The organism is Priestia sp. FSL R5-0597 (assembly GCF_038006305.1).
Lineage (GTDB): Bacteria > Bacillota > Bacilli > Bacillales > Bacillaceae_H > Priestia > Priestia zanthoxyli.
Genome location: NZ_JBBOUZ010000001.1, coordinates 1,688,255 through 1,918,940, shown reverse-complemented (window position 1 = coordinate 1,918,940; position 230,686 = coordinate 1,688,255). Strand labels below are relative to the sequence as shown.

At 35.6% G+C, this 230,686-nt stretch carries 241 protein-coding genes and 3 pseudogenes (2 of these 244 cut by a window edge); 67 read left to right on the top strand and 177 right to left on the bottom strand.

Annotated features, from left to right (window positions below; all coding sequences use genetic code 11):
• Both MKX72_RS09740 and MKX72_RS09735 read left to right on the top strand, forming a co-directional pair.
• On the top strand, positions 1–171 hold the 3' portion of the coding sequence (locus MKX72_RS09740; protein WP_228123048.1) for a hypothetical protein. Its footprint begins 516 nt before the window's first position; the window shows 171 of its 687 coding nt (coding positions 517–687); its start codon lies off the left edge, out of view; its stop codon occupies positions 169–171.
• 72 nt (positions 172–243) lie between these two features.
• The gene (locus MKX72_RS09735; protein ID WP_033578742.1) at positions 244–945 is read left to right on the top strand and encodes a hypothetical protein; all 702 of its coding nucleotides are present in this window, start codon (positions 244–246) and stop codon (positions 943–945) included.
• 168 nt (positions 946–1,113) lie between these two features.
• Here MKX72_RS09735 and MKX72_RS09730 read toward each other — a convergent pair whose 3' ends face one another.
• Positions 1,114–1,896, bottom strand: a complete 783-nt coding sequence (locus tag MKX72_RS09730) for a YibE/F family protein (RefSeq protein ID WP_028413678.1) — start codon at positions 1,894–1,896, stop codon at positions 1,114–1,116.
• Positions 1,893–2,885, bottom strand: a complete 993-nt coding sequence (locus tag MKX72_RS09725) for a YibE/F family protein (protein WP_033579521.1) — start codon at positions 2,883–2,885, stop codon at positions 1,893–1,895. The genes MKX72_RS09730 and MKX72_RS09725 overlap by 4 nt, the downstream gene beginning before the upstream one ends.
• Before the next feature lie 551 nt (positions 2,886–3,436).
• Here MKX72_RS09725 and MKX72_RS09720 point away from each other — a divergent pair.
• Positions 3,437–4,003 carry a peptidoglycan-binding domain-containing protein gene (locus MKX72_RS09720; protein WP_033578741.1) on the top strand — a complete coding sequence of 189 codons (567 nt, stop codon included), beginning with the start codon at positions 3,437–3,439 and terminating at the stop codon, positions 4,001–4,003.
• Positions 4,004–4,227: 224 nt separating this feature from the next.
• Here MKX72_RS09720 and MKX72_RS09715 read toward each other — a convergent pair whose 3' ends face one another.
• The 3 genes from MKX72_RS09715 to MKX72_RS09705 form a co-directional block, all read right to left on the bottom strand.
• On the bottom strand, positions 4,228–4,548 hold the full coding sequence (locus tag MKX72_RS09715) for a 2Fe-2S iron-sulfur cluster-binding protein (RefSeq protein ID WP_048021341.1): 321 nt from the start codon (positions 4,546–4,548) through the stop codon (positions 4,228–4,230).
• Positions 4,549–5,155: 607 nt separating this feature from the next.
• The gene (locus MKX72_RS09710) at positions 5,156–6,451 is read right to left on the bottom strand and encodes an MFS transporter (protein WP_033578738.1); all 1,296 of its coding nucleotides are present in this window, start codon (positions 6,449–6,451) and stop codon (positions 5,156–5,158) included.
• Between the two features lie 212 nt (positions 6,452–6,663).
• Positions 6,664–7,221: a YdhK family protein gene (locus MKX72_RS09705; protein WP_034264504.1), complete on the bottom strand. Its 558-nt coding sequence runs from the start codon at positions 7,219–7,221 to the stop codon at positions 6,664–6,666.
• Between the two features lie 228 nt (positions 7,222–7,449).
• Here MKX72_RS09705 and MKX72_RS09700 point away from each other — a divergent pair, with 228 nt between their 5' ends.
• Positions 7,450–7,878, top strand: a complete 429-nt coding sequence (locus MKX72_RS09700; RefSeq protein WP_028413685.1) for a hypothetical protein — start codon at positions 7,450–7,452, stop codon at positions 7,876–7,878.
• A gap of 138 nt (positions 7,879–8,016) precedes the next feature.
• Here the strand turns inward: MKX72_RS09700 and MKX72_RS09695 are convergent, their stop codons facing one another.
• From MKX72_RS09695 to uxaC, 17 genes are all read right to left on the bottom strand, one after another.
• Positions 8,017–10,434 carry a heavy metal translocating P-type ATPase gene (locus MKX72_RS09695; RefSeq protein ID WP_155008186.1) on the bottom strand — a complete coding sequence of 806 codons (2,418 nt, stop codon included), beginning with the start codon at positions 10,432–10,434 and terminating at the stop codon, positions 8,017–8,019.
• An 85-nt stretch (positions 10,435–10,519) separates the two neighbouring features.
• The gene (gene copZ / locus MKX72_RS09690; protein ID WP_033578734.1) at positions 10,520–10,726 is read right to left on the bottom strand and encodes a copper chaperone CopZ; all 207 of its coding nucleotides are present in this window, start codon (positions 10,724–10,726) and stop codon (positions 10,520–10,522) included.
• A gap of 14 nt (positions 10,727–10,740) precedes the next feature.
• Entirely contained in the window at positions 10,741–11,073 is a 333-nt protein-coding gene (locus MKX72_RS09685) for a metal-sensitive transcriptional regulator (RefSeq protein WP_014460516.1), read from the bottom strand.
• 113 nt (positions 11,074–11,186) lie between these two features.
• Positions 11,187–11,867 carry a response regulator transcription factor gene (locus tag MKX72_RS09680; RefSeq protein WP_155008187.1) on the bottom strand — a complete coding sequence of 227 codons (681 nt, stop codon included), beginning with the start codon at positions 11,865–11,867 and terminating at the stop codon, positions 11,187–11,189.
• 1 nt (position 11,868) lies between these two features.
• Positions 11,869–13,245 carry a sensor histidine kinase gene (locus MKX72_RS09675; RefSeq protein WP_047751142.1) on the bottom strand — a complete coding sequence of 459 codons (1,377 nt, stop codon included), beginning with the start codon at positions 13,243–13,245 and terminating at the stop codon, positions 11,869–11,871.
• Positions 13,246–13,792: 547 nt separating this feature from the next.
• The gene (locus MKX72_RS09670) at positions 13,793–14,212 is read right to left on the bottom strand and encodes a universal stress protein (protein WP_028413689.1); all 420 of its coding nucleotides are present in this window, start codon (positions 14,210–14,212) and stop codon (positions 13,793–13,795) included.
• A gap of 226 nt (positions 14,213–14,438) precedes the next feature.
• A complete protein-coding gene (locus MKX72_RS09665) occupies positions 14,439–14,636 on the bottom strand; it encodes an IDEAL domain-containing protein (protein WP_033578732.1) in 198 nt (65 codons plus the stop codon).
• 344 nt (positions 14,637–14,980) lie between these two features.
• A complete protein-coding gene (locus MKX72_RS09660) occupies positions 14,981–16,477 on the bottom strand; it encodes a CoA transferase (RefSeq protein WP_080754411.1) in 1,497 nt (498 codons plus the stop codon).
• Positions 16,478–16,719: 242 nt separating this feature from the next.
• Complete coding sequence (locus MKX72_RS09655) at positions 16,720–16,965, bottom strand: DUF2164 domain-containing protein (RefSeq protein WP_013082790.1); 246 nt, start codon at positions 16,963–16,965, stop codon at positions 16,720–16,722.
• Positions 16,966–17,082: 117 nt separating this feature from the next.
• Entirely contained in the window at positions 17,083–18,447 is a 1,365-nt protein-coding gene (locus MKX72_RS09650; RefSeq protein ID WP_033578731.1) for a glycoside-pentoside-hexuronide (GPH):cation symporter, read from the bottom strand.
• Between the two features lie 95 nt (positions 18,448–18,542).
• On the bottom strand, positions 18,543–20,492 hold the full coding sequence (locus tag MKX72_RS09645) for a beta-galactosidase (protein WP_048021348.1): 1,950 nt from the start codon (positions 20,490–20,492) through the stop codon (positions 18,543–18,545).
• Between the two features lie 610 nt (positions 20,493–21,102).
• On the bottom strand, positions 21,103–22,500 hold the full coding sequence (locus tag MKX72_RS09640; protein ID WP_223546531.1) for a glycoside hydrolase family 28 protein: 1,398 nt from the start codon (positions 22,498–22,500) through the stop codon (positions 21,103–21,105).
• Positions 22,501–22,542: 42 nt separating this feature from the next.
• Complete coding sequence (locus MKX72_RS09635) at positions 22,543–24,033, bottom strand: UxaA family hydrolase (protein WP_034264545.1); 1,491 nt, start codon at positions 24,031–24,033, stop codon at positions 22,543–22,545.
• Positions 24,034–24,045: 12 nt separating this feature from the next.
• A complete protein-coding gene (locus MKX72_RS09630) occupies positions 24,046–25,509 on the bottom strand; it encodes a tagaturonate reductase (RefSeq protein WP_155008188.1) in 1,464 nt (487 codons plus the stop codon).
• 117 nt (positions 25,510–25,626) lie between these two features.
• Positions 25,627–26,640 (bottom strand): LacI family DNA-binding transcriptional regulator, encoded by a 1,014-nt coding sequence (locus MKX72_RS09625; protein WP_099330862.1) that lies wholly within the window; start codon positions 26,638–26,640, stop codon positions 25,627–25,629.
• A 102-nt stretch (positions 26,641–26,742) separates the two neighbouring features.
• A complete protein-coding gene (locus MKX72_RS09620; RefSeq protein WP_099330861.1) occupies positions 26,743–28,125 on the bottom strand; it encodes a glycoside-pentoside-hexuronide (GPH):cation symporter in 1,383 nt (460 codons plus the stop codon).
• Between the two features lie 47 nt (positions 28,126–28,172).
• Entirely contained in the window at positions 28,173–29,594 is a 1,422-nt protein-coding gene (gene uxaC, locus MKX72_RS09615; protein WP_099330860.1) for a glucuronate isomerase, read from the bottom strand.
• A 519-nt stretch (positions 29,595–30,113) separates the two neighbouring features.
• Here uxaC and MKX72_RS09610 point away from each other — a divergent pair.
• Together MKX72_RS09610 and MKX72_RS09605 are read left to right on the top strand one after the other, a co-directional pair.
• Entirely contained in the window at positions 30,114–30,308 is a 195-nt protein-coding gene (locus MKX72_RS09610) for a twin-arginine translocase TatA/TatE family subunit (protein ID WP_047751147.1), read from the top strand.
• 110 nt (positions 30,309–30,418) lie between these two features.
• Entirely contained in the window at positions 30,419–31,510 is a 1,092-nt protein-coding gene (locus MKX72_RS09605; RefSeq protein ID WP_025751972.1) for an AI-2E family transporter, read from the top strand.
• A gap of 61 nt (positions 31,511–31,571) precedes the next feature.
• Here MKX72_RS09605 and MKX72_RS09600 read toward each other — a convergent pair whose 3' ends face one another.
• Entirely contained in the window at positions 31,572–31,922 is a 351-nt protein-coding gene (locus tag MKX72_RS09600; protein WP_028413699.1) for a VOC family protein, read from the bottom strand.
• A gap of 376 nt (positions 31,923–32,298) precedes the next feature.
• Between MKX72_RS09600 and MKX72_RS09595 the strand changes: the two genes are divergently transcribed.
• Both MKX72_RS09595 and MKX72_RS09590 read left to right on the top strand, forming a co-directional pair.
• On the top strand, positions 32,299–33,729 hold the full coding sequence (locus tag MKX72_RS09595; protein ID WP_028413700.1) for a hypothetical protein: 1,431 nt from the start codon (positions 32,299–32,301) through the stop codon (positions 33,727–33,729).
• Between the two features lie 900 nt (positions 33,730–34,629).
• The gene (locus tag MKX72_RS09590) at positions 34,630–35,769 is read left to right on the top strand and encodes a hypothetical protein (protein WP_098626751.1); all 1,140 of its coding nucleotides are present in this window, start codon (positions 34,630–34,632) and stop codon (positions 35,767–35,769) included.
• 631 nt (positions 35,770–36,400) lie between these two features.
• On the opposite strand, the gene MKX72_RS09585 is transcribed toward MKX72_RS09590, so the two are convergent.
• The 12 genes from MKX72_RS09585 to MKX72_RS09530 all read right to left on the bottom strand — a co-directional run bounded on the left by MKX72_RS09585 (position 36,401) and on the right by MKX72_RS09530 (position 49,897).
• Complete coding sequence (locus MKX72_RS09585; RefSeq protein ID WP_323874009.1) at positions 36,401–36,529, bottom strand: DUF3231 family protein; 129 nt, start codon at positions 36,527–36,529, stop codon at positions 36,401–36,403.
• Positions 36,530–36,616: 87 nt separating this feature from the next.
• Positions 36,617–37,777, bottom strand: a complete 1,161-nt coding sequence (locus MKX72_RS09580; RefSeq protein WP_228123047.1) for a Ger(x)C family spore germination protein — start codon at positions 37,775–37,777, stop codon at positions 36,617–36,619.
• The gene (locus MKX72_RS09575) at positions 37,777–39,300 is read right to left on the bottom strand and encodes a spore germination protein (protein ID WP_099330859.1); all 1,524 of its coding nucleotides are present in this window, start codon (positions 39,298–39,300) and stop codon (positions 37,777–37,779) included. The genes MKX72_RS09580 and MKX72_RS09575 overlap by 1 nt, the downstream gene beginning before the upstream one ends.
• Positions 39,287–40,384: an endospore germination permease gene (locus MKX72_RS09570; RefSeq protein WP_235918755.1), complete on the bottom strand. Its 1,098-nt coding sequence runs from the start codon at positions 40,382–40,384 to the stop codon at positions 39,287–39,289. Before MKX72_RS09570 ends, MKX72_RS09575 begins: the two co-directional genes overlap by 14 nt.
• A gap of 194 nt (positions 40,385–40,578) precedes the next feature.
• Complete coding sequence (locus tag MKX72_RS09565) at positions 40,579–41,151, bottom strand: HTH-type transcriptional regulator Hpr (protein ID WP_099330857.1); 573 nt, start codon at positions 41,149–41,151, stop codon at positions 40,579–40,581.
• A gap of 232 nt (positions 41,152–41,383) precedes the next feature.
• Positions 41,384–42,598, bottom strand: coding sequence for a cystathionine gamma-synthase family protein (locus tag MKX72_RS09560; RefSeq protein ID WP_048021365.1), 1,215 nt, complete (start codon positions 42,596–42,598; stop codon positions 41,384–41,386).
• Between the two features lie 196 nt (positions 42,599–42,794).
• The gene (locus MKX72_RS09555) at positions 42,795–42,926 is read right to left on the bottom strand and encodes a hypothetical protein (protein ID WP_255900469.1); all 132 of its coding nucleotides are present in this window, start codon (positions 42,924–42,926) and stop codon (positions 42,795–42,797) included.
• A gap of 135 nt (positions 42,927–43,061) precedes the next feature.
• Positions 43,062–44,939, bottom strand: a complete 1,878-nt coding sequence (locus MKX72_RS09550) for a sigma-54-dependent Fis family transcriptional regulator (RefSeq protein WP_098626750.1) — start codon at positions 44,937–44,939, stop codon at positions 43,062–43,064.
• A 264-nt stretch (positions 44,940–45,203) separates the two neighbouring features.
• Entirely contained in the window at positions 45,204–46,583 is a 1,380-nt protein-coding gene (gene lpdA / locus MKX72_RS09545) for a dihydrolipoyl dehydrogenase (protein ID WP_099330855.1), read from the bottom strand.
• Positions 46,584–46,599: 16 nt separating this feature from the next.
• The gene (locus MKX72_RS09540; protein ID WP_099330854.1) at positions 46,600–47,826 is read right to left on the bottom strand and encodes a dihydrolipoamide acetyltransferase family protein; all 1,227 of its coding nucleotides are present in this window, start codon (positions 47,824–47,826) and stop codon (positions 46,600–46,602) included.
• Positions 47,827–47,851: 25 nt separating this feature from the next.
• Positions 47,852–48,886: an alpha-ketoacid dehydrogenase subunit beta gene (locus tag MKX72_RS09535; RefSeq protein ID WP_034264586.1), complete on the bottom strand. Its 1,035-nt coding sequence runs from the start codon at positions 48,884–48,886 to the stop codon at positions 47,852–47,854.
• 18 nt (positions 48,887–48,904) lie between these two features.
• Positions 48,905–49,897 (bottom strand): thiamine pyrophosphate-dependent dehydrogenase E1 component subunit alpha, encoded by a 993-nt coding sequence (locus MKX72_RS09530; protein WP_154991446.1) that lies wholly within the window; start codon positions 49,895–49,897, stop codon positions 48,905–48,907.
• 473 nt (positions 49,898–50,370) lie between these two features.
• Between MKX72_RS09530 and MKX72_RS09525 the strand changes: the two genes are divergently transcribed.
• Complete coding sequence (locus tag MKX72_RS09525; protein WP_154991770.1) at positions 50,371–51,705, top strand: ArsB/NhaD family transporter; 1,335 nt, start codon at positions 50,371–50,373, stop codon at positions 51,703–51,705.
• A 79-nt stretch (positions 51,706–51,784) separates the two neighbouring features.
• On the opposite strand, the gene MKX72_RS09520 is transcribed toward MKX72_RS09525, so the two are convergent.
• The 3 genes from MKX72_RS09520 to MKX72_RS09510 form a co-directional block, all read right to left on the bottom strand.
• Positions 51,785–53,161: an NCS2 family permease gene (locus MKX72_RS09520; RefSeq protein ID WP_049164121.1), complete on the bottom strand. Its 1,377-nt coding sequence runs from the start codon at positions 53,159–53,161 to the stop codon at positions 51,785–51,787.
• A gap of 255 nt (positions 53,162–53,416) precedes the next feature.
• A complete protein-coding gene (locus MKX72_RS09515) occupies positions 53,417–53,743 on the bottom strand; it encodes a Na-translocating system protein MpsC family protein (RefSeq protein ID WP_014460548.1) in 327 nt (108 codons plus the stop codon).
• Between the two features lie 37 nt (positions 53,744–53,780).
• Positions 53,781–55,217, bottom strand: coding sequence for an NAD(P)-binding domain-containing protein (locus MKX72_RS09510; protein WP_154991447.1), 1,437 nt, complete (start codon positions 55,215–55,217; stop codon positions 53,781–53,783).
• A 391-nt stretch (positions 55,218–55,608) separates the two neighbouring features.
• Here MKX72_RS09510 and MKX72_RS09505 point away from each other — a divergent pair, with 391 nt between their 5' ends.
• Positions 55,609–56,511: a COX15/CtaA family protein gene (locus MKX72_RS09505; protein ID WP_014460550.1), complete on the top strand. Its 903-nt coding sequence runs from the start codon at positions 55,609–55,611 to the stop codon at positions 56,509–56,511.
• 43 nt (positions 56,512–56,554) lie between these two features.
• Here MKX72_RS09505 and MKX72_RS09500 read toward each other — a convergent pair whose 3' ends face one another.
• The 9 genes from MKX72_RS09500 to MKX72_RS09460 all read right to left on the bottom strand — a co-directional run bounded on the left by MKX72_RS09500 (position 56,555) and on the right by MKX72_RS09460 (position 66,976).
• Entirely contained in the window at positions 56,555–57,439 is an 885-nt protein-coding gene (locus MKX72_RS09500; protein ID WP_048021377.1) for an SDR family oxidoreductase, read from the bottom strand.
• A 352-nt stretch (positions 57,440–57,791) separates the two neighbouring features.
• Complete coding sequence (locus tag MKX72_RS09495) at positions 57,792–58,286, bottom strand: universal stress protein (RefSeq protein ID WP_026106550.1); 495 nt, start codon at positions 58,284–58,286, stop codon at positions 57,792–57,794.
• A 150-nt stretch (positions 58,287–58,436) separates the two neighbouring features.
• Positions 58,437–58,733, bottom strand: a complete 297-nt coding sequence (cyoD, locus tag MKX72_RS09490) for a cytochrome o ubiquinol oxidase subunit IV (RefSeq protein WP_033578712.1) — start codon at positions 58,731–58,733, stop codon at positions 58,437–58,439.
• Complete coding sequence (cyoC, locus tag MKX72_RS09485) at positions 58,734–59,333, bottom strand: cytochrome o ubiquinol oxidase subunit III (protein ID WP_155008189.1); 600 nt, start codon at positions 59,331–59,333, stop codon at positions 58,734–58,736.
• Position 59,334: 1 nt separating this feature from the next.
• Positions 59,335–61,302: a cytochrome aa3 quinol oxidase subunit I gene (gene qoxB, locus MKX72_RS09480; RefSeq protein ID WP_155008190.1), complete on the bottom strand. Its 1,968-nt coding sequence runs from the start codon at positions 61,300–61,302 to the stop codon at positions 59,335–59,337.
• Between the two features lies 1 nt (position 61,303).
• Positions 61,304–62,242 carry a cytochrome c oxidase subunit II gene (locus MKX72_RS09475; protein WP_155008254.1) on the bottom strand — a complete coding sequence of 313 codons (939 nt, stop codon included), beginning with the start codon at positions 62,240–62,242 and terminating at the stop codon, positions 61,304–61,306.
• 619 nt (positions 62,243–62,861) lie between these two features.
• Positions 62,862–64,355: a tagaturonate reductase gene (locus MKX72_RS09470; protein ID WP_155008191.1), complete on the bottom strand. Its 1,494-nt coding sequence runs from the start codon at positions 64,353–64,355 to the stop codon at positions 62,862–62,864.
• 51 nt (positions 64,356–64,406) lie between these two features.
• Positions 64,407–65,420, bottom strand: coding sequence for a zinc-binding alcohol dehydrogenase family protein (locus tag MKX72_RS09465; RefSeq protein ID WP_155008192.1), 1,014 nt, complete (start codon positions 65,418–65,420; stop codon positions 64,407–64,409).
• A gap of 50 nt (positions 65,421–65,470) precedes the next feature.
• Entirely contained in the window at positions 65,471–66,976 is a 1,506-nt protein-coding gene (locus MKX72_RS09460; RefSeq protein WP_155008193.1) for a UxaA family hydrolase, read from the bottom strand.
• 169 nt (positions 66,977–67,145) lie between these two features.
• Between MKX72_RS09460 and MKX72_RS09455 the strand changes: the two genes are divergently transcribed.
• Positions 67,146–68,012 (top strand): AraC family transcriptional regulator, encoded by an 867-nt coding sequence (locus MKX72_RS09455; protein ID WP_114894998.1) that lies wholly within the window; start codon positions 67,146–67,148, stop codon positions 68,010–68,012.
• Between the two features lie 66 nt (positions 68,013–68,078).
• Here the strand turns inward: MKX72_RS09455 and MKX72_RS09450 are convergent, their stop codons facing one another.
• The 9 genes from MKX72_RS09450 to MKX72_RS09410 form a co-directional block, all read right to left on the bottom strand.
• The gene (locus tag MKX72_RS09450; protein ID WP_155008194.1) at positions 68,079–69,362 is read right to left on the bottom strand and encodes an MFS transporter; all 1,284 of its coding nucleotides are present in this window, start codon (positions 69,360–69,362) and stop codon (positions 68,079–68,081) included.
• 161 nt (positions 69,363–69,523) lie between these two features.
• Positions 69,524–70,525 carry a substrate-binding domain-containing protein gene (locus tag MKX72_RS09445; RefSeq protein ID WP_155008195.1) on the bottom strand — a complete coding sequence of 334 codons (1,002 nt, stop codon included), beginning with the start codon at positions 70,523–70,525 and terminating at the stop codon, positions 69,524–69,526.
• 141 nt (positions 70,526–70,666) lie between these two features.
• Positions 70,667–71,503, bottom strand: coding sequence for an SDR family oxidoreductase (locus MKX72_RS09440; protein WP_155008196.1), 837 nt, complete (start codon positions 71,501–71,503; stop codon positions 70,667–70,669).
• Positions 71,479–72,576: a mannonate dehydratase gene (gene uxuA, locus MKX72_RS09435; protein WP_155008197.1), complete on the bottom strand. Its 1,098-nt coding sequence runs from the start codon at positions 72,574–72,576 to the stop codon at positions 71,479–71,481. Before uxuA ends, MKX72_RS09440 begins: the two co-directional genes overlap by 25 nt.
• Positions 72,573–73,211 (bottom strand): bifunctional 2-keto-4-hydroxyglutarate aldolase/2-keto-3-deoxy-6-phosphogluconate aldolase, encoded by a 639-nt coding sequence (locus MKX72_RS09430; protein WP_095379512.1) that lies wholly within the window; start codon positions 73,209–73,211, stop codon positions 72,573–72,575. The genes uxuA and MKX72_RS09430 overlap by 4 nt, the downstream gene beginning before the upstream one ends.
• Before the next feature lie 10 nt (positions 73,212–73,221).
• The gene (locus MKX72_RS09425; RefSeq protein ID WP_155008198.1) at positions 73,222–74,241 is read right to left on the bottom strand and encodes a zinc-binding alcohol dehydrogenase family protein; all 1,020 of its coding nucleotides are present in this window, start codon (positions 74,239–74,241) and stop codon (positions 73,222–73,224) included.
• 8 nt (positions 74,242–74,249) lie between these two features.
• Entirely contained in the window at positions 74,250–75,260 is a 1,011-nt protein-coding gene (gene allD / locus MKX72_RS09420; protein WP_155008199.1) for an ureidoglycolate dehydrogenase, read from the bottom strand.
• A gap of 98 nt (positions 75,261–75,358) precedes the next feature.
• Positions 75,359–76,315 (bottom strand): sugar kinase, encoded by a 957-nt coding sequence (locus MKX72_RS09415; RefSeq protein WP_155008200.1) that lies wholly within the window; start codon positions 76,313–76,315, stop codon positions 75,359–75,361.
• Positions 76,316–76,782: 467 nt separating this feature from the next.
• Positions 76,783–77,247: a hypothetical protein gene (locus MKX72_RS09410; RefSeq protein WP_155008201.1), complete on the bottom strand. Its 465-nt coding sequence runs from the start codon at positions 77,245–77,247 to the stop codon at positions 76,783–76,785.
• A 216-nt stretch (positions 77,248–77,463) separates the two neighbouring features.
• On the opposite strand from MKX72_RS09410, the gene MKX72_RS09405 reads away from it, so the two are divergent.
• The gene (locus MKX72_RS09405; RefSeq protein ID WP_013056563.1) at positions 77,464–77,886 is read left to right on the top strand and encodes a CBS domain-containing protein; all 423 of its coding nucleotides are present in this window, start codon (positions 77,464–77,466) and stop codon (positions 77,884–77,886) included.
• Between the two features lie 65 nt (positions 77,887–77,951).
• Positions 77,952–78,077, top strand: a complete 126-nt coding sequence (locus MKX72_RS09400) for a hypothetical protein (RefSeq protein WP_013056562.1) — start codon at positions 77,952–77,954, stop codon at positions 78,075–78,077.
• A 62-nt stretch (positions 78,078–78,139) separates the two neighbouring features.
• Here MKX72_RS09400 and MKX72_RS09395 read toward each other — a convergent pair whose 3' ends face one another.
• Complete coding sequence (locus MKX72_RS09395; RefSeq protein ID WP_155008202.1) at positions 78,140–79,195, bottom strand: aldose epimerase family protein; 1,056 nt, start codon at positions 79,193–79,195, stop codon at positions 78,140–78,142.
• 189 nt (positions 79,196–79,384) lie between these two features.
• On the bottom strand, positions 79,385–79,909 hold the full coding sequence (locus MKX72_RS09390; RefSeq protein ID WP_155008203.1) for a DinB family protein: 525 nt from the start codon (positions 79,907–79,909) through the stop codon (positions 79,385–79,387).
• 301 nt (positions 79,910–80,210) lie between these two features.
• Here MKX72_RS09390 and MKX72_RS09385 point away from each other — a divergent pair, with 301 nt between their 5' ends.
• Complete coding sequence (locus tag MKX72_RS09385; RefSeq protein ID WP_155008204.1) at positions 80,211–81,104, top strand: sigma-70 family RNA polymerase sigma factor; 894 nt, start codon at positions 80,211–80,213, stop codon at positions 81,102–81,104.
• Between the two features lie 63 nt (positions 81,105–81,167).
• Here MKX72_RS09385 and fsa read toward each other — a convergent pair whose 3' ends face one another.
• Together fsa and MKX72_RS09375 are read right to left on the bottom strand one after the other, a co-directional pair.
• Positions 81,168–81,836, bottom strand: a complete 669-nt coding sequence (gene fsa, locus MKX72_RS09380; RefSeq protein WP_013082751.1) for a fructose-6-phosphate aldolase — start codon at positions 81,834–81,836, stop codon at positions 81,168–81,170.
• A gap of 60 nt (positions 81,837–81,896) precedes the next feature.
• Positions 81,897–82,406, bottom strand: a complete 510-nt coding sequence (locus MKX72_RS09375) for a hypothetical protein (protein WP_034264650.1) — start codon at positions 82,404–82,406, stop codon at positions 81,897–81,899.
• Between the two features lie 490 nt (positions 82,407–82,896).
• On the opposite strand from MKX72_RS09375, the gene MKX72_RS09370 reads away from it, so the two are divergent.
• Positions 82,897–83,193, top strand: a complete 297-nt coding sequence (locus MKX72_RS09370; protein ID WP_028413740.1) for a hypothetical protein — start codon at positions 82,897–82,899, stop codon at positions 83,191–83,193.
• A gap of 106 nt (positions 83,194–83,299) precedes the next feature.
• Here the strand turns inward: MKX72_RS09370 and MKX72_RS09365 are convergent, their stop codons facing one another.
• Positions 83,300–84,751 (bottom strand): NADP-dependent glyceraldehyde-3-phosphate dehydrogenase, encoded by a 1,452-nt coding sequence (locus MKX72_RS09365; protein WP_049164067.1) that lies wholly within the window; start codon positions 84,749–84,751, stop codon positions 83,300–83,302.
• Positions 84,752–85,275: 524 nt separating this feature from the next.
• Here MKX72_RS09365 and MKX72_RS09360 point away from each other — a divergent pair.
• Together MKX72_RS09360 and MKX72_RS09355 are read left to right on the top strand one after the other, a co-directional pair.
• Positions 85,276–85,416: a hypothetical protein gene (locus MKX72_RS09360; RefSeq protein ID WP_165573386.1), complete on the top strand. Its 141-nt coding sequence runs from the start codon at positions 85,276–85,278 to the stop codon at positions 85,414–85,416.
• 491 nt (positions 85,417–85,907) lie between these two features.
• Positions 85,908–86,063 (top strand): aspartyl-phosphate phosphatase Spo0E family protein, encoded by a 156-nt coding sequence (locus MKX72_RS09355; RefSeq protein WP_016763750.1) that lies wholly within the window; start codon positions 85,908–85,910, stop codon positions 86,061–86,063.
• Positions 86,064–86,198: 135 nt separating this feature from the next.
• On the opposite strand, the gene MKX72_RS09350 is transcribed toward MKX72_RS09355, so the two are convergent.
• Complete coding sequence (locus MKX72_RS09350; protein WP_049164062.1) at positions 86,199–87,167, bottom strand: extracellular catalytic domain type 1 short-chain-length polyhydroxyalkanoate depolymerase; 969 nt, start codon at positions 87,165–87,167, stop codon at positions 86,199–86,201.
• A 298-nt stretch (positions 87,168–87,465) separates the two neighbouring features.
• Here MKX72_RS09350 and MKX72_RS09345 point away from each other — a divergent pair, with 298 nt between their 5' ends.
• A complete protein-coding gene (locus tag MKX72_RS09345) occupies positions 87,466–88,227 on the top strand; it encodes an SDR family NAD(P)-dependent oxidoreductase (protein WP_155008205.1) in 762 nt (253 codons plus the stop codon).
• A gap of 84 nt (positions 88,228–88,311) precedes the next feature.
• Here the strand turns inward: MKX72_RS09345 and MKX72_RS09340 are convergent, their stop codons facing one another.
• The 13 genes from MKX72_RS09340 to MKX72_RS09280 form a co-directional block, all read right to left on the bottom strand.
• Positions 88,312–89,658, bottom strand: a complete 1,347-nt coding sequence (locus MKX72_RS09340; protein WP_155008206.1) for an MFS transporter — start codon at positions 89,656–89,658, stop codon at positions 88,312–88,314.
• Between the two features lie 64 nt (positions 89,659–89,722).
• Positions 89,723–90,742 carry a TAXI family TRAP transporter solute-binding subunit gene (locus tag MKX72_RS09335; protein WP_155008207.1) on the bottom strand — a complete coding sequence of 340 codons (1,020 nt, stop codon included), beginning with the start codon at positions 90,740–90,742 and terminating at the stop codon, positions 89,723–89,725.
• A 138-nt stretch (positions 90,743–90,880) separates the two neighbouring features.
• Positions 90,881–92,293: a sigma-54-dependent transcriptional regulator gene (locus tag MKX72_RS09330; RefSeq protein ID WP_155008208.1), complete on the bottom strand. Its 1,413-nt coding sequence runs from the start codon at positions 92,291–92,293 to the stop codon at positions 90,881–90,883.
• Positions 92,265–94,328, bottom strand: coding sequence for a transporter substrate-binding domain-containing protein (locus MKX72_RS09325; protein WP_155008209.1), 2,064 nt, complete (start codon positions 94,326–94,328; stop codon positions 92,265–92,267). The genes MKX72_RS09330 and MKX72_RS09325 overlap by 29 nt, the downstream gene beginning before the upstream one ends.
• Before the next feature lie 374 nt (positions 94,329–94,702).
• A complete protein-coding gene (locus MKX72_RS09320) occupies positions 94,703–95,113 on the bottom strand; it encodes a GNAT family N-acetyltransferase (protein ID WP_155008210.1) in 411 nt (136 codons plus the stop codon).
• Positions 95,114–95,200: 87 nt separating this feature from the next.
• On the bottom strand, positions 95,201–95,485 hold the full coding sequence (locus tag MKX72_RS09315) for a DUF5316 family protein (RefSeq protein ID WP_155008211.1): 285 nt from the start codon (positions 95,483–95,485) through the stop codon (positions 95,201–95,203).
• Between the two features lie 164 nt (positions 95,486–95,649).
• Complete coding sequence (gene ybaK / locus MKX72_RS09310; RefSeq protein WP_034264724.1) at positions 95,650–96,132, bottom strand: Cys-tRNA(Pro) deacylase; 483 nt, start codon at positions 96,130–96,132, stop codon at positions 95,650–95,652.
• Between the two features lie 294 nt (positions 96,133–96,426).
• The gene (locus tag MKX72_RS09305) at positions 96,427–97,452 is read right to left on the bottom strand and encodes a hypothetical protein (RefSeq protein ID WP_155008212.1); all 1,026 of its coding nucleotides are present in this window, start codon (positions 97,450–97,452) and stop codon (positions 96,427–96,429) included.
• Positions 97,453–97,682: 230 nt separating this feature from the next.
• Positions 97,683–98,672: an ABC transporter ATP-binding protein gene (locus MKX72_RS09300; RefSeq protein ID WP_155008213.1), complete on the bottom strand. Its 990-nt coding sequence runs from the start codon at positions 98,670–98,672 to the stop codon at positions 97,683–97,685.
• Positions 98,665–99,663 (bottom strand): ABC transporter ATP-binding protein, encoded by a 999-nt coding sequence (locus tag MKX72_RS09295; protein WP_028413752.1) that lies wholly within the window; start codon positions 99,661–99,663, stop codon positions 98,665–98,667. Before MKX72_RS09295 ends, MKX72_RS09300 begins: the two co-directional genes overlap by 8 nt.
• A complete protein-coding gene (locus MKX72_RS09290) occupies positions 99,660–100,568 on the bottom strand; it encodes an ABC transporter permease (protein ID WP_034264721.1) in 909 nt (302 codons plus the stop codon). The genes MKX72_RS09295 and MKX72_RS09290 overlap by 4 nt, the downstream gene beginning before the upstream one ends.
• A 9-nt stretch (positions 100,569–100,577) precedes the next feature.
• A complete protein-coding gene (locus tag MKX72_RS09285) occupies positions 100,578–101,531 on the bottom strand; it encodes an ABC transporter permease (RefSeq protein WP_028413754.1) in 954 nt (317 codons plus the stop codon).
• Between the two features lie 59 nt (positions 101,532–101,590).
• Positions 101,591–103,129: an ABC transporter substrate-binding protein gene (locus tag MKX72_RS09280; protein ID WP_033578690.1), complete on the bottom strand. Its 1,539-nt coding sequence runs from the start codon at positions 103,127–103,129 to the stop codon at positions 101,591–101,593.
• A gap of 291 nt (positions 103,130–103,420) precedes the next feature.
• Between MKX72_RS09280 and MKX72_RS09275 the strand changes: the two genes are divergently transcribed.
• The gene (locus MKX72_RS09275; RefSeq protein ID WP_028413756.1) at positions 103,421–104,167 is read left to right on the top strand and encodes a gamma-glutamyl-gamma-aminobutyrate hydrolase family protein; all 747 of its coding nucleotides are present in this window, start codon (positions 103,421–103,423) and stop codon (positions 104,165–104,167) included.
• Between the two features lie 140 nt (positions 104,168–104,307).
• On the opposite strand, the gene ppsA is transcribed toward MKX72_RS09275, so the two are convergent.
• The 9 genes from ppsA to MKX72_RS09230 all read right to left on the bottom strand — a co-directional run bounded on the left by ppsA (position 104,308) and on the right by MKX72_RS09230 (position 112,263).
• On the bottom strand, positions 104,308–106,914 hold the full coding sequence (gene ppsA / locus MKX72_RS09270; RefSeq protein WP_155008214.1) for a phosphoenolpyruvate synthase: 2,607 nt from the start codon (positions 106,912–106,914) through the stop codon (positions 104,308–104,310).
• A gap of 369 nt (positions 106,915–107,283) precedes the next feature.
• On the bottom strand, positions 107,284–107,667 hold the full coding sequence (locus MKX72_RS09265) for a hypothetical protein (protein WP_155008215.1): 384 nt from the start codon (positions 107,665–107,667) through the stop codon (positions 107,284–107,286).
• A 349-nt stretch (positions 107,668–108,016) separates the two neighbouring features.
• Positions 108,017–108,460 carry a hypothetical protein gene (locus tag MKX72_RS09260; protein WP_155008216.1) on the bottom strand — a complete coding sequence of 148 codons (444 nt, stop codon included), beginning with the start codon at positions 108,458–108,460 and terminating at the stop codon, positions 108,017–108,019.
• Between the two features lie 120 nt (positions 108,461–108,580).
• Positions 108,581–109,081 (bottom strand): hypothetical protein, encoded by a 501-nt coding sequence (locus MKX72_RS09255; RefSeq protein ID WP_098112793.1) that lies wholly within the window; start codon positions 109,079–109,081, stop codon positions 108,581–108,583.
• 77 nt (positions 109,082–109,158) lie between these two features.
• On the bottom strand, positions 109,159–109,491 hold the full coding sequence (locus MKX72_RS09250) for a hypothetical protein (RefSeq protein ID WP_098112794.1): 333 nt from the start codon (positions 109,489–109,491) through the stop codon (positions 109,159–109,161).
• 132 nt (positions 109,492–109,623) lie between these two features.
• Entirely contained in the window at positions 109,624–110,001 is a 378-nt protein-coding gene (locus MKX72_RS09245) for an SMI1/KNR4 family protein (RefSeq protein ID WP_155008217.1), read from the bottom strand.
• Positions 110,002–110,014: 13 nt separating this feature from the next.
• Positions 110,015–110,530, bottom strand: coding sequence for an SMI1/KNR4 family protein (locus MKX72_RS09240; protein ID WP_155008218.1), 516 nt, complete (start codon positions 110,528–110,530; stop codon positions 110,015–110,017).
• Positions 110,531–110,650: 120 nt separating this feature from the next.
• Positions 110,651–110,983, bottom strand: coding sequence for a YolD-like family protein (locus MKX72_RS09235; protein WP_155008219.1), 333 nt, complete (start codon positions 110,981–110,983; stop codon positions 110,651–110,653).
• Positions 110,984–110,997: 14 nt separating this feature from the next.
• A complete protein-coding gene (locus MKX72_RS09230; protein WP_155008220.1) occupies positions 110,998–112,263 on the bottom strand; it encodes a Y-family DNA polymerase in 1,266 nt (421 codons plus the stop codon).
• 259 nt (positions 112,264–112,522) lie between these two features.
• On the opposite strand from MKX72_RS09230, the gene MKX72_RS09225 reads away from it, so the two are divergent.
• The 3 genes from MKX72_RS09225 (at position 112,523) to MKX72_RS09215 (ending at position 114,197) form a co-directional block, all read left to right on the top strand.
• Complete coding sequence (locus tag MKX72_RS09225; RefSeq protein ID WP_154991458.1) at positions 112,523–113,212, top strand: hypothetical protein; 690 nt, start codon at positions 112,523–112,525, stop codon at positions 113,210–113,212.
• Between the two features lie 29 nt (positions 113,213–113,241).
• Entirely contained in the window at positions 113,242–113,487 is a 246-nt protein-coding gene (locus tag MKX72_RS09220) for a hypothetical protein (RefSeq protein ID WP_228123044.1), read from the top strand.
• 353 nt (positions 113,488–113,840) lie between these two features.
• A complete protein-coding gene (locus MKX72_RS09215) occupies positions 113,841–114,197 on the top strand; it encodes a DUF4181 domain-containing protein (RefSeq protein ID WP_048021439.1) in 357 nt (118 codons plus the stop codon).
• Positions 114,198–115,092: 895 nt separating this feature from the next.
• Here MKX72_RS09215 and MKX72_RS09210 read toward each other — a convergent pair.
• From MKX72_RS09210 to MKX72_RS09170, 9 genes and pseudogenes are all read right to left on the bottom strand, one after another.
• Complete coding sequence (locus tag MKX72_RS09210) at positions 115,093–115,518, bottom strand: hypothetical protein (protein WP_033578676.1); 426 nt, start codon at positions 115,516–115,518, stop codon at positions 115,093–115,095.
• Positions 115,519–115,828: 310 nt separating this feature from the next.
• Positions 115,829–116,245 (bottom strand): WapI family immunity protein, encoded by a 417-nt coding sequence (locus MKX72_RS09205; protein ID WP_420812519.1) that lies wholly within the window; start codon positions 116,243–116,245, stop codon positions 115,829–115,831.
• Between the two features lie 51 nt (positions 116,246–116,296).
• Positions 116,297–116,575 (bottom strand): hypothetical protein, encoded by a 279-nt coding sequence (locus tag MKX72_RS09200; protein WP_033578673.1) that lies wholly within the window; start codon positions 116,573–116,575, stop codon positions 116,297–116,299.
• Positions 116,576–116,644: 69 nt separating this feature from the next.
• Complete coding sequence (locus tag MKX72_RS09195) at positions 116,645–117,169, bottom strand: DUF2695 domain-containing protein (protein ID WP_049164023.1); 525 nt, start codon at positions 117,167–117,169, stop codon at positions 116,645–116,647.
• 16 nt (positions 117,170–117,185) lie between these two features.
• Positions 117,186–117,470 carry a hypothetical protein gene (locus MKX72_RS09190; protein WP_049166355.1) on the bottom strand — a complete coding sequence of 95 codons (285 nt, stop codon included), beginning with the start codon at positions 117,468–117,470 and terminating at the stop codon, positions 117,186–117,188.
• Positions 117,471–117,596: 126 nt separating this feature from the next.
• A pseudogene (locus tag MKX72_RS09185) lies at positions 117,597–117,953 on the bottom strand (barstar family protein); the annotation flags it as partial.
• A gap of 80 nt (positions 117,954–118,033) precedes the next feature.
• Positions 118,034–118,372, bottom strand: coding sequence for an Imm8 family immunity protein (locus MKX72_RS09180; protein WP_033578671.1), 339 nt, complete (start codon positions 118,370–118,372; stop codon positions 118,034–118,036).
• Between the two features lie 39 nt (positions 118,373–118,411).
• Positions 118,412–118,894, bottom strand: coding sequence for a hypothetical protein (locus tag MKX72_RS09175; protein WP_155008222.1), 483 nt, complete (start codon positions 118,892–118,894; stop codon positions 118,412–118,414).
• 98 nt (positions 118,895–118,992) lie between these two features.
• A complete protein-coding gene (locus tag MKX72_RS09170) occupies positions 118,993–119,907 on the bottom strand; it encodes a DUF4240 domain-containing protein (RefSeq protein ID WP_049164020.1) in 915 nt (304 codons plus the stop codon).
• 155 nt (positions 119,908–120,062) lie between these two features.
• Here MKX72_RS09170 and MKX72_RS09165 point away from each other — a divergent pair, with 155 nt between their 5' ends.
• The 3 genes from MKX72_RS09165 to MKX72_RS09155 all read left to right on the top strand — a co-directional run bounded on the left by MKX72_RS09165 (position 120,063) and on the right by MKX72_RS09155 (position 121,290).
• Positions 120,063–120,398 carry a hypothetical protein gene (locus MKX72_RS09165; protein ID WP_033578669.1) on the top strand — a complete coding sequence of 112 codons (336 nt, stop codon included), beginning with the start codon at positions 120,063–120,065 and terminating at the stop codon, positions 120,396–120,398.
• Between the two features lie 113 nt (positions 120,399–120,511).
• Positions 120,512–120,988 carry an immunity 26/phosphotriesterase HocA family protein gene (locus MKX72_RS09160; protein WP_228123043.1) on the top strand — a complete coding sequence of 159 codons (477 nt, stop codon included), beginning with the start codon at positions 120,512–120,514 and terminating at the stop codon, positions 120,986–120,988.
• A 65-nt stretch (positions 120,989–121,053) separates the two neighbouring features.
• Positions 121,054–121,290, top strand: coding sequence for a hypothetical protein (locus MKX72_RS09155; protein WP_033578667.1), 237 nt, complete (start codon positions 121,054–121,056; stop codon positions 121,288–121,290).
• A gap of 86 nt (positions 121,291–121,376) precedes the next feature.
• On the opposite strand, the gene MKX72_RS09150 is transcribed toward MKX72_RS09155, so the two are convergent.
• From MKX72_RS09150 to MKX72_RS09120, 7 genes are all read right to left on the bottom strand, one after another.
• Positions 121,377–121,754 (bottom strand): hypothetical protein, encoded by a 378-nt coding sequence (locus MKX72_RS09150; protein WP_033578666.1) that lies wholly within the window; start codon positions 121,752–121,754, stop codon positions 121,377–121,379.
• Positions 121,751–122,359 (bottom strand): hypothetical protein, encoded by a 609-nt coding sequence (locus tag MKX72_RS09145; protein ID WP_033578665.1) that lies wholly within the window; start codon positions 122,357–122,359, stop codon positions 121,751–121,753. Before MKX72_RS09145 ends, MKX72_RS09150 begins: the two co-directional genes overlap by 4 nt.
• A gap of 127 nt (positions 122,360–122,486) precedes the next feature.
• On the bottom strand, positions 122,487–122,813 hold the full coding sequence (locus MKX72_RS09140; RefSeq protein WP_033578664.1) for a DUF6678 family protein: 327 nt from the start codon (positions 122,811–122,813) through the stop codon (positions 122,487–122,489).
• A gap of 71 nt (positions 122,814–122,884) precedes the next feature.
• Positions 122,885–123,289 carry a hypothetical protein gene (locus tag MKX72_RS09135; RefSeq protein ID WP_033578663.1) on the bottom strand — a complete coding sequence of 135 codons (405 nt, stop codon included), beginning with the start codon at positions 123,287–123,289 and terminating at the stop codon, positions 122,885–122,887.
• A gap of 86 nt (positions 123,290–123,375) precedes the next feature.
• Complete coding sequence (locus tag MKX72_RS09130; protein ID WP_033578662.1) at positions 123,376–123,909, bottom strand: hypothetical protein; 534 nt, start codon at positions 123,907–123,909, stop codon at positions 123,376–123,378.
• Between the two features lie 60 nt (positions 123,910–123,969).
• On the bottom strand, positions 123,970–124,551 hold the full coding sequence (locus MKX72_RS09125) for a hypothetical protein (RefSeq protein WP_033578661.1): 582 nt from the start codon (positions 124,549–124,551) through the stop codon (positions 123,970–123,972).
• A gap of 75 nt (positions 124,552–124,626) precedes the next feature.
• Positions 124,627–125,103 carry a hypothetical protein gene (locus MKX72_RS09120; RefSeq protein WP_033578660.1) on the bottom strand — a complete coding sequence of 159 codons (477 nt, stop codon included), beginning with the start codon at positions 125,101–125,103 and terminating at the stop codon, positions 124,627–124,629.
• Between the two features lie 211 nt (positions 125,104–125,314).
• Here MKX72_RS09120 and MKX72_RS09115 point away from each other — a divergent pair, with 211 nt between their 5' ends.
• On the top strand, positions 125,315–125,986 hold the full coding sequence (locus MKX72_RS09115) for a hypothetical protein (RefSeq protein WP_155008223.1): 672 nt from the start codon (positions 125,315–125,317) through the stop codon (positions 125,984–125,986).
• 648 nt (positions 125,987–126,634) lie between these two features.
• Here the strand turns inward: MKX72_RS09115 and MKX72_RS09110 are convergent.
• The 4 genes and pseudogenes from MKX72_RS09110 to MKX72_RS09095 form a co-directional block, all read right to left on the bottom strand.
• A pseudogene (locus MKX72_RS09110) lies at positions 126,635–127,057 on the bottom strand (DUF7832 domain-containing protein); the annotation flags it as partial.
• A gap of 278 nt (positions 127,058–127,335) precedes the next feature.
• Positions 127,336–127,899 (bottom strand): SMI1/KNR4 family protein, encoded by a 564-nt coding sequence (locus tag MKX72_RS09105; RefSeq protein ID WP_033578658.1) that lies wholly within the window; start codon positions 127,897–127,899, stop codon positions 127,336–127,338.
• A 382-nt stretch (positions 127,900–128,281) separates the two neighbouring features.
• Entirely contained in the window at positions 128,282–128,545 is a 264-nt protein-coding gene (locus tag MKX72_RS09100; RefSeq protein ID WP_033578656.1) for a hypothetical protein, read from the bottom strand.
• Between the two features lie 71 nt (positions 128,546–128,616).
• The gene (locus MKX72_RS09095; RefSeq protein ID WP_155008224.1) at positions 128,617–129,057 is read right to left on the bottom strand and encodes a hypothetical protein; all 441 of its coding nucleotides are present in this window, start codon (positions 129,055–129,057) and stop codon (positions 128,617–128,619) included.
• A gap of 151 nt (positions 129,058–129,208) precedes the next feature.
• On the opposite strand from MKX72_RS09095, the gene MKX72_RS09090 reads away from it, so the two are divergent.
• From MKX72_RS09090 to MKX72_RS09080, 3 genes are all read left to right on the top strand, one after another.
• Positions 129,209–129,772 (top strand): hypothetical protein, encoded by a 564-nt coding sequence (locus MKX72_RS09090; RefSeq protein ID WP_328141428.1) that lies wholly within the window; start codon positions 129,209–129,211, stop codon positions 129,770–129,772.
• A gap of 424 nt (positions 129,773–130,196) precedes the next feature.
• Complete coding sequence (locus tag MKX72_RS09085) at positions 130,197–130,376, top strand: hypothetical protein (RefSeq protein WP_155008227.1); 180 nt, start codon at positions 130,197–130,199, stop codon at positions 130,374–130,376.
• Between the two features lie 69 nt (positions 130,377–130,445).
• Positions 130,446–130,700: a hypothetical protein gene (locus MKX72_RS09080; RefSeq protein WP_340759222.1), complete on the top strand. Its 255-nt coding sequence runs from the start codon at positions 130,446–130,448 to the stop codon at positions 130,698–130,700.
• A gap of 39 nt (positions 130,701–130,739) precedes the next feature.
• Here MKX72_RS09080 and istB read toward each other — a convergent pair whose 3' ends face one another.
• From istB to MKX72_RS09030, 10 genes are all read right to left on the bottom strand, one after another.
• The gene (gene istB, locus MKX72_RS09075) at positions 130,740–131,498 is read right to left on the bottom strand and encodes an IS21-like element helper ATPase IstB (RefSeq protein ID WP_063247688.1); all 759 of its coding nucleotides are present in this window, start codon (positions 131,496–131,498) and stop codon (positions 130,740–130,742) included.
• Positions 131,495–133,042: an IS21 family transposase gene (istA, locus tag MKX72_RS09070; protein ID WP_154991771.1), complete on the bottom strand. Its 1,548-nt coding sequence runs from the start codon at positions 133,040–133,042 to the stop codon at positions 131,495–131,497. The genes istB and istA overlap by 4 nt, the downstream gene beginning before the upstream one ends.
• Positions 133,043–133,506: 464 nt before the next feature.
• The gene (locus MKX72_RS09065; RefSeq protein WP_155008228.1) at positions 133,507–133,959 is read right to left on the bottom strand and encodes a DUF4288 domain-containing protein; all 453 of its coding nucleotides are present in this window, start codon (positions 133,957–133,959) and stop codon (positions 133,507–133,509) included.
• A gap of 117 nt (positions 133,960–134,076) precedes the next feature.
• Positions 134,077–134,598 (bottom strand): ankyrin repeat domain-containing protein, encoded by a 522-nt coding sequence (locus tag MKX72_RS09060; RefSeq protein ID WP_155008229.1) that lies wholly within the window; start codon positions 134,596–134,598, stop codon positions 134,077–134,079.
• 491 nt (positions 134,599–135,089) lie between these two features.
• Positions 135,090–135,758 carry a hypothetical protein gene (locus MKX72_RS09055; protein WP_182028600.1) on the bottom strand — a complete coding sequence of 223 codons (669 nt, stop codon included), beginning with the start codon at positions 135,756–135,758 and terminating at the stop codon, positions 135,090–135,092.
• Positions 135,759–135,832: 74 nt separating this feature from the next.
• On the bottom strand, positions 135,833–136,939 hold the full coding sequence (locus MKX72_RS09050; RefSeq protein WP_340759217.1) for a tetratricopeptide repeat protein: 1,107 nt from the start codon (positions 136,937–136,939) through the stop codon (positions 135,833–135,835).
• Between the two features lie 394 nt (positions 136,940–137,333).
• Positions 137,334–137,765 (bottom strand): hypothetical protein, encoded by a 432-nt coding sequence (locus MKX72_RS09045; protein WP_025908230.1) that lies wholly within the window; start codon positions 137,763–137,765, stop codon positions 137,334–137,336.
• A gap of 192 nt (positions 137,766–137,957) precedes the next feature.
• Positions 137,958–138,230 carry a hypothetical protein gene (locus MKX72_RS09040; RefSeq protein WP_155008659.1) on the bottom strand — a complete coding sequence of 91 codons (273 nt, stop codon included), beginning with the start codon at positions 138,228–138,230 and terminating at the stop codon, positions 137,958–137,960.
• 591 nt (positions 138,231–138,821) lie between these two features.
• Complete coding sequence (locus tag MKX72_RS09035; RefSeq protein WP_155008661.1) at positions 138,822–139,733, bottom strand: sigma factor regulator N-terminal domain-containing protein; 912 nt, start codon at positions 139,731–139,733, stop codon at positions 138,822–138,824.
• Positions 139,733–140,224 (bottom strand): RNA polymerase sigma factor, encoded by a 492-nt coding sequence (locus tag MKX72_RS09030; protein ID WP_155008662.1) that lies wholly within the window; start codon positions 140,222–140,224, stop codon positions 139,733–139,735. Before MKX72_RS09030 ends, MKX72_RS09035 begins: the two co-directional genes overlap by 1 nt.
• Positions 140,225–140,446: 222 nt before the next feature.
• Between MKX72_RS09030 and MKX72_RS09025 the strand changes: the two genes are divergently transcribed.
• Positions 140,447–140,680 carry a hypothetical protein gene (locus tag MKX72_RS09025; protein WP_098113337.1) on the top strand — a complete coding sequence of 78 codons (234 nt, stop codon included), beginning with the start codon at positions 140,447–140,449 and terminating at the stop codon, positions 140,678–140,680.
• A gap of 77 nt (positions 140,681–140,757) precedes the next feature.
• Here the strand turns inward: MKX72_RS09025 and MKX72_RS09020 are convergent, their stop codons facing one another.
• Complete coding sequence (locus MKX72_RS09020) at positions 140,758–141,315, bottom strand: hypothetical protein (RefSeq protein WP_155008663.1); 558 nt, start codon at positions 141,313–141,315, stop codon at positions 140,758–140,760.
• Positions 141,316–141,426: 111 nt separating this feature from the next.
• Positions 141,427–141,819, bottom strand: a complete 393-nt coding sequence (locus MKX72_RS09015; RefSeq protein WP_155008664.1) for a UPF0715 family protein — start codon at positions 141,817–141,819, stop codon at positions 141,427–141,429.
• Between the two features lie 648 nt (positions 141,820–142,467).
• Between MKX72_RS09015 and MKX72_RS09010 the strand changes: the two genes are divergently transcribed.
• The 4 genes from MKX72_RS09010 (at position 142,468) to MKX72_RS08995 (ending at position 144,831) form a co-directional block, all read left to right on the top strand.
• Positions 142,468–142,995 (top strand): RNA polymerase sigma factor, encoded by a 528-nt coding sequence (locus MKX72_RS09010; protein ID WP_155008665.1) that lies wholly within the window; start codon positions 142,468–142,470, stop codon positions 142,993–142,995.
• Positions 142,979–144,058, top strand: coding sequence for a DUF4179 domain-containing protein (locus MKX72_RS09005; protein ID WP_155008666.1), 1,080 nt, complete (start codon positions 142,979–142,981; stop codon positions 144,056–144,058). Before MKX72_RS09010 ends, MKX72_RS09005 begins: the two co-directional genes overlap by 17 nt.
• 139 nt (positions 144,059–144,197) lie before the next feature.
• Positions 144,198–144,467, top strand: coding sequence for a hypothetical protein (locus MKX72_RS09000; RefSeq protein WP_155008667.1), 270 nt, complete (start codon positions 144,198–144,200; stop codon positions 144,465–144,467).
• 64 nt (positions 144,468–144,531) lie between these two features.
• Positions 144,532–144,831: a hypothetical protein gene (locus MKX72_RS08995; protein WP_155008668.1), complete on the top strand. Its 300-nt coding sequence runs from the start codon at positions 144,532–144,534 to the stop codon at positions 144,829–144,831.
• A 366-nt stretch (positions 144,832–145,197) separates the two neighbouring features.
• Here the strand turns inward: MKX72_RS08995 and MKX72_RS08990 are convergent, their stop codons facing one another.
• The 9 genes from MKX72_RS08990 to MKX72_RS08950 all read right to left on the bottom strand — a co-directional run bounded on the left by MKX72_RS08990 (position 145,198) and on the right by MKX72_RS08950 (position 156,957).
• A complete protein-coding gene (locus tag MKX72_RS08990; protein ID WP_155008680.1) occupies positions 145,198–145,455 on the bottom strand; it encodes an HPr family phosphocarrier protein in 258 nt (85 codons plus the stop codon).
• A gap of 62 nt (positions 145,456–145,517) precedes the next feature.
• A complete protein-coding gene (locus MKX72_RS08985) occupies positions 145,518–146,603 on the bottom strand; it encodes a citrate synthase/methylcitrate synthase (protein ID WP_155008669.1) in 1,086 nt (361 codons plus the stop codon).
• 48 nt (positions 146,604–146,651) lie between these two features.
• Positions 146,652–150,101 carry a pyruvate carboxylase gene (gene pyc / locus MKX72_RS08980; RefSeq protein ID WP_155008670.1) on the bottom strand — a complete coding sequence of 1,150 codons (3,450 nt, stop codon included), beginning with the start codon at positions 150,099–150,101 and terminating at the stop codon, positions 146,652–146,654.
• Between the two features lie 189 nt (positions 150,102–150,290).
• Entirely contained in the window at positions 150,291–151,571 is a 1,281-nt protein-coding gene (locus tag MKX72_RS08975) for a Glu/Leu/Phe/Val family dehydrogenase (protein ID WP_155008671.1), read from the bottom strand.
• Between the two features lie 211 nt (positions 151,572–151,782).
• Positions 151,783–153,036, bottom strand: a complete 1,254-nt coding sequence (locus MKX72_RS08970; protein ID WP_202188194.1) for a dicarboxylate/amino acid:cation symporter — start codon at positions 153,034–153,036, stop codon at positions 151,783–151,785.
• Between the two features lie 33 nt (positions 153,037–153,069).
• The gene (locus MKX72_RS08965; protein WP_155008672.1) at positions 153,070–154,239 is read right to left on the bottom strand and encodes a pyridoxal phosphate-dependent aminotransferase; all 1,170 of its coding nucleotides are present in this window, start codon (positions 154,237–154,239) and stop codon (positions 153,070–153,072) included.
• 48 nt (positions 154,240–154,287) lie between these two features.
• Entirely contained in the window at positions 154,288–154,956 is a 669-nt protein-coding gene (locus MKX72_RS08960; RefSeq protein ID WP_155008673.1) for an RraA family protein, read from the bottom strand.
• Between the two features lie 352 nt (positions 154,957–155,308).
• Positions 155,309–156,037, bottom strand: a complete 729-nt coding sequence (locus MKX72_RS08955; RefSeq protein ID WP_182030488.1) for a GntR family transcriptional regulator — start codon at positions 156,035–156,037, stop codon at positions 155,309–155,311.
• A 476-nt stretch (positions 156,038–156,513) separates the two neighbouring features.
• Positions 156,514–156,957, bottom strand: a complete 444-nt coding sequence (locus MKX72_RS08950) for a hypothetical protein (RefSeq protein WP_033578648.1) — start codon at positions 156,955–156,957, stop codon at positions 156,514–156,516.
• A 406-nt stretch (positions 156,958–157,363) separates the two neighbouring features.
• On the opposite strand from MKX72_RS08950, the gene MKX72_RS08945 reads away from it, so the two are divergent.
• Entirely contained in the window at positions 157,364–157,858 is a 495-nt protein-coding gene (locus MKX72_RS08945) for a ZIP family metal transporter (protein WP_230624617.1), read from the top strand.
• Between the two features lie 466 nt (positions 157,859–158,324).
• On the top strand, positions 158,325–159,260 hold the full coding sequence (locus MKX72_RS08940; RefSeq protein WP_049163999.1) for a cation diffusion facilitator family transporter: 936 nt from the start codon (positions 158,325–158,327) through the stop codon (positions 159,258–159,260).
• A 333-nt stretch (positions 159,261–159,593) separates the two neighbouring features.
• Here MKX72_RS08940 and MKX72_RS08935 read toward each other — a convergent pair whose 3' ends face one another.
• Complete coding sequence (locus MKX72_RS08935) at positions 159,594–159,743, bottom strand: hypothetical protein (RefSeq protein ID WP_155017187.1); 150 nt, start codon at positions 159,741–159,743, stop codon at positions 159,594–159,596.
• 316 nt (positions 159,744–160,059) lie between these two features.
• On the opposite strand from MKX72_RS08935, the gene MKX72_RS28310 reads away from it, so the two are divergent.
• Complete coding sequence (locus MKX72_RS28310; protein ID WP_080754406.1) at positions 160,060–160,269, top strand: VanZ family protein; 210 nt, start codon at positions 160,060–160,062, stop codon at positions 160,267–160,269.
• Between the two features lie 150 nt (positions 160,270–160,419).
• Here the strand turns inward: MKX72_RS28310 and MKX72_RS08930 are convergent, their stop codons facing one another.
• The 3 genes from MKX72_RS08930 to MKX72_RS08920 form a co-directional block, all read right to left on the bottom strand.
• Positions 160,420–160,869 (bottom strand): DUF6843 domain-containing protein, encoded by a 450-nt coding sequence (locus MKX72_RS08930; RefSeq protein ID WP_049163997.1) that lies wholly within the window; start codon positions 160,867–160,869, stop codon positions 160,420–160,422.
• Between the two features lie 219 nt (positions 160,870–161,088).
• The gene (locus MKX72_RS08925) at positions 161,089–161,751 is read right to left on the bottom strand and encodes a DUF2711 family protein (RefSeq protein WP_080754405.1); all 663 of its coding nucleotides are present in this window, start codon (positions 161,749–161,751) and stop codon (positions 161,089–161,091) included.
• 565 nt (positions 161,752–162,316) lie between these two features.
• A complete protein-coding gene (locus MKX72_RS08920) occupies positions 162,317–162,586 on the bottom strand; it encodes a hypothetical protein (protein ID WP_033578645.1) in 270 nt (89 codons plus the stop codon).
• Positions 162,587–162,692: 106 nt separating this feature from the next.
• On the opposite strand from MKX72_RS08920, the gene MKX72_RS08915 reads away from it, so the two are divergent.
• On the top strand, positions 162,693–163,103 hold the full coding sequence (locus tag MKX72_RS08915) for a hypothetical protein (protein WP_033578644.1): 411 nt from the start codon (positions 162,693–162,695) through the stop codon (positions 163,101–163,103).
• Positions 163,104–163,231: 128 nt separating this feature from the next.
• Here the strand turns inward: MKX72_RS08915 and recA are convergent, their stop codons facing one another.
• Positions 163,232–164,263 (bottom strand): recombinase RecA, encoded by a 1,032-nt coding sequence (recA, locus tag MKX72_RS08910; protein WP_033578643.1) that lies wholly within the window; start codon positions 164,261–164,263, stop codon positions 163,232–163,234.
• Between the two features lie 512 nt (positions 164,264–164,775).
• On the opposite strand from recA, the gene MKX72_RS08905 reads away from it, so the two are divergent.
• Positions 164,776–165,126, top strand: coding sequence for an ASCH domain-containing protein (locus MKX72_RS08905; protein WP_033579502.1), 351 nt, complete (start codon positions 164,776–164,778; stop codon positions 165,124–165,126).
• Positions 165,127–165,144: 18 nt separating this feature from the next.
• Complete coding sequence (locus MKX72_RS08900; protein WP_028413797.1) at positions 165,145–165,579, top strand: DUF2269 family protein; 435 nt, start codon at positions 165,145–165,147, stop codon at positions 165,577–165,579.
• A 267-nt stretch (positions 165,580–165,846) separates the two neighbouring features.
• Here MKX72_RS08900 and MKX72_RS08895 read toward each other — a convergent pair whose 3' ends face one another.
• From MKX72_RS08895 to MKX72_RS08885, 3 genes are all read right to left on the bottom strand, one after another.
• The gene (locus MKX72_RS08895; protein WP_372452327.1) at positions 165,847–167,082 is read right to left on the bottom strand and encodes an MFS transporter; all 1,236 of its coding nucleotides are present in this window, start codon (positions 167,080–167,082) and stop codon (positions 165,847–165,849) included.
• A gap of 20 nt (positions 167,083–167,102) precedes the next feature.
• Complete coding sequence (locus MKX72_RS08890; RefSeq protein ID WP_033578641.1) at positions 167,103–168,209, bottom strand: HesA/MoeB/ThiF family protein; 1,107 nt, start codon at positions 168,207–168,209, stop codon at positions 167,103–167,105.
• A 332-nt stretch (positions 168,210–168,541) separates the two neighbouring features.
• Positions 168,542–169,453 (bottom strand): DNA-3-methyladenine glycosylase family protein, encoded by a 912-nt coding sequence (locus MKX72_RS08885; protein ID WP_033578640.1) that lies wholly within the window; start codon positions 169,451–169,453, stop codon positions 168,542–168,544.
• A gap of 160 nt (positions 169,454–169,613) precedes the next feature.
• Here MKX72_RS08885 and MKX72_RS08880 point away from each other — a divergent pair, with 160 nt between their 5' ends.
• From MKX72_RS08880 to MKX72_RS08865, 4 genes are all read left to right on the top strand, one after another.
• Positions 169,614–170,090, top strand: coding sequence for a DinB family protein (locus MKX72_RS08880; protein WP_033578639.1), 477 nt, complete (start codon positions 169,614–169,616; stop codon positions 170,088–170,090).
• A 96-nt stretch (positions 170,091–170,186) separates the two neighbouring features.
• Positions 170,187–171,032: an isocitrate lyase/PEP mutase family protein gene (locus tag MKX72_RS08875; protein ID WP_033578638.1), complete on the top strand. Its 846-nt coding sequence runs from the start codon at positions 170,187–170,189 to the stop codon at positions 171,030–171,032.
• A 428-nt stretch (positions 171,033–171,460) separates the two neighbouring features.
• Positions 171,461–172,315 (top strand): hypothetical protein, encoded by an 855-nt coding sequence (locus tag MKX72_RS08870; protein ID WP_028413803.1) that lies wholly within the window; start codon positions 171,461–171,463, stop codon positions 172,313–172,315.
• A gap of 737 nt (positions 172,316–173,052) precedes the next feature.
• Positions 173,053–173,286 (top strand): hypothetical protein, encoded by a 234-nt coding sequence (locus tag MKX72_RS08865; RefSeq protein ID WP_028413804.1) that lies wholly within the window; start codon positions 173,053–173,055, stop codon positions 173,284–173,286.
• A 346-nt stretch (positions 173,287–173,632) separates the two neighbouring features.
• Here MKX72_RS08865 and dhaK read toward each other — a convergent pair whose 3' ends face one another.
• Together dhaK and MKX72_RS08855 are read right to left on the bottom strand one after the other, a co-directional pair.
• A complete protein-coding gene (gene dhaK, locus MKX72_RS08860) occupies positions 173,633–175,396 on the bottom strand; it encodes a dihydroxyacetone kinase subunit DhaK (RefSeq protein ID WP_033578637.1) in 1,764 nt (587 codons plus the stop codon).
• A gap of 1 nt (position 175,397) precedes the next feature.
• Positions 175,398–176,531: a glycerol dehydrogenase gene (locus tag MKX72_RS08855; protein ID WP_340759186.1), complete on the bottom strand. Its 1,134-nt coding sequence runs from the start codon at positions 176,529–176,531 to the stop codon at positions 175,398–175,400.
• A gap of 311 nt (positions 176,532–176,842) precedes the next feature.
• Between MKX72_RS08855 and MKX72_RS08850 the strand changes: the two genes are divergently transcribed.
• Positions 176,843–177,886 carry a PocR ligand-binding domain-containing protein gene (locus tag MKX72_RS08850; RefSeq protein WP_098627273.1) on the top strand — a complete coding sequence of 348 codons (1,044 nt, stop codon included), beginning with the start codon at positions 176,843–176,845 and terminating at the stop codon, positions 177,884–177,886.
• Positions 177,887–178,024: 138 nt separating this feature from the next.
• Here MKX72_RS08850 and MKX72_RS08845 read toward each other — a convergent pair whose 3' ends face one another.
• Together MKX72_RS08845 and MKX72_RS08840 are read right to left on the bottom strand one after the other, a co-directional pair.
• Positions 178,025–178,831: a carbon-nitrogen family hydrolase gene (locus MKX72_RS08845; RefSeq protein ID WP_155008675.1), complete on the bottom strand. Its 807-nt coding sequence runs from the start codon at positions 178,829–178,831 to the stop codon at positions 178,025–178,027.
• Positions 178,832–178,842: 11 nt separating this feature from the next.
• The gene (locus MKX72_RS08840; protein ID WP_098627275.1) at positions 178,843–179,502 is read right to left on the bottom strand and encodes an MBL fold metallo-hydrolase; all 660 of its coding nucleotides are present in this window, start codon (positions 179,500–179,502) and stop codon (positions 178,843–178,845) included.
• Between the two features lie 102 nt (positions 179,503–179,604).
• Between MKX72_RS08840 and MKX72_RS08835 the strand changes: the two genes are divergently transcribed.
• Entirely contained in the window at positions 179,605–179,982 is a 378-nt protein-coding gene (locus tag MKX72_RS08835) for a winged helix-turn-helix transcriptional regulator (RefSeq protein ID WP_047751227.1), read from the top strand.
• A gap of 252 nt (positions 179,983–180,234) precedes the next feature.
• On the opposite strand, the gene MKX72_RS08830 is transcribed toward MKX72_RS08835, so the two are convergent.
• Complete coding sequence (locus MKX72_RS08830) at positions 180,235–180,669, bottom strand: ArsI/CadI family heavy metal resistance metalloenzyme (RefSeq protein WP_033578632.1); 435 nt, start codon at positions 180,667–180,669, stop codon at positions 180,235–180,237.
• A 50-nt stretch (positions 180,670–180,719) separates the two neighbouring features.
• On the bottom strand, positions 180,720–181,049 hold the full coding sequence (locus tag MKX72_RS08825) for an ArsR/SmtB family transcription factor (RefSeq protein ID WP_033578631.1): 330 nt from the start codon (positions 181,047–181,049) through the stop codon (positions 180,720–180,722).
• A gap of 404 nt (positions 181,050–181,453) precedes the next feature.
• Between MKX72_RS08825 and MKX72_RS08820 the strand changes: the two genes are divergently transcribed.
• From MKX72_RS08820 to arsC, 3 genes are read left to right on the top strand one after another with little or no spacing between them, the layout of a single operon-like run.
• The gene (locus tag MKX72_RS08820; RefSeq protein ID WP_014460639.1) at positions 181,454–181,801 is read left to right on the top strand and encodes an ArsR/SmtB family transcription factor; all 348 of its coding nucleotides are present in this window, start codon (positions 181,454–181,456) and stop codon (positions 181,799–181,801) included.
• 18 nt (positions 181,802–181,819) lie between these two features.
• A complete protein-coding gene (locus MKX72_RS08815) occupies positions 181,820–183,118 on the top strand; it encodes an arsenical efflux pump membrane protein ArsB (protein ID WP_034264885.1) in 1,299 nt (432 codons plus the stop codon).
• A 24-nt stretch (positions 183,119–183,142) separates the two neighbouring features.
• Positions 183,143–183,565: an arsenate reductase (thioredoxin) gene (gene arsC, locus MKX72_RS08810; protein ID WP_049163975.1), complete on the top strand. Its 423-nt coding sequence runs from the start codon at positions 183,143–183,145 to the stop codon at positions 183,563–183,565.
• Here the strand turns inward: arsC and MKX72_RS08805 are convergent.
• Positions 183,538–183,924, bottom strand: a complete 387-nt coding sequence (locus MKX72_RS08805; RefSeq protein ID WP_235918788.1) for a DUF1565 domain-containing protein — start codon at positions 183,922–183,924, stop codon at positions 183,538–183,540. The two genes, arsC and MKX72_RS08805, sit on opposite strands and share 28 nt — an antisense overlap.
• A 175-nt stretch (positions 183,925–184,099) precedes the next feature.
• Between MKX72_RS08805 and speG the strand changes: the two genes are divergently transcribed.
• Positions 184,100–184,624, top strand: coding sequence for a spermidine N1-acetyltransferase (gene speG, locus MKX72_RS08800; RefSeq protein WP_028413819.1), 525 nt, complete (start codon positions 184,100–184,102; stop codon positions 184,622–184,624).
• A gap of 260 nt (positions 184,625–184,884) precedes the next feature.
• On the opposite strand, the gene MKX72_RS08795 is transcribed toward speG, so the two are convergent.
• The 5 genes from MKX72_RS08795 to MKX72_RS08770 all read right to left on the bottom strand — a co-directional run bounded on the left by MKX72_RS08795 (position 184,885) and on the right by MKX72_RS08770 (position 189,304).
• Entirely contained in the window at positions 184,885–185,358 is a 474-nt protein-coding gene (locus MKX72_RS08795) for a hypothetical protein (RefSeq protein WP_063247007.1), read from the bottom strand.
• A gap of 277 nt (positions 185,359–185,635) precedes the next feature.
• Positions 185,636–186,397, bottom strand: a complete 762-nt coding sequence (locus tag MKX72_RS08785) for a class I SAM-dependent methyltransferase (protein WP_155008676.1) — start codon at positions 186,395–186,397, stop codon at positions 185,636–185,638.
• 227 nt (positions 186,398–186,624) lie between these two features.
• Positions 186,625–187,452: a mechanosensitive ion channel family protein gene (locus tag MKX72_RS08780; protein WP_223546501.1), complete on the bottom strand. Its 828-nt coding sequence runs from the start codon at positions 187,450–187,452 to the stop codon at positions 186,625–186,627.
• Positions 187,453–187,619: 167 nt separating this feature from the next.
• Entirely contained in the window at positions 187,620–188,648 is a 1,029-nt protein-coding gene (locus MKX72_RS08775; RefSeq protein ID WP_098627276.1) for a serine hydrolase domain-containing protein, read from the bottom strand.
• An 86-nt stretch (positions 188,649–188,734) separates the two neighbouring features.
• A complete protein-coding gene (locus tag MKX72_RS08770; protein ID WP_033578624.1) occupies positions 188,735–189,304 on the bottom strand; it encodes a MarR family winged helix-turn-helix transcriptional regulator in 570 nt (189 codons plus the stop codon).
• Between the two features lie 243 nt (positions 189,305–189,547).
• Between MKX72_RS08770 and lgt the strand changes: the two genes are divergently transcribed.
• The 3 genes from lgt to MKX72_RS08755 all read left to right on the top strand — a co-directional run bounded on the left by lgt (position 189,548) and on the right by MKX72_RS08755 (position 193,085).
• Positions 189,548–190,363 (top strand): prolipoprotein diacylglyceryl transferase, encoded by an 816-nt coding sequence (gene lgt / locus MKX72_RS08765; protein WP_098627278.1) that lies wholly within the window; start codon positions 189,548–189,550, stop codon positions 190,361–190,363.
• A 245-nt stretch (positions 190,364–190,608) separates the two neighbouring features.
• Positions 190,609–191,655: a YeiH family protein gene (locus tag MKX72_RS08760; RefSeq protein WP_033578622.1), complete on the top strand. Its 1,047-nt coding sequence runs from the start codon at positions 190,609–190,611 to the stop codon at positions 191,653–191,655.
• Between the two features lie 470 nt (positions 191,656–192,125).
• Entirely contained in the window at positions 192,126–193,085 is a 960-nt protein-coding gene (locus MKX72_RS08755; protein WP_034264917.1) for an aldolase catalytic domain-containing protein, read from the top strand.
• 145 nt (positions 193,086–193,230) lie between these two features.
• On the opposite strand, the gene MKX72_RS08750 is transcribed toward MKX72_RS08755, so the two are convergent.
• From MKX72_RS08750 to MKX72_RS08720, 7 genes are all read right to left on the bottom strand, one after another.
• Complete coding sequence (locus MKX72_RS08750; RefSeq protein ID WP_033578620.1) at positions 193,231–193,566, bottom strand: L,D-transpeptidase; 336 nt, start codon at positions 193,564–193,566, stop codon at positions 193,231–193,233.
• A 74-nt stretch (positions 193,567–193,640) separates the two neighbouring features.
• The gene (locus MKX72_RS08745; RefSeq protein ID WP_033578619.1) at positions 193,641–194,903 is read right to left on the bottom strand and encodes a glycoside hydrolase family 18 protein; all 1,263 of its coding nucleotides are present in this window, start codon (positions 194,901–194,903) and stop codon (positions 193,641–193,643) included.
• A gap of 592 nt (positions 194,904–195,495) precedes the next feature.
• Positions 195,496–195,927: an ATP-binding protein gene (locus tag MKX72_RS08740; protein ID WP_033578618.1), complete on the bottom strand. Its 432-nt coding sequence runs from the start codon at positions 195,925–195,927 to the stop codon at positions 195,496–195,498.
• Positions 195,928–196,044: 117 nt separating this feature from the next.
• On the bottom strand, positions 196,045–196,734 hold the full coding sequence (locus tag MKX72_RS08735) for a Na-translocating system protein MpsC family protein (protein WP_033578617.1): 690 nt from the start codon (positions 196,732–196,734) through the stop codon (positions 196,045–196,047).
• A gap of 139 nt (positions 196,735–196,873) precedes the next feature.
• Positions 196,874–197,089, bottom strand: coding sequence for a hypothetical protein (locus tag MKX72_RS08730; RefSeq protein ID WP_033578616.1), 216 nt, complete (start codon positions 197,087–197,089; stop codon positions 196,874–196,876).
• 177 nt (positions 197,090–197,266) lie between these two features.
• Positions 197,267–197,962, bottom strand: a complete 696-nt coding sequence (locus MKX72_RS08725) for a Na-translocating system protein MpsC family protein (protein WP_014460656.1) — start codon at positions 197,960–197,962, stop codon at positions 197,267–197,269.
• A 444-nt stretch (positions 197,963–198,406) separates the two neighbouring features.
• Positions 198,407–198,724 carry a DUF3243 domain-containing protein gene (locus tag MKX72_RS08720; protein WP_014460657.1) on the bottom strand — a complete coding sequence of 106 codons (318 nt, stop codon included), beginning with the start codon at positions 198,722–198,724 and terminating at the stop codon, positions 198,407–198,409.
• A 240-nt stretch (positions 198,725–198,964) separates the two neighbouring features.
• Here MKX72_RS08720 and MKX72_RS08715 point away from each other — a divergent pair, with 240 nt between their 5' ends.
• Positions 198,965–199,369: a hypothetical protein gene (locus MKX72_RS08715; protein WP_155008677.1), complete on the top strand. Its 405-nt coding sequence runs from the start codon at positions 198,965–198,967 to the stop codon at positions 199,367–199,369.
• A gap of 334 nt (positions 199,370–199,703) precedes the next feature.
• Here the strand turns inward: MKX72_RS08715 and MKX72_RS08710 are convergent, their stop codons facing one another.
• Together MKX72_RS08710 and MKX72_RS08705 are read right to left on the bottom strand one after the other, a co-directional pair.
• Positions 199,704–199,865 (bottom strand): hypothetical protein, encoded by a 162-nt coding sequence (locus MKX72_RS08710; protein ID WP_165635770.1) that lies wholly within the window; start codon positions 199,863–199,865, stop codon positions 199,704–199,706.
• Between the two features lie 624 nt (positions 199,866–200,489).
• The gene (locus MKX72_RS08705; protein ID WP_033578614.1) at positions 200,490–202,085 is read right to left on the bottom strand and encodes an acetolactate synthase large subunit; all 1,596 of its coding nucleotides are present in this window, start codon (positions 202,083–202,085) and stop codon (positions 200,490–200,492) included.
• A 354-nt stretch (positions 202,086–202,439) separates the two neighbouring features.
• On the opposite strand from MKX72_RS08705, the gene MKX72_RS08700 reads away from it, so the two are divergent.
• From MKX72_RS08700 to MKX72_RS08690, 3 genes are all read left to right on the top strand, one after another.
• Positions 202,440–203,084 carry a glycosyltransferase gene (locus tag MKX72_RS08700; RefSeq protein WP_155008678.1) on the top strand — a complete coding sequence of 215 codons (645 nt, stop codon included), beginning with the start codon at positions 202,440–202,442 and terminating at the stop codon, positions 203,082–203,084.
• Between the two features lie 750 nt (positions 203,085–203,834).
• Complete coding sequence (locus MKX72_RS08695) at positions 203,835–204,035, top strand: cold-shock protein (RefSeq protein ID WP_013056409.1); 201 nt, start codon at positions 203,835–203,837, stop codon at positions 204,033–204,035.
• A gap of 961 nt (positions 204,036–204,996) precedes the next feature.
• Positions 204,997–205,143 carry a BH0509 family protein gene (locus MKX72_RS08690; RefSeq protein WP_014460666.1) on the top strand — a complete coding sequence of 49 codons (147 nt, stop codon included), beginning with the start codon at positions 204,997–204,999 and terminating at the stop codon, positions 205,141–205,143.
• An 81-nt stretch (positions 205,144–205,224) separates the two neighbouring features.
• Here the strand turns inward: MKX72_RS08690 and MKX72_RS08685 are convergent, their stop codons facing one another.
• From MKX72_RS08685 to MKX72_RS08655, 7 genes are all read right to left on the bottom strand, one after another.
• A complete protein-coding gene (locus MKX72_RS08685; RefSeq protein ID WP_033578610.1) occupies positions 205,225–205,743 on the bottom strand; it encodes a hypothetical protein in 519 nt (172 codons plus the stop codon).
• Between the two features lie 62 nt (positions 205,744–205,805).
• Positions 205,806–206,438 (bottom strand): hypothetical protein, encoded by a 633-nt coding sequence (locus MKX72_RS08680; protein WP_049163954.1) that lies wholly within the window; start codon positions 206,436–206,438, stop codon positions 205,806–205,808.
• Between the two features lie 283 nt (positions 206,439–206,721).
• Entirely contained in the window at positions 206,722–206,919 is a 198-nt protein-coding gene (locus MKX72_RS08675) for a hypothetical protein (protein WP_033578609.1), read from the bottom strand.
• Positions 206,920–207,345: 426 nt separating this feature from the next.
• Positions 207,346–207,945, bottom strand: coding sequence for a hypothetical protein (locus MKX72_RS08670; protein ID WP_033578608.1), 600 nt, complete (start codon positions 207,943–207,945; stop codon positions 207,346–207,348).
• Between the two features lie 60 nt (positions 207,946–208,005).
• Positions 208,006–208,491 carry a hypothetical protein gene (locus MKX72_RS08665; protein WP_033578607.1) on the bottom strand — a complete coding sequence of 162 codons (486 nt, stop codon included), beginning with the start codon at positions 208,489–208,491 and terminating at the stop codon, positions 208,006–208,008.
• An 87-nt stretch (positions 208,492–208,578) separates the two neighbouring features.
• Entirely contained in the window at positions 208,579–209,055 is a 477-nt protein-coding gene (locus MKX72_RS08660; protein WP_033578606.1) for a hypothetical protein, read from the bottom strand.
• Positions 209,056–209,223: 168 nt separating this feature from the next.
• Positions 209,224–210,111, bottom strand: a complete 888-nt coding sequence (locus MKX72_RS08655) for a LysR family transcriptional regulator (protein ID WP_033578605.1) — start codon at positions 210,109–210,111, stop codon at positions 209,224–209,226.
• 184 nt (positions 210,112–210,295) lie between these two features.
• Between MKX72_RS08655 and MKX72_RS08650 the strand changes: the two genes are divergently transcribed.
• Positions 210,296–210,634, top strand: coding sequence for a DMT family transporter (locus MKX72_RS08650; RefSeq protein WP_033578604.1), 339 nt, complete (start codon positions 210,296–210,298; stop codon positions 210,632–210,634).
• Positions 210,634–210,945 (top strand): DMT family transporter, encoded by a 312-nt coding sequence (locus MKX72_RS08645; RefSeq protein ID WP_047751245.1) that lies wholly within the window; start codon positions 210,634–210,636, stop codon positions 210,943–210,945. The genes MKX72_RS08650 and MKX72_RS08645 overlap by 1 nt, the downstream gene beginning before the upstream one ends.
• A gap of 164 nt (positions 210,946–211,109) precedes the next feature.
• Here the strand turns inward: MKX72_RS08645 and MKX72_RS08640 are convergent, their stop codons facing one another.
• Both MKX72_RS08640 and MKX72_RS08635 read right to left on the bottom strand, forming a co-directional pair.
• Complete coding sequence (locus tag MKX72_RS08640; RefSeq protein WP_049163947.1) at positions 211,110–211,520, bottom strand: hypothetical protein; 411 nt, start codon at positions 211,518–211,520, stop codon at positions 211,110–211,112.
• 163 nt (positions 211,521–211,683) lie between these two features.
• Positions 211,684–211,941 (bottom strand): hypothetical protein, encoded by a 258-nt coding sequence (locus tag MKX72_RS08635; RefSeq protein ID WP_033578602.1) that lies wholly within the window; start codon positions 211,939–211,941, stop codon positions 211,684–211,686.
• A 328-nt stretch (positions 211,942–212,269) separates the two neighbouring features.
• On the opposite strand from MKX72_RS08635, the gene MKX72_RS08630 reads away from it, so the two are divergent.
• A complete protein-coding gene (locus MKX72_RS08630; RefSeq protein ID WP_033578601.1) occupies positions 212,270–212,854 on the top strand; it encodes a hypothetical protein in 585 nt (194 codons plus the stop codon).
• A gap of 98 nt (positions 212,855–212,952) precedes the next feature.
• Here the strand turns inward: MKX72_RS08630 and MKX72_RS08625 are convergent, their stop codons facing one another.
• Positions 212,953–213,240, bottom strand: a complete 288-nt coding sequence (locus MKX72_RS08625) for a hypothetical protein (RefSeq protein ID WP_028413845.1) — start codon at positions 213,238–213,240, stop codon at positions 212,953–212,955.
• Between the two features lie 102 nt (positions 213,241–213,342).
• Between MKX72_RS08625 and MKX72_RS08620 the strand changes: the two genes are divergently transcribed.
• Both MKX72_RS08620 and MKX72_RS08615 read left to right on the top strand, forming a co-directional pair.
• Complete coding sequence (locus MKX72_RS08620) at positions 213,343–213,687, top strand: hypothetical protein (RefSeq protein WP_033578600.1); 345 nt, start codon at positions 213,343–213,345, stop codon at positions 213,685–213,687.
• A gap of 273 nt (positions 213,688–213,960) precedes the next feature.
• Positions 213,961–214,458 (top strand): DinB family protein, encoded by a 498-nt coding sequence (locus MKX72_RS08615; RefSeq protein WP_033578599.1) that lies wholly within the window; start codon positions 213,961–213,963, stop codon positions 214,456–214,458.
• A gap of 84 nt (positions 214,459–214,542) precedes the next feature.
• Here the strand turns inward: MKX72_RS08615 and MKX72_RS08610 are convergent.
• Positions 214,543–214,765, bottom strand: a pseudogene (locus MKX72_RS08610) (cysteine hydrolase); the annotation flags it as partial.
• The gene (locus tag MKX72_RS08605) at positions 214,766–214,966 is read right to left on the bottom strand and encodes a DUF1272 domain-containing protein (protein WP_033578598.1); all 201 of its coding nucleotides are present in this window, start codon (positions 214,964–214,966) and stop codon (positions 214,766–214,768) included.
• 144 nt (positions 214,967–215,110) lie between these two features.
• Between MKX72_RS08605 and MKX72_RS08600 the strand changes: the two genes are divergently transcribed.
• Entirely contained in the window at positions 215,111–215,533 is a 423-nt protein-coding gene (locus tag MKX72_RS08600; RefSeq protein WP_033578597.1) for an Lrp/AsnC family transcriptional regulator, read from the top strand.
• A 19-nt stretch (positions 215,534–215,552) separates the two neighbouring features.
• The gene (locus MKX72_RS08595; RefSeq protein ID WP_033578596.1) at positions 215,553–215,864 is read left to right on the top strand and encodes a hypothetical protein; all 312 of its coding nucleotides are present in this window, start codon (positions 215,553–215,555) and stop codon (positions 215,862–215,864) included.
• Positions 215,865–217,062: 1,198 nt separating this feature from the next.
• On the opposite strand, the gene MKX72_RS08590 is transcribed toward MKX72_RS08595, so the two are convergent.
• The 8 genes from MKX72_RS08590 to MKX72_RS08555 form a co-directional block, all read right to left on the bottom strand.
• Positions 217,063–217,956 carry an ROK family protein gene (locus MKX72_RS08590; protein ID WP_033578594.1) on the bottom strand — a complete coding sequence of 298 codons (894 nt, stop codon included), beginning with the start codon at positions 217,954–217,956 and terminating at the stop codon, positions 217,063–217,065.
• Positions 217,957–218,068: 112 nt separating this feature from the next.
• Complete coding sequence (locus MKX72_RS08585; RefSeq protein WP_033578593.1) at positions 218,069–219,397, bottom strand: PTS sugar transporter subunit IIC; 1,329 nt, start codon at positions 219,395–219,397, stop codon at positions 218,069–218,071.
• A 12-nt stretch (positions 219,398–219,409) separates the two neighbouring features.
• Positions 219,410–220,816 carry a GH1 family beta-glucosidase gene (locus tag MKX72_RS08580; protein ID WP_033578592.1) on the bottom strand — a complete coding sequence of 469 codons (1,407 nt, stop codon included), beginning with the start codon at positions 220,814–220,816 and terminating at the stop codon, positions 219,410–219,412.
• Positions 220,817–220,830: 14 nt separating this feature from the next.
• Positions 220,831–221,139 (bottom strand): PTS sugar transporter subunit IIB, encoded by a 309-nt coding sequence (locus MKX72_RS08575; RefSeq protein ID WP_014460687.1) that lies wholly within the window; start codon positions 221,137–221,139, stop codon positions 220,831–220,833.
• Position 221,140: 1 nt separating this feature from the next.
• Positions 221,141–221,482: a PTS lactose/cellobiose transporter subunit IIA gene (locus tag MKX72_RS08570; protein ID WP_033578591.1), complete on the bottom strand. Its 342-nt coding sequence runs from the start codon at positions 221,480–221,482 to the stop codon at positions 221,141–221,143.
• A gap of 140 nt (positions 221,483–221,622) precedes the next feature.
• Positions 221,623–222,336 carry a GntR family transcriptional regulator gene (locus tag MKX72_RS08565; protein ID WP_014460689.1) on the bottom strand — a complete coding sequence of 238 codons (714 nt, stop codon included), beginning with the start codon at positions 222,334–222,336 and terminating at the stop codon, positions 221,623–221,625.
• A 660-nt stretch (positions 222,337–222,996) separates the two neighbouring features.
• The gene (locus MKX72_RS08560) at positions 222,997–223,770 is read right to left on the bottom strand and encodes a TerC family protein (RefSeq protein WP_033578590.1); all 774 of its coding nucleotides are present in this window, start codon (positions 223,768–223,770) and stop codon (positions 222,997–222,999) included.
• Positions 223,771–224,152: 382 nt separating this feature from the next.
• Positions 224,153–224,773, bottom strand: a complete 621-nt coding sequence (locus tag MKX72_RS08555) for a TetR/AcrR family transcriptional regulator (RefSeq protein WP_033578589.1) — start codon at positions 224,771–224,773, stop codon at positions 224,153–224,155.
• Positions 224,774–224,909: 136 nt separating this feature from the next.
• Here MKX72_RS08555 and MKX72_RS08550 point away from each other — a divergent pair, with 136 nt between their 5' ends.
• A complete protein-coding gene (locus MKX72_RS08550; protein WP_033578588.1) occupies positions 224,910–227,132 on the top strand; it encodes an MMPL family transporter in 2,223 nt (740 codons plus the stop codon).
• A 411-nt stretch (positions 227,133–227,543) separates the two neighbouring features.
• On the opposite strand, the gene MKX72_RS08545 is transcribed toward MKX72_RS08550, so the two are convergent.
• Positions 227,544–227,735 (bottom strand): hypothetical protein, encoded by a 192-nt coding sequence (locus MKX72_RS08545; RefSeq protein WP_033578587.1) that lies wholly within the window; start codon positions 227,733–227,735, stop codon positions 227,544–227,546.
• Between the two features lie 53 nt (positions 227,736–227,788).
• Positions 227,789–227,926 (bottom strand): hypothetical protein, encoded by a 138-nt coding sequence (locus MKX72_RS08540; protein ID WP_186808542.1) that lies wholly within the window; start codon positions 227,924–227,926, stop codon positions 227,789–227,791.
• A gap of 502 nt (positions 227,927–228,428) precedes the next feature.
• On the opposite strand from MKX72_RS08540, the gene MKX72_RS08535 reads away from it, so the two are divergent.
• The gene (locus tag MKX72_RS08535; RefSeq protein ID WP_033578586.1) at positions 228,429–228,650 is read left to right on the top strand and encodes a hypothetical protein; all 222 of its coding nucleotides are present in this window, start codon (positions 228,429–228,431) and stop codon (positions 228,648–228,650) included.
• Between the two features lie 79 nt (positions 228,651–228,729).
• On the opposite strand, the gene MKX72_RS08530 is transcribed toward MKX72_RS08535, so the two are convergent.
• On the bottom strand, positions 228,730–230,226 hold the full coding sequence (locus MKX72_RS08530) for a class I adenylate-forming enzyme family protein (RefSeq protein ID WP_033578585.1): 1,497 nt from the start codon (positions 230,224–230,226) through the stop codon (positions 228,730–228,732).
• A 442-nt stretch (positions 230,227–230,668) separates the two neighbouring features.
• Between MKX72_RS08530 and cax the strand changes: the two genes are divergently transcribed.
• On the top strand, positions 230,669–230,686 hold the start of the coding sequence (cax, locus tag MKX72_RS08525) for a calcium/proton exchanger (RefSeq protein WP_155008552.1). 1,026 nt of this gene lie beyond the right edge of the window; 18 of the gene's 1,044 nt are visible here — the first part of the coding sequence; the start codon lies at positions 230,669–230,671; its stop codon lies off the right edge, out of view.

Here is a 230,686-nt window from a genome sequence, read left to right as displayed (position 1 = left end):
CCATCAGTAGTTCCGTTCTTTATCATTGAATGGGATTCTTCAAAGCCGCTTGATGAGTTTTTTAACCGTGTTGAATGGAGAGAAATATTTCAAAACTGGGTAGCTCAAGTACGAAATGGCTATTTTATTCAAACACAGCCTTCCTATCAATATGGCCCGGATGATCTATAGAAATCACTTCAAACGAAGAGTACTTTCGAAAGCTATTTCTATAAACAACGTTGAAATGTGAGGTGAATATAATTGACTCTAATTACTAGTGGGACATGCGTAGGAGTTCTATATCGAGCTAATGCCGGTGCATCATGCAGAAACGGGTACTGTGTTCATAATGGAAGATTAGTAGGCGGCGTCATAAGCTCAAATGCCGGTACCTTAACGGTTACAAGAAGCATCGATAACACAAAGTTACAGACCTATAATGGTATTCTTCTAAGTCACCGAGCCGTAAATCGAACGACAGGGCAAGTCACGCAGCAATATTTGTATTTTAGAAAAAATCAATTGGAAAAGGTAGAAGTCACACCTTATACACAATATAGTGACCCTAGCTGTCAAAGAGAAAGTCATTACAACATCCCTGATATTATCTATCCCGGTGAATGTGTAGGAATCAGATATCGGTCAGAAGATGAATGGCATATAGGAAACGGGCGATATCTATATTGGACAGGCCAAGTGAATCACTGTATATTTGATGAACGTCCACAAAGTACAAACAGACAATTTTTACGTCAGATTTGGTACGTACACTGGATACTTGACCCAAAAAATGAACGAAATATTATACCTCAAAAGACCTCTCGAGGACGTGGATCCCCAAGAGGTGAACGTAGAATTTATGCTTTTAAGAATCTGCTTCCAGCTAATGGTGAGACGGTCCTTGTAAAAGCTGCTTCTCCTGTAAATTCTGCTTCTTGGCCTTTTCGTATTATCTATCAGTAAGAAAAACAGATTGTAATCCTTAATGCTATTACAACTCCCATCCTCCACCTAGTTTCCTCTCAAAATCCCACAAATAGGCCGAGGTTAATTTGAACTGCCCCTCCAATGGTTAACCATTGGAGGGGCAGTTTCTTATGACTTTCTGTTTTTATTTGTCCATACGCTTCTCTACTTTATTTCCTTGTACTGCTTCCCTTTTTCTCTTTTTTGTAAGAAAATAGAGGCACTAATCCAAGAGGTAATCGGAATAATAATGGCTACACCAATGCCCCCGCTTAAAATAGAAATGACTTCTGCACAAAAGGTTTTTGAATTGATAATGTCTCCAAACGAATACGACAATCTCTTAAACCAGATAATTAACGTCAAATATCCGCCTACAAAGGCAAAATACAGTGTATTGGTTGTGGTGCCCAAAATATCTCTTCCGATTTTCAAACCAGAATTGAAGAGATTCTTTTTAGTTACGGACGGATCATGAACAAATAATTCATTCATAGAAGACGAAATAGATAGCGAAATATCAATGATCGCTCCTATGGCACCCATAATAATTGTACAAATGGCTATTTTAGCAAAGTCAATTCCAACATAAAGTGAAAAAGCGTTAATTTCTTCTTCCTGTTCTTCTCCAAATCCTTGAATCATTGCATGATGTTCAATAATAAAAATAAAGAGTACTAAAACAGCTAAGGTAATAATTGTTGAAACAAACGCAGCAAGCGTTTTATGATTGAATTTATTAATATAAAATAAATTAATGCAGCTAATGATTGTACAAGCGATCAACGTAACAACAATCGTATTTTTTATAGACAGCATAAAGAGAATGGTGAGAAAAATAACGCCAAAATTCAAGAACAGCGCAAGGAAAGACCGGATTCCTTTTTTTCCGCCCACAATACTCATCAGAATAAATAAAATAAGAGCAAGCAATAGTAAAACGTTCACTTTCTGTTCCCCTTTCTAAAAATAAAAAGAATCGAAAGATAGAGTGTAATGGGAATCGTTAAAACAATGCCAATGCTGCCAGTAAGAGCACGGATTAACTCCAAGGAGAAATTCATCGAAAATGTATATCCTAGAGGAGAGCCATTCTTTAAATAAAGAAGAACCATTGGGATTGTTCCGCTTATATATGAAAAAAATAAAATATTCGTCATAGCTCCCATGATGTCTCCGCCAATTTCTTTGCCTGATTTCAGTAAATCTTTGCGCGCGATCTCTTTATTTTTTTCATATAGTTCATAGACAGAAGAAGTAATCGTAATCGCTACATCCATAACAGCTCCTAAAGATCCTATTAATACCTCACTCATAAATATTTTTTGAGGAGGAATCGTTACAAACTCCATTCCTTCATAATGAAGGCCATTAGAATCTGTCAGTTGCATGACACCATACGCGATTAAAAGAGAAACAAATGTACCTATTAAAGTTGAAATAATCGCTACATGCGTTTTTTCTTTATTACCGCTTACTAATAACAAAGAAATAACCGTAAAAAGAACGACAGCTACCATACATACAGCTAGCAAGCTCACATTTCCTAGTGCTAAATATACATTGAGGGCCCCGATTAAAAGAACAATATTAATAAATAAGCTAATGATTGAATAAAAACCTTGTTTTCTTCCAATAGCCAGCAAAATTAATATAAATAAACCAGCGACAGCGGTAACCTGCTTGTCCCGCTTCACTCCTTCAATTGTTCCATTTAGAGCATGCTGTGAATTCTTTTCTAAGGAGACAAAAAGATCTGTTCCGACAGTATACTTTTGATCATAAGCACCTGAATATGAGTACGTATTCTCTAAATGGATAAGCCTTCCTTTATATTTTCCGTTCATTATTTTAGCAACAATTTCCTGAGAGTATACGGTATCTTTGTTATGATTTAAATCAGCAGATTTGTTTTTTTCTACAACATTCGTCTTCACTACCTCAGCTATTGGTTTTTTATAAAGAGAATAATTGTGGTTTGTTACAATGAGCGCTATACACAAACAGCAAATCCCTAATATGTAGAGAAAAATTTGTTTCCGTGATGATTTATTGGACTTTATTTTCGAAAAAAGGTTCCTTATGTGCTGAGCATACAAAGTAGACATAAATACTTTCCTTTCTGGTTATCAGTTGAACGCAGAGCTTTTGAACATGAAGAGACTGCAAAGAGATCCAAATTCCCTTTGCAGTCTTTTCATTCGTTTATTATGAGCGTTATAGAGCAAGACATACTCCAAGTACACAAGACGCTTAAACCTACTGTTTTTTCCCTTCCGTACTGTATCAGAGAAAAATGAAATTATAGTGAAAACATAGAACGATTTATCTACTTCACTAGTTTTTTATGACTATCTTATATAATCATAGGAATATAAAAACAAATAGAAAACTGGCTGCGCTATAATAAGTTGACTTTATAGCTACTAATTAGTTATAAAGCTCATGAAAAGCGACAAATAGTTGCTAAAAACAAGGAGGTTATTTCATGTTAACGAAAAAAACACTTGTCATGCTTTCTACTCTTACGCTTGCAACAACATGCGTAGCATTCAGCACTCCAACTACTGAAGCTGCTGCTAAAGATGCCTACTCACAAAAAATTGAAGCTAAAGCAGAAACGAGGCCTACGCTTCGTAAAGGTTCCCACTCTAGCTACGTAAGAGACTTACAGCAAAGCTTAAAGGATGTGAAGTATAACACATCAGTTGATGGCATTTTCGGTACGCGAACGCAAAATGTAGTAAAAGAATTTCAAACCGATCACCGCTTGTCTCCAGATGGTATTGTTGGCCCCTTAACATGGGCAGCTTTAGATGAGAACAAGGTAGAAAGAAAGCAATTTCCTGTCAGCACGGCTATTGCATTCGGTAAAAAAGAACTCGGTGACAACATTGTCTTCAGTACAGACGACCGCTTACGGAAAGATAACAACGATAAAGCTTACTATAGATTCGTAGCAAAAAATAAAGACTGGATGGATCAAGGGGGATCAGGTACCATAGGCTGGTATCATATTTACAAAAGTGGAGATGTGATTGAAGAATCCAATTAAATCTATTTGCAGATAACCGTTCGAAAAAAGCCTTTATAATCACTCTTTTGAGTGATTTACTGCCCGCCTTACAGAATGCTAAAATTTAAAGGAATCATTCCGTAGGTATTTTACTTGAACAAGAACAGCTGCTACTCCCCTTAGCTGTTCTTGTTATTTTTTTAAGTAAACATACAAAAAGCAGCATGTAAACATTCCACACGCTGCTTTTTGCAATTACATGACTACTCTGTGGGTCGAGGTCCTGCTTCTCGTCCTGAGCTTTCTACCGTTAGTATTGGCCGAACGGTGACATCTTCATTTACACGAATTTGGCACGATAAGCGCAAATGATCTTCAATTGAACTTTCTGAGTATGCATTTTTCTCCGCGTGTGTTAAATCACAATATTCACCTTCGAGCACTTCTACCCTGCAAGTCGTGCATTTAGCTTTCCCGCCGCACCGATGAAGAATATTTATACCGTTGTCTTCGAGTGCCAAGACAAGCTTTTTTCCTTTTGCCACTTCAAAACTGCCGTATCCTAAAACGGTTACTCTTGGCATATATCTCCCTCTTTCCCTCTACTGTATCCAAGCGATTTGAATTACACTCTATGCAGTTTTTTTGTTGCATGCCTAAGTTGCAATCCATTATTTCTACTGATTGCGACGTCTGTTGTACGTTATAAGCTCCTTTTACATGCCTAAATCCAATTAAGAAGACCATCATTTTGTAATACGGCCACTAAAACGACAAGCCCAAGTATAATAACAGGTATTAGTGCCTTTAAAATTTGATACTTAGATAATTCTATGCGCTGAGGCTCCTTTAACAAATGACTTTGATTTAACTCAGTATTGCTTTCACTTTCTTTATGATTCATGTTCCTCTGCCTTTCTATTTTTTTATAGTGCGGTTCGTATCTACTTCTGCTGAAATAACAAAACTAGACACAAGGTTTCTTCATAAAAACCATCTTAACCTTTTTAAGAACATGCTATACTAACAATTCTGTTTTAAAATAAGTCTCTATCATATGTTTTAAACAAACAAATTTACCTTATTTCCCTTCTTAATAGCGTTTCTCACATCGCTAAACGCACAAGCAAGGTCGTTATTTATAATCAAAAGTAAAACCCCATAACGAGTCATGGGGTTTTACTTCGTACGTTAATTTTTTGGAATTTTAATTTGTTTAATATCTCCTAGCACATAAATATAAAAAATTAAGCCTAGCAACAATACAATTCCCGCTACCATAAAGCTTAGGTTAAAAGAACCTGTTTTATCTAAAAGGTACCCTGTTAAAGCTGTAGCTATAATTCCTCCAAACAAATTATTAGCTAAATTAACAATAGAACTAAGAAGGGAAATAGAGCCTGCAGGTGCAATTTCTGCAGAAATAGACCAGCCGATTGGTGCGGTTGCAGATATACCTGCCAGTCCAATCGAGATACAAATCATCGCTAAGACGACACTATTAGTGAAAATAGAGCCTAAAAAAACAAACCCTAAGCATAATCCTATAACAATGATGGTGCGATATACTTTTTGACTGTCATAACCTTTTTTTATGAGGTAATCAACAAGCCACCCGCCTACTAAAATGCCAGCAAATGTAGCAATTAGCCAAGGTACTGCCGTAAGCAGGCCCGATGACATGATATCCATACCGTATTTTTCTTTTAAAAAAGTTGGCAGCCACGTTAACAGTAAATTAAACGTATATCCATAGCCTGTAAACCCAATCATTAGCCCCCAAACTTTTCGATTCGTAAATAATACTTTCAAGGTATGTAAAAATTTTGATGTTTGCTCATCGTTTGCATTTAAATTATTTTCTTGAATATACTTCAGCTCATCATCTGATATGCGTCTATGCTTTTCTGGCTTTTCGTAATAAAACCAAAACAGCAGCGTAAACAGCACGTTTATAATTCCAATAGATAAGAATGCTGTGCGCCAATCAAATTTGGTGATGAGAAACGCTACAAGAGGCGCGCCAAGTACATTCGAAAATTTGGCCGCTGAATCAAACAAAGAATTTGGTAAGCTTCTTTCATTTGGAGGAAACCATAGCGACGTAGCTTTTGATGCTGCCGGAAATGCAGAAGCACTCATTATTCCTATTAAAAATCGGACAATATAGAGAAGAAGTTTTCCTTGCAAAAAGGCCATCGACATCGTTAATAAACTCCAAATCACCATACCGACTCTTGTCACCCATGCTACTCCGAACCGATCAAGCAAGCTTCCCGCAGGTATTTGCATGATCGTATAAGAATACGTATAAATAGAAAAGACAATTCCAAGCTCTGTTCCCGTTAAGTGAAATGCATCTTGTATTGCAGGAGCGGCCACTGACACCGCTACACGATCAAAATAGTTTAAAATAATCATACTGCTTAACAAAGATGAAATGAACCATCGTGTGCGTCCTGTTCGCTTTACTGTATGTTCACTCATAGCTAGCTCCTTTCATCAGTAGTTTGTTCGTTTTATTACCGTAGCATTCTACTTAATACCGCAGCTAGAAGACACTACATAAAACCTACGCTCACCCTACCCATAAAAAATCCGAACGATGAATCGAGATTCTCAATCAAGAATCTTGATTCATTGTTCGGATCTTCTTTCACCAAAAATACTTCTGTCCAGCCTTTTTTCTCGCTAACAGTCTATTTTGCTGAAAGCTCATCTTCCGTTACCCACTTATGATTTTTCACTTTCTCTCCGCCTGTAGTCGGCGTGTAGTCTACCATATATACCGTTGTTTTTTCGGCTGAATCAATCGTTGCTTTTGCCCCTTTCATACCTTTCATATGATCTGCTTCAAGCGTCACTTCGCTGCCTGGCTTTAACTGCTCGTTACCCGCATCTTTTATTTCTTCTTGAATAACCCACTTATGATTTTTTACTTTTTCCCCGCCAGTCTTTGGCTTATACGAAACGGTATAGGCCGTAGTATCGTAAGCACCAACAATCGTTGCTTCAGCCCCGTTCATGCCTTTCATATGATCAGCTTTCATAATGGCTTTATCTCCAACTTTATATGTTGGATTTTCAGCTTGCTTTAATCCTTTTGGAACCTCTCCTGAACTAGAGTGATTCATCTCTGAGTGATCGTGCATGGATTCATTTTTGTCAGCTGAAGGCTTTTCGTGACTAGAATCGTTTCCGCATCCGCTTAGTCCAATAATGACAGATGCACCAAGAATAAATAGCTGTTTTTTCATGACAGTCCCTCTTTTCCACCTAATAAATTTTAAAATAAAAATCCTTTAATCCTTAGAAACAACTTATCTTTGCATACTCTTCTTCTTTTCTTTATTGTAGCCAGACTTTGTGCAGATTTTGTGAAGATGAAGGTAATTAGGTACGAAAATTTCCTGTGCCTAAAAAAGGCCTTCGTATGAAACACTTACCACTAGGAAAAAGTATAAAAATAAAAGGAGGAAAGAAACATGCTAAAAATACGCTTTGCTCTATCCTCACTCTTACTTGTAGTTAGCTTGGTGATGGGAGCCCCCTTTGCTTCCGCACAGTCCACGCTCTCACCTAGCGTACAAAAGATAGAAGTAACGTCCATTAAAATGAAAACACTCAAAACGTTTATCGATGAACAAGATATGAATACATTCACCAATAGTATAAAAAAGGCTGAGCGCATGAAACTTCTCTTAGATGAAGAATCTGCTGGGAGCATCGATTGCAAAATGACCATTACCTATGGAGATGGTTCTAGCCGTCATTATTTCATTTGGATTATGGATGATGGACGTGATGTGTTAATTGCTCAGCAAAAGCATCCAGAAGACCTTCATCTTAAAGGGTATGAATTGAATCAAAAAAATTCCTTGCACCTGACAAAGCTGCTAAAGAATATTCTTTAGCAGCTTTGCTTTTGGATCACTTTCACCGAGAGTGGCTCGATGACTCCAATATTTTTTAGTTTATATTTCCCACACAGCATATACTGCTATAACGGCAAGCACGTACAAAATAGCTGAGATGATCCACTTTTTCATATCTTATAGCCTCACTCTCTGCAATCGCAGTGCATTTAATACAACCGATACGGAACTAAAAGCCATCGCGGCACCAGCAACCCAAGGAGCTAACAGCCCAACTGCTGCAATTGGAATACCGAGCGTGTTATAACCCATCGCCCAGAATAGATTTTGCTTGATATTAGAAATCGTTTTTCTACTCATTTCAATCGCATCTGCAATGCTCATCAAGTCTCCTCGCATCAGCGTAATATCAGCGGCTTCCATTGCTACATCCGTTCCTGTTCCGATGGCCATTCCAATATCAGCTAACGCAAGTGCAGGAGCATCGTTAATACCGTCTCCTACCATTGCGACTTTTTTACCTTGCTGCTGAAGCTTTTTCACTTCTTCTGCTTTGCCTTCTGGCAACACTTCTGCTATAACGTGCTCAATATCCGCTTGCACCGCAATAGCCTGAGCTGTTTGACGATTATCTCCGGTAATCATCATCACTTCTAAGCCCATCTCTTTTAACCTAGAAACTGCTTCTTTAGAAGTCTCTTTAATAGTGTCTGCAACAGCAAGCATGCCGGCATATTTTCCGTCAAGAGCAACGAGCATGGCCGTTTTTCCTTCTCGTTCTAAATTTGTCATTTCTTCTAAAGCTGCATCAATATTCACTTTATGTTGGTTCATAAGCTTTCTTGTTCCTACTAACAGCTCTCGTTCTTGTACAGTTGCCCTTACTCCATGCCCTGGAATCGCTTCAAAAGATAACGGATCTTGAATTTCTATACCTTTATTTTTTATACCTGCTACGAGTGCTTGAGCTAGAGGATGCTCCGATAAACGCTCAGCTGATGCAACTAACTGTAATAGCTCATTTTCTTCGTAGCCCTGTGCAATACGTACATCGGTTAGCTCAGGCGTTCCATTTGTAACAGTTCCCGTTTTATCTAAAAGAATCGTATCGATTTTATGCGTCGCTTCTAAATGCTCGCCGCCTTTAAACAAAATACCAAATTCTGCTGCGCGGCCCGACCCCGCCATAATGGAAGTTGGAGTAGCTAAACCTAATGCGCATGGACATGCGATCACTAATACGGCGATAAGCTTTTCTAAAGCCGGTGCAAATTCGCCAGGCACAATCCAAATGTACCAGACAAAGAACGTAAGAAGAGCAATTCCAACCACAATTGGCACGAATATACCTGAAATATAATCAGCTAATCTCTGAATAGGGGCTTTAGACCCCTGCGCTTCTTCTACTACTTTAATAATTTGCGCAAGCGCCGTCTCTTTTCCAACGTTTGTAGCTTTTATTTTTAGAAAACCATTTTTATTGAGTGTGGCTCCAATTACTTTATCTCCAATGCTTTTATCTACCGGTACGCTTTCCCCTGTCAGCATGGACTCATCTAAAGCCGATTGTCCTTCAATAATCTCTCCGTCTACAGGTACTTTTTCACCGGGTTTAATAAAAATAACTTCGCCTTTTTGCACTTCTTCCACTGGAATTTCAATTTCCGCTCCGTCTCTTACTACAACGGCCGTTTTAGCTTGTAAACCCATCATCTTTTTAATTGCTTCTGAAGAACGGCCTTTGGCATTGGCTTCAAATAATTTCCCTAAAAGAATCAGCGTAATTAATATAGCACTCGTTTCATAGTAAAGCTGAGTAGTATGAGCAGATGAGCCAAGCGATTTAAGAGAAGAGTATAAACTATAGAAATAAGCTGCGCTTGTACCTAGTGCTACTAAAACATCCATGTTGGCACTTTTGTTACGAAGAGCTTTAAATGCACCTATATAAAATTGCTTCCCTACGACGAATTGAACAGGCGTAGCTAAAGCGAGCTGAACCCATGGATTCATCAGCATATGAGGCAAAGGAATAAACGACGTAAACGTAAAATGACTAACCATTGCCCATAATAACAGTACGCTTAAAATAAATGAAAACCAAAACTTTCCTTTTTGTTTACTCAGTTCTTTTTCTCTGTAGCTTTGCTCTTCTTCTTTTTCTTCTGACTTTAGCTTGGCTCCGTATCCAAGCTTTTCAACTCGCTGCGTTATGTCTTGCGGATCTATTTGAGAAGGGCTGTATTCAACAGAAGCCGTTTCTAAAGCAAGGTTAACACTTGCCTTTGTCACGCCTTCTAATTTGTTTAACCCTTTTTCAATACGAGTCGAACAAGCGGCGCACGTCATGCCCGTAATAGCAAATTCGGCTTTTTCACTTACAACTCCGTACCCAAGCTTTTCGATTTTTTCTTCAAAGGCCTGTGGACTTGTTTTAGACGGATCAAATATGATAGTAGATCTTTCCAAAGCCAAATTCACGTTTGCTTCTTTTACACCTTCTATTTTTTTTAACCCTTTTTCAATCCGGTTAGAACACGCTGCGCATGTCATACCCGTAACTTGCAAGGTGGCTTCTTTTTGTTTATCACTCACCGCGTTTCGCCTCCTGTTATATACCTACAAGGGGTATATTTTTCTCTTAAATCAAGCGTGCGAAGGTATTCGCACGCGATGCTGTTTATGCTACTTCATAACCTTGGTCATCAATAGCTTCTTTAATATCTTCGACCGTTACTTGACTTGGATCAAATGCAACCGTTACTTTTGCATCTTCTAAGCTTACTTCTACGCTTTTAACGCCATTAAGTTCGCCTACGCCGCCTTCAACAGCTTTGACACAATGACCGCAAGACATTCCTTGTACTGATAATGTTACGTTTTCCATTTCTAGCATCTCCTTTATTTCATTAATCGTTTAATGGTTGTTAATAATTCATCCACTACTTCTTCATCACCAGCTTGCACACGTTCTACAATGCAATGCTTCAAGTGACCTTCAAGCAAAATTTTACTTACACTATTTAAAGCAGACTGCGCAGCTGCGATTTGAGTAATCACGTCGTCACAATACGTATCTTTTTCAATTAATCCTTTAATTCCTCGAATTTGTCCTTCAATTCGATTTAATCGGCTCGTTAGATTTTTTTTCACTTCTGGAGAATGGTGACTTTTTCTTTCACTATTTATCGTACAACATTTTTCTTCACTGTTCATGTGATTCGCTTCGACCATCTAACATCCTCCCTTCATGACTCCATCATACTGTACCCCCCTACCCTATGTAAAGGGAAAAGGTCGCTTACTTTATCTTTCCACCAATTTCGATAGCTATGCTCATATCATTTTCAACTAACATCAACCCACTTATAGCCTATTCCCCATACGGTTTGCAAGTATTCGTCTACGGGAAAGCCCGCTTTTCTAAGCTTATCCCGAACATTTCGCACATGGGAGTCAATAGTACGGTCTCCAATCTCCGCCTCATATCCCCACACTAACACAAGCAAGTCGTCTCGGCTGAACACACGATTTAAATGCTGAAGAAGTAACCCCACCAATTCAAACTCTTTAGGCGTTACTTGAATCTGCTGATCTTTATATTGTAATACGTGATTTTCCTTGCTCCATACTAACCCTTTATAGGTGATTTCATTCTTTTCTTTTGAGGAGCGTCTAAGAACCGCGCTGATACGTGCAACCAATTCTTCTTCGCTAAACGGTTTGGTAATATAGTCGTCTGCCCCTATATTTAATCCTTTTACTACATCTAACGTTTGGCTGCGGGCTGTGAGCATAATGACCGGTAGATCAGACATTTTTCTTACTTTTTGACAAGTCTCCCACCCATCTTCGCTTGGCATCATAATATCTAATAACATCAAATCTGCTTTGTTACCTTCATAAAGATAGCGCAGTGCTTCTGTGCCTTTTTCAAATTTTATACATGTAAATCCATTGGGCAGCAGATAAAGTTCTAGTAAATCCAGCATCCTTGCTTCATCATCTACTAATAAAATAGTTGCCATCCTATCCATCCTCTCTTAATACAATCTCTACAGTCGTACCTTTTCCCGTCTCGCTTGTGATTGTTATTTCTCCTCCATGAGCTTCTACAATCTCCTTTACAATTGATAAACCTAATCCGTAGCCTCCGCTTTTTCTCGAGCGGGATTTTTCCACTCGATACAGCTTGTCAAATACGTAAGGTAGATCTTTTTCTGGAATGCCTATTCCTTGATCTTTAAGAGTTATTGTCAATGATTCAGCTGATTTTTTTACACTTAAATCAATTTTGGTCTCTTCTTTTGAATAGTTCATTGCGTTATCAAGTAAATTGATAATCACTTGCTGAAATCTTTCAGGATCTAGTGAAACGTAAAGACCTTGAGGGCAGCTTATCTCCAGCTCCATCTCCTTTTCTTTTAAAGCTAAATGAAAATGCGCGCATACGGTGTGCAAATACGTAGCTAGCTCTACTTTTTGTTTTTGAATAAAAAATGTATGCTGATCCAGCTGCGCCAGCTGAAACAAATCTTTGACTAACTGTGAAATTCTTCCTGCTTCTTCTTCCACAATAGCAAGATACTTATCACGTTCTTGCGGTGTATTAGAAGGCCTTCTTGCTACGTCTGCATAGCCCTTTAAATACATCAAAGGCGTTTGAAGTTCATGTGAAATGCTGCTTAAAAATTCATTTCGCTCTTTTCGTAACCGCTGCAGCTCATTCGCTAACGACTGAATGGACATTCCTAATTGTCCGAGTTCATCTCTTGAATGAGCGCCAAGTTTCACAGACAAATCTCCTTGACTCAGCTTCTCAGTTGCTTTTTTCATTTTGATTAAAGGAGCGGTTATAAATTTAGACAGAGCAAAAATAGTCACAATGGAAAATAAAACGGACACAGCTCCCGCTACGTAAAAATGATGCTGTAGTCTCGCAATCATTTCGTGAATATCCTTTGTGTTTTTGAACATATAAACCGTTCCGAACTGTTGATGGCCTTCTTTAATAGGTGATGCCGTGGCGATATAAGGTTTGCTTTTCCAGTCGCCTTGCATAATTTCACCTTTATATGTAAGAGACTTTCCTTTCCATTTCTCTACTGCTTTTCTTGCACCTTGAATTAAAGGCCTAGACGAACTGATAATTTTTCCTGTTTTATCCGTTATGATAACATCAGTTTCTGCTTCTGATTCCATCAGTGCAACATGGTTAAGCGTAGCAGAATCATGATGCTTCTCTAATACTTCCCGGTGACTGTTTCCTCTTAAACGCAAGCTTTGCAGCTCCTCTGAAATTCGTGTATTGGCAAGACCGCTATATAAATAGAAAAAGAGAGCGGCTTCAATTAGTAAAATGAACATTAAAAACAAGAGTCCAAGCTTAATAGAAATACGATTCATTTATTCACATCCCTTGCTTTCATTATAAAAGTAATAAATGAAGAAACTGTGCAGAATAAAACATACCTAATTAAATAACGATTATTCTTTGACATTTTACCACGGGTATCTGACAGCTTAGCGTATGAAGTAAGTTTATCATACAGCAAATTTCGAACTTACGAAGCGTGCAGCAATACATAATCCAAAAGCAAAAAGAGATTGAGACATAACAAAATCACTCTAATCTAAAGACGAACGAATTGGATAAGGGAGCTAGTATAAATTACTGGTCACACCGCAGTTGATTTCCGTGCAAGACTTCGCTTTCCGCGGGCGGCCGCTGAGCCTCCTCGTTGCTTACGCTCCTGCGGGGTCTCACCTGTTCCGCTTTCCCCGCAGGAGTCTTCGTCTTACCCTCCAATCAACTGCTAGAAGCAACTATATACATGAAACCTACGTTCACCATACCAATAAAAAAATCCAAACGAGTTGGATTCTTCATCAAGAATCTCGATTCATCGTTCGGATTTTTCTTTAACTAAACTACTTTTACCCCAGCCTCTTTTTATTTAACAATAATAACAGGACATTCTGCGGATTGAGCAACTTCGTGACTTACACTTCCTAGAAAGGTCTCTTTAACAAAGCCCTTTCCTCGGCTTCCTATTACAATGACGTCTTGTTGATTGTCACGTGCGTATTCAATAATTTTCTTTGAAGCAGTGCCTTCTACACCGTATGCCTCATATGGAATACCTGATTGAGTTAAATGATTGTGAGCTTCAGATAAAATATCGCGGTTTTCTTCTTCTATCAGTGCGTCCAAGTCAACGCTAAAAACAGGCTGCTGCAAGTGAATTCTTTCCTTAATATGTACAATTGTCAGCTTATTAGCATTTACGCTTTCAGCTAGTTTACTTGCATGTTGAAGAGCACGAATAGAAGGTGCGGAACCATCAAAGGCGACTAAGATTTTGTTATACATATCAAGAACCCTCTCTCTTTTTGTTCTTTCATGATGTATTACCATCTAGATGCTGTAGATGATAAAGCAAAAAATAATAAAGTAAGAGACTTCTTGATTTTTGCTTTATCATCCATACTATACTTTTACCGCTTTCAGAAAAAACAAAACATTTATCCGTTTTTTTCCATATGAAAAGCCTTTGCTCACTAGAAGCAAAGGCTGATTGTTTATGTTAGTAGGTTATTTAACAAACTTCTTTTAACTCTTCAGTTAAACGTAAAAAAGTTTCTTTATCTCTTTTTTCTAAAGACTGATCGATTTGCAGTAAAAGCTGTGCTTTTTTAAAGTCACGAAGAGATTTGTTTAGCACTAGTTGAGCTACTGTCGCGTCTGATACTTTTACTTCTTCTCGTGTCATTTTGCGGGACGTATAGTTTTCCATTACAAGTCAACTCCTCATCCTTTTCGCTATTATATAAGAAATCATATAATTATTCAAATATTTTTTCTTATTTTTCATTTTAAATTTGACCCCCAAAAACCGAGATTAAGACATAGCGAAATTAATTCAATCTAAAGACAAACAAATTGGATACATGAGCTGAACCGCTTGTGACACCGCTGTTGATTTCCGTGCAAGCGCTAGAAGCATCTACCCACATAAACGAAACCTACGTTCATCACAATAACAAAAAAATCCGAACGAGTTGGATCCTTTATCAAGAATCTCGATTCATCGTTCGGATTTTCTTTCCACTAAAATAATTTTGTCTCAGCCTCTTGTTATCACAACCACTCTGGGCGTGAAGAACCTCGAGGAACGAGAACCGTCTTATATTCCCCTGGAGTTTCCGACATTTCGATTTGTTCTGTAAGCCCTTGGTACAATCCTAAAGGTGTTTGGGCTGTAAAGAGATCCGGTGCAATGTACTCATGCTTCTCTGACGAACCAGCTGTTTGATGAGCATATGTTTTATCATAGATGCCCATTGATAAAATCCATAAAGATACGCGATCTAATGATACACGCACGCGGTAGCTGCCTCCTTCTTTTGCTCTTCTTTCTAGTGCCATTAAAGCACCAACTTCAAGCAGCCAAGAAACCGCATAATCATTTACCACTACAATAGGAGGCAGCTTGGGATTTTCTGGCGATCCTTCTAACGCCATGACTCCCGTTACGCTTCCCGCTGTTTGGTCAAATCCATTTCTTTTTGCCCAATCTCCTTGCGTTCCGTGCAGGTTAACGGTGCAGTGGATGATTCCAGGTTTTAATTTTGCACACTCTTCAGCTGTTAGACCGTATCTCTCTAGGAATCCGTAGCGACGGTTCGCAAAAAAGATATCTGCTCCTTGTAGAAGTTCAACCATTTTTTCTTTTCCTTCTTTTTCACCGATATCCAGCGTTGAAGAGCGCATACCGACATTAGACGTAGCGTAAATCGTATCATGCTCCCAATCCATTGGCTTCCAAATATTTAAGACGTCCGCACCGTGTAAAGCGAGAGCTCTACCGAATCCTGCTCCTGCAATAACGTGACCAAGCCCTAATGCTCGAATACCATCTAGCGGCGTTTTAGGATTCTTGGAAAAAGGAATTCGCTCACTTTCTCCAATCTTTTCAATTTCAATCAAAGGAAGCTGCGCTACTTCTTCATACACGGACTCATTCATAAACTCTTCAATTGTCCGCACAACAGGCATGATCACTCCTCGCTCCGCTGCAGCTTTTTCCAATTCTTCTGCATTCCATCCGCGAATCGCTTTTGCCACTGCATCAGAGTCTTCTATACAATTTAATAGCTTGAGCGTTTCATGCTTAGAGCGTGGATACGGATTCAGCGGCATTACCCATTTGCCGTCTTTTGTTTGATAAAAGCGAAAGCCTAATGGATTATAAGGATCATTTGCTTTACTCGGGGCATACCCATTAAGCTTTTCCCATTTTTTATCGTAAAAAGGTGATAATCTTCGGATCGCTTTTCGTAAATCCATATGAATATCTTGACCTTTTCCTCCGCGTATTCTCCAAATTTTTGAGACAGCTACTGACTTAGCAACCAGTGCAATAGCTGCTGCTGAGGCAAGTCGCAGCGTACTAGGAACAATCGGATCTTCTCCGTAAAATGTAATGTTTCCTCCGCTGTCTTTTGCTGATAAGCCGACTCCTTGAAGCACATTTTCCAGCTCTTGATAGATATCAAAATCACTATTATCCGTTAAACGATTTTCATTTGCTTTCACAATAGATTTTGTTAGCTGACCTTTCGTAATGTTGCTCATGTGTAGTCCCTTCTTTCCTCATATAATTACCTCATTATGTCCCTGCTTGCTGAAGTTATGCCCTCATCGAGTTAAATCAAAACACTTTAAATATAACCTTTACGTTAACGTTAATATTATCTTAAAACGAATGTATCATATATCACTTGGGCGAACAAATAATTTGTTTCATAAACAAACAAAAGCGCTTTATGTTTTTGTACATAAAACGCTTTTTCCTATTTCATATTTTCTTTTTCGAACTACTTTTCGATTGGTTTTTTTAATGCATGTAAATTTTCTTCTGCAGAAAGCATGACCTGGTTCATAATATCTTCCGCATCTTTAATGGCTTGGTTATAAAAATGAGGACCTATATGTTCTTTAATAAACTCCAATACATTTTCCGCTGCAAATTCACTGATTTCTTCATCTCGTTCGTTATAAAAAAACGTTTGAATTTCATTCAGCATTTTATCTTTGTCTTCTTTTGAAAAATTAATAAACATAAACAAAACTCCTCTTTACATTGATATCTGTCTACCTGACATCATAGCAAGAGGAGCTGAGAAAATGCAGTCTTTTTTTCTTGTAATTTTTGTGTACAATGCTTGTGTTGATTTGAATTAGCTAGACACTTTCATAGCCGGTTTTTCTTTTATGCGGCTTGAGCGTTTTTTCATATCCTGTAAAATCTCTAAATATCTCTTTTCCGTCAACTCATATTTTACGAGTGGGACAAGTGATAACAAGCAAAGAATACCCGGAATAATCGTAAAGATTAAAGCAATCCAAATGAGCGTGCTGTGTGACTGAATTTGATTTGGCACGTACCCTACTGCTGAAAGGATGTACCCACCTACTGCTCCACCCACTGCTGAAGCGACCTTTGTTTTGAAAATATTCGTAGAAAACACCATTCCTTCTGCTCGGTTCCCCGTTTTCCATTCGCCGTATTCTACACAGTCAGCGAGCATAGATGTTTGAGCAATGTTACTAACCCCACCGCCAAAAGAAGCTAAAAAGCTTAAAATCATTACTGGCATAACGTGGAAACCCGTTGCAAACATTGTAAGAGTGGCTACAGCATTTAGGGCAATTCCCCCTATTGCTGCACGTTTCTTTCCAAATTTATTTGAAATGAAAGGAGACGCGATCGCTCCTACAATTTGTGCTGTAAAAAATAAGGTTAAATAAAGAGACGCGATATTCTCTGCATTTAAATTGTATTTAAAATAGTAAATAGAAAACGTAGTTCGAATTGTTAAAATCGTTTCAACTAAAAGCATTGAGAAAATTAGGTAGCGCAACGGTTTATTTTGAATAAATAAGTTCCAAACTGCTTTTGGCGTCTGCTTTTCCTGTCTTTTTACGGTATAGTTTTCTTTTACTCCTGAAAATGTAATAATCATTGTAATCATTAAGATACACGCATAAATAAGACTAAGCATAAACCAGTTTCCAAAATAATGAGCTAGTGGAAGAGTTAATAAACTAGCAAATAAAGACCCTACTGCTGCAATGGTTCTAGGAAAAGCCACAACTTTGTTTCGTTCTTTTACATCTTGTGTAATCGTTGCTGAAAGCGACCAATAAGGAATATCCATGATAGCAAAGCTTGTTCCCCACGCGATATAAGTGATATAAGCATAAATTAATTTTCCTGTGTGAGAAAGATCCGGACTAATAAAACACGCGACTGTAGCAACAGCTGCAAAAAATCCGCCTATTAAAAGATAGGGCCTAAACTTACCAAATCTCGTTTCTGTATTATCAACAATCATTCCGATAATAATGTCCGCAATCCCATCCCATATCCTAGCAATAAGAAATAAAGTTCCTACGGCTGCAGCATTTAATCCTACACTATCCGTATAAAAAATCATTAAATATGTACTTGTTAATGCATATATAATATTGTTTCCAAAACTCCCCATTCCGTATGATAATACGGTTTTGAGAGAAACTTTTGACTGTACCCCCATGTTCATGTAACCTAACTCCCTTCTCCTATAAAACGCTTTCATATCATATTATGAGTGACTAGAATCTCATTGCTTTATGAGATTCTAGTGTCCTGTTGCTACTACATGTTTTCTACAACTCGACTTTCGTAAGGCTGCAGAACAATATCTTTAAATACTTTTACTTCTGGCGTATGGTTCATAAGGAAGTAATAACTTGTCTCTCCAAGCTTGCGAGGATATACTTCAACTCCATCTTCACTTTCCGTATGCTCAATCTGCTGCTCTGTTACAATATCAAGCGCCATTTTTTCAAACGTTTTCCCTTCAATTCCACAGCCTACATAATAGACCGTCCCGCGACCAAACTGATTTTTTGTTACAGCCGCTTGATTATAAAATGGATCATCATACTCATACAGCACTTCAGCTGTTACAGGTGTGATAATGTCTCTCCACACGGACGCACTTGCTTGTTCTCCTTCATACGGTCCTTTTCCTTTAATAGCTGCTTTTTGAGTAGAAGACAGTGCTTCCACTTCATGAATTTCAATCCCTGTTATTTCTTTTACATATCCGGGCAGCGTCTGTTTAAAGTGAATATTATTTTGTTTGTCTTTAATGCCGGTTCTAAACGTAAAAACGATGACGCCTCCGTTTTCAGTAAATTCAGTAAATCTTTTACCTAGTTCTTTATCAATGATTTGCAAAGCCGGAACAACCAGTACTTTATAGCTTGAAAAATCTCTTGTAGCAGGAATAACATCAATGGGTGTATTCAACTTATAAAACGGTGTATACCCTCTAAGTAGCTCTTGCGTAAAGTCAAACCCTTCACTTTGCTGCTGAAAACGCCATGACCATATATTTTCATAGTCATATAAAACGGCAATCTCCGATTTAATATCAGACTCAAGCACATGTTCGTAATGAACGATTTCACTAAATAACGACTGAACTTCTTTGTAACGTTTTCCATAGTGATTATCGTGACCTACAATTCCGTAGCAGTATTGCTCAGCTCCTCTTGTCATTCCGCGCCAGCGAAAATACAGCATATTCGTGCATCCATGAGCAAAAGCTTGATAAGACCACATTTTTGCCTGATTAGGTCGCGGTAGATAACCGATGATATCATGACCTTGAGCACCCATTAATTCCTCTACAATCCAGAAATTTTTATGTAACAAGCCTCTATTAAAATCATGACCTAGTGCAATATGAGCCGGGGTAATCGGCTCTGTTTGACCGCCCCATACCGGATAATTATCATAGGATACAAAGTCCATTACTTCTAGGTTTTCTTCATGATCGAACCATTTATCAAAAAAGCCTCCTGATACGTTCGTGGTCAACAGCTGGTGATCACCTTTATATTTCTTCACAATCGCTGTTTGTTCGTGAGCGTATCTGTTTAACGAAAAAGAGCGAAAGCGGGCCCAGTCTAGCTTTAACGAAGGGCTGTGTGTCGTAATTGTTTTTACAGGCATAGGCACTTCGGTAAAGTCGTTATACGTTTGTCCCCAGAAAATAGTGCCATACTTTTCATTTAACTCATTAATATCTTTATATTTTCTTTCCAAAAACTGCTGAAACTCTTTATGACATTGTTCGCAGTAACACATATCACTGCCTTCATGGCCAAATTCATTGTCAACTTGCCATGCTACGATTGCTTCTTCTGAGCAGTAGTGCTTTACTAGTTGTTCTGTAATCTGAGCGCTATACTGCCGGTAAAGAGGAGAATTAAAACAATATTGACGTCTTCCTCCAAATGCTCTGACCGCCCCATTTTCATCTTTTGATAAAATAGAAGGATGCTGCTTCGCAAGCCAAGCCGGAAAAGTGGCAGTAGGGGTACCAAACATAACGTCAATATTCTGTTTTTTAAGCTTATTGATAACGCTATCAAAAAAAGAAAAGTCATATTGCCCTTCTTTAGGCTCCATAAGATGCCAAGCGAACTCCCCTATTCTCACCATATTTGATCCTAACTCTTTAATACCTTGGATATCTTCTTCTATCATATTCTCTGGCCAATGTTCAGGGTAATAATCGACGCCGATGTACATTTTTCTCTACTCCTATCTATTTCTTTATTTCATTAAATGAACGTTTTGCTGTTACTTGTTAAGGTATTCTTGGAAACGGTGATCAAAAGCAAAAAAATCACATTTCCTGTCTTCATAAATAATTCTCTATTCAACTTTTAAGATACATACTTTCTAATCTTTTAAAACGCTTACAAGTTTATTTTATGAACTTTATTCAAAATATTCAATGGTAAAAATTTAGAGAAAAACATCCTTTTTTTGCTCTTTATTAAAATAAAGAATAAAACGCTTACAAAGACAAATGTTTTTATAATTCTTTTATATATCTTCCCTCACACTCCCCACATCCACATTTAGGTAATAAATTGCTTAAAAAACACTCTTCAAAAGTCATTTCTTTCATACATGTTATCTATCAATTAGTAAGAGTCATTTGACTTATCTATAAAATAGTAAAAATTCCAGAGCAGGTTTTTACCATTATTAACACATTGATCCTACGTTCACCATCACGACAAAAAAAAGACCGCACAATGAATCGATAATCTCGATTCATTGTGCGGATACTTCTTGGGCTAAAATACGTTTGTTCTACCTCTTACTTGCAGCTGATTATGAACACGCCCTTTTACGGATTTGTATTCATGCAGCTTCCATTTATACAAAACTCTTCAAACACAGGGTTCTTTACATTCTCCATTAACAATGGGGTTGCAACATGCTGGAAATTAGAATGACGAATTGTTAGGTTTGTAACGGGAGAACGTTCATAGGCTCGAATCCATAAGCCGTATTTCCCTCCATTACTTTGCAAATTTTCTATGTTGATATTACGAACAACGGGCGTAAAATTCCCTGTGTCTCCTTCTTCATAGTACATGTCTATTTGAATCACTTCACTGCCAACGCTTTTGACCGTATTGTTGCTAAAGTCGATATCTTCAATCGTTCCGCCGCGAACTGAATTTGTTTTAATACGCAGCGCCCGGTCTAGATTGGGACTGTCCATAACATTGTGCTGAGCAAATACGTTCCGGACGCTTCCTGATATTTCGCTGCCGATCACAACGCCCCCGTGGCCATCTTTCATTTCGTTTCCTTCAATAATAATATTTTCACTTGGTACGTTGATTCTTCTTCCATCTGCATTACGCCCCGACTTAATCGCAATACAATCATCTCCATTGTCAAAATAAGAATCTTTAATAAGCACATTTTTACTCGATTCAGGGTCTACTCCATCATTATTAGGACCATGACCTATAATTTTTACATCATCAATTAAAATGTTCTCGCTTAAGACAGGGTTGATTTGCCACATGGGCGAATTTAAAATGGTTACACCTTTTATCATGATATTTTTGCTGTGATAAGGCTGAATAAAACTAGGTCGCAAATAGTGCCCTTTGCCAAATACGCGCTCTTTAACAGGAACTTTCTCTTCTGCCATTTTAAACAGCAAATCGCGATCTTGCTGTTGATTGGGCTCGCCTTCTTTCCATCCAAACTCCTTTTTTCCTTTCCAGGGCCACCAATGTTCGTTATCACCCTGTCCATCTAACGTACCTTCTCCTGTAATCGCAATATTTTTTTCGTTATAAGCATAGATAAGCGGTGAATAATTATATAGCTCCACGCCTTCCCATCTTGTTAAGACAGCAGGTAAGTATTTGTCAGGATTTTGACTAAACTTAATGGTAGCTTTTTTCATTACATGAAGATTTACGTTGCTTTTTAAATAAATCGCACCGGTAACATAAGTTCCTGGTGGAACAACAACGCGCCCTCCTCCTGCTTTGTTAGCCGCTTCGATTGCTTTTTTAAAAGCAGCCGTTGAATCAGACTTTCCATCTCCTGCTGCTCCGTACCGCTTAATATTAAACGTACGGTTCGGAAATGAAGGAGGCTGAATTTGTTCTTTAACTGCTGTTATTTTTTCACTTGCTGAAAGAGCTTCTCCTTGGGCAGAAAACGGTAAAATAAGCATCAGAGTCATCACAAACAAAGAAAGCACATATTTTTTCACTAGCTTTTCCCCTTTCGTTTAACAATCTAGTAACCGACTTATTTATAAAGTAACGCCTGTTTTAAAAATGGCCATTTCTTTAAAATCATTTTTTTCGTTATTTACAAGCTCTCCGCTAGAAACCCCGATCATGTACTCAATAAAGCTTTCTAACGTAGCTTCTTCTGTGTCACCTTCAACCAGTACCCCTCCATTAAAATCAATCCAGTGCGGCTTCTTGTTATAAAGAGCGGTGTTTGTAGAAATTTTTATAGTGGGCACAAACGTTCCAAACGGCGTTCCTCGTCCCGTTGTAAACAGTACAATATGACACCCTGAAGCCGCTAAAGCAGTTGAGGCAACTAAATCATTTCCAGGAGCACTTAGTAAATTTAAACCGTTAGTTTGTAAGCGATCTCCGTAATTTAACACGTCTACGACTGGGGCCGTGCCTGCTTTTTGAGTACAGCCAAGTGATTTATCTTCTAACGTTGTAATGCCGCCTGCTTTATTGCCGGGAGAAGGATTTTCATACACCGGCTGTTTATGATTGAGAAAATACGTTTTAAAGTCATTAACCAGATGAACAATTTTATCAAATGTTTGTTCATCAACAGCTCTTTCCATTAGCAGGGTTTCTGCACCAAACATTTCAGGTACTTCTGTTAAAACTGTTGTGCCTCCTTGAGCAATGAGCCAGTCAGAGAATTTACCGAGCAGCGGATTTGCTGTAATACCAGATAATCCATCTGACCCACCGCATTTAAGACCTACTTTCAGCCTGGAAATATCAACGTCTTCTCTTTTATCATCTTTAGCAGCAGCATAAATTTCTTTTAACAAAGTGACTCCTGCCTCAATTTCATCCTCGACGTCTTGAGATTGTAAAAACTTCACTCTGCTTTCATCAATTGTACCTAGCGCTTGTTTAAATTCTGTTAAGCTATTATTCTCACATCCAAGCCCTAATACTAATACGCCTCCAGCATTTGGATGCTGTACCATTCTCGTAAGCATGGTTCTTGTATTAAGGTGATCATCACCGAGCTGAGAACATCCGTAATTGTGTTTTAAAACGGTTACATGTTCAAAAGGCGAGATATCACCTATTTCTTTTTGAAACTGTTTAATCATTTGTTCGGCTATACCATTTACGCACCCTACCGTTGGAATAATCCAAAGCTCATTTCTAATTCCAATGTCTCCGTTTTTGCGGCGATATCCTTTAAACGTTAGCGATTGTTTTTTTTCTTTAGGAGCTGCTAACTTTTGATGAAATTCATATTCGTTAACATTATTTAAATTTGTTTTTGTGTTATGCGTATGCACCCATTCACCAGGTGAAATAGAGTGCGTCGCATGCCCGATTGGAAAACCATATTTTATAATGTTGCCGCCCGCTGAAATTGGCGTAAGAGCTATTTTATGGCCCCGTTTCACTTCTTCTTTTAGAGAAATTTCTTTTCCATCAACCATAAGGTTCTCTTGTGCTAAAAAATCTCGTAAAGCTACTGCTACATTATCTTCCTCATGAATACGAATTACTTCTTTCATATGCTTCACCTCTTACTGTTTAGTTGCGGTTACATAGAGAATTTCTTTTATTGCCTGTTTCATTCCGAGAGTTTCAATGGCTAAGACTCCATTTGTTACGGCTTCTGTTAAGCTAGGAATCGTATTTAAATTCTCTCCCCAATGCTCTTTATATCCCAGTACTTCTTTTACAATGTAAGAAATGCTTTTTTCAGTACCGTCAAACGTATTCCAAAGAGATTCATACATTTCTAGAACTGCAGGGTCATCTGATAGTTCAATTTTTTCTCCTTCTCTTTTTCCTTTATAAAAAGAAATGAGGGCACTGAGAGAAAATGTAAGCAAAGCCGGCAGCGCTCCTTGCTTTTCAACGTACTCTTTAAGAGTTGGGATGTTTCGCGTTTTAAACTTTGTCATGCTGTTCAAAGAGATGCTCATTAATGCGTGGTGGATAAACGGATTTTGAAAGCGTTCTAATGCAGATTTAGCAACTGGCAAAGACTCTTCTTCCGAAACTGGTAAACTAGGAATAATTTCTTCATACAGACACTTTCGAATAAACGTTCCGATTACATCATCTTCGACTGCTTCTCTGACCGTATTTAGTTCCGCTAAATACGCAACAGGCATCATAGCAGTATGAATCCCATTTAAAATTCTGACTTTCTGCAGCGCATATGGTGCAATGTCGTCCACAAATTTCACATGTAAACCAGCTTCTTCCGCGGGAAACTCTTCTTTTACCCACTCAGGTCCCTCAATAACCCATAAGTAAAATGGCTCTGCGATCACAAAAAACTCATCTTCATAACTCAGTTCATTGAGCAGATTTTCATCGTTTGGATAACCTGGCACAATTCGGTCAACAAGCGTGCAGCAATAAGCATTTGCTTCGTGTATCCATTCGGTAAACTTTTTCTCTAAATTCCATTTGTCGGCATAGCGCAATACCATTTTCTTTAACAAATCCCCGTTTCGCTCCACTAATTCACAAGGAAGGATAATAAGTCCCTTTGTTGGATCTCCTTGAAAAGCTTGAAACCGCTTATATAGAAATGCCGTAACTTTACCAGGAAAACTCGTTTGCGGTGCATGTTCCAAGCGGTCTTCTTCTAAAAATGCGATACCTGCTTCTGTTGTATTAGAAATAAGAAATCTTAGCTCTTCTTTCTCCGCTAATTGCATATACGCCTCATAATCTTCATATGGATTTAGACCTCGGCTAATAGATTCAATTACTTCATGTTCTTTGACTGCTTTACCGTCTTGAATTCCTTGAAGAGAAACCGTAAACAAACCGTCTTGCTCATTCAATTTACCTGCATTTCCCGTAATTCTCGGATTGACAGCTACTATACTGCCTTTAAATGCAGTGCGTTTGTTCATTTGATGAATTTGCCAATCAGCAAACCCTCTTAGAAATACGCCTTCTCCAAACTGCAGTACTTTTTCTGGGTATATACGTGTGTTAGCTTGCATCTGACGGTTTAACTTCATGTTAGCATCTCCTTTTTTGCACACATTAACATTGTTATTTTTATAGCTTTTTATATTGTTTTATTTCTTAAAAATGTTAACGTTAACATTTTTGGGCCGGTTATACTAAATAACCGGCTACATAGATGAGCGTGACTTTACAGACTGGCGAACCATTAATTCGGTATTAATTAAAACTTTATTTTGCAGCATCTTTTTGTCATCTTTGTCCATTAATGATAAAACTGCTTCTGCTCCGGTCATGCTGATTTTCTCGATTGGTCTTTTAACGGTTGTGAGTGAAGGAGTGGTGTATTTGGCTAATTCAATATCATCAAATCCAATAATTGAGATATCACTCGGTACGTTTAGCCCAGACTCGAATGCGGCGTTCATAGCACCGATTGCCATATCATCATTTGAACAAAAAACAGCAGTAGGCGGCTGCTTTAACCTTAACAGTGCTTTCATTCCTTCATATCCGCTTTGCATATCGTAATTTCCTTGAATCATATACTCTTGGCGAATGGAAACATTGTGATCAATTAACGAGTTAAGAAATCCTTCCTTACGCTGTTGAGTTGATTTAAAACCTTCTATTCCTTCTATGATTGCAATATGCCTGTGACCTAATTCAATCAAATATTCGCCGGCTTTGTAGGCTCCTTCTTTGTCATTTGACAAAATATTAATAATCGATGAATCGTCAACTTGACGGTTGAGCACAATCAACGGGATGCCTTTTTCTACTACGTTATATATAAAAGCGTTATCACGGTCGCTTTGACTCATTAAAATAATCGCATCAAAGCGTTTATTGTTGATGTACGTATAATCATCATAATCGTCAATGCCTCTTACAAATAAATTATACTGAACATCAATTACTTTACTTACCCCTCTAATACTATCTACTAAAAAACTTGGTGACGTACCGTTTGCCATGCTCGTAAAAAACAATCCAATTGTATGAGATTTTTGAAGCACTAAATTTTTCGCATGATAATCAGGAATATAGTTAAGCGTATTTGCAATCTCTAAAATTTTCTTTTTTGTTTTTTCTTTAATAAGCGGACTATTGTTTAATGCACGTGAAACCGTTGTATGTGATACGTTTGCTAGTTTTGCAATATCCTTAATTGTAACACCCATTTCATTTACCTTCCTTTAATGAATCAGTATCGATTTTTATTATAAGGATATCACAAGTTAGTAGGAATAATAAGCAAATGGTGAATGTTATGACAGTTTTGACTAAGACCTAGCATGAATATCTTGGACAATCTCCGCGTGTTTCTTATCCGTTAGCTTATACATAAAACCAATAATCACTGCAGCAATGGATAAAGCAATAGCAGGATATAGTAACAGCAAACTTTTAATTCCCACTAATGTACCTGCCTTTTGTGCCACGTTTGGGATATACCCAACTAACCCTAAACCAATACCTGATAAGAAGCCGGATAGCGACTGAGCAAGCTTTCGAGAAAAGTTGAACAATGAATACGTTGTGCCTTCTTTTCTTTCGCCTGTTTTCCATTCACCATAATCAATAATATCTGATACAAATGCCCATGTAATCCCGTTAGGAATGCTGATACCTATAAAGGCAATACTTGCTAAAATCGTAAAAATTATGACGTTAGAAGGCATAAAGAAATTTACTGTGTCCGCTGCAATACTGATTCCTAAGCCAATCATTGCAGCTTGCTTTTTTCCAAATCGGCTAACAAGCTTTGGCAGCATAATGACTCCTAGAAAGGATGAACCAATAATAATAAAGTTCATGTAAGCCATCAATTTAACATTTCCTAAATTATACTGTGCAAAGTAAATAAGCATAGCTGATTTAATATTGTAAGCTGAAATGGTAAATACCGTCATAAACACTAAAATTAAAAGAGGTTTGTTACTTACAAACGTTTTAAAAATAGACTTAACTGATAGTTTTTCTTTTGGACTCTCTTTTACGACAATGCGTTCTTTGCAATTGCGATAGCATACATAAAAAGCGATGATGCCAATGACCGACATAATTCCCATGACAACGGGATAACCGATTTTTTCATTTGGAAATAACAGAATGAGCGGTACAACAGCAATGCTGGTTACAAACAGTGCACCTAATGATCCTGTTTGACGAAAAGCAGCAAGAGACGTGCGATCAGAAGTATTTTGAGTCATGGATGCGCCTAGCGATCCGTATGGAATATTGACAAATGAATAGCCAATTCCCCAAATCATATAAGAAGTGTACGCATAAATTAATTTACCCGCCGGTGAAAGATTTGGCGAAATAAACGTGAGTACGGTTAAAATGGCTAACACCATACTTCCGAATAGTAAATACGGCCGGAATTTTCCTTTAGCTCCGATGTTTTTTCGGTAATCAATGGACGAACCAACAATGGGATCACAAACTGCTGCAAATAACTTACTTACTAGAAAAATCCCTCCCGCAGCCGCGGCAGGGATGCCTGCCACATCTGTAAAGAACTTCAACAAATAAAGCTGCCCTAAATCAAACATGAAACCGTTACCAAAATCACCCATACCATAAGATATTTTTTCTTTTACACTAAGATTTTTCTTTTCTACTTTTATTTCAACCTTTCTTTCTGTTGCCACAACACTCATGGTAATCCCCCTTCTCCCCTTGCAATTCTTTAAACTATTTTGCCCCTTTATTTTTGCAGCGTATAGGCTGGGAAGCTAAAGTAGTCTTTAGCATTTTCATAACATATTCCTTTTACAATTTGCTCAAGTAGCTGTTGGTCATTAGGTACTTCCCCTTCTTCTACCCACGTACCAATTAAGCTGCATACTAGTCTTCTGAAATATTCATGCCTTGTATACGAAAGAAAACTTCGGGAATCTGTTAACATACCGATAAACCGACTAAACAACCCAACATTTGATAACGCTTTCATTTGTTCTAACATACCTTCTCGTTGATCATTAAACCACCAAGCCGTGCCAAGCTGCAGCTTGCCAGGAATACCGTCTCCTTGAAAGCTGCCAATTATACTTGCTAATACATAATTATCTTTTGGATTTAACGAATATAAAATCGTCTTTGGCAAACTATTTTGTACGTCCATTTGATCAAGAAGCTGTACGAGAGGCTCTGCCACTTGTCCGTCATACATCGAGTCATACCCTGTATCTGGACCTAACTGACGAAACATTTTGGTGTTATTGTTTCTAAGAGCATGAAGGTGAAATTGCATTGCCCAACCTAGCTCATTATACAGCTTCCCTAAAAAGATTAACGTATATGACTTGTATTTACTTTCTTCTTCAGTACTTACGCCTTCACCTTTTAAGGCTTTTAAGAAAATCTCCGAAACTTCTTCTTTCGAAGTCTTCGTATATACCATTTTATTTAGTGCGTGATCAGATAAACGCCCTCCCATGGAATGAAAAAAACGAGCTCGACTTTCAAGAGCTTTTAACAAATCCTCATAGGTGTGAATGGAGCGGTTTGAACAATCTTGCAACTTTGCAATCCAGCTCTTAAACCCTTCTTGGTTGATTTCAAGCCCTTTATCCGGACGAAAACTTGGAAGTACTTGGGTCTCAAAACCTTGGACATCTCTTAGTTTCATATGATACTCTAATGAATCTGTTGGGTCATCCGTTGTACAGATAACTTTTACGTTAGAACGTGTAATAAGATCTCTTGCACCAAACTTACCGCTGCGTAATTTCTCGTTTGCTTTTTCCCAAATAAACGGTGCCGTCTGTTCATTTAATATCTCATCAATATTAAAAAAACGCTTTAACTCTAGATGCGTCCAATGATATAGTGGATTCCCAATCGTCATCGGAACTGTTTTAGCCCACGCGAGAAATTTTTCATAGTCACTCGCTGATCCTGTTATCTTTTCTTCTTCAATTCCGTTCGCTCTCATCAGTCTCCATTTATAGTGATCTCCATCTAGCCAAACGTTAGTTAACGTTTTAAACTGTTTATTCTCATAAACTTCCTGCGGGTTTAAGTGGCAATGATAATCAATAATCGGCATATCTTTTGCGTAAGTATTATACAAGTGTGCTGCTGTTTCATTTGTTAATAAAAAATGGTCATCCATAAACTGTTTCATTTCTACCTACTCCTTTACTTTTTTGTTAACGTTAACAAAATTTTATATGAGGATAAATAATCTTATTTATAGATAACTATTTTAATAAGATATAATCTTCAACAACAAAAATGTTAACGTTAACATTTTATTTAATTCTATTACTTATTTCTAAATTTTACAACAATTTATCTTTATATTTTTTCGATTTTTTTCTTTTCTTGTTTTCATATACTGATTCTTTAATTTTAAAAACACGATTTCTGACATGATTCCATAAGAATTAAAGCAAATTTTTTTACATAGAGCTTATAAGGTTACTAAGACGAATAGCTATCTTTAATGCTATAATTAGCGTCGGATGCGAAAGGAAAAAATATCACTACAAGCATTTAAATCATACATAGCCGCTCCACCTTGTTTTCGTATCATTTAAAATAAAGGAATTTTAAAGAGAAAAGTGAATAGTATAAACATGCACTTTATTTACTATCTCTTTTTAATTTTCATATATTCATTGCTTTTAAAGGAGAGGATATCATGCCAGGAGCCACAAGCATGGTCGTAATCGGGATTACTGCCTTAATTGTATTTGGACCAAGTAAATTGCCGGACATAGGACGAGCATTTGGACATTCCCTGCGAGAATTTAAAAATGCAGCAGAAGGAATTATACAAGATGACGACAAAAAAACTCCAGAGGATACCACTAAAGATAAAGAGGAAAAAGCCTAATTTTTATTTAAATGAAAGTTATACAGACTAAAAAAGCCCACTTTTAACGTGCAGTGGGTTTCTTTTTTGATGTATGATAGTAAAAAATAGTAAAGAAAGAGGGTAACTTTTTGTTTAAATCGAAACTGCATTTTTGGACATTAGAACTATTAATGATTGCTTTACTGATTTACATTTGTAAACATATTTCGTTTGTTTTTCTACCAATCGGTGTGTTTATCTCCACTTTGTTTTTTCCTATTCTTGTAGCTGGTTTTCTTTTCTTTTTATTCGAACCAATTGTGTCATTTCTCACAAGAAAAAAAGTGCCAAAAACACTGGCCATTTTACTATTATACGTTGTTTTTATCGGCGTAATTGCTTCTATTGTGGGCGGTGTGGGACCTACCTTATCTAAACAATTAACTGATTTGGCTAAGAATATTCCGTCTTACATTGTAGAAACGAGAGAGTACATAAATGATTTATCTAACTCAAGATGGTTTAACTGGCTGGTTGAACAAAAATATGTGTCGCTCGATCATATTGAAGAGTCACTTTTAAACTACGCGTCTACTTTACCTACGAATCTCACAAACAGTATTTCATCTGTTTTAAGCGTCGTAACAAATATTACTCTTACGGTTGTAACCGTTCCTTTCATTCTTTTTTATATGCTCAAAGACAGCCATAAACTTCGTAAAAATACGCTGCGTATGGTTCCTGCTTCTTATCGAAAAGAAACGTTACGTACAATGAAAGAAACAACAAATACGCTAGCTACTTATATTCAAGGCCAAATGCTCGTTTGTTTGTTTGTCGGTATTAGTACATTCATTGGTTACCTCATCATCGGGTTGCCTTATGCATTAATACTCGCACTAATAGGAGCCCTTACTAATATTATCCCGTACGTCGGCCCTTTTATTGGCGTAGCACCCGCTTTAATCGTAGGCTTATTATACTCTCCTACAAAAGCGATATTAGTAATTATCGTCGTCGTAATCGTTCAACAGCTCGATGGGAACATTATTTCTCCGCTGGTAATTGGAAAGAAATTAAACACTCATCCTTTAACGATTATTATTTTATTGCTTGTTGCGGGTAATATTGCAGGAATACTCGGAATGATCTTAGCGATTCCGGCTTATGCTGTAACAAAAACAATTGTGATAAATATTGTAAGAATGATTCAATTCAGAAACAAATCTATCAAGTTATAAAATGCAAAGGCAATACAATAAAAGGACCTTCTCTTGAAGGTCCTTTTATTATTCCATAGGTTCAGCATTCACACACCATAAGATGATTTCCATCTGGATCTTTAAATATAAACCAGTGATCGTGTTCAATTCCTGTCGTTAGCTCTACTTTTTTCTGTTTCATATACTCATAAGCTTCTTTGATATCGTTTGTATTCAAATGAAAAGCCGGTGTTTTAAAAAGCGTATTTTTTGAATAAGTTTTGCTATCTAATACAATTCCTGTTCCATTCATAGGTATCACATATAAATGATCATATAAAATGTCTCCATCTGCCGGCAAACCTAGCACGTCACAATACCAGTCTCGTGCTTTTTGTATATCTTCTACAGGAATAAAAATCGTGCCTACTTCATTTAATATAGGGTTCATTCATGACCTCCAGGGTATGTTTAGTAGTTTTAGAAAGTATTCTCTTTTAACCGCTGATATCCTTTTATTTTAAATTGCTTGCTATTCATCCAGTAAACTCCGCAGCAGAATTAGCAGTCTTGCGAACAGAGTTACCCTCCTTACATAAGCTACGCAGCAAATGTATATACTTCATGACCAAATTTAGATTACGAAAAAAGAAAATAAGAAAATCCCCCCCTTCGCCCCCTTTGCACGTGTATAATGAAAAATAGACTATAGATAGTAGCCGTCTTTTGTTTGTGGCATCGAACTTTCGTGCATTACAATAGATTTAAAGCTACTATCCAACTAAGGATTAAAATGACTAACTTAAGATTAAGGAGGTTAGATGTGTATGGATTATTCATCTTTACTCATACGCGAAGTCATTGATAGAGTATCTAAATTACGCCTCTTATCCGTTTATAACGAAAGTATAAAAGGTGATTTAGAGAGCACCATCCTCCCTCTTTATCAGCAGCACTTTGAAAATAAAGATGTAAACGAAGCGTTGAGGATTTTAAAAAAAGACTTTCTCAATCGTACGAAACGCAGATGGTTAGATGCTGCTATACGCGACTATGAGCAAAAAAAGCCCAAGAAGAATAAAGAGCTGATTGGGGAATACAGAGCGCTAACAGCTTATTATAAAACAAACGGAAAAGAACTCTTTTGCAAACAGTTTGAAAACATACCGTCTCCGGAAGAAGTCATTAATAAACGAATTGATATCCTACGTGAATGGAGTCAAGAAGATAGCTTCTTCTTAACTGATTATCCTTATATTCATCAAAAAACCAAAACGCAGCGAGAAAAAGCAATTCATACGGATATATCTATTATTATTGGGCTGACTATACTGGACCCTAGCTTCCAAAACGGAAACCATAGTATTATTGAAAGCCCTTTTTCAACTGTAGAGAACCCTTTTTTCTCTAACTCAAGAGCAAAGCTTCTCGTCGAGCAACCCCTATTAGAGAAAGAAGGAAAAGAATATTTCTTAAGTACTTATAACTCTGAAGACGGGACAGATTACGAATTGTTAATAGAAAAAGAATACGCTGAAGAAAATGGAAATAAAATTAGTGATTTAGATCGGTTTGATTATAAAGTGTTTTTAGAGATCATGAGCCAACGCGACGAGTTGTTCGCTACACAAAAAATCATTAATGTAAAGATTGGTGACCTTGTGAAAGCACTTTATAAAACAGACAGTAAGCGCAATTACCAGATGATAGAAGAAAGAATTACAAAAATGAAGCACTACAGCATGTCAAAAGTACAGCATAATAAGACAATTGCCTATGGTATTTTTGACTTTGTGGATATTACTACGATGCCAAACGGAACGCGAATTGCTGAAATTCACGTCAATGAAGTGATATATAGAGACTATATTCAACGCCAAACGGTGCGTATTTACAAAAATAAAGTAGAAAAATTAAGTTTAGACGCCGCTTACCATTTGCTATTCGTTATGCAAAAAGAGCGTCTCATTTGCTATGAAACAAAATCTTCATACAATGTCACAAGAGATTATTTATATTTTTCGACAAGAGTCCGCTTTCGAAAGAGACGTAAAAAAGAAAACCTTGTCGAAATTGAAACAGCCTTAGATGAGCTAGTCGAACAAAAACTAGCTGTCCAATCTTATAAAAGAGTGGGCCAAGTGTTTCAGATCACCTTTATTCCTGTGGGAGAAAGTGAAGTAAAAGACTTATTAGCCGGTGATTACGAATATGCTCCCCTTTCTATCTATCAAAACGTAACAAGTTCTATAGGCTAAAAAAAGAATGCTCTTATGATCTTTATAAGAGCATTCTTTTTATCTGCCTACCATTAGTTACTGCATTTTTTGCTCCACATTTCCGTGCAAAAGTGTTTTTTTGCTCCAATTCTCCATATAAACATACTATTTCCCCTGCTGATATAGTTATTAAACTTCACCTTCCCTATCATTTTGTGAACTTTTTGTGTCTAAAAGAAGTGTTATAGCTAATTTTTGCTCCAGGTTCCCGTGCAAAAGTGTCGTTTTTCTTTCTATACTGCATTTACTATAAGTTTGGCTCCAATCTTCCGTGCAAATATGCCACTTTTACATAATTTTTCTTGAGACAGCGACTTTCCCCCTTCGTTTTCTGCATTTTTTGCTCCAAATCTCCGTGCAAAAGTGTTTTTTGCTCTAGATTTCCGTGCAAACATGCCACTTTTTTAAAAAAGCGCGATTTTTTCTGCAAATGTTCATTTATTCTTTGTAAAAATGTGAACTTTCTGTGTCTAAAAAAGGGCATTTTTTTGTTTTATGTCCCTATTTTCCGTGCAAATGTGTCACTTTGTTGCCCAAATCTTTATTTTTATCATTTTTGCTCCTATTCTCCGTGCAAATATGTCATTTTTACATCAAATTTTTTTTTGAATTTGTCACATTACGTGTATTTCATCCGTCATAATACGACATTTGTCTTAAGAATGCTGTTTTATCAACGTTTATGAAATGTAACGCTATTTTTGCTCCACATCTCCGTGCAAATATGTCACCTTGTAAATAGATGTCTCGTCCCTTGGTATCACTAGTCTTTTAAAAAAATGCACCATTTTTCCGTGCAAATATGTCATTTTACAGCCTATATGACTGTGTCTATACTGTAAAAGATGACGTATATAGTTTTGGAAAGGAGGTAACTACATGAGTATACAAAAGCTGGCACTAAAACGGCACACTCTGATAGCAAACAAGCTGCTGATTGTCATGAGTGGTTTAAATAGAGAGACGAAACGAGACAACGGCTATTACTATGAAAAACATTCATTTGGTCTAGCAAAAAACTTTGTAAACATAAAGTGGACGGGTTCTCTGATGAAGCAAATTTTAGCTTACGTAGCCAAATGTAACAGCCAAGGTCATATTTCAATTATTTCTGAGCAAGAACTGGCTAATACAATCCAATGTTCCGTTCGGACCGTTCAAAATAATAATAAGCTTTTAGAAGACTATGACATCATTCGCTGGGATCGTTTATGGGGAGACTATATTCAAGTTTCTTTAAACAACTATTTAGAGGATTTTTTAGATTTACATATAAAAGAAGCTGCTGATGCTCAAAACATATCATATACTCCGGAAATGCTTGATAAAGATCACAATACATATACTTCAAAAGGTGGTTACACTTCTGTTTCAATGGAAGTGATTTATCAATTGCTGGCTATCAAAAATATTAACATGCTGCGCCTGGCTTTACGTGCTTTGTATGTATACGAATCTGATGTAAACGTAAAGAAAGATTCAGAAGCCCTTTTATCTTACACCGAGGTAAAACACATTCTTCCGAAATACATTGGCTATAAAGCTGCTATTAAAGAAATGGCTAGTAAATTAAGTAAAATTTTCCGTATCGATGTACTAGAAAAAGATGATTGTGTCAAAACATTATTAGAAGAAAAGCAGCCAAGAAAATCGATTATTGAAAAAATCAAGGATGGTTTTATTTTAAGTTTCAATTTAACTGGTGCTCATGATAGTAAAAAACAAAAAGAAATCGAAAAAATCCGTGGAGAGCATGCATTTGCTCAGTTTAAGAATTTCTTTAAATCTTTTGGCCATTATTCTATTAAAAAAGAAGATATTCATTCCATTGTGCATGAGTTCGGTTTAGATATAATCGAAAAATCATTAACGTCCGTTCAGCGTTACCTACAACAAACTTACATAGAAGAAAGTATGGATGCATTTCGCCCTCTTGTGCATGAAATGGAGTCAAACTTCTTTACGTATATCCGCAAAATTGCCAACGGGTATTATCAGGCAAAAATTAACGCTCTATAATACTCTTTTTTGTTATGCCTTTTTTTCCTCATCTCTACTCTATTTCCCTCCTACTCTTCTTTTCTCTTTAACTTACTAAAACATATTTGTCTCTCAGCTATAATAAATCTCTTTAAATGATAATGATTTTCGTTTTCATGAAAAAAATCAACTAAATGAACAAAAAATACAATAAATAAACGTTATTTTCCGATCGACTGCGTAGAAAATATAGCTGTTATAAAAAAATCCTATATTTTTTCGTGAAAATTCTTGTAGTAATCTGCAGTTTTTTTGATTGCTTCATTCCCTATAACCTCAGTCAGCAGAAGGCTTTTGTCCATATAAGTTTTAGCAATGTTTATAATTTCTTTAATTTCTTTTTAATCTCTTATAAATGTATAGTAATTTCTATAAAATAATGAGCAGCAAATAAATAACATTTTTTATACATAGAGACATTAAGCTCATATACAAATTGTAATCATAAATTGCTTTAGTTTAATGATCATCAAATATAAAAACAGGATTTACAGCTTTTTTCTCTTCAAATAAAAAACACACAAAATTTGGAGATTTGTTTTGTGTGTTTTTTACTCATTCAAGCTATATAGGTTAAGAGCTTTTACATATTTTAAGGCAAGTCATTTAATTAGTTGGAGTTTAAATGATTTCTATCTACGGCTGCCGGTGGTGTTTCCATCCAGCCGTTTTCCATCATAATATCCGCTGCATCTTTTACAAACCTCGAGATATTTGTCATTGATTTTCCATATTCGATTTGTTTTTAGGTCGGTCTTTTCTATTTTATCTATTCTTACACTTTTGATTTAACATTATTAGGTGAGAAATGCAGGTTTTCAGTATTTCAATCTATAGTCGGACCTATTCGCTGTTTGTTTCCGTGCTTAACCTGTACGTTGACCTTCACGTTTATTGAGTCTTTTGTTAGAGGAATGGCCCCGTTGCTTTGAACAGCTTTCCATTTACGCAGTTCTTTTTTGTAAAGAACATGAGAAAGCCTGTAAACATCGCTGTTTATACTTAAGCCTTGCGCGTATGTTTCAATAATTTGTTTCTTAATTTTCTGTTCAGCTTCTTTTTTTATAGTTGATAGTTTTTCGTGCTGCGGCATAACTAAAATCGTTGCTTTTGCCCGAACTTTTATATTAAAGGTTAGATTACTACCTTTTAGAACAGGTTCGATCTTTACTTTTTTCTTGTCTACCACAAGATCAATATCGGAATGATCAGGTAGCCTTACCCGTAAACCAGCTCGTACAAATTCATCAGTTATCCATCTAAGCCCTTTGATTTTACTTTCAGAAAAAACTCCTTTTAATTCAGATGATGTAATAGCCACTGCTCCGTTTACTTGAATAGCTGTTTCACTTTTTTGATCCGTTGTTAAATGTTCTTTAGTCTGAACTAAAGGGATGTTTACTTCGTGACTTGGTTCATTAAGATGGATAATGAGCTCTCTTAAATCAACTGGTGGAATAAAGGAGTTTTGCTTGAAAATCACTTTAGGATCGCTCAAGCGAGAAAGAGCATTCGATACTTCGAACATCGGCGTAGCTAACAGCGTTTTTTTCAAAGGGCTTTTCGTAGCATACATCCAAATGTTATATCTCGTTTCCCGATAACGATCTAAAAAGTCCACCGCAGATTTGACAGCACCATGCTTTAACGCATCGTCCGTTAGAACAAGGAAAGCTAAGTGCCCAAAAAAGATTCTGCGCTGAGAAATTTGATAATATCTAAAAATAGCTTCATCAATGGTTTTTCCTGTTGCGTAGCCAACTTCTACTTTGACTTGACCCGCGCCAGCACCGCTTGCCTCAGATTTTGCCAATAAACTTAAATTGATTGTCTGCAGGTAAAGAACGTAACGATTATCTTTAAAATCTACCCCCATTCCCTGTGCGTATACCATTTGTTCCGGTTCATTCGTATCCCAGCACCCCGAAAGAAACAATAAAAAAGAGCTCATAGCAAGTATAAGTAAGTTCCTTATGGTCCTTTTCACTAACTTCCTCCTTCTTCGCGGGTGGAATCGTTTGGGTTAAGCATACTAGCTCTCGTTGCTTTTTTACTTTCGGGCAGGCGGAAGAGAGATTTTAAAATATTTTTCGCATCTAATCGGGTTGCTAATTCGAAATATGGCACACCAAACGTTCGAATGTTTGTAATATAGATCATGACTAAAAAGATGGAAATAAAAAAGCCAAAAAAACCTAAAATGCTAACACAGATAATACTAAAAAAGCGGATCAGTGAAATTGTTCCTATAAGGGACTGATTTGCTAGCGTAAAGGTAGCAATCGTAGAGCCTGCAATGACAACCAGCATGGCAGGACTTGTTAAACCGGCTCTAATGGCTGCATCACCGATAATAAGCCCTCCGATTACACTGAGTGTCTGCCCGACAGAAGTCGGGAGTCTAAACCCTGCCTCTCGAAACAATTCAAATAAAAGGAGCATTAATATTGCTTCAAGAGAGGTAGGAAACGGGACACCTCTTCTTGCTTCAACAATCGTAGCTAATAAGCTGAGAGGAAGCTGATTTTGATGAAAAGCCGTCATTGCAACCCAAAAACCGGGCAAAAAAGCAGCGATAGAAAGCCCGAAGATTCGAAGAATACGCTCAAAAGAGCTGTATAAATATGTATTTTCTTTATCCTCAGATCCTTTTAATAAGTAAAAAAGGTTAATAGGTGTAACATACGCATATGAAGTGCCATCAATTAATATAATGAACCGGCCATTTAACAGAGATTGAACCGCAAAATCAGGTCTCCCTGTATAAGCGTGGCGAGGAAAAAAGCTATACGGATTTTTATTAATGAGCTCTTCTAGCTGTGTTCCGCTGAAAATACCGTCGATATCGATATTCCCTAACTTCTCCATAATTTCGTCAAGTATCTTCTTGTCAGCTACGTCTTCCATGTATAAAATGCTTACTTTTGTTTTTGTTCGTTTTCCAATTTCTAAAGATTTTGTTAACAAGGAAACCGATTTAAGACGCTTACGAATTAAAGCAATATTCACAGGTAAGTCTTCAATAAAATTATCTCTAGGACCCAATATGGTTACTTCATTTTTCGTTTCTTCTGGACTTCTTTGAGGACGGTCAGAAATATCGATAGACACAACAGCGTTCGGTAATCCAAAATCAATGAATAATTTCCCAGAAAAAATTTCCGAAACTGCCTGTTCTTCATTTTGAACGATAGAAACTGAGGGAAGGTTTAATAATTTTATGATCTGGTCTCCTTCTACTTCCCCCTCTAACTTAGCGCAGCATTCCTCTAATCTTTTAGGGATCATTCCATATAGCATTTCCGTACTCACTAAACCGGTACAATAAATCATAAGCACTCGTTTGTTATAAAAATAAACGGTCTCGAAGTTAATATCGCCGCATTTTCCAAATAAATCTCTTAACGTACGCTCATTGATGATCTGAGAACGAGAAGAACTTCCTTTTAAAAGACTTTCGCTCTCTTGTTTTTTAGAGCTGTAGTCTTTTTGCTTCTTAAAAAATTCCACTTTTACCCCTCCTTGTTTGATGAGAAATTAGAAAGACTATGACTACTAAGAAAAGAGAAAAAGCAACAAACAGCCAGAAAGTAGCCGGTATGATTGTAAAAAATAAAAGATTTGAAAAAGTAAAGTCTGTTATAGGAGCCAGCGTGCATACAGTGATAACCACTAAAATGAGTAAAAGAAACCTTTTGTGGCCTTTTTGAAATGGAACTAATTCTTTCATAATAAAAAGAAAGGTCGAAATGCGGATGAAGGTACCCGACAGCCACTGATAAATAGATAAAAAGTCGATATGCTCTATAAACTTTCCAAGCGATGCAATTCCCCATTCTTCATAGGGAGGGAAACGTTGCTTAGAGGCTTCTACAGGACCAAATTCAGTAATTGCCCCAATGAGAGGCCCAATTGTAAGGCCTGTTAAGAGAATTCCTGCCACCGCTAAATGCTTATAGCGTATAGGCTGCGGTACTTTGTGCTGCAAGAAAAGCAGCAGCAGCAGCTCTACCATCCCTGATCCTTGAAATACAATACTTTTAATAACCGGAAAATAGCCATTTTCTAAAACAGGCTGCAATAAAGAATAATCTTTAAATTGAAAGTTTGTAAAAGAAACAAAAAAACCTAATAGTACAATAAAAAATAAAAGAAACACGTTTACAATACTAATCGTTCTCATGCTCGTAGCGGCAAGTAAGCAACAGGTAAAACCAAATAATAAAACGAGTATAATTAAAGGTGTTCGCTGAAGAAAAATAATATTGATCCACGTAATCGTCTCTCGTAAGGTGGCAATTTCCATAATGGTCAAATAAGCGATTATAAGAAAAATAACAACGTTGGTAAATGACTTATTCATATGTTTTTTCATCCATTGAAAAAGATGTTCGCCGTTTGTTTTTTTATTTACATATACGAGTAAAGGAACCCATATGAGTGTTAAAAGACAAGTAAGAAGAACAGTGATCCAAGCATCGCGCCCTGCCGTTTTAATTAATGGAGATATAAGCATCACATGAGTTTTTAAGCCAATAAACGTCATCGAAAGAAGGATCAGCTGAAAAACAGAAATTGAGTCTGACTTATTCATGGTAACCACTCCTTCTCTCCGGTAAATTTACTACTGGTAGCTTATCCTAAATTTCTCATAATATAATGGAGAATCATTATTCACAAAATAAAAAAGAGCTGTTTTATACGTGAAGTTTCTCACGGATAAAACAGCTCGGTCTGTTATTCACTTATTTTCACGAGGCCCTATTCTCTGCCCATTATTTAGCGCGTTCAATTACTAGTTAGCTGGACTTCTTTCTTATCTTCATTTTCTTCTATTCCCGCTTCTTCTATATTCACAAAAGGTTGATCAGCAACGGTCACTAGGTCGCCGCCGCAAACGTGACGAACAACGGTTACGAGCTCTGGAAAATCGGGAAATTTTCCGTATAACGTTTTTAAAGGAAGTGCGCCTTTGCACACCTTACTGTTATGTGGTTCATACCCTTTGAGCGTGTCAAGCAATAATTGTTCTCCCTTTTCAGTCAGTTTGATATAGGTGTTTCTTTTATCATTTTCTCTTTTGGATAGATACAGATACCCTTGATTTTCTAATTTTTTCGAAAAATTAAATGCTGTAGAGATATGCATAGCTCCTAAGTTAGCTAACTCTGACATCGAGATTTCTCCCGTGCTGCTAGCCAAACATAAAATATGATGCTCATTTACATTCAGACCATAAGGCTTCACCCATTGCTCCCAATCATCTTCTGCAGCTCGCCAGATGGCTTTACTTACCTGCATTAATTTAAATCCAAACAATGATGCATCTTTTATTGTGTATTCATTTTCTTGTTTCGACATACTATCATTCCTTATTTGTAGGCTATTGTAAGTTAGTTTATTTTTAAAGCGTGTAAAAACATTTTTATTTCATCTAATTTATCAGTATACCTACAAAATCAGACGAAAAAATACACGTGCAGTTTAATTTCTCAGCTTTATTCCACAATATCTCTGCAATTTTGAAGAAACGTCTACCAACTAAAAAGAGTTGCTTACCTTATTTTTATTTAAAAAAGTAATACATGTCTTTTTAATTACTAATAGGTGATGCAGATTCTAAGTGAGCAAATGCTTGTTCTAAGTCTGCAATTAAATCTTCCGTATCTTCAATTCCTACAGATATGCGAACCAGTCCTTCGGATATTCCAAGAGCTTTACGTTCTTCAAGCGTACATTCTACGTGACTAGTCGTTCTTGCCGGACCGTAAATCGTTTCAACTGCTCCTAAATTACCGGCTTTATTTGCATACGTTAACTTTGGCAGCAAAATTTTAATAGCTTCCATTTCTCCTTTTAACACAAAGCTTAATATTCCGCCAAAGCCTTTCATTTGTTTTTTGGCAATATGATGATGAGGGTGTGTTTCCAATCCAGGATAATAGACGGCTTCAACAGCTTCTTTCTTTTGAAGAAATTTAGCAATTTCCAAAGCGCTTCGTTCTTGTTGACGTATACGCAGCTTTAACGTCTTCATTCCTCTTAAAATAAGATACGCTGACATAGGGTCCATGGTCGCGCCATTGATCTCACGGTAGTGATACACATGCTGCATTAATTCTTTAGAGCCGCATACTACTCCTCCTAAGGCATCCGCATGTCCGCTTAAAAATTTTGTGGCACTGTGAATGACAAGATCTACTCCTAATTGAAGAGGGTTTTGGTTAATTGGTGTCGCAAACGTATTATCAATAATGACCACTGCCCCTACCGATTTTCCTGCTTTCGCTATTCTTTCAATATCAATAATTTTCATCGTAGGATTTGTAGGAGATTCTAAATACAGCACTTTACATCCTTTATTTACTTCCGCTTCAATTTCTTCATGATTCCCCGTATTACATAAGGTTACATCCACTCCAATGTTAGGAAGAAACTCAGTGAAGATTTTATTTGTTCCCCCATATGTATCTTTTACCGATACGACTCGGTCTCCAGGTTTTAAAAACGTGTATAATGTGCTGCTAATAGCCGCCATGCCGGAGGAAAATGCGACCGACTCTTCTGCTTCTTCAAGTATCCTTACTTTTTCTTCAAAAGCTTTAACCGTAGGATTACTCATGCGATTATACGTATAGCCTGGTTTGTTTCCTAACGCAACTTCTTGCCATTCGTCTACGTCATCATAATTATAAGCTACGCTGAAGACGACGGGAACTTGGGTGGCATTGTAAGCAAGCGATTCTTTTTCTCCTGCCCATACCGCTTTTGTTCCGTCTTGTACATTTTTAAACTGTTTGTCTGTCATTCACTCATCACCTCTGGTTTTGTTAATTAGATATTGATTAAATTATATATTGTATACAATATACTGTATATAGTACAGAATAATCTGATAATAAAATATGCGTACATTCTTCATTAAATTTAAAAAAGATCGAGATATAACGAAATCAATTCAATCTAACGACGAACAAATAGGATACATGAGCTGAACGCTTGTGTCACGGCAGTTGATTCCGTACAAGACTTCGCTTTCCGCGGGCGGCCGCTGAGCCTTCTCGTCGCATACGCTCCTGTGGAGTCTCCCCTGTTCCGCTTTTTCGGCAGGAGTTTTCGTCTTGCCCTCCAATCAACTACTAGAAGAACTTAAAACGAATCGAAACTACGCTTATCATAACAAAAAAAACGAACCACTAATCAAAAATCTTGATCAATCAATGGTTCGTTTTTTACTTTTTCTAAATTTAAAACAGCTAGAAACTCTCAGCTTATAAATTGAATTTTTTTAATCTGTTATAAAATGTACTTCTTGGTATATCTAACAGCTTAGCAGCAAGCGACACATTTCCCTGCGTTTTACGTAAAGCATCCATCATCAAGTCTTTTTGAACTTTTTCACGAAATGTGAGTGCGGATAGGGACGTAAAACCGTTTTCTTCTATTTCTTGTGAAGTATCAGAGTGAGAGATGTCCCTCTGACCACCAAGATGTAAAGAACTCAAATAACTCAATATTGTCTCTTTTTCTGTGTCCGCGTTTAGTGAAATTTTCAAGCGTTCAAGTACATTAAATAATTCTCGAACGTTTCCGGGCCACTGGTAATCTATCAATTTATCTACTAGTTCCTTGGGGAAATTCATATTCCAATCATTCGTTTGACAAAAGTACCGCATAAGATGCGGAATATCTTCTTTTCTTTCCCGTAAAGGCGGAACATGCACGGGGTACACGTGAAGCCGGTAGTATAAATCTTCTCGAAACTTCCTTTCATTGACAAGTTGGCGAAGATCTCGATGAGTAGCGGTAATAATCCGGATGTCTACCGGAATTTCCTGATTGCTTCCCACAGGCGTGACCTTGCGCTCTTGCAATACTCTTAACAAAGAAACTTGCATAGAATGAGGAAGCTCACCTATTTCATCAAGAAAAATCGTACCATGATTAGCCTGTTCAAACTTCCCTTGATATCCTTGACGCCGTGCTCCTGTAAAGGCTCCTTCCGCATAGCCAAATAATTCACTTTCCATAAGTTCCTTCGGAATGGCACCACAATTAAGAGCAATAAAAGGCCCGTTTTTACGCGAACTGTTTTCATGAATCGTTCTCGCCACTACTTCTTTTCCAGTACCTGTTTCCCCTAAAATATAGACCGTTGTATCCGTAGGAGCCGCCTGCTTTATTTCTTCTAATGTTCGCTGAAAGGATCGGCTTATGCCTGCTTCTCCTTTAAAACAAAATGATTGAGCAGAGATCTGTTTAGTTATTTGGTTATGAGTCGTTTCTTCTGATAAGTAAACAATCTTTCCAATAGAATGACCGTGTCTTTTTGAAATGACAGGCACTTCCATCACTATACGAAATCCCTGTTGTACAATCGTATTCAACTGTTGTCCTGACCATTTAGGTATACATTCCCGAACGGTTTTACTTGCTCCTACAATCACTTCTTTGTAATTGCAAAGCAGCAAGAGCTGCTTGCTATCGACAAAATTCATAGAAGCATGAACCAACTCAATTTCGTCTTTGTGCATTCGAATGCTTAACTCCCGTTCGATTGTATACGCAATGGACGTAACCATTCCAAGCATATAAGGATGCGCTCTGTTTACGGGACAGGAAATATTAATAATCCCAATTAAATTTCCGTCGTCATTTCGAACAGGCGCCGCCGAACAGCTCCATTGATGCGAAGCAATCGAATAATGTTCTGTACCTGTTATCATAATGGGTTCTTCCGTTTGCAGAGCCGTCCCGATTGCATTTGTTCCTACTTCTTTTTCTGTCCAACAGGCACCTTCCACAAAATTAATTTTTCTTGCTTCATTCAGTGTAAGTCTATTTCCTGTAATAGATAAAATATAGCCTTCTGGGTCAATTAATAGAGCAACCATTCCTAAATCTGCCGCTGATTGTCTGATTCTTTCTAAGTGCGGCAACGCCGTTTCAAGAAATAAAGAGTTCATTTGTTTTCGAGAATGAAAATCTTCGTTTCTTAAAATCGATCTGCCTTTATCTAGGTAAGGGTTAACATCTGCGCTTTTACAGCGGTGCCACGATTTTACAATGATGTCGTTTAACCTTGAAGATTCAAGTGCTCCTTCGTTTACAAAACGTTTCCATGTGTTTAAAGAAAGTGTGGATTCCATTTCTTACCTCTCCCCTATAAACTTAATTGAATATAGTAAATCAAGGCTTGTTACTATTATTATAAATCACAAAGAAAACGTTATCATTACCAAAGATAGATTCTTAAACTCACGTTATGTAAAAATTAATAGAAAAACTAGACGAGGATGCAGGAAAATCCCTATCCCTCTTTCATGATTCCTTCATCCTCTAGTTTACCTTTTTGAATCATTCATTTTTACTTTTCATTCTTAAAGAGCTTAATAACTTGAGCACTTGTATAATCATGAGTGAACGGCCTGACCCGCTGAATGCAAAAGAGCTTCATGAATCGCTTCGGATAATGTAGGATGAGCAGCGATAAAGTCTTCCATTACATCCGTGGTCAACTCCCCGTGCAGCATGATAGTTCCTTGTCCAATTAATTCTGTAGCATGTGCACCTACAATGGAAAGCCCAATAATTTCATTAAACTGCGGTTCTACGATTACTTTCACTTTTCCAACAGAATCATTTGCAATCATCGCTTTGCCGTTTGCCGTAAACGAAAATTCTCCGATACGAACATCACCGTATTTTTCTCGGGCCTGTTTTTCTGTCAAACCGACACTTGCAATTTCAGGATGAGTATAGATGCAGCGTGGTACAGCTCTGTAATTCACGCTCTTATCTTTTCCGCATGCATGCAAAGCAGCAACTGTGCCTTCATGAAAGGCTACATGAGCGAGCTGAATTCCGCCGACTACATCTCCACAAGCATAGATATTAGGTATATTCGTTTGCATATGCTCATTAACATCAATTCCTTGTTTTGAAAAATGTATGCCAAGCTTTTCTAAACCTAAACCTAGCACTCTAGGCTTTCTCCCAATTGAAATTAATGCATAGTCAGCCTGCAGTTCATGCAGTTCTTCTTTATGTTTAAATAGAGCCGTTTTATCTTCTGGCTGCATTTTTGTTAACGAAGCGGATGTATAAATCGTTACGCCTTTTTTCTCTAACTCTTCCTGCAACATAAAGGCGATATCGGCGTCTTCACCAGAAAGCAGCTGATCTGCCGCTTCCACAATCGTTACTTTTGTTCCCATTTGACTGTAAATGCTTGCAAATTCACACCCAATTACACCTCCTCCTACTATCAAAAGAGATGAAGGGATAGCAGGCAGCGACATCGCTTGTCCACTGTGAATGATCCACTTTCCATCAAACGGAGCAAACGGCAGGCTAGCAGGTTCTGAACCTACAGCAATAATAAACTGTTCAGCCTCTATTTCTTCTACTTGATTTTCATTTCGCACGGCTAGGCGATGATTTGTCAAAAAAGAAGCTTCTCCTTTCATGACTTTAATACTGTTCTTTTTCATTAAATAGCCAATTCCCCTGACCAAGTTTTTAACAATGGCTGTTTTATGATGCTGAACGCCATCCCAGTTAATTTTCACTTGTTCTAAAGGAAGAGTGATGCCGAATTGCTCAGCTTGCTTTATTTTCTTATAGGCTTCCGCGCTTGCTAATAATGACTTTGTTGGCATACAACCCTCATTTAAACATGTTCCACCTAAATCTTTTTGTTCGATTAACGTAACTTGTTTTCCTTGCCGGGCGGCAGTGATTGCCGCCACATATCCTGCAGGACCGCCGCCAATGACAACTAAAGGTTTCATGGAATGCACCACCTTTCTATAAGAGTAGTAAAATAGGTTGCTCTAAGTATTGTTTAATAGTTCCAAGGAAATTAGCTGCAGGTGCTCCGTCCAGTACGCGATGATCAAACGTCAGGCTTAAAGGCAGCACGTTTCTTCTTTGTAAATCGTCTCCTATATACATAGGTACATCTTCAGTAGCTCCCACACCAAGGATTCCTGTTTCAGGCGGGTTCAATACAGGTGTAAAATACTCTACTCCGTAGGCACCGAGATTAGTAATAGTGAATGTGGAACCTTGCATGCTATCAGTATTCAACTGACCTTGCCGAGCATCCGCTGCTCGTGTTTTAATCTCTGCAGCTAATTCAACTAACGGCATTTTTTCAGCATGTTGCACAACAGGAACAACTAGCCCATTCTCTAAAGCCACGGCCATTCCAAGATGAACATGATGATAGAGATGAATTTCGTTATCGATATACGCACTGTTCATTTGCTTGTGTTCTTGAAGTGAAAGAACAACAGCGCGAGCAATAAAATCAGTTAGAGAGATTTTCACCTTATGGCGTTGTTGAATCACTTCTTTAATTTCTCGTTGAAGAGACAGCAAATCCGTCACGTCAGCTTTCATATTAATCGTTAATTGAGCACTGTTTAGTAAGCTATTATGCATTCGGCCTGCAATGACTTTCCTCATTCCCGCTACTGGAAGCGTTTCTTTTTTTGTAGCTTTATCTATTTCAACTGGTGGATGACTTGTTTCTGCAGCTTTTTCTGCCAGCACTTTCTCTACATCCGCTTTTGTGATTCTTCCTTTTGGTCCCGTGCCTTTAATCATTTCAATGTCAAGGTTTTCAGATTCTGCTATTTTCCGTGCAATTGGTGAAATGCGCACAGTTTCTTTGCTCTTCTTTGATGAAGCTACGTTTGCTGGTGGCTCTTCTAAAGAGATAGTGGCGGCTACCTCGTTTTTAGGAGCCTGAAGCTCATTTGCTGAACTGCTTTGCTCAGTAAGCTGCTCGTTTGGATTTCCAACATAACAGATAATCGTTCCAGGAGGCACACCTACATCTTCTTGCACAAGGATATCAAGAATCACACCGTCCTGCGGCGCTTCAATTTCCATTTCTATTTTTTCAGAATTAATACTTGCAATCATATCTCCTTTTGAAACGGAGTCTCCCACTTTTTTATTCCATGTCGAAACGGTTCCTTCTTTCATTGCCATACCTAGTTTTGGCATTACAACCTCTGCAGCCATTTGCTTCCTCCTCCTTTCTCTTTACTTACACGCTTAGAAGCGATTTATCTCCTAGCAACTCCGATACAACTTCAATTACTTTTTGCGGTGTTGGCAGATAAATATCTTCTAATGGAGGTGAAAATGGTACAGGTGTATGTGGTGCTGTAATTCGTTTAATAGGTGCATCAAGCATATCAAATCCTTTATCAGCAACTAACGCAGCAATATCTGTTGCGATGCTGCATCTTGGGTTAGCTTCGTCAATAATAATTAATCGGTTCGTTTTTTCTACAGAAGAAAGAATTGTCTCTTCGTCAAATGGTGATAGACTTCTAGGATCAACTACTTCTACGTCAATTCCTTTGTGAGATAATTGATCTGCGGCTGTAAGTGCAGTATTCACTTGTTTGCCAATCGCTACAATCGTTAAATCTGTTCCTTCGCGTTTCACGTCCGCTTTTCCTAATGGAATCGTATAGTAGCCTTCAGGAACCTCACCTTTCATGTTGTACAACGTTTTGTCTTCAAAAAAGATAACCGGATCATTGTCTTCAATTGCTGCTAATAATAAACCTTTTGCATCGTAAGGGGTAGAAGGCACCACTACTTTAATGCCAGGAATGCTAGTGAACAAAGCATACAAGCTCTGAGAATGCTGAGCCGCAGCTCTGAATCCAGCTCCATGAGTCGTTCGAATCGTGACGGGCACTTCTGCTTTTCCTCCGAACATGTATCTAAATTTTGCGCCTTGATTCAGCACTTGATCTAAGCAGCAGCCAATAAAGTCATTAAACATTAATTCTGCAACCGGTCTTAACCCCGTAGCTGCCGCTCCCATTGCAGCTCCTATATAAGCTGCTTCTGAAATAGGCGTATCAAGAATTCGTTCACGTCCAAATTCTTGTACAAGTCCCTTTGTCACTCCAAGGACACCGCCCCAAGCCTCATCATCTTGCAGGTGGTCAATTTCCGCTCCGCCAGCTACATCTTCTCCCAGCAGAATCACATTCTCATCTTTTCGCATCGCTAGTTTCATTGCTTCATTGATAGCTTCAGACATACTTAATTTTCTAGTCATTTTCTTTTCCCCCTTTAATTAGTAAGATACATAAACATCTGTTAATAGTTCGGAAGCATCAGGATAATCGCTTGTTTCTGCTAGCTCAACTGCGCGTTTTACTGCTTTTTCTACGTCACTTTCAATATCTCTAAGCTCTTTTTCTGTTACTACTTGTTCTGAAAGCAAATAGTTTTCAAAAAGAGCAATCGCATCTTTTTCCTGAAGATGTTCTTTCTTTTCACTGCCTGATTTATACGTTTGTGCGTCGCCTTCGAAATGCCCGTAATTTCGATACGTTACACATTCAATTAACGTTGGGCCTTCCCCTCTGCGAGCTCGTTGAATCGCTTCAGCAGCTGCTTCATAAACAGCCATCACGTCTTTTCCATCCACTCGTACGCCTGGAATATTGTAAGCTGCGGCACGGTCTGCAATCGTGCTGCAGCTTGAAGCATAAGAAAAGGGAGTTGCTTCTCCGTAGCCATTATTCTCAGCAACAAAAACAACCGGCAGTTTCCAAATAGCTGCTAAGTTAATTCCTTCATGAAACGTTCCTTCATTGCCCGCCCCGTCTCCAAAAAAGCAAACGCTTACATCTTTTGTCTTTTTATACTTAGCAGTTAAAGCAGAACCGCACGCAAGCGGAAATCCTCCTCCTACAATTCCATTTGCTCCTAAAATTCCTTTATCTAAATCCGCGATATGCATAGATCCGCCTTTTCCTTTGCCTAACCCGGTTACCTTCCCAAATAGTTCAGCCATCATTCCATCTAAATCGCCGCCTTTAGCAATACAATGACCGTGTCCACGATGAGTGCTCGTAATACTGTCACTGTCATTAAGGTGAGCGCACATTCCAACCGCTATCGCTTCTTCACCTGCATACAGATGAACAAAACCAGGCAGTACACCTTTTGCAAAAATTTGATGTACTTCATCTTCAAACTTTCGAATTTCTACCATTTTCTGATACATCCAGCTGGCTTTTTCTTTCGTAAGCTTTTCTGTTTTATTTTGAGCAGTTTTCATTATGGTAAGCCTCCTCATTTGATTATCAAACTTCACTTAATTACTCTTGCAAGTACCGTGCCAACATGAAAACCGCTTTATCTTAGCAATCCATTGTTTTATTTGTTCTCACAAAGTTAGACAAAATTGGACACTGTTCCAACTTTGTCTAACTTTGTCCGATATTAGAGGAATCAATTATGTAAACTGAATTTAAGGTGCATAATAAGCGTGTGGGTTGAAAATCACATGAATAATTAGCAAGAAAGCTTTTATGTAAATATGATATAATGCTGAAGGAATCGTCTGCATTTTGAAGAACACCAAAGCTTTTAAAGGAGGTTGGTTAAAGGAAAGCGGATTTTATAGAAGTTTCACCGTAAAGTTGGATGTAAATTAAACGATGAAAGATGAGGTGAAAACCTGGAAAACATCCAAAGTTTGCGTCATCTACACTTCGCGACGTCTAGATGACATATCGCCAGGTTACAGTTATGCACAATGCAATTCAACACATTACAAGTTTTCATGTATACGCAGCCATTATTATATTTATCATTACATATTTTCTGATTATGACTGAAAAGATCAATCGCGCTTCAGCAGCTCTTTTAGGTGCTATATTGATGATTTTGTTAGGTATTGTCGATTTTAATAATGCTATTACCGAACACATTCAGTGGGAAACAATTGTCCTTCTTATGGGTATGATGATTTTAGTCGGCATCACAAACAAAACAGGCGTGTTTCAATACGCAGCCATCAAGTCTGCTAAAATTGCTAAAGGTGATCCGGTTCGAATTCTAGTTATTTTATCGATTTTAACAGGCGTCGGATCAGCTTTTTTAGACAATGTGACAACCGTGTTATTAATTGTTCCCGTTACATTTTCGATTACTACTATCTTAAACATTAATCCTTTTCCGTTTCTTATATCAGAAGTGCTGTTTTCAAATATTGGAGGAACGGCAACTTTAATAGGCGACCCGCCTAATATCATGATTGGGGCAGCGAACCCTCACCTTGATTTTAATGCTTTTTTATTAAATTTAACTCCTGCAGTACTGATTATCGGTGTTGTTACACTGGGGATTCTTGTTCTTATCTATCGTAAAAAGTTAAAAGTAGAAGATAGTAAAAAGCAAGAGCTAATGAGTTTAAATGAAAAAGATTATATTCAAGATTCTGTTTTAATGAAAAAATCGTTAACTGTATTAGTATTAACGATTCTAGGTTTTACCCTGCATTCTGTTTTGCACATTGATGCGGCTATGGTAGCCATTACAGGTGCTGCTGTACTACTGGTAATTGGATTAAGAACTCATGATGAAGTAGAAAGCGCATTTGATTCTGTTGAATGGACAACCATTATTTTCTTTGCAGGTTTGTTTGTTCTTGTCGGAGGCTTAATCGATGTAGGCATTATTAAAAAGCTGGCTGCTGGCGCGTTGAACGTTACAGACGGCAATATCGCACTGTCAGCTTATCTCATTTTGTGGATTAGTGGCATTGCCTCAGCTGTTATTGATAACATTCCTTTTGTTGCTACAATGATTCCACTTATTCAAGATATGGCTCATGGAATGGGAATGAGCCCTGATTCTGCTCAAATCAATGTACTATGGTGGTCATTGGCTCTAGGAGCATGTTTGGGAGGAAACGGTACGTTAATTGGAGCATCTGCCAACGTCATTGTAGCTGGCATGGCTGTAAAAAAAGGACATAAATTTTCGTTTATGGACTTTTTGAAAATTGGAGCTCCAATCACGCTCGTATCTCTTTTAATTTCAACGTTATATATCTTCCTTCGCTATCTTTTATTTCTGTAAGGGAGAGAGATTAAAATCTACACGATCAGTAAAAAAGACTTCTCAGCTGAGAAGTCTTTTTTGCTCTAGATATATGCGTTCAAGCAGCCCAGATGAAGTTGATAATAAAAGCGGCGCTAATGATGTACATAATCCAGTGGATTTCTTTCGCCTTGCCGGCTAACAATTTAACGAACGTATAAGATAAAAACCCTAGCGCTAAGCCTTCGCCGATACTAAATGTTAACGGCATCAAAATAATGGTGCAAAAAGCAGGTACAGCATCTGTTATTTCGTCGAGAGGAATGTTTTTAATTTCTGTTAACATGAGAGCTCCAACCATAATTAAAATAGGTGCTGTAGCAAAAGCAGGAATAATGCTGATCAATGGAGTGAACAAAATACTGACTAAAAACAGCATGGCAACAACCAGTGCTTTAAGACCCGTTTTGCCTCCTTCTGCAATTCCCGCAGCGTTTTCTACATACGCGTTCATTGCGGTAGATCCCATAGCAGCACTGGCTACAGTCGCAAGAGAATCTGCCATAAGCGCTTTATCTAACCCTTTAATTTCTCCTTTTTCATCCATTAGTCCAGCTTTTTTAGATAATCCAATCATCGATCCTAAATTATCAAATAGCTCCACAAGCGTAAATGAAAAAATAATAGAGAAAAGACCGTAATGGAGAGCAGATTTAATATCCATTTGTAAAAAAGTTTCTGACATGCTTGGCATTGAAAACGACACAACGCTGCTGATGCTTTTAGGTGCTTCTACTATGCCCAGCGCCATCCCTGCAATTGATACTAGTAAAATACTAATCAAAGCAGCTCCTTTAATTTTTCGAGCAGTTAATACAGTTACCGCGATAAAACCTAATAAAGCAAGTAATGGGCCCGGTTTTGTCAGTTGTCCAAGCGCTACTAAATTTTCTTTGTTGCTTACAATAATTCCAGCTTGCTTAAAACCGATAAAAGCAATAAATAGACCGATTCCAACGGAAATAGCACTTTTTAAAATAGCGGGTATCCCTTCAATAATCTTCTTGCGTAAGCCTGTTATGGTTAAAATAAAAAATACAACCCCTGAAATAAATACGGCTCCTAAACCTGTTTGCCACGTTAACCCTTCACCCAATACCACTGTATACGTAAAAAAAGCGTTTAGTCCCATTCCTGGTGCAACTGCAATAGGCATGTTCGCCCACAATGCAAACAAAAGAGTTGCAAAAACAGTGGCAAAAATTGTTGCCGCAATTGCCGCTTCTTTTGGAATGCCTGCATCTGCTAAAATCGTCGGATTAACAAAGATAATATAGCTCATCGTCACAAAAGTCGTAATTCCCGCAAGAATTTCTGTTTTTACATCTGTTTTACGTTCTGTTAAATGAAACAGCTTATCTACCCATGAAGGATTAGGTGCTGATTTTTTTGTTAGTTCCATATGCTGAGTTTCCATTTTTTCATTCATCGCCACTTGCTTTTCACTCCTTTAATGATCGATTGGATTTTTTTAACTAGTTTTTACAGCCGCTTTATCAACAAGTGTATATTCAGTCATTTCCCCACTCCTTTTTTATGAAAATATGTATAAAAAGAGCCGTGAAAACAGAAGGAAACCCTTCTATCTTCACGGCTCTTTGCTTCTGTAAACAGAAGATAAGCATCCGTCTTTTACGTTTTTTGCAAAACAAACGATTTCATCGAACGTTTTGCCATTTATATAGAGAAGTTATTTAAAGCAAATAACCGTACAAGAATTCTCAGTAGCAGGATCATAATCTCTAAATAAAGAAGTGACCTGGATATCGAATAATAGCTCCACTTTTTGCTTTAGCATTTTTTTATATTTAGTCGACAAAGCCGCATCAAGAGACATCACTAATTCTTTATATTCTTCACTGAGGGCGTCTAGCGCTGGCATTCTTTTTGATTGAGCTAGTATAAGAATTTTATTATCAATAATATCTATTTTTTGAGTATTCACGCCTACATTAAAAATTTCTTGGCTAATTTGAGTATACAAAGTAGCTATCTTCTTTTTAGAGATCGGCTCCATATGCTTCACCTTTTTCATTGTTAAAAATGTAGTTTTATTATGTTGTTTTCACTTGATTAGCGTCTTTTGACCAGCTGCCGATAAATTCAGGCTCATTATAGTCAAAGAAATTGGTTAAATTCTCATGGCGGTTATCAATAAAAAGCTGATTGGCGACTTCTGATACGAGCTTCGGTATCGCATATTTCAGCCCTGAAAGAGCGGAAGCAGAAATTCCACAGCTAATTAAAGCAGAATAATTAAAAGCAAAAAGGCCATATACCATTTTTTGACCTTCCCCATTGCGATTTGAAAAAGCAAAGCCATTACTAAGGTAAGGGTGGGCATCCAATACTGGATTGGCAATTTCATGCGGTGCTTTGTAATGATCGCTCCAGCGGGCGATGTGTTTTTCAACAAGACGTAATTCTGGACGAAGAGCCGGATCTGTTAGAAGGCCTGTGCTAATAATTAAATAGTCAAATGTAAAGACTCCCTGAGGAGTTGTTACAACTGCTTTGTCCTGTTTTCCCTCGACATCGAGCCACGGTGCATGTACGTGCAAATGAAAACCTGGCCATGAGGAAGCGCGTCCAAATGTATCATTCGTAGGCGGCTGATTGTATTCGAAAAAATGAGCCATTACTTCATATTTTTCAGCATCTGACAGAGCATGAAAACGCTCAATCATTCCTGAAGCTTCCATTTGTCTGATTGGATTAATACGCGGAAGTTCTTTTCGTCGAACAAATACATGAGCTTCAGCAACTCCTTCGGAAAGCGCATAGTTGGCGTTATCAAACGCCGAAGCTCCTCCTCCTAAAACAGCTACTTTTTTGTTCTTTAACGTAGTAAAATCAATCGTTTGTGAAGTATGAGAATAAAGATGAGGCGGCAATTTTTCAGAAATCATAGGCGGGACATGCCACTCTCCTCCTCCTTGAATTCCTGTAGCTAGTATAACTTTACGTGCCATCAGTGTAGGACATGCAGCTCCATTTCCTTCAATATGCAAGCGATGAATACCTGTTTCCGTCGGCTCAATTAACGTTAATTTTATTTCATTTGCCACAGGAAGGTTAAGAATACTCCGGTACCAGCGTAAATAATTCATCCAGTCTCCTCTTGGAATTTTGTCAAGAGCTTCCCAGCCCTCTGAGCCAAATTGTGCTTCCCACCACGATTGAAACGTAAGCGAAGGCATACCTAAATCGATAGATGTTAAGTTTTTGGGCGTTCTCAGCGTAATCATTCGTGCATACGTTTCCCACGGACCTTCTAAACCCGAACGGTTTTCATCAATAACAAGAATATTTGACACGCGTTCTCGCAGCAAGCCAAAAGCCGTTCCTAAACCGCTTTGACCTCCTCCAATAATGATTACATCGTATACGTGTCCACTTTTAGGGATAATTGGCTGTACTTCTGTTGGTTTCCTGAAAGAAAGGTAAGAAAGATCGGTTTCTACTCTTTTATTTAAAGCTTCTAAGCTCATCGTTATCTCTCCTTTCAATAAAGTTTCTCCGTGATAAAAAAGTTTATTTTATATCTAACATAAAATGATAGGTTTTATAACATCATTTGATTTATATTTATATTATCACTTTTGGAATATGATTGTATCTCCATTCTCTCTAAAGTTTTTTTTGCAAATTGTATAAAATCACTAATATAATTTTTTATATCTTATGTATGAAAGCATATTTACATTGTTTAAAAGGAAAAAACCATTACAAAGCTTAGTGAAGAAAGCTTTTCTGACATCAAATTTAAGGAAAACATGTGCGAGTTTGTGACAGTTATTTGTTAATTACGCTCTACTACTTGACTATCGTATTCATCAAATCTATAGTCATAATTAGTAACTCAACAAAGGGAGTCAACGTATGAGAAATTTATTTAAAATAACAGCTATATTTACAACGATTGTTATGTTTATTTTAATGATTGCCGGCAGTCTGGTCACAACCACAGGATCTGGATTAGGGTGCGGAAACGAGTGGCCATTGTGTAACGGGCAGTTAATACCCGAATACGCAGTAGCAACAATGATTGAATATACGCATCGTTTGATTACCGCATTTGCAGGTCTTCTTGTTTTAGCATTTTCTATTTGGGCTTGGATTCGTTATCGCAGAAACCGTGAAGTGAAAATTTTAGCGATCATGAGTATTGCATTTATCGTTATCGAGTCGTTGCTCGGGGCTTCTGCCGTTATCTGGCCTCAGTCAGCTGAGGCGCTAGCCCTGCATTTCGGTCTTTCGCTTATTGCGTTTACCGGTGTATTTTTACTTTCAATATTTGTTATTCAAAAGGACCGTTCGGATCATTTTATTAAAGGAGCCGTTACAGGCAAATTTAGATGGCTCGCATGGTTTACGCTTATATTTACCTACTGCGATATTTATTTAGGTGCATATGTGCGTCACAAAGGTGCAAGCTTAGCGTGTACAAGCTTTCCGGCTTGTTATGGCAACACTCTTATTCCAAAGCTATCAGGAACAACAGGCATTCACTTTGCTCACCGATTTGCTGCTCTTGTGCTGTTTGTTCTTATCATTTGGATTATGGTATCTGCTATCAAACAGTATAAAGAAACTCGCCGTGATATTTACTACGCGTCCATCATTGCAGTTGCTTTAACCTTTGCTCAAATATTTAGCGGTATCTTTGTTGTCATGTCTCGTTTAAATGTCTTTGCTACACTGTCTCACTCGGCATTTATTACAGCGTTATTCGCTACGCTTAGCTACATTTGTGTACAAACTTTAAAAGGTAAAAGACGATAAAACAAAAAACACGTGCAGTTCATAACTGCACGTGTTTTTTGTTTTAAGCTAGTTCTATTCCGCCTGTAATTCCGTAAACTTGAGCTGTTACGTAGCTTGCATCCGTTGAAGCTAAAAATACGTATACATTTGCTAACTCTACCGGCTGACCAGCACGCTGCAAAGGTGTATCTTGTCCAAAGCCTGGAATAGCGTCGCTTGGCTGCCCTCCAGAAATTTGAAGCGGCGTCCAGATAGGTCCTGGAGCAACGGAGTTAACGCGAATACCTTTTGGAGCTAATTGCTTGGCTAGTCCGCGAGTGAATCCGTTAATGGCAAACTTTGTAGCTGCATAATCTAATAAATTAGGACTTGGGCTATAGCCTTGTACAGAACTTGTGGTAATAATAGAAGCACCTGCCGGTAAATAAGGCAGCGCTGCTTTTACGGTCCAATATAAAGAGAATACATTTACTTCAAAGGTTTTGCGCAGCTGATCCGTTTCTAAATCAGCAAGATCTTCTACTGCCTGCTGTTTACCTGCTACGAGCGCTAAAACGTCTAATCCATCTAATTCTTTATAAGCTTTTTCTACTAGCTCCTTGCAAAAAGATTCTTCGCCTACATCACCAGGTATGAGTACTGCTTTTCTGCCTTCTGCCTCAATAAGCTTTTTTACTTCTTCTGCATCAGTTTGCTCTTGTGGCAAGTAATTAAGCGCAACGTCCGCTCCTTCTCTTGCATAAGCGATAGCTGCTGCTCGGCCAATACCTGAATCCCCACCTGTTACAAGAGCTTTTCTGCCTTTTAATTTACCTGCACCTATGTAACTGTTCTCCCCGCAGTCTGGGATGACGTTCATTTCTTTTTGTACACCAGGCGGTTCTTGATACTGCTTTGGATAGTCTTCATGGAAATATTGAGTTAATGGATTATTTAACTTTGACATATTCGTCACTCCTTTATAAATCAACCTTAACCAACTAAGGAAAAGTTTTCTATATGCTTGTTCTTCCCCTCTTCTTCTTTCATAAACATGTTTGATGTGCTCTACTATCCTCACCTTTCTTTCTGCTATTCCCTTTCAATCAACAGCTAGAAACAGCTGGATACATGAAAACTACATTCACCATCACAATAAAAAAATCCGAACGAGTCACGTTCTCTCTTGAGAACCTTGACTCCTTGTTCGGATCTTCTTTTAACTAAAATACGTTTCCCCCCCACTCTTTAAATAAATGAAATGGTGAGAGCTTTGTATTTTGCTGTGCACAACAAGTTTTATTTCTCGTCTGTACCTGTTACTCTGTTAGTTCTACTTGTAAAGGCTTTGATTCCTCTTCAGCTTCTTTAGGGGTGCGAACGATTAACACATCACATTTGGCATAGCGCAAAATATGCTGAGATACACTTCCAATTAAGATACGCTCTACCGCGTTTAACCCGGTTGCACCGCATACAATTAAATCAACGTGCTTATCGGGAGCAATTTTTTTAGATATTTTTGTTTTAGGAGAACCGTGTTCAATTAAGGTCTCGACTTTCGTTACTCCAGCCTTAATGGCTAGGTTACTATAGTTGGTTAAAAGTTCTTCAGCAAATTTCTCTGCATCTTGAAAGCGTGTATCCGTATAAAATGCATAAGGTGATGGACTTAACGCCTGTATATCGATAACGTGACAAATTATCAAATGAGCGTTATTTTTTTTCGCACTGTTAACTGCTTTTTTGAATGCCCACTCCGCTTCTACAGAACCGTCTACTGCTACGAGGATGTTACGATAAGCCATATTCATCATAATCTCTCCTTTAACATTCGTTTATAAAGAACTTTCTTTGCTACACTTTTATTGTACTTTTTGCGCAAGCGAAAGTATGTGATTTTTATCACAATTTATAGAAATTAATAAAAAATGGAGCCGCACACATCGTACACGGCTCCATTTTTATTGAACTTGAGAGTTAAAAGTCATTATCCAAATAGATCCTGCTACAATCGTAATAACAAAAACGATTCCAAGTATCAAAGCCATCACATTATAACGAGGCTTCTCTCCGTCTTTAATATGCATAAAGAAAAACAATTGAACGAAAAATTGAAGCACGGCCATTCCTAGAATGCTAGCTAGTAATATATTTTTAGCAAGTACGTGGTTTAATACCAGCAGCAGAGGAATAACGGTTAAAATAATTGAGAAAATAAATCCGGTTGTATAAGCTTTTAACGACCCGTGGTTCTCCATCTACATCACCCCCATTAAATATACAACCGTATAAAGGAAGATCCAGACAGCATCAAGAAAATGCCAGTATAAGCTGATAATCGTCACTTTTCGTTTTGTTATAGAGGTAATTCCGTATCGTTTTAACTGGATTGTAATTGAAATCATCCAAATGATTCCGACAGAGACGTGCAGCCCGTGCGTACTCACCAGCGTGTAGAAAGCCGTAAAAAATGCGCTCGTAGAAATGGTTGCTCCTTCGTGAACCATTGTTTGAAATTCATGAATTTCAAGACCAACAAAGCATACACCTAAAAGCAGCGTTACGATTAGCCAGCCAATTAAAGGCTTTATTTTTCCTTTGTGCATGCTTAATACAGCTAATCCGCTCGTAAAGCTGCTCGTTAATAAGATAAACGTTTCAGAAACAAATCCTGGGACTTCAAAAAATTCCTTTCCCGTAAGGCCTCCTGCAGTATGATTAACAAGAACAGCATACGTAGCAAATAATGCTCCAAATAAGATACAGTCCGTTACGAGGAAAAGCCAAAAACCCATAACTTTGATTTCTTCATCATGTTCATGATGATGTTCTTCCTGGTGCGCTGTCGCATATGCCATGTTATCCGACCCTCCCTACTGAATCTTCTGTATGTTGAATTTCATCCACGGGAATATAATAGTCCGAGTTGTATTGAAAAGAACGAGCTAGTAAACAAGCTCCTACTCCTGTCAAACCGAATATCGCCACCCATACCCAGTGGAACGTTAAGCCAAAACCAGCAATGAACCAGAAAATCGACATGATAAATGGAATACCTGAATTCTTAGGCATATGAATTGGAGAAAAAGCCGCTGTTTCCTTCGCTTTTTTCTTTTTTCTTTCTTCTTTTATCGTCCACCACGCATCTTGCCCCGTTACTGTTGGAATCACTGCAAAATTGTAGTGCGGCGGAGGTGAAGGGATGGACCATTCTAATGTACGTCCATTCCATGGATCTCCTGTTACATCTCGTTCTCCGTACTTAATGCCATGAAGAATCTGCCATGCTTGAAAGATAAACCCTATGCCCATAAAGAAGGCTCCCACTGTAGAGATAACGTTCAGCGGTCCCCATCCCATGTCAAAATCGTACGTATAAATACGGCGCGTCATTCCCATAAACCCTAGTGCATATTGAGGCATGAAGCATACATAAAAACCAATATTCCACGTCCAAAATGCCCATTTGCCAAGACGGTCATTTAGTTTAAAGCCAAACATTTTTGGCCACCAATAGTACAAACCTGCAAAGAAGCCGAATACAACGCCTCCGATTAACACTTGGTGAAAGTGTGCAACTAAAAAGTAGCTATTATGATACTGATAGTCTGCGGGAGCTGCTGAAAGCATAACACCCGTTGCTCCTCCCACAACAAAGCACGGGATAAAAGCAATTGTCCATAACATTGGCTGCGTCATTTGAATACGGCCGCGGAACATTGTAAATAACCAGTTGAACACTTTAACACCCGTTGGAATCCCGATGGCCATCGTGGTAATAGCAAAAAACACATTTACATTAGCACCTGCACCCATCGTAAAGAAATGATGCACCCATGTGAAATACGATAGAACGCTAATAATCATCATTGAAAAAACCATAGATTTATAGCCAAATATCTTCTTTTGAGAAAACGTTGCAACAATTTCAGAAAAAATGCCGAATGCCGGAAGCACAACAATATACACTTCAGGATGTCCCCACATCCAAATTAAGTTAATGTACATCATCGGATTTCCACCGCCGGTCATGGTAAACAAGTGTCCGTCAAAGAAGCGGTCGATAAACAATAAAGCAAGCGTTACGGTTAATACAGGAAACGCGAAAATGATAATAATACAGCTTGCTAGAACAGACCACGTGAATAGCGGCATATGCATAAGTTTCATGCCAGGCGCACGCATTTTTAAAATGGTCATAATAAAATTAATTCCAGAAGCCAAGCTGCCAATACCTGATATTTGAATGCCCCAAATATAAAAATCTTGACCTGGTCCAGGACTGAACTGCATGCCAGAAAGCGGCGGATAACTCAACCACCCTGCATCTGGCGATCCTCCGATTACAAACGACAAATTGAAAAGCATGGCGCCAAAGAAAAATAGCCAAAAGCTTACCGCGTTTAAAAAAGGATAGGCGACATCTCTTGCTCCAATTTGAAGAGGTACAACAATATTAAAGAAAGCAAACATAAGCGGCATTGCCATAAATAGAATCATAATGGTTCCGTGCGTAGTAAAAATTTCGTTGTAATGATTAGAATCTAGAAAATGCCACTGAGGAAATGCTAGTTGCATACGCATCAATAATGCATCTACTCCGCCTCGAAACAGCATTAACAATGAAGAAAGCATATACATGATTCCAATTTTTTTATGATCCACCGTTGTGAGCCACTCACGCCATAGCCACTTCCACTTTTTAAGATACGTAAGAACAAAAATAATACCGGCTAGTGTTAACAATACGGCGACATCGGCTCCGTAAATCATCGGTTCTCCAGTCACAAAAAAATGAGATGAAAAATCTTTTAATTTGTCTAACAACTTAGTTTCCTCCTTCCTGGTGCTCGTGCTGTGTATGTGCTTGTTCATCAGAAGCCACATTCATTGTCTTCATGTCTTCATTTTTCATATGGTGATGCTGACTATAATATTGACCACCGTTTTTAATGACAGTTTCTTGGAACAAACCTTTAGGAATGGTAGAATACGATTTCTCTAAAGAAAGACCTTGGTTTGCAAGACTGTTATAATCAGCTTTTGTTAAAGCTGGTGCTGTTTCTTTTACTTGCCTTACCCACTGATTAAATTCTTTTGTCGATGTAGATTTAACTTTAAAGTTCATATGAGCGAACCCTTCACCCGTAAAATTAGCACCTGAACCAAAATATTCTCCCTTGTGATTAGCTTGCAGCCAAAGCCCCATGGCCATTCCCGGCATTGTATATAATTGTCCTCCCAACTCCGGTACCCAAAAGGAATTCATAGGTGCATCTGACGTTAGCACGAATTGAACGGGCACATTCTTTGGAATTTCGACATAGTTGACTGTCGCAATATCTTGATCCGGATATTGGAATAACCATTTCCAATCAAGAGACGTTACTTCAATCGTTAGCGGCTTTACATCTTTTTTCGGTGGATCTACTAATTCATAAGTCGTCTTGGCCGTAGCGAAACCTAAAATGCCAATAATAATAATGGGGATGCCCCACCAAATAAATTCAAGACGCTTGCTATCGTCCCAATCTGGTCGATACGGAGCCTTGTTTCCAGGCTTATCACGGTAGCGTAAAACGATATACACAAGCAGACCTAAAACAGGAATAACAACAATTGTGCATAAAATTATGGAAAAAATAATTAACTGGTATTCTTTTTGAGCCACCGCCCCCTGCGGATTTAAAATCAAATAACGACTATCACAGCCTGCTAAAAAAATTGTAATGAATACGGAGAGAATGATTAACTTGCCAATATGCATTGATTTTTGCTTTCTCACCTCAGCTCAGGCTCCCTTCCTTTAAATTTCTGTACATAATAATGGTATATAAACGTTCATATTAGAGATGCATCTCAACAGATCAAAGAGCTAAAAACCTCCTAACATATTGAAGTTTGTCATGACATATTGCTTACTCCTAAAAAATTATCATGTTGTATGTTTAAAAGGTGTGATATTTCTCACACTTGAAGCGATTTTTATCTAGTTTAAATGGCTTTACCATAATTTCGTCACATATTTGGTTAAATGTGGTGTGAAATATCTTTCTCCTAGCGCGTAGATTCTGATAAAAGTAAAAAAGCTCTTCCAGTTCTTATTAACTGGAAGAGATTTTTGGGAGTAATGAAGTATGGAGCTTTATTTCTTACTAGTTTGTTTGCTTTACTTGCTGAAACATCCAATCAATCATTTTTTGTTAAGAGAGTCACGACTTCCTTATATTCCTCTAGCTCTTTGGTCTGTGCGAGAGTATTGATTTTCTCTAGCGATAAAAGAGAGCTCTGAATGATAAAGCTTATGTAGATGACAAAAAAAGAGAAACATGAAAGAGATTGATCTTCTCCCTTACGTTTCTCTTTTTTTGTTATTTCGTTATTTATCAGGATTTTATTATTTCATTTAAGTATTTATGTACCAAGTTTGAGAGGCCTTTTATATGATTTAAATCCTCATCCCAAAAATCTTTATTCCCTAGGATACTTTCAACAAGTCGCAAAAGAGAAATCTGATTTTTTTGATATTTTAACCACTGGTCTCTATAAAACTTTAAGATATATTCTTCATCTTTTAATATATATGGGAAGCCCTTAAAATCTTCTCCTGTCCAAGTGCCTTTAAGCTTTTCTATTTTATAAAAACGAATAAGTGCCGCAAAGACTTGAACAATTCCAAGTGGAAGTACTCCGTTTAGATCGACGTAGCTTTTTAAAGTAGGCAGTAGACGATGTTTGAATTTCGATAAGCTGTTTAATGAAATATCGGCAAGACGATGATGAATAAATGGATTAGTGAATCGTTCAAATACCTCTTCTGCGTATACTATGTTTTCATTAAAATCACCTTGGATAGAAGGAATAACTTCTTTTTTTATTACTTCATACAGAAAGTGTTTAAAATTGGAGTTATCCATAAATTCTTTTACTGTTTCCACTCCTGACAAAATTCCACGTAATGCCATAAGTGTATGAGCCCCATTTAAGATACGGACTTTTCGTGTTTGGTAAGGAGATAAATCCTCCACCCAATGCACATTTAAACCGGATTTTTTAAAAGGAAGGCGATGATCTAATTCACTAATTCCTTCTATAGCCCAGAAATGATAAGGCTCTGCTGTATTTAGTAAGGAATCCTTATATCCCCATTCTGTAAATAAAGAATCTGCTTCTTCCTTAGGAAACCCTGTGACTATTCGGTCTACCAACGAATTAAGGAATAAATTATGTTCTTTTAACCATTTTATAAATGCTTCAGGTAACTCCCACTCTTTACTATAACGGAGCACACATTCTTTTAACGTATCTCCATTTCTTTCAAGAAGTTCACACGGAAGCATAGTTAACCCTTTTTCTGTATTTCCACTAAAATGCAAATAGCGATGGTACAAAAAGAGTGTTAATTTTCCTGGAAATGATTGAATTGGGACACCTTCTTCTAATAAAGTTGGCTGATAATTAAGTCCCGCTTCCGTCGTATTAGAGATTACAAATTCCAATGTAGGATTTGCTGCTAATTGTAAAAAGGTATTCCACTCTTCGTATGGGTTAATAACTTGGGAGAAAACGGAAATTACTTCACTAGACGTAACTCTATTTCCGTTTTCCACTCCACGTGTAAGTAAAGTATATAGGCCATCTTGCTCCTTCAATTTGTCTATTTTCTCTTTCCCTGCAGGTCGAGGCTGCGTGACAGCAATACTTCCTTGAAAATAGCCTTTCTTGTTGCATTGATGAATCATCCAGTCACAGAAGCCACGCAGAAAATTCCCTTCCCCAATCTGTAACACTTTTATAGGATACTCTAAGCCTACATAGTTATCTTGAATAGGAGTGGTCTTTTTATTAAGTGGGCTTAAGGTGTGTTGTGAATTATTCAATGTAGGTTCCTCCTTTGTTTAATAAATTGCTTAGCTTTTAACAGTGATTAATTATACTTCTACAATAGCTTTAATCACATTTGATTCAGGGTTTAACCAGTCTTCAAACTTTTCAATTAGTTGATCAAACTGTGCTCGATGGGTAATATAAAGATTTAAATCTACTTTCTTGCGTTTAAGAGTGTCTACTACATAATGAAAATCTTCTAACGTGGCATTCCTGCTTCCCATCAGCGTCAGCTCTCGTTTATGGAATTCAGGATCGTTAAATGAGATGTCTGCTTTCACTAGACCTACATATATTAATTTTCCCCCATGAGCCGAATAGTTAAATGCCTCTGTCATTGATTTAGCATTGCCCGTCGCATCAAATACTATTGTTGGCATCTCTCCCTTTGTTAACTCTACTAATTTATCAAATGGATTATTAAGAACATTTAACGTATAATCCACTTTAGCCCACTCATTAGCAAACGCTAAGCGTTCGTTATTTACATCCATTGCTATGACCTTTGCTCCTCGGTCTTTAGCAAATGCCATCACCCCTAAACCAATAGGACCAGCACCAATGACTAAGACAAATTCTCCTTGCTGAATCTCAGCGCGTCTAACTGCATGAGCTCCTATACTTAATGGTTCCACCATTGCAGCTTGATCAAGTGTTAATCCCTCAGTTCTCACTAAATGTGTATAAGGAACCGTAATCCACTCACTCATTCCTCCTTCAATATGTACACCTAACACTTTCATATCTGTACAGCAATTTGTTTTTCCATTTCGACAAGCAATGCATTTTCCACATTCCATATAAGGGATAATAGAGACTTGGTCACCAACTTTTAATCCCAACTCATTGTGAGGAATAAATTCAATGTATCCTGATAATTCATGACCGAGTACACGAGGGTAAGTGAAAAAGGGCTGGTTTCCTCCATAGGCATGAATGTCTGTACCGCATATTCCAATACGTTGAATACGAATTAATGCTTCTCCTGCCCGGGGGATAGGTTTTTGACTTTCAACTTTTTTTAACTGAGTGGGCTGTTCACATACAATACTTTTCATGCTTTACCTCTCCATTTCAAATTAAGATTCGTTTATTCAATACACGCGTATTAAAGAATGACACCGTCTTTAAAAATACTAATTTCGCGAAATCCTAAACGTTCATTATTTGTTTGAGTTTGACCTGAAGCAACATTCAAAATATACTGCAATAAATCATGCTTTAGTTCCTCCATGGTTTGATCTTCAATTAGCCTGCCTGCATTGTAATCAATCCAATGTTTTTTGCGATGTGCTAACTCGGAGTTTGTTGATATCTTCACTGTAGGTACAGGACCTCCAAATGGTGTACCTCTCCCCGTTGTAAACAGTACAATATGAGCACCCGCTGCAGCTAATGCTGTTACGGAAATTAAATCATTTCCAGGGGCATTTACTAGGTTCAATCCGGATTTAATTACCCGTTCACCATATGGAACAACATCTTCAACTCTAGAATGTCCTCCTTTTTGTGTACAACCAAGAGATTTTTCCTCTAGAGTGCTAATGCCACCATCTTTATTTCCTGGAGATGGATTTTCATAAATTTCTTGATTATGTTGAATGAAATATTCTTTAAAATCATTAACTAGATTTGTAATTTTGTTAAAAGTTTCTTCATTCTTAGCCCGGCTCATTAGAAGCGTTTCCGCACCAAACATTTCTGGTACTTCTGTCAAAATAGCTGTTCCGCCACTAGCAACGACTATATCAGAAACTGCTCCAACTAACGGGTTCGCTGTAATACCTGAGAAACCATCGGATCCTCCACACTTCAAACCTATTTTTAGTTTTGAAAGTGGGATAGGCTGGCGTTCATATTGATTAGCATGTGCGACTAACTCCGAAATAAGAGATATTCCTTTTTCTAATTCGTCTTCAACTTCTTGTGCTTTGAGGAATTTAATACGATCTGTCGCATACTCACCAATAACCTCTTTAAACGCTTCAATTTGATTATTTTCACAACCTAATCCGACGACTAGGATACCTCCAGCATTTGGATGCTGAGTTAAAGAAGCTAAAAGCTTTTGTGTATTTGTGAGATCATCTCCTAATTGCGAGCAGCCGTATGGATGAGGAAAATGATAAATGCCATCCACTCTTTCATCTCTGAACTGTTCAGTCGCCATTTTAGCTAGAAACTCACACGTTTTATTGATACACCCAACCGTATTAATAATCCAAATCTCATTACGAATTCCGATTTCGCCATTTTCACGAATATATCCTTGAAACGTATAATTCGAGGTTTTTGGAATATTTGGTTGAGAAGTTGGCTGATACTCATAATTCAAAATACCACTTAATCCGGATTGTAAATTATGAGTGTGAATCCATTCCCCTTCTTCTAAATCTGTTTTAGCTTTTCCGATTGAGTATCCATATTTAAAGATGTCCTCACCTTTTTTACGAGGCTTTACTAAAATTTTATGACCTTTAGGAATATCAGTACGAATAGGAATTTCAATACTGTTTTCACCCTCGCCTTGCACGTTTATAACTTCACCTTTAGCAATCTCCTTTATAGAAATGACAACACTGTCTTTTGAATGTAATTGAATTACCTTGCTCATTTTTCCTCCTCCATTCTCCTCATATTTAGTTGCTTTTAAAAAAAAGATAACGGTTTCATTTTACGGATATATTTATATAGTATCATCAATATTTGAGATAAAAATTGCAATTTTTGCTGTATTTATACTGTTTTTTGATATAAATTAGTAAAAAGAGGAGGTGGATTTCATGAGTAACTTAAAAAGTGAATTGCACAGTAATTTTCCATTTTTATTTGTCTATAAGGATACGAAAAGTCCTCAAAAAGAACTATCTAACCATATGCATGATTATTACGAGATTGTGTACGTTTACGGAGGTAAAGGAACTTTTTTTATAGGTGATATTTTTCACGAAATGAATCAAGGAGATATTTTTTTAATTCCTAATAATACAATTCATCGAGCGATGCCAGATAGAAAAAACCCTGTAACGTCTACTATTCTTTTTTTTAGCCCAATGCTAATCTATAAAGATTTAATTAACGATTCTTTTTCTTACTTTAGTGTGTTTGATGTAGTGAAAAAGAGTAAAAACTATAAAATTATGCTGCAGTCAGAGGAAAAACAACAAATTGAAAAATTGCTTATACAACTTTATGAAGAAGTAACTCGCAAAGAACCGGGTTCTAAGCATTATGCCTTACTAATTATTCATCAAATGATGATAGAGTTATATCGTACTCAAACCAAGAGCAAGGGAAGAATAAAAGATAATAATTATAAGGTAGATTGGATTGCAGACATCTTGCTTTATATAAACGAACATCTACATGAACCTCTCTCATTGACAACTCTTGCAGATAAATGTTTAGTCAGTCCTTCTCACTTCAGCAGGGTTTTTAAAGAAACAACAGGAATAGGATTAACTGTGTATATCAACACAAAGCGAATTATTAAATCGAAAGATCTTTTACTAGAAACCGATTATACAATTTCTCACATTGCTGAAATGTGTGGATTTGAAAGTAATCCTCATTTTTATCGAATGTTTAAGAAATATATGAATACAACTCCAGCCTCCTATAGAAAGAAAAATGATACAAGCAACATATAAATAAAGTAATGTAAAAAAGAGTACAAGCAAATAAGTAACGATGTGCTTGTACCCTCTTATCTAATTCTATAGCCCTGTCTTAGAACTTAAATTAACCTCTTTTGGTAAAATTTGCGATGTAGGTTTTACAATTGGACGTACAAATCGAATAACGGCAAGTGAGGCAAATACTGCTAGTCCTCCCGCAAGTAAAAAGGCAGCAGTGTAAGTTCCTGATCTCTCAACAAGGAAACCGGTTAATGTGGGACCAATGATTCCTGCTGTATTAGCCAAGAAGTGCATGAACCCTCCTACGGATCCAACGTTATTTTTGTCTACTACATCGTTAACGATTGCCCAATAAATAGCTCCTGTTAAATACAGAAAAAACACGGAAAGGGCAACCAGGGTGACCGCACTGACTGTAGTTGTTACAAGGCCTGCTACACCTATGCAAACAGCTGATAAAAACAAACATGTGACAAGTACCAATTTGCGCGAAAACAGCACTCCTTTTTGAGCGAATTTTTTGGAGAAGAAATCTGATACGAAGCCTCCTAGAGCAAGGCCGATAAAACCGAGAATCCAAGGAATGACAGTAGTAATACTCATCTCTTTTACACTCAGGCCACGCGCATCTACTAAGTAACTTGGAAACCACGTTAGGAAAAAGAACAAAATGTAGTTATAGGCAAAAAATGCAAATGCTGTGAATAACACAGTTCTATGTTTTAAATAAAAAGTTAGCTTCAATTTACTTTCTGGTGCTACAGGAATTTCTTGCGTTTTTAGCTCTTCTGATGTATCTGAAGGTTTTTCTTTAACAAATTTCCACCAGCAAACAGCCCAAATAATCCCAATTAACATAATGGCAACAAAGGAAACTTTCCAGCCATATGCAATTGCAATAAAACCAACAATTGGACCAGAGATAGCCCCTCCAAGAGGTGTACCGCTGTTAGTCAAACCAATAACAGTCGCACGATTACTTGATGGAAACCAGTTATTTACCATTTTACTTATTGTAGCAGAGAGTGGACCTTCACCCATCCCAAATAAAACTCGAATAGCAATCATACTTGCAAAGCCTACAGCAATGACTAGAGCACCGCTAAATATTGACCACACAATCATAGCTACAAAAAGAGTCAACTTAGCACCGTATTTGTCAGAAGCCATTCCTCCAAGAAAATTGAAAATTGCATAGCCTACAGAGAAACTACTAAAAATAATTCCCATCTCAGTGGGTGTAAGAGATAAATCATCTTGAATAAAAGGAGCTGCAATTGATAATGCAGAACGATCTAGGTAATTAATAATTCCTGCTAAAAATAAAAACAAAATGACAATACCTTTCCCTTGTGAAAACATAAATACCCCCCTTTGTTTGTAAAGCCATTGCCTTCTATTGAAAGCGGTATCATTATAAACCAAAGCTAAATAATTTCTTTCTTCAATCAAAATCATTTTGTAAAGTAAATCGATTTACTAAAAATCAAGCAAAAAAGTATTTCTTTTTTGCTTGATGGTTTCTAACAAGAAGTTCCCAGAAGCAGAATTGGTTTCAAACGATGGATACTGGTATCAATTTTATCCGTTTTATTAATTTGATTAAAAAGAAGCTCTGCTGCTAAATTCGCCATCTGTACGGTAGGCTGTTTAATAGTGGTAATCGTTGGCGTATAAAGCTTTGCAAACGATACCTCGTCAATACCAATAACAGCTAGGTCTTGTGGTATTCTTAAATTTTCTTTTTTTATATATTGCAGAACTTCATTAAGAACAATATCGTTCCCTGCTAATATTGCCTTAGGCGGCTGGGTTAAATTGAATAACTCAGAAAGCGCTTCCGAAATCTTTTCTATATCTGCTGTTTTAATATAATTTTCACTGGGACTTATCCCATGTGATAGCAAGGATGATTTATACCCTTCAATTCTCTCGACCCGCGGGCTAATGTTTCGAATGATGGAGGTAGTTACAATAGCAATATCTTTGTATCCTTTTTCAACAAAGTGATCAATTGCCAGCTTAGCCGCTAAGTGATTATCAAGCATGACCGTAGCAATTTCAAGTTCTGGAATGGTTCTATCCATAAATACAATAGGGAAATTTTCTTTTTTCATTCGCTTATATAAATCTGGATTTCCCCCTGTAGGGAAAATAATAATACCATCTACTTGCTTTGCTTTTAACATTTGAATATAATTTTTTTCTTTATCTGGCTCATCGTCAGCGTTACAAACAATAATATGAAATCCCTGGTTATAAAAATAGTTCTCTATCGCACGAATGATTTGAGTTGAAAACGTATGGAGTATATTCGCGACAACAACTCCTACTGTAAACGTCGACTTTTGCTTTAAACTACGGGCCAAAATATTAGGTTCATAGTTTAAATCTTTAATTGCTTCTTCAATCTTTTTTCTGGTTTTTTCACTCATATGTTCGTATCGCTTGTTCAAAAACTGAGAGATTGTACTTTTGGATACCTTAGCATGTTGAGCTACATCTGCAATAGTAACTTTGGTCATATCATTCATTCCTAACTTATAAAGAGTAATTGATTCACGATTCATGTAATCAAACAATATTTTATTGTATTAGGAATGTATTTACAATTATTTGTTGATAGTTTTATTTTTACGGCTCCATTTGATAAGGAATGTGATAGTCTAAACGCCCGCGTAAGCCATGAACCCTCCATCGACTGGTACTGTGATACCCGTAACGAATCCGGAATACGTTTCATCTGCAAGCCAAAGTAACGTTCCAAGTAAATCCTCTGGTTTTCCAAACCGCTTCATTGGTGTCGAAGTAATAATTTTATTGGATCTTTCTGTTAAGCTTCCATCATTATTAAGCAATAAATTTCGGTTCTGTTTTGTTAAAAAGAATCCTGGCGCGATAGCGTTTACTCGTAAACCAGCTTCAGCAAAATGAACAGCCATCCACATGGTAAAGTTATTAATAGAAGCCTTAGCAGCACTATACGCCGGTACTTTGGTCATCGGTGCATATGAACTCATAGAAGAAATGTTAATAATAACGGGAGACCTTGCTTCTAATAAAGCCTTCCCAAAAACTTGACTAGCTAAAAACGTTCCTATGAAATTACTAGAAAACACTTGTGAAAAACCATTTTCATCTAAATCAAAAAATGTTTTTCCCTCCACCTTTTCACTATACTTTTCTCCCTCTGTAATAGCATCAGGATGGTTCCCGCCGGCACCGTTAATAAGTAAATCAATATGGCCAAATGTTTTAAGAATTTCCTCTCTTGCATGTAATAAAGAATCTCTATCTAATACATCAGCCTTAACAGAAATAGCTATTCCACCTAATTCCTTAATCTCATTAACTATTTTTCTTCCTTTATCGATAGTTCTGTTCAAGATAGCTACTTTCATACCTTGACTCGCTAACTCTTGTGCCATTTTAGAACAAAGAACACCGCTACCCCCAGTAATTACAGCAACTCTTCCAGTTAAATTTTCGTGAATTGAACCCATTCTTTCTCCCCTACCTTATTGACTTGATGCGCATCCCATAGACCAAGTAAGTACATAATTCCTAAAGCTCGATCATATAACCCGTAGCCAGGGCGACAAACTTCTCCCCAAATATGACGACCATGATCAGGCCTTACGTAACCGCTATAGTTTTGATTGCTTAATTCTTCTACAACACCTTGAATGTTGATGGATCCATCTTGTGTATAATGAGAAGTCTCTACAAAGTCGCCGTTCTCATAGATTTTTACATTGCGAACATGGGCAAAAGGCGAACGGGAAGCGTATTTTTTAGCAATCTCCACCATATTATTTTTAGGATTAGCGCCCATTGATCCTGTACATAAAGTAAATGCGTTAGATGGTGAATCGGATATAGCCATCAATTTTTCATAGCTTGTTTCGCCTGTAATAATACGGGGTAATCCCAAAATAGACCAAGGTGGATCATCCGGATGAATGGCTAATTTAATTCCACATTCCTCTGCCACAGGTAATACTTCTCTAAGGAAAAACTCTAAATTTTCCCACAACAAATCTTCATCTATCTTTTTGTACGCCTCAAATAGCTCCGAAATGTGATCCAGTTTTTCAGGCTCCCACCCAGGTAACGTCAGATCTGAGGCTGCTGTTACAGTACGAATTAGCTCTTTAGGATCAATATTTTCTACTTTTTCTTTTTCATAAAATAAGGCAGTAGATCCATCCGCTAAAGGATGAAACATTTCAGTACGAGTCCAATCAAAGATTGGCATAAAATTATAACAAATGACTTTGACACCAGATTCTGCGAGATTGCGAATTGTTTGTTTATAGTTCTCAATATAAAATTCTCGCTCTGCACTCCCCAATTTAATAGATTCGTGAACATTAACGCTTTCAACAACATCAGTATGGAAACCAAATGATCGAATATACTGGATTTCTCTTTGGATTTCTTCTATTTCCCATACATCCCCTACAGGCTTTTCATGCAATGCCCAAACAATTCCCTTTACCCCAGGAATTTGTTTAACCTGTTCCAAAGTAACTGTATCATTTCCTTTTCCATACCATCTAAAAGTAATATTCATGATAACACCTCCGTTAGTGCACTACACTTTTCTATATATTTCTCACTTAATTTAACAACAGCTTCATGTCCCCCATTTTGATAGGCTTTGTTTAAATCACTCCCAATGCCGATAGCTACAGCTCCTGCGTTTAGCCATTCTTCTATGTTATTTAAGTTAATTCCACCTGTAGGCATAATTTTCACGTTAGGTAGAGGACCATTTACAGCTTTAATAAAAGATGGATCAAAGTGACCTGCAGGAAATAGTTTAAGAATATCGCACCCTAGTTCAAGAGCACTAGCCATTTCTCGAATGCTCATACATCCGGGCATATAAGGAATACCGTATCGATTGCAAAGTTTAGCCACATCTTCAACAAAGTGAGAACTTACAATAAATTTTGCCCCATTTAAAATAGCATGACGAGCTGTTTCTGAATCTAGTACAGAACCTGCTCCTAAAAGGACATCTAGCCCTTTTAAGGCTCTAAATGTATCTTCAATTTGAGGAGTAGTATACGTTAACTCTATTGCTTTAATGCCGCCTTCTACCGCCGCTTTAGACAATTCAGTTGCTTCACTCGCATCTTTCCCGCGAATGACAGCGACTATCTTTGTGCTTGTTAATGCGTTAACAGTTAAATATTTATTCATTTTTTCCTCCTTAGTCAAATACAATAATAGCCTTACGAACTTGTTCTGGATGTGCTTCTACAAAATTAAACGCCTCTTGTACTTCATCTAATGCAAATTGATGCGTTATTAAACCGTTATGATACAGCTTCTTTTCATTTAATAGTTGAACAATTTTAGGAAATTGATTTGTTTGCAATCGCGATCCTGTTACTGTTATTTCTTTTTTAGTAATAGGCAGCTGCGGAATAGCAGAAGGCCTTTCGTCAAATCCAAGCACGACTACCTTTCCTGCAGCCGATACTACTTCAAAGGACAATTCAAATGTATTTGGTAAGCACACGGCATCAATTACTACGTTTGCTCCTTTTCCATTCGTCCATTCTTTAACTCGATCTCGAACGTCTTCCTGCCCAGCATGAACAGTAACATCAGCTCCATTTTCATTCGCAAATCCTAATCGCTCTTCACTTAAGTCTGTCATCATCACGGTTGCCCCTTGAAGTTTGGCTAATTTTAATATACAAATTCCAATAGGTCCTGCTCCCTGAATGAGTACCGTATCTCCTTTTTCTACCTCACCTCTCCAAACAGCTTGGGCACCTATAGTGTAAGGTTCTGCCAATACGATTTCTTCCCAGGGAAGAGTTGAGTCTACAACATGAAGTTGCTTCTCTGGAAGTACGAACCATTCCCTCATACCGCCATCTTCATGAACACCAAATACGGATAGATTTTCACACACGTTTGGCCTCTTTTTTTGGCATGCGTAGCACTCTCCACAGTAATTAATAGGTTCTACAACTACATGATCACCTATTTGAATACCGGTAACGCTCTTACCAGTCTCCATAACTTCTCCTGCTACTTCATGACCAACCACCCGTGGTAAAGTAGCAAGAGGGTTTGTTCCATGATAGATATGCATATCAGATCCGCAAATTCCTACTCGTTTTGTCTTCACTAAGACATCTTTAGGGCTTAGAATTTTGGGTCTTTCTGTTTCCTGGATAACGAGTTTATGAGCTTGTTTAATTTGGACTTCTTTCATTTCTTCACCTACTCCTTTAGAAATTCGTATACGCTTGAGGCGATCGTAACCCCTTGTTCCAGGTTTCTTTCTTCATGTAACTGTTCAATTTCCCCCGGCACATATACACGTTCAGTTGCTGGAGCGGGCGGTACTTGCTGTAGCTCTTCTATCATTTGATCCATTTGTTCTAAAAAGTGATTTTTATCTGTAAAGAAAGAAGGGTTTATTACACAAAAATAGTGACCAAGCTTTCTTTTTTTATCAAGGTCCCCGTACATTTTGCTAATGTGAGGACCAAATGCAGCTCCGGCTAGTAAGCCAGAAAATACATCTACAATCACAGATAAACCGTACCCTTTAGGCCCGCCGAATGTAGAAAGAGAAACGACCTTATTAGGATCTGTTACAGGAATGCCATTCTCATCTACTCCCCAACTTGCAGGAATTTCTTTTCCTTCTTCACGGGCTTGAAGAATTTTTCCAAAAGCTACATTGGAAGTAGCCATATCAAGAATAAATGGCTTTTTTGTTTTTGCAGGTATACCATAAGCAATTGGATTTGTTCCAAGAAAAGATGCTTTTCCTCCAAACGGTACAACAATCTTATCGGTGTGTGTCATGGCCATTCCAATTAATTCGGCTTCTGTTGCTTTTTGAACAAAATAACTTAATGCACCGCAGTGGCTGCTGTTTATAACAGTAATCATGCCAACTCCATTTTCACCGGCCATCTTAATCGCATGATCAACAGCAATGTTGCCAATTACATGACCAAACCCGTCATCTCCGTCAATAATTCCAGTTACAGGTCCCGTAGAACGAAAAGAAATGTTGGCATCAGGATTGATTCCACCCGCTCGCAAACGATTTATGTAGTGCTCTGTTCTTAATACACCATGTGAATTTACATTTCTCAAATCTGCGTGAGTCAATACGTCTGCGATTTGTTCTGCATACGCTTTGTTTACCTTTTCCTTAGTTAACTTTTTAATAACGAGCTGTTTAACTTCTTCCACTTGTACAGTTACAGTGGACATTTTTACACCCCCTTACATGATAAAGAAGTTTGATGAATTCAACTTATCATTTTAATAGTTAGAATAATTAGTTTTTTGTTCTGATAACTTCTATTAATCTACCTTTCAATAATCGCTTCTTTCTGCATAAAAGCTGAAACTTCTTCTAAGTAAGGCAGCCCTTCATTATCTCCTGATACAGTCGTAACTAGAGCTCCTACACTATTCCCAAGTTCTAACCTTTCATCTAAAGATAATCCATGTAAATATCCATAGACATAACCAGCATCAAAACCATCTCCTGCACCGACTGTGTCTATCGCTTTAACTTTAAAAGCATTCTTTCGATACCATTTTCCATTGCTGTATACCTTCGAACCATTCTCACCGTCTTTAATTACAAGTTGACCGATACTGTAACGTCTGGCTAGGCTTGCTAACTCACTTTCAGAATTACTTCCTGTAATCATATTTATTTCATCAAGTCCAGTTAGCAAAATATCAACATGTGGAAAAATTTCAAAATAAACGGATCGCGCCTCTTCAATTGTCCATAATTTCAGTCTTATATTAGGATCGAATGAAACAGGGATTCTTTTTTTAGCCGCAATTTCAATTATCCTTTTGACAATTTCAATATTTTTATAGTCTATAGCTAAGAACACACCTGTTATATGTATTAGATGAATGTTCTCAAACATCGTTTCCTGAATATCTTCTGGTTCTAATGTTAAAATGGGAGACTGATGTCGATAATAAAAAGTTTTTCCTGAACCATCTTCTCTAATTTCTTTAAAATTTAGAGATGTAGAAAAGCCGTTTATAAACGAAACGTATTCCATATCTATTCCTTCACCACGTGCAAAGTTATAAATGAAACGCCCAAATTCATCTTTTCCTAAACGACTCAGCCATTTTGCACGTAGCCCAAGTCGTGCGCAGCCAACAGCAAAATTAAGTTCAGCCCCTCCCACCTTTCGTTCAAAATTTGGAACAAATCGCAAAGGTCCTGTTATGGAAGGGTTGAGAGTAATCATAGCATCACCTAAAGTGAAAACACCACATGTAGAGGACATTAAATCGCCTACCTTTCTGACTAGATATAACTTTTCTTATATGATGTACTAGTTAACCTGGTTAAAGCCACATGGACAATTAAGTGTATCTGAAGTTAAACAAAGTTTTAAAGTAAATCGGTTTTGTAAATCGGTTTTGTAAATCGATTTATTAAAAGTATAATTGAAAGCACTTACATTTTCAATAACAAAAACAACTATTATTATAAAAATTCAGAAAAATAAATTTATTTTTGTTTTATTTATTACATAGATGACTCTATTTTAGAATCCGTATATTAAAAATAAATAAGTTTTCACCTCTTTGTTTGAAAATAGCCGATTTGTTTATTAGCTTTGCTTTCGAAAATTTGTAAATTATTTTAGACATAAGAAATAGTCCATCATAAAATGGACCTCAAAAAGTTAATTTGTTTCCGTGTGCTTAATAACTCTTTTTTATTAAGCCTTATACGGTAACATATAAGCTATTGTCTTCTCTGCCTTAAAACATCTTCTATGAAATACTGATATAAATAATTAATAAAAGCAGTGGCAATCGAGATCACAAAAAGTTGAAAACGCGTCATGTTGACCATTTTGTATACCTTTAATTTTTCTGCCAAACTGGTCAAGGGATAAGCAAATAGATAGTCAAATAGGATGTTAATTAACAAATATTTTTTGAAATTCCCATAGGTCAGCTTGAATACCCAAAAATTAGCTATAAAAAACGGTCCAAATATAAAAGAAACGTCGCTTGAAAGTTTAGGGAAAAGAGGTTTCCTCACTTTCCACCATGTAAAGCTTTTAGATAACTCACTGATAAAAGCAATAACTAATGAACTAAATGTCAAAACAGGTAGGTATCTTTTAAAGACAAATTTATCAACTTTTATTATAGACAGCCAAGGCAATAAAAGTACTGCCAAAAGCGTTAACTTTCCTTTCATTATGTACCCAACTCCTGCCGTTACGAAAATGTAAGCTAAACCATATTCTCTTTAGTTTGTGTAATAGGCTCTTTTTTATGTGTTTATTACACTGCGTTCGTTCTTTTATTCGTCTTTTATTACAAGATTTTTTGCTTTCAGGAAATTATTGATTCTCATATTCTGCATGTGCATGGAGAACATACGGAGGTGAATGTTTAAAAGGAGGAATTAAAAATGACTACAGTACGTGAAGTTATGACTAAAGATGTGAAAGCTTGTGCACCGCACGACCCAGTAACAGCTGCAGCAAAATTAATGCGTGATATTAATTGTGGCTCTGTGCCAGTGTGTCAAGAAAATCGAGTAATGGGAATGATCACAGACCGTGATATCGTGTTAAACTGCGTGGCGGATGGAAAAGATTGCAACACTGTGCATTGCCATGATTGTATGACTAAAGATGTGATTACTTGTTCTCCAGATACGGATATTCATGAATGTGCACGTATGATGGCCGATCATCAAATTCGCCGCATTATTGTAGTGGAGAATAATAATATGGTTGGAATCTGTGCAATCGGTGACCTTGCGACCGTGAACGTATATGTTGATGAAGCCGGTGCAGCATTGAGCGAAATTTCTAATCAAGTTCATTAAAACTTTTTAGCATATAAATCCTTAATGTTTGTACAAAATAACCCTGTCTGCAAGGAGGTGCTAATATGCCAAATTTAAACGATAACAAATTTAAAAAGATTCAGTCTGAGAGTCAAAAGCAAGGAAAGTCTCAAGAAGAATATGCGGCTGAGCTTGACGCTAATCGTGCAAAAAGCCAAAAGAAAAAATAAGAATAAAAAAGGATTACAATCGGCAGAAGCTCGTTTGCAATCCTTTTTATCATCCCGTTTTGTTACAGGCTGCGATCAGTTATAAATGTATAGTGAGTAGATGCTTCATATTTCTCACCAGGCTTTAATACACAAGAAGGAAAATGCTTATGATGAATAGCGTCTGGTAAACCTTGTGTTTCCAAGCAAACACCGAGATATTTCTCTGAGTGAACCCCTCTAATTTCGAATTCTTCGTCTAGATGATTTCCCGTATAGAGAACAACTGAAGGCTGATCCGTTTTGACTTCTATTTTGCGACCGCTTGCTGGATCAAATAATGACATCTGGTTTTCAGTTTCTGCTTCTAAAAGAAATGGATGATCGTATCCTTTACCAACTAATACATTTTGCGGATGTTTGGACTCCACACCTTCCTTGAGACTATGTCCTTCTCTAAAATCAAATGGGGTATCTGTGACACTTATCGTTTCTCCAGTAGGTAAAAGATCATCATTCAGCTCTAAGAATTCGTTACTTTTCAGCTTTAAAACATGATCTAAGACCGTTTCCTTTAGATTTCCGCTTAAATTGAAATACGTATGGTTTGTTAAATTGATAAGAGTGTCTTGATCTGTTGTTCCTTCGTAAGAGATATGAAACTCATTTTTATTAGTCAACGTATACGTAACTTTCACTTCAAGATTGCCAGGGTACCCTTCTTCTCCATCTTTACTTACATATGTAAATTCAACACCTACGTGATCACTTGCCTCGATTGTTTTTGCATGCCATATTTTGTGGCTAAACCCTTCTGAACCGCCATGCAAATGGTTGTTTCCTTCATTTTTCTCTAGACGATAGGTTTCATCATTAAGCTGAAACTCCGCTCCCCCTATACGTCCTGCTACGCGTCCGACCACAGCTCCGAAATAAGGAGAATACTTTTGGTATTCTTCTATTGAATCAAATCCCAAGACAACACTTTCAATCTTCCCTTCAGAATCCGGCATTTCAATATTTGATATCACACATCCATAGTCAAGGCAGGTGATTTTAAGCCCTTCATCATTTAATAAGGTATAAGCATGTACAGCTTGATTGTTTAGTTCGCCAAATTTCTCAAAATTCACTCTCATTTTTAATCAGTCCAATCCTCTTTTTATTCGTAAATTGCTTAACGGACCCTACATGTTATACACATGGGATATGTTCTTATAGTTCCCTCTGCAATCCTTCCTGAATCTTCATTATTCTCATTTTATTGTAATCGTGTACATTTCCTAATTCAAGCTTGAATGATAAAGGCTGGCTACTGTTCGTCATTGCTATTTCTTTAGTATTCCTAAGTATTCTTCCCAAGGTCCTACATCTTCTCTGTATCGTTCTGCCATTACTCGAACAATTTGCGCAATATGCGTTAAATCGTGAGCAACCCAAGTCGAGAGCAACTCTCTGACTTTTACTTCCCCAAACTCCGGGTGTTCTCCTCTCACTTCAAGATGCTTTTCAGGCTTAATTAACAGCTTTAGTTGTTGTAAACTCTGCATTCTTATCATGTTGAATTCAAGAAGCTTTTCTTCAATAGAACTAGTAGAGTCCTTGTTTAAATGAGCATAGCGATCAAATGGAGGGAAAGCTCCTCCTTTTCCTTCTTGAAGGATGAATTTTAGCCTTGGTATCCAATTGTTTTTTTCTGCTTCTATTAAATGTTCTATTACTTCCGAGGTACTCCAAGTTCCTTCTCCTTCATTACATTGCAGCCACCCTGCAGATAGACCCGACAAAAGTTTTTCAAGCGTCTTAGGCGTACGCTCAAGTATTTCGATCGCTTCTTTTAAATTAAAATTCATGCTCATTCCCCTTTCTCAACGTAATGATGCTGAGCTGTCAGTTATGTAAAAATTCTTGCGATTCTAGTCAATTTTACCACAATTGACTTTTATTAAAGGAAGGAGCTAATCTTCTACTTACTTTAATGCTTACTAAAACAAAAACAGAACACACGTTTGGTTTTTCTGTAGAAATATGATAAAATATATACAGGCTAGAACGAAGTGAGTATCAGTCTGAATGGGTACTGCTCATTCGTAAAATAGATTGCTAGCAACTTTTTTATCTTGAGCTTTTCGTTTGAATTGGAGTGAGACAACAGTGAGTAAAAATCAAAAGCGATGGACAAAAGAAGAAGATAAATTTCTTATCCAGCACTATGGCGTTATGACGCTTCAAAAGATGGGTGAGCATTTACATAGAAGCAAGGAATCGGTTAATAAACGGCTTACTCGATTAAATCTTCGAGCTTCAGATACAGCTTTACGTAAAAAATGGACGCCGAAACAAGATGCTTTTTTACAGCAGAACATTGATATCATGAACAACCGTGAAATGGCAGACTCCTTAGACAGAAGTCCTTCTTCTATTGCTACGCGCATAAAAGTTTTGGGTTTAACTCGAAAAACTGCGATGCGAAGATGGACCGTACAAGAAGACGAATATTTGCTAAGGTATTACGGAACAAAACCTCTTTCGCGCATATCAGCGAAATTGCAGCGAAGTGTGCAGGCACTAGAATCGAGGTTAAGTCGTTTAGAGGTGTATGGAGCTAAATCGCACGTAGGACATATCACAGCGTGTGAGCTAGCAGACTGCCTCGAAGTAGATGTTCATACAATTTACAAGTGGATTCATAAAGAGAATCTACCGTATAAAATGATCATCGCCAAGACAAGAACATTCATGGGAATTGACATTCAATCTTTTTGGAAGTGGGCTGAACAAAATAAATCGTGCCTTAACTTTTTTAAAATACCTAAAAATACACTTATTCCAGAACCAGCGTGGGTGAATGAACAAAGAAGGCTAGACTATGTAAAGCGCCCTAAATACGAGCATAAAAAGTGGACAGCAGAAGAAGATGCTAAATTGTGGCGTATGTTTTATCAGGAAAAGCGCAATCAGCGAGAAATTGGACAGCTGCTCGGGCGTTCGAGAAATAGCGTGCAGCGACGCTTAGAGCGTTTACGCAAAAAGAAACTAGCTAGTTAAACGATAAAAAGCTTGGAATAAGCTATGCTTACCCCAAGCTTTTTTTATTGATATGACTTTTGGTTAAGCTTTAACTGCTTTTTCCCAATCTGCTGCAAATTTTTCCATTCCTTGGTCAGTTAACGGGTGTTTTGCTAATTGCTCAATAACAGCGTATGGAATTGTGGCAATATGAGCCCCTGCAAGTGCTACGCGCGTTACATGATCCGGGTGTCTTACAGATGCGGCGATAATTTGAGAGTCGATGTTTTGAACGCGGAATAACTCAGCAATTTTAGATACCAGCTGTACTCCGTCTTCTGAAATATCATCAAGACGTCCTAAAAATGGAGAAACATACGTCGCTCCAGCACGAGCTGCTAAAAGCGCTTGGTTTACTGTAAAGATTAGGGTTACATTTGTTTTTACGCCTTTTTTTGCAAGGTAGCGCGTCGCTTCCAAGCCAGCTAATGTCATAGGCAGCTTAATCGTAATGTTTTTATCTCCATCGTTAATTTTAATCAGTTCTTCAGCTTGAGCGATCATGTCTTCAGCAGAAAGTGCGTCAGGCGTTACCTCAGCGGAAACGGATTCAACCTCCGGTACCATTTGAAGAATTTCTTCGATGCGGTCTTCAAATCTTACGCCTTCTTTTGCTACTAAAGATGGATTGGTTGTTACACCTGCTAGAACACCAACTTTATATGCTTTCTTAATATCCTCAAGGTTTGCTGTATCAATAAAAAATTTCATCTCACTATTCCTCCTTATTGTTGTACATCAATCTGAATTTCAGCATACGCGAACTATAGCCTAGCCAATTTGCTGCAGCGCATATAGATTTTCTATAGAAGCGTTTTCAATCTCTTTTGCAGTTAATACCTTTAGTTTTTCTAAAAATTGTATAGCGTCCACGCGGTCTTCGATGTCTTCTTCTGTACGAATATTCTCCGTTTTAATCTGATGGATACATTCGTTGATGACTTCTTTGTACGCATTTGTTTGGATAAACCATTCTGCTAACAGCGTTTTTGTTGCTTCTCTTTCTTCTTCACTTTTAACTGCAAATAAACTCTCTGTTTCCGTTTCACTCAGCATAAGGCTGCTAAAATCGTGATTCATACAAAGCCAAAAATAACCTTTTTGGCTATCGTAATACTTTCCTTCTCTTAAAAGAAAATACTTGATTCCAAATTTAATTTTGTGAGATTGGCTCTCTGAACTCGGCATATGAATTTCTTTTATTTCTACGCTTTCTGATACATCCAGATATGTTTCTAAACCGTACTTTGTATTCACTACTTTTGCATCCAATATGTCCATCCTCATTCTCCTTTTCTCAAATTCTATTTATTTTTATAAAAACAGAGGTCTGATTTTATGTAATAACGAATCCCATTTTTGTGGATGTTTTTCTTAACCAACCGACATGTTTTACTGTTTACGCTTTCATTATATATCAGATTATTCGAAAAAACATCAAAAACAATCAAATTCATTCAAAAAAAGTCATAAAATCGTAAAAAGTAGTCATAAAAGGTCATCATCTATTAAAAATAGATGAACTTTTATGTTGATTGTGTGCTTCAATGTGTCTTAAGGCAACTATCTCTTCAAAAAAACCGACCTTTATTACATACCCTCTATGCAAAAATATACCCACTCATTTCACCGTTTTTTCACTTTAACATGATATCCTGTAGTATACTTTTGTTTCACGTGCTAATTCCCATGAATTTTTGCTATTTAAGGTTATTCATTTTTATTAGTGGGAAAGTTACATAAATACAACACGTTATAGGGGGACTTTAACATGGATAAAAGAATTGAAACATTAAAAGAAAAACTGCCTGATAATCATAAGGAGGTTGCTGTTCTGACCTCTCATATTTTTGATGCGCTTGATAAATTAACAACTGAACATCGCAGATATGTTGATATTTCGGCAGCAGCCAAAATAAAGCCGAATCCGGATGAAGAGAAAGCTTTTTTTGATACCATCTATGAAGTAAAAACACTCATTATGTCAGAGCTCGAAAAAACCGTTGAAGATATCGAGCACAAAGGTGATAAAAACTGGCATAAGAACTATAAAGATGGAATCGAGTGATAGGTAAATAAGATGTTTAAAAGCCTGTGCTTTTTGGAGCACAGGCTTTTAAACATGAGATTCTCTACATTTTACTGACTCGATTTGGATAGCTCTTGGAATTCAATCATTGAAGATTTAATACCGTTACTTTTTCACGAGTCATGGATTCAATGCTTTTACGAATGCCTTGAGCGCCCATACCGGATCCTTTTACGCCGATAAAAGGAAAATGATCAGGGCCGCGTTCTGTGCGGCCGTTGATTTGAACGGAACCGACTTCCATTTTATTTGCAATTGAGAAGGCTTTATTAATATCTTTCGTGAAAACGCTTGCTTGTAAGCCGAATTCTGATTCGTTTGCGATGTCAATGGCTTCTTGGTCAGAAGCGACGCGGATAATTGGTAACACAGGACCAAATGGTTCTTCCCATGCTACGCGCATAGTATCATTCACGTCATCTAAAAGAGTAGGATAGATAAGGTTGCCTTCACGCTTGTTCCCAGTCACAACTTCTGCACCTTTTCCGAGCGCGTCTGCAATTAAAATTTGAATAAAGTCCGCTGCCTTACTATCAATTAATGGAACGATTGTGCATCCATCTTCAGGAGAACCAACTGATAGTTTATGTACTTCTTCTTTTAGGATGTCGACCAGCTCGTTTGCCACTTTTTCATGTACAAGTACACGTTTAATAGCTGTACAGCGCTGACCCGAATAAGAAAATGCTCCGCTTATAATATGTTTTGCTGCTTCCTGTAAATCTGCATCTTCACATACAATACCCGGGTCTTTTCCTCCAAGTTCTAGTACAAGAGGAATCATGCCTGCCTTTTTAGCTAACTGAGTACCCGTATTTGTTCCTCCGGTAAACGAAATCATGTTAATGCCTTTATGTTCAACCAAGTAATCACCAATTACAGATCCGCGACCCGTTACGACGTTTACAAGTCCTTGTGGAATACCTGCTTGATCAAGAGCTTCAATCATCTTAATACCGCTGATCGCTCCTTGCGTTGCGGGTTTGAAGATAACTGCATTTCCTGAAATAAGCGCAGGCGCAAGCTTAGCAGCTGACAAATTTACCGGATAATTAAATGGAGGAATCGCAAGTACCACGCCTAAAGGCACGCGTTCAACAATGGCAACTTTAGACTTAGAACCTCCAGGAAAACTATCTCCTTTCATGCTTTCTCCATTCATATGAAGGGCTTCTTCAACTGTATAGCGAATAAAATCAGCTGTGCGCACGACTTCATTCCTTGCATCTTTTAAGCTTTTTCCAACTTCTCTCATAATAATTTCGGCAATTTCACTCTGCATTTTTACCAGCTCATCTGCCCACTTATATAAATATTTGGCACGGTCTTGCAGAGAAGTTTCCGCCCACTCCTTCTGAGCTTTCTGTGCGGCATGTACCGCTTCATCGACTTCTTCTTTTGTGATAGCCTGCACTTTTCCAATCACATCATGACGGTATGGAGAAACAATATCGATCGTCTGCCCTGATTTGCTTTCTTTCCACTCACCGTTAAGATAAAAAGAATAAGTTGATACATTTAAAACCGTTGTTGTCATAAAAAGTCCCCCTTAATAAAAGTGAAATTTATTATCAAAATTTTCAGTCTTTTTTACGAATGAAAACTATGTGAATATTTGAGCAAAAAGAATTCTACTTGTATTCATTTCTATAACTTTTATATTTCGTGTAACTCCCTAATCTTATACTGCTTACTTGTTGCCTTTAAAGCAGCAGCTTCTTTCTTTTTAACTTAAAACAAACCCTCGTATAATTTAATGAATATTTCGTATTTTTAATATATATAAATTTCTTTCATTCGTACAATATAAATAAGTTATCTTAATGATTAATAATTTTAATGATTCATGCCCCGAATACGAAGAAATCTTTATGGTTTCCTACTTTTTTAAGTGAAATGTCTGTTTTAAGCTCCCTTGATTGTATTTACTTTGGATGGATATTCAGGCGATGCATACACTCTTTTTATTCTATGTGTTGAGAAAATAAAATAAGGGTATAAAATAAATATAGGAAAATGAAGATGAAAGTAGAATATATATTCTAAAGGGAGGGATTTATTGTGATTGTTACTTTAGGTTTTGTGGCATCAATTATTGCGTTGTTTATGCTTTTTACTAACCGGACGTCCAATATCCCGGAAGAAATAATCCATGAAACAACAAATGCCAATAAAGAAGAGCAGTATATGTATTATATATAAAGCGTCTTAACAGACGCTTTTTTGTTGCGCTTTTTACAAAGTCTATAGCGGTTAGAAACGGCCCTCACCTATCATTTATCTTTATTTGTCAGTGCCCGATACCCATAAATAGTTAAACAGAAACCAATAAATGAAAAAAAGATATGTTTTGGTTTAAAGTTGACTAACTTAAATAAGTCCAATCTTATGTTAACATGCCTAAATGTAATCTGATTATGCCTATATCCAAAAAACAGGGTAAGCTCTGTTACTCCGTCAGTTATTTACAACCGGTGGAACAATCATAATTAAGACAGAGCGCAGCTTCCAGCAAAACGTTTAAGAGTCAATTCTTTTTAAATGAAAATATCTGAATTCAAAATACGACAGACTTCGACACTATCTATTTGTTACTATATTTTTTAGGTTCTATTTTTAGATTTGAACCGTTTTTACATAAAAAATTCAATAATTTAAACCTTTAAAATGACGTGGCAAGTGGAGGAAACTTAATGTGTTTCAAATGTAGGCTACTGCTGATAAAGATAGAATTTATACGAAAAATGATGATGATGATTGCCCTAGAAGAAGGGTTTACAAGTAGTAATACGATTAAAATCAGTCAGGATCTAGATGTATTGTTAAATCGGTTTGAAGCTACTTGTTAAGAAATGCTGGTTGATAACAGAAAAAGGATCTTTCGATAAGATCCTTTTTTACTGTTGATCGACAATTATTTGTTTCAAAAAAATGAAGGCAGATGTTATTTAGTAGTACATCTTGATCGTTCGTTCATATTTTATTTAATCATTCTGTGCCTCAAAAAAATCCCACATCATTTTTGAAGCATTAGGACCTTTTGAATCAGTATCTGATCCATTGTCATTTCCACCTGACCATGCATGCCCCATATCCTCTACCATAATTTTTTTCATCCAGATTTTATTTTCTGCATCTACGTAGTCATAAGTTATGTAACTATAATGATTTTCGTTTTCCCTTGAAGTGTAAGAAGCAGCATTTTCATGTAGGTCGATACCGAAATGCTTATATGTATAAATCCACTGCTGAATTAATGTAGACGCATTAATTGGATTAACTGTTGTATCTGATTGGCCATGAAACGTAATGATGGGAACAGGCCGTGCGTAAGGTCCCATTTTCTTATAAGCTTCATCACCGTCAAATTCAGGATTTAGAGATCCATATAGCATAACTTCTCCGGCTGTTATGAGGTCTACAGCATACGCATTACTGCCTGCTGAATGAATGCCTACCGCTTTAAATATATCAGGATAAGCAATAGCCATCACATTCGCCATAAAGCCTCCAGCTGACATGCCAGCAAGGTATATATTAGTAGAATCAATCGCATACTTAGTGGTTATGTGATCAATCATATCTTTTATTATGTCTGGCTCTCCATTACCGCGAAACTGGTTATACTCATAAAACCAATTCCAGCACCCGTTGGAATTAGCAAAGTAATTCATTTGGGGATAGAGAACAATAAAACCTTTTTCTTCCGCTAGCTTATTCATTTCCGTACCCGCAGCAAAATCATCTGCATCTTGTTGACATCCATGAAGCATAACGATTAATGGTACTTTACTTAATCCAGTATATGTACTTGGAACATATACCTTGTAGGTAAAATAATCATCATAATTATACTCTTTCCAAATAGGGCGAAAGAACGCACTCTGTAATTCTATTAAAAAAGTTGAAGCGCTTAAAACTGGATTCATAAAAAAGGAACATAAAGTATTCACGGAGTTTACCCTCTCTCTATTTCTGATGTATATACTCTCTATTTCGTTATATCACAAAATAATCCTTTTATTATGTATCTTATCTTTCATATATGTCTTTCATTATTTTTCTCTTCACTCTTTAGTGGTACAAATTCATAGAGTAAGTTATGCTCTGCGTTGGGTAACAACTTTAGGTGATTTAGTATGTTTAATACAAGTATACGCGTGGAATATTAGACAAAGATAATGAACTTCATTTCGAATGCATCCCGCTGCTAATCAGTGGGATAAATTTGTGATAAAAGGAGACATACACATGAAATATACAGTCATCACCGGAGCAAGTTCAGGAATTGGATATGAAACGGCTCTCGCGTTTGCAAAGCGTGGCAAAAACCTTATCTTAGCTGCTCGCCGAGAAGATAAATTAGAAGAGTTAAAAACTGAAATTACAAGTAACCATCAGAACGTCGACGTTGTTATTAAATCTGTTGATTTATCAACTGCAGAAAACGCGCATGAGTTTTATAAGTCGTTGCAAGGTTATGAACTAGAAACGTTTATTAACAACGCAGGCTTTGGAGATTTTAGTTTGATTGCAGATCAAGATTTAAATAAAGTGGAGAAAATGCTTCATTTAAATATCGAGGCATTAACCATTCTTTCATCTTTATTTGTAAAAGATTATGAAAACGTTGAAGGCACACAGCTTATCAATATTTCTTCAAGAGCAGGCTATAACGTAGTAGCTACTTCCATTACGTATTCCGCCACAAAATTTTATGTAAGTGCATTTACAGAAGGCATAGCTCAGGAACTAAAAACAAAAGGAGCTAAAATGCAGGCAAAAGTATTAGCCCCTGCTGCTACGGAAACAGAATTTGCTCAGCGCTCGTTTGGTACAGACAGCTTTGAGTATAAGGGGAAAGTTGCTAAGTATCACACGTCAAAAGAAATGGCTGAATTTCTGTTAGCCCTCTACGATAGCGATAAAACAGTGGCTCTTATCGAAGAAGGCACGCGTGAGTTTAGCTTAAAAGACCCTATCTTTCCTTATTCTGAACCAACTACAAAATAAATATCTTTTAAGTGTATAAAAAAGGACTGGCTTTTTATAGCCAGTCCTTTTTATGTTATCGAACGATTATTTGTTTAAGCAAAATTAAAAACTCACATTATTTGGCGGGATGTTGTCGTCTTTGTCATCTGTTTTCAACTCGGACTCTATGTATGAATCTTTAGAGGATTCTCCCATACGCCAATAAACAAGAAAGCTGATGGCAATACACCCTGCTACATAGAAGAAGAAAATTGATTCATGGCCAATACTTTTTAGCCATAGGGCGATAAATTCTGCTGTCCCTCCAAATATGGCAACTGTAAGTCCGTACGGCAATCCTACACCAAGAGCTCGAATTTCCGTTGGAAAAAGCTCAGCTTTTACAATAGCGTTAATAGATGTATAGCCTGTTACAATGATAAGTCCAACTGTCATTAATAGAAAGGCCATGACTGGGTTATGTGCTTGTTTCATAAAAAGAAACAGCGGTACAGTCAGCAATGTTCCCAAAATACCAAAGCTCATTAACAGAGGTCTGCGTCCAATTTTATCAGATAGCATCCCTGCTATTGGCTGAATGACAACAAATACAAGCAGCGCACAGAAGTTAATCCAGCTTACGACCCCTTTATCCAGCCCTACACTGTTTACCATAAATTTTTGCAAATATGTTGTATACGTATAAAAAGCGACCGTTCCTCCTAAAGTTAAGCCAATAACGGTTAATACTGCTTTAGGATGCTTCATAAGTGCTTTAATAGTCCCTGCGTTTTCACGGCTTTCAGAGTCCATTTTAGAAAATTGTTCTGACTCATCCATTGTACGGCGCAGCCATAAAACGCTTAGCGCTCCGATAGCTCCAATGACAAAAGGAATACGCCAGCCCCATGAAATCATATCTGCTTCACTGAGAACGTTTTGCAGAATAATTTGAACACCTAATGCTACCAGCTGACCAGCAACAAGCGTTACATACTGAAAGCTTGAATAAAATCCTCTTCGCCCGCTGCTTGCCATTTCAGAAAGATAAGTTGCAGACGTTCCGTATTCTCCCCCTAAGGAGATTCCTTGAAGCAAACGTGCGAGTACTAGAATAATAGGAGATAATAATCCTATCGTACTGTAGCTGGGGGTACAAGCGATAATCAAAGAACCGCTCGCCATAATCGTAATAGATAAGGTAAGCGCAGCACGGCGACCATATCGGTCCGCGTAGCGTCCCATTAATAAACTACCGATTGGACGCATTAAGAAACCGACGGCAAAGATTGCCGCTGTGTTAAGCAGCTGACTTGTTGGATCGCCTTCTGGGAAAAATTGCGATGAAAAATAGACGGCAAAAGCAGAGTAAACGTACCAATCGTACCATTCAATTAAATTTCCAACAGACCCTTTAAAAATATTACTTGTAACACGCCTGTTGTTTGCAGCTTCACTAGTATGAGCCATAATTAATCCCTCTTTTCTTTAAGTAGTGTTTTCTTCTGTACAACTTTATAGATAAAGATTTAGTTTATTTTATAATGCCTTTTTCTTCATAATACTTTTTTGCACCCGGGTGCAGTGGTAAAGGAAGTTGTTCTACCGCTTTTGCTAACGTTATTTTTTCAGCAGAGCTATTTGTTTGCTCAAGCTCTTCTATGTTTTCAAACAAAGCTTTTGTCAGTTCATATACTTTTTTTGGGGGCATATCTTTATTAATAATCAAAAGGTTTTTAACCATGACTGTTTTTGTTTCTGTGTTGACATCCTTATATGTATCAGCCGGAATCATCCCACTCCCTAGTGGCGGGTATGATTTTTTTAATTTTTCTGTCACTTCTTCAGGCACTGAAATCAGTTCAATTTCGTTCGTTGAGGCTAACTCCGTAATTCCTGAGTTAGGATATCCAGAAGAAAGAAAAGCTGCATCTGCGGTTCCATTTTTAATTCCTTCAATCCCTTCAGAAAAAGGTAGAAACCGTGCATGAAAATCCTGAGTGCTGATGTCCATGCTGTTTAGAATTCTCATAGCCAATACCTCTGTACCACTGCCAAGCGCTCCTACTACCACGTTTTTCCCTTTTAAATCTTGAAGCGTATGAATTCTAGCCGACTTCAGAGCTACAATTTGCATATAGTTTGGATATAAAGAAGCTACTGCTCTTACATTGGATAAATCTTTCTTATTAATTACGGCTTTTTCTTTTCCCCGAGAACTTGCCAGCATATCTGCCATCGAAAAGCCGAGCTCGGCTTTTTTTTGCGCAATTTTACTAATATTTTCTACAGAAGCGTCCGTTGTCTCTACGCTGGCTTGGATTCCTAGCTTTTCTCCATAAACTCTGGCTAGAGCATTGCCTAACTGAAAGTAAACACCTGTTGGTCCTCCTGTTACAATAGTAAGCGGTTTGTCGTCAAACCCTTCACTAGCCTTTGCGTTAGAGTCAGTGCTGTTTTCTTTTTCCTTATGAATAGTTAGTAAATCTCTATTTAAGACGGCTATGATAAATAGTAAACAGAAAACGAGCGCCACCCCTATATATCTTTTCATTTATTCACCTCTATTTTCTTTAATGTGGGCGCTTACAATAATATGTTGCAATTTTCGTGCCAACAAAAAAGCGCTTAAATGGCAGAGGAACTGACAAGAACCCGGCAAAAAATGCCGGGTAGAAACGGAAATATGTTCCTACTCGGCATTTTTTGCCTCCTTTTGTTGAATTGTGCGGTAAAGATGAAGTTTGTTACGGATACTTCGTTCACTGATACCGAGTGCCTGAGCTGTTTTTCTGCGGTTGCCTCCACACTCTTCAAGGACTGATTCGATAATTAGCTGTTCTGCTTCTTTCATCGTGTAGTTAATTGGAATATTAATTAATTTTGTTTCTTCGGTGAAATTCTCATTCTCATAGCGTGACAAAGAAATCTCTTGTTCGTGTTGAACAGTTATAGGTAAATCTTTTTCCATAATCGTTCCATCTTTGGTCATAGCAACGGCATATTCAAGAATGTTTCCTAGCTGTCTTATATTTCCAGGGTAATCATACGTTAAAAGCTTTTTATATGCATCTGAAGACAGCACACAAAGCGGTTTCTCCATTTCTTCTGAGTATTTTTGCAAAAAGTATGGAATAAGCAGCGCTATATCTTCCTTCCGTTCCCGTAATGGCGGTAGTGTGATAGGGATGACATTCAAGCGGAAATATAAGTCTTCGCGAAAGCCATTTTCTTTTACCATACGATTTAATTCTTTATTAGTGGCACTCACAATCCGAACATCTACTTTTCTTGTTTCCGATGAGCCAAGAGGCGTTATTTCTTTTTCTTGTAAAAATCGAAGCATTTTTGCTTGCAACGACGGAGGCATCTCACCAATTTCATCTAAAAAAAGAGTTCCTCCATCAGCTGCGGCTACTTTCCCGTTTTGATTGCGAGTAGCTCCTGTAAAGGCGCCTTTTACAAAACCAAAAAGTTCACTTTCAAGTAAAGTCTCTGGAATAGCCGCACAGTTAACGGAAATAAACGGTCCGTTTGCTCGCTTTCCCTGCCGGTGAATCCCTCGCGCTACTAGCTCTTTTCCAGTACCGCTTTCACCGAATATAAGCACGTTCGAATCAATGTCTTTTACTCTATTAATAATCGAAAAAACTTGTTTCATAGCTGCACTTTCACCAATCATTTGATCGTAGCCCTTTATTTTCTCAATCGTTTCGCTTAATTCACGAACTTTATCATGAAGCTCCTGGTGTTCAAGCGTTTTTTCAATTAATATATGAAGCTCTTCAATATCAAGAGGCTTTGTAATGTAATGGTAAGCTCCTCTTTTAATAGCTTCTATAGACGATTCAATCGTCCCGTAAGCCGTCATCATAATAATGGATGTTTGAGGCTGAATGTCTTTAATTTTACTTAGCACTTCAAGCCCATTATATTCGCCGAGTCGCCAATCCAGCAAAACAACGTGGACAGGCTGACTGCGTAAAAATTGATAAGCTTCCGGTACTTCTGTAAGATTGGTCACTTCGTAGTTTGTTTCTAGAGCAAAACGAAGAGATGAACCAATAGCGGGTTCGTCATCGAGAATGAGAACAGTCGGTTTCATATGAATGGCCTCCTTTTTCTTTCGTAACAGGCAAGACAATCGTAAATGTTGTACCATTTCCTTTTTTTGTTTGCATCGTAATTTCTCCATTATTCTCTTCTATCCACTGATAGCATAGTGATAAACCAAGACCCACTCCCTGCTTTTTTGTTGTATAGAAAGGTTCCATAATATGTGGGACGTCTTTTTCATCTATGCCTTTTCCTGTATCACTAACATTAATAAAACCCAATCCATTTTCTGTTACAGCCCTGATAGAGAGCTCCTTACGAGGACTGCTTTCCATCGCGTCCAGCGCATTTAACATCAGGTTTAGCATAATTTGTTTAATTTGATCGGGATCACTGTAAAGACGCATACCCGGTTCAATATCAAGAGATAAGTGAACCGCTTTCTTTTTTAACGTAGGGCTAATAATAACCGCTACAGAGTTTATAAATGTTTCTACGTCAAAAGCTATTTTCTGAGGGTATTTAGGCCGGGCATAATCTACTAAACTTTCAACAATACGATTCATTCTTCTCAGTGCTTCTGGAAGGTGCTTGGACAGTTCTTTTCGAAACTCTGGATTTTCATATTTATTTGGCAGCAAATCAATAAACGTTTTTACGGATGTAAGCGGATTACGAATTTCGTGTGCTACACCTGCGACCAGCTGACCTAACGCACGCATTTTCTCTTGAGTTGCTAACTTCTTCTCAAGCAGTCTTTCTTCAGAACGATCCGCTAGTGTCAGTAAATAACCGTTCATTTTAGTTGTATCTTCATAAAGCGGAATTACTCGATACAATACAAAATAGACTTCTCCATTTTGTTTGTGCTGAATTTCTTTTGTAAATGGCAATGCCATTTGCGATTGCTTTATCGTATTATACGTTTTAAAAATTTGCTGGATAAGCGGATGTTGATGAATATGACTAGATTGAAATGTTTTATCCTCTATGAGAAGAATTTCTTTTGCCCGCTGATTGATAGTTGTAAGGTTTAGCGATTGATCAAATGTGAGAATTCCGTAATACATATGGTTAATAACTTGTGTCTGAAATGCATGCGCCTGTGAAATTGCTTTTTGCTGAATCTGCAGCTTTTGATTCGCATCAGCAAGCGCCGATGTACGTTTTTTTACTTCTTTTTTTAATCGCTTGTTCCAAAGATATATGGTAAATAAACTACCTAGTGTTAAGACAACTATAATAAGAAGAAAAACAATCCAATTGCGCAATTCTTTTAGGCGTTCTTCTGAAGAAGAAACAAACCATTTTCTATATAGTTCTTGATATGTTCCATCCGCCTGCATACGTGAAATTGAACGGTTAATGATCGATAAAAATTTTGTGTTTTCAGGTCGAGTTGCAACCGCAAACTCTGAAGGTATTCCTACATTATCGAGTATAGTATACTGTCCTTTTTTCTTTGATTTCTCAAGATAAAATTCCGCGGTCCACTTGTTTGAAAAAAAAGCATCAGCCCGATTTAAAAACAGGAGATTGAGCGCATCCTCTGGATTTAAAGCCACTTGAAACTCTATGTTTCTTACATTCATCAGCAGTTCAAAGGAGATTTTATCTTCCCGCATGGCAACTGTTTTGCCTCGTAAATCGGTTAAAGATGTAACCGAGGACTTTAATGAGTTTGGAATGACTACGGCATCTGCCATCGTAAAATATGGATCGGAAAACTTAAACACTTGATTTTGATTAGCCGAATACTCCAAGCCCATAATGGCATCAATTTTACCTTCTTGCAGTGCTTTTGTTGCTTGATAAAGATCCATTGGAATATATGTAAATTTCACATTCTCTTCTTTCGCTATTTGATTGAGCATATCAATACTAAAACCAGTAAATACTCCTTCATCGTTCACGTAAGAAAAAGGCGCAAGATGTTTTTCTCCAGCAATGCGGTATGTCTTTTTTTCGGCTGCGTAATTTGCTTTTTTATTGGGTACAGTTTCTGCTTTTACAGAAACCGGAAGATAAGCTAGACATAAGATAATAGATAAAATAAAACAAAACGGGCGGAGTGTAACATACATAAGATATAGCTGTCTCCTTTTAAAAAACCTTTAGTTAAGTAGATGAAAAATGTCTTTTATTATTATGTATTTCTTAAGGTATTGGAATTTCAAGAACCAAAATAAAATGATATTGAAATATTCTGTCAATCTTTTTTATAAAGAAAAGCCTCTTTCTAGAGGCTTTTTGTTATCGCAAACAAAACATATTTGTTCGGTAATTAATATTCTTTTACTCTCGGCCTTTAGCTTCTTTGATGTTAAGTTGTATGTAATTTTAGCCCTATAAATATAAGGAGCTGCTAAATGTATTATATCATATTGTGAGTGCCTTTTATTTGCTTTCGTTATTGATCATCCTGCTGCTCTCTTTTTCTTGCAATCCAAAATTTATCTCATTTAACTTTAAATTCACACAAAAAGCGCTCCACTCCGAGATATTTTTCACCTAAACTTGTTATTTGGAAGCCAAAATTAGAATAAAAGTTTACTGACTCTTTATCTGTCTCAGCAAAAATAGAATGTATATCATAGTTCTTACAAAGAAAGCGAATCATGCTGCTTCCTATTCCTTTCCCTCTCTCTTTTGGTAAAACAGCTATATGTTTTACAACAGCTTCCTTGGCGTTAAGAAATTCAACTCCTATACAGCTAACTGTTTCTCCATTTACTTCAATACTATATAATTTCCGACTTGGCAAACAAGTGTATTTTTTATACTCTCCATCAACCTTCTCTTCTAAAGTTGCATAAGATAACAGCTTTTTTATTGTCGGGTTCACCATAGTTGAAGTGATTTCTTTCATCCTAGCACCTCTTTTCGCTATTATCTTATGAATAATTAGTTTGTTTTTTAGGACCTTGCGGGTTGCTCTTACATGTCGAAGAATAAACTATACAAAGTAATGAATGAGAAGAAATACCCCGAGAACTGGAGCGGCAGCTAACATAAGGTTTATAGAATTTGTTATTCTCCACTTCTTGTCTGCTTTTGATTCTGTGGAAAGGTTAGCTCTCATTCGATCACCGCTCACAGCTGCTCCAGATATAATAATGGCTAACCCTACTAGTATAATGAACACTGCCAAAAATACTGTTTCTGAATTTACGTTAGCTATTGTACATGCTACTAAAAGTATAAAAGATAAAATGAACCCACCAATAATTGATTTAATCATTTTTGTCCTCCTCCTATCCTTTTCATAAAGTTTCCATATATTAACTATATAATATCATTTTTTCTGTCTTTTTACTTTTGTTTTTGTTATTCCAACAGTAATTAAACCAACTAAAAAAGCGAAACGCTTATGTCTAAGTGCGTTTCGCTCAAGGGAACTACATTTCAACTATCTTTTGTGATGTCTGCCGGACGTATACGAATTACTTTTGATAAGTCACTTAGTGGTAGCTGTATCTGATGACCTACACGCCCGCCTGAAAAGTAAATCGTTTCACAGTCTTCTGCCGTAGAGTCAATGAAGGTTGTGAACTGCTTTTTCATCCCGATAGGAGAACACCCTCCGTGAACATATCCTGTCAGAGGCAACAGCTCTTTTTGAGGAATCATTTCTAAGGACTTTTCACCAGCCGCTTTTGCCGCTTTCTTTAAATCAAGCTCCTTTTCAACCGGTACCATGAAGACATAATGTTCTTTTGATTTTCCAACGGTCACAAGTGTCTTGAAGACTTTAGCAAGATCCTCTCCGAGCGAAGTAGCTACCTGTACTCCACTCAGATTTTTAGTTTCATAAGAATAATAATTGTACTCAATTTTTTTCTGATCTAAAATTCGCATTACGTTCGTTTTGTCTGCTTTTTTACCCATAATTATCACCGATACCATCATAACACGTTTTGTTTTCATATCTCCATATATTAGGATAGGTAGGTTAAAAAGGGCCAATCATCTATCTTATCGTGATACAATCATTGGTCGTAAGGCACTAAACTTTTTTTAATATCACCCGCCCCTATGTCACAAAAATTTCTTTTCTAAAAGAAAACAAAGGCTTTATCTAAGGAATAACTTGTAGAATAAATGCCGTAATTAAATAGTTAGAGGCAACATAGACCTTCCTTCTTTAACACAAAAAACAAGCCAATAGGCAAAACTTCTTGTTTAATATGCATCATTAAGTAAATCAATAATTTCACCTGTCTTAGGATTTACTGAGTACCATCCATAGGTAGCTTCGTGTGCTTCGCTGTAAGGTGTATTAGGGTCGTCTTTTACATCTTCAAGATCGTGGATAACATAATTCCCATCCTCATCATCGTGGTCATAAACAACAATGTGTACCGGATCATTAATAGAATACCCTTGTTGTTTTCTAACTAACTCCTCCGCTTGTTCGTGAGTCAGTAATGTTTGCGTATCCTCGGCTGGTGCTTCTTCAGCAGCAGATTTTTCGCTACCTTGTGGATTTTCTTGTGAATCCTCAGCATCATCTGTTCTTTTTGCTTTTATCTGAGGTGTTTCCGACATACTTCCTTTTTGATATTTTCCATCATAGTAAACGCCTATTCCTCCACCAGAACTGGTACAGCTTGGCTGATAATCAACTTTTATATAACTTGTATAGTTAGTCATCGTAATCATACAACCACCGTCTATATCATCCGTTATTTGAGTAGCGACATTTCCTTTAATCTTTGCAGTTCCTTCCACATCCCCTGCACTCACAATTCCAGTACTAACATCTTCTGGGTTGTCAAAATGATTTGCGTTTAATTTGAACTTAAGCGTGTCGCCTTTTAAATTAGTAATATCTATTCCAGCGGGGTCTGTATCAATATTTCTGCTCCACGTGCTACCCCAGTCAACTTGACTAGGCGCTGATTCAGTTTTATCTGCTGCTTGCGTAGAATCTTCTTTCTGTTTATCCCCTGGTTTTGAGGAGTCTTTCTCTTTTTCTGTGACTTTATTTGTTTTTTTATCCGACTCTTCTGTAGCATTGTCTTGAGGCTCTTTTTTCTTGATTGCTTCGTTACTTTCTTCTTTTGCTTCTACGTTTTTCTTTGTTGCGTTCTCCTTGGTTTCTTGAGTGCTTGTAGCGGCTTCCTTTTCATCTGAAAAACTACACCCGGTTAAGCTACCTACACATAACAGTAGTGAAATTCCCAAAATAAAAGATCCCTTTTTCATATAAAAACCCCTTTTTATGTATATTTATAGAACTATATTATCATTAAAATATTCGTTTTTTATATAAAAATGAATCTAATATGCTAAATAATGACTTTTCACTACCCTTGGAACCCGATGTTTTCAAAGAAAAAAGCCACTAGATGTACTAGTGACTTTTTCATTTCTATTCATTCAATTATGCTGCTGCATCAATATGTTTGTTTTCTCTATCGCTACAGATTTTCACCTTAACTATATAGATGACATTTTACTTTATGCTTGCTATCAATCACTGTATCTTCAGGTGTTTCTTTCATGCAGCGGTCAAATGCGAACGGGCATCTTTTATGAAACGCACAGCCTGAAGGTGGATTAAGAGGAGAAGGAATTTCACCTTTAACCTCAATTTTTTCACGCTTTTCATGTTCGTGAATTGCCGGGACAGATGATAAAAGAAGTTTTGTGTAAGGATGACGAGGATTTGAAAAAATCTCATCTGTTGGCCCTTCTTCTACTAATCTTCCTAAATACATTACGCCAACGCGGTCTGCAATATGTCTTACAACGCTTAAATCGTGGGAGATAAAGAGATATGAAAGCTTCATTTCTCTTTGCAAACTGCGCAGCAAGTTTAAGATTTGTGCTTGAATCGATACGTCCAGTGCTGAAACCGGCTCATCACAAATGATAAGCTTCGGGTTTAAAATCAACGAACGCGCAATCCCTATGCGCTGACGCTGGCCGCCTGAAAATTCGTGCGGATAGCGGTTGTAATCTTCTTCGTTAAACCCAAGCTTTTTTAATAATTCAATGACAAGCTGCTTTCGTTCGCTTTTGGCGCCTACATTATGAATTGTTAATGTTTCTTGAATGGAAGCCCCAATTTTTTTCCTTGGGTTAAGGGAAGTATGCGGATCTTGGAAAATCATTTGCAAATCTTTACGAATCGTCCGTAAGCGTGATGCTTTAGATTCGAAAATACTTTCTCCATTAAACTGTGCTTCCCCGCCCGTTGGTTCTACTAACTTTAAAAGCGTGCGCCCCGCTGTACTTTTCCCGCAACCAGATTCACCTACTAGTCCGTACGTTTCGCCTTCATAAATATCAAAGGATACATCTTGAACTGCTTTGATTTGGCCTTTTGCTTTTCCTAAAGCTGAACGAACCGGATAATATTTTTGCAGGTTGCGAACTTCAAGCAAGGGCTTGGCGCTTTGCTGCTTTGCTTCACTAGACATACGCAACCTCTCCTTCTTGAATTTTTTCATAGTGCCAGCATCGAACGCGATGCGTATCATCGGCATGCTCTAAAACAGGTACTTCTTTATGGCATTTTTCCGTTGCAAACGGGCATCTTGGTGCAAAACGACAGCCGTCTGGCACGTTTGAAAGCGGCGGAACCGTTCCGGGAATGGACGAAAGCTCTTTTGTTCTGTCGCCATCTAAATGAGGAACCGACTTAATTAAGCCCATTGTATAAGGATGAAGCGGCTTTGAAAACAGCGTTTTAACGTCCGTTTCTTCCATCACTTGCCCTAAATACATCACGGCTACTTTTGTACAAATATTAGCGACAACGCCTAAGTCATGGGTGATGAACAGCACGCCCATGTTGAGCTTGTCTTTTAAATCCATCATAAGGTCAAGGATTTGCGCTTGAATGGTTACGTCTAAAGCCGTCGTTGGCTCGTCGGCAATAAGAAGCTTCGGCTCACAGGCTAAAGCCATCGCAATCATAATGCGCTGCCTCATTCCTCCCGAGATTTCATGCGGATACTCTTTTGCTCGCTGTTCTGGAGACGGAATGCCAGTTAGTCTCAAAAGCTCTACGACTTTCTTTTGCGCTTCTTTTTTAGAGACTTTTTGATGCAGACGAATCACTTCAGCAATTTGTTTTCCAATTGGCATAACGGGATTTAATGACGACATGGGATCCTGGAAAATCATTGAGATTTCGTTTCCTCTTAGCTTTTGAATTTGCTTTGAAGACATGTCTAATAAGTTTTTTCCTTCAAACAAAATCTTGCCATCGTAGCTTGTTAGGTCTTCATCTAATAGCTGAAGAATAGATTCGGACGTTACGCTTTTTCCTGATCCAGATTCACCGACAATGCCCAATACTTCTCCTTTATTTAATTGAAGAGATACATTGTCAACAGCCGTTACTTCTCCGCTATACGTTGTAAAAGTTACTTGTAAGTCTTCTAATTTTAAAAGGGCGTTACTCAACGTTTTTTCCTCCTTTTCTTCAGCATTACGTTTTTCGGATTTAACCAATCGCGCAGACCGTCACCAAATAAATTAAGGCCAAGTACAATTAAAATGATGAATACACCCGGAAACACGGTCATCCACCACGCGTTGTAAATCGCAAGCTTTCCGTCATACAGCATATTTCCTAAGCTTGGTGTTGGCGCAGGAATTCCGGCTCCTAAAAAGCTTAGCGAAGCCTCTGTTAAAATCGTCACAGCAAACACGTATGTTACTTGAACGATTAAAGGCGATAAGACGTTTGGCGCCATATGAAAACAAATGATTCGAAGTGAGCTTGCTCCTTGAGCTTTTAGCGCTTCAATAAATGTTTTTTCTTTTACAACAAGCGCAGCTGAACGAACAATTCTCGCAATCGAAGGAATAAATACAAGGCTCAGTGCGATAATAACATTGCTTGTTTTAGGTCCTAAAGCAGACATGATGGCAATTGCTAGTAAAATAGACGGGAAAGCAAACAAGCCGTCACAAATTCTCATTAAAATATAATCAAGAATTTTATAATAAGAAGATAAAAGTCCAACGATTAAACCAAGTACAGTAGCAATAATCGTTACTGCGGCTCCAATCATTAACGATATTCTGACGCCGTACATTGTCCGACTAAATACATCTCGCCCAAAGTTATCCGTTCCAAACCAGTGCGTGCTTGACGGCGGTGCTAATCGATTTGCAGGGTCGATTTGTAAACTGCCAAAAGGAGAAATGAGCGGAGCAAAAACAGCAATCAAAATAGATAATAAAATAAGTATCGCTCCTCTTACTAGCAAACGATTTGAGAAGAAACGCGCTGCCGCTGGGTTTCTTTTTTTCTTTGAAGTTACTGAAATGGTCTCTGTATTTTGTTGTGCGTTCACATTCATCACCCTCCTTTAATCATGATAAGAATTGCGTACACGCGGATCGATCACGGCATACAGCAAATCAACAACTAAATTGATGACCACGTAAGCAACCGTAATTAAAAGTACAGCTCCTTGAATAAGCGCGTAATCTCGGCGTTCAATTGATGAAACAATCAGCTGACCTAATCCCGGGATGTTAAATAATGATTCTGTTACTGCCGCTCCGGTCACAAGTCCCGCAAATGATTCTCCGATAACTGTTAAAATCGGTAAAAAACTCACGCGCAGCGTATGCTTAAGCATAATTGTGCGTTCATTTAATCCTTTTGCTTTTGCCGTTTTAACAAAGTTTTCAGAAATGGTATCGAGTAAAGATGAACGCGTCATACGCGTAATTAATGCAGCTTGAATCGCTCCAAGCGTAATCGTTGGTAAAACTAAATACTTTAAGTATTCAAATAATCCGGCATTTAACGGAACGTATCCTGAAACAGGGAAAATTCGAAGCTGTACAGCAAAAAGCAAAATAAGGAATGAACCGAGAAGAAAGCTAGGAATAGAGATACCTAAAAGGCTGGCTCCCATAATGCTTTCATCACGAATCGTTCCTTTATGTTTAGCTGCATATATACCAAATAGTAAAGCAAACACCACGCCAAAAATTTGCGCAAGTATAGCTAGAGAAACCGTAGGACCTACGTTATCCCAAATTGCCCCGAGCACAGGTTTATTTAAAAAGTAGGAATAACCAAAATCTCCGTGAAAGATGTTAGATAGCCAGATAAAGTATTGATTGACAACAGGCTCATCCAATCCCATTTCTTTGCTTAGCGCTGCAATTTGTTCCGGACTTGCGCCTTGTCCTAAAATGATTGCTGCGGGACTCCCAGGCGTTAAGCGTGTAATTAAGAACACAACAATAGATACAATGAATAAAACAGGAATTAGTGCAAAAAGTCTCTTAAGTGTATAAGCTCCCATCGTAAACTCCTTTCTAAAACAGAGAGCATAAGCCCTCTGTTTACTAGAATAATAAGATATTATTTTGTTAAACTCATATTGTAGAAAATTGGACCTAAATTATACTCATAGCCTTTTGAATTGTTAGAAACGGCATTGATGTTCACTTTATGACCAATAAGTGTGAACGGAAGCTCGTCCCATACGTATTGCTGGATGGCATCAATGTCACCGCGAGCTTCTTTAACAGAAGGAGCAGCTTTAATTTTGTTTAAGTAGTCCATTGATTTTTCAACTGATGTACCTTTTGTCGTCCAGAATCCTTGGAAGATGGTAGAACGAGCATTCCAGTCAACAGGATAGATGTCCCATTGGTTTGTATCACTCATTTTATCGCTGAATGTCGCCCAGTCGTATACTTCTAATTTTACATTCATACCAATGTCTTTTAATTCTTGTTGAACCACAACAGCTGTATTGTATTGATCTTGGTAATCACGAGACGCCATTAAGCGAATTTCTTCTCCGTTATAACCAGATTTCTTCAAATATTCTTTTGCTTTTTTCTTATCATGCTGGTTATATTCTTCTTTTCCAGCTGTACTGTAGTAGTTTGGATACTCTTTGTTCACAATGGATGAAGAAAGCTTGTAATAATCTGAGCTTCCGTAAGAACTGTCTAAGATATCTTTTGAGTTAAGAGCTGCGTTAACTGCTTTTCGCGCATTGATGTCTTTAAAGACGCCTTTATCTGCGTTGTAGAAAAGTCCCATAAATCCGCCTGGTGATGTTTCTACTTTTGCATTTTGACTGCCTTCAACTTGTTTGGCATTATCGCTTGATACAGATAGCGCAACGTCAAATTGTCCGGTTGTAATACCAGAAATCCTAGTTGACTCATCGCTTACGAAACTAATCTTAATTTCATCAACGTGAGGAGTTTTCTTAACTTCGCGGCCTTTCGAAGAATAATCTTTAAATTTTTCTAATAAAAGATATTGATTTTTCTTCCACTCTTTTACTTTATATGGACCTGTTCCTATGTAGTCTTTGATCCCTTCATCAGATGCATTGTCAACCACTTCTTTTGGTAAAATAGCTGCTGCGGGGATTGGATCAGCTAATAAAGATAGCGTGTTAACATTTGGTGATGGTAAATGAAGCTCTACCGTATAATCACCGGTTTTTGTCATTTCAGCACCAGAGAAGTTTGTTTTTCCAAGGGATGATAGCTTAATCCAGCGGTTAATAGAAGCGACAACGTCATCTGCAGTCATTTCTTTACCGTTATGGAATTTAACCCCTTTTCTTAATTGAAACGTGTATGTTTTTTTATCATCGCTAATATCTACTTTAGACGCTAAGTCAGGCTTAGGATTTCCTTTGTCGTCTAAAATCATTAACCCTTCATAGATACTGCGCGTTGCATCTTTTACATCTGAGTCCCCAGTGATTTGAGCATCTAGCGTTGCTGGCTCACTTTGAGACGCGACGTTTAGCGTTCCGCCTTCTTTTCCTTCTTTTTCACTTGAAGTATTTTTACTTGCGTTACCACTGCACCCTGCTACCATGAGGACAATGGTTAAAAGAGAGATGAAAAGTAAATAAGTCCTTTTCACTAAAATCACTCCTATTTCCTTGTATAAAATTTTAATCCGACTATAATAAGAAGAATAGTAGGAATGTGAACAATTGTAGCACTACCTTCTACCTTTGGCAATTAGTATTTTTGACACACAGAGGCTATTATACCATTTTCTATTAAATAAATATGGTATATATGTATAATAGTTGAATAAAAGAACCATTTATTTCTTATAAAGCAAGCGATTGAAAACACTTTATCAACGCAGTAAAAAAGAAAAAACATCTTAAGAAATGGTAATTTAACAAAAAAGGAGAAAACAACAGTGGGATTTTTAATTGGTATATCAGGAAGCATTATTGTGGATCAAGGAGGACGCTTTCCAGGCTATAAGCGAGCGTATGTGAATAACGACTATATCGAATCAACAGCGCTAAGCGGCGGAGTTCCTTTTATCTTGCCAGTACTAGAAGATGAAGAAATGATTAAAGCGCAGGCAGAAAGTATAGACGGGTTGATTTTATCAGGTGGACAAGACGTCAATCCCCTTTTATACGGTGAAGAACCGACAACCAAAACAGGTTCACCTTTTTTAGCACGAGATCAGTCTGAACATCTATTGTTAAAGCATGTGATTGATCAAGGAAAGCCCGTATTAGCGATTTGCCGCGGTTTACAAATTTTAAACGTTGCTTACGGCGGCACGCTTTATCAAGACATGTCAGACATTAAAGAGTCATTTATCAAACATGATCAATACAACAATACAAGCGACCCTTCTCATTCCATCATGATTAAAGACGGAACACGCCTACATGACCTTTACGGTAATCAAGCTCTTATTAATTCATTTCACCATCAAGCGATTAAAGACGTAGCTCCAGGCTTTGAAGTTTCCGCATGGGCAAAAGACGGAGTCATTGAAGCCATTGAAAAACAAGGAAATCAATTTGTAGTCGGCGTCCAGTGGCATCCAGAAATGATGGCAAAAGAACATATTTCAATGCTGAACTTGTTTAAACTGTTTATGGAGCATGTGCAGCAGACAGCTACGAAAAAAGTCAGCATTTGACGTTTAAATCTACTTTGTTACCAATATAAAAAAGGCAGGCCATTGTGGCCTGCCTTTTTGTATGAACTGAAGATGCGCAAAGAAATCTAGACAAATCTTCATCTATTAATTAGATAAAATAGTGCAAGTATTTTTGGCTTTTACAGTATTTCAATATACCCTTCTGTTCCATGTACGCGAATTCGCTGACCGTCTTTTATTAGCCGAGTAGCATTCTCTACTCCGACAACCGCTGGCAATCCGTATTCGCGGGCAATGACTGCGCCGTGAGTCATCAGTCCCCCAACTTCCGTAACAAGCCCCTTTATTCCTACGAATAACGGGGTCCAGCTAGGGTCAGTAAAGGAAGTGACTAATATATCTCCATCTGATAGATTAGCTTTTTCCATGTTTAAAATGACGCGCGCGCGCCCTTCTATCACTCCGGAAGAAACCGGTAAACCTACAATTGCTTGGGGCGGGAGGTTTTCTCGTTTGTACGCACCTGTAATAATTTCACCCTGAGACGTAATCACACGCGGAGGTGTTAGCTTTTCATATAATCTGTACTCTTCTTTTCGTTTACTGATGATTTGGTAATCTAGTTTACGTGTGCGCACAACTCCTTGAAGTTCTTCAAACGTCAAATAGTATATATCTTCTGATTCATCAATAACGCGGGCTTTTACTAGCAGAGCGGCTTCTTTCAGGAGAGCCTGCTTATAAACAAAATAACGGCTAATCATCCCGTATTTGGGATATTCACGATAACCGATAAAATTTCGGAGGAGATCAATTCTTTCTTTTGTTTCTTTTGCTTTTTGTTCGCCATCGGGCAATTGCTTTAATCGACTTAATAGCTCTTTCTCTTTTTTAAAGGCTTCCTGCAAACCTTTTTCAAATTTTTGTTTGCTGGCGTTAGCCTCAAAGTTTTTAATATTACCAAGAATCACAGGGATAAGTGCAGCTGGCTTTTCGCTCCACCGAGTTTTCGTAATATCGATTTCGCCGGGACATCGCATTCCGTATTTGCTGAGATAATCATAGATAGCGTCTCGGGTTTCCTGTCCGCCTTCTAACTTAACCAGGTTCTCCAAAAAGTTATCATCTTTTACATGTTTTAAATAATGAATGACTTCTGGATAAGGGCGAATTACATCTGCGACATCCAATAGCGCCAGACCCATTTCTGAAGTAATATTGTTTGGGACGGATTGAGAAAGCGCGTCTGCTGCGTTTTTTTCACCTAACCATGTCTCCATTTTTTCATTAATCCATGATGAAGCATCCATAGCGGCCATAAACACAGCTGTACTTTGTGGATCAAATAAAATCTTCTTTAATGTCCCGATATCTTCTGAAATGAAATCGACTAATTCCGACCCTGACTTCGTTTGGATGGTTTGTTTTAGCTCTTCTATTGAAGCTTGATTCTTCTTGATCAAGTCAAAAACGATCGTAAAGTCGTTTTCGATTTGTACCTTAGGCTTCGTAGGCGGCACGCTTTTATTGCTTTTACCGGAACTTTGATCATTAGATAAAGATTTTATGAAATCTCCTCGCTCTATTATGCTTGTAAGTGCGTCTTTCATGAGCGGATCATGTTGTCCCATGGCACCTAACATCATTTTTCTGCTGTCAGGTGAAGCCAGCATAGGGGTGACATCAACAAACAACCTTCCACCGGCTGTACGCATCGGTGCATTAGTCGTTAACAGAAAAAAAGACAATCCCAGTGGTTTCATGGCATCGGTCATCATTTGTTGGTGTCCAACAGATACATACACGTGATTTTCTTGATCATCTGCTTCAGGAATTGGATATAAAGTAGTGATTGGACGACTTTGGACAATGTAAAATGTATCATCAGCCAAGCACCACTCGATATCTTGAGGACAATCAAAATAAGCTTCAAGCTGTCTTCCAACGCGTTCTAATTGTAAAATTTGAGAGTCAGTGAGCGCTTGATTTTTTTGCAGATCAAAATGAACTTCCTTGGTTTCTGTTCCACCTTCTTTTAATCCGTAGATAGCTACCTTTTTAGCTGCTATTTTTTTATCGACGATTTCTCCTTCTTGTACTTTATAGCAATCGGCAGATACCAAACCAGACACCAGCGCTTCTCCAAGTCCAAAGCCTGCATCAATGGATAACAGCTTTCGGTTAGAAGTAATTGGGTCAGCGGTAAATAAAATACCTGAAGCCTGCGGGAAAACCATTCGTTGAACAATAACCGATGCGTGCACTTGACTATGGTCAAATCCATTTTTTATCCGGTAGGTTACCGCGCGATTTGTAAACAGGGAAGCCCAGCATTTGCTAATGTGCTCAAGGATGGCTTCTTTGCCTCTGATATTTAAATAGGTGTCATGCTGACCAGCAAAAGAAGCATGTGGCATATCTTCAGCTGTCGCACTTGAACGAACGGCATAAGCATGCTCTTCCCCAAACTGAGAGAGAGAATGAATAACTGCTTTTACAACGTCAGAAGGAATTTTTATTTCCATAATGGTTTGGCGAATTTTTTCGCTGATTTCACCAATTTGATCTCGATCATCAGCATTTAGCATCGTCAGCTGGTTCAGTAACGCTTGAAATGTTTCATTTTGTTCAAGAGCTTTTTGATACCCGGCCGCTGTCACACAAAATCCTTCCGGTACTTGTATTCCTTGAATTTTTGATAACGCGCCTAAATTTAAAGCTTTTCCTCCAACAAGTGAAAGCTGTGTATCTTTTATTTCTTGAAAGCTAAGAACTAAAGAGTTCATTCAACATCTCTCCTAACCGGTAATGTTTTATCGATTTTACCAGCAGTAAATGAGAATAAACAGTCTATATCGGCATTTTTTTATGTGGTATAATTAAAGTAGGAAGAGAAATACATACCTTTTTGTTTGCGGTTACATATTTAAAAGTTGTAATAAATAGCTTACCTAATTGATTCGTATCCTGTTTAAAGCAGGTAAGTATATGCCTAATAACGCTTCTATTCTTCCCTCCTCGTTTGACTGCAAGAGAATTTTTTTCAATGTTTTTAATCGCTTTATCTTCTCATACAGAATGAATTTCTTTTTCCCCCTTCTTTCAGCTAGTCATCTGAAGAGTCTGGCCCATCAAATGACTAACTCTCTTTTTTGCTATTTTGAAACCATAGCGTTACGAATGTATCTCTTCGCTCGCTTTCTAGCAACTGTATAAACAATCATCTGCAGTACAAGCGCCGTAAGGCTTATGAGTACGATTTGCTCAACCGAAGTAACAGGCGAAAAGTATTTTTCCCATTTTGGATCAGGAAGTCTTAACGCGTTATAAAAATATGAAGTACTAAAAGAAACGATATTTCCTAAAATAAGTGACAAATCTGCTCTAATCAGCCCGCTTAGATAAGATAGTACGACTGTAACCATGGCCATGATTATATAGTTTATTTTTGAATCATCTTCAAAATCTTTTCGTATAGATAGATAAACATATGGAATGCAATAAATGGTAAAAATTATAAAAGGAAGTATTCTTCTCATATAGCAATCTCTCCAATATTTAGGATTCGACATAGTTCTCTATTATTATAAATGAACGAAGAGAATTTTTTCCAGTTTTTTGTGCACAGCGAGTGTAGAAATACCCATATGTATCATGATTGTTTGTAAAATCATTTCTTAAGGCAAAGTAAAAAGCACTCTTGTGAGTGCTTTTTTACAGCATATTTATTTAAGCAGCACATGTGTTTATTCAACTATTCTTTGTTTACTAAAGAATAGTGCGTCTTTGTATACTACCTCTTTTACTCTTGACTGTAGCTTTTTTTCTATCCCTGCTTTAGCATTTTCAAAACATACTTTAAAGCGGTAGTTAAAATATAAAAGCACGCTAACTCGGTTCTTCAGCAAGTACCCAAGGGACTTCTATCTCAAAATTCAGTTGAAGTACGGGTCTGGCAAATCCACCAGGGACAAATTCCAAATTTTTAGAAAAGCCAATATGTAAATTATTACTTATTTGGATTGCATCATCTGAATTTATAATTTCAAGAGGCGTTTGAAGAGATACCTTACCTACAAGATGATAACAGCCAATATAGAAGTGTAGCCCATTTTCTTGAGGATCAAAATGTGATAAGTGATTACATTGAGAAGGATTAATACCTAGTTGGTAAAAAAACTGAAGCTCTATCTCTGATCGTGACTTCATAGCTTCATAGAAGTTTAGACAATATAGACAATCGCACAAATCCCACTTCTTCAAATACTGTTTTTTTGTTTCTTCAACATCAATTTCTAAAATCCAATTATTAATCTTTATAGTTTGATACATAGTCTTCACTTCCCATACTTAGGCTATTTAGAAGTTACCTTCAGCTGCAGAATTCTTTAGCTTAATTTATAAGCTGATTAGAAAGATATATGTCCAATTATAATGAATCAGCAAAAGCATCTAATAATTCTTCACCTTTAGTTTCTGAATGGCTCTTAATACTTCATTCCTATTTTTAGCAAGCTTCATCCACTTTGGAAGTCGACTCTCGACACTTAAATAATAGGGATGTGATTCCCTAAGTTCAGCTTCTATATAGCTTTCGATATAATTTAAATGTTCTAGGTTTAATGCCCATAAGGTGTTTCCACTGCATGCGATTTGTAAGTAGAGTGGAAGTCGAAAATACCAGTCGCAGGGATTTTTGGCTAAAATCACTTCATAATTCACTTTAGGTTCGTACGAGACCCTTGCTTGTCCATAACCGTTTGCTTTTATAACTTTGTTTTTTATGACTCCGCAAGCAGTACAAATAAACCTTCTTCTGACGTGAGCGATATAAGGACTCGGGTCATCTAAAGCTATGACTTTGGCGCAAGAAGCACAATGTGGACAAACGACTAGAAACTCATACCCTAACTCTATAAGTGTTTTATTTTTATTTAGAACTGTTTTTTTCAAGACGTTTCCCCTTTGAATTTATTCATTCATATTATCGAAGCGACGAAACCACAACATGGATTTCATTTAATTCTACATCAATCACCAGCTGCAAATACTAATTTATTTAGCTTCAGTGCTTCTAAGCAAAGATTCTTTAATGCTTCAGCAAAAGCTCTCGTATTCAGGTTTATCTCCGTTGGTTGTCTACAGGTAGTCTGTAATGCTTCACATATCTTTACTAATTGCTTTATTTCTTGTACAGAAAATAACTTGTCACCATACTGATCTAACCCCGTCAATAATTCAAATGGACCCTTGGATTCTCTCGCTAACAGATAGTCTTGTACTCTTTCCTCAAATTTTACACATTTAGTAGAAGAAGCTGCTTCTTTCTCATTATTAACGATATAGAAATCGATTCCTACCATCAGGACCTTCCTTTCTCTACATTCTTTCTAAGTTTAATAGGTACTACAAAAGAGGACAGCTAGGTAGATATTAAACTACTATCTATCCTCTTATGTCCATACTCTTATCAAAATCTTTTAACGAAGCCATAATTAAGTAACATCTTCTACAAACTCTTCTAGAGAATCATACATTTCTAAAGCGTCCCATTCACCCATACCATGTTCAGCTGTAAAAACTGGATAATCTTCATTCGCTATATCAATAAAAAGCGGGTCACCGCCGATTTCTTCATCATACCCTATGACAAACCACCTTTCTTGCCAATCTCCTTCTTGATTCCCTATAAGGGAATTGGCTTCTAGATCTTCTCTATAGCCTAATTGTCCATCTAAAAACTCGCTTTTAAGATAGATATAATAAGGAGTAGAAAGAATTTCTCCCACTTCATCTTCAAATTCTACTTTCACCGACGTACCTGGAAGTGCTTTAAGAATTTTATAGATTTTCTCTATATCCGGCTTTATCATTTGCTTCTCCCCTTTAATGATCTATATGATTTATCGTGGCCATTACCCATTCTTCTAAGCTGTCTGCTATTACTTCGCGCTGTTCCCAATCGTGCCAAAAGGTGATAATTTGGCCGACTTTTCCTCCTTCATCAGGATCCAAGTCTATACAAATATCATCTCCTCCCCCATTCGTGGCAATCGAAATCCAACGCGGGTTCCACCACAATTCTTTTTTCACTGGTCCAACAGATTCTACTTCTGGAAAATCTTCAAATTCTCCTCCGTCTAAAAGCTCTTTTAAGGTTTGCCACGTATACAGAATCTCCTCTAGAGGTAATAGAGTATAATTTTCAATAACTCCTATATACTCATCGCTCTGTCCATTATGTATCATTAACCAGTCTTTAAGGTTTTGGGGGAAGGTTAGTCCCATCTTTTGTTCAACCGCTGCAATTTCTGATTCAGCAGCTGCTTCGTTAAGTGTTCCTACTGCTTCTGGCCGATTTATTCTCAACCACTGTTCAAATTCATGCCAAACCTGCTTCATTTTAAAGGCCTCCTTATATAACATTACTAAATGAATCTATGAAAATGATCCTGTACTTTTTAAGCTTATACTAATTATGTATGGGAATCTTATGTAAATAAACTGTTTTATTACTTTCTACTACATGAAACGAACATCAATTAGCTCGCTTAACCTCATTTTGTTTGTTTGCTTACATCCTTCATCTATAAAAACAAAGACACCTCCTAGAGAATCAACAAATTGAATAATTCCTGTTTCCGTTATACACTGCCCATGTTTGTAATACGTCAGGTACACTTTTTTATGTGTATGAAGCGCTTCGATCAAAGTGAAATTAATCTGTTCCATTTGATCTTCTGTTAAAAAAGGTTGTGGTATCTCTGCTTGTTTTTTTATCATTTCCTGTAATCCTCTGTATTGCTCTGGCATAGTGGCGAACGGTCGCCATTTTTTCATTCCTCTGTTCTGCATATTATTTTCCTCCTTTATGCTTTATGACCTCCTAGAAGGCCGTTTCGATAACGAGCCGTTGAATGATCGAGATAGCTTGAGGCCCGTAGAACGCTATTCTTTCCATAACGAAGACGAATGTCATCGATCGTTTTTGCAAGTGCATAGGCTCTTTCCCGCTGATCAATATCCTCAAATAAGCTCATTTGTTCTTCTTCTTGAATGCGTGTGTTCGACAAGGAAATGCCAATGGAACGAATCGGCATTCCGCTATCATGTGTATGTAAGATGGTTAAACAATACGGAAAGATATCTTGGCTTAAATTCGAAGCTCTCCCCATTTTCTTTTGTCTGGAGAAGCCTCCACTTGTTTGTTTGCTGTAACCAATAGATAAATGAACAGTCTGAGCCACTACTTCATGCATGCGTAAACGAAAACATACATCGTCCAATAGCTCTAACAGCAATAACTCCACTTCTTTTCGGTTTGTATAATCATGGAATAGAATCTGACTTTTTCCAAATGAACGAGAGCTAGGAATGTACACATCAGAAATGCGACTGTAATCAATCCCATTCGCATGTTGATGCAACTCTTCACCCAGAATGCCAAATTCTTTTTGTAACATCTCTACAGAAGAAAGAGCGAGTTCTTTTATGGAGTGAATGCCCAGACGATTCAAGCGTCTTTCCGTCGCAGACGAGATCCCCCAGAAATCCTTCATGGGATGAATGGACCACAGCTTAGAGGGAATATCCTCATATCGCCAATACGCAACTCCTGTTGGGCTATTCTTAGCCTCATGATCTAAACTCACCTTCGCCAGTAAGAGATTGGGACCGATGCCTGCGGTAGCTGTCAGCCGTGTCTTACGGTAAATCTCGTTAATGATTTTATGGGCTAATTCTTCTGGTGTTTTAGCGAATAAATGCAAAGAAGCTGTCGCATCAATAAACAACTCATCAATGCTATAGGCATGAAAATCTTCAGGAGCCACATACTGTAACACCAAACTAGAAATATAGTTCGAAGCCTTAATATATCTCTCCATAGATGGATTCACCACATGGATATCTTTCCTTTTAGGGATGTCAAAAAGACGACTTCCTGTTTTGATTCCTTCTTTCTTTAATAAAGGTGTGGCAGCTAACACAACCGATCCCGACCGTTTGATATCTCCTACCACCGCAAGCTTTGTTTTCAGCGGATCTAATCCCCGTATGACAGAAGAAACTGAAGCAAAAAATGCTTTCATGTCGATGCATATAATGACTCTGTTTGGTAGCTGGGCATAATCCATTGAAAGAACTCCTCAGATAAAGAACGTTTGTTCTCTATTATATACGAACAAACGTTCTTTATTCAATGGAAATTCTAAATTTTTCCCGATTATTGTTACTGCAATATGATATATCTCTTTTTAATCAACTTACAGAAAGGTCTATATAACTATAAAAATAACAAATTATTATTTTTATGTATATTTTTGTTACATTTTCTGTTTTTGTATAGTATAATTTCTCATTGTTGACAAAATATGAAAAAGGGGAGAAAATCAAGTGGTAAAGAATCGAATTTTAGTTAAAGCCTTTTTATTAATGATTTTAGGTCTATTTTCGTTTAGCAGTATATCTTACGCAGATGAATGGAACGATGATGAATTTCAGAAGTTAGTTTTGGAAGAAAAAATTGAAGTATATGGATTAGATGAACTTAAAAATGCAGGGATTTTAGAGAACGATGCAATCAACAAAGTTACATATACTGCTTTTTTTGAAGATGGAGTTAGTTACGATATCAATTTACAAGTGACTACAAACACAAGTGGGGCTATTACGGCTGTTGTATCTGATGCTTCGACAAGTACTTTTGAAGCTTTAAAAAGAAGAGGTAAACCTAAAAAGGGAAAGAATAACACTGTTCCATATAAATTAAATGGTGGAATGAACAAATCAAGCTTTATCAATGAGCACGCATATGATAGGCATAAGTATAATCCAAAGAAAAAATCTACACCTAATGATACTCAATATGGTCGCAATGTTGATGTCAAAAAATTAAGAGAAGAAACTATGAATAATTACGATAATAAATGGTCACAAACTGATAAAAAAGGAAATACTCAAGTTTTTTACGCTAAACGTTTTGATTCTAATATTAGTACCTCAGATACTTCGACAAGAGATCATAGAGTTATAATAAATAAAAGCAACTCTGCAAAGAGTACGCAATTTCCACTAGCATTCTAATTGTGCTATAGATAAGGGGTAGACAACAAATGATTAACGTAAAAAAAAGCCAAGTTTTTATAGAGCTTGATATAGCTAATTGGGATAATACTGAGTTTGGTAGCACTTTGTATGAAATGTGTGAAACTAACAAAGAATATGAAAATGATTTAGTTGAAGTTCACCAAGTTGTTTTTCTTGGTAAACGAAAAAGCCAAGATCATTATTTAATCATTTTAAATATTACTCAGGATATAAACAATTTAGGTAAACCTGTAGAAAATTTATATAGATAATCTAAGAGGCTGGGCTTTGTCCCGGCCTCTTATTATATTCTAGTTCACATAAGTTTAATTATCGGAACCATACAAAAATATGAGCTCTTGGTATACAAGGGCTCTTTAACTTTCCATCTTTTCTTTACATAGTTATTTCGTCATTACATCATCTTCCTCAGTAACATATATTTTAAATCTTTATAAAACGCAATTTTATAACTTTCAATTGCTACTATGTTTTCATTCACAAGTGAAGCCTCTTCTTACTGTTCAATAAAACCTGCCTTAAATCATATGATTAATTCCACAACAAGTGGATTAATTTAATTAAAATAGAAAAAAATGATATTATTGGATATTAGGAGGTATTTATGTACAAATTTTTGATTTTTATTATAGTAGCGTTTTATATCGCTCATTATGTCGAAAAATACTTAAGAAAAAAGATGCACTTAGAAACCGATCCAGATATTTATAGAAAAAAAGTAAACAGGTGGCACTCAAGAATAGAAGTTGTACTATACATAATATTTTTATTTTCCCTAAGCTATTATAATCAAGTTCCTATGTGGATTATTTTAGCTGCTTTTTGTATTGTTTATCAGGGATTTAATATATTTATGGAATGGAAATTTGCAAGAGAAACAAAGGAACACCTTTTAGCCGTTATCTTCTTCTTCTTTTATTTAGCTTCTATAGGAGTTGGTACTTTGTTAAATGTATTTTAAATAGGAGTTGAATATTATTGCTAAAAACATTTTTATACCTCTTACTATTATTGTTAGTAGCATCTCTTATTACAAAGTATCTTGCTATAAAATTAAATGTTAAAGATGACCACGACACTGAAAAAATCATGTAAACAAGTGGCATAAATGGGTAGAAAAAAGTTTTTATATTGTTTTTATTATACTCTTTATTGCTTTTGAACAGCTTCCTATGTGGGTCATGTTAATTATTTTCTGTTTATGTTATTTAAGTTTCCGAATCTTTATGGAGTGAAGATATAACAGAGAAACTAGGGAATATTTAATATCATTTAGTCTCCTGATATATTTTTTAATAGCAATTATTATTGGAGCAATATTGAATGTTTTCTAATGGTTTATTTATACATACACAAAGAGCTATGTACGTTATAAAAAGCATAGAAAATAAATACACTATAATACATAAGAGCAGGTGGAAATAATTTTTATACCTATATTAGTTTTACTAGTTGGTTTGTATCTATTAATCTCGGGAATTTTAATCATCGTAAAAGATAAAAACACAAAAGGAAAGACTAAAAAAACTTTAGTTGTTTTAGCAGTAGCATCCGATATAGTTACTGATCCAGTGTCGTCTTCTGGGTTCCGTATTATGCTTGGTGCTGTTCTTATAATAGGTGGATTAATTTTATTATAAGAAATACCTATTGGTATATAACTATGTTTCAAAAGGATTCATATCGATTAACCGGTATGAATCCTTTTTTATTACTAAAAATGTTCGTAAAAGTGCATGGATTCCAGAAGACGTTCGTAATTGTTTTTATAACTTAAGCAAACGATAAAGATGATAGATTTCTTACGAAAAAGAAAAGTTCGTAAAGGTATACCTTTACGGACTATGTATTCTTTATCATTTGAATGTAAAGACTTTTACTACGCTCAAATTATTATCTCTATACAAAGAAAATTGATACTTTCCCGCAGAAAGTTTTCCTGAACTAATTTTAAATTCGTAACCCGCAGTGGCCTCGTCATTAGGAATAATTTCTTCCATTAAAACATTGCTCTTATCCTTGATATTAGCTAATTTTAGTACAAACTTTTTATTTTGTTTTTCCTTTTCCGAATTTTCTTTAAAATGTGTAGAGACGATTATTTCCTTATTTCGATCCACTTTATTCTGTGGATCAATAATGTGTTGAGATTCATCATTTGTTTTATATCCTATTTCTATATTATCTCTTTTGATTTCTCCATCTTCTTTGAGTATAAAAAAGAAAAAAGTAATAGAAATTAATAGAACAAATAAAATCAAAAACCATTTACTTTTTGACATGTAAATTACCTACTTTGTTATATTATAGTAGATTTATACCATAATAACGTTTTATTCACAACAGTATATACAAAGGAGCTTTTTTAAGATATTAGGGCATGTAATTCTGGGGATTTATGCCTTTGCGAACTGTACCTTTTTATAGGATAATCGAAAGCTACGTTATTGAAATTTTGAATTTTTGTTATCATTGATCTTTCTAAAACAATTTATTGTATATACACTCTTAGTTAATGTAGGAGAGGTTTTGAGAAATAAAAACACCAAGGTACTTTACCCTACCTTGGATTTCCTTTTTTCATTAATTATCTCAGCTAATATCCCCATATTGACTCAAAAATGTTTTTAATTCATTTAACGTAGCTAAAATAAAACTTTGATCACTTTCTATTTCAAATTGCAGTACGTTTTCCAAATAAGGCTTCTCTCTATAATAACCTTGGATAACGACTTGACCTAGATTATTAAATTCAAATTCTATTTGAAGAGACGTTTCGTAGTTTATAAAAGTGGCTATGCCTTGGAGGGTATTATAGCATTTGTTTAATGCTTGATAAAATTCATACATATCGTTTGTAGTGAACCACAATTCTCCTAATACATAGTAATTCCCAGTCTTTATTTCAACCGTTCCTTCAATATCATAACCTCCAAAATGACTTTTTTTATTGGAAAACCCATATTTCTTTTCTGACTTAATTTGAATAAAGCCCTGTTTACCTTCAATTTTAATTTGATTCTTGCATCTCTTTTCTCAACGATAGTACTTATATCTTTATTAAGATAATTGAATACCATGTTTTATTTTCTCAATCCATTCTTGAATTTGTCTATTGTCGTAGAAATATATATCGGGTTCCATCTCTAAATCGATGCCTAATAAGAAAATAAAGTATTCATGTAATTGATTCTCATTTAAGGAAAGATTACTTCTATTATCTAGATTTTGAACCCATTTGTAGGCCCACATATTAAATTGCTCTCTAGATACGTCTCCTTTGAGAACATCTTCTAGCTTATTTATCAAATCTTTGTTTGTTGGCTGACTTTCAAACATTCGTTTCACCTTTTCAAAATAGATATTTATTAAAGTTAGTAAAATAAAGACTTTCAGTAGTACTTTAACCTAATCGATCACATTCATAAGAACTTCACAATCACAAAAACCACCATGATTTTGTAAGGCCTTTACTAACTTAGACTTTTTGTTTCTTAACACGTTTATATCCAACCACTCTCTGGTATAAATTAACGTATGATTACAACCATACGATTCTAATTTTTCTTGTAGATATATTTCTAACGATTTTAATTGCTCTGATGTTATTCCAAGCTCTTTCCATTGGTTTCCGTATTCTGTTAGCATAGCTAATCTTTTTAGTAACTTTTTATCTTTTTCGCCAAGAGATAGGGCATTCTGAAGTGCCGTTAAGGCCTCGTTATAATTTAATAGATATTCTTCAGCCTCCGATAGCAATTGCCAAGCTAAAGCATTAGTAGGGTATTGGTTAACATAATCCTTTAAACCTTTTCTTGCTACTAAAAGATGAGGAATGGCCTTTTTTGAGGGAGCTCTTCTTTGATAAGACCCTTGCATAGCTAATTTTTGTCCTGTGATTAATTCAATCCGTAAATCCAGTAAATTATCCATCTACGTACCCCCTTGTTTAAAACCAATATGCCTTCATTCCTCTTAAGAATTCTTGGGTAATGGGCAATCCAGAGCTGTAACCTATTACAGAATCAATCCCGCAGTAAGGACAGATAGCAGTATCATCGTCAGTGTCTATCCATTCTTCAATTTTCATCGGATGAAACATTTTCAAACAGTAAAAACAGCCGCATATTTGATCTTGGACTAAATTCTCCTTATTATTCTTACAAAATTGATGTGCTCTTTGGAAATTCTGTAATGCTTTATCCTGTTTTTCTAGTTGAAAGGTATTTACCAGCTCTATTCCTGCATCAACAAGCCTTTTTTGAAATATTTCCTTATGTACATCACCACATTGAAAAATAATATGAAAAGGAGTCGGTTCCGTAGGGAAAGAATCATAATACCTACCTTCAGTCCATTCTTGAATAGTGTTTTTTAAAATATTGATTAAAATTTTAAAATTTTTCTTCTTCTTTTTTAAAATGAGATGTGCGTCCGTAATGAATAAGATGTATCTATCTGCAGGAAGCCAATCTAGATCATTTAAACACTCGTCAAAAGCAGCCCAATTCTCTCCAAAATAATCTGGGAATTGGAGAGCAGCAGCCCATTCATCCATTAGACCTGTGATATTCCTACACTTTTTTCCCCTAATTACTTTGAATTCTGTCTTATTTAATTCCCTAGCTTGAACCTGTAAGTTAAATAATAATGCTGTATCTCCTACAGCTATATGAAAATAGGGAGCCCCTAACTTAATTAATTGATCTAAATTCATTCTCTGCCTCCCTTGAGCATATATGTAAAATAATCCTGTTAATTTAACCTTAGTCTTCGTAAAAGGAATTCCAAACTTTATTACGTTTCACACTCTCTAATAGCATATCGACTAACTGCAAGTAAGCATTCTTCCCAACTTGGTCTGCTGCAATGTAGGAGTAATTTCTTAAGTCGATCTTCTACAGCCTTAATATTAAAATCATTCATAATAAATAAGCCTCTACTTGTTTCGATTTCTTGGTCTTTTAGCATTGAACTTAGTCTACAGGGGCTCGTAACATATATTGAAAATACTTCTATTGGGCTTTTATGTCCTTTTATTCCAATGTCAGCTTCTAATTTGACGTAAAAATCGTTATGATTCTCTCCCCATTCATCATCTATAATTGTTAAATCATATAAATGTAGTGTCAGCAATATCTATCATTCTCCCTTCTATACCAAGTAATCTAGTACTTATTCAAAATCATCAGGACACCAAATGGCGATATTATCGCCTCGGGTTGCTACTAAAAGCCAATCACAACTCCCTCCTGAAAAATGATCTCCTAATTGCCAACATTCATAGTTAGAATCGTGACCATTCACAAATAAAACTTTCCCTGATTCTAGCGTGATAATAAGGTGAGGAGATGAAGTTCCTAATACAAGATCCACTACCTTTTCTCTTCTCATGTCCCAAATATGCTTAAAATGCTGCTCTTCTGTATTAAATGGCACATCACTCTCTGATGATGGGTACGTATCATTAAATTCAGAATATACAGTCCAAGTTGTCTCGATGTTTAATACAAAATCGCCGTCTTCTTTTCTAGTGTAGTTAGTAAAATACAATAAAGTTATGGCATTATCGGTCCCAAACTTCACGCCATCTATTTGACTGCCTATAAGTAAGTGCTTCAGAATCCGTTCGGTAAATGTTTTATCTTCTATTTTCATTGTACTTACCCCTTTACGATTGTTTTGGTGTATACCCTAGAACAAATTAAGTACTGCAAATCTCTTTAGATATTAAAAAATGAGCTAAAAAGCCCACTTTACTGTAAAAATCCTTCTGACCAACCTTTTCTATTTGAAAATGTCTCATAACTACAGCCACTGTCATATTCGAATTCTTTCCCCTTTTTTAAATAATAAGCTTCCGACGAAAGAGACAGTAAGGTTTCAAATTCAGTGTCCTTGAGCATTTTTGAAGGATTAGATAAGACATCTTCAAAAACTTCTTTACCACGAGCGACTACTGCACATCGTGCATATAAGAAGAGGTCAGGTGAGAAATGTTGATCTTGTTGAGAAAAACAATATTCTCCTATTTCTTTTGCATGTTCTTCTGTATCTAATAAGAAAAGCTTATAGGAGAGAGTTTCTTCAAAATGTCTTATTTTCCATGCAGTGAAAGTAGAAAGTTCTTTGATAGCAGCCTCTACAATCGCCTCTTCATCTTCCTTACTCCAGTCTAATAAAGAAATAACCCTCCAAAAATTTTTCTCATCCAACATTTTTTTTGGTTTTGATATAGAGTTTTTTAAAGCGAGAGCTTCATCTTCTTTTTGAATTTCGAGTGCAAATCCTTCAGGATCAGTTTGTCTACGCCACTCAAAATAAACTGATAGAGCACAGTCTTTTGACCAATTTCCTCCGTATATATTAGATTCGATTCCCTGTTCCTCTGTAGTTAAGGACGTATTTCCAATAAAGATTAACTCTTTAGGAATTCTTCCATCTACCCACTTATATAATGGTTTCTTTGCATCACCTATTATAAGTTCGGTAATCAAAGCTTGATGAATTTTTTCAGAGTCAATTGTAGGTATTTGTTTGTCTATATAGCTTGTAATGCCAAGAAGATAAGAGCGATCAATTATATTCACTACTTTAACTGCACCATACTTATTCATCGGTAATGGGGTAGCAAAGATATCTCCTACTTGCACAGCTCTCTTTGAGTTCACTATATGTAATTCCTTTCAGTTAAAAGTTTAGTTATAAGTAGAATAACAAGTAATGCTAAAAGTGTATATAATAGACAGAGCTAGTTACCCTAGTAATCCCTTATATAATAATGTCCTAGAACTATATAGAAACCTTTTTATAGGAGGTATTAATATTGTTTGTACGTTTATATGTTACAGCAAAAAATAAAACTGAAGCTGAAAAAGATTTAAAATTTTTTTTAGAAAAGATAAACCAAATATTAGTTAAAGCTAACGTAGAAAGATTAGAGCCTTACTGGAAATTCGATGATGTATATGTTGTAGAACTCAATTTAATCGTGAAAAAGGATTTAAGTCTCAACGAACTAACTCAATTATTAGAGACGATTTCTGATAAATGGCAATACTATGGTGACCCAATTAATGAGTTTTTAGCTTCAAAAACGGCTGAAGGCTGTAACTATATATTAAAGGGTGTAGAAATGATCAACATTTATTTAGATGAATAAGATATAAAAAGTTAGTTAACATAGCCAATCCTTATACAAAGGAATGATTAGATTCATCTGCTAAACTAAATGCTAAAGAGCATTTAGTATCATTCGAGGAGGACATCCAAATAGTGAAGAAAATTTCATATCCATTTTATCCAAAATCAAATAGATATCTCATGCCCGGTCAATTTTGGCCCATTCCTTTAAGTGACGGAAGATTTGCTTGTGGCAGAGTATTAGAAACTAGTCCTGAATATACAAAAAACTTCATCGCTGGTTTAATGGATTGGGTAGGAGATGAACCACCTACTAGTGAGGATTTGAAAGGACGAATCATACTTAAACAAGGTGATGGACATATTAAAATGATACAAGAAACAGCCTTAGATGGCATGATTTCTGGTTATAGGGATTTAGAATTAGACAATTTAGAGGTAGCTTATTTTAAATCACAAGAAGCCTTTGCAGATAATTGTATGTTGCAAAAAGGATACACAGAAATTCGACCTATAACAAGAGAAGAACAACAACTGTATAGTACTTTTTCTACATGGGGTTACAGCGTCATCAAATTTAGGGCCGAGGATATGTTTGTTAAGAAATAAATATTACTAAAAGATAAATAGACTTTTATCAAGATAGAAAATATATAGATGAATGGGTGTTAATGATGGATAGTAAAAGAAAATACTTTAAATATAATGAAGACGATATTCTTGAAATACTTTCTGAGTACCTTTATACAGACTGTAATTCTGAAACCATAGGCTCAAAGGCAATAATACTCGGTGAACCTGGGAAAGATCTACGATTAGTTGCAGTTGTAGGGGATGGTGAAGACGAGAAGCTTTATGAAACAAACTTAGTGGAAGTTGATCAAAAAATAGATTTCAATGGTTCACATTAAAAATACAATCTAGTTGACGTAATCAGGACTATGAGAACACGTAAAAAAGAGAGGAGACACAAATATCTCTTCTCTGTCTTAATCTGTTATCTATAAAGGTTCTGGTTGATTGCCCTTTTAATAGGACCTTTTTTAGCAAAATGCCATTCAATGACATGATCTGCCAACCGATCATATAAGTCATCTTCTAAATAGGGTTCATACTCAGAAGTAAGTAGGATATTTACATCAGATTGAATTTCTAATAATATATCTGGCTCAAACACGTCGTTGTCATTTAATATTTCTAAAATATATAAACCCAACATTTCAAAACCTTCATCCCAATTCCCATTCCCATTGCTTTGAGCTTCCCATCTTAGTTTTTCAATTGCCCTAATTAGTTCACCCTCTACAATGTCTGATTGCCCATTTTTAGGGACATATTTAGTCCATATTTCTTTCGCTTGTTCAAAGTATTTCATTTGTTCTCCCCCCAGTAACTAACTGAATAGAAATATTCTTCATAAGAAATATTTAATCCAAATTTGAAATCAGGAGCAACTATGTAGAAGTGTGAATACATAAAATTATTTCCCATAAATTCTGTTATGTTGTTATATAAAGTATTGTTTAAACCTTTATCTATCATAATATTTCCTGTTATATTATTCATTCCATGTCCAATAATAACGTTATGTTCTTTCAAAAAAAACATAGAGTTCCCTAATTTATTTAAAGTCTCTTTTAAATATTGTTTGTCTATATGTACTGTACCTGTCTTTTCAACAAGCTTATGGAAAATTAAAAGGTGCTTATGAGATAACCTAATGCTTCTTGATAATTCTCCGCGAAGGTGTTTATTAATTTCATTGCTATCGAGAGAATTGTACAGCTGAAATATCTCTTCATAACAGACTTGCTCCTCTAACAATCTGTTATGTTCATTCGTTTCTTTACAACTCTTAAAATCTTCAATTCTTAATTTATAGTCAAAATATTTACCAAAAAGAGCAATAACCTTTTCTCTTTCGTTTCGTACATGGTTTTGTTTTAATAACCTTTTCATTTTCTGCTGTCTACTATCCATAAAATTCTCCAAACTTAAAAATTCTCTTAGTTAAGAGTTCGATTATTTAAAGAATATCAATCTATTTCAATGATGTATACCATATAAACTTATTTACCATAACACGAATTATAAGAACCATCAGCTATTATAAATAATCTATAGGATTGTTATTTTGAACGTATCCATAAACTTTTATAACATTATCTTTCGTTTCTCCTGGTACGTTAATTGTTCTAAGTTCATTTATCACTTGGCCCTTCTCTTCCAAATTTTCTACCTTTATTTCTAACCATTCAATGTTTTTATAATTACCTTTGAAATGATAAAACCAATCTCCATCCCAATCACTTATATACTTAGTTTTGACATCTTGTGTTCTCCAAAATGCATTTATAGAACAATCATTCATTTTATTTTTAATTTCTTCCCATTTGGTATTATTCATTACTGATTGATATTCACAAAACCTCATAAAAAAGCCACTCCCTTAGTTGTCATAAGCATAATTATCCTCAGAAAAGTTATTTGGTACATATTAAATTATTAATTATCAATAATTGGTGATTCCTTAACACCTAAAACTTCAATGCTGTTACAATAAAAATCGATATCTTGATTTTCTACATCATGCACTTGAAATCTAATATTTTCCCAACTTCTATCACGAAGATCTATTATCTCTAATATAGATAACTGTAAAGCTCCCCCACTCGCATATAGTTTGAAATTCCCTACGCTATAAAAATTCATACTAACTTCATGAAAGGTATGAGCACCTTTAGTTTTTAAAAGAAAGACTATATGTAAATTAGTTTTGTTCTCTTCATCAAACAATAAACTGTTTCTATACTCTGTAAAGTACCTTACTTCTATAATATATTTCATATCTAAAAAAGAAAAATCTGGTGAAAGACTAGTTAGCAAATGAAAGTTTTTTATTTTTAACATTTTAATAATCCTCTCTTCAATATAACTTTTCTACAGGTTCCATATATAATGAGTTATTTGTGTTGCCACGGTGGATATCTCACTAGCTACTCTTTAATTCGCATGATTGGATCTTGATCATGAAATCCTATACATAAAGGAACATCAACTTTGATGTTTTTTACAGCTTTCGCGAAAGCTACAAGCGTTCTTACAATTAAAAATAGCGTTATAACCCTTTCTTTTTCCGTAGCATCAAAACCGTTCTCTTGATAAATCTGAGCAAACTCTTTGTTACTAGGTCCTTCAATTTCGTCTATCCAATCACTGGCCCAGTCATCATCTTCTTCAAAGAGACTACTATATCCATCACAAATAAAAAATGTACTTTCCCAATCACTATCCATATCATATTCAAAATAAATGGCTTTTGCAGACTGTGCATTTACTATATGCACAGCTTCTTGAAGGCTACTCTTTACTTGCGTTTGAAAAGTATCTAAATTTATATTATGAATCCGTTCTGCTTCATTACCTTCCACGTTAGTAGAGCATAATTCATAATACTTAGCTTCCATTTCTTCGTATGATTTCTCAAACAATTCTCCTTGTAGTTCATCTAAGCAATCAAAGATATTCATTAAGTTTCTTCCTTTCCATAAGTACCGTCTAAATAATTAAAAGCTAATGATCGATACTTACTATCTAGGTAATTTTCTACGTTTTTTTTGGGGTGTATATATAGAATCTGAACTTGAAGACAGTGCTTGTACTAACGCACATTCATATAATTCTTTTAATGTATCGCTCTCCGCATAAACCTTCATATATTCAATACCGTTAGAGGCCGAAAAGCAAAGACCAACTAGCTTTTCTTTCGTAACTACATCTTTACAAAATCTAATAGCTGCAGCACTTTCTCCTGAATTAGGATTTTCCGAAATACTAGGATCATAACAGGAAGTGAAAATATTTAGCTTCTTAAGCTTTTCTGGCTCTAGAAAGATTAAGATAGAACCTCTCTGCCATCCTGTTGCATTCCAAAGTTGTTCATATCCTTTGATGACTTCCTTTTTTAAATCTAGTTTGTATTTGTTACGAGTAAAAGAAAGTATATCATTACACTGTTGAAATAATTCTGTATCTTTTTTGAGGCCATACACATAGCACTCTTTGGCACACAAGAGTAGTGGTCGGAGAATTAACTCATGTGCTGGAAGTACCTCATTTTCTTCATAATCGTAGTATCCATTTGGGATTAAGTTAACAAAAAAATGATCCAAAAAAGCTCCACCTTTCAACAAAAAATCAATTATTTTAATGGAACAAATACTGACTATAAAAATTTAGCGTTTGTTTCATTCGGATATATCTTTAATATCAAATTCAAATACAGATTTTTTCTCCTCTTTAGACATGCCAGTAAAAAACTTTTTATGTACTCTTAATTTTCTCGTCTTTTCAGGTAATATCGTTTCTAACCATGTGGCTCCTATAGGAGTATGCTCTGGTTTAGCATTTATCTTTTCGAGAAATTCTTCATATTCTTTTAAAACTTCCTCATTTATGAGTGAAACATCTATTTTCCTGTTTTCATAATCAAGCCTAGCAAGATCTTCTGCTGTAATATATCCTTCAATTGTCTTTACAACTCCAAATTCTGAAGGCATACGCTTACTATTTAAAGAAACGAAGAAATAAAGATAATTTGGTAAACGAAAAAGTCCCTTTTTTGTATCTTTTTTATTTGCAAGATAGAGCCAATCTCCCCGGCTAGCATAACAATTTAAATCTTTATTATTAAACCCCACTAACATTTTCTTGTACTTCTTCATAATAGTAACTCCCTCATACAATAATTAGCTTAATTATATATTCTAAGTTGTGAATGTTGTATAAATTTATAATATAGTCGGGCAGGTGAGCGCTCGTTAGAGTACACACTTGCCCGACTTAAGTGAAAATCTATATCTCATACAACTTATTAAACATAACTTATGTTGAGGTATAATAAGGTTACCAATTATATAAAAGTGAGGACTTATAATGATAAATGAACCCTATGGACAGCATTGGAAGGGTCATAAAGGATTTAGAGCTATTGAAGGTAGTGGTGTTTATAATCATCGTTTCGGAGGACAAGAATGGAATGTACCAAAATGTCAGTTATGTGGCGAAGATTTACATCAGATTTTATGTTTTGATCTAAAGGATGATAGATTAAGTGAACTAAGAACTTCTAAACTTGAGGAATTACCTTTAATATCATGCTTAAATTGTTCTACTGTATGGGAGCCTCAACTATTTCAATTAAATCTAACAACAAAAAATGTTACTGTTTTAAGCCAAAATGATAAGGGAAAATGGATTCAAGACGAAGAAGATAAAATACCTGTTCCTCTTCCTTATACGAAATTCAAACTTATTAATATGTTAGGAGAAGATATACCAGTCAATGAAGACGCCTACTATGATGCATTTGACTTATTTGGTCGGGAGTATATATGTAGAGTGTTGGGAGCGCCTCTATACGTGGAAAATCCAAATGATATAAGCTGTCCAACCTGTAACCATGACATGCAATATGTTTCCAGTATCACTCATGATTTTGAAGTAGATCTTGTATCCGTGGTGGACCTTTTCTTGGGAGAAATGATTATCTATTTTTATTTTTGTAAGGAATGTTTAACCCTAAAAACAGAGGTACAAGGTACGTAAGCTAAAAAAAGCCCTCGTAAGGGCTTTTTTTACTTCTAATGATAAAAATATTATGGTAACTAAAATGTATAATTTTACGAACATATACCTTTCTATTTTTTAATATAGATAATGAATTTAGTTACCATTTTCGTCAGACCATTTGTCTTCACTATCGATCCATTTGTTCTTCTTTAAATCAAAAGATTCTATATCATCATGAAAGTCTAGATAAACAGGCAGCTTTATTCTATTATCGCCAGCTTTATTCCAACAAGAAATAAACCAGTTTGAAATCAATTCTTTCTCAGCAGCAGATATTTCTTCTTCATTTTGTTCATAAAAATCCCAAAACTCATCTGAATGCTCGTCGGCTAGCTCATAGTATTCAAACTCTTCAAGTAGCTCATAACTACCTGAAAAAATGGCACGATTGTTTCCTTCATAGAAAATTTCATTCGCTTCATTGTCCATAGAAAACATCCTAATAGACAAATCAAATGGCTGAATGAAGATTTCAAAGTCTAGTAAGTCAATGTCCTTATAATAATGAAAAGTATGTACTTTTTCGATATTGTTAATTAACTTATCTTCATTTTGTTCAAGTGTTTTCTTTAATGAACCAATATATGAATCAACCGTAAATAACTTATCACCTTTATTTTCTTCTTTTGTATGCTTCCAAGTATCAAAACGCTCATTAATCTTTGTATTAATAGCCTCATAATTATTCCACGTATCTTCTACCTCATAAAGGGATTTTATATGAGGAAATATAGCTTCATAATCATCTAAATAAGTACCTTTATCGAAATCAAAGTAATCTTTTGTAAAGGCCCTTCCTTCCGCATTCAGCATATCGCTGGCAAAGACGCCATCCCATTCCATATATATTTCAGTTCCGGTCATGTTCTTTTGTTTAAACTTTATAATCTCCTGCGCAGCTTCTTCTTCAAATTCTTTGCTATATAGGTTTTCTTCAATAATCCAACCGAGATACATTCCAGTATGAACGAATGCCTGCTTTTCACTCAAGTTACTTGGAAAATCTCCTTCATAATGCCATTTAGCTTTATCATAGACGGTTATCATGGCCTCTTCCTCTTTCTCTATATCTTCTATTAAGGTAGTTTCTTCTTGTTCACGACTACTTTTTTTATTTAATGAGTCTTCGCAGCCTTGCAGGAACAAAATAATAAACACAAAAAATGGAATGCACTTTAATTTATACAAAATTCCCTCCATGAATTACATTAAAAATAAACGATATACTGCATTATATACTGTAGAGGTTAAACAATATATATTAAACCAATGAAAATAAGATTATAGCAAAAAAATGTAGTCTCTAAAAAACTGGTTTAGCTTAATCATTGTTTGCGGCTATAACTGCTTTTTAATTGCTTTGGATTTAGTGGGGGTACACGAAATAACTGCTTTAGAAAATCATCGAAAGTATCTGCTATTTTGATATACTCCCATTCTATAGTATCGTTTGTTGAAGCTGAGAAGTTTTCTGCGATATACATAACAGTAGGATCTTGTGATCTATTACGATAATCCAACACGACCCAATAGTGAAAATCCGTCCACAAAACCACAAATTCACCGGTGAGTTTGACTTCTTTTAATAGTTCTTTGGAAGATAAGATACTTATGTCATCATTTTCAAAATGTATAGGGTCAATTGAATCAATATTTGCTCTTCCTCCATAAGGAATACTTTCTGCATCGCCATCAGGTAACATAAAGTGTGGGTAGTTTAATCCCCCACCATTTCTTATTTTCAGTAAATCCAATAATGAACTAGGTAACTTAATACCTAAAATAACTTCAGCTTTCTTTATGATTTCATCATTTATCGGATAATCTATACGCTTATATTTGCTATCGTCGCTCCAAAAACTATCTCCCAAATAAAATTCTTTTTTCAAAACTTCACCTTCTTTAATTTAACTTTATACTCAGACAGAAAGTATCTCTTTTGTTATTAGCTATTTTTAGACTCACCTTAGCGCTTCACTATCAGCTCTACGCTCCTACAATAAATATTGCACGATTACACCTTATATTTAACGTGAAAATAGTTATCGGAAATGAAAACCCAAGGCTATTACACGGCCTTGGATTTTCTTCTTGTATAAATCTCGATAGCAACTATGCCAAATGCGACCCCATAAGCAGTAGAGAATGCTTTTAGGAAATCAGCCTGAGATTTAAGTAATATATTAATAATTAAATTACCTCCAAAAAAGACTAGAAAATATAACAAGAATTTTATAGCACCTTTTTTCAAAACCTGTACCTTCTTTCGCTTTACGTGTTGAGTAATTGTTTTAATTCCTTTTTAAAGCTTTTATAATGCCAATTAATATGATCAAGTTCGACCTCTATTTCAATTAATTGATCTATTAGCTTCTCTTGGTCTAGTGAAGAACTAAGAGTGTCTGTAATCAATCGATCAAGTTTATTACTACTTTCGTAAATATCGTTTAAATCAACTGCTAATTCAACATATTCCTTGCTTGAATCGAGTAAGGAAATCTTCTTTATGAGTTCATCTACAATAGTTGGTTTCATTCTATCTCCTCCCCTTTAATTAGTGTATATTCTAGGTACTTCAAGCCTTCATAAAATGTTATTGAAGATGGTTAGAAATCTAAAATTGAATCAATGTTTTCGGCATATTCATCAACTAGTTGACACCCTTTCTCTTCAGCTTCTTCCTCCTCTAATTCCTTATCTTCCAACCACTGTTGATAATGACAAAGTTCATGAGCAATGCTTTCTAACATCGCATACAATGCATCTATTTTTCCTCTTTCTCTAATCAAGTCTTTATAATCCCCAGTAGCAATACGGATATATGGTTCAACATCTTTTTCGTAGGGAGCAAAGAAAGTGGCTGTTACCAACTCCTTTGTCGTCCGGTTCTTAATTTGATAATCCTTTTTTAGGTAAATAACAACTCGGATAGGAAACTCCATTTGTGTTCTTAACCATTTGCAAAAGTTAATGCACACTATTCTTACTTCTGGGTCTACGCCAGGCTCACTCCTTAATCTTAAGCCTGCTCTAGGATAGTCATTCATGCTTATTTACTCGCATTCAATCTTTTAGTGACATTAGTAGTTTAATAGAATGATTTAGTTCCATAAATTTCTTTATTTGTCATATTATCGACTCATTTTATCATACATCATGTATAATAAAGAAACTTAATAATAGAAAGTCGGGAACGAATTGAAAAAATTTCTTCTTTATATGTTATATTTCTCTCTTTTTTATGATGTGGTTCATTTAGTATATAGGACTATAGCAAAATATAGCCTTGAGAACCTCGTTTATGACGCCTCTTTAGTAATAAGAGATTTAATTGTCATTTTGATTATCTTTAAGATCACTCGTCCTAAGAAAAAGCGAACAAAGTTTAAGCACTTTCATAATGCGGCTATTATTGCAGAAATGGAAAGAGAATACGAGAAAGCACTTGAGATTAGAAATGAAGGTCTAAAGCTTTCAGGGTTGAGCAATGCGGAGCGCGCGGGTCTACATGCTGGAAATGGAGGAACATACCTCTATTTGAAGGATTATAACAATGCTACTTTTTGTTTTGATAAAGCTTTTGAACTAGTTCAAGAAGAGAAATTTCCATATGATAAACAATACATTGAGGTTATTGATAGTTATGTAAAAGCGAATCGAAAAGAGGATGCTCTTAAGTTAGTGGAAAGTTTATTACAACGGCAATCTTATCATAAGAAATTTAGAAAGTTAGAACCCATAAGAGAGAAATTATTGACATAATACAATCAATCTTATGTAAAATACATGGTCACGACTGGGATGACCAAATGTACAAATTCAATCTTGGTTATAAAACCTTATATTTGAAAATATTTAATGGAGTGTACTTATATTGTTCATCTTAATTAGAAACTCTTTGATATTAGTTATTGTTTTTTATTTATCCATTTATGTCCTACCTGAAGTTTTACATGTTAATGAAACATTTTCAAAATACTTAACTGTAGCAGTTGTTGGAACTTGGCTTGTTAGATCTAATAATAGATGGTTACTTAATATGGCCTCTATACTTTTAGGGTTTTTAGGTCTTGGTCTTAGTTTTATAATTTTCGAATCATTTTTTCTGTAAATACTATCTAGTTCAGGATAGTACATGTGTAAAAGCTGGACTTTTATAAAGTGATTTTGAATAAGGAGTTATTTAATGAAAAGCCATTTAGATGGAATTGTTGTAGAAGGAGAAAGGGTAGGCATTTTTCTTTTAGGCATGTCTGAAGAAGTTTTGCTAGAAAGTCTGGTGCAACCATATAAAAGTGAAAAAAGACACGATTGTACAGTTTATCTAACTAAACACATGTCCTTTTTTATAGGTTTTACATGGTAGAGAAATCTTAGTAAGATTATCATAAAGAAAATGAAGTTTCCTATTATCCCTTAATTAGGTGGTGAGATTTTGTTTAACAAATTTAAACTTTTGTTTACAGCTAAGCAACAGGACGAAGCATCTGATAGATACGTTGAAGTACCAGCAAATGAAATAAATGAAGACTTAAAAAGTCATATAATCGCGTTAGAAAAGTTAGGCGGAAAATATAGTGAGGCTATTGAAAAGGAATACACAAGTAAATTTGAGTGCAACGGAAAGAAGAATTTAAAAATATGGGTTTGTAGAGACATTGATGGAGACCAGTTACCAGATTTAATGTAGACGTCAAGTCGAATTTTACACTTTTTGCTTATTTGCTTTTTACACTTCTGCTGAAAATACACTTTTTCGATGTTTCATTCGATAACTATCTCCATCCATATGAATGACTTCTACACGATGGAGTAAACGATCTAAAATTGCAGTAGTAATTCCTTGATCTCCCATTAGTTCACCCCACTGTTCAGGGCTTTTATTGGATGTAAGAATGATAGAACTTCGTTCATACAAATGATTAATTAAATGGAAAAACAAATTTGCTTCTCGCTGATCCATTGCCATGTACATTAAATCATCAATGATAATCAGATCGGCGCCTCTTAAGCGCTTTAGCTGCACTTTTGATTTGTTTAGAAACTCTTCCGTTTTTAAAAGATGAATAAGCTCACCCATAGTTACGAAATAGACGTTGAAACCTCTGTGAATAGACTCAACCCCCAAACCAATCGCTAAAAATGTTTTACCAACGCCTGGCGGTCCCAATAAAATTAAATTATACTGCTGCTCAAGCCAGTTTAGCTCTGCGAGCTGGGTCAATTGACGTCCCGTTAAAGCTGTTTGCTCTTCTAATTTAAATTCACTTAATGACTTCACGTAAGGGAAGTGCGCCCACTTCATTCTTCTTTCTAAACTCTTTACTTCGCGTTTTCTAAGTTCGTAACGCGTAATAGATTCAAGAAATTCTAAATACGTCCAAGAAGATTTTTCAGCCTCACGTAGGAGCTTTGGTAGCTCCTCAGCTGTTTCCGATAACCTTAATTGGCGAAAATGTTCCTGCAAGTCATTTACAGTCTTATTCACTGTGGGTCACCTCCTAAAATACTTGTGTAAGCAGTAAGGGAGCGAGTTGTTACTATGATGTTGTCTTTACCTGAATGTTTTATAAAGGGAGGCTTAACCTTTTGGGTACATTCAGTTTGTAATGCATTTTGGTGGTTTGCGATATCCCGAAAGTCATTGGCGCTGTAAAGTTTATCTATAATGCATTTAGTCAAGGTGGCTTCAATCCACATTGGATATTTCTCAATGGTGTGTTGAATGATAATGAGCTGATCGCGCCGATACCGTGGGTATCTTAAACAAATTTCATTTAAATAAGAAGTTGCACGTTTCTGATCTTCAAAATGTGAAACCAGTTGTTGCTTAAATTCTTCAATACCTTTTGAGCGATCCCGGATATGATGTAGATGTTGAATAAGCTTTCCCTTTTCATTACTAATGCTATGTTCAGCAATTACTTCTCCATCTAACTGTTTACGGATAATCAACGTTGGCGGTTGGCTCGAAGTGACTTCAATAAAAACCTCATTATCGGAGGCTACACTATACGTTCCGAGAGGAACGGAATAACGGTTTGATTTAAACCGTATTGTATTGTCCTTACTAATATTCCTTGTTATACTTGGGGTAATGACGCTTTCATATGAGAGTGGTGAAGAGACGGGCTGTAAGTGTTGCTTTTCGACGGGGAACACTTCAGCTGGTCTTTTTTTCGTTGTCTGATGAACATGTTGATTTCCAGTGCGATGTAGCCACTGTAATGCACGGTTATTCCAATCCTCAATATTGCTAAATACTCGGCTATCTGCGAAATTTCCCTTTATGTACTTTACAACGTTCTCAATCATTCCTTTTGATTCTGGGTCTGCCTTACGACATAAATGAACTTTAAACTTACGCTCATTTACATAGCTTTGAAACTCAGAAGTTAAAAGTAGCTGACCTGAATTTTCACTTACTGTAATTAAACGATCCTGATCATACACAATTTCTTCTGTACGTCCTCCATAAAATTGAAATGCATTTTCATGACATCGAATGGCATCATTTGTTGTAAAAGGCCGGTCCTGCCACTCCATATATTTGTATCGAGAGTGAGCTAAGACAAAAGCGATGAAATATAGTTTAATTTCATTCTTTTCAGTTGTCTTCTGTTTTGTTTCTCCCCAATCCACCTGGATTTGCTTACCCATAGGTTGTTCAGGGATTGCTTCATATTGCCGAATCATTACTTTTTTCTCAATCTGATAAATCTCCCGCATCTCTTTCACATAAGCTCTTACTGTACTCTCGCCAACAACTAAATCGGGATAACGCTCTAAGAGCCAATCGTGGATTTGTGCTGCACTGAGATGAGGGTATTCTTCAAGCCAAGCGATAATCCAATCCCTGTAGGGATCCAACTTCTTACCTTTGCCTTGAAGCTGTTCCATGTATGCTTTTGTCTCTTCAAACGTCATTTTTAAATATTTATAAACGGTTGGTCTTGATACTTTGAGTTCCTGTGCAATTTGAGATACTTTAAACTTCCGTTGATGTAATTGTTGAATATTTAAATAAAGCATTAGCTTCTCCTCCAAAACGCTGTCCCCCCAGTAAAATAACACCTTCTATTATTTTACTAGAGTTCTAGCTTATTGAAGCAAAAGTGTAAAATTACGTTGAGCAAAAACTGTCAATTATATTCTAGCGTTTACATTTAACTTCTAATCATTGCCTAGAAGGCGAGTATCGTTCTCAAGTTTCTATAAACTTCGATGGTTTCACAAATGAAGAGGATGCATATGTGTACTATATACAGTTGTGGTATTACTTTAGTGGAGGCCGTAAAGGTATAGGAACTCTATACGATTTATCAAAATATGACCTAGAAGCAAATATTAAAGAGCAGTTAGAAGTAATACTCAGAGAGGTATAACATTGTATGAGGAAAAAGAAGCGTCCATTTTAAACGCTTCTTTTTGTTGTCTAGAACAGCGACTAAGTATTCCAGGCCCATATATGATATATAGATTTTTAGTATTAATACTCAGTTAAAATCTCGGTTTCTTAAGATGAAGTTTCTTTTTATCTGTTCTTCCTCACCTTCAACAACTTCTGGGTAATATCTAGTTAGAAAATCAGAGAATTTTTCTCCCTTAGAAGTATGTACAAACCTAGAATATACTTCTGTTCCACTTGCTAGCTCTTCGTCTTCAAATAGCTCGAAAACATCTAAACTTTCTATGTATTTAAACTCTACAAGTTGATCATAAACATTTGTATAACTATCCTTATGTCCCTTTGCTTCTTGTTCTGCAAGTTCGTAAGCTTGATCGAACGACTGGGCTTTAATTAATAAAATACTTTCTTCAAATATTTGATGTTCATTATAATTTGTGTCAATTTTCTCTGGAGTGGGCTTTCCACTAACTATGTGTTTATAAAGAACCTTTACTCCATACCATTTCCATACTAGGGTTTCTCCCTTGTGTGTTTGCATGTAACTACTCCATTCTGAAAAAACATAAAAAGAACAATAGCTAGGTTTAAGCGTAATTAAAAGGGAGACCTATTTTAATCTAAAAAGTCCAAAAACAGATTGAAGAAACTTAATTATCTAATAAGTGTCCGAATTCCCTAGAAGATTAGCAATTTCCTTATTACCATACTCTTTCGCATAAAACATAGCCGTTTTTCCATCATCATCTTTTGTGTCTTTATTTACTCCGTTTTTTAATAATAGTTCAACAGCTTCTTTGTGATTGTAACAACAAGCAATAATTAAAGGTGTTGTACCATCATTGCTCTTGACTTCAATATTTGCTCCATTTTCAATTAACCATTCAATAATTTCTATATAACCTTCCCCTGCAGCTATATACAATGGTGTAAATCCCTCTTCATCTTTTAAATGAATGTTAGAGCCTTCTGATATTAGGAACCTAATAAGATCTATATGACTTTCTTGTGTGGCCCAATGAAGCATCGTATACCCACCTTGATCTCTTGTATTAATGTCTATTCCGAAATCCAACAGTTTCTTTATCTTTCCTAAATCACCGTAAGCAGCGTACTTAAATATCTTTTCTGTTCTCTTTTCCTGGTTTTTAGCTATTTTCTTTTTTAATCTCTTGTTCATTTTTAATCCCCTGATTTAATAGTTATTATCTTAAATAGAAAATCTCTCTTCGATCTATTACGGATAAGTGTGATCTCACTAGCTAAATTTGAATAAGTTCTTATTAAAATAAGTCAATTATTGAAAATATAATCCCTACTACAATTGAGAGTGTAAAGATTAATTTCCATTTAACCTTCTTTTCTAACCGATAGACATCCAGTTTTTCTAATACAAACGACACGAGCCACATTATAACGATTGATTCAATAAATTCATCTATAAAATTAAAAATAAAATCTATTTGTTCTCACTTTCTTATTTTTAAATATTTACCATTTATTTAAACTATTTATATGTAAACGTTGAAACAAATTTATTCTTGTACTTAATACTCTGTTAACGAAAAAAGAATGTTGCATATACTGTTTTGGTGCTATTTTATTGGGCTTGTATTTATTAACCCCAGAATAAGAAACACCCTGAAAGACACTAAACTCAACCTCTTCATCTTAATCTATTAATTGGTCATTAATTTGTACTACTCTTGAGTCTTCTGGGAAGGTTGAGCACACTTTTTGTATGGATGAATATCTATCCTCGTTTGAAAACAAGAAAAACCCTGCTCCATCATGGAAAATAGTTATGAATGTAGTATCTTCTTCCGTTTTAAAAATAGGGGTAGATACGTTTTTCCATCTGCCCCATTCCTTAACTCTCTTGAGCTCAAATCTTATATTTTCAGAGTAAGAAAGTGAATAAAATTGGTTCATATTAGCAAGGTAAAAGGTATGTTCTAATGCTAAGGATAATATACGCGCGTCTTTAATTAGTAAAGTAAAGCGTCGAGGGTGATAGGTAACCCGTTTAAAAAATGTATAGTAGGCTTGTTTTTCCTCTAATAATTCATACCTATATTCTATACCTAATTGATTAAATTCCTCTTCAAACTCCTCTGCCATCATATCATCACAAAGGAATGTAAGATATAAAGGATACCTATCCTGCTTAATTAAGAAATCGCATAAGAATTCCCTTTGCTCATCCCTATCGTCAACGCTTTCCATTGTTTCAGATATAAAGTAAACAGAATCAATAGGTCCTTCTAATTGAACATAGTGCCCCACCATTTCATCAAACTCCGCATTTAACTGCTCTAGTTGAATCCAAATCTCACTCATATAAAACCTCCTTTACATATAAAAGAACCTGCAACAGTAATTTTTCCTATTTGACCTCAAAGATTTGCTGCGTCTTATATAGAAAAATAGTTAGGGTTCAAATTTGTATGTCTAAAACAGCCGTACAAATAACATCTGGTTTCTACTTGAGGCTTATAATCTATAATAGGAGCGTTTCCCTTATAAATTTCTCTAACTGCATTTTTAATAAAAGTAATCTCTTCCATCGTTTCTTCTTCGTATTCTTCTTTAAAACCTTCTTCCTCATCTGGATCTTGAATGACTTCTTTCATCTCTTTTTCTTTTCTTTGAATAGTCTTAGAGGAAAGTTCTTCAATTTCTTTTGTTTTTGAAAGCTTCCATAAAGAATAAAAATAAGTCGGAAGAAATGCTTCTGAATAAAAATCCCAATCTAACTTAGAGTAAATGTTAACAAACTCTTCATAATCTCCCAGAATATAATATATCTCTGCTATATCAGCTTCTAATGCTTCTTCATCTTTTTCGCTCAAAAAAAGTAATTCTTTTGCAACTTCTCTTGCTTCTGATTTCCTTCCTAGTTGTGCTAAACAAATTCCGTAGCTAAGTAACGGAAACAAACTATAGTTGTTACAGGATCGTAGTTGGTGCGCTTTATAAAAACATTCAGCAGCTTCAGGTAACATTCCTTTTTTGTAGTAACATAACCCCAGATTACTTAAATTTTCTAGGGAAGGTGTTAGATTAATGCCTTCTTTTAATATATTTATTGCTTCTTCATACTTTTCTTCTTTTATGTACATTTCACCCATCAAATTATAGGGAAAGTAATGATCAGGTTTGTTTTTCAATAAATCTTCTACTATATCAAATGCTTCTTCATCTGCAATTTTCCATGTATAAGACATGGATTCTTCTTCTGTCTCTTCTTCGAAATTTCGCGTTTCTTTAGTATTACTCGTAGCCTCTATAATTGGTTTCCCCTCTGTAAAATAAAAATAGGCTAAATTATAAAGGGGTTGAATAGAAGGTTTCATTTTAGCAGCAGCTTGTAGTTGAAAAAATGCTTCTTCATATTCATTTGTCTCCATAAACACTATAGCAAGCTCATTTCTTAGCTTTACGTTGTGAGGATCCTGTTCAACTTGCTCCTGCAATTGAAGCGAAACCTTTTCAAAATCTATTTCATCATACTTGCTCATATTCATACTCCTTCTAGACATTAAACTCAATTTCATCTGTATCATTAGTAAAGTTCCTCATGTACAAGAACAAAATAAAAAGCCACCCATTATTTGCAGGACAGGTGGCTTTTCACTATTAAAATGCATGTACAAAAATATAATAACATATTAATTCCATAAAGACTATATTTTACCTTACAAGCATATGTATAAAAGGTGCGCTTTTTATTCATCGTAGCTTCAATCACCACAAGAGGAAAAGCTGATGTATCAAGGATGTATAAAAAGCTGCATAACTCATAAATGAGACCTCTTTCGAACCCTTACTCCCATAAGGGTTCTTTTTTGTGGTGTGTTCCGGAAAGAGTGTTTATGTAAACTAGTTTTGTATATGGTATACATAGCTTATATTTTAATCTTGAGATAAATAAATCCAATTTCTTTCATCAAATTCTTCAATAATATAACTTGAACCTATATCTTTTAAAATTTTATTGAAAAATTTTATGTCAACTTCGTGATCATACAAATCTTCTTGAATGTATTCTGTAAAGATAAAGTTTGTTAAATTTGTATTGTTAACAAAATCTGAAAAGAATGATTTTAGAAAGTATGAATTTTCTTCACTTAATTTTTCGTCATTGATTAATGAAATCCTGAAAACATTTAAAATCGCATTAATATCTTCTTCATCCATATAACATAATGGATCTAGTTTTTTATCTTCTTCTGTGAATGGTTTTCTAGTGTCTTCAATTACTACATAAGAGAAGATTTGTCCGTCTTTTGATACTCGAAAAATTTCCAAATCCCGCAATTTTATAATTCTATTAAACGATACCATAATTTCCTCCTACCCAAATAACAATTCAAATTAGATACTACTAAGTTTAAAGGTATAGTATTTATTTTACAGTAAAATAATCTTATTTGTTGTTAATGAATATATACATACACATAAAAAAGGGATTTGCAGCTGTAAATTTCTTTTCCGTTTCCTAGAATATGGATTATGTTAACTTCTATGTCTTAATAATTATATCTTCAACTTTTCATTTAAGAGCAATAAGAACTTTGCTTGAGATTTCTCATTACGAATCATTCTTTTAACACGAAAATTACTTTGTAAGTAAGCTCGGACTTCTCTATTTCCGATAAGTAGTGAATAGTATTGGTTGTTCTCATAAATCTTTTTAAACCATTCTTGTTCCCTTAGTAACCTAATATTACTATCAATCTTCCTTGTATCTAAAACACCCGTACTGAATCCTACTCCACTTGAAAGGAAATCAGATATAAAGTCAATCATTAATACATCTCACCTTATTTTATATTTATGGTCTATTATAACTTTATTTAGCTATTATTTATATTTCATTAGGTTTCCGATAACGTGTTTTATGGTAACTAAAGCATGTATTAGTTATGTTTGCTTCTTAATTATCTACTCTTTTTCCTTTTCCATAATAAGTTTGTGATAAATGCACTCAAAAATCCTATAAACATTAAACAAAAGATAATTTGATATAAGATAAAATTCCAACTATCTTCAGAAGAAAAAAGAGAAATTTTTCCTGAATCCATAATGTCGATAACAATAAATAACATGAGTGTAACAAGATATATTAAAGAAAATTTCTTGTAAAAGTATTTTTTATAATTAGTGCTCATTTTAATCACCTCAATATAATTGTACGTTAAGCTTATTTCAATGTTTATTGTATCTTTGAAAAAAGTGTTTAAAGAAAAGGGATTATTAAATTAAATAACAGCATTCTCCTTCCATTTAGGCGAGTGCTGTTATTTTCTTAAGGTTCTTATAAGTGCAATTACATTAACTAGATGTTATATTCTCTGTTAAAGGAACACGGAAGAGACCAAATACTTAGTCTCTTCTTAATTATTTTTCTGTCTTGATATAAGGAACCCTTTGTGCTGTTGCCCCTACAGAAGCGCCACGAATAAAATCTCTATTTTCTAACGCTTTAAAATTTTGGGTTTGGCCTGTCACCATCACTCCTAAAATTTTGACTTTATCAAATGATTTATCTTTATTCGATGCTAAAAACTTCTCAATTGCCTCATCTTCAGCATCTGCATTGTACTTTTTAAGGTTTGTGGTAAATTCATTATAAGCATCTTTTGGCGAATCAGATGGATCAAACCCATAAACAGGCATGCCAGCAGGTCCTTTACTTTCGTTTACAATAGGCGATGCCATATACAACCATACAATGTTTAAATTATTGGGAATTTGTTTTTGTATTTCCTTCAATGTATAAGGACGATTAAAAGAGATAGCTACTTCCGCAACATAATTTTTCATTTGTGAGACTGCATTTAAGTCATTTTTTACGCCTCCATAGTAATTCTTAATAGATGGATGATAAAAAATCCCAACCTTCTGTTTAGTTTGTTTATCATAGTGATAGAGCTCTTTACCATACCTATAGAATCCTGGCACTAATTCATTTGTGTCAATATTAGACCTAAACCAATCATAAGAGCTTGTTAGTGTACTCCATTTGACTACATAACCATCAATATTCTTGGAACGATTTGTTACAATGTTACCTTCAAACATCGAGCGACTACTTATTGCTTGGGAGTCAATTTGAATATTAGGCCCTGAAATTTCATTATTTAAAAAAAGTGCGTCATGAAGTCTTGCAGTACTTTTGGCTGCAAAATAGCTTCCAGCTCTATAAAGGGTTGCTAATGCCACAAGTACAACAATAATTGATATGAGGGCAATTTTAAAAACTTGTTTTCGTTTAGCTTTTTGTAAAGCTGTTTGTAGTGAACTCTCCATTAATATTTTCCTCCTGCTTTTGAGTGAATCAAATTACGTGCACGATATAACTTCTGCTTTACACTATTTATTTTAACGTCTAACATGACCGCAATTTCTTCATAAGAAAAACCATAGTAATACTTTAAAAAGAACACTTCTTTGTACTCTTTTTTGATGTCCTTTAACAGATAGAAAATTTCATTTTTATTTAAAATGGCATCAAGTTCACAGTCTGTATATTGCAATTTAGAATAAATTTTTTCTGTTAAATAGATATTCTGCTGCTCCTTTTTTCTTTTGAAGTCTATGTATTCATTAAGTGCGACTCTAAAAAACCATGGACGTATTGTGTTCTCTCTTAGATCACCTAATAGTGTATATACCTTATAAAATGTATTCTGAATAATGTCCTCCGAATCTTCTTTCTTCGCACCCTTCGCTATTAACAGTTTGAGTACTTCCTCTCCTAAATCGATAAGATAGGAGGCGAGTATGTCTTCTTTTTTCATCATTTATCCTCCCTATACTTATACAACGAATAAGTAACAATGAATGTATACACTTAAAGGAAAAAATAGAAATTTTTTATTATAAATAAAAGAAGCACTGGCTCTATAACCAATGCTCCTTCTATTTACTACTTATAACTGTGATTATGGTAACTAACAATTAATTAGGTCTCTTTATGTTAAAATGTACATAGAAACATGTATAAGTTTGGAGGCAAGGCCATGAAACGTGCAATAGGTGTATTTCTTATTGCTCAAGCTTTATTAACGTACTTAACTATTAATACAATTTATACTCCTAGTGCGTCTACCATAGTGGATAGAAACACGGGAGTTACGACAGTTTTACATACTTATCCTTGGGTGTATTGGTTAAGTTTTATCGGTTTGGGTATTGTGCTTATTTTGGGAATATATTTAGTTTTCGCTAAGGTAAAGAAGCAGATCTTTAATTAAAGGTCTGCTTCTTTTATCTACAGATAAATGGCTTTATGTTAACTAAAATCGTATGTAATGTAGAGATTAACAGCTATTTAGTACTCATTTGTATATAAAACTTGACTATCTTTTTTGACTGAGACCTGGACAGATTCTCTGGGTGCTTCAGGAGTGGTTTTTTCTGAAAGAATATATCCTTTTTGATCTAAAGATATGTTCTTTCTTACTTTTGTTCCGTCTTCAAATTCCATTTCTATATATTTTCCTTCTTGAATTAATTTATTATTTGTAATATATATGCCGAGATATGGAACCCCTGATAAGGCTCCTGTAACATGTATTGGCAAGGTTTTATCTATTGGTACTTCCATTCCCTTGTGCTCTTCAATTCCTTGTCTGCTTTTTGTAAGGATGTAAGTGCCCAATTTAGTATTATCTTTATATAAAATAAGAGCATGAGGATCTGGCTTAGATGTAATATTCTCCTCTTTAAGAATAGATAAGTTAGATTTTCTTTTATCTTCTATAAAATCATTAATTTCTCTTTTAGATAGCATCTTAGGATGGTTACTGCTATATAAAAAATAACTACTAAAACCTATTATGATTAATAAACTTAGTAAAACTAATGTGAGATTACGGGATAAAGCCATATTTGTTTTCCCCTTTACTATGTCGTTAGAATTTAACCACATTTTAAGATTAGAAGAACAAAAAATTTATTTAATGCATTTTATGTAGCTTATATAGTTTAGGTTTGTACTTTAATAGTACGGATATTCTTTCTTATTCATGATAATGGAATCCCAAAACCAGTATATGATGGCTGCACCGAGTGCAAATACAAACATTTTACGATAATCCCCTATCGGATTAGACCAATTTCCTTGAAGCTTATAAGAGATATAAAGGAATAGGATTGCTACGACAGAATAGGTACATAAGTAGAGAATACTAAACTTCTTAGGCCATTTATTTAGAAATAGCTGCAATGGTACGGCTGCAACAGAATAAGGAATGATTGTAATAAGTGAGATCATAAAAAATGCAATAACAGCTCTATAACTAGGCTCAATGATGATAAGAAATATGGAATAAGAAACGCTAGAGCTAATAACTGTTAACGCATGATATGGCAAAAGCTCTTTAAATGTCACTGAATGAACACACCCTTCTTGTCTAGTCTACGGATGTATATTATATAAAGATTAAACCTAGTTAACTTTAGTTTTTTTGTTTAGCTTTTTTGATAAATAAAAACAAACTAATCCAGCACCTACCACCTTACAAAAAGGAATAAATGCATAGGAAGGTGCGATTAAAACACTAACAAACAAATAGGCACTTATAGCAAATATAAGCCAACTTGTTATAAGTAAAAAACTAGATAAAAACTCCTTCATAGACTTCATCCTTTAGAGAAGATTATATTTTTATCATAACAGATATATTTTCTGATAAGGATATTTTTTCCTGAAACTGGTTTTATATTAACTAAAAGTAAACATATATGTTCAGGTTTTGAGAACGTCATGTTCATTCTATTAAACATGACGTTCTTAATAAAGGTTGCATCAGCTATGCAACCTTTACATAGTAAATTTGCAATAACCTATTGCATAAGTGAAAGTTTTAAAAAATGTATCTATATTTTCATTTTACGAAACAGATACGGAAAAGTATGAAGATCTTTATTAAGAACTCTCAAATAAGAGAGTTTTTTTATTTTTTGTATAAAAAACACAACTTTTTTTAAAAAACTCTCGTCTAAGTAACGAATATTGGTTAAAAGGATGGTCAGGATATTGGAAAAGACAAAAAAAGAAGAAATTGAGCGTTGGTATGATGACCATAGCGACGTCATATTAAAGTTTATTTTAATGCTGGTGAAAGATTATCAGCAAGCTGAAGATTTAACGCATGAAACATTCGTAAAAGCTTACCTTTCTTATGATTCCTTTCAGCATAACTCTAGTGAAAAGACGTGGTTGTTCCGCATTGCGCATAATGTCACCATTGATTATCTTAGAAAACAGAAACCTTTATGTCTTTTGAAAGATTTTATTCTGTCAAAAACAGACCTTAATCTTTTACCTCAAGAGATGATTGAGCTTAAAGAAACTTCTCTAGAGCTGTATCAAGCGTTAGAAAAACTGAAAGACGGACACAGAAAGGTTATTTTACTGCGAAAAGTTCAAGGTTTTTCTGTTAAGGATACGGCTACCATTTTAGGGTGGTCTGAAAGCAAAGTAAAGTCTACACAGTTCAGGGCAATTCCTGCTTTGAGAAAGCAGTTAGTAAAGGACGGATATATATATGAAGAAACGATTTAATTCTTTTATGGATGATAGTTCACTAGAAAAACTGAATGAGGATTTGGTCTGGAAATCAAACCAAAAACAGAAGCAGCGACTTTTAGAAGCCATTGACCAATTAGAGCGATCAGAATCAGTAAAGCCTGGAAACGATATATTACCTATAAAACAAAATCGCCTTCTAAGAAATGTTGTCTACTGTGGTATTGCACTTGTTATTTTGAGTGGTGCATTCGTTAGCTCAGCATTTGTTTCTCCTGCAATGGCCCAAGTAGTTTCTAAAATCCCTTATTTGGGTCAGATTTTCAAGAAAGAGTCTGTAAGCACTGAAATTATTAATACGCTAAGGAAAAAAGGTTATAAAATTGATTCTTTAGGTCAGACCTATTATGGAGGAAAGAAGCAAATTGAGATAAGTGTGGATGGTTCAGAGAAGTATTTTAAGCGCGTTAAAGACGATATAAATAAAATTGCAAAAGATATTTTAGAGGCACGTAACTATGATAGTTATAAAGTCAAAATTACACGGTATGATCCTGTTCAATATGAGTATAAACCTGATCCTCGTCAAGAAAAATACGACAAAATAAATCAAGAGATTGATGCTGAATTAAAAAAACGTAATTATCATGTGTTAGATGCTAGCATAGCAGGATTTGACTCGGACGCAAGAGTAGCTCTAGAAGTACTTGATACTGAGAAGCATATTGAAGATATTAAACAAGTGATTAGCGATGTTCTTGTTAAAAATAACGAAGAAAAAACACCTATAAAGGTATATAAAATTAACTTAAAAAAGCAAGAACAAGAAGGTAGATGGGGAATTATTTTGGATGATGTTGGTGAGGATCTATTAGGAAAGGATAAATACCAAGTGAAGATGGTCGGCTACTCTGTTCACCCTGAACCTCAGGTATTTATTTATACATCATTAAGTTATTCTGAAGAGAATAAACAGTTTGCCCGTAAACTCGGAGGAGTTATTGTTGAATTCCTTCAAACAAAAGAAATGAAGGCTAAAATAAAAGGTGATCCTTACAAAGTCATTATTTACGCTAAAGGAAAGAAAAAGCTAAATTAAATACGCATTTTGATAAGCTAAGAAATAAGACAGTTTTATTGCTTAGCTTATTTATTTTTCTACCGATATATGTTTTATATTAACTGACAAATGAATTAATGGTATAATTAACCATATATTTAGTTTTTGGAGGACCAACTTGAAAATCCGTTTTAGTCAATACTCATTGTGGTTATCGTTGTTGGGAATTATTATTGGGATAGGACAATATCTCACACCAATACATAGCTCAAATATTCTTTATGTAGGAATCGTTATTTATCTTGCAGGCTTTACATGTGGAGTAATAGCTTTTGGAAAAAATGAAAAAGGTCTAATGAAGTATTTTAGTTTGGCCTCTTTTGTTGTAATTCCACTACTTATCATGTTAGGTATGCTATTTTTCGCAATAAATTTTGGTGAAAGTTAAAAGAAGCGAGTACAGCATGCTTGCTTCTTTTTGTTTTTTATAAAATCTATTAGGAGGAAATTAGATGAAGAAATTCTTTAAAAATGCTTTAAAGGTTTCAATAGCTTCTTTAGTTACTTCAATAATCTTGTATGTAGTTATAATTGGGTTCTTTCTTTTATCAGTTGTTACAGCAAATATTTTTAGTACTGTGATTAAGATTATTGTGCCTATTTTAACTTTAGTTACAATACTCGGGTTTATTTATTCCTTCTTTATCAAAGGTAAACAGAAAATCCCTTTTTTAACATTACATTTTGTTTCCTTATGTGCTCTTTCGTTTAGTATCTATCTTGCAGTCAGTTTTCAAGGGTTTGCGCCTTGAGAAATATTTACATAAAAAAAGAAACCTTTGCCCATACAGGCTAAGGTTTTTTGAATTTATTGGAATAGGGGGGATACGTTATTAGTCTGGCCAGATTTGTAGATTCATATACCCATATCTTTAAAAATAAATCTCGTAACCGGTTATGATTTGACTAAACAACTTATTCTAATTATTATGATCTGTTATGTAAATAATAAAGTATTTTATATATTATTAATGTTTTACTATTTACACTTAGTGACGACAAATAAGACCTTTTTCTACAACTTGTATAATAGATAAAAAGCACCTCCAAATGTTAGAACTTGTCTAACTATTGAGGTGCACTACGATTGTCTGAGTTTATTCAGCTATTCCAAATAATCATTGTTTATTTGAAAGGAAAATTCCTAAGTTTTTAACATCTAATTTTTCATCAATACCTTCTGCAACTAGTGTAATATCTTCTTTTGTTCTAATCGCAATACACATAACTCCCATGATACTTTTTGCAGTTACTGATACTCCATTTTTCATAAGAGTTATATCACTTTCAAAAGTAGATGCTTTTTGTACAAATTCAGTAGCATTACGAGCCTGTAATCTATGTTCAAGACCAACAATAATCCTCTTTCTTAACATCGGCACGCACTCTCTTTGTCATTTTTATTTTTAAAGACTTTATATACAGATGAACACTCTAATTAATAATGAGCCCCAATATACTTTGCTTCCGGTCGAAAAATTGTATTGTCTAATGACTGTTCAATGACATGAGCAGTCCATCCAACCATTCGGCTTACTGTAAATGTAGGAGTAAACAACTTTGGAGACATATCGATTGCCCTCATAACTGCAGCTGCATAAAACTCCACATTAGTATAAAGTTTTCTACCAGGCTTATATTCTTCAAGTAATTGTATAGCCTTCTCCTCTACAAAGTTTGCTAAAGTAAGCCACGGATCATCTTGACCAATTTGTTTACAAATCTTACTTAGTACTTCGGCACGAGGGTCACGTGTCTTATAAACACGATGACCAAACCCCATAAGATATTCTTTATTTTCTAATTTTCTACGAATCCATGTTTCTACTTTGTCTTTTTCTTTAATTTCATTTAGCATATCAATTACACCTGTAGGTGCTCCTCCATGGAGTGGGCCTTTCATTGCTCCGATGGCTCCTGTTACAGCAGAAACCATATCTGATTCTGTAGAAGAAACTACCCTTGAAGCAAATGTGGAAGCATTCATGCCATGTTCCATGGTTAAGATCATATACGCTTCGAGAGCTCTTGTATGAGTCGAAGTAGGTACTTCACCTGTTAGCATATATAAATAATTCTCTACATGATTTAGTTCCATATTTGGCCGAATTATCTCTTTTCTATTCATTTTTCTATAAATTGCAGCAGTAATGGTAGGAATGACAGCTGCTAATCTAATTGCTTGTTTAATATTTGGTTTCCATTTGAATTTACTCGTACTCAAGGCAGCGATAGCTGTTTGAATTTGATTCATTATCTCCATCTCATTGGGAAGAGAACGAATGATTTGAGCAACGTATGGAGGTAAATGACGATTTATTTTCAACGATATAGAAAACTCTTTTTTTTCATCTTCGGTTGGTAGATGTCCGTACCATAATAAGTAGGTAACTTCTTCAAAAGACTTGTTTAGAGCTATATCTCTTGCATCGTATCCTCTATAGATTAAATGACCATTATCTCCATCAACCAAGCTTATAGATGTTTCGGCTGCGATTACATTTCTTAGCCCCTTTTGAACCATTTATCTTCTCCCCTTATGATCCCTTAAGAAACGATTGTTAGTAAGAGATTATTTAATCAATTCAATTAGTAAATTCCCAGGTTGAATTGATTCTCCATTAGATACATAAATATCTTTTACAACTCCACTGAATGGTGCTTGAATCGTCGTTTCCATTTTCATGGCTTCAGTAATAACAAGATGTTCACCTTTAGATACTTTATCTCCTTTTTGAACAAGCACTTTTATCACTGTACCCGGCATCGTTGCACCCATATGAGTTGGGTTAGTAGGATCTGCTGCCACTTTAGCTTTAACTGTTGGCTTCACACTATCATCTTTAATGATAACTTCGCGTGGTTGACCGTTTAACTCAAAATACACAGTACGAGTGCCATCTGATTGTGCTTGCCCAATTGATACAAGTTTCACAATCAATATTTTTCCCTTTTCAATTTCTATCTCTATCTCTTGCCCAAGACGCATCCCGTATAAGAAAGTAGGTGTATCTAATACTGATAAATCTCCATATCGCTTGAATTTCTCTTGATAGTCTATAAATACTTTTGGATATAATGCATATGCTATAACTTCATAATTTGTAGCTGTACGCTGAAGCTTTTGACACAAGTCCTCTTTTATCTGTTGAAAATCAGCATCCTCTAATAGCTGGCCAGGCCGGACTGTAAGTGCTTTTTTTCCTTTGAGAATAATAGACTGCAGTTCTTGTGGAAACCCTCCGTAAGGTTTGCCTAGATATCCTTCAAATAATTCGACAACTGAATCTGGAAAATCAAGTGAATCGCCACGTTCAAAAATATCTTTTTCAGACAAATTGTTCTGTACCATATAAAGCGCCATATCTCCTACTACTTTTGAAGATGGCGTAACTTTAACAATGTTTCCAAACAGCTGATTAACCCTTGAGTACATCTCCTTTACTTCATCCCAACGATTTGCTAATCCCACTGCTTTTGCTTGTTGTTGCAGATTACTATACTGACCACCAGGCATCTCGTGTACATAGACCTCTGTATGAGGTGCATTCATTCCACTTTCAAATTCTAGATAATACTTCCTAACATCTTCCCAGTAGTAAGATAGCTGTTCAAAACTTTGAATATCTAACTTTGGCTTACGCTCTGTGTTCTCTAAAGCATAGTAAAGTGAATTTGCACTTGGCTGAGACGTTAATCCTGCCATTGAACTGACTGCTACGTCAACAATGTCTACGCCTGCTTCAATTGCTTTAGCATACGTGTAAATGCCATTTCCACTTGTATCATGTGTGTGTAAATGAATTGGAATATCAATGGTTTCTTTTAAAGCTGATACTAATTCATACGCTGCTTGAGGTTTTAATAAACCAGCCATATCTTTAATACCTAGGATATGAGCCCCTGATGCCTCAAGTTCTTTAGCAAGCAACTTGTAATAATTTAGATCATATTTTTTTCTTGTAGGATCTAGAATATCTCCTGTATAACATATTGCTGCCTCAGCTAACTTGCCATTCTCTCTCACTGAGTCAATTGCTACCGTCATCCCTTGTACCCAATTTAAGCTATCAAAAATACGGAATACATCAATACCTGCATCGGATGATTGTTTTATAAATTCTTTAATCACATTATCTGGATAGTTTTTATATCCAACTGCATTAGAGCCACGAAGAAGCATCTGAAATAAAATATTTGGCATTTTCTCACGCAATTTTATCAAACGATCCCAAGGATCTTCACTTAAAAAGCGATAAGATACGTCAAATGTAGCTCCTCCCCACATTTCTGTTGAGAAGAGATTGGGTAATAATTGAGCTGTTGGTTCAGCAATACGTAATAAATCATTGGTACGTATTCGGGTTGCTAAGAGTGACTGGTGAGCATCACGAAATGTCGTATCTGTTAGTAGTACCTCTCGTTGTTCTTTAATCCATTTAATGACTCCTATTGCACCCTCTGCATCTAAAATTTGCTTAGTACCTAAAGGGATTATTGGATTGCTTTTTATCTTAGGTACGATTGGCTGATTAAAAATAGGCTTTCGCTTTTGATCAATACCCGGGAACCCATTCACTGTTACATTTCCGATATATGTTAGCATTTTTGTTCCGCGGTCTTTACTTTGCGGAAATTGAAATAGCTCAGGTGTAGAATCAATGAAAGAAGTATCATAATTACCATTTAAGAAATTTGCATGTTTAACGACATTTTCTAAAAAGGGAATGTTAGTTTTAATTCCACGAATTCTGAATTCCCGAAGGTTTCGGCTCATTTTCGAGGCTGCTTTTTCAAATTCATTTGCCCATGTCGTTACCTTTACAAGTAAGGAATCGTAATAGGGAGTAATAACTGCTCCTTGAAATCCATTTCCAGCGTCAAGGCGAACTCCAAATCCACCACCTGAACGATATGCCATGATTTTACCCGTATCAGGCATAAAATCATTCAATGGATCCTCTGTTGTTACCCGGGATTGTATTGCAAAACCATCGGTTTTTATCTCTTCTTGATTAGGAATACCAATTTCCTTACTATCTAGAGAATAACCATCCGAAATTAAAATTTGAGACTGAACAATATCAATACCCGTAATCATTTCAGTAATCGTATGCTCTACCTGTACTCGTGGGTTTACTTCAATAAAATAAAACTCATTTCCGGAGACCAAAAATTCAACAGTTCCTGCATTTATGTAGTCGACGTTTTTCATCAAGCTAACAGCTGCTTCACAGATTTGTCTGCGTAATTGCTCAGATAGAGAAACGCTTGGGGCAACTTCGACTACTTTTTGATGACGACGCTGGATTGAACAATCACGCTCGTATAGATGAACAATATTTTTATACTGATCTCCTAATATTTGAACTTCAATATGTTTAGGATTTTCTATAAATTTCTCTACATATACCTCATCATTACCAAATGCGGATTTAGCTTCTGACTTTGCACGGCTATAGGATTCCATTAATTCAGCTTTAGTGCGGACGACTCTCATTCCACGACCACCCCCGCCAAGTGAAGCCTTAATCATAATTGGATATCCATAATCTCGGCCAAAAATCTCTGCTTCTTCTAGATTTGAAACTGGTCCATCACTTCCTGGAATAACAGGAATATTGGCTTCAATTGCTTGCTGGCGTGCCTTTACTTTGTCACCAAACATATTAAGGTGTCTTGATTCTGGTCCAATAAAAATAATGTTTTCTTCTTCACAACGTTGGGCAAAATTTATATTCTCCGATAAAAATCCGTATCCCGGGTGAATAGCATCTATATCGTATTTTTTCGCAATCTCAATGATTCCTTCAATATCTAAATAAGCCTCGATTGGCTTTTTACCTTCTCCTACCAAATAAGCTTCATCTGCTTTATAACGATGAAAAGATCCTGCATCCTCCTGAGAATAAATAGCTACTGTACGAATATCTAGTTCGGTACATGCACGAAAGATACGTATGGCAATTTCTCCTCGATTGGCAACCAAGATTTTATTTATTTTTCTAGTTTTAACTCCCATAATCTTACTCTCTCCCTGCGATTAAATAAATACAAATTTCATTTCTTCTTTTTAATGGATTATATAAAGCTATAAATCCCCTTAATACTTAGAACTAAAAGGACATTCGTTTATGATGGAAATAGATACTCTAATCTAAGCAATTAAACTTCTTCAAAAAAATATTATTTCGTAATAAATAGAAGTTAATTAGATCCAACCTCTCCATTCAACAGCCGAAGATAAACGTTTTAAACCTACGATATACGCTGCTAACCTCATATCTACTCTATTTTCAATTGATGTCTGATAAACGTTCTTGAAAGCTTCTGTCAAAATTACTTCTAATTTTTCTTTTACTTCCTGTTCTGACCAATAGTATCCTTGATTATTTTGGACCCATTCAAAGTAAGAAACAACGACACCGCCAGCGCTTGCTAATACATCTGGCACTAACAATACATTTTTTTTAGTTAAAATTTGGGTGGCTTTTGCAGTTGTGGGTCCGTTTGCAGCTTCAACCACAATTTTCGCCTTAATATCTGCAGCATTCTCTTCAGTAATTTGATTTTCGATTGCAGCCGGTATTAAAATATCGCACTCTTTTAGTAAAAGTTCGCCATTAGTCAGTCGGTTAGTAAATAAGTGGGTAACGCTTCCAAAAGAATCTCTATTATCTAATAAGTAGTGGACGTCTAAACCATTTGGATCATATAAAGCTCCTAGTGCGTCTGAAACCCCAACTATCTTAGCACCAGCATCGTGCAGGAATTTAGCTAGGAAACTTCCTGCATTTCCAAAACCTTGGATAATTACACTAGCACCTTCTATTGAGATATTCTTTAGTTTAGCTGCTTGTTTTGTGACCATTGTAACTCCTAATCCAGTTGATGACTCTCTCCCCTGAGATCCTCCTAAGGCCATTGGCTTCCCTGTAATAAAACCAGGAGAATCAAATTCTCGTAAACGACTGTATTCATCCATCATCCAAGCCATGATTTGAGAATTTGTATACACATCAGGCGCAGGAATATCTTTAGTGGGCCCTACAATTTGACTAATTGCACGTACATATCCTCTACTTAAACGCTCTAATTCACCAAAAGACATTTTTCGAGGATCACATTTAATCCCGCCTTTTCCACCACCATAAGGGAGATTTGTAATACCACCCTTAATACTCATCCATAAAGATAACGCTTTCACTTCATCCTCTGTTACATCAGGATGGAAACGAATTCCTCCCTTTGTTGGTCCTACCGCATCATTATGTTGTGCTCGATAACCCGTGAAAACTTTTACTTCGCCTGTATCCATTCTGACAGGAATTCTAACTGTCATTAAACGTAAAGGCTCTTTTAATAATTCGTACATACTACTTTTACATCTCATTTTTTCGAGAGCTGTTTCAACCACTTGTTGAGTTCTTACTAATACATCCATATTTTCTTTAATATCTTGTTTTTTTATATTTTTAGCTTCGATTGCCATTGCTCTCACTCTCCATAAATATCATTCAATTAACCTTAAAATTAGTATTGTTCCACCACTTATGACGAAGTTTAAACTTTACCTATACCACCTGTGTAAGTTGCCTCTCTATTTTACAAAAGAGGCATCTCACACTATTAAAGAAAAGAGGTCTTAACTTATGGATTATAGAAATACCTAATATTCACATTGTCTCTTTGTAATTAAGAAATTAGGCTTCTGCTGCTTTCTTCTCATTATTGGAGACTATATTTTCTTTTTCACGGAACATTCCTTCAGATTTAGCCATAGCAACAGTAGCTAATGCATTCCCTACTACATTCGTGGCTGTTCTAGCCATATCCATGATAAAGTCAACAGCCATTAATAAAGCAATACCTTCAAGTGGTATACCTATAATCGTACAAACACTCGTCAATATAACAATGGCACCTGAAGGAACAGCAGCAACTCCCTTTGTAAGCAATATTAATAATAAAACTACATGAATTTGCTCAGCTATTGAAAGATGAATACCATAGGCGTTAGCTAAAAATATAATAGCAGGCCCCATGTATACCATTCCTCCATCTAAATTGAATGAATAACCAAGTGGTAAGATAAACGATACTACTGAGTTATTTGCCCCATAACGCTCCAAACGAGCTGTGAGAGGAGCAAATACAGATTCTGAGCTTCTCGTAGTAAAAGCAATTAATAATAAGTCTTTAATTTCCCTAACTAATTCAACATATTTAATACCGTATATACGTGCTATTATTGGAAAAATAATTAATAGTACAATTGCTAATCCAGCATACGTAAGTAAGATTAAATCAATTAAAGTGCTCAATTTACTAAAACCATAAGTGGCTACGCTGTAAGCAATAGAACCAAATACACCGATTGGAGAAAATTTTATAACATATTCTAATACTTTAAACATGACCTTTGAGAGAGCTTCTAATACATTTTCTAATGGTTTAGCTTTTTCTTTTAATGCGCGAATAGCAAGGCCAAAGAATACGCCAAAATAGACAATAGCTAATAAGTTTCCTTCAGAAAAAGCAACAAATATATTATCTGGTATTATATGCAGAACAAATTCTCTAAAATCAATTTTGGTACTGGTAATCCCTTTTAACGCTTCTACATTCCCTTCCGAAAGGTCTGCCCCAGCTCCTATATGAGTAAAGTTTGCTAGTAGTAATGCCATCACAATAATTATTGTAGTAACTACTTCAAAATAGATAATTGCTTTAATAGAAAGCCTTCCTAGTGCCCCAGCTGATTTAATTTGTGCGATTCCTAGAACAATCAAAGGAAAAATTAGGGGAACAATTGTCATTTTGATCATGTGAATAAAAGCGTCGCCCAGAATTTTGGATTCAGTCCCTAACGTTTTATTTAAAGATCCTAATAGTAGACCTAATACTAAACCAATTGCAATTTGGAGCCACAAAGGAATTCTTTTTAATACCTTCAATGTTTAATCTCTCCCCACTGATGAAGTTTATTGTCATTTAGTTAAAGCTTTTTCTATTCTCATTAGCGCTTCTTCAATATCCTCGTCTGATGTTGCACAGGAAATGCGGACACGTTGGGTATAGCTTGATCCAAATGCTACTCCTGGAGTCACCGCAACTTGAACTTCATCTAGTAAATAGCTAGCAAGTTCGATAGAGTCGTAGTCGCGAAACTTTATCTCTGGAAAGACATAGAATGCTCCATTAGGGTGTGGACATGTGACCCCAGGAATTTGGTTTAGAAGACTCACAACCCGATTAATACGCGTAGCATACCTAATTCTCATATAGTCTACTTCTTCTTTAACATCAGCATCTTTAAGTGCTACTACTCCTGCTTTTTGAACAAAAGCTGTTGTACATGTGGCAATATGACCTTGTATTTTTGACGCAGCTGATAAAAGTTCTTTTGGCAAGGCCAAGTATCCTAATCTCCACCCAGTCATAGCATGTCCTTTTGAAAAACTTTGAACTGTAATTGTACGATTTTCTAACTCAGGAATACTTGCAAGAGAAACGAATTTATGATGTCCATATACTAGTTTTTCATATACTTCATCAGCAATTACAATTAAATCTTTAGCAACAGCAAGGTCCCTTAGTTCATGCATTTCCTCAAGGTTTAAAACTCTACCTGTCGGATTATTCGGATTATTTACGATAATAGCTTTTGTACGTGAAGTACAAGCAGCTGCTAATAAATCCTTATCTAGTTTGAAATCTTTATCTGCATCTAAATCTATAGAAATAGCAACTCCTCCAGCCATAGTTATTAAAGGCTCAAAACTTACCCAAGCCGGATTAAGTATTAACACTTCGTCACCTGGATTTATTATACTTTTTAGGGCAACGTATATTGCCGGCTTTCCTCCAGCTGTTACAATTATTTGTGAAGGGTCATATATAGCCCCATTTTCAGCCTTCAATTTATGAGCTATAGCATTGCGTAATTCAGGAATTCCTCCACTATTTACGTAGTGAGTAAATCCAGATTTCATAGCATTTTCTGCTTCCTCAATAATAGCTTGGGGAGTATCAAAATCAGGTTCTCCCCCCGCCAAATTGAGGATATTATGTCCTTCATGCTTTAACGTAGCCACTTTATTTAAAATAGATATAGTTTTTGACTCAGGTAATTTTTGAAGCATCGTTGCGCTTTTCATTGTAGAGCTCAATCCTTCCTATGTAATTAGTAATTTAAGTTCATGTGTTTAAAATTCAACTTTAATTCCTCTTGCTTCTAATTTTTTATCAATCCAGCTGCGATCCAACGTCCCGTTCTCAATTTGTGTAACGGTATTCTCCTCGTATTCCAAAATACTTTTTGCGCGTTCTAGAACTTCTACTACTTTATCCTTTGGTACTACCACAACTCCATCGTCATCACCTACAATGAGATCTCCTGGATTTACCGATACTCCAGCACAAGAAATTTGAACGTTAATTTCACCTGGGCCTTCCTTAAATGGTCCAGCAGGATTTTTTCCTTTAGCAAAAACGGGGAAGTTCATCTCCTTTATAGTTACAGCATCTCGAATTGACCCATCGACTACAAATCCTTCCAGCCTTCTTTTTTTAGCCATTTGACAAAGTAAATCTCCTAGTAAGGCTCTTTCTGTATGTCCTTCACCTTCAACCACAATTACATCACCAGGTTCAATATAATCAAGTGCTTTGTGAATCATGAGATTGTCGCCGGCAATCGTTCGAATAGTTAAAGCTCTACCGACTAATTTGACCTCAGAGTGGTTGAAGTGGCAAATACCTTGCATAGTGTGGAACCTTCCTAAAGCATCAGCAATAATTGTTGTGCCAATTTTTCTGTACTCTTCAATTAACTCTTTGGAAACACTATTCGAATTAGATGCGATTTGATACATAATAATAACTCTCTCCTTTTTTAGATGATTTTCTAATTAATAATTAAGATAATTCAAAATATAATAATTATTAATTATCATAATACTTAGTATTACAAGTTAAATCAATAGAATTGTCATACTTTCTGACAATGCATTTTTTAAACTTGTAAACTAATTAATTTGCACCAATCAATTTGGTAACGCTTTCAATTGGTTGATTATTATCATACTTAGTATTATAAGTTTTGTCAATTTGTTTTTCGGAAAATTTTAAAAAAGATATAATTCTTGAAATTTATTTCTTGGGCACCTGAATTTTTTTATACTTAGTTTCGTTTTAACATTTTGTAGGTGCCCTTATAATTATTTTTTACTGTTTTTGAAACTGTATGGAATATTTCCATTTTTCAGTTCTGAAAAAGTTAACTGTAACATCTGTTGGAACAGAATTCTGATCAAAAGAAACCCTGGTACTTTTTAAAACCGAAGTACCCTCATTAGCGTGAAGATAATTTGAAATATTTGTATCCGCAGGGACAGCTTCTATCTCCTCATTTATCGTCAAAAATTCAATGTTTTTTTCATCTTTTAATAATTGATCTATAGAAATAAATGTAGGATCTTTCTCAAACATTTCAATTGGAAAACTAGAGGGCAAGTAATGTTCAAGATAAATAATTGGTTCCCCATTAAATAGGCGGATTCGTTTTAAATGTACAAGGTCTTCATTACTCCCTACTTCAAGAAGACTAGCATAAAAAGGTGATTTAATCAGCTCTACTGAAAGGGTTCTTGCGGATACCTTTTTCCACTCATCCATATACATTTGTTTAAATCCAGTCATCGTTGTCCATTGTCCAAGGGGTTTAAAATTTGACACAAATGAACCTTTTCCTTGATAGCGATATATAAGTCCGTCCGATTCAAGTTGTTTTAATGCTTGTCTAACAGGAGTACGGCTTGCTTTAAACATATTCTCCAATTCCATTTCAGAAGGCAAGGCATCCCCTACTTTATAGGTTTCATTATGTATTTTTTGAACTATATCATCATAAATTATTTTATATAGTGGCTTCTTTCTATTCATTAATCCATTCATTAAAAAGTCACTCGCTTTCAAGAGCATATTTACAAAATCATACTAAGTATTATATGTTATGTCAAATTAATATTCCATAAAAATACAGATTACTTTTAATCAAAGGAAAGATATTTTCTTCTAAGGAACCGGATTATTCAATCTACACTCAAAGTCTAGCGTACTTTCGCTAAAAATAAAAAATAAACGTTTTTCATAAGAAGAAGTGAATACATAAACTATATTATAAAAATTAAAGTTTTAATCTTTACTCTTAATGACGGTAAATAGTAAAATTTTCACTATACACCGCTTGGAGATATTATAAAGTGCCTTGCTGTCGATAAAAAAGTTCCAATTAATTTGACATTATCCAGTCCCTAGAAACCTAACGCGTTTTCTTTTTCAGGTTTCCATCCAATATGCCATATTCGTTTTGAGAAATTCTTTCACTTTCTGCATAGCTTATAGATTACAATAAGCAATGTCAATTCCCATTAAGTGCCCAAAATGGTGATATACGAGTGTGTTTGACATACCTTTGTTATCCACACTGTAAATTCGTTAATCATGTTAATTAACTCACGAATGTACTGGTTTTTGTGATGATCAAACTGTTTGTACGTTTCCTCCACTTTGCTAAAATCAATCCATTTCTTTAGTTTAATCATAGGCGGGTTGGTGCTCAAAAAATACGCGAGTTCTTGCAGCTGATTACTGATTCTCAGCCATGTTTCTGCTTTGATTTCTGTCACTTGGGTAGGTTGATACTGTGGCACATACTTGCAAATCGTGGTGTAGAAATAAGCAAAAGCTTCATCAGCAAAATAGACCGATTCTTTATTCCAATACTTTGCATTGTACTCACCTGGCTTCACTTCTATATAATAAGCATTTTCCACCTTATCCACATCTGTTATCATTTCAAAAGGAGATTCCATAGTAACACCTCTTCTTTAGATAACGTTAGTATGTCCGTTTTTATTAGTGATTCACCTAAAAATCACTCCAAAGTTAATATCATGTACTTTTATTTTTTTAACCATTTATAAAACATAGGTATGATTGCCCTTCCTTTGAATAGGTTAGTTGTAAAAAAACATATAGCCGAAAGGAAGTAGCAATTATGCATATAGAAATAAATACCTTATTTACTTTAGGTTCTTTAATGGGTTTATTAGTAGGTGGAGGACTTCTTAAATTAGTTAGTCACCTGTCACGAGGTAGAATTCAGTTTATGTATGCGATATGTGGAGGAATCTTATTAGGGTTGATATCCTTCCTTCCACATGGCATCTGTATGATTTAAAAGGCGTTCTATTAGGTATCGTAGCAGGATATATCGTTATGCTATGCATTGACCTCTTTTTGCATAAAACAAATAGTGCAATTTCACCTTTGCAGTCACTTATTTTATTAACGGCTGCAATCTTTTTTCATAATATTATTACAGGAATTACCTTTGGGATAACAGATATACATCAGTCAACCTCCGTATTCGTAGCTACCCTCTTACACCAAATTCCAGAGGGTATGGCCCTAATGACCGTTCTCTCCATAGCAAAAATACCTAACGTCTTCTTTTTATTCATTATAGTCCTTCTATCGCTATCTTTGGGCGGGAGTTTATTAATTGGAGAAAGTGTACAAGCTTCTTCGCTTAAAATACAAGCCTTATCGACCGGAGGAGCAATTGGTACCCTATCTTTTGTTATTTTTCATGAAATAATAGGAAAGGCTATTAGTCACTTCAGAAACCTACATGTATGGCTATTAATATCGCTAGGAGTACTAATTATTTATATTTATCAATATTCCCTTTCACTATTTCATAGTCATTAAATTTATATAGAAAATTTTAGAGATCTTAATTTATAAGGTCTCTTTTTTATCCTTATAAGATTAAGCATATTACATAAGAAATTCAAAAATCGTGATCCGAAATTTTTCTGATTTGTTAAGAAGAAGTATGAGATTGATTTGAAAACAGCTTTTGAGTGACACAAATGAAGGTTCATAAATGATTTTTGATGAAGTTGAAAATACTAAAATAAATGGTCAAATTAAATCTTTAAATGATGAAGCTTCTGTTAGGGTTTCCCAGAACTTAAAAGCACCATCCCATCATAAAAGAATTAACATTCTATATCTACTGTCTTAAAAGGAATCTTTAGTATATAAGGCTTTCGGGGATTTAAAGATCCACCCATTGAGTTTTTTGAATAAACTACTTTTAGTGAAATCCAGAACAAGAGAAATAACGTTTTTTCAAACAATGATCATGTTTTTGCAGCAAGGAGAGATTTTTATGGGAAACAACCACAATCACGACCACGGAGATGTATTTCACTCCCATGCTCCGATTGGGAAAATGAAATTAGCATTTTTTCTTACTTTAATTATCCTGGTAGTCGAATTAATTGGAGGATTCATTTCACACAGCTTAGCCCTACTTTCTGATGCTGGACATGTACTTACAGATATTGCAGCCATAGGGCTATCGTGGTTTGCTATGCACCAAGCCCAAAAGCCAGCTTCGGAAAATTTCACTTACGGGTATCACCGTTCAGGGATACTAGCTGCTTTTATTAATGCCATGACGTTAATTGTTATTGCTGTTGTCATACTATACGAAGCGATTGATCGCTTTAAGGATCCCCAACCAGTGGGAAGTACATGGATGTTTATTAGTGCATCTGTTGGTTTAGCCATGAACCTTTACTTAGGTCTTGGCTTAAGGAAGGAAGACAACATCAATGTAAAAAGCGCCGTACTTCATATGATTGGGGACGCAATGGCTTCGGCAGGAGTTATTATCGGAGGACTTATTATCCTATTCACTGGCTGGAATATCGTAGATCCAATCCTAAGTGTTCTTATTGCATTCTTAATTGCTTTGGGCGCATGGAAAATTGTAAAGCAGACAATAGGAATTTTAATGGAAGGTACACCGAAAGGAATCTCTTTAGAAAAAGTAATGGAAACAATTCATGCAGTTAAAGGTGTACTAAATGTCCACGATTTACATGTTTGGAGTATAACTAGTGGGAAAAATGCATTATCCTGTCATGTGGTGTTAAATAATCAAATAAGTTTCCTGGAAAGTCAGGTCATATTAAGAGAAATTGAATCCAAACTTCAACATCAAGAAATTGAGCATGCAACTATCCAGTTAGAAAACGAAGAGCACCCTCATGATGAGTCAGCTATTTGCTCTACCACCAAACGTGAAGGTCATCACTAATACAACTTGGTGTTTTTATATGTGTAAACCCTGAAGAATATTGCTGTCGATAATAAACTAAATGTGTAGGTCAACAGACAAAAAAATCATGACTCACTTTTACGAATTATTATTTCCCAGCTCTTTCTTACATTATGAATGAGTTTTTGTGTTTTTAAAAAGATATATTTTCACGAACAAAATATTCAAATCTATTGCAGCGTGTTAAAGAAATTATTATCGTTAATAAAATAAAAAGCCATCTAGTATTTGAAGTAAAGGTGGCTTTTTACTATAATATGCACGTCCAGACATACATACTATATCTTTTCATACAATCACATGTAAAAAAGACTATAAGAATTTAAAGAAAGTATTAATAATAAAAATCACACTTAAAAGTGCAATAAAAACAATCAATTCAATTGTTTCCTCACTATCTTTTATTTTATACTTTAAATCTCTATCTTTAAGCTGTATGTTCTTCTTATATCCTAATTCCATATGATTAATTCCTTCCCTTTATGTATTCGTTTTAATTGGCATGTTTACTATTTGGCTTGTTTCCACATGTAAGTTAGCACCCTCTATACTGTGTTCTTATGCTAATGTATTCTCTACTTTAGCTGTTATATTATGAGCAGCGTCTACTCCCAAGATGGAATTTGCGAGAATGGAGATATCTACTACAGGACTCCATAATGTTTCCTCTCTTTTATCCTAACAAAGCAAGTTCAAGTGGGTCTATAGCAACCTTTTTGAAGGATTCTATAAAAATAAACCCCTATCAAGAAAGTTTCGTTAAGTAAAAAAAGTAACAATCTTAGATTTATCTGTTACATGTTTAATTGAATTTATTCAATATTTCATGGGACGTAGCTTAGATATAGACGATGTTCTACTTAATATGTTTGGAACAGTTATAAGTTATGTGGTTCTTTTAATAAATAAGCAAGCCGGTAAAATAAAAAAGGGCGACTATATAGATAGATGCCCTTTTTGTTCCAATAATCTAGTTGATGGTAACTAGGTATATAATTTATAAAACAGAACAACCTACTGCTCCTGTACAGTAGGTTGTTCTGTTGGGAATACGTTAGTAGTCTGGCCAGATTTGTAGATTCATATACATATAACTTTAAAAATAAACATTGTGATGACTCTGTTTTTAAAAATATACTCACTGACTAAAACATTCGGGTTGAGGTGTGCTAGCATCGTCTTTCCCACCTACAAAAAAGGTAAAATAGTTTCCGTTGTAGTCATCTTTAGCCGTCATTTCCCAATTAATGTCCCTCTCCCAATTCAATTCCTTCACTTTTTTTCCCTGATCATTTACATAATAATATTCTGAGTTGTGCCAACCTGAATCTTCCGTAGAATACCAACCAAAAGATTCTGGCGAAGATGTTTCTAACTTTCCATCCTTAGAAATTTTATGAATAACTTTATCATTTTGGACTTTTAAAGGGGGCTTTCCTTTTACGTTATAAAAGACACCAACACAGCCTTTATAGCCATTTGGTATTAAATATACGGTATCTATTCCTCTTCGTTCGTGAAAAAACAAAAAATAGATTGTACCAACCAACAACAATAGTCCCACAAATATGTATCCTATTTTTTTCATTCTTTAATCCTTCAACTTCAGTACAAATATTTGATAAATTTATGAAAAATACAACGTTCGTTCATATGACAAACGTTATCGCTAATAAAAAAGGTTCATTTATCATTATAAGTCCTCACTTTTATATAATTGATGACTTAGTTATAACCCGACATAAATTACATTTAATTGTATACTCCGTTCATTATTAGTTAATATAATCATGATTTTAAGCACTTACTAAAAGAACCAATTAAGAGATATTTCTTTGTCACATATTAAAGCTTCAAGATTAAGGGGTTTAATTATATCCTCGATATTTTTATCTTTAGCTACAAGCAATGTTATAAAAGAATCATAGATTCCCATAAATGCAAAATCCATATTTTCATCTGTAATAATTGACTCATTAGGAGATAAGTTAGCTATTTCTAAAAATGACATATCATTGACTTTAAATGAACCATTTGTGTCATGAATAGGTTCAGAAAAATATAAAGTATTTGCCCCTTTTGAACAGAGGATTCTTAATAAACTATTTAGTATAAATAATGATGTACGATCTTCTTCAGGGTAATAGAAATTAGAATTAAACTTAGCATAGGAAGCTAACTTTTTATATTCATCGCTAGTATCAGTAAGGGTTTGCAATGCTATGGATAATTCTTTGTAGGATCCTAGATTACTCTTGGACATTACTTCTTTCCATGATATCGGTTCGCCAAGGTTAATTATTTCCTCATCACTAGGATATATATGCTGATAAGGGTTTTCTCTCTTTGATTTTTCCCAACCAAATGGCATCTGAACGAAAGGATGAAGTAGGATAGCAGCAGATTTAAAGCCGTCAGGTAATTGAGGTAAAATAGGTAAATCCTGGTCTAACCTTATATAATCCAACAATACATGAACATCTCCCTTCAATGTAGGTAGTTACGTATATTTTATATGTGTAGAATACTCACTTCTATTTCCTTAGCGTTCTTTATCTTTAAAGAACATTAGATCAAAAAAAGTTAAACTAATAGCCATCGCTAAAGGCGTGCTAAAATCATAACTATCTATTTCAGATGGCCGAAAAATATAGTTGAAAAAATATATAGCAGCGCTAAAGCAAATGAACAATCCAATAAATTTAAATAGTTTCTTTCTTAGTTCACACCATTTTATGCTTTTGATGTTAATGATAAACGTAATGATCAAATATAAAGATGCTAGAATAATGAAGAATACATAACTTAATATAAATCCAAACGAAAATGAATTATCAATATCCATATAAACAATAAAAGATATAATAATTGTACTTAGTACACATAGTGTACATATGATAGATGTTACGGTATTTTGTCTCAATTTCTCCCCTCTTCCAGCTTTTAAACTTATCGTCTATTTACGAAGAAATGCTTTTACTCTAAACAAGCTTCGTGAAAATAAAGAAACGCTATATATATAGTACTTGTTTCCTTTATAGAACATACAAAATGAATCCAATAACATAAACTAAAAGAGCAATCGTCCATTTTACTGTTCGGGAGCATTTAAATTTATCTAATTTACTTGATAGATAAATAGCAATTATGCCGATAACAATGTAAGTTCCTGGAGACCTCCATAATTCAGGAGTCAGTGTAAAGAGTATCCAGCACGTCCCTAATACAAATGCAGCACTAAGCTGAGATGAGTTCTCTTCCGTTTTATGTCTTTCACTTCTTGTCGGTAGTTGATTAGTGTCCATTTACTTCTTTCTCCTTCCTTATTGTTACATTTTATCAAAAGGTTGGCATGATTTCAGTCACGAATGAAAAATTTGTATAATAAGGATGTATGAAGGAGGGAATTAAATGAATAAAGATATAGAAGAAATTGTTGTGAAATCCTTTTTTGCGAAGAGAATTCAAGAAAGAGTCATGTTTGAGCTTTTTTCTCCTAAAAAACGGGATAAAGCACTGCATCGCCTTAACCACGATTATAAAAGAAATCTATGTGAACAATATATGATTGAAATTCCGACGCCTAATTCATGTGCTAGTGAATTAGCTAATCTACTTAAAAAACATGGTGCAGGGAAGCAGTGCTATGCCCTTTCTTTTAATGAAGATATCGATGGAAAAGAACTACCTTTACTTACTGCTTTAGAGCATGCAGTAGGCTATGGCTTTCCTTCTCTTGTTGTATGTATTCCAAACAAACTTGCCTATTTTGAAGCTGAACAAGTTTATGGTCCTCCACCACGTTACATTTTAAAGCGATAAAAAAAGCCCTTCTAAAGGGCTTTTATACGCGCTGTATCTATCCATTTGTTTTTATTAGCGTTAACTTTTTATGCTTCCAATGAAATGAATGGGCTTGAAGCTGCCGGGAAAGGCATTTTAAGCTTTTATTAGCTTTCGTTTTCACTATCGCTATCATTATCATTATCGTTGTCAGTATTACCATATTTAAAATCAATAATGTTTTTTCTAATTTCTTCTCTGATTTCAGGGTTTTCTTTTAAGAAAACCTTAGCGTTTTCTCGTCCCTGCCCTAAACGTTCCCCATTATAAGAAAACCAAGATCCAGACTTTTGAACAATATCTACTTCAGAACCAATATCTAAGATTTCTCCTTCTCTTGAGATACCTTCTCCATACATAATATCTACTTCAGCAATGCGGAAAGGAGGTGCCATCTTATTTTTGACTACTTTAATTCTTGTTTTGTTACCAACTATGTCATTTCCCAGTTTAAGTTGTTCAGCGCGGCGAACCTCAAGGCGAACGGAAGAATAGAATTTTAGCGCTCTTCCGCCTGGCGTTGTTTCAGGATTTCCAAACATAACGCCTACTTTCTCCCTGATTTGGTTGATGAAAATAGCAATGGTTTTAGACTTATTAATTGCTCCAGATAGTTTACGAAGGGCTTGAGACATCAAACGAGCTTGTAGACCTACGTGAGAATCTCCCATTTCTCCCTCAATTTCTTTTTGAGGAACTAATGCTGCTACCGAGTCAACAACAATAATATCTACAGCACCACTTCTAACTAATGCTTCAGCAATTTCAAGTGCCTGCTCACCAGTATCTGGTTGAGATAACAGTAACTCATCAATATCTACACCTAGTTTTCTTGCGTAAACTGGATCAAGTGCGTGTTCAGCATCAATAAAGGCAGCTCGACCTCCATTTTTTTGTACTTCTGCAATCGCATGTAAGGAAACTGTTGTTTTACCTGAGCTTTCGGGTCCGTACACTTCCATGATTCTTCCTTTTGGATAACCATTAATTCCAAGAGCGATATCTAAAGCTAATGAGCCTGAGCTAGATGCCTCAACTTTTGTATGTGTGCCTTCCCCCATCTTAATAATTGATCCTGTACCGAATTGTTTTTCAATTTGTTTTAGAGCCATATCTAGTGCTGCTTGTTTATCATTCATAATTTAAAACCTCCGATTGTTAGTACGTTTACAGTAAACGACAATGTATGTGGATAAATAATAAGGATTGGCTCAAATGTTTTTGCTCCGTGCGAGAAAATTTTGTGTTTAACTGTCTTGGTTTATTCTGTTGTTCCTTTATTTATCTCTAAACCCTTAATATCGAACAAATGTTCCTGTTGTGTAATCATACAATAAACGCATCTAGTTGTAAAGGAGAAAGTTTTGTACAAACCAGCCAAAGAAATATCTTTTTTGTAAAAAGTAGGTTTATACCTTTAATACTTACAGTTATTGAAACTTCAATCTATAAAATAACCCTTATTATACGCTCAAAAAATAATTCATCCTCTTATATACATTATGTCATGTGCTTAGACTATCCACTAACAAAAGGGATAAATTATAATAGATTTATTAGAGAAATTTTCAACCTAATAAATTCAAATGAAATTCGTTATTAAAAATGTGATACATTAAATAAGAGACAAGAAATGAAAGGAGTTTTTTTAATGAGTAACCATGAAGCACAAAATGAATTGCCACCAAAAACATGTACAATCGATCGACTTGTAACAATGCCGGATGATGTAAATAAAGTAATCAAAGGCAGCAAAACAGCAACTCGCCGAAATGGAAGATATGCTGATGTAGGAGAGATAATGGTTTTAGAAGATCAAAAATTTGTAGTGGAACGAGTTTATTCTCAATCACTAGGTGAATTAACAGATGAAAATGCTCGCCAGGAAGGCTATGCTACAGTAGAGGAATATAAACAATCTATTTTGTCTTATCATCCTGGGATGCCTTGGCTTCCGCAAATGAGGGTATGGGTGCATGAGTTCAGATTAGTTAACGATTGATAGGTAAAAGAAATGGATTTGTTGTACCGTATATTAGTATATATTCATGTTTCTAGTGTCATTTTATCGATTGGTCCTTTTTTTATTCTCTTGCCAATTGTTAAAAAACTACATAGTTCAAGAGAACAAGAAATGAATGCCTATTTGATCACATTTCAATCTGTTGTTAGGCTCGCAAAACATACGGGCCATGTTCTTGTTATCACAGGGATACTCCTCGTTATGTGTGGCCCATGGACGTGGACTACGCCGTGGATTATAATGACACTGATTTTCCTTTTTTGCTCCTTGTTCTTTCTGGCCCGTGCTTTTTCACCAACACTTCGAAAGTACAAGGAGGAAGGACAAAATAAAAAAGAACTGGCAACTAAACTAGAGCGATCTATTTGGATTTATATCATTCTATTAATGACTATGCTTTGGTTTATGGTCGGTAAGCCAACTTTTTGGTGACACCCATCCATTTGTCATCACTAAGAGTAAATAGTTAAACTGATTATTTTCATCAAATACTTTACGTTTTACTTAACATAACTCGTATTTTCGGTATGAAAAAAGATTTTTGCTTGTATATCAGATGCACATTTGGATTAAAAATTAAAAACCCCTATTAACCGTATGTTAAAGGGGTTCTTACTTATTGTTTAAACTCCAAGTATGAAGTTCTTATAGAAGAATACACTAAATATCAATATGTTTCAAGTCAACCCAAGTAATTATCTACTTGTTGCTACTATTAATAGGTTGATCTATAGATTGTTGGGTCTCAAATAGAGAGGTCTTAATGCCGATTAAAGACGCCACAATCGTTAGGATGCCTGCTGAAATAAAAATTAAAGAGACGCTAATATATTCAGCTGCAACACCTGCTAACATTCCACTAATCGGTAAAGCCAAAAAAGCTAACATACGAGTTGAACTAATTACTCTTCCCAATAAGGCTGATGGCACAATCTCTTGCCTAAGGGTAAACCAATTAATTGCTAATAATGTTACCGAACCGACAATTACAATTCTACAGACTATTAACAAAATAACTGCAGTGTTTGAAAAAGTAAGGATAGTTTGACCTAAACCTATTATTACACCACAATAGATAATTATATTTCCCCGTGGTAATTTATTTAGTTTATTTGCAGCATAAATTGCTACAAATGACCCTAAGGTTTGTAGGGAAAATATTAAACCAATATACTGTGCCGATAAATGTAAATTATCCTTTAGATGAAACATAAATAAAGCTTCCATAGCACCATAACCCACATTGATTAAGAATATGAGAATAGTCCCTATCAAAATCTTTTTAGTATTTATAACGTATTTAACTCCTTCAGCTATTGAATTCATTATAGAACTATTAACTGGATTCTGGCTTTTATATTTCTTAGTTATTAAGCCAATGAATATTCCAGAAAGAAAATACGTGAAAAAATTAAAATATAATAAGTTATGAGTTCCAACCAAAGCAATTAAAATGCCTGCTATTGAAGGGCCTGCAAAGGTTGTGATTGTCTCTGATAACTTGAATAAAGAGTTACCCTGTATTAAATTTTCACCTTCTAAAATTTCTGGTATGACTGATTCAAAACTTGGATGATAAAATGCACTCACAGCTGATATTAAAAAAGCTACCACATATACAATCCATATATCTAACACGTTTATTAAAGCTGCAAGAGGTATGATAATAATTAAAATGGCTGATAAAATATCACCTATTAATAAAATGTATTTCTTACTTATACGATCAGCTAAGGCTCCGCCTAACAAACTAAACAATACTTGAGGCGTAATTTCTAAAACAAATGTTAATGCCATTAAACTTGGTGATTTAGTCAAATCATATACTAATAAAGGCAGTGCGATTTGAAAAAAAGACGTGCCCAACTTACTTGTTGTGGCACTTAAAAATAAGCATAAAAAATCTCTGTTCTTTAGTACTTCATAAGATTTCAACATTTACCCCCCCATCATAATTATTTACCTGCTGTTACAGGTGCGGAATGGCAAACTGGACAATCCTCTTTCTTATTCCACTCTGAAATAGGGTAAGTTTGATATGTAAGGAAATTTAATTCCATCATTTTCCCTAATGATGTTGGAGTTTGAATACCTGTTACCAACCCTAAAAATTCATTTACAATAGCACCAGCCAACATAGCTACATTAGGACTAATCGCAGCATTATTTCGTTGAAAATTTATCTGATGCATACTGTCAAGTTGCTTATTAACTATAACATCACTTTCAATTATGGTTTGTTTATGACACTCTACACACCCAGTTTTTCCTGGTAACATAGAATAAAATCTGCCCCTTGTGTTTAGGACTCCACCTGAAACTAACGGCTTTCCTAACTTCACTACTGCTTCATTCACCCAGTCCTGTATATGAAGGGTTGGTTTATCGGCTACACAAATTACATAATCACTACCTTCAATATGTGCCATTACATCTTCAGCACATTCTATACGCTTATTAGTAACGTTTAACTTAACATTAGGATTAAAACGCGATATTCTTTCCTTTGCTAATTCCGTTTTTAACTTATTAATATCTTTTTCAGAATATAACAACTGTCTATTAAAATTGCTTAATTCCAAAGTATCAAAATCCAATGCATTAATGTTATGAAAACCTAATGCAGATAGATGATATAGTATTTGACTACCTAAACCTCCGATTCCGAGCAAAGCAACCTTTGTATTTATGATAGTTTCTTGCACATTGTACTTATTGTCCTCTAAAGACGTAAAAAGCGAAAAATAATTAAGGTTTGCTTTGTATCTTTCGAGTTCATAATCTCCTATAGATTGAGGATTCAAAGAATTATCTTCTAAATATTTCTCTGTATCTAATGCCTTTATCCCTTCCAATACCTCATTTTCTTTTATGTTTGGATACTTTTCTTGGACTAAATGTATTATTTCTTCTATAGAATTTTTTCCGTTAATAAGAGAAATTAAATACTTAATACTTCCACTGGGATCTTCAATAACTCCTGCTACTCCATCTTCTTCACCAATATGGATTTCATCATTTATAAAAAATACAGGGATTGTCTCTTTGAACTTAGGTTTCATTTTCTACATTTCACTCCATTTCTCTTAATTATTGAAATAGGGAACTATCATATGATAGTTCCCTATATTTACAGACTTGAAGTTTAAACAATAAGTAAGTAGTTCACATAATGATAACGTTTTAGCCTGGAATACCGTTTAATACCGCAGCTTTATTAGTTGTTTTCTTAACTTTTACCTTCATAACTAACACCTCCATTTCTTAAAAGATATATTTATAATATTGCATTAAAAAGGCATTTTCAACAATTAAATCCAATTTTTATAATATTCAAACAAAAACAGGTAAATTATACTTTTTTTCGTTTATTTTAAACCGACAAATATTCCATTTATAATATTTTTTCTTGCATGTAAAACCAGCATAGATGAGTAATCCAGGTTTCCGCAGTTTTCCATTGAGTAGATATTTTTCTAACTTGTGATTCTGTTAATAATTCGTTATACTGATAAATCTCTCCTACTACTTTACGTATAATTAAATCTCCTGCGGGTAGAATGTCTTGACGTCCTATACCTCTCATTAGTATTGACTCTGCCGTCCATTTTCCTATACCTCTATGTTTCATTAAATAGCTACAACCCCCTTCACGATCTAATAAATATAAGCAACTTAAGTCTAGCTCCTCATCTATAATGGCTTTAGTTATTTCATGAATATATTCAGCTTTCCTTTGACTTAGCTTTAAGTCACGAAGTTGGTTTATATTTAACTTCATCACCTTGTGGGGGCATAAATCTGTATAATATTCACAGTTATTAATTATTATTTTAGCTCCTGTTTTTTCTAACAAACTCTTTTTAATCCTATGAGCAACTTTTGCACTAATTTGTTGACCGATGATTGCCCATATGATGGATTCGTAGACACTTCCTAATAAAACAGGTCTAAACCCTTCGTACATTTTTATTAATTTTCCTATCTTAGATTCATTAGCTATAGACTTTTGAGCTTTGTTTATATCTTGTTCCAGACAAAATATTGTGATAATTTTCTCCTTTACTAGTTGAACCTGATTATTCTTAACTTCTTCACCAATAACTTTAACTTCCAAGTACTTACTATCGATTCCTTCGTCCCTAACTAGTACTAGGTACGTTCTTCCCCCTATTATAAAAGCTCTACAATATGTGTTTTCAATAACCTTCTCGATTACAAAAGAGGGCGAGTTTTTTATGTACCTTAAAATTAAATCAAAATTATATATGTTTGGTTTATTAATTCTAATTATTTTTTGTCTCATAACTTCCTCCTAATTTTCAATAAATCTATATTAACAGGCTTTCTTAAAAAATTAATGATTAATCTAAATAAACAGATAATATTTATAAAACCATCCATATTTTTCATTGTAAGACTTTGGATGTGTTATATTTGTAGTAAAACTAAAGGAGTGAGCGAAAATGGATGCAATGAGTTTTATTTTACTAAACTTTGAAGAAGTGAGACGTCGAAGTATAAAAGTATGGATGTCAATACCTCAAGATAGGTTAGACTGGCGCCCTGATCCAGAAGCAATGTCATGTAGGGAGATGATACATCATGTTCTTGAAGGAGAATACCTCTATCATCAAATGTTAGAAAAACCACTTAACCTTTCTCTAACAGAGGAGCATAATCCTTATAAGGCAGTAACATTTAGTTCTGTTGAAGAAGCATTAAAGTTTGCTCAACCATATAGGGAAAAATTTATAGAGTTTTTAGGCCTCCTTAATGAAAAGCAGCTAACAGAGATAAAGATAGACCGATCGGAGATGGGATATATTCGAGAGTTAGGAGATATGTTGTTACGAGTGGCTTATCATGAATCAGTACATACAGGACAACTTTTAGATTATTTAAGAACTGCAAAAGTTAAACGTCCTATAATATGGGATTAAGTTTCTGATTAATCTCCCGTTGTTTTATTTTTCTCTGCTCTAAAGAACGCTCATACAAAGCCATAAAGTTGTTTACTTAAAGGGGGAAGAACCATTGTGAATAATGAAAAGCAGTTACTTAAATTTCAGACGTTTCAACAACTTCACAAAAGACCCTATACTTTTGTATTGCCTAATGCTTGGGATGTTATCAGTGCTAAAATTTTTGAGAAAAATGGGTTTCCAGCTATTGCAACAACCAGTGCTGGCATAGCAATGTCTTTAGGATATAATGATGGTGAAAAAATCCCTTTTGAACAAATGTTAGAAGCTGTTAAGAGAATTATTAATTCCGTCAATATTCCTGTCAGTGTAGACCTAGAGTCTGGCTATGGCAGGTCTACTAATGAAGTGGTAGATAATACAAGACAAATTATTTTAGCAGGAGGAATTGGTATAAACCTAGAAGATGGGACGGGAGATTTAGATAGTCCTATTTTAGATGTTTCGTTGCAAGTAGAAAAAATATCTGAAATTAGATTACTATCCAAATCGTTAAAAGCCCCATTATTTATTAATGCGCGTACTGATTTGTACTGGTTAAATACAGGAAATCCGGATCTAAGACTTCAAGAAGCCATCAATAGGGGAAAAGCATATCAAAAGGCTGGAGCAGATTGTATTTTTATTCCTGGGCTATATGACATGGAATCCATTAAAAAAGTTCGACAAGAACTATCTTGTCCCATTAATCTTTTGTCTGGGCCAAACTTGCCTTCTATTAATACATTATCGCAAGTTGGTATTGAAAGATTAAGTACTGGATCCGCCCCTTTTAGAGCAACTGCTACATTATTACAAAGAATTACTGAAGATATCCTTTGTGATAATAATTTTCAACGATTAATGAATGATAATATGAGTTATGATGCGATAACAGAACTAATTGGGACTCCTGAATAGAATTTATCAAATTATATTTAGCTTGCCTTTATAGAACTGGTAGGACTACTGAAATATACAGTAGTTCTTTTGCTGTTTGAACTATATTTAAACAGTTACCATAAAACGTTTTATAGATTGTTGATATAACAACTATTTTCTTTCAGGTGATTGAAGATATGATGTATAAAAAGCTCCCCTTTTATACATGTGCTCGTCATGGAAAAGATAGTCGTTATCGTATAAATATGTTATCATTTATCTAAAGTTATAGAGTTATCTCAAAAAGCAACCTCACTCGAATGCCATTAAAGACTGAGGTTGCTTTTTCTTTTTTAAATAAAATTAAAATAATTGTGTTAACTCAAAAGGTAAGTTAGTTGAATAAAATTATTAATTTACTATCTAAGTAGTAACCGCGTTTTTATTCTACAAGGAGGCCTAGAATGATGAATCTAATCGATAAGAAAGTTACACACAAGCATTTTGGAACAGGTACTATAGTTAAATATAATGATTCTAGCATTGAAATAAATTTCGCATCAGAAAACAAAAAATTTGTTTTCCCCGATGTATTTGGAAAGCACCTAAAACTGCATGATAAAAGTGTTGCTCATTCCCTGGAAAAAATTTTAGAAGAAAAGGAAACGGAACGAAAAGAGGAAGAATGGAAGAAGGAAGAAGAAAAAAAATTACAGCGAAAAAATCAGGAACTTCGCTGGGGACATGAAAAACTTATGAAAAACCATAAACTTCATCCCGAATCACAAATGGTTTTTTGGTGCGACACAGAAGAACAGAATAGTTCTTTTTCAGAGTGGACGGTTTTTTCAGGCGTAATAAAAAGTGGTAATTACAAGGGGAAGCCAACCAAACCCACCCGCCTACATCAAAATAGCGCTGTCTTGTTAACAGCAATAGATTCCAGTATGCCTGAAAAAGACAGACGCATCTTAGGTGTCTATATGGTCAATGAAAATTTTATCGGTAAGCTTTGCGAAGATGGATATATTCCTGCTCATTCAACGTACAGACTCCAACTTACAGAACAAGAATCCAATCAGATGCTTTTCTGGAAATATTATATAAACGAAAAGAACTCCCAAAAAATGGTGTGGAATACAGGTAAATACCGTTATTTTGATAATTCATGGATGGCTCAAATTTTGCTTGATATAGTTTCATTGAAAAGTGACTCAAACGAACGAGAGCAGGCACAGCAATTTTTTGAACATTTTTGCAAAATGAATTTGATAACGGATCAAGATTTACCAAAGCCTAATGGCGCATTAATGCGTATTTAGACGTTAGCCCACAGGTAATTAATTAAGAATGAAAAAAGACAGGCGCACTTTTCTGACCCATTGCTAATGACGAACAGTGCCAGGCTCTGTTTGCCAATAAAAGCGTAAATAAAGAATCTACTGCTACGTGTAAAGTAAAACAAGCAGGCTCTTAATAATTAAGAATCTGCTTGTTCTGCTCTACATAAGGACTATCAGTAAGTTATTTTATTTTTTTCTAAACAGGTACATATCTAACAACATATCAACAAGCAATAAATTAAGCTAGTACGTTTATTTTAATATACAGTTGAGCTAGATAGAATATCTTTATGAAAACGTACTGTTTCAGAACTATAGGCAGTCATATTTAGTACACTTTTTATAGAATATGATATGAGGACTACCCCATCTTTCAGTGTACTCACCCAACAAGGATGAAAGGGTATTAAAAAATAAAATTGCTTATCAAGTTTTTCTAAAACAAATGGTGCTGGGGGAGCTTTTTATTTGTGCTACAATTCTTAGAAAGAAGTATTTGATATTATTAAACACGCTAGTTACAGCAATTATAGGAGGTATTCATTTTTAAAACTTTTGTAAAATTATCCACTTGAGAGAAAGCAGACAAAGAAAATATAAATCATATTATACATAGCTTTTCCTTTTCTATTATCTTCCTTACCCTACTCCTAGTTACTGAAACCTTCCCTTAAAAAACAAAGAACAGCTAATATTTTTAAATAAGGAGTTTTTAAATGAGTAATTATGAAAAAACTAAGAATAACAAAAATATAATTTTAGGTATTATATATGCTCTAATTGTAATATCTGTATATGCATTTAACTTACATCTACAGATAGCTTTGTCTATACTTACTCTTGTCATAATATTTGAACTTGTAACTTCAATAAAAGAAGATGACAAAGCTAAAAATGTTATAAACATTATTACCATATGTTTATTTATACTTGGAATTGTTTTTCTCTAACTAGTACTTACTAATAGCTAACAATATAAAAAGAGCAAAGGCTTCTTATAAATGAAGAAGCCTTTGCTCTTTTTATATCTTTCCCACTCTTTTTCTAGACGGTTAGTATGCTTTTGAATATCGCTAACATGTTTTAATTTAAGATTAAGGTTGCCTGATATAGATAGTCAGCAACAGTATACTTTTACGGGCTTTTTTTTGAGATAAGAAAACTATCATTTTCCAGTTTAAGTAAGTTGAAGCTCGTCCTTAGTGAACCATAAAAAATCCCCACTAAATATAGTGTAGCCCTCACTCTCAAAGAGTAATTTCTTTACACTATACTTAGAGGAGATAATACCAAATTTTACTGTTTTTCTTGCATTACGTGAGCTACTTCAGTAAAAATTACACCTAAGCCATGTGCACCTGCGTCCGGATAACCAAGGCTTCTTTCTCCAACCGTACCAGCACGCCCCATACGTGCAACAATCTGTTCAGTTGATTTTGCTCCTTCAACAGCAGCTTCTGCTGCTTTGACAAGCGCATGTTTCAAGCTTTCACCTTCAGCAGCACTTGACGTTAACGTATCTGCATAAGGTACTAAGGCATCAATTAAAGTTTTATCTCCCACAACAGCTCCACGTCCAAAAGAACGTTCTCCTGTTGCTTGAATTCCTTTTACAGACGCTTGGATCATTTCAGCAAATTCTGTTAAAGTCAGTTCGGTTTTAGATTCAGTGTTCTTTCCAGCCGCACGAAATGCTGATCCCCAAATAGGCCCTGATGCCCCGCCACAGTGCTCCATGATAACAATGGAACATGCCTCTAAGAAGTTGCCAATATCATTTGATTTATTTTCTAGAATTTCGTGCCATTCAGCTTTCAATTGTTTGAATCCTTTAGCAACACTCATACCAAAGTCTCCGTCACCAGCATGGGAATCTAATTCACAAAACGGTATTTCATTTCTAATAATACATTCACTCATTTGGTCTACCATAAAAATAATATTATTCAACGTCAATCGATTTTCCGTTACTACGGAATATTCTTTGTTGGTTTGCACCTCATAAGACACTTTCGGGGCCTCCGCGGTACCGATGATTTCATCATAAGTGACAGCTGGTACTTCACCTTTAAGTTTTAGCGCAGGAGTATCGCACTCTTCAGATAGAAGACTCTTTAAGTTTTCATCTAATTTCATAATTGAAATAGAAGCACCGGCCATATCAATGGCTGTCATATAGTTTCCGACAAACGTTCTTGCAATCGTTACTTTTCTACGTGACAGTTCACGAATGACAGAATGATTTAATAAATACAGTTCTTGAAGAGGTGTGTTTCCAAATCCATTAATTAGGACAGCCACTTCTCCTTTTCCATCTTCTATCCCTATTTCTTTTAATAATGCCGTTACCATGCGCTCTGCAAGTTCGTCTGCTGAAATAATTTTTTCACGACGGATACCAGGTTCTCCATGAATGCCAACGCCAAATTCCATCTCATCTTCTGCAATCTCAAAAGTAGGAGTTCCTTTAGCAGGAACTGTACAAGAAGTTAGTCCAATACCAATGCTTTTAACATTCGCAATAGCATTTTCTGCTGCCTCTTTCACTTTTGGTAGATCATATCCGCGTTCTGCTGCAGCACCTGCTATTTTATGGACAAGAACAGTACCAGCCACTCCACGTCTTCCAACTGTATATAAGCTGTCCTGTACAGCAATATCATCATCTACTTTTACATAATCCACTTGAATTCCATCTTCTTCTGCTAGATAAGCCGCATTCTTGAAATTCATCATGTCACCACTGTAGTTCTTAATCACGAGTAGAGTTCCCTTATCGCTAGCTGTTTCTTTAATGGCTTGATAAATCTGTATTTGAGAAGGTGAGGCAAATACATCTCCACAAACTGCTGCATCTAACATGCCCTTCCCGACATATCCAGCGTGAGCAGGTTCATGTCCACTGCCGCCCCCGCTAATTATGCTTACTTTATTTTTATTAATTTGCTCTTTTTTAATGACTTTATATTTTTCAATTAAATTCAGTTCCGGATGTGCTAGAACCATTCCTTTACACATCTCAAGTACGACATTTTCTGGTTTATTAATAATTTTTTTCATCTTATATTAACCTCTTCTTATAATCATTTCCAATTTGATCTGCTGCAAGAATAGCTGCAGCTACTGACTCTGGAGTAACAGGGAATGGCATAGAATAAATAGATTCCTCTGGAATACAAGCTTTGTTAGCTACTTCCATTAACTCTTCTTGTGTAATTTGTTCTACTCCAATATCAGCAAGACAAACTGGGAGTCCTACTGCTAAACAGAAATCTAACACTTCTTCTATTTCCTCAGTTGGCGCATTTTCCAATACCAATTGTGCTAATGTACCAAAAGCTACTTTTTCACCGTGGAAGTAGTGATGCGCACTTTCTAAAAGAGTAAGCCCATCATGAATGGCATGTGCTCCAGCTAATCCACCACTTTCGAATCCTAACCCTGATAATAAAATATTAGCTTCAATAATGTTTTCTAAGGCCGGAGTAACAACATTATGATCGCTTGCTGCTTTTGCTTTAACCCCGTCCTCTAATAGAGTGTTGTAGCAATGTTCTGCTAAAACTAACGCTGCATTTGTACCTTTTGCTGGTGCACATACGTCCTCACGCACTCCACAAGGTAATCCAGCATTTACATTAGAGAAAGAACGTGCTGTTGCTCTTGCTTCGAAATAAGTGGATAACGCATCCCCCATACCAGATACTAAGAATCTAGTAGGTGCATTAGCAATGACTGTTGTATCAATTAATACAACACTTGGGCTTTGCTTAAAGTATGCGTAATCATCAAAAGCACCCTCTGGTGTGTAGATAACTGCGGAATGACTTGTAGGTGCATCCGTAGCAGCAATTGTTGGGACGATAATTAACCCTTCTCCCTCTGCTACACATTTTGCCGTATCAATTGCCTTATCACCACCTAAACCAATTGTACAATCACAGTTGTTTTCTTTTGCTATTTCCTGCAATCTAGAAATTTCTGGTCTGGAGCACTCGCCATTGAATCCGCCTTCAAAAAATGTAATACCATATTTTTCTGCTGTTGCATCTAATTTGCCTTGTACACGTTTAATATCTTCAGGATGTGCTATTAAAAGTGCAGAGGTACCAAATGTTTTCACAAAATAACCTAAATTTAAAATTTCATCTTCACCTTGAATGTATTTTGAAGGACTAATAAATGCTTTTCTCATAAATAAAACCTCCTAATTAACTTTGTAATCCCTTACAATCGAAATTTTACTATCTTTTGTGTAAGATTACATTAGTCTTAAATGACGAGTTTTTACAACTTTTTATCGTATTTTTTTGCTCTCTTCATTTAATATGGTATTATTATGACATTATTTCAGGTGAAAATACTACTAAGTTCACGTTGAAAAGAGGTTACCTTTATCGCTGAACACTCTTTTATTTTACAAACTCAGGAATAAAATAAAGGTATTCTCAAGTAGGTAATACAAACTACCACACGGGAAGTAGAAGCAAGGGAGATAAAACATCATTGAAAACTACTTACATGAATTTAGATAAAATACTAGATTTAAAGAAATGGCGAAATCTTCAAGATTCACTTGCGTTTGTTACAAAATTAGCGATTGTTACGGTTAACTATAAAGGAGTGCCCATTTCTCAACACAGTGGTGTACGTCCATTTTGTGAGACTATGCGTAAAAATCCTGATACGGCAAAACTTTGTGAAAAGTGCGATGCGCGGGGAGGATTGGAGGCAGTTAGAACCAATGCTCCTTATATCTATTTATGCCACTGGAATATTGTCGATATTGCCATTCCCATTATAATTGATGATAAATATGTAGGCGCTATCATGGCGGGAGAAGTAAAAATTGAGGATGGTGACAAACATCCTCAATTGGAACAAATGCTTACTGTTCCATCAAAGGGATTTGAACAGAAGTTAAATAATAATGAGGAAATACAGCGTCTATATGATTCTATTCCTACTCTATCCTATACAGAAATTAACGAAGCTGCTCAAATGTTATATAGGCTTTGTAACTACATTGTAGAGGAAGCTATGAATAAAAATTTGATTTTAGAAGTATATGAAAAGATGGCTCCAGTAAAAGAAGACGTTTCTACTGAAGATATTTCTTACGGTTATTCTCTAGATAATATTCAAAATATAAAAAAGGAATTAGCCAACACAGTTACTAATGCTTATGTAAAAACGTCTATTAACGATCACTTAGTTTGTAAAAACAAAGTATTACAGCCAGCCTTTGACTACATTTATAAACATAAAAGAGAAAAAATATCTCAGCAAAAGATGGCTGATTTATGTCACATTAGCACAGGTTATTTCAGCCGTATATTTACCAAAGAAACGGGTATGAATTTTTCTGTTTTTATTTCGCTCAAAAAAATAGAGTGGTCCAAGCAATTATTAGAAGAAACGGATTTGTCTATTGCACAGATTAGCGATGAATTAGGTTTTAATGATCCTGGATATTACATCAAGACATTTAAAAAATATGAAAATATAACTCCTAACGTCTATCGGAAATATTATCAAGAAAAGATGTAGAGTTTTCAGTCCTGACGTAAGAAACATATAACTTTTCCATACTGATACTAGTATTCTAAAAAGGGTGCTTTTCAGTATGGAAAAGCAATGAGACACAGTCATGTGCTGGCCTTTACGCTATAAATAATATATAAATCTCTATTCCGCATGCTTATAAACATTGGGTCTCAGGCCCTCAAATATTGGGATGTTTTTTTGTTGTTCTGTAACTTTCTGTATATGAATTTCTGCTGTTATGATTTCTTCTTTGTCTCTCCCCTCTTCTATAATGTTTCCATTTGGATCGATGACCATTGAATGTCCAGCGTATGTGTTGCCGACATGATTTTTATGATTCACATTCCCCACGCTGTTACATGCAATGACGTATACACCATTTTCTATAGCTCGTGCTTTCAATAGTGTTTTCCAATGGTCTATATTTTTAGTAGTCCATTGTGCAACGTAGAATACAATTTTTGCACCTTGAGAAGCCGGAAAGCGTGTGATTTCTGGAAAACGTAAATCGTAACATATAATTTGACTAGTTTTGATACCGTTAATTTTGAATACTTCCGGTACTTCATCTCCACCTGTTAAATAATGATGTTCATCTAACATCGGCACGAGATGTATCTTATCTTTTTGGTAGAGCAGTTCGCCCGTTTTTGATACTGCAAAGGCTGTATTATAAATATTTCCATTCCTTTTATTCGAAACTGAACCTGCAATGATATTCACTCGATGTTTAGTTGCTAAACTTTGGATAAATGGAAAAGCCCTCTTTAAATCAATGTCTGCTTTTTCTGCTACATTTTTTAAATCATAACCCGTATTCCACATTTCAGGTATTACAACAATTTCCGTATCTATATCCAGCTTTTCTGCAAATAAGGATACAATACGGTTTTCGTTTTGCTTAACTTCTCCTTCAATAATCTCCATTTGAAATAATTGTATTTTCATGTTTTTCCCTCTTATTCATAGATAAATTTATAAATAGAATATAAATCATTGCTGTATTTGACATCTTCGCCATGTGAAGAAGAAATAATAGAGGGTTTAATTTTATCTATAATTCGCCCTCTATTAATATTTTCATCCATATCAACTGTGAACTTTCGAATCGGTGGATGTAAGGATTCGGTATTAGAAAAGAATAAGTCTCCAATTAGCAGCACATTGTCCTCTTTATGATGGTATATGACATGTCCTGGGGTATGTCCGGGTGTTAGATATACGTCTACGGGTAACGTTTTAATGATATTGTCACTTAAACCTTCAACTTGATGTTCTACGCCTGTTGTTTCTTTTTCTGCCTTGTTTGGATACGGTTTTTCGCCATTGATAAAAGGCGTTTCAATTTCGTGTGCGTAAATAGGAATATTTAAATGATCTTTTAAATACTTGGCACCATTAATGTGATCCAAATGGCCATGTGTCAGCAAGATACTCTTGGGAATACCTAAAGATTTTGCTGCATTCAACTGCGCATATGCATAGTCTTCCATTCCGGTATCGATGAGATAAACATCCTCACCATCCACTATGTACCATGTATTGATCTTAACTCGGATACCAACGACGGTTTCATAAGTGAGTCTATAAACATGTTCAGAGATTTGAACAAATTCCAATTCATACACCTTCTTCTGATTTATTTGATATCATAAGTGTAATCAGAAAAAATAGGAGTAACAAGAAGGCACAAATTTGTTACTCCCCATTGAGGTGAGGAAATGTCAGAGTTTAAAAGCGATCAATACGGCCCTTGTACGTTAACTGTAAAGCAAGCCTGTCCAATTGAATTAGCGATGCACATTATGGGCGGTAAATGGAAAGGCATTATTTTGTCTTTGTTATCAAAGTCACCTATGTATTATAATGCAATGCGCCGTGAAATACCGGGTATTACTCAGCGCATCCTTACACTCCAGCTTCGCGATATGGAAAAAGACGGATTAATAGAAAGAGAAGAAACAAACGATAACCCTAAAAGAGTTTTATATTATTTAACAGAGCTTGGAGAAAGTTTTATCCCAATACTTAAATCTTTAGAGAAATGGGGCAATGCTTACATAAGCAAGCAGGAAGAAGGAATAAAAGAGTCTCAATAATTAAGGGTAATCCCTCACTTTATTCCTTTAACATTTAACATACAATCAAACCTATTGTTCATATAAGCATTCATTTCTATCTATTCTAATCAAGTTTTGGCATAGGAACGAGTTCTAATTATAAGCAAGAAAATATATATGCTTACAGTTAGCTGTCTTAACAAGAAAACTCCCCTAAACATAATCGATTTTATGCTAAATAAAAAAGACAGAAAGAGTCTACTTCTTCCTGTCTTTTTTGTCATTTAAGCATCAGCAACATGAGTTGCTTGCAGGTGACTTTTCATTCACTCCAACGCTATCCTCAGTCTTATGAACCTCACTATCAGATTTCGTATAAAAAAACTCCCACTCGTTCCCGTCAGGATCTGTTACCCAAAACTTATCTTGCACAGCATAGCAGCAGGTCGTATCTATTTCTTCGCGAGCAAAGAACCCCTCTTTTTCTAGTCGTGATTTATGAGAATGAATCTCCTCAGGAGTTTCTACTTGGAAGCCGAAATGATTCACTTGATTACCTTTTACATCGTCACGTACGTTCAAGGTGAAATTTAATCCGGGTTCATCTAACAAGAATTTAGCATAATCTATTTTCGTTTTCACAGGTTGAACGCCAAATACCTTTTGATAAAACTTAATGGATGCCTCTAGATTCGTTACATTAATTCCTACATGAACATATTTCATTTACACTTCCTCCTTCGCATGCTAAATAATATTATTTGGAATGTAGTAAATTAAGAGCATGGGCCGCTTTTACTTGTATCTTTTCTAAACAAGCAGCATAGTTCTTCTGATAAGAGGTGGTTCACCTCTTTATCATTTAAATCATAATAACTCCATGTCCCTTTTGTTTCTTTTGTGATGAGGTTTGCTTCTAATAAAATCTTTAAGTGGTAGGAAAGTTTAGATTGAGACATCCCAAAGAATTCAGTTAGATCACATACGCATGTCTGTCCTCGCTGGCAGAGCTCATACATAATTTCTAATCTCTTTTGATCAGCAAGAGCTTTAAATTTTTGTTCGTACTGTTTAAATGGGTGCTTTCCTTCCTTGACTGTTTCCATTGTCATTCTCCTTCATCAATTTTTTTTGATTTAAAGTTCGAAGCTCTCGGCAGCTTTTTTAAAGTTACTGTATGTAGTTTCCCCTCTTAACGTAGGATCTTGATGAAAAAAACGCTGAAAGATTAGACTTTGTGCTTCCTTATAGTTCATCCCTTGAGTGTTCATAACTAAATGAAAATAGGCTCGAAAGTACGTAACGGATAAGTTTCCAGAGTTGTTGACTCTCACTGCTTTTCCCCTCATTTTTATAAATCAATTTTTTTTGATGTATTCATCATATCTGGAAAATTTAGATAAATCAAGACATTAATCAAATTTTTTTGTTTAATAGTAGTGTATATTTTTGTTGAATGTATAATCAAATACTTATATAATTATATTTGGAAGTAAGGAGGTGAGTTGGATTGGATGTAAAAGTACAAATAGAAATGGAGAAAGCAGCACAGATACTGAAGCTGCTTGGCGATAAGACAAGATTATCTATGATGAAACTGCTCCAAAATAACGAGTGCTGTGTTTGTGAGCTAGTTGAAATTTATAAAGCAAGTCAACCGGCTATTAGCCAACACTTGCGTAAATTAAGAGATATCGAACTTGTAAAGGAAAGACGACAAGGACATTGGATTTTCTATTCATTAAATAAAGAAAACGGCTATTATCAGTTTGTCCTTAATATACTTGAATCTTTACCAAGCGAAGATGGACGATTAAAAGAACTAGAAAAGCAAGGATTACGCATTAGTTGTTGCTAATAGTAGGAGGTTTGTAAAGTGGTATCAGTTATAGTAGCCTCCCTCATCTTCTTAGTGACATTGATTTTTGTCATTTGGCAGCCAAAGAACTTGTCTATTGGTTGGTCAGCGTGTGGAGGCGCAGTTTTAGCTCTTTTAGCAGGTGTGGTTGATTTCCATGACGTGCTGGATGTAACTCAAATTGTATGGAACGCAACGTTAACGTTTATTGCAGTTATTATTATTTCTTTAATTTTAGATGAAATTGGATTTTTTGAGTGGGCAGCGTTACATATGGCACGAGCTGCAGGAGGTAATGGCGTTCGCATGTTTGTATATGTATCCCTCCTAGGAGCTGTAGTAGCCGCATTATTCGCTAATGATGGGGCAGCCTTAATTCTAACACCTATCGTACTTGCTATGGTGCGGGCACTCAAATTTGAAGATAAAATGGTCTTTCCTTTTATTATCGCCAGTGGATTCATTGCGGATACAACATCGTTACCTCTTGTAGTAAGTAACTTGGTCAACATTGTATCAGCTGATTTCTTTGGTATTCGTTTTTCTGAATTTGCCTCACGCATGATTGTGCCAGATTTATTTTCACTTTTGGCAAGTATTACTGTCTTGTATTTGTATTTTCGTAAAAGCATCCCTAAGAAATACAATCTAGATGATTTACAGAAACCTGTTGAGGCCATTAAAGACATGAAAATGTTCCGTTTATCAGGAATCGTTTTATTTATTTTAGTTCTTGGTTATTTTATTGGTGAGTTCTTCAATGTTCCAGTTTCTATTATCGCAGGTATTATTGCCATTTTATTCTTAGGAATAGCAAGAAAAAGCCCGGCTGTTCACACGAGAAAAGTGTTAGCAGGAGCTCCGTGGGCGATTGTTTTCTTTTCGATTGGTATGTATGTTGTTGTGTATGGATTACGCAATGTGGGGCTAACTGAAGTACTAGCAAGCCTTATTCAAACAACCGCTGATCAAGGATTATTTGCAGCAACCATTGGTATGGGATTTATTGCAGCCATTCTCTCATCGATTATGAACAACATGCCAACCGTGATGATTGATGCTTTGGCCATTGATGCAACTTCTGCAACAGGTACGATTAAAGAAGCTCTGATTTATGCAAATGTCATTGGTTCGGATCTAGGACCAAAGATTACACCTATTGGCTCTCTAGCGACGCTCTTATGGCTTCATGTTCTCTCGACAAAAGGAGTTAAGATTTCTTGGGGAACTTATTTTAAAACAGGTATTATCTTAACCATCCCAACATTGTTTATTACACTTGTTGGTTTATATATTTGGTTATCAATTATTTCTTAACACATCATAAAGGAGATTTTACACATGTCTAAAAAAACACTTTATTTCTTATGTACAGGTAACTCTTGCCGTAGCCAAATGGCTGAAGGATGGGCAAAAAAATATCTAAATAACAATGAATGGGATGTACGCAGTGCAGGATTAGAAGCTCATGGATTAAATCCTAACGCTGTAAAAGCAATGAAAGAAGCTGGTGTTGATATTTCAAACCAAACATCTGATATTATTGATCCTGAAATTTTAAATAATGCAGATTTAGTGGTTACATTATGTGGCCATGCAGCTGATCATTGCCCCGTAACACCTCCTCATGTGAAGCGTGAACACTGGGGATTTGATGATCCTGCAAAAGCAGAAGGAACAGATGAAGAGAAATGGGCATTCTTTCAACGTGTCCGTGATGAAATTGGTGAGCGTATTCAGCGTTTTGCCGAAACAGGTAAATAATTAATTAAGAAGCAGTCTATTTGTGTAGACTGCTTTATTTTTTCTCCACTAATAAGGGGCTTTTCACTTTTATAGTTCCTGAAAATAATAGGCTCTTGTTTAGTACCTGAACGGCTAATAATTAATTGTTCGTAATAAATGCCACCTCTGATGTAAACCGTAGTTCCGGGTGGAGCTGCTTCACTTGCCTTTCTTAATGTTCTAAAAGGTTTGCTTTTAGTACCTAAGTTTTTGTCGTCCCCTGTAGGAGAAACGTAGATCTCATGATGTATAGGTTCTACTGAAGGCTGATTAGCTGCCTCAACCCTTTGGTTTATACAACACAGTAAAATAAGAAAAATACCAACTGCTTTTTTCATAAGATACTCCTTAAAGTTAATGAGTTTCACTTACAAGATGTTTAAATTATACTATTGCTCTTTTAATAAATATGTAAAACATCGCACTATGTCTTGTTATTTTTTAAAACTACAGCAACTTTTACATTTAAAACGGAAAGTGCTAAAGTAATGCTAGAATATGGAGGTTTGAGAAATGAATAAGGAACTTAAGTTACGTCCTTTGGAAAGAGAAGATTTAAAATTTGTCCATGAACTCAATAATGATGCAAATATTATGTCTTATTGGTTTGAAGAGCCTTATGAAGCTTTTGTAGAGCTACAGGACTTATATGATAAACATATTCACGATCAAGGTGAGCGTCGGTTCATACTAGAAAAGGACGGGGATATGCTTGGATTAGTGGAATTGGTCGAAATTGATTATATTCATCGTAGAGCAGAGTTTCAAATTATTATTGACCCTACATATCAAGGTCATGGTTACGCCATGGTTGCCACAAATCTAGCAATGAATTATGCCTTTTCGGTATTGAATATGCATAAACTTTACTTAATTGTAGACAAGGAAAACGAAAAAGCAATTCATATCTATAAGAAGGTCGGTTTTTCTATCGAAGGTGAGTTAAAAGATGAATTTTTTGTCGATGGAAGCTATCATAACGCTATAAGAATGTGTATGTTTCAAAAAGAATATTTACAAACCAAAAGTAAAAACTAAGGTTGAATTAGTATAAGTTTCCTGCTCACTAAAAGAGAAAAAAGAATGAGATCGGGCTTCTGTTAATGCAAAGAGAAAAACTCCTGTTCAGACGCAACAGGAGTTTTTCTCTTTTTAAGCTGTAGATGATATACAAATTTCTATTCTGCATGCTTATAAACATCCGGTCTCAGGCTTTCAAATATTGAGAAGAGCCTTTACCATGGCGGTAAAGGCTCTTCATATGCTCTTCCCTGATGGGAGTCTTATGTTATCTTTAGTTAAGGTCTATGAAAATTGACTGTTTTCTCGTCATCTCCTGTGCGTTCAAACCAGCCTCTGAAGGCCCAGTTATCATAACCTCCATCACCTTCATTAATAAATGTTCCTTCTTCAAATATCCAGACTCCATACGTAATACCATCATAATCCACGGTATCAAAATACTGAACACCTTGTAATTGATCTGAATTATAACTTTGACTCAAATTCATAACCATTACATTATATTGTTGACCTGATTCAAAAAACGCTTTTTCCATTGCTCCCTTGACGAACCCACTTCGATTGTCGGCCGTTTTAGCCGCATCTGCAATCGCTTGTCCTATGGCTACGGGATCAACTGTTACGTCTCCTCCAACTTCTGCAGCTTCTGCGGAGCCTGCAGAACCTCCTAAATTCGGTAGAGCTAATGGCGTCGCTAACACAGCTAAACCTACGGCAGAAGCTACAACAGCTTGTTTCGCTCTTCTCATTTGATCTCCTCCTATTTTTAGGTGATTCTTAGAATATTTACCCTTTTTTTCCACGTTAAAACAAAAAATACTGTAATTAAAAATAAAAGGTAGACCATTTCATTTTTTTGAAGCATCTGTTAACCAAACATAGGCTTATAAGTTTTTTTCTAAAAGCTCGCCCACTTTTTCTGCCATTTCTCTCGGTGAACATGGCATCTCATTTTTGAGCTATTATTCTACTATGACTCCGTATTAGAAAAAGTTGAGGTAGCTCATTCAATATGATAACTAACTATTATTTAATAGATTTAGTCGCAATATAACAAGGCATATATTCAGTGATTTTCCCCTTGTGATGATGATCTTCATAAAGGTCTTGTAAGGTGAATCCAGCTTTTAGCTGTCCGCCAATTTGAGTTTCTAATGAATGGCTAAACTGTACACCGCCATTTTTTATAAGTTCTTCATCATTTTCTACGGTGTTTTTCGTTCCATCATAAGGTAATTTATTAACCACTTGTAACGCTTCCTCATCTTCTCCAAATAAATAAAGAGCAGGATTTGCAAAGCCAGATAGCAGAACGCCACCTTTTTTTAGAACTCTAAAACATTCTTGCCAAACGTGTTCAACATCTTGAACATAGCAGTTTGATACAGGGTTAAAAATCATATCGAACGTCTCATCTTCAAATGGAAATGTCTTACTCATATCCCCTTTAACTAAGTCAATAGAATAGCCTTCTCTAGTGGACACCATTTTTTCTAATTCTAATTGCTTATCAGAGTAGTCAAAAACCGTAACTTCCGCATGTTGGGCTGCAAAGACTGGGCACTGCTGTCCTCCTCCGCTAGCAAGTCCCAATATTTTTGCTTTTTTAAATGGAATAAACCAGTTATGCGGAACAGGCTTACAAGGTGTTAAGTAGATATCAAAATTACCTTGAGTTGCATCTACAAAATCTTGATGATTAATAGCTAATGACCATTCTCCTCCAGCTGAAGCCCATTCATCCCACATTTCGGAGTTGATTTTTGTATAATTAGATTTTTGCGTCATAGTTAATCCCCCTTCACCTTTTTACGTACTTTGTTTAATTTTACCATGTCACTAGAAGAATAATTTAGATGTACTAATTAATTTGTTCTGTTTCAGATAATTAATCTGTACTAGAGAAGTACTTAATAGATATTTTTAAAAATAAAAAACACCCTTTTGAAAAATCAAAAGGGTGTTTGTATCTTAAATATAAAAGCTTGTATATAAACAAGGTACGAGTTTTATTTTTAATGGCTTGTCTCGAAGCTTTCAGCCATCATAAGGTCATTTTTGTAGGCGGCCATTGCGAGTTCATATCGTACCTTTTGGCTCGCTTCTACAAAATCAGCTTCCTTCACAAGTCCTGATAATGAATATTGGTGACCTTTAAAACCTACGTTCAGTTCAGTAATTTGATTGAATTGAAAGCTCTCTATAGGAACTCCATTCACATCTTTTAACAAATATTGACCATATTTCTCGTTACATGTTTGTGCTACCTGCTCCATTACTTTGAAGGCATCGTCCGGGTTTTGCCTATAGTTGAGAATAAGACTTTCATTTACCCGGCGTCTTCCTCGGGTTCCGTTCTGAAGTTCCGTAATGTTGCTATATGAGACGGTATAGAGGTAGCCGTCATATTGACGAATCTTTAAGTAGCGCATCGTAATTTCTTCTATTTTCCCTTGACGGTTTCCGTTGAGAATAACATAATCTCCGTGGTGGATCTGGCGTTCAAACAAGTAAGTCAGTCCCATTATATAATCACGGATGATATGCTGGAGGATTATTGCCAGGGCACTGGCCAACACTACCGAACTAGTGAGAATCTTTCCGAAGTCAAAGAAATGGCTAAGCACATAAATAAAGAAAAAAGCCAGCCCCAATACTCTTGTGACCTGATTAGAAAAGTGCATGAGCGTCTCTTCTCGTTTTTCATCTAAAAAGCTCGTTTTATCAAAGAAAAGCTTAATGAATTTGCGAATAAAATAAACGATAAGTACAATCAGCAGCCCTACCGTTAAAACCTTTACGGGAAACTGCTGGAAAAATTCAGTGAAAACCAACTTACCCACTCCTTATTTCTAACACTATACCAAAAAAATGTACGGAAAGACAAAAATCTTCTGTTCCTTACAAACCTTAATGATAATAGCACGGTTTCCTCAAAAAAAGAAGCATATTCTATGCTTCTTGAAGGTCGGTCATATTCGGCGACAGTCTTTCAAATTGTCTTCCATCTTTATATATCTTTTGAATTTTGGAGGCTTTCTAATAAAGACATTCCTATATGTTCATCCTTATTTCTACTTAGTCTATAATTAGTTAAAACGACGGAAGCAACTTTCTTTTCTTTATCAATCCCTAAAAATGAGCTGAAGCATCCTGTTCCACCGCCGTGCAATATCACATTATTGTTTTTCTTTAAAAGCAACCATCCAAGACCCATATCAAACTTCTTTGTTCCATTGGCGTATTTTTTATGACAAAAAGACAGATATGGTTTATCTTCATCCATATTTATTTTTGCGTATTTAAGTAAATCATCAGCGGTTGAGGATACTGCGCCCGCAGGTGATATAAAATTCCCCTTGTCCCACTGCCAGTTGCCACAATCATTATTTTTGCGGTCATAGCCATGTAGATTATTGTTTGAAGCGCCTAAACAAGTATCCTTTAGTCCAAGCTCATTAAGAAGAAAGTCATTCATAGTATCCCAATACCCCTTCCCCGATATCATTCCCAACACGTATCCAATAAGGGATATACCGAAATTGGAATACTTCCATGAATAATCTACTTCTTTTAATTTACTTTTTTCGATCAGCATCTTCATTTTGTTAAAATCCATATGTAACGGATTATTTTTATTCAAATCACTTCCGCCAAAAATCAAATTAAAAATTATTTTAAAATATTCCCGTTTATTTAAAGGTAAGCTTCCTGAATATCCAGAAGAGTGAGTAGCGAGGCGGAGCAATGTAGGATAATACGTATCTTCCTTAAGTTCTTTTATGTACTTTCGTATAGAATCGTTTAGTGTCAACTTGTTTTCAGATATGTATTTTGATAGCAGCGATATAGTAAAAGTCTTAGTAATAGAACCAATTTCATAATGATATTTTTTGGATGAGTCAATTTCACCGCTTTCATTATAAATTTTGATAACATATTGGTTGTCCGTTAAATAGCCAACGGTTAATTTCAAATTCTTTTTTCCTCTACAGGTCTTGTTAATTAATCGTACTGTTTCATCACTGATTTCAAACATAATGAGTGCTCTCCCTTATCCTTTATTTCGAAAATCATTAAAAGGATCGATATGCTTCAAAGTAAAGTAGCCTATCAAATTTATTTTTATAAGTTCTTTTTTATATTATCAATTGCTTGAACTCTTCGACTTTCAAGCTCCCTTATCACTCTCAACTGTAATTCATTGTGATCTTCATCCATTTTGATGTTGCCTTCTTCTTCAAATCCATCATGTTCTTCCCCGTCAAAGCTATAAAGTTTCTTTAAAAGCTTCCACATTATTTCCAACTCTTCGGTTGAAAACTTTTTAAAAAGGCCTTCCAAAAAGAAAATTCCTTTTTCTGAAACAACAAGCAGCGCTTCTTTTCCCTCTTTGGTGATTTTTACGTTAACTGCACGTTTATCTTTACTGCTAGGAACCACGTCAACATACCCCTTTTTTTCCATAATGGTAATTAACTGCTTGACGCTTTGTTTTGTGGTTCCTAATTTTCTAGCAATATTATTTAACGTTGTTTCATCTTCAGGTAAATGAGCAATTGCCACCATCGCCATATGCTGTCTTGATGTTAAGAGCTCAAGAGACTGATCTCCTTTCACCTGGACTTTATTTGCCAGAGAAAATAAGGTAGCGTAAGTTTGCTGCATTAAAAAAAGATCTTTATAAATATCCATATTAACCCTCCATTTTAGACAATATATTGTCTAAAATAATAGTATATTTTGTTAATTAAGTCAATGTACTGTTTATTTTAATTTTGACTATTCTGTTACACTAAAGCAGGCAAAGAAATAGTGGCCTTTCGTAAGCAAAAGTTGTCCTTTCTATATCTAATTAGATATACTAAAAAGGCACTCTAATTTAATATCACTCTAAAAAAATGTAAGAAAACCGATATGAAGTAAAGGAGAAAAAACATGAACCAACACACACAACCTTTAAACCCTATCGCCTTCCACCTTGGTCCACTTGAGGTCCATTGGTATGGAATTATTATAGGGATAGGAGCTTTTTTAGGCTTTTTGTTAGCCTCGAAAGAAGGAAAGAAACGAGGTATCTCTTCAGAAACCATCTCTGATTTACTTCTGCTAGCACTACCCATTGCTATCGTTACTGCTCGAATTTACTACGTACTTTTTGAATGGAGTTACTATAAAGACCACCCAGGCGAAATTATAGCAATTTGGCATGGAGGCATAGCTATTCACGGTGGAATTATTGGATCTGTATTAACAGCTATATGGTTTTGCAGAAAAAAGAATCTTTCTTTTTGGAAAATGGCTGATGTTTTAGCTCCTAGCTTATTATTAGGCCAAGCTATTGGCCGGTGGGGAAACTTTATGAATCAAGAAGCACATGGCGGACCTGTTACACGTCAGTTTTTAGAAACTTTACATTTACCTGATTTTATTATTAATCAAATGTATATCAATGGAACTTATTATCATCCTACATTCCTTTATGAATCCCTTTGGAACATAATAGGTGTTCTTGTCTTGATCGTACTAAGAAAATCTTTGTTAAAAAGAGGCGAAGTCTTTCTTACTTACTTACTATGGTATTCGATAGGACGATTTTTTATAGAGGGATTGCGTACAGATAGCTTAATGCTAACTTCTCATATCAGAATAGCTCAGCTCGTTTCTTTCCTTTGCGTGCTAGGCAGTTTGATCCTGCTATGGTATAGACGTAAAAAAGGCTTAGCAACTAGTAAGACTGTATCTCTCTCATAAGCACATATGTTTTTGTATGAATGATTTTTTAAAGAATTAAACGATAAAAACATACAAAAGGAGCAAATTGATTTTCAGTAACTCTGAAGATCAACTTGCTCTTTTTTCGTTTCACTTATTAATATTTTTAATCTTAATCATGATTTATCTGTATTTTACTAATAATAAAGTGTCTTTTATAGTTAAATCATACACTTCTTGTGTGAAGCCGCGCTTGATAAGAATTCATATTGGAGATGAAATGTATGATAAATATAAATAAAGCCCAAAAGCGGACTGTATTCTTACGAACAAATACCCGGACGTCATTTAATATTTCTTTATGGGCTGGAGGAATTGCTTTTACTTTTCTTTTTGCTTTACTTGCTTATGGATTAGCAAAAGTCCCGGGATTTAATCATATCGGTCCACTAGCCTGTTCAATTATAATGGCAGTCATTTATCGTCAAATTTGGGGATACCCTGAAAAAATAAGATCTGGAATTGAATTTTCTTCTAAAAAGCTGTTACGTTATGCGATTGTTTTATATGGACTAAAGCTTAATATTGATGTTGTTATTCATCAAGGGCTAGGACTGCTACTTCGCGATGTGGGAACGGCTGTATTTGCGATTGTTTTAACAATTCTTCTAGGCAAATGGATGAAGGCTGATCGTGGTTTATCTCTTCTTTTAGGAATAGGAACAGGAATATGCGGTGCGGCAGCTATTGCAGCTGTTTCTCCGATTGTAAAAGCAAAAGAAGAAGATACAGCTATCGGAGCTGGTGTTATCGCTTTAGTGGGAACTCTATTTGCCATTGGATATACCATTTTAAGACCCTATATACATTTAACGAATATCCAATATGGAATTTGGTCAGGCGTTGGCCTCCATGAAATTGCCCATGTAGCTCTAGCTGCAGCACCAGCTGGACGCGACGCCCTAGCTATTGGCCTGTTGGCTAAGTTAGGCAGAGTGCTTTTACTTGTGCCATTAAGCTTTATCTTAATGTACTGGATGAAGCGGACAGGAAAAATGGAAAAGGATACGAAGATTGAATTTCCTTGGTTTTTAATAGGTTTTATCATCATGAGTATTTTTGGAAGTTATGTCGTAGGCAAGCACCTTATCATACCTAAAACGATCATGAATGATATTTCAACTCTAACCACGTTTCTTTTAACAATGGCTATGGTCAGCTTAGGGTTAAATGTAAGTATGAAGGCTCTTCGAACAAAAGCATTAAAGCCGTTGATTGCGATGTTTATTACTTCTATACTCTTATCATTTCTTACATTTTGGACAATGTAAAGACCAGTAAATTAAAATGATTAAGTAACAGCTAATACTTCGTATACAACTGTTAATGTGAAAAAATCTTTTATTTCTCAGGTTTTAAATATCTTTCCAAATTTATGGATTAATTATAGAGAAATCTAAACCTATACTAGATACTAATGGCAGTTCCTCTCCTTAATAAACGGTTTCAATTAAAAAACACCCTTTATTGCAGTAAGTAGTGATGTAATAAAGGGTGTGTTTGTATATACTAGGGGTTGTAGTGCTGAACTTGGTGTTGTTTTAAGAGCATCAAGCGGATGAAAAGACAAAGCATCTTCTACCCATGGAATACAGTAAAGCATAGACACATTTAGAAAATACATTGACGCCTTTGAATCAGTCATGGTATAAACACAATAGGAGAGTTTAGTGCTTAAAAGCATAAAAGCGATAAAGTTTAAAAAATACATAAATAGACGACATAGGAGGAAATAAATATCATGGAACATAATAGCAAAATTATAGACTGTACCATTCGTGACGGAGGTTTAATTAATAATTGGGATTTTAGCGTTGAATTTGTGCAAGACTTATATAACGGCCTAAGCGCAGCCGGCGTTGAATATATGGAGATCGGTTATAAAAATTCACCTAAGCTTCTTCAAGCAACTGAGCCCAACCCATGGAGATTTCTTGACGATAACTTTCTCAAAGAAATTATCCCTGAGAAAAAGTTCACGAAGCTATCTGCCTTAGTAGATATCGGGCGTGTAGATCCGAATGACATCCTGCCGCGTGAGCAAAGTATGTTAGATATGATTCGAGTGGCATGCTATATTCGCGAAGTAGATAAAGGCTTAGAGCTTATAAAAATGTTCCACGATTTAGGCTATGAGACTTCACTTAACATTATGGCACTATCTAGCGTACCGGAAAATCAGCTTATTGAAGCATTTGAAATGGTAAAGAAAAGCCCAGTAGATGTTGTATATATTGTTGACTCCTTTGGAAGCCTAGACCCTGCCGATATTGAGCATCAAGTGAAAAAGTTCCAAGCCATGATTCCTAGCAAACAGCTTGGGATCCATACCCATAACAACATGCAACTAGCTTTTGCTAATACATTAACTGCGATGCGTAATGGCGTTACATTCCTTGATTCATCTGTTTATGGTATGGGCCGTGCAGCTGGTAACTGTAACACAGAGCTGCTTGTTAGCTACATACCAAAACCAAGCTATGAGATGAAGCCGATTCTTGGCGTAATTGAAAAGCATATGCTTGAAATGCGTCAAAAGTGGGAATGGGGCTATATCATCCCTTACATGATTTCTGGTGTGCTGAATGAACATCCACGTGTAGCTATGGCTTACCGTGATAGCGAGGATCGTGACAAATTCGTAGATTTTTATGACAAAGTAACGTCTCCAGAAGTTACTACGTCTCCAGCATCAAAATAAGTTAAAATACTAAAAGTACCTCTGTTAACCGGGGTGCTTTTTTGTATTACATAAAAACCCATGATTGTATAGCATATCCTTAAACTTTGATACCCTCGATCTCGATAATTAACTAAATGTAAACAGTTGTGCTCTTCTTAAACTATTATTTATGTATATAAACTGGCGTTCCAATGGGAACTGCAGAGGAAAGTTCTAGAATATCTTCATTATCCATTCGGACACATCCATGTGACATATCTCTGCCAATAGAGGCTGGATCATTAGTCCCGTGTATTCCATATGTAGGCTTTGATAGTCCCATCCATAAGGGGCCAAATACAGCTGGAGGGGTCGTATCTTTATTAATGATTTTAAATTTCCCAATTGGAGTTGGAGTGATCATTTTCCCTACAGCAATAGGATATGTCTTTACTAATTTAGCTCCATCATATAGTTTTAATTGATGCTGCTTTATTGAGACATCTATCCTTTTTGCCATAGAAGAACCCCCCACCCTCTTATAATTTACTATACATAAAATTTTCTAGATTAATCCATAATGGCTGCTGCTATTTATACTGTTCTAATAGTAAAGAATTTCTTTAAAAGCCAAGGTCCTGGCGTAAACCCAAGCGTTAATTGCCAAGCACCTATTGCTTGCAAGCCGAATTGACGAACTAACACCATTTTTTCACTCATGCTTCTTACATCTTCAAACCATACTTCATGCATCTGCCCCGCTTGATCTTTATACCGAAAAAATGGAGATTTGTACTCCTTTGAATATTGAATGGGAGACTGATATCTCATCGCTGTTTTGATCGCATTTTGATTGGATATAGCGGGTGCTACCGTGCCGGGCTTGTAAGGAATTGACCAATTGTATCCATACAAAGGAACGCCAATGATGAGTTTTCTTCGCGGAACACTTTTTATCGCAAATTCTACTGTTCTCTTTACTTCAGTAATAGGTGCAACAGGACCAGGGTCGCTGCCTGCATGGTGCCAGTCATATGCCATTATGAACATAAAGTTAACAACCGCACCTATTCCTCCGTAATCATATCCTTTTAACCAAGGGATATCTTCGCTTGTCTTGGCTGGAACCGCTATTGTCAGCACATAGTCTGCAGGTTTTAAACGTTCACTCAGTTGACGTAAAAATCCGGTAAAAAGGTCTCTGTCTTCGGTCTTCACACGTTCAAAATCAATATTTACCCCTCCGTATCCTTTTCTAGATACTAAATCAAAGATATTATCGACAAGATTTTTTCGTGCCGGAGGATTATTTAAAACTTGATGGGCAAGATCAGAACTAAACCCTTCAGAAGTTAGATTAGTAATCGTAACTAGCGGTGTAACGCGATTTTTCCAAGTCGTTTCAATCGCTACTAAATCGTTTAAATTATTTATAATATCTCCATTGCTGCCAAAATGATATTCAAAGATAGAAATGGAAGAGGAATACGTTGCAAAATCACTGATTAACTCGCGATCTGCTTCTGGATTTCGAACGGCATAGTATTCTAGTGTCCCTGCAATATAGTCTGATATGTTAGGAATGTTTATTTTCATTCCGACTTGCAAGTAGTTATACGAGACTGAAGGATTAGCCCTTTTCAATTGCTCCAAGGACACGTACGCTTTTTTAGCAATACCTTTCATCGTATCACCAGGTTGAACTGTGTATACATATAGGGCTATGAGCAAGGCTTGACCGGGAACAATATTTGCTTCTTCTAACCCATTCACGCTCCTGAGCTGTGCAACGGAATAACCATATCTCCTGCTTATTGAAGATAACGTATCACCAGGCTGAACTATATGAACAAACATGTTTTCTCCTCCTATGTACTCTTTATCTATTTACGTTTTATTCCGCAACAAGTTTAAAAAAGCTATTCAATAAATGTATATGAGTATTGTTTGTTTATATAACTGAGTTAAGTAAGGGGGAATCTCTTTACACACTCCCCCTCTATTGCGCCCCTAATACGGGTAGAAATGTTCCAGAGATTATCTCAAAATTTATGTATCATAAATGTATGTTTTTGGTGTACTTGAAACAGGTTGTTTTTTTGTCAGATAGGATTATATTAAGAAATAAAAAGAGCAAGCTCTCTATCATAAGAGCTTGCTCCTTCCATTTAACGATTAAATGGAATTGCTCATAATTTTCCACACCTTTTTCTCATGTTTCTAAGCCTCTTGTGATTACTGCGGAGAAAAATTTTTGTCCTACGGCTAAGAGTTAATAGAGGAGAAGCACATGCTGAAGGCACCAACTCAAGCATGTGAAATATCTTAACCGTATCCTAGAGCAGGATCATCAGGGGATGATATTTTTAGAAGCTATCTCCTATTCAATAAAGGAGTCTTTTGTAAAGAGGAAGTCAGTTCTTTCTTAACCTTTTAACTTGTGTTCCTTTTATTTATTTCTTTTTTTCCATTTTATAACCTCGATGTTAACGCCATGATCTTCTTGAGATGATATGGTGAATTCGTCCATTAATTTTTTTACCCCTGATAAACCAACGCCTAGTCCCCCTGACGTTGTATAGCCACTTTCTAGCGCTTGTTGAATATTTTTAATGCCTGGTCCTTTATCTATAGCTATTATTTTGAGTCCTATTTCAAGTTGATTCTCTATTATTTCCATTATAATTTTTCCCGTAGTGGCATATTTATATATATTTCTGGACAATTCTGAAATAGTCGTAATAATTCGGGCCTGATCAAGTGTGCTGAAGCCTAAGCAGTTAGAGAACATCCGCCCTTTCTGACGCGCTTCTACTATATCCACTTCAGTGTGTATCTCAACAGTTAAAGGTTCCTTTCCTTCATCCGATTGAAATAGCATCATTATCACCACTTTCTTTATTTTAATAGGAGGGGAAAAACAATAGGCCAAAAAGAAAGGTTATCTAACCTTTCTTTTTGGCCTACATCTAGTTCAGTGCCTAGCTTATCAGTGCCGTTATGAAGTTGGGTTTAAAATCAGAAGAATTGTACTTTTATCTTTATGAAAATCCCATGCGACTAGTATATCTGTTACCTTTGAATCTAAAATTACTTCTAATGATTGGCTATGCTCATGAAGTAGCCTTTTTTCGAGATTTCTTTTAGCCAATGTAAGGTTTTCTTCAAACCCTAATTGAACTAATTCTTTCTCTACATTTACCATAATACCTTCCCTGATTATAAGGAGTGTTCTCTGATCTAATAAATAAGAAGAAACATCTTGAGGAAGTTTTTCTGCTTTTTGAGTCACTTCCTCAACTTCTTTATGCAGCAATTTCTGATTTTTATAGGAATGGTTGACTATGTTATTTTTATCAGAATGGATCATGATAAACATGCCAGACTGCAGCTCTAAATTCCAATCATAATAAAATTCTTCAATATCTAAATGTATATTTAATTGGATATATCCTTTTATCTCTTCAATTAAAGTCTCCATCAACAAATCACGTGTTTTTTGAACATAGATAACTTGTCCCTTGTCTAGCAAAGCCTTTTCTAAAGGTAATAAAAAGGCTTTAAAATAAACGGTTATAAAAGGAGGAGAAATGACGGTGAATACACCTCCAGGACCTCTTCCAAAGTTTTCACGAAGTAACCTTCCCATATAACTACTTAATTCTTTTTCCAGTTTCGTTTTATCCATAGATGGTGCACCTAGTTTCTAGTTTCATAAGGTATACTATTCGTGATGTTTTATGAAAACTCCTTCTTCATCATAAGATCATTTTAGGTAATAAGAATTCACTTTCTATAAAATGTAAACTAGTCATACTAGTACATTTTTAATAGATTGGTTTCTGTTTACCTTTGTATTTTCTATGTTTAAAGATTCTTCTTTTATTTGAAATTCCAATTTTACTTCCGTAGATAATGGTACTTAAAAGTATTATATCCTTGCTAATTTCTTCTTTGTAAAATTCATTGTCATACTTTTGGTAATCCTGCAACAATCGACGAAGCTCTTTTATAAACAATACAATCTCATGATTATCAGCCATACCGACCAAATCCTTTCTGTTGGCACATCCTATTTTCAGATGCTATTTTAGGGGATTATTCCGTTACAAAAGGACTTACTCTTTTGAAACAACAAAAATAAGCCGAAAAAGAAAAGGTATGAGCTTTTCTTCCTCGGCTTATGTTTGGCACAATGTGTCCAATTCATTACTGCCTCATTAATTTTTTGGTTTTAAGATAAGCGTAATAATGCTATTGTCCTTTTCAAAATCCCAATCCACAAAAATATCAAGAATGTCTGCATTTAATATCTCATCATAGTCATCGTTTTGTCGTAAGATTCCTTTTTCCAAAGGGCGTTTAGAGATGCGTAAGGTGTCATCAAAACCCAACGAAATTAGCTGCTTTTCAATAGCCACCAGTATTCCTTCTCTTACGATGACCAATGTACGATCACTTAATTTATACGAAGAGATTTTCTCAGGCCCTTTTTGTGCAATTTCACTCATCTTTATAATCCGATCATGAATTGCTTGTTTTCCTGGGTAAGGGTCACCCTCAGTCAAATCGGCTTTCAAATCGTCCAGACAAACTCCCACAAAAATTCCGGAGTGATGATCTAAATTCCAATCATAATATAAGTGCTGGATGTCAAGGTCTGTAATCCCTTTAATTTGACCAGTGATTTGAGGTTCAAGAGTCTTTACCAAAAGCTCTCTTGTAGTCATAACCTGAAGTTCTTCATTCTGGTTTAACAGTACTTGTTCCATCGGTGATACAAAGCCACTAACATAAATAACAACATAAGGTTCATAAATCGTAACATGAACAGCCTCGGGACCTTTTCCAAAGTTATCTCGTAACAATTTGCCCAAGTTATTCGCCAATTTTGTTTGCTGAGCCTTAATATCCATATTTCTTCATCCTCTATTAAGAAAGAAGCATCATATCCTCTTTCCATCATTTTATTGTACCATTACGAACGAATAATTTAAATATACAGAATAAATAAAAATAATTTGTTACTTCATGTTTAACCGAATTATAAACGTTCAAAACCTCTTCTTTCTATTGCTTGGGACGTATTTTGAATGTCACCGAAAAATACGAATCCGTTGGATTCGTATTGATGTTTTCAATGAAGTGAGTTATAGCATGTAGTCAAATTATTGTTGGGGAAATATAGCTTTATCTTTTAATTGATGCATCGCAGGGACATACTAAAAAATAAAAAGAGGTGCAGCATGAAAGAGAAAAAGGAGCCACTTATTTTACGCAAGTGGCTCTTTGCTATGTTGATTGAATTCACTTGAACCTCTAATAAATAATGGCAAAACGCAATCTATAATCGATTTAGATTATTCTTTGACTAATTTAACAAGCATATGAGCAAGATGATGTTGTTCTTCCTCGTTTCCAACTTTCCATAACTCATGTAACAAGTATTGCTCTTCATTTTGTGGCTCCTCATGGGTTGCGAGATAGTCAGCTATTTTTTTAGCTGCTAGAGCTAGTTGATTATCATTTAACCCTAGTTTCTCACCTTTTGTGACTTTATCTCCTAAGTAACTTTTAAATTCGTTAAAACTAGAAAGGATATTGTCTTTCTTCTCTTGACTCATTTCATTTAGTTTATCCTCTACTTTATTTTCAACGGTTTCAGTATTATTGTTCATTTTTCATTCTCCTTCCAATTAGGTATCAATGTTCTTATATGGTAAATCCCCCATTTACAGGTATATAAACATTTTGCAGCCTATTCATATGTTAAGTAGAATAATAGTAAACCTTGAATAAAACTCGAGTATTTGTAATAAAGTTTAGTGAAACACCTTTTTGATAACAGGATGTTAACAACCTAGGTTAGTTCCACAAAACTTAACGGGTTATTTAGATGAGGAACGGAGTGAATACAAATGAGTTTAGCTACTTATATAGGTTCGAACGTAGAATTACCTATTAATAAGAAATTAGATGATTTAGTTACTATTGGGAGTTGCTTTTCAGATGAAAGAAATCGATTGAACATAAAGAAACACCAATTTACTACCCTTTATGTTTATGAAGTTGCAAGTGACTGGGGAATTGAGATTACGGAATATATGAATAAGAGCAGGCGCAAAGAATCAAAAGAGAAACTAATTGCACTATGCAAATTGATGGACCGCTATCTTAAATCAGGAGACTTTTTTGAATTGTATAGTTGTTGGGTAGGAGAAGAAGCTAAAGAACTAGAGAGGAAATTAACGTTAAACATCCATTACTTTGACATTGACGATATTGATATGCCAGAAAAAACATTAGTTAGAATTGAAAAATGAGTTCGTCCTATTATTATGGTAAATTACCCTTATATAGTGTACATAAAAACAGAAAAACTCCCCTAATACCTTAAGGGAGTTTTTCTGTTTAGTTAAATATTAAGGGTGTAATTGCTTGTTACTTACATATCATTTAATATTTTTGTAGATATTTATTATAATCTATCAAATGATTTCGGGAAAGCAAAAAATGAAAGCGATTACTTTTAATTTAAAATAATAAATGAAATATAACTGTCTTTTTATGAGATGTATTTTGGTTCTGGAAAAATACAGTGCTTAAGCTTATATGCTCTAAATTTCTCCTTATCTATTAATAGATAAGGAGAAATTTTTATTCTTTATCGTTTCCTGGCACAGCATTAGAAACTATAGAAGTGTCTCCAGTATAATACTTATGGGGATAAGGATCAGAAGGCTTTGTTGCAAACTCTTTCTCAAGATCAGCTAATTCCTCTGATACCTGTTCTAAATCATTTGATTGATTATCACTCATATAAAACTCCTCCTTTTAATTAAACAATGTTCATCGCGCATTAAGGATACGTTTTTTCATAATGTGGATATACATGCTGTTTTTATTCTATACTTTCCTGTGCCTTTTCTTCATTTAGTATATATTTCAAATTAATATTTATTACTTTTTATAGGAATTTTCATTAGTCCATTATCTACCGCACCCATTCTTTTTTGTTTTATACTTTCGCTTCCTCTAGGGTTTCTTACCTATACACTAACAAATCTGCTTCTTCTGATTATCCAGCCAAGTGAACTTATTATTTTTCCTTTTACAACCGGAATATTGGGAATGGGCATAGGCGCCGCTTTTTACATTTTTAACAAGAGATTGTACATTGTTATAAGTGGCGCCACTCTATTAACTGTTGGGATTATTACCTTATTGTACGGTTTCAAATTCCCAGTACTAGGTCCTGCGATTCCCAATAATTTTTCTCTTTCTACTACTGGTTTAATTTTTGTATTTACTTTTCTTTATAGTTGGATTTGGGTTGAAATGAGCCTAGCTTATTTTAAAAAATTAAAAACATTTATTTCCTAGTGAATCTACAGATTAATCTCTTAACAGAGATAACTCGTTAAAATAATGGAGAAATCGCAATTAGCCTTTTAGAAGAACGTCAATTAGGACAATCTCATCTGAATTTTTTAAGGCTCTTTTTATTATATTTTCAAATTCGACTAAACTATTTGCCCGTTCTCCTTTAATTCCAAAGCTAGTTGCCAATTGGACAAAATTTGGGTTTGTAAAAGTTACTCCATAGCTCTTACCAAACTTTTTGTTCATCATTTCCTGCTCTATTTTTAATGTAGAGTCGTTTAAGACAATAATAATGAATGAAAGCCCTAAGCGCTTTGCCGTCTCTATTTCTGCAAAATTCATTAAAGCTCCTCCATCTCCAGTAATACAAATAACTGAATCATTAGGGCAGGCTAGTTTAGCTCCAATTGAGCCTGGTAAAGCAATACCCATGGAAGCTAGACCATTTGATATAATGAACTTGTTAGCGTTTTTGGGTTGATAAGTTCGAGCTATAGATACTTTATGAGCTCCCACATCTGAAATCACAATTGTTTCCTCTGAAGAGAGCTTGTCGATACTATGCAAGATATTCTCGATTGTCAAATGAAGTAAATTGCTGTCTATCTTTTTCTCTTCAATATGATAGGATTGCTTAATTTGTTTCTGGAGATTACCAGAAGGAATCCACGGTTTAGAAGGAATATCCAGCTGATTGAATACCCGTAAAGTCTGCTTTATATCTCCAACCAATTCAGCTTCTACAGGATAATATTCATCTATTTCTGCTGGTAAGGTATCTATATGTAAAATTGGTATTTTTTCCGTGTTCCATTCTTTGGGTAACTTTTCGACAAAATCAAACCCAATTACAATAAGCAGATCAGCTTCCTTTAAGCCTGCGAGCACTTCATCTTTCTCATTAAATCCAAACGTAAAGAAATTTTGTGGATGATCTTTTGATAACACACCTTTAGCCATATAACTATGGGTAACCGGTGATTGAAGACGTTCAATAAATAGTTGAAGCTCATCCACGGCTTCCTGTCTAACAACGCCGTTACCGATAATAACAAAAGGTCTCTCATACTGCCTAATAAGAGTATTGGCAGCCTGAATTGACTCCATGATAGGTATACTTACGGGTATAGATGTAGGTGAAATAGGTTTGATGGGAACGATTTGAGTTGCTAAGTCTTCTGGCAATTCTACTACTATGGGTCCTGGCTTTTCCATTTGTGCAATTTTAAATGCTTTTCGAATAATCTCAGGAAGCGTTTGTGCATCTTTTATCTGAACACGCCACTTCGTTGCTGGTTCTACCATTTTAATAATGTCCATATATTGATGTGACTCTTTATGTTGTCTCCCCAAAACAGCCTGTCCCGTTAATGCTACAACAGGAGAGTGGTCTAGCTTTGCACTAGATATACCTGTCAATAAATTAGTAGCTCCTGGTCCTAATGTTGATAAACATACCCCTACTTTGTTTGTTAACCTTCCGTATACATCTGCCATGAAAGCAGCTCCTTGTTCATGCCGCACATTCACGAATTGAATCTGTTTAGAGTTGGATAAAGAATCAATAAAATCCAACGTCTCTTTACCAGGTATTCCGAAAATATATTCAACTCCCTCATTTTCTAAACATTGAACAAGTGTATCCGTCACTTTCATATTGTTCGACCTCTCTTTAGATAGTATTCTGACAAGCTTATGTGAAAGAAATAGCTCATCAATTCTTATCTCGTTTTTTCTAGTTTTACTAACCGAAACCCTAAATATATGGAATGAAATCATACTCACTAACTATTGTTTATAGTGTTACCATTAGGTTCTTATGTTAAATACATTTTTTAAAGAATGTATAAATAATTGGATGAGTCAACCTTTCATCCGTGTGAACTGATTGGGAGTGTGACAATACTCTATAAAGAATTATTATTAGAAAGTAACATTTTAAGGAATGTAAAAAATCCCATATACAAATAATAAGCCGAATACTCGTATAAATTGGAAGGAGCGGCTTTTATGAAAAGATTATTATGGGTAGGATTTATTGTGTTATTTTCGCTAAACATGCTGGTTGAACCAAGTAGTGCTCGTGCTGAAGCACTAGAACATCGTGTTAGTCAATCTCAGGTAACGTTTGAAAATGAATTCAGAAGACTTTGGATGGATCATGTATTGTGGACAAGTAATTATATTACAAGTGCAACAACAGCAGGATCAGAAGACCAAAAACAGGTGTTGGCAAGGCTATTAAAAAATCAGGAAGATATCGGGAATGCTGTGAAGCCGATATACGGAGAAAAAGCTGGGAACAAACTTACGGCTTTGCTTAAGGAACATATTGTGATTGCCGGCAAGATTGTAGATGCAGCTAAAGCGGGAAAGAAAGCCTTGGTGAATCAATTAAACAAAGAATGGTATCGAAATGCTGATGATATAGCAGCGTTCCTTAGCCAGGCTAACCCTTATTTAAAAAATGAAGACTTAAAGAAATTACTGTATATGCATCTAAAAATGGTGACAAATGATTTATCTGCAAGCTTAGAAAAAGATTGGGAAGCAAGAATCGTTGCAATTGATGAAGGAATCTCACATATCGTCTTAATGGCAGATACTATATCTGCGGGAGTTGTGAAACAGTTTCCAGAGAAATTCAATAAATAATCTTAATAATCTCCAATAGAATGCTGGAGATTATTTGAAATTCCTTCATAAGAAACTGCACCTGTAAGAACTCTTTTGATTGATGCCTCTAGGAGACCTTATGTTCAATAAAAAGGTACATGTAGATATTCTGCATAAATCGTCATACCAAAAAAAGGTTTATTAAACTTAAACACTGGGTATTATCAAATCAAGACGATGTGTTAAGAGTACCGCCCGTGCATAGGGTGTGTCCTTCTCTATTCTATAAAAAATGGCGCCTCCAACGGCGTCATTTTTTATTTGTAAACAAGTTTAAGGATGCTTCATGCGAAGGTTGGATTTATATGAAAAGGTACATAGATTCTTATCTAATAGAATCTATTTTTACACCACTATTCAAAAAGATTTTGAGTGAACTTCCCTTTCTTTTGGGCAGACGGGTCCCCGTGTGCTCTCTCATCTAATTTAGTTCATATTTATGAATAAAATGCCCATAATGAGTATGTGGGCATTGGTTGATCTTTGACTTCTATCATTTCGATGTTTAGAAGATCACTTATAAATATTTTGAGGTTTTTGCATATGAACCTCATTATGATGTAGAACGTCATACCCCAATCACCTTTTTAGTGAAGTGAGTATTGATAAAGAAAGTTAGAAAGATCACATTAATTTAAGTTTAAGATGTCTCTATTGGGATAATATAATAAATAAGCTAGATTTAATGATAATCTGGTTTATTTTCTACATTCTAGGAGGCAACAAAAAATGGAACACGGTAAAGTGAAATGGTTTAATGCTGACAAAGGTTTTGGATTTATCGAGCGTGAAGGTGGAGAAGATGTATTTGTTCACTTCTCAGCTATTCAAGGTGAAGGCTTTAAATCCTTGGATGAAGGTCAAGAAGTGACTTTTGATATCGAACAGGGGCAACGCGGACCACAAGCGACAAACGTAAATAAAGCATAAAAACCATACTAAAAAGCAGACTCTATTTTCAGAGTCTGTTTTTATTTAAAAAGATTTTTATATCAAAACTTATTTATCAATAATTATAGTTCGTGTTTTTTTAATTCTTCTTCAAAGAAAAAGGTACTTGGATATTTGTCGACTGTATAAGAGTATCTTTTCATGTTTTTTACATAATGATTTTTTAAGATTGTTACTGATTCATTCGATACTCTTATAGTTACTATTTCTCATTACTAAATACTTTCTCACTCATAGCCTTTATCCTTTTTTGTACCTGTGTAAATTACATACAAAATAATAAGCGTATTAATAACTCTGCTGCTTTTGTGTATTTGTGTATATGAAATCTTTCATAAAATTGATATCTTGGGCATAATACAGGATAGACACTTGGTAGAGGGGGGATTGTTTGAGACTGAAGGATGGAAATTTTTATACAGATAGTAGAACCAATAAGGTATATAGATTAAATGAAGATGACAAGGGAAGCTGGTACCTGAGTACACGTGATGATGAAGATCATCATCCAATGTCAAGAACTTCGGGGCGTAACATGATGAAATTGATAAAGAGTTTTTATACCAAAGTCAACGACAGTTGAAAATTTACAGCTCTGGAAAACAGCATAAAAAAATATAAAGCTAGCTTAACACAGTTAGCTTTGTTTCTAGTTTATAGAGCCAGTTATCATAATGTTTTTTAGGGATTAAGCAACGATACGAACAAAAAAATTTTAGCCTGGCCGTTGGCAATCACCTATTATTTAATTTCGATTGCAGAAGCCTTGTTGTCCCAATCCGACGCCATAATACCATTTCTATATTGTTTTTTGAAAAATCATCTATAATTGATATTGTTTTAATCTCATATTGAGATATATAATAAAAATAAGAAAAAAAGAAAACGCTTTCTAAATTTAAATACATTGTTACTTTTCAAACTATAAGGAGGATTTAAAATGAGCCAAGTGGAAAGAAATTCTAAAGTACAGAAATTAGTTGAGTATAAAAAATTCAATGAAGAAGAAGTTTTAAAAATGACAGATCCGCAGGTTGAATATTATCACTGGCTCTATTTTGATGATTCCGCTTATGATTATATGTAACTCAACTATAAAATAAGAAAAAAGCACAAAAACGTTTGGTTCCAACGGGTTTGTGCTTTTTTCGTTTCTTTAATTATACGATTACTCGTTTTCAATACCTTTTCCTGTGACAACAAAGTGAGGGCTGTCTTCCTTTCGGTTGAAAAGTCTCCAGAACTCACTATACTCATCGTCTTCTGACGTATCCGGAAATCCCTCCACTAAATAACCTTGAGATAAAAAGATCTTTAGCCCTCCTACTTCATCCGAGTCAACTCTTTCAACAATCGTGTGTTCGTTTATACCTTCTATAAAAGATTCAATTCGTTCATCGAATCGATTATTTCCTTGGACATCCCATTCAAAGTACTCATTTTCATCATCCAATCCTGTTCTTGGAGAATAGAAATCCCGTGAGGCTACTACAATTTTATTACCTTTGACAATACGCCATGAACATTGAATATGTAAAGCGTATTCAGCTACCTCTTCCGTTTTCCCCCTTCTGGTTACTAAAATTTTTTCTCCAAATCCTAGCCAAAACAAATTTGAGGCTCTCCCCGCGCATCTTACATTTAAGCCCACTAATTTGTCTAATTTTGATATAGTTGCTTTTCTCATGCTTTTCTCCTTTTATTTGCAGCTAAAGCTTTCTTTGTAAGTAACTAAACAATTAGAATGTATTAATCTATTTTGTTTATGGCAGTAAGGTTATAGCGACCTATTTCTTCTTTATTTTTAATGACTACTAAAACACCTTTTAAAGCATTTTCTTTAAGCATTTTTATTTTTTCTTTATTAGGAGCCACTGGCAGCCCTCCGGACTTAGTGGTGAATCCTAAGTCATAACTTACATTTATTTTCCCATTTCTATTCCCATCAAAATCCCCATATCCTGATCCTCTTCCTAATCCATCAAGCCCTTTCTCGTCATCAAAAATATTAACCCCTACAGCGTCCTTAGAGGCCTTTATTAACTCTTTATTAGGTAAAATTTTAAAATCTAAATCGTCTTTATCAAAATTAATCAGGCTTTTATCACTATAATGCTTAATTCTCATATCGTAGTAAAGAGCAAGAGGCACAATTTCTTTCTCTTTTCCGTTCTCTTCTACTATTGTAGATCCTACCAAACCTTTGTCATTAACTACTTTTACTTTAACATTAGTAATTTTAAAAGGTTTTTTCTGATTATCTTGCTGATATTCTTTTGACACTTTTTTATTTTTTTCTACATCTGAGCTTCCTTGGTTTGAACAGGCTCCGCTCATTACCAACGAAACAGCCATAATAGTTACACCAATTAATTTTTTCATTATTCTATTCTCCCCTGTCTTAAATGACCCGAGCCTTGTGATTGTGGTAAATCCGTGAAGCTTAAATCTTTGTACAACGTAATTCTATCGCTTTCAATTGTTATTATGTTTTATTTATATTGGATACTTCTTTTTAGTATGTATTTGTATAGGCTTTAAGTTGTACAGATGCTCTTAAAGAAACTGAGTTACGTTTATCAAAATAGAAATAGAGGAAACATATTGTATCAATAAGTGTTTTTAATTTATTTTGTAATTCCGATGAGATCATCATCAGTACCTATTATTTCTTCTTTACTAAATGTATTAAGTAGTACATTTGCGCAATTAAAAACGAAAGAAATACAATGATGATGAATCCAAAGGTATTAATGGCCTCCTCTGCTGCATTATCACCAGTCATTAAAAGAGAACCTAATACGAAATATAGTATAATCCCTATAAAAAGGTTCAAGAAGAAAATGCTTATATATTTAGACAATAAAAAATCTCCTTTCTTTAAATAGCTTTTTCCGTTTATTTCCTATTAGTCTACCAAATACGTCTGTAAAAGTGTATGGTTTTTAGAAGACAAATGTCATAAGAGGTATACAAAACATTTCTAGTTTACAAATGGATAGCTAATTAAAGTATGTTATCATGGATAAAGAAGGAAGTAATTTTGAGTACTACTTTGAAGGAGTTATTAATGAGACAGTTAAAAAGAAATTGTTTTTGGGTTCTAACTATACTAATATTATCCAGTACAGTCTTCAACCTGACTTGGAGAGATAAAAGTTGGCCAGGGTATTACACTTCATCCGTATTTTTAGTTTTGATTGTACTAAATATTATTTGGAACAGATATGGAAAGAATGAAAGTATAAAAAGGTAATGCACCATACCATAGGTTTGCTGCATTACCTTTTTATTTTTGCAACTTCTGGTTAAAAGTCTCAGCGACAAATTCAAATTCTACATCGTCTTTATGAATAAAAAATGTAGTACACCCGTCAATACCAATACGTTTATTAGACTGAGCACATACTACATCTACCTCAACCAGATTAAAATGAACAGCATGAGCATCCTCACTATCTAGACCCATTGTTAAACCATTAATACTATCGCCAAAAGACTTAAAAATAAGCCTTTTCCCTTCCAAGTTCTCTTTACTAACACCAAATTTCTCATTATTCAATATCCCTTGAAACGATGACGCTTTGGGAAGACACTGGATATGATGAATGCCTTCGTAGCACCTTAAAGTAAACAAAAAAGGGTGTGCTTCACTTGCCATAATCTCAACGCCATATTTGAACGAAAAAGTTTTATAAACCATTTCATAAAATAAAGGGATGACAATATCATCCCATGATTCATAAGCATGAGCATGTATGCGTATTAGATGGGGATATAAGCTGGTAATGGCACGCTGAAAATTTAATAAAACTTCCGTATCAGTAAGTTCAGATAAAGAATCATTGATTTCATGATTCTTTATCTTTCGTAGCCTATTATCAATCATCAACTTTCCCCTCCTACCTCTAGTTAGTTAATCTTCCGATAGTACATGTACGTCATGAAACTATTCGTTATTATACTTGTCTAGGTCTTTCCATTTTGCAAACTTGTTTCTAAAATTCCTAGATATTTCTTCGTCCTTGCTCAAAAGTAAAATTAAAGATGAGTCCCAAAAAACTAATTCTATAATTGCTTTAGGGTGCTGAATTGTCGGTGTTTCAATCCAAAAACCCGGATTACCATCAGCATAAGGCTCTTCTTTAAGCATATCTAAATTTATAGTTTCTTTCTTATCAAAGGCAGAAAAAACTCCCCATATAAAATAGATGTCCTCTTTATTAGCAAGCTTTGTGAGCTTTTCACCTGTAATCCAATATGTATTGCCGCTCGTTCCATTGTTGTAAATTCTGTAGTCAGTAAAGTAATCAAGGTACTTATCTGGAAAAGATCCATCTAAATCAGTCAACAGCCAATTGTACTTTTCATGAAGATTATTAAAAGAACTCAGTATTTCCTTTAAGTCATAAAAGCTCTCTAGGATCGTATTCATGAATTCCACTCCATATTTTAGTTTTATTTTAACATTTCCCTTAGTAATTTTTCTGTATACAACATGTAAGAATAGTTAACATAACGCTCATTCAAACTCCTCAGGAGACCAAACAGCTATGTCATCCCCCGGAGTTGCAACTAAAAGCCAATCACTTCCTGCAAAAGGGTCTCCTAATTGCCAGCATTCATAGTTAGGATCATGAACGTTCACAAATAATACTCTCCCCGATTCTAGAGAAATGATAAGATGAGGCGATACGGCATCCAGCTGAACATTTACTACTTTTTGTCTCCTGATATCCCAAATATGCTTAAAATATTGCTCTTCTGTATGGAAAGGCACTGCATCCTCTGATGATGGGTATGTATCGCGGGCTTCAGGATATACAGTCCAAGTTGTTTCGATATTCAATACAAAATCACTATCATCTTTTTTATTATAGTTAGTAAAATACAATAGAGTTACAGAGCTATTAAGCCCAAATTTCACGCCATCTATTTGACTGCTAATAAGTAAGTGCTTCAGTACTCGTTCCGCAAATTTTTTGTCCTCTATCTTCACTGTAGCTGCTCCTTTACACGTGTTTTAGATGTATACTATATAAAAAGTTAAGCAGCGTAATCCTCTTTAGATATTAAAAAACTAAAGTTTACTGCTCAAATTAACACTTGGCATATTCATACTAAACATAAGCTACATTAAAAAGCTCTTTATGAAAACACCGTCTGTTTATTTCTGCTTTTTTCCTTCTCTTACTTCGCTGATTGTCTTTGTAAATTCACGCTCAGTTACTCCTAGATAGGAGTCGGAACGACGAACATATACAATCCTAAGGTTTCTGTAAGGCTCAGGTATTGAAAAGAGTTGTACTAACCCTTCCCTCTCATATCTCTCCGCTAATGACCGGGCTATAAGTGTCACACCAAGACCAGAAACTACTGTCCCCATAATCGTTTCGAGTGTAGCAAATTCCATGATTTTCGGGGATACGATCTGTTCGTCTTTTAACCATTGCTGTAGTCTTTCTCTATATTGGCAGCCTTCATTAAATAAAATGAATGGTAGGTGTAGTAACTCTCTGGCAGACTGAATCTGCTTCTTACCTTTTTCATTTGCACTGCATACAAGTACAATTTCTTCATCAAAAGCCGGAATTTGATCAAGCATTGACACATTTACTGGTTCTGCTACAAATGCCCCGTCTAGCTGGAACTTAAGAACTTTCTCTATTAATTGTGTACTTACTCCTGATACTAGAGAAATATCCACATTTTTGTGCTTATTATGATAGGAAGAAATGATTTCAGGAAAACCTACTACCGTTTCAACTAATCCAATACATAATGATCCAACAAGGTTACGCTCATCTTGAAATGCTTTCTGTATTTCATCCATTAGCCTCATCATTTGTTCTCCGTACGTTAAAAGTTTTCGGCCTTCTACATTTAATGTCATTCCACGTCTGTGACGATGAAACAATGGGTGTCCAATTTTCCGTTCAAGAGATCGAATACGTGCTGTTACATTTGGTTGGACATAACCTAGCTTATCAGCAGCAAGGCTTACACTGCCGTATTCTGCCACAGCCATAAATATACGTATATCTTCTACTTCCATAAACATCCTCCTTTCCACTTACATTCATTTAGGTATTAACAATAGTGATATCTACAATCATTTATCATTATTTTACAAGATATCAAGCTCTAGATAAAATAATGACATCCAATTGTTACTGCAATTATTTAGTAGCCATTACGTAAAGTTCTTAAAATGAGGTGACTAAAAGGAGGAAATCTGATTGTTTTATTTACTATTGTTTCTTGCCATCATCTTGGAGGTAATCGCAGTATTTTTTCTTAATCTTACAAATGGATTCACAAACTTTGTTCCGACTGTTTTTGCCATACTATTTTATTGTTCTTCGATTGCTGCTTATATGCTCCTTAACGCTAAAGGTGAAGTAGGAGTAGCAAGTGCTTTATATGCAGGAGGTGCAACCGTACTTGTTGTTGTCACAGGTATTATTTTTTTTGATGAAACTATTTCCTTATCTAAAATCTTAGGAGTTTCTCTTATTGTAATTGGTGCAGTTTCTCTTAACATTAAAGGAAGTTCTAAAGAAAGAAGGGCAGCGTAATGGGATACGTATTTTTAACGATTGGCTTAGTTTTAGGCATTGCAGGGCAAATGTGTGTAAAACTATCTAAAGGCTTTAGACAAACTGTTCCCACGATAGGTGCATTCTTATTGTTCATTGCTTGTATTTATTTCATTTCTCTAACAACACACTATTTTGAAATGGGCATCATTTTTGCTATATGGGCAGGGCTAACGATTGCTAGTACAACGCTGTTAGGTATTTATATATTTAAAGAATCAAAAAACAAAAGAAAGATTATCTCCGTTACTCTTATTATTACAGGGGTTATTATACTGAAAGCTTTCTAATAAAAATAAGATAAATAAGGCCCTTGAGTAACCTCGGTTCCGGCTACTTCACAACATCTGGTGTAATAATACTCTTCAATTCTATTAAGAGCATAATGTTGTAGATGTTCCTGCAATTCACCTAATTGTTCGTATATATTGCTCATTGCCGGCACCCCCTACTGTTATACATTTTCTTCATTCTCTGGAGACCAAACTGCCACATCTCCACCTGGACATGCAACGACTAACCAATCTTGTGAATCTGTACCGGCTTGCCAACTTTCATAGAGGTTATCTACTCCAAAGATTGTTAAGAGCACACCGCTTGTAAACTGTAACGTTAAATGAGGTTCTTGTTCCCCTAAGAATATGTCTGTGATTTCCTCTTGTTTGGCAATAAGTGAAAAAAAGGAACGTATAGGTGAAACAGTCCACTTGTTTTCCGCAGTAATAACAAGTGGTTGACCATCAGCAGCTTGTATTTTGAGTCTAAAATAATCAGAACGTATTCCATCTCCAACGTGCTTAATTTTTCCACCTTTAAACAACCGGCACAATACTTCTTCTGCTTCCACTTTTTCTTCTTTTTTCATCGTATCACCTCATTTGGTGTTTATTGTTGTTATCATCAACTATATAATAGTTTTACTTCTTCCAGATAGTTTATTTGTGCTTTACCCTACGAAAGGTTGGTTTTATGGACATTCGATTAGTTTATTACGAAAAATATAAAGGTACCGTCACTTCTGAATTTCACTATATTCCCTCTGAACAATCAAATCCACCATAAAGAGGATTTGCAGATGCCCAGATATATCGCATCCCTAAGAAACATTTAGCATATGATATAATTCCATTTGCATTAAAACTATTTCCTGCTCGAAGATATAACGAATGAGCTTTAACCTGAACCGTACCAATCGGAGTACTAGCATGCACTTTCGATTGAGACGAAATAATAATCAAAGACGCTGCAATTCCAATAGAAATTAACATCTTTATTCGTTTTTTCATCCTGAACACCATCCTTTTTATAACCAATTGAAACATTATGTGTTACCTGTTGAGTCTTACTTCATACTATAAGGGACGTCTCCCATAACATCAGACTGGTTGCAAAAAAAGACTGTTCATCGGTAAAGATGAATCAGCTTTTCTTACCTTCACCCCAACTTCTGCACTCTCCTTTTTTCTTTTTTACCATTTTTTCTTTTTTCTCCAAATTGGAAGCATCCTAGAACATTTAAACTCCTTACCCCTGTAACTATCTTTCACATTTTTCCTTGATTCCCATATATATTCCATGTAACATAAACACTATCATCTATCTTGGAGGAGTATAATGAATAAATTAACAAAAACAAGCATCATGTGTGCCGTTTTAGTCTCTGGCCTTGCTGCTTGCGAAAGTGGAAAGAAAGAAAACGAAGTAACCGTAGAAGCACCTGCCCCAAAACATACCGCTAGCCTTGAGCACGCAACAAACGTTAGACCGGCAGAAGGCAGCCTATCTTATCATGAAAAATCTAAACACCATAAATACTATATTTCAACCAACAGCGCATCTTACGTGGATGATATCGATAGCATTAACGGAACTTCAACATTTATGAATGTATCTGTACGTTTAGAAAATACGTTTGAAGAAGGAAATTCTGTATCGCTAAAAGACCTTCACTTTACATTAGAAGACGTAACAGACAGTAAGACCTATGAACCAGCTACTAGAGAGGCTTATACAAAAGAGGGATATACGCTTCTTACAACAAATTATCCAAACATGAAACTAGAAGACAAACCACTTGATTTAAACATTGTTTTTAATATTCCAGATAAGCCTGACCATCTCTATCAATTAATGGTTGTTCAAGATGAGGCAGATGCTGATTATTTTTATTTAGATACAATTAAATCGGCATATAAATAATTAAAAAAGCCACTAACTCTGCACATGAGATAGTGGCTTTTTTGCGTATATCGCACATATATTTTATTTAATTCCAGGTAAAAATCATCATAACATAACTACCTAAAATAACGGAAATGATTGCTCCGTATACAATAACACCCGTTAATAGACAAACCTTCTTGGTCGAAGGACACGAGAGCTCCGTTTTCCTTGTAGTATGTCAACACTTCTTTTGCTGCTTCTGGTGGTCCATGTTGACAGTATTGTTCAATTGTCATTTCTTCATCTAGAATAACTAACATTACTTCTTCTTGTGAAATCCCCAAATGGGCCATAAAACTTATCCAGTCGCCATTCGGTACATATGTGTTAAATACGTTTTTTTGTTGTTCAGTCCAATTCATACTTTCACCTCATGTTTTTTCTTTACTTATAAATAGTAAGGTGTAGGTATTATGTAAACATACACTTATACTTGTCGATACTCTTTTTAAGGAGCGGTTTATATGCGCACAGAACAAATAAATATTAGTATTGAAAAACCACTTGCACTTGAATTGGATAAAATCCTTAATCAAGATACTTTAGACTACGACACACTTAATGAGACACTCGACTATTACATAGTTGAATACGATTCTTTGCTTGAAAGTCGCACCATACTGTTTTCAGACCTATGTGTTATGAGTATTTCGGTATACGTAGAGGACGACAAGGCGCATATTGGCTATTGGCTTACCAGTCCATCTGGAGAAGAGATAGAAGGCACAACTGTCACGACCATTATTCGTTCGTTCTCTATTTCATATCAAGGAAATCTCTATATAGTTGAAATAACCGTTGAGGATTAAATGAATTGTAAAAAGCGTAGCGAACGATACGCTTTTTACAAAAGAGGAAAAGTTCTGTATTTAATCGAAGATTCGCTGTGTTTTTTACATATATTTTACATTAAACCATATTTCTTCATATAAAGGTGACTTACAAACAAAGAATTGTGATTGATACTATTTATTTTAGTCGCTTTGTTATAGTAAGTCGTTAATCACAGAAGTACATATATTAAACTGATTTGTGTTAGACTGTTAAAAGCGTATGACTTTGAAGAAGAAAGGCTGAAAAACATGACACAAACAAATACAGCATTTCGTGATGCACTTATCAAATCACTCAGAGGTGAAAGAGGTCATCTTCCAACAATTAATGCAATAACCGACATTAATATGGAACTTGCTTCACATAAACAAAAGGAATTACCTTACTCTATTTATCAATTAGTGAAGCATATGAGCTATTGGCAAGACTTTTTACTTGCTCTTGCTAAAGGAGAAAACCCTGAGAGACCGAAAAGTGTAAGTGAAAGCTGGCCTGAACATCCTGCTCCGGTTGATGAGGAAGAATGGCAAAAGACGATCCAGCATTTTTGTGATGGAATTGACGAAGCTTGTCACTTAGCTGAGACATTATCAATCGAAGAACCTCTGGATGCTTGGCCAAGTGAAACCCCAGGGGGATTACTGCGTAATATTGCTTCTCACAACAGCTATCATCTAGGTGAAATTGTCATTATGAGAAGATTAAACGGAGCATGGCCACCGCCAACGGGAGGCTTTCCTGCTTAGATTGAGACATAATGCAGAAATAAAGCTCTAAAAAGCGTCCATTAAACACTTTTAGAGCTTTATTTTAGTTGTGTACTATTACCTTTATGAATAAAGTGTGGGACAAAACAAGTCTTCCTCTGCATTTCTGACAATTGAAAAGTGTGCAACGTTGTAATGACCATGTAAAGTTTCCTTATAATGCTTTATGATTTGTTCAGCACTTAAAACCATTACTGTCCGTTGTTGAATGTCCATCACTCACTAATGTCACATCCACCCCATTGATTGTAGCTGTTCTGACTTCACTATCTATACAGTGTTGTGTCTAAATCAATGAGCAACTTAGCGGATTTTCTTGCCCCCTTGGTCTCTTGACCAGCTCCCCTTCACAGTTAGGACAAATATACATCCCACTTTCACTACATTTATCACAGAATGTACATTCATGTGTACAGATATAAGCAACAGAGCTATTATGGAGTTTCTTATTGCACTTTTCGCATGTATTTCTCATTTCTAAAGCCATTAAATCCCTCCTTTTGATATAATTAAATTGTATTGTATAAATTTCTATTTTCACATAGCTATTTTATTGTATTACTAATTAATAGCTTTAATATTGACGGAAAATTCATTATTTTAATTTATAATTTAAAGCGGGGTATGTTTTATGGATGAAATTGATAAAAATATATTACTACATCTACAAGAGAATGCTCGTTTGTCTTTTACACAGTTGGGAAAGCTGGTTGGTTTATCCACCCCTGCTGTTAATGAAAGAGTAAAAAAACTTGAAGAGAAAAACATAATAGATGGATATAGAGCAATAATTAACCCTGAAAATTTCAACAAACCTGTAACTGCTTTTATTTTATACAGCAATACAAAATGCAAGCAATTCGTAGAATATTGTAAAGAACACCCTGAGGTTATCGAATGTCATCGTTTGGCGGGTCAATACAACTATCTAGTAAAAGTTTTAACTACTTCCGTTCAATCTCTGGAAACATTTATTGATGAATCTATGGCTTTTGGAGAGCCGTCTACATTGATTAAGCTTTCCTCACCAGTTGTCTATAAAGCAATAAAATAGAAAGGGAGAAATATCCAATATGAAAAAGCGGATTTTGAGTTGGAGCATTCTTGTTGGGGTTATTATTATTTTAGCTATTGGTATACCAAGGATAACAGCTAATGAAGCAAGCGCTTTAGGTTCATCAGAAGAAAAAAAGAAAGTAGAAGAACTCGAAGAAAATTTCCGAAAGTGGTCACTTGAACCACTGGATAAGTTTATGGTGCAAAGTTACCAAGCAAAGCCGAATGGACATCAGTGGAATAGTGTGAAACAAAAATCAATTAAAAATTACCGTGTCACATATTACACGTTTTTTGGATTTTGTTACATGGAAGCAGAAGTTAGTTGAATCTAACATGGAAAGATAAGATTTGCGCAGAATATTATGCCACATGCCCGTTTTTTTTATCATGATCCATTCGATGTTACATAGATATAAAAAATAAACGTACAAAAAAAGGTAATGCAACATGCACTACCTTTTTTGTATTGTAATTGTTCTCTAAAACAGCTTACATTATTTTGAAATTATCAATATTATAGATTAAAAGTATTTTATTACCTTTTATGGTATACTCACCCATAGACTATTCTTAAGGAGTGAACGAATTGGAAGTGAATAACCAAATTAAAATGAGAACAGTTATTGAGTAGATGTCTAATGCAAATACCAATTTTAGAAAAGGTGATGTGTGTAGATGAGTCAAAGATATGTTCAGCATCGTTTATTTCCTTACTTATTGGCCGTGTTTTCCGTATATTTACTTATCAGTAAAAGTAGCTTTATACCATGGTCCATCCTTGCATTTATAGTAGTTAGCACAAACGTAATAGATAAAAGATATAAGTCTTCAGAAAACACTAAGAGATATATTTTTGCTAATAAGAGACTAGATTTTGTGTACAGACTTTTTTTATCTATCAGTGTTTTATTTATTATGATGAATCTACTTGTCTTAAAATTAGGTACAATATCTGTACTATATGTTCTTCTTCTACTATTTTTGACATCCATATTACTGTTCACTAGTCATATGGAATAATACGCTGTCTGTAGAATAACGAATGGTAGAGTTTTATCAATTAGAGAGGAGCATAAAATTGCAAGCAACTTTTCAAAGAAGATTTAAAGACATACTATTCATTATTCTAACCTTATTACTTGTCATCTCCGTATTAGTAAATTGCGCTAGTTATTTTAATAGCAAGCAAATCGAAAGCATCAGTTCACAATGTTACGATAAAGGCGGAGAAGTCATACTTGAGATACATAACCCTTTTACCAATGATTATTCTTTTATATGTAGGTAGGCTTTATCTATCTACTCCAGTGTTTTTTCATAAATGCAGGGACATTTTCATTTTGCATTTTAACGAACGGTCTTTGCAAAAATAAATAAGCGCAGCTGCTTACTTCAGCTACGCTTATTTATTTAAATCTTTATATTGATATTGACCTATAAACCACTCAATTCTCTACCTATACCTTATCTAGATGAAAATCTCTTCATTATGGTCTGTACATGTTATAGCTCTACTGTTTAGTCTCAAATTAACTCCAACGTTTTTCGAGACGCAATATGATGGTAAACTGCACCAATCATACCTGATTGATTTCCAAAACTAGTAGATCTGATAACAGCACAGAATGCTGGATCAATTTCTAAGATTCTCTGTCTTAATTCGTTTATGAATGTTTTTCTTGAAGTAATCCCTCCCCCGATATAAAAAGTAGGAAGAGCAAACACATAATATAAGTTTAAGATGTTCATTGCCAATCCACTATACAAGTCACTAACCAGAAGCGATGCCACTTCTTCCCCTTGGTCGTAAGCTTCAAAGATTTGTTCACCTGAGACATTTTGAAAAGGTATATTCATACACTCTGCATATTTTTGGCGAATAACCGCCAGCGTAGCTGTTTTGTTAAATTTATGATTTTCTGCACTATCACTCGTAACGTGTTCACTGAACATATGTCCAAACTCACCAGATTGGTTACGTCTCCCTCTATAAAGAGCGTCGTTCAAATAAATTGCGCCTCCAATTCCTGTTCCAATAGTTAGACAAAGAAAGTCAGTCTCTTCTTTTGCACTTCCTTTCCATTTTTCTGCTAGAGCTACACAATTCGCATCGTTTTCTGCACTTATTGCCAAATCAGGAAATTGTTCTTTAAAATATGCAAAGATATTGAACCCATTAAAATCTTCAATAGCACCACCCATTTCAATAAAACCTGTATTAGGATTAATGAAACCAGGTATGCTTAGAGCTAGTCCTACTACATCAGAATCAATTCGGCTTTCAATTTGAGTAAGAATAGTCTGTCCTTTCCTATTGGCTAGAGGTATTTTTACAGATTCAACAAGATCACCGGAAAGAGAAAATTTCCCCATTTTTAAATCGGTACCACCAATATCACAAGCTAATACAAATTTCATTGTATATCCTACTTTCTTCTTCAAAATATTGACTATAACCTCATTATAAGTGCATAAATAAAGAATTTCCCCCTATAAAAGTATACGGGGGGTAATTCTTTATTTAGTTGTTTTAAGCAATATTACTTTCTGATTGTTTTTTTGCTTCGAGCTCTTCATTGTAAGAAATACTATCTTGCATTCTGACAAAAGGAAGATAAATCATTACTGACATTGCAATGGTTACTATTTGCAATAAAGCCCCTCTCCAGCCGCCAATCAAGAAGCCAGAAACAACCGGCGGTGTGGTCCAAGGAACCTGAAGTGCATTGAAAGGCTCTACCCATCCCCAAATGATAGAGAAGTAAACCATAAATGATGCGATTGCAGGAACAATAATAAAAGGAACAAACATTATTGGGTTAAATACAATTGGCATACCAAAAATGATTGGCTCGTTTATATTGAATAAGCCAGGAGCTAAAGATAATCGACCGAGCTGCTTTAAGTGCGATGATCGGGCCACTATAAGGGCTGCAATAATAAAACCAATGGTAATACCTGATCCCCCTAGTTTCGTAAATACATCCAAGAATTGAATGGTTACAACTTTAGCATTCTCGCCTACAACAAGCTCTTTACCAGAATCCAATATTGCTTGGTTTTGTAGAGCATTGGCTGTTAGAAGCGGTCCCATTACTCCCATAATAATGGCAGCACCATGAATTCCACACCACCAAAGAAGTGACATTAAGACCATGATAAGAACTGCACCAGTAAGCGTGTCCGTCAAATTTTGCACGGGTACTTGCAGCAGTTTATAAACAATTTCAGTGAATGTCTTATTTGCAAAAGCTTGGCATAATCCAAAGACAATGGCAGCTACTGTAATGATGGCAAACCCAGGAATTAGTGCAGAGAACGAGTTTGCAACGCCTGGCGGAACACCTTCTGGCATTTTAATACGAATATCACGCTTAATAAACTGCGAATACACAAAGCCAACAAATAGACCAACTACAATCGAGGCTAGTACACCCTGCCCGCCGGTCCAAACTTTGGGAATAACACCTGTGACGGTTTCTCCGCTTTTTGCCAAGACAGAGGACTGAGTGATAATAAGGAAGGCAACTACACCTAAAATACCAGCTGGCGTACCTTCAATTTTTTCGTTGCGGACGTATGAATAAGCGATTCCAAACACACCAATAAGAGCCAGAATATCAAATGTAGAACCGACAACCTGGGTAAGTGGAAGGTTCCACTGTTCTCCAAAGAATTTCACCATAGCCTCTTCCCAGCCTGGAATCGGGGCAGCGAGAATTAATAGAAAGAGAGAGCCGATAATTGTCATCGGCATTGTTAAAATAAACCCATCCTTAATTGCAAGTGTTGGTTTTGCATTTGCAAATCGAAGGAAGAACGGGGTGAACTTTTCAAATACACTTTCTAAGCGACCCATAGGGGTACCTCCTTAAAGTTCTTCTGCGCGTGTAGCGATAATATCCTTGTACCAAAAGAATGATTGCTTTCGTTTTCTTGCAAGATTATTTTTGTGATCGACATAAATGAATCCGTATTGTTTTTTATAACCATTTAACCAGCTAAGCAAATCAATGACAGACCATGCAAAGTATCCTGAGACGTTAATTCCTTCCATGACAGCTTTTTTGACAGCGCTTAAATGATTTTCAATATAGTCGATTCGAGGTTGATCATGAATCTCTTCACCAACGATAGGATCTTCATCTCCTAAACCGTTTTCCGTGATATACATTTTGATGTCCCCGTAGCGTTCTTTAAGCATACGCATCCCTTCTAGAAAAGCATCAGGAGCGATTTCCCATCCCCATTTGGTATATACCTTTTCTTCCATCATGACTGTTTTGTATACACCGTCAAATGAAGGATTTCCAGGTTTACCTGTTGAGTTCTCACGTCCACCAGACAATACGAGGGCTGAATCGTTTTTCATTACGCGCTGTGGGCAGTAATAGTTTAATCCGATGAAATCATTCATAGGTGCCGTTCTATGAAGCAAATCCAGTTCCTCTTCTGTCATTTGCGGGAGTAGCCCTTTAGCTTCGAGCTCTTTTATTACATATTGTGGGTAAGCTCCTTTCAAAATTGGATCATAATACCAATGTGTCGAATATGCATTCGCATGTCTTTCTGCAAATTTGTTCTCTTCGTCTTCATCAATGCTAAACGCCGGGTTAAAAACATGAGTAATGCCAATTTCCCCCTCATAGCTTGACTGTTTGAAAAGTTCAACCGCACGGGCATGAGCCACAAACACATTATGTGTCGCCTGAAAGTATGCTTTCGCATCCCCTTCAATTCCTGGTGGATGAGCACCGGTTAAATAGCCTAACGAACAAAAGATAACCGTTTCGTTAAAGGTAATCCAATTCCGTACTCGATCGCCGAATGCTTTAAAACAAACATCAGCAAACGTGACAAATGCATTGGCTGTTTTAGGATTTAGCCAGCCGCCTTCTTCTTCAAGCGTTTGAGGAAGGTCCCAGTGATACAATGTGACGAACGGAACAATTCCGTGTTTTAAACATTCATCAATGACATTATTATAGAATTCCAATCCTTTTTGATTTACTTCACCTATACCGTTGGGAAGAATACGTGTCCAGGCAATGGAAAACCGATACGATTCCAATCCCATCTCTGCCATAAGTGCGATGTCTTCTTTATATCGGTGATAATGATCAATGGCCACATCACCGTTTGTTCCTTCAAATGTTTTACCGGGAATCTTTGAGAAGACGTCCCAGTTCGAAACCCCTTTACCGTCCTTGTTCCATGCCCCTTCTACTTGATAAGAAGCTGAAGCTGCGCCGAACAAGAAATCTTTTGGCATTTTCAAATCATTCACCCCGTTTATTTATTCGCTAATTTAATCGCGTGTTCAAGTACTTTTGCACCATTCATCATGCCGTAATCCACCGTGTTAATAACATCAATAGCGACACCTTTTGGTTCACAAACAGCTTTTCCTTTGTTTAACAAATACTTTACCTGAGGACCTAATAAAGCAACATCGATATTATCAACATACTTTTCCATCTCTGACTCAGGGTAAGCTGCAATCTCAGCTTCTACACCACGCTCACCAGCAAACGCTTTCATCTTCTCCACTAACATACTTGTAGACATACCTGCTGCACAGAATAATCCAATCTTCACCATATCAATTCATCCCTTTCAATAAGTTAATTTCTTTTTGCATGGTCATCATATGATCCAATAGCTCTTTTACTAAGATCGTATTCATCAAATGGTCTTGGGCATGAACCATCAATACACCAACCCGTGCCGATTTTCCTTGGGCCTCTAGTGTGACAAATTTTGTTTGAATAGCATGTGCTTCGTTTAAAATTGCATTCGCTTTTACTACTTCTGCTTCTGCCTCTTCTACTTTGTTTTCTCTGAGCAGATGTAAAGCAGCGTGATAGCTCGCTTTAGCATCACCTGAAAATGCAATTAATCCAAAGATATCTTCAGAGCTAATCTCAATCGATTCTTCAACCATATATGTACACCCTTTCATAAGTACAAATCTAATTTGTTGGTACAAATTTTATAAATTTATAATAACTCACTCAGATTCATATGTAAACTATTTTTTTTATTTTCAGACAAAAAAAAAGAGCCCTGAGCTCTCTTTGCACCTTAACTACCTTTCATATTTGATACTTTTAGCAATTTTACATGTTTGAAGTGATGCACTGACTGTGAGTAATCAAATATTGCACCGTTTATTAAATAAACCGTATTATCTACCACCAAAGCCGGATCATTCTCTTTTAATCCCAATAAATCAGCTTGCTCACACATAAGATAATCGGCACGAATAACACGATCTGCAAAACCAATTGCTAGTTGCTGGTCATTGCGTAAATATGTATAAATCGATTTTTTCACAATATTTTCATCAAGGTATTTAACAAGATTTTTGTTGAAATACGAAGTTTCAATTGAAAATGGATCACTATCAACATATCTTAGCCTTTTTACATAATAAATAGGTGTTCCAATCTTACATCCCATATTTTGGGCTAGTTCCTCATCCGCATTAATTAATTTAAAATCTAGCAGCTTGTTTTCTACAAGGCGGTCACTAAAATCATTGGTAACTCCTTGTAGCTTTTCAAGATTAACGTATCCATTGTTGTGATGATTACGAATAAATGCACCGCTGCCCTGAACTTGATATACATATCCTTTATTCACGAGAATTTCAATTGCTTTTCGTACTGTATTACGGCTCACCTGATACTTTGCTGCATATTCATCTTCAGTCAAAAGTTTATTTGTTTTTTGATAAACATGCTCAGTAATATCAGATTCAATTTGGCCAGCTACTTGCAGATATTTTGGCATCATTCTATTTTACACCTCTCTATACAAACTAAAAAACTAGGGATTATTATAGCATAAAATACGGAAAGAAGTGCTTTTATGAATATACTTGAAATAAAAAAAAGCTTTATAGCCTTGTTCAATATGAAGATAGCGCTACTACTTATATTACTCCTAAAGTACTGGAATTGACGTATTGTAAAACATCTAAGATTTTGCAAATCATTATACTTACGGATCAAAAATGAAGTTCGATGGCTTTATCTAATTGCTTTTTTAATGCAAGTTAAAGTTAGCTTTAAGTCAAGGTTTCCAAGAATAATTTCCAAAAAAAAAACGATTTTGCAAATCATAAAAATAAGTCTACACCTTAACCGTACGGACTTAAAATTAAGTTAGTTCATTGTTTTTTTTGGGAGTTTTCTTGATTTCCTGCTTTACTGATTATCGTAAAGGGAACAAAAATAATAAATAAAATAACTAAGTTCGTTTTCACAATCGTTTCAATTAAAAAGTGCGTTAACCCTGCTTGGATTAACGCACTTGATCGTTAGGCCTGAACCAGCAAAACTCACTTTTGTATAGAATCTAAACATCCTTTCAAATGCTGAAATAGGGATCCATTTTGACGGGAAGAGTAAGGGTAATTAGTAAATTCAGGGTGCGCATTACGCTCGATTACTTTTAAGCCGATGATTTTTCTGATGACTTATTGCCCGGTGCAAACCAACCCAATAGCGCGATACCAACTAATACTCCATAGAAAATCAGTGTCCAAGCAGTGCTATGAGGGAAATGAGAATCTAAAACCCCGATATCTTTATGCGCAAAAGTAATAACCGCAAGTTTCACACCGACCCAGGCAACAATTGCATATGCTGTCGTTTCTAAGGCAGGTCGCTTTTCGAGAAGTTTTACAAACCAGGTTGCTGCAAACTTGATTAAGATAAGACCTGCAACTCCTCCAAGAACTACAACTGCAAACTGTCCTCCATCCATCCCACCGATTTCTCCAAACTGTGAATCCGGAAGCCCAAGAGCTATGGCCACTGCAGCTAAAATAGAATCTATGGCAAAAGCAAGGTCAGCTAACGCAATTTTCCCCACTGTTGGCCAGAACCCCTTTCCAGCAGACTCCTTCTCATCATCATCATGAATATTCTCATTATGTTTCCCAAACCGCGCCTGAATGACATGCTTCAAACCTAGATACAGGAGATAAACGGCTCCTATGGCCTGTATCCACCAGACGTTGGCGATAAATGAAATGGCAAAAAGAGCTCCAAATCGAAAAATAAATGCCATCAGAATTCCGTAATTAATCGCTCTTTTTTTCTGATCCTCGGGTAAATGCTTGGCTATAACTGCGAGTACAAGAGCGTTGTCAGCTGATAATAATCCTTCTAATCCAATTAGAATCAATAATGCCCATACGTATTCGAGCCAAATAGATTCCATCCGCTTCTCCCCTTTCCAAAATGTAAGCTGCTATGCTAAAGGTTTTGTTTACAATAGAATAACCATATATGCTAAAGGCAACCCTAAAAGATAGGATTTTCATTATTTTAACACTAACCTTCTATAAAATACTTCTTTAAATACAAATAAAAACCAAATTATTAAATTTTTACGTTTTTTATCATATAACGTCGCTTTTTTACATGATTAATGAAAACTTCGGGCCAACATCTCTATAAGTTGGATGGTTAATAGGTAATCGCTATTATTTCAGGCTTTTTTTACAAAGTGCTTGCGACCAATGAAAAGAACGGCTAAAAAATATTCATCAATATTTTTTAGCCGTTCTTTATTTCTTCTTTGTACCATGCAATAAAACAGGTCAATTAGGACTAATCCCTACCCAAAAAAGATCTACTAGAGCCTGAGCCGTTTTTTCAGGGCCTCCTAATTCAGTTATTAATTCTTTTTTATTCCGAATCATTGTGACCATAGAAAATGTATGCGCAAGCAAGCGAGGGCTTGTTACGACAATTTCACCGTTGTTTGCAGCTTGTTTGAATACGTTCTCCAATGCCTGATGTATGGCTTTCTCTGCTTCACGAATTTCATGAATATGATCTTCTGTAAGCGAAGAAGTAGCTTCCTGCAATAATGTTTCAAAATCAATATGCGGTCTCTTTAAGTGATCCAATGTTACCTCGTATAATCTATGTTTCAGCCCTTTGGAATTTTGTAATAATTTCTCTGTCTGTTTTGTAATACGTTGGAACATGCTTGATACCGAAACGGTAAATAAAGTGGCCTTATTTTTAAAGTAGTAGTAAACACTAGCCTTAGTCACATCGCTAGCCTCAGCTACTTGCTCCATTGAGACTCTTTCATATCCATATGCCATAAATAAATGGGCAGCAGTCTTTAAAATTTGCTCTCTTGTTATATTATTTTCAGTTGTTATTTTGGGTCTGCCAGGCTTTTTTTTTGGTGTCTTATCAGTATTCATACGAGGGCCTCCTTCTAGTTCAAGAAATTGCCACATTTAAACTAGTTGATTAATTAACCTTCTGGTATATATAATTATTGAAGGTTCTATATATATTGTAATAGAAACAAACAGATTTGGAAATGAGGGAGAATTAATGAAAGAATCACCTTTAGCAACATTCAGCCGATTTATGACTGGGAAAGTGAGTCGATGGGTTGTTATTGCCGTATGGATTCTGGCCACTGTAGTCCTAACGATTGCTTGGCCTGCCGTGAATGAGACGGAAGTGAACAATGCACCCAACTTAAGTGAGAATTCACCTTCCGTAGAAGCTGAAAATCTCATAAAGAAAGAATTCCCTAACTCATCAGGGGTTCCTGCCTTACTTACATGGCACAAAGAATCAGGTTTGAAAAACGATGATCTAAAATCTATTCAGCAAATGGCGGCAGCTTTAGAAAAAAAACCATTAGAAGAACAAACGTCTACACCGCCTTTGCATAAATTACCGTTAGCAGCTTTACAAAAAATGATATCAAAAGATGGTACCACGCTTGTACAGCCTATTTTCTTTAAAGAAAACGCTGAGACGGATGTACTAGAAAAAAATCTAGATACGATTAAAAAACAAGTAAAAGAAAACGTTTCATACGATTCTTTTGCGACGGATATAGATGAAAAAGATAAATTAAGCACGCGCGTTACCGGTCCTGTAGGAATTCAAGTAGATGCAACGAGCTTATTTGAAGGAGCAGACGTTTCGTTACTAATTGCGACAGTTTTATTAGTCTTAATTTTACTTCTTGTAATTTATCGTTCCCCAATTTTAGCGATTATTCCTTTAATTGGTGTAGGTTTTGCCTATGGGGTTCTGAGTCCAATTCTCGGTATTTTAGCAGATAAAGGATGGATTACGGTCGATTCACAGTCCATATCCATTATGACCGTTTTATTATTTGGAGCCGGAACAGACTATTGTTTATTTTTAATTTCTCATTATCGCGATGAGCTTCGCAAAGTAAAAGATAAGAGACAAGCACTTATCAACGCCTTTAAAGGTGCTTCAGGTGCTATAGCGATGAGTGGCTTTACGGTTGTCATCTCTCTTTTAGCTTTAATCGTGGCAAAGTACGGGGCTTACCACCGTTTTGCAATCCCGTTTAGTTTATCTATTCTGGTTATGGGATTAGCGAGCTTAACTCTTATTCCTGCCCTGCTTGCAGTTATGGGAAGAGGTTCTTTTTATCCTTTTGTTCCTCGCACTCCCGAAATGGAAGAAGAATTGGCGAAAAAGAAAGGAAAACCGGTGCGTGACCGAAAAGAGAAAAACCGTTTCGGGAATTGGATCGGTAATGTGGTTACGACTAAACCATGGACAATCATTGTAGCTTGTCTAGTCTTTTTTGGAGCTTTATCCATATACTCTAGTCAAATCAAGTACACGTATGATTTATTGTCTTCTTTCCCTGAAGATATGCCTTCTCGTGAAGGGTTTACGATTATCTCTGACGCTTACTCTCCTGGTGAACTAGCACCAGCACAAGTAGTAATTGATACAGAAGGAAAATCGGTAAATCTAGAAAAAGAGTTAAAGAAAAACGATCTTATTAGTACCGTTTCTGCACCTCAAAGCGGTAAAAGTAATAAGGATTTAAAGGTATATGACGTCACGTTTAATGTAAATCCATATAGTATAACAGCTATGGAGGCTATTCCAGACTTGAAAGATGCAGCCGAAAAGGCACTGTCACAGTCCGGAGTTTCCTCAGTAAAATCCAAAGTATGGATTGGCGGTCAAACAGCGACGCAATATGACACGATGACTGTTAGTGATAAAGACAACAGTATTATTGTCCCGTTAATTATTATTTTTATATCGCTGCTGCTAGTGGCTTACTTGCGTTCTATTGTAGCTATGCTTTATTTAGTGGGAACCGTTATCCTCTCTTACAGTGCAGCTTTAGGCTTAGGCTGGCTCATCATCCACAATATCATGGGAGCAGATGCTATCCAAGGAGCGATTCCTTTATACGCATTTGTATTCTTAGTGGCGCTTGGTGAGGATTATAATATTTTTATGATCTCAAGCATCTGGCAGAAAAAGAAATACATGCCGTTAAAACAAGCGATTAAAGAAGGCGTAAGTGAAACAAGCGGTGTTATCACATCAGCTGGAATTATTTTAGCTGCTACATTCGCGGTTCTAGCAACACTGCCTATTCAAGTTCTGGTTCAGTTCGGAATTATCACGGCTTTAGGTGTTCTGTTAGATACATTTATTGTGCGACCATTCCTTGTACCTGCGATCACTACGGTTTTAGGAAGATTTGCTTTCTGGCCAGGTAAAGCTGAAGTGGTATCAGAAAAAGAGAATTAAGTAGTAAAACAAAGGTGTTTTATAATTGATTTACTATATGGCTTCTATGAATGTAAAACCAAGAAAAAAGCAAAGAGAATATTAATATTCTCTTTGCTTTTTTAATTTACTTCCATCTGTGCTCTTCTTTATCTGTTAGCTTTACGATAAACGGAAATAAACCAATAAGAGATATAGCAACAATCCCACTTAAATAACCTAGCCCCATTAAAGGACCAGCACCTTTAAAGGAGATAAATTGTCTGGTATGGCATTTAGGACACTTCTTTCCTTTCTTAGAAAACCCAAGTAACCATACATTTTTAGCGTTCCATTTGTAATTGCAATGATTGCAACAAGCCATATATACTCTACCTTTCTTGTCTTATGCTTTTATTTGTTTTTATGTAATTTTTGAGCGGAATTATAATGTTAGTTCATATTAGTCTGATGATGATTAAAAGTCATATTTATAATTTCTCCAAGCAACAGTCCTACAGCTGCTACTGGTATAAACACTTTAAACATACTAATAGAAACATCTAAGCCTAAAATCAGTAAAAGAAAATAACCAAATAAGAATCCTGTACAGATAAATGAATATTTTTTTATCAATTTTCTCAAAAAAACACCTCTTTTGCTTGAATACTCCATTCACATCTTTATGTATAAAAGGATCATCTATTCTTTCCAAAATGTTTATTTTGTTTTTTAACTTGAACGACTTTATAAATAAACAAACCTAAAGAAACCATTAAAATTAACCAAAAGATTTGAAAAGCTACGTCCACCCAATTAACACTTGATATATCCATATTATCGCCTCCTATATCTTTTACGAACGAATTTCATAAAAGTTCCATATTTGTATTATTTATTGTGTTTTCTAAGTGATATTCTCACTTGCACTTTAGAACCTCCTATAATCAGTCTTAACTTTAAATGTATTAAAAAAGGGGAATACACTTTGTAAAAAGGTGTGATTTTATTAACTTTTTACGTATTACCACAACGGCTGTTGTTCTTTCTTTTTTTGGTGTGATATTCAGAATCATTTACGGCCAAATAATTGGGGAAAAAGATTTTTAATTAGAAAGTCTCATTGGTCTCTTCGTTGGATTTTTTGTGAGTATTTTTTTCATTTATTGTTTTAATGATTATCGTAAAAAGAAAAAACATAATTAATTCACTAATTAGCAAACGAAGCACTCAATGCAAATTTCAATAATCTAGAATGGCTTTCCGCGTAACTTTCATAAAAGCAGCTATTTAGGATAAATTATTACTGAAGAAACATATGCTACTGGAGGTCGTAACTTGTTAATAGGTGAGATTGTTCAAAAGCTAAATAATGGTGCTTCTTATGAAGATATTGCTTCTTCCATTGAAATTAGTGTAGATATCTTGAAAGATGATTTAAAGAAATTCGGATTTCATTACGATAATAAAGAAAGAAATCTCGTATTTACAGGATACGAATCTGAATATGAAAATACACTTTGTATTTGTTACTCTGATATCAGGAAACTTTCTACTTAACATTTTTGCGTTAAAATGATATTACTTCTATTAAATTATAAAAGCGCGGGCTGCATTCAGTCCGCGCTTTTAACCCTCTTCATTTTAGTTCTCTTTTTAATACTTTACCGAGCTGGTTTTTAGGGAGTTGATCAATAAAATAAACTTCCGGAACTTTGTAACTTGCCAATCGTTCTCTACAATAATTTAGAATATCTTCTTTTGTTAAGGAAGAATGAGGATCCTTCACTACATAAGCTCTAGGTTTTTCTCCATAAACAGGATCTTCTACTCCTACTACAGCAGCTTCTATAACCGTGCCTATTTGCTCAATGATTTCTTCGACCTGATCGGGATAGATATTATCACCGCCATATACAATAACATCTTTATAGCGTCCCATAATATATAAAAAGCCGTCTTGATCTATCTTTCCAGCGTCCCCCATATAGAACCAGCCATTTCTAAGAACTTTGTCAGTCGCCTCTTGATTATGCCAATAGCCTTTAAAACAATAGGGGCTTTTTATAATGATTTCTCCAACTTCTCCTGTTTTTACTTCTTTTCCTGATTCGGGATCAATAATTTTCACTTCTACACCGGAAAGAGGCTTACCCGCCGATTCAATTTTTTCATTTCCCATATCCGGTGTCCATACACTCACTGTCCATGCTTCTGTACTTCCATACCCTTGGATCATTCTAATGCCTAACTTTTCATACTCCTTAATAAGATAAGCAGGAACTTTAGCTCCTCCTGCAATAGCAACCTTTAGTGAAGATTTCTTTGGCCCTGCATTTTTCACTACTTCGAGCATCTGCATATACGTAGAGGGAAACGCTAACATCATAGTGATCTTATGAGTTTCAATCGTTTCCCAAATGATTTCTGGTGTAGGATCTGACAACAGAAACAACCCCATTCCGTTGGAAACAGATTTTAAAATATTGTTAATAGAACTCATGTGATAAAAAGGATGCGAGGCAAGAAATCGACCATCCTCTTCATAGTCTATTCGTTGACTCGATGGTTGTATATAAGAATACACGTGACCATGCTCAATCATACAGCCCTTTGCATTGCCAGTTGTTCCAGAAGTAAAAAGAAGCATCGCAATGTCATCTTGAGAGACCTGTATATTTGGGTTTAGTATAGAATACGCAGAAAAAATGTCATTATATTCTTCAACTGTCTCCACACTATTTTCTCTTCCTACTTGTAAAGTAATAACGTCATTTAATATTTCAGAATCAAAAGGAATAACCTCATGAAATTTTTGGTCGTAGAAAATAACTTTAGGTTGTGCACTGTCTAAAATATCGATAATTTCGTACTTCGTCAGCTGCCAGCTAATAGGAACCGCTACGGCTCCAATTCTTAATGCAGCTAGCAGAATGGTAGGAAACGGATGATTATTTTGACATAGAATTGCAATTCGATCTCCTTTTTTAACATTATGGCTTAACAGGTAATGAGCCAGCTGATTGACACGTTCATTATATTCTTTAAATGTATGGAAAGATGTACTCCAAATTAAAGCCTCTTTTTCAGCAGATTGTTTAGCTCTTTGCTCTAATAGTTCTCCAAGTGTATACATGATAGCTCTCTCCTTTAATGATAATGACCAGTTTGAATCATATTTAAATGGTGCTTCATTCTAATTATTTTTAACTCTATAAACTACATTACCCAAACTTAACGTTAACGAAAACGTCAATTATAGACGTTTGAAAAATTCATATCTTTTGAACATATAAAAGATACATATTAGTTATTCAGAAAAGACTATTCAGTATACTTTGAAGCTTATGCTGAGGAGTTCATAACGTTTGATCTTGTAAGGTTCTTTTCTTTTTTTAACTTTAGTCTCCTTTTGTAGCAGCTATTACGTATGTTCTCTTTCTATGCATCGAGTTAATTGCTAGTTGCACTCTCCATGTGAATAACAAAAGTCTTAAGAGTTATATTAATAAAAACGCTAAGATAATATAGAGCTTCTCTTCTTGCTATAGGATCTATAAATGACCATGGAGGAAAATATGAATAAAGTCTTTTTT

Coding starts and splice junctions, on each gene's coding strand:
- MKX72_RS09155 (WP_033578667.1), top strand. CDS start 121,054: ATGGATAGTAAAAGAAAATACTTTAAATATAATGAAGACGATATTCTT.
- MKX72_RS09500 (WP_048021377.1), bottom strand. CDS start 57,439: ATGTCAAAGTTAAATAATCCATTAACTCAATATTTCCATGAAGACTAT.
- MKX72_RS08990 (WP_155008680.1), bottom strand. CDS start 145,455: ATGTTAAGAAAGAGGATTATTGTTGGTCTTGAACATAGATTACAGGCT.
- ybaK (WP_034264724.1), bottom strand. CDS start 96,132: ATGGGTAAAAAAGCAGACAAAACGAACGTAATGCGAATTTTAGATCAG.
- MKX72_RS08690 (WP_014460666.1), top strand. CDS start 204,997: ATGAGCCAAGTGGAAAGAAATTCTAAAGTACAGAAATTAGTTGAGTAT.
- MKX72_RS09460 (WP_155008193.1), bottom strand. CDS start 66,976: ATGAGCAAGGTAATTCAATTACATTCAAAAGACAGTGTTGTCATTTCT.
- MKX72_RS09670 (WP_028413689.1), bottom strand. CDS start 14,212: ATGTATAACAAAATCTTAGTCGCCTTTGATGGTTCCGCACCTTCTATT.
- MKX72_RS09285 (WP_028413754.1), bottom strand. CDS start 101,531: ATGGGAGCTTATACACTTAAGAGACTTTTTGCACTAATTCCTGTTTTA.
- arsC (WP_049163975.1), top strand. CDS start 183,143: ATGTCTAAAAAAACACTTTATTTCTTATGTACAGGTAACTCTTGCCGT.
- MKX72_RS08570 (WP_033578591.1), bottom strand. CDS start 221,482: ATGGTTGAAGAATCGATTGAGATTAGCTCTGAAGATATCTTTGGATTA.
- allD (WP_155008199.1), bottom strand. CDS start 75,260: ATGTCCACTGTAACTGTACAAGTGGAAGAAGTTAAACAGCTCGTTATT.
- MKX72_RS08960 (WP_155008673.1), bottom strand. CDS start 154,956: ATGTATCAAATCGCATCTAATTCGAATAGTGTTTCCAAAGAGTTAATT.
- MKX72_RS08670 (WP_033578608.1), bottom strand. CDS start 207,945: ATGATTGATAATAGGCTACGAAAGATAAAGAATCATGAAATCAATGAT.
- MKX72_RS08915 (WP_033578644.1), top strand. CDS start 162,693: ATGAATAAAGATATAGAAGAAATTGTTGTGAAATCCTTTTTTGCGAAG.
- MKX72_RS09415 (WP_155008200.1), bottom strand. CDS start 76,315: ATGTCCTCTACATGTGGTGTTTTCACTTTAGGTGATGCTATGATTACT.
- MKX72_RS08785 (WP_155008676.1), bottom strand. CDS start 186,397: ATGACGCAAAAATCTAATTATACAAAAATCAACTCCGAAATGTGGGAT.
- MKX72_RS08715 (WP_155008677.1), top strand. CDS start 198,965: ATGAGTTTAGCTACTTATATAGGTTCGAACGTAGAATTACCTATTAAT.
- MKX72_RS08740 (WP_033578618.1), bottom strand. CDS start 195,927: ATGCTATTTCAATCGGATGAAGGAAAGGAACCTTTAACTGTTGAGATA.
- MKX72_RS08855 (WP_340759186.1), bottom strand. CDS start 176,531: ATGAGAAAAGCATTTATTAGTCCTTCAAAATACATTCAAGGTGAAGAT.
- MKX72_RS09035 (WP_155008661.1), bottom strand. CDS start 139,733: ATGGAGAGTTCACTACAAACAGCTTTACAAAAAGCTAAACGAAAACAA.
- MKX72_RS09405 (WP_013056563.1), top strand. CDS start 77,464: ATGACTACAGTACGTGAAGTTATGACTAAAGATGTGAAAGCTTGTGCA.
- dhaK (WP_033578637.1), bottom strand. CDS start 175,396: ATGAAAAAAATTATTAATAAACCAGAAAATGTCGTACTTGAGATGTGT.
- MKX72_RS09440 (WP_155008196.1), bottom strand. CDS start 71,503: ATGGGTTCAATTCACGAAAATTTAACTGGAAGAGTTGCTGTAATTACT.
- MKX72_RS09455 (WP_114894998.1), top strand. CDS start 67,146: ATGAGTAACTTAAAAAGTGAATTGCACAGTAATTTTCCATTTTTATTT.
- MKX72_RS08885 (WP_033578640.1), bottom strand. CDS start 169,453: ATGAGACAAAAAATAATTAGAATTAATAAACCAAACATATATAATTTT.
- MKX72_RS09590 (WP_098626751.1), top strand. CDS start 34,630: ATGAGTATACAAAAGCTGGCACTAAAACGGCACACTCTGATAGCAAAC.
- MKX72_RS09680 (WP_155008187.1), bottom strand. CDS start 11,867: ATGGCAACTATTTTATTAGTAGATGATGAAGCAAGGATGCTGGATTTA.
- MKX72_RS08760 (WP_033578622.1), top strand. CDS start 190,609: ATGATAAATATAAATAAAGCCCAAAAGCGGACTGTATTCTTACGAACA.
- MKX72_RS09525 (WP_154991770.1), top strand. CDS start 50,371: ATGCACAATGCAATTCAACACATTACAAGTTTTCATGTATACGCAGCC.
- MKX72_RS08730 (WP_033578616.1), bottom strand. CDS start 197,089: ATGGCTGATAATCATGAGATTGTATTGTTTATAAAAGAGCTTCGTCGA.
- MKX72_RS09320 (WP_155008210.1), bottom strand. CDS start 95,113: ATGAAAGAAATCACTTCAACTATGGTGAACCCGACAATAAAAAAGCTG.
- MKX72_RS08795 (WP_063247007.1), bottom strand. CDS start 185,358: ATGAGAAGAGCGAAACAAGCTGTTGTAGCTTCTGCCGTAGGTTTAGCT.
- MKX72_RS09130 (WP_033578662.1), bottom strand. CDS start 123,909: ATGAATATCTTTGATTGCTTAGATGAACTACAAGGAGAATTGTTTGAG.
- MKX72_RS08700 (WP_155008678.1), top strand. CDS start 202,440: ATGAAAAGATTATTATGGGTAGGATTTATTGTGTTATTTTCGCTAAAC.
- MKX72_RS09115 (WP_155008223.1), top strand. CDS start 125,315: ATGATAAATGAACCCTATGGACAGCATTGGAAGGGTCATAAAGGATTT.
- recA (WP_033578643.1), bottom strand. CDS start 164,263: ATGAATGATAAACAAGCAGCACTAGATATGGCTCTAAAACAAATTGAA.
- MKX72_RS09625 (WP_099330862.1), bottom strand. CDS start 26,640: ATGGGTGTTACAATTAAGGATATTGCAAAACTAGCAAACGTATCACAT.
- MKX72_RS09065 (WP_155008228.1), bottom strand. CDS start 133,959: ATGCAAACACACAAGGGAGAAACCCTAGTATGGAAATGGTATGGAGTA.
- MKX72_RS09120 (WP_033578660.1), bottom strand. CDS start 125,103: ATGAAGAAGTACAAGAAAATGTTAGTGGGGTTTAATAATAAAGATTTA.
- MKX72_RS08685 (WP_033578610.1), bottom strand. CDS start 205,743: ATGAGAAAAGCAACTATATCAAAATTAGACAAATTAGTGGGCTTAAAT.
- MKX72_RS08845 (WP_155008675.1), bottom strand. CDS start 178,831: ATGAAAATACAATTATTTCAAATGGAGATTATTGAAGGAGAAGTTAAG.
- MKX72_RS08565 (WP_014460689.1), bottom strand. CDS start 222,336: ATGATGCCAAAATATCTGCAAGTAGCTGGCCAAATTGAATCTGATATT.
- MKX72_RS08995 (WP_155008668.1), top strand. CDS start 144,532: ATGAAGAAATTCTTTAAAAATGCTTTAAAGGTTTCAATAGCTTCTTTA.
- MKX72_RS08595 (WP_033578596.1), top strand. CDS start 215,553: ATGAAAAAGCGGATTTTGAGTTGGAGCATTCTTGTTGGGGTTATTATT.
- MKX72_RS09675 (WP_047751142.1), bottom strand. CDS start 13,245: ATGAATCGTATTTCTATTAAGCTTGGACTCTTGTTTTTAATGTTCATT.
- MKX72_RS09365 (WP_049164067.1), bottom strand. CDS start 84,751: ATGACAACAACGGTTTTAAATGTATCAACTTATTCTTTTTATCTTAAC.
- MKX72_RS08890 (WP_033578641.1), bottom strand. CDS start 168,209: ATGAAACCTAAGTTCAAAGAGACAATCCCTGTATTTTTTATAAATGAT.
- istA (WP_154991771.1), bottom strand. CDS start 133,042: ATGCTTTATTTAAATATTCAACAATTACATCAACGGAAGTTTAAAGTA.
- MKX72_RS09355 (WP_016763750.1), top strand. CDS start 85,908: ATGTGTTTCAAATGTAGGCTACTGCTGATAAAGATAGAATTTATACGA.
- MKX72_RS09530 (WP_154991446.1), bottom strand. CDS start 49,897: ATGAAAACTGCTCAAAATAAAACAGAAAAGCTTACGAAAGAAAAAGCC.
- MKX72_RS09395 (WP_155008202.1), bottom strand. CDS start 79,195: ATGAGAGTGAATTTTGAGAAATTTGGCGAACTAAACAATCAAGCTGTA.
- MKX72_RS08625 (WP_028413845.1), bottom strand. CDS start 213,240: ATGAATTGGACTGAACAACAAAAAAACGTATTTAACACATATGTACCG.
- MKX72_RS09265 (WP_155008215.1), bottom strand. CDS start 107,667: ATGAGAAGAATACTTCCTTTTATAATTTTTACCATTTATTGCATTCCA.
- MKX72_RS09140 (WP_033578664.1), bottom strand. CDS start 122,813: ATGAGGTTTTGTGAATATCAATCAGTAATGAATAATACCAAATGGGAA.
- MKX72_RS08745 (WP_033578619.1), bottom strand. CDS start 194,903: ATGTTTGTTCATATAGTTCAGCCTGGTGATACGTTATCTTCAATAAGC.
- MKX72_RS08635 (WP_033578602.1), bottom strand. CDS start 211,941: ATGAAAAAACGAATAAAGATGTTAATTTCTATTGGAATTGCAGCGTCT.
- MKX72_RS08920 (WP_033578645.1), bottom strand. CDS start 162,586: ATGGACACTAATCAACTACCGACAAGAAGTGAAAGACATAAAACGGAA.
- MKX72_RS08705 (WP_033578614.1), bottom strand. CDS start 202,085: ATGAAAGTGACGGATACACTTGTTCAATGTTTAGAAAATGAGGGAGTT.
- uxaC (WP_099330860.1), bottom strand. CDS start 29,594: ATGAAACAGTTTATGGATGACCATTTTTTATTAACAAATGAAACAGCA.
- MKX72_RS08590 (WP_033578594.1), bottom strand. CDS start 217,956: ATGAAATTTGTATTAGCTTGTGATATTGGTGGTACCGATTTAAAAATG.
- MKX72_RS09050 (WP_340759217.1), bottom strand. CDS start 136,939: ATGAGCAAGTATGATGAAATAGATTTTGAAAAGGTTTCGCTTCAATTG.
- MKX72_RS09510 (WP_154991447.1), bottom strand. CDS start 55,217: ATGAGCTTAGAAGCTTTAAATAAAAGAGTAGAAACCGATCTTTCTTAC.
- MKX72_RS09565 (WP_099330857.1), bottom strand. CDS start 41,151: ATGTCGAAACAAGAAAATGAATACACAATAAAAGATGCATCATTGTTT.
- MKX72_RS09410 (WP_155008201.1), bottom strand. CDS start 77,247: ATGAAAGGAAAGTTAACGCTTTTGGCAGTACTTTTATTGCCTTGGCTG.
- MKX72_RS09375 (WP_034264650.1), bottom strand. CDS start 82,406: ATGGACATATTGGATGCAAAAGTAGTGAATACAAAGTACGGTTTAGAA.
- MKX72_RS09445 (WP_155008195.1), bottom strand. CDS start 70,525: ATGACCAAAGTTACTATTGCAGATGTAGCTCAACATGCTAAGGTATCC.
- MKX72_RS09095 (WP_155008224.1), bottom strand. CDS start 129,057: ATGAATGACTATCCTAGAGCAGGCTTAAGATTAAGGAGTGAGCCTGGC.
- MKX72_RS08640 (WP_049163947.1), bottom strand. CDS start 211,520: ATGAAAAAAGAAGAAAAAGTGGAAGCAGAAGAAGTATTGTGCCGGTTG.
- MKX72_RS09335 (WP_155008207.1), bottom strand. CDS start 90,742: ATGAAAAGATATATAGGGGTGGCGCTCGTTTTCTGTTTACTATTTATC.
- MKX72_RS08950 (WP_033578648.1), bottom strand. CDS start 156,957: ATGGAATCTCCTTTTGAAATGATAACAGATGTGGATAAGGTGGAAAAT.
- copZ (WP_033578734.1), bottom strand. CDS start 10,726: ATGGAAAACGTAACATTATCAGTACAAGGAATGTCTTGCGGTCATTGT.
- MKX72_RS09465 (WP_155008192.1), bottom strand. CDS start 65,420: ATGAAAAGTATTGTATGTGAACAGCCCACTCAGTTAAAAAAAGTTGAA.
- MKX72_RS08615 (WP_033578599.1), top strand. CDS start 213,961: ATGACACAAACAAATACAGCATTTCGTGATGCACTTATCAAATCACTC.
- MKX72_RS08605 (WP_033578598.1), bottom strand. CDS start 214,966: ATGGCTTTAGAAATGAGAAATACATGCGAAAAGTGCAATAAGAAACTC.
- MKX72_RS08830 (WP_033578632.1), bottom strand. CDS start 180,669: ATGAAATATGTTCATGTAGGAATTAATGTAACGAATCTAGAGGCATCC.
- MKX72_RS09150 (WP_033578666.1), bottom strand. CDS start 121,754: ATGAAATACTTTGAACAAGCGAAAGAAATATGGACTAAATATGTCCCT.
- MKX72_RS09215 (WP_048021439.1), top strand. CDS start 113,841: ATGTACAAATTTTTGATTTTTATTATAGTAGCGTTTTATATCGCTCAT.
- MKX72_RS09430 (WP_095379512.1), bottom strand. CDS start 73,211: ATGAATAAATATTTAACTGTTAACGCATTAACAAGCACAAAGATAGTC.
- MKX72_RS09570 (WP_235918755.1), bottom strand. CDS start 40,384: ATGAATAAGTCAGACTCAATTTCTGTTTTTCAGCTGATCCTTCTTTCG.
- MKX72_RS09600 (WP_028413699.1), bottom strand. CDS start 31,922: ATGAACCCTATATTAAATGAAGTAGGCACGATTTTTATTCCTGTAGAA.
- MKX72_RS09235 (WP_155008219.1), bottom strand. CDS start 110,983: ATGCAGAACAGAGGAATGAAAAAATGGCGACCGTTCGCCACTATGCCA.
- MKX72_RS09240 (WP_155008218.1), bottom strand. CDS start 110,530: ATGAAGCAGGTTTGGCATGAATTTGAACAGTGGTTGAGAATAAATCGG.
- MKX72_RS09660 (WP_080754411.1), bottom strand. CDS start 16,477: ATGAGCAACATTACGAAAGGTCAGCTAACAAAATCTATTGTGAAAGCA.
- MKX72_RS08945 (WP_230624617.1), top strand. CDS start 157,364: ATGCTATGCATTGACCTCTTTTTGCATAAAACAAATAGTGCAATTTCA.
- MKX72_RS08620 (WP_033578600.1), top strand. CDS start 213,343: ATGCGCACAGAACAAATAAATATTAGTATTGAAAAACCACTTGCACTT.
- MKX72_RS09635 (WP_034264545.1), bottom strand. CDS start 24,033: ATGAAAGAAGTAATTCGTATTCATGAGGAAGATAATGTAGCAGTAGCT.
- MKX72_RS08585 (WP_033578593.1), bottom strand. CDS start 219,397: ATGGGTCGCTTAGAAAGTGTATTTGAAAAGTTCACCCCGTTCTTCCTT.
- MKX72_RS09220 (WP_228123044.1), top strand. CDS start 113,242: ATGATTAACGTAAAAAAAAGCCAAGTTTTTATAGAGCTTGATATAGCT.
- MKX72_RS08735 (WP_033578617.1), bottom strand. CDS start 196,734: ATGGATAAAACGAAACTGGAAAAAGAATTAAGTAGTTATATGGGAAGG.
- MKX72_RS08965 (WP_155008672.1), bottom strand. CDS start 154,239: ATGAAAAGCGCAACGATGCTTCAAAAATTACCTGAGTCAAAAACTATA.
- MKX72_RS09330 (WP_155008208.1), bottom strand. CDS start 92,293: ATGAAACCGACTGTTCTCATTCTCGATGACGAACCCGCTATTGGTTCA.
- MKX72_RS08695 (WP_013056409.1), top strand. CDS start 203,835: ATGGAACACGGTAAAGTGAAATGGTTTAATGCTGACAAAGGTTTTGGA.
- MKX72_RS09425 (WP_155008198.1), bottom strand. CDS start 74,241: ATGAAAGAAGTCCAAATTAAACAAGCTCATAAACTCGTTATCCAGGAA.
- MKX72_RS09400 (WP_013056562.1), top strand. CDS start 77,952: ATGCCAAATTTAAACGATAACAAATTTAAAAAGATTCAGTCTGAGAGT.
- MKX72_RS09060 (WP_155008229.1), bottom strand. CDS start 134,598: ATGAACAAGAGATTAAAAAAGAAAATAGCTAAAAACCAGGAAAAGAGA.
- MKX72_RS08955 (WP_182030488.1), bottom strand. CDS start 156,037: ATGAATGGATTAATGAATAGAAAGAAGCCACTATATAAAATAATTTAT.
- MKX72_RS09200 (WP_033578673.1), bottom strand. CDS start 116,575: ATGTTTGAAAGTCAGCCAACAAACAAAGATTTGATAAATAAGCTAGAA.
- MKX72_RS08930 (WP_049163997.1), bottom strand. CDS start 160,869: ATGAAAAAAATAGGATACATATTTGTGGGACTATTGTTGTTGGTTGGT.
- MKX72_RS09495 (WP_026106550.1), bottom strand. CDS start 58,286: ATGAATATGGCTTATCGTAACATCCTCGTAGCAGTAGACGGTTCTGTA.
- MKX72_RS08750 (WP_033578620.1), bottom strand. CDS start 193,566: ATGGCAAAAAGGATAGATGTCTCAATAAAGCAGCATCAATTAAAACTA.
- MKX72_RS08530 (WP_033578585.1), bottom strand. CDS start 230,226: ATGTATACACTTGGAGAACTATTAGAGCAAAGAGCTAAACAATCTGCT.
- MKX72_RS09245 (WP_155008217.1), bottom strand. CDS start 110,001: ATGATAAAGCCGGATATAGAGAAAATCTATAAAATTCTTAAAGCACTT.
- MKX72_RS09390 (WP_155008203.1), bottom strand. CDS start 79,909: ATGAATTTTAATTTAAAAGAAGCGATCGAAATACTTGAGCGTACGCCT.
- MKX72_RS09135 (WP_033578663.1), bottom strand. CDS start 123,289: ATGTTAAAAATAAAAAACTTTCATTTGCTAACTAGTCTTTCACCAGAT.
- MKX72_RS08655 (WP_033578605.1), bottom strand. CDS start 210,111: ATGGAAGTAGAAGATATACGTATATTTATGGCTGTGGCAGAATACGGC.
- cyoD (WP_033578712.1), bottom strand. CDS start 58,733: ATGGAGAACCACGGGTCGTTAAAAGCTTATACAACCGGATTTATTTTC.
- MKX72_RS09085 (WP_155008227.1), top strand. CDS start 130,197: ATGAAAAGCCATTTAGATGGAATTGTTGTAGAAGGAGAAAGGGTAGGC.
- MKX72_RS08940 (WP_049163999.1), top strand. CDS start 158,325: ATGGGAAACAACCACAATCACGACCACGGAGATGTATTTCACTCCCAT.
- MKX72_RS08825 (WP_033578631.1), bottom strand. CDS start 181,049: ATGGAAACAGTCAAGGAAGGAAAGCACCCATTTAAACAGTACGAACAA.
- MKX72_RS09020 (WP_155008663.1), bottom strand. CDS start 141,315: ATGGCTTTATCCCGTAATCTCACATTAGTTTTACTAAGTTTATTAATC.
- MKX72_RS09300 (WP_155008213.1), bottom strand. CDS start 98,672: ATGTCTAGTGAAGCAAAGCAGCAAAGCGCCAAGCCCTTGCTTGAAGTT.
- MKX72_RS09005 (WP_155008666.1), top strand. CDS start 142,979: ATGAAGAAACGATTTAATTCTTTTATGGATGATAGTTCACTAGAAAAA.
- MKX72_RS09655 (WP_013082790.1), bottom strand. CDS start 16,965: ATGTTTATTAATTTTTCAAAAGAAGACAAAGATAAAATGCTGAATGAA.
- MKX72_RS09305 (WP_155008212.1), bottom strand. CDS start 97,452: ATGAAAAAGGGATCTTTTATTTTGGGAATTTCACTACTGTTATGTGTA.
- MKX72_RS08835 (WP_047751227.1), top strand. CDS start 179,605: ATGTCAGAGTTTAAAAGCGATCAATACGGCCCTTGTACGTTAACTGTA.
- MKX72_RS09370 (WP_028413740.1), top strand. CDS start 82,897: ATGGATAAAAGAATTGAAACATTAAAAGAAAAACTGCCTGATAATCAT.
- MKX72_RS09345 (WP_155008205.1), top strand. CDS start 87,466: ATGAAATATACAGTCATCACCGGAGCAAGTTCAGGAATTGGATATGAA.
- MKX72_RS08575 (WP_014460687.1), bottom strand. CDS start 221,139: ATGGTGAAGATTGGATTATTCTGTGCAGCAGGTATGTCTACAAGTATG.
- MKX72_RS09040 (WP_155008659.1), bottom strand. CDS start 138,230: ATGATTGACTTTATATCTGATTTCCTTTCAAGTGGAGTAGGATTCAGT.
- MKX72_RS09260 (WP_155008216.1), bottom strand. CDS start 108,460: ATGTATCAAACTATAAAGATTAATAATTGGATTTTAGAAATTGATGTT.
- MKX72_RS09145 (WP_033578665.1), bottom strand. CDS start 122,359: ATGGATAGTAGACAGCAGAAAATGAAAAGGTTATTAAAACAAAACCAT.
- MKX72_RS09250 (WP_098112794.1), bottom strand. CDS start 109,491: ATGGTAGGAATCGATTTCTATATCGTTAATAATGAGAAAGAAGCAGCT.
- MKX72_RS09720 (WP_033578741.1), top strand. CDS start 3,437: ATGTTAACGAAAAAAACACTTGTCATGCTTTCTACTCTTACGCTTGCA.
- MKX72_RS08560 (WP_033578590.1), bottom strand. CDS start 223,770: ATGGAATCTATTTGGCTCGAATACGTATGGGCATTATTGATTCTAATT.
- MKX72_RS08710 (WP_165635770.1), bottom strand. CDS start 199,865: ATGAGTGATAATCAATCAAATGATTTAGAACAGGTATCAGAGGAATTA.
- MKX72_RS08720 (WP_014460657.1), bottom strand. CDS start 198,724: ATGAACAATAATACTGAAACCGTTGAAAATAAAGTAGAGGATAAACTA.
- MKX72_RS09515 (WP_014460548.1), bottom strand. CDS start 53,743: ATGGAGCCGATCTCTAAAAAGAAGATAGCTACTTTGTATACTCAAATT.
- MKX72_RS09610 (WP_047751147.1), top strand. CDS start 30,114: ATGCCAGGAGCCACAAGCATGGTCGTAATCGGGATTACTGCCTTAATT.
- speG (WP_028413819.1), top strand. CDS start 184,100: ATGAATAAGGAACTTAAGTTACGTCCTTTGGAAAGAGAAGATTTAAAA.
- MKX72_RS08725 (WP_014460656.1), bottom strand. CDS start 197,962: ATGGATATTAAGGCTCAGCAAACAAAATTGGCGAATAACTTGGGCAAA.
- MKX72_RS09055 (WP_182028600.1), bottom strand. CDS start 135,758: ATGAGTGAGATTTGGATTCAACTAGAGCAGTTAAATGCGGAGTTTGAT.
- MKX72_RS09535 (WP_034264586.1), bottom strand. CDS start 48,886: ATGACTAGAAAATTAAGTATGTCTGAAGCTATCAATGAAGCAATGAAA.
- MKX72_RS09560 (WP_048021365.1), bottom strand. CDS start 42,598: ATGACAGACAAACAGTTTAAAAATGTACAAGACGGAACAAAAGCGGTA.
- MKX72_RS08550 (WP_033578588.1), top strand. CDS start 224,910: ATGAAAGAATCACCTTTAGCAACATTCAGCCGATTTATGACTGGGAAA.
- lpdA (WP_099330855.1), bottom strand. CDS start 46,583: ATGAAACCTTTAGTTGTCATTGGCGGCGGTCCTGCAGGATATGTGGCG.
- MKX72_RS09325 (WP_155008209.1), bottom strand. CDS start 94,328: ATGTATGTTACACTCCGCCCGTTTTGTTTTATTTTATCTATTATCTTA.
- MKX72_RS08870 (WP_028413803.1), top strand. CDS start 171,461: ATGAATCTAATCGATAAGAAAGTTACACACAAGCATTTTGGAACAGGT.
- MKX72_RS08630 (WP_033578601.1), top strand. CDS start 212,270: ATGAATAAATTAACAAAAACAAGCATCATGTGTGCCGTTTTAGTCTCT.
- MKX72_RS08905 (WP_033579502.1), top strand. CDS start 164,776: ATGAGTAACCATGAAGCACAAAATGAATTGCCACCAAAAACATGTACA.
- ppsA (WP_155008214.1), bottom strand. CDS start 106,914: ATGAACTCTTTAGTTCTTAGCTTTCAAGAAATAAAAGATACACAGCTT.
- MKX72_RS08935 (WP_155017187.1), bottom strand. CDS start 159,743: ATGGAATTAGGATATAAGAAGAACATACAGCTTAAAGATAGAGATTTA.
- MKX72_RS09715 (WP_048021341.1), bottom strand. CDS start 4,548: ATGCCAAGAGTAACCGTTTTAGGATACGGCAGTTTTGAAGTGGCAAAA.
- MKX72_RS09100 (WP_033578656.1), bottom strand. CDS start 128,545: ATGAAACCAACTATTGTAGATGAACTCATAAAGAAGATTTCCTTACTC.
- pyc (WP_155008670.1), bottom strand. CDS start 150,101: ATGGGAGTTAAAACTAGAAAAATAAATAAAATCTTGGTTGCCAATCGA.
- MKX72_RS08600 (WP_033578597.1), top strand. CDS start 215,111: ATGGATGAAATTGATAAAAATATATTACTACATCTACAAGAGAATGCT.
- MKX72_RS09710 (WP_033578738.1), bottom strand. CDS start 6,451: ATGAGTGAACATACAGTAAAGCGAACAGGACGCACACGATGGTTCATT.
- fsa (WP_013082751.1), bottom strand. CDS start 81,836: ATGAAATTTTTTATTGATACAGCAAACCTTGAGGATATTAAGAAAGCA.
- uxuA (WP_155008197.1), bottom strand. CDS start 72,576: ATGAATATTACTTTTAGATGGTATGGAAAAGGAAATGATACAGTTACT.
- MKX72_RS08755 (WP_034264917.1), top strand. CDS start 192,126: ATGGAACATAATAGCAAAATTATAGACTGTACCATTCGTGACGGAGGT.
- MKX72_RS09045 (WP_025908230.1), bottom strand. CDS start 137,765: ATGGTATCGTTTAATAGAATTATAAAATTGCGGGATTTGGAAATTTTT.
- lgt (WP_098627278.1), top strand. CDS start 189,548: ATGAACCAACACACACAACCTTTAAACCCTATCGCCTTCCACCTTGGT.
- MKX72_RS09230 (WP_155008220.1), bottom strand. CDS start 112,263: ATGGATTATGCCCAGCTACCAAACAGAGTCATTATATGCATCGACATG.
- MKX72_RS09505 (WP_014460550.1), top strand. CDS start 55,609: ATGAGAAATTTATTTAAAATAACAGCTATATTTACAACGATTGTTATG.
- MKX72_RS08645 (WP_047751245.1), top strand. CDS start 210,634: ATGGGATACGTATTTTTAACGATTGGCTTAGTTTTAGGCATTGCAGGG.
- MKX72_RS08805 (WP_235918788.1), bottom strand. CDS start 183,924: ATGAAAAAAGCAGTTGGTATTTTTCTTATTTTACTGTGTTGTATAAAC.
- MKX72_RS08540 (WP_186808542.1), bottom strand. CDS start 227,926: ATGGATATATCAAGTGTTAATTGGGTGGACGTAGCTTTTCAAATCTTT.
- MKX72_RS09450 (WP_155008194.1), bottom strand. CDS start 69,362: ATGTTTTCACAAGGGAAAGGTATTGTCATTTTGTTTTTATTTTTAGCA.
- MKX72_RS09705 (WP_034264504.1), bottom strand. CDS start 7,221: ATGAAAAAACAGCTATTTATTCTTGGTGCATCTGTCATTATTGGACTA.
- MKX72_RS09175 (WP_155008222.1), bottom strand. CDS start 118,894: ATGAAAATAGAAGATAAAACATTTACCGAACGGATTCTGAAGCACTTA.
- MKX72_RS09550 (WP_098626750.1), bottom strand. CDS start 44,939: ATGGAATCCACACTTTCTTTAAACACATGGAAACGTTTTGTAAACGAA.
- MKX72_RS09290 (WP_034264721.1), bottom strand. CDS start 100,568: ATGAATGTGAACGCACAACAAAATACAGAGACCATTTCAGTAACTTCA.
- MKX72_RS08680 (WP_049163954.1), bottom strand. CDS start 206,438: ATGAAAAAATTAATTGGTGTAACTATTATGGCTGTTTCGTTGGTAATG.
- MKX72_RS09665 (WP_033578732.1), bottom strand. CDS start 14,636: ATGGAAAACTATACGTCCCGCAAAATGACACGAGAAGAAGTAAAAGTA.
- MKX72_RS09650 (WP_033578731.1), bottom strand. CDS start 18,447: ATGAACATGGGGGTACAGTCAAAAGTTTCTCTCAAAACCGTATTATCA.
- MKX72_RS08775 (WP_098627276.1), bottom strand. CDS start 188,648: ATGTTTGAAATCAGTGATGAAACAGTACGATTAATTAACAAGACCTGT.
- MKX72_RS09700 (WP_028413685.1), top strand. CDS start 7,450: ATGCTAAAAATACGCTTTGCTCTATCCTCACTCTTACTTGTAGTTAGC.
- MKX72_RS08665 (WP_033578607.1), bottom strand. CDS start 208,491: ATGAATACGATCCTAGAGAGCTTTTATGACTTAAAGGAAATACTGAGT.
- MKX72_RS09025 (WP_098113337.1), top strand. CDS start 140,447: ATGAAACGTGCAATAGGTGTATTTCTTATTGCTCAAGCTTTATTAACG.
- MKX72_RS09620 (WP_099330861.1), bottom strand. CDS start 28,125: ATGAGTGTTGTGGCAACAGAAAGAAAGGTTGAAATAAAAGTAGAAAAG.
- MKX72_RS09475 (WP_155008254.1), bottom strand. CDS start 62,242: ATGCATATTGGCAAGTTAATCATTCTCTCCGTATTCATTACAATTTTT.
- MKX72_RS09030 (WP_155008662.1), bottom strand. CDS start 140,224: ATGAAAAAAGAAGACATACTCGCCTCCTATCTTATCGATTTAGGAGAG.
- MKX72_RS08880 (WP_033578639.1), top strand. CDS start 169,614: ATGGATGCAATGAGTTTTATTTTACTAAACTTTGAAGAAGTGAGACGT.
- MKX72_RS08975 (WP_155008671.1), bottom strand. CDS start 151,571: ATGGCAATCGAAGCTAAAAATATAAAAAAACAAGATATTAAAGAAAAT.
- MKX72_RS09210 (WP_033578676.1), bottom strand. CDS start 115,518: ATGTCAAAAAGTAAATGGTTTTTGATTTTATTTGTTCTATTAATTTCT.
- MKX72_RS09195 (WP_049164023.1), bottom strand. CDS start 117,169: ATGGATAATTTACTGGATTTACGGATTGAATTAATCACAGGACAAAAA.
- MKX72_RS09630 (WP_155008188.1), bottom strand. CDS start 25,509: ATGAAGTTAAACCGTCAGATGCAAGCTAACACACGTATATACCCAGAA.
- cyoC (WP_155008189.1), bottom strand. CDS start 59,333: ATGGCATATGCGACAGCGCACCAGGAAGAACATCATCATGAACATGAT.
- MKX72_RS09645 (WP_048021348.1), bottom strand. CDS start 20,492: ATGTACATCGGCGTCGATTATTACCCTGAACATTGGCCAGAGAATATG.
- MKX72_RS09685 (WP_014460516.1), bottom strand. CDS start 11,073: ATGGTCGAAGCGAATCACATGAACAGTGAAGAAAAATGTTGTACGATA.
- MKX72_RS08985 (WP_155008669.1), bottom strand. CDS start 146,603: ATGGTTCAAAAGGGGCTAAGAAATGTAATCGCAGCCGAAACATCTATA.
- MKX72_RS09315 (WP_155008211.1), bottom strand. CDS start 95,485: ATGATTAAATCAATTATTGGTGGGTTCATTTTATCTTTTATACTTTTA.
- MKX72_RS08865 (WP_028413804.1), top strand. CDS start 173,053: ATGAGTAATTATGAAAAAACTAAGAATAACAAAAATATAATTTTAGGT.
- MKX72_RS09540 (WP_099330854.1), bottom strand. CDS start 47,826: ATGGCTGCAGAGGTTGTAATGCCAAAACTAGGTATGGCAATGAAAGAA.
- MKX72_RS09595 (WP_028413700.1), top strand. CDS start 32,299: ATGGATTATTCATCTTTACTCATACGCGAAGTCATTGATAGAGTATCT.
- MKX72_RS08770 (WP_033578624.1), bottom strand. CDS start 189,304: ATGGATATTTATAAAGATCTTTTTTTAATGCAGCAAACTTACGCTACC.
- MKX72_RS09340 (WP_155008206.1), bottom strand. CDS start 89,658: ATGGCTCATACTAGTGAAGCTGCAAACAACAGGCGTGTTACAAGTAAT.
- MKX72_RS08555 (WP_033578589.1), bottom strand. CDS start 224,773: ATGAATACTGATAAGACACCAAAAAAAAAGCCTGGCAGACCCAAAATA.